This is a genomic window from Pseudomonas schmalbachii, assembly GCF_017589465.1.
GTDB classification, from domain to species: Bacteria; Pseudomonadota; Gammaproteobacteria; order Pseudomonadales; family Pseudomonadaceae; genus Pseudomonas; species Pseudomonas schmalbachii.
In genome coordinates, this window is the sequence record NZ_JAELYA010000004.1 from 286,789 (window position 1) to 514,004 (window position 227,216).

Genomic DNA, 227,216 nt, shown 5'->3' on the forward strand with positions numbered 1-227,216 from the left:
GCGAAGTCTTCTGCAGGAAGCGTGGGCCGTCGCCGCGCTTGCTGAGCGAGAAGACCATGCGCGAGGCGGTGTAGATCGCCGAGTTCAGGCAGCTGGCCACGGCGATCAGCACCACGATGTCGACGATCAGCTTGGCGTGGGGGATGTTCATGATCTCCAGCGCGCGCTGGTAGGAGCCGACTTCGGCGAGCAGCGGGTCGTTCCACGGCACGATGGAGACGATCAGGAAGATCGACACGATGTAGAAGATGCCCATCCGCCAGACCACCGAATTGGTCGCCCGGGTGATCTGCCTGGCCGGGTTCTTCGATTCGGCGGCGGCGATGGTGACGATCTCCGTGCCCATGAAGCTGAACACCGTGGTCAGCAGCGCGCCGAGCACCGCGCTGAAGCCGTTGGGCATGAAGCCGCCGTGCTCCCGGGTGAGCTTCATCAGGCCGCTGACCTCGCGCTCGGGCAACCCGCCGGTGAGGGCGAAGAAGCCGAGCACGATGAAGCCGATGACCGCAATCACCTTGAGCAGGGCGAACCAGAACTCGAACTCGCCGTAGCGCGCCACGCTGAACAGGTTGGTCGCGGTGAGCAGCGCGGTGACCGCCAGGGCGAATTGCCAGGTCGCCACCGCCGGGAACCAGGCATTGAGGATCGCCGCGGCCGCCACCGCTTCCAGCGGGATCACCAGCACCCAGAACCACCAGTACAGCCAGCCGATGGAGAAGCCCGCCCAGCGGCCGATGGCGCGTTCCGCATAGGTGGAGAAGGAGCCGGTGTCGGGCGAGGCCACGGCCATCTCGCCGAGCATGCGCATGACCAGCACCACCAGCGTGCCGGAGATCAGGTAGGCCAGGATCGCCGCCGGGCCGGCGGAGGCGATGGCGTGGCCGGAGCCGACGAACAGGCCGGCGCCGATGGCCCCGGCGATGGACAGCATGGTGACGTGGCGCTGCTTCAGCTCGGCGGCCAGGACCGGGCCGCCGCTGGGAATGGGCGTGGACATGGTGGTTACCCTCGTATTCTTGTTTGAGTGGGTGCTTTGCAAGCGGGAGTGCGGCCGATCAGGACGGAGTCGCGAAGGCCTCCTGCACCGCGGCGGCGATGCCCTCGGTGCACACCCGCAGGATCAGCTCGCCCTTCTCGCGGCTGGCGCCACGGGCCGAGGAGAGCGTGCCGCAGGCCGGCGTGCGCTCGGGGATGACCGGGAACACGTCGTAGGGCGGGAAGGTGGCCGGCGGGTGGTCGACGACCTTGTCCATGTCCACTAGGTGCGGATAGAGGGCCAGCATCAGCGAGGTCTCGAAGACGCCGCCGTGCTCGATGTCCCAGCCAAGGAAGCCTTCCGGATACAGCGCCTCGATCACCGCCGGGTCGCGGATGAAGTCCCAGTAGGACAGCACCACCACGCGGAAATCGGTGATCCCGGCGTAGCGCAGTTCGCGCAGGGCGAGGTCGATGCCCTCGACGATGAACATCGAGTTCTCGTAGTGCCCGTTCATCAGCACCAGCCGGCGTGCGCCATGGCGCGCCAGTTCGCGGATGATGTCCTGCACGGTGCCGGTCAGGGTCGCGCCGTCGAGGCTGGTGGTGCCGGGGAAATGATTGCCGCCGCCGGATTTCTGCTGCGACTTGTAGCCGTACTGCAGGCCCGGCAGCACCAGCGCATCGATGCGCTCGGCGACCTGCTTGCAGACCGCCGTGGGCAGCAGCACGTCGACGTTCATGCACATGTGGTGGCCGTGCTGCTCCAGCGCGCCAACCGGCAGCAGCATCACGCAGTCACCCTGGGCGACCCTGGCTGCGTATTCCTTCCAGGTCAGCTCGCCGACGAAAACACTCTTGCTCATCGCTTGTTCTCCAACAGTTCCACGTATCGCTTCACTCGCCGCGCAGGATCAACGCGTTGGCGCTGTCCCAGCCGGCGAAGATCTTCTGCCCGCCGTGCAGGCCGAGGCCGGCGTATTCGGCGTGCGGTTTCTGCACCTGCAGTTCCAGCCCGCTGGCGCTTTCCAGGTGGATGTTCACCATCGAGCCGATGAATTCCTCGCCGACCACCCGGCACTCCAGGCGATTGGCCAGCGCCGCGCGTTCGCCAAGCTGGATGTGCTCGGCGCCCAGACACAGGCTCACCTGCTCGCCGGCCGCCACTGTGCGGTCCATGGGCGGACGGACGAGGAAGGCGCCGTGCTCGGATTCGACGCGCACCAGCCCCGACTCGTCGAAGCCGGCGACGCTGCCACCGAGGATGTTCTTGCCGCCGACGAACTCGGCGACGAAGCGGTTGTGCGGCTCGCGGAACACCGCCTGCGGCGTGCCGACCTGCTCGACCCGTCCACGGCTCATGATCACCACGCGGTCGGCCATGGCGAAGGCCTCCGACTGGCTGTGGGTGACGTAGACGAAGGTGATGCCGAGGTCCTTCTGCAGCCCGGTCAGCACGCCCTGCATGCGCACGCTGAGGTGCGCGTCGAGGGCGCTCAGCGGTTCGTCGAGCAGCAGGATCGGCGGCTCGGTGACCAGCGAACGGGCCAGCGCCACGCGTTGGCGCTGGCCGCCGGAGAGCTGGGCGATGTCTCGCGCGGCGAACTCGGAAAGGCCGAGGCGATCCAGCCATTCGAGCGCCTTGCGCTGCCGCTCGGCCTTGGCCATGCCGCGCATCTTCAGGCCGAACTCGACGTTCTCCACCACGCTGAGGAACGGGAACAGCGCCAGGTTCTGCCACACCAGCGGGGTATCGCGCTCCCAGGAGCGCAGGTCGTTGATCCGCTCGCCGTTCAGGCGGATCTCGCCTTCGCTCGGTTTCTCCAGCCCGGCGAGCATGCGCAGCGTGGTGGTCTTGCCGCAGCCGCTGGAGCCCATGATGGCGACGAATTCGCCCCGGTGGATTTCCAGGTTCATGCGCTCCACGGCGACGAACTCGCCGAAGTGCTTGACCACGTTATCGAACACGACCAGCGGTTGACTCATGTCGTTACCTGCGATTCGAGTGGTTATGCGGCTCAGGCCGGCTTGCGCCGGCGCATCAGCAGCAGTTGCGCGAGAATCACCAGCAGCATGCTGGTGACGAACACCAGTGAGCCGATGGCGTTGATAGTCGGGCTGACCTGGCCCTGCAGGGTGTTGAGGATGCGCACCGGCACCGTCTCGTTGAGGCCGGAGACGAACCAGGCGACGGCGAACTCGTCGAACGACACCGCCATGGTCACCAGCATCGCGGCGAAGATGCTCGGTGCGGTGAACGGCAGGATCACATGGCGCATAGCCTTCCACTGGCTGGCGCCAAGGTTCCAGGCAGCGGCTTCGAGGACCGGGTCCATTTGCGCTAGGCGCATGCGGATCACGGCCATGGCGAACGGCGCGCACATCACGATGTGGGCGATCACCACCGCGTGGATTTCGCCGGACAGGCCGACGCGGGAGAGGAACGCCAGCATCGCCAGCCCCATGATCACCACCGGGATAGTCGGCGGCAGCAGGGCGAGAGCCATGTACACCGGCTTGCCGAAGAAGTGGTAGCGGTAGTCGGTGTAGGCCGCGGTGAAGCCGAGGAAGGTCGACATCAGCGACACCACCACGGCCACCTTCAGGCTGTTGCGGAACGCCTGCCATACTGCTGGATCGCCGGCGATGATCTGGTACCAGTGCAGGCTGAAGCCGCCCAGCGGCAGCGACGGGAAGCGATCCGCGTTGAAGGAGAAGACGAAGCTGCCGAGGATCGGGGTGAACACGAAGAGGAACACCAGACCCACGTAGCCGCGCAGCAGGAAGTTGATCAGGCGATGCTCGTTCATGCGCGCCTCCGGTAGGCGAAGCGGACCGCGGCGAAGGCCACCAGTAACAGGGTGACGATCATCATCGTGGCGATCACCGCCGCGCGCGGCCATTGCTGGCCGGCCTTGGTGGTGTCGGCGATCAGGGTGCTGAGAGTCGGTGGCTGGCCGCCGCCCAGGTACAGCGGGCTGACGAAGTCGCCGAAGGTGAGGATGAAGCAGAACAGCGCCGCCACCACGATGCCCACCCGCGCCGACGGCACCACCACCTGCAGCACCGTGCGCAGGCGGCCGCAGCCGAGGTTGTGCGCCGCCTCGACCAGCGCGCGGTCCATGTACATCAGGCTCAGCAACTGCAGCACCACCACCAGCGGCAGGCACAGGGTGAAGTAGCCGACATAGGTGCCGAACACACTGTTCAGCATCGGCAGCGCGCTGATGCCGAGCTGGCCGAGCAGGGCGTTGAGGATGCCGTTGTCGGCGAGGAATACCTGCCAGGAGTAGGTGCGCACCAGGTAGCTGGTGAAGAACGGCGTGATCAGCAGGAGGATCGCCAGTTGCCGGGCCGAGGTGCGGAGCTTGAAGGCGATGGCGTAGGCGCAGGGGAAGGCCACCAGGCTGACCAGCAGCGTCGCCCCGGCGGCCATCGCCAAAGTGTGCAGGTAGGCGTCCCAGAAGTAGCCGCGGCTAAGCACGTAGCTCCAGTTCAGCCACTCGAAAGCCGGCAGCATGCGGAAGTTGCGCACCACCCAGAAGCTGATGGCGACCAGGAACGCCAGCGGGAAGACGAAGAACGCCAACTGCCAGAACAGCATTGGCAGCGAGAAGCCGAGGCCGTACCAGGGCCCGTTGCCGCGCCGGCGGGCGGGGCTGGTCGGCGGGCTGTCGATACCGACGGCCGGAGGGGGAGTATGAAGAGTCATTGCCGCGGCCTCCTCAGGCGCCCTTGTATTCCGACCAGAAGTCGTTCCACTCCTCCAGGCCCTGCTGGATCGGCAACTGGCGGTACTGGATGCGCCCCTCGCGGATGTCGTCCATCACGTTGCGCTGGCCGAGCAGCATGCCCTGCCGCTTCGCTTCCGCGGGGTCGACCTGGTTGAGCAGCGCCCAGCCGCGCTGGCTGGGGATCAGCGCGGGATAGGCGAGCATACGCGCGGACTTCACCTGGCCTTCCGGCGAGGTGATGTACTGGATGAACTTCTTCGCCAGCTCCGGACTGCGGGCCTTGCGGGCGATGCAGTAGGACTCGCTCCACTGCAGGCCGCCTTCCTCCGGCACCACGCTCTTCACGGGCGCCCCAGCGCGTTCCAGCACGCCGGTGATCCAGTCGCCGATGCCGCACATGGCGTGGACCTGGCCGTTCTTCAGCGAGGAGAAGGTGCCACCGTAGTCGAAGAAGCCGCCGACCTGCGGACGCAGGCTCATTGCCTTCTCCTGCACCTTCTTCCAGTGCGCGGCGTCGATGTCGTAGGGGGGCCTGTTGCCGCTGTACAGGCTGAGCTGGCCGAGGTTCGGCAGATGCCAGTCGAAGTGCCCGACCTTGCCCTTGAGCGCCTCGTCCCAGAACAGGTCGTAGCTGCGCACCTTGGATTCAGGCACCAGCTGGGTGTTGTAGGCGATGCCGAGGAAGCCGAAGCGGATCAGCACCGAATACAGCGCGTTGCCGTCCCAGTGGCCGGGGAAGCGCTGGAATTCCGGGAAGAAGTCGTCGAACGGGTAGTCGGCAGGATCGAGACGCTCGATGTACTCGGCCGCCCTGAGCTGCTGCACGTATTCGGCGTCGGAGAGGATCAGGTCGAAGGTGCCGGGCGGCGACTGGGAAATCAGCCCGAGCATGTTGTCGCCGCCGGTGTAGTACTTGGCGCGAACCTTGACCCCGTGCTGGCGCTCGAAGTCGGCGACGATGTCCGGCTCGGCGTGGCCGGCCCAGGCGAGGATCACCAGTTCCTTTTCCGCCGCGTTGGCACTCCGCATCGGCAGCAGGCTGGACAGCGCGGCGCCGCCGGCGAGGATGCCGCTGCCGATGAGGAAATCGCGTCGTGACAGGTCGGTACGCTTCTTCATTGTTCTTCTCCCCTGCAGTGTGGAAAGGTCTGTTGCCGTCGTTCGCTATCGTGCGTTTGTTCCTGGCGTGCGGGTAGAGCCCGCCAGGCGTCTGGCATGACAGGCATGGAATTGGATCAGGCGGATATCGGTGGCACCTGGAGCCGGCGCGGGCGGACGGCGCTGCGAGCTGCAGGCGGTCTTCTGTTGATGGCCATTGCAGCAAAAGCGGCCGTGTCGTTTTTGTCTGAATCCGACCCGAAGTTGGCAGGATCCAGGGAGGCTTCGGGCAAAGGCGTCGCCGCTCAGTCTTCCATCGGCCTATGCGCCGTCTCCCGCACACAGAGCATCGCCACCAAGGCCACCGCCGCTGCACCCACCAGCAACCACGCTGGTGCCAGCTTGTCTCCCGTCTGGCTGATCAGCCAGGTGGCGACGAAGGGCGCGGTGCCGCCGAACAGCGCGTTTGCCGTGTTGAAGCTGAAGGCGAAGCCGCTGTAGCGCACGCGGGTGGGGAAGATTTCGGCGAGGAAGCACGGCAGGGTGCCGTCGTTCATCGCCAGCATCAGGCCGAAGCCGATCTGGATCAGCAGGATGGTCGCGAACGCCTTGTCGCCGATGGCCTGGAACAGCGGCACGGTCAGCGCCAGGAACAGCAGCGAGGCGGCCACCAGCATGGTCTTGCGGCCGAAGCGGTCGGACAGCTTGCCCATCAGGAAGATGAAGCCGATGTAGGTCGCCAGCGACACGGTGGAGGCGAGGAAGGAGTCGCTTTCGCTCATGCCCATCTCGGCCGACAGGTAGGTCGGCATGTAGCTGAGGATCAGGTAGAAGGCCACGGCGTTCAGGCAGGTCGCGCCGATGGCGACGAGGATCTGCTTGCGGTGGCGGGTCAGCAGCAGCTGGATCGGCGCCTTGTGATCGCCGCCCTTCTTCTCCATGGCTTCTTCCATCTCGCGGAATTTCGGCGTGTCGGCAAGATGCAGGCGGATGTAGCGGCCGATCAGCCCCAGCGGCGCGGCGAGCAGGAACGGCAGGCGCCAGCCCCATTCGTGCAGCGCCTCGCTGTCCAGATGGGCATACAGCTGCGCGGCGAACAGCGAGCCGAACAGCAGGCCCGCGGCGGTGCTCGCCGGCACCAGGCAGGTGTAGAAGCCGCGCTTGCGCTCCGGCGCGTACTCGGCAAGGAAGGCCGCGGCGCCGGCGTATTCGCCGGAGGCGGAGAAGCCCTGCACCAGGCGGATCGCCAGCAACAGCGCCGGGGCGACCAGCCCGACCTGGGCGTAGGTGGGCAGCAGGGCGATGCAGAAGGTCGAGCCGGACATGATCAGGATCGACAGCGAGAGGGCGTTACGCCGGCCGAAGCGGTCGCCGATATGGCCCCAGACGATGCCGCCGATGGGGCGGACGATGAAGGACAGCGCGAACACCGCGAAGGCGGCGAGGAGGCCGGTGGTCTTGTCGGTCTGCGGGAAGAACACCACCGCGATGACCGCCGCCAGATAGCCGTAGGCGGCGTAGTCGAACCATTCGACGAAGTTGCCCATGAAGGCGGCGGAGGCGGCCCGGCGCAGGACGCGGCGTTCCTCGGAAATCGCGCTCATGGACGCTTGGCCGTAGGCCAGGGGTTGCTGGGAGAGGCTCATTGCGCACCTCCGTGGCAGCGTGCCGCCGGGTGTGCGTGCGGATCAGTGTAGCGGCCCGTGTCGTCGGGAATGCCGGGCGCGCGGACGGCGCGAGGGAATACGTGAGTGACCATTGCCCATACCTCTGTTGTTATCGAAATGGCGTGTCGGCAGCGGGTGGATCGAGGGCCGCATGGATACGTCGGGGCGCGGCGTCGTTCTTGTTGGTGTCGTTATCGGTCATGGCACCGCCGCTGGCGGTGGTGGTGTTCTCCGGAAAAAAGGAGCCGCACGTGCGTGGGCGTACGGCTCGGGGCGGTCACTTGCGGATGATGTTGCGCTCCGGCCCGTACGGGAACCGGGTGATGTTCTCCGCGCCGCTCTCGCCGACGATGAGGATGTCGTGCTCGCGGTAGCCACCGGCGCCCGGCAGGCCTTCCGGCAGCATGATCATCGGTTCCATCGACACCACCATGCCCGGCTCCAGCACGGTGTCGATGTCCTCGCGCAGCTCCAGCCCGGCCTCGCGGCCGTAGTAGTGGCTGAGGGTGCCGAAGGAGTGGCCGTAGCCGAAGGTGCGGTACTGCAGCACGTCGTGCCTGAGGTAGATCTCGTTCAGCGCGTGGGCGATGTCGCTGCAGCGCGCGCCGGGCTTGATCAGTTCGAGGCCGGCCTCGTGCACCTCGACGTTGATCTGCCACAGGCGCAGGTGCTCGTCGGAGCAGTGGTCGAGGAACAGCGTGCGTTCCAGCGCGGTGTAGTAGCCGGCGATCATCGGGAAGCAGTTCAGGCTGAGGATGTCGCCCTTGTTCACCTTGCGGGTGGTCACCGGGTTGTGCGCGCCGTCGGTGTTGATGCCGGACTGGAACCAGGTCCAGGTGTCCATCAGCTCGACGTCGGGGAAGGTCCGGGCGATCTCGCGGACCATCGCCTGGGTGGCGTGCAGCGCGACTTCGTACTCCGGCACCTGGTCACGCAGCGCCTCGACCACCGCGGCCCCGCCGATATCGGCGATGCGCGCGCCATGGCGGATCATCACGTGCTCCTCGGCGGACTTGATCATGCGCATGCGCATGCACGGCGCGGCTATATCCACCAGCTCGGCATTCGGGTAGCGGGCGGCCAGCTTGTCGCGGTTCTGCAGGTTCAGGTGATCGAACTCGATGCCGATGCGCCCGGCCTTCGGCAGCGCCTGCTGGATGGCGACGAAGTAGTTGTCGCGCTGCCAGTCGGTGTAGACGATGTTGTCCGTGCCCACGGTGCGGCGCCACGGCTGGCCGCCGTCGATGTTGGCGCTGATGGTCACGGCGTCGTCCTGGGTCACCACCAGCGCGTAGGGGCGGCCGAAGGAGCAGAACAGGAAGTCGGAGTAGTAGTTGATGTTGTGGTACGAGGTGAACACCGCCGCATCCACGTTCGCCTCGGCCATGTAGGCGCGCAGCCTGGCCTGGCGGTTGGCGTACTCCTGGGCGGAGAAGGTCGGCTGGACTTTCTGGCCGTTGCGAATCCTGAGCGTCTGGGGCATTTGCATCGCGTGCATCCTCGATCGTTCTTGTCGATCGACGCGCCGGAAGTGGCGGGTCGTTGGATGCATTGCAACAGAAGGTTCAGGCGGGTTTTTGTACGTTTCCGACCCGAAGTTGGACGGAAGCGCTGCTGGCGGGAATGGCTTTTCCGTAGGAGCGAGCTCTGCTCGCGAACATCGGCCCCGCAAAAGCTTCGCGAGCAGAGCTCGCTCCTACAGGGGCTCGTTCTACGGCGGGCCATGCCCGCGATGAAGTGGTGCCGCTATTCCTCGGCCTCGGATGACTGGCAGATGCCATTGGCGCCGCCCTTGCCGGTGTAGGAAACCGAGACCGTCTCGTCCTCGTTGATGCTGATCGAGATGGTCACGCCTTCGCCCTTGGCCTCGAAGTACTTGTCGTTGACCTTCCTGGTCCTGGCTTCCTTGCCGTTGATATGGACCGACTCGCCTTCCGCATGCACGGCGATGTTGCCCGGGCAGTCATAGTTGAGCATGGGGATGCCTTCGGCATGAACCGCACCGGTTGTCAGCAGAAGGGCGGCGATTGCGGATTTCTTCATGGCGGGTCCTCGGGCAAGGGGCGAAGCGACGGAAAGTCATCTAAGCGTAGTCGTCCCGGTTCGCGCGATGCGGGGGCCGCGAAGAGTAGGGCGGGTGCAACCCGCCATGGCGCATTGGCGGGTTGCACCCGCCCTACGCGATGCTCTCGCCAATAAAAAACAGGCCCGGAACGTGCTGCCGACACGTGCGGGCCTGAAGGGGTGTCGAATCGTCGGTGGTTCAGTGCAGTTGTGCCGCCTGGCCTTGCCCCAGCGCCGCGCCAACCTCGCCGGCCAGCGTATCGCCGTCATGCCGGGCGATCAGGCGCAGCAGGGCTTCGAGGATGTTCGAGCCCTGGGTGTGGTCCGCCGGGCGGCTGCCGGTGGCGTCGCAGAGGATCAGCAGGTCGGCCGTGGGCGTCGTCGGCAGTGCGCCGTCCGGGGTGATGCGCATGCCGTTGCTGGCGCGCACCGGGGCGCTGTCGCGGGACAGGGTGGACCAGCGGAACAAGGCACGGCCGGCGAGCTGGTTGGCCAGCCGCAGCGATTCCATGGTGCGGGCGAAGGCCAGCAGGTCGAAGTAGTCCTGGATGAGGAGCTCGACGGCGAGCGGGGCGCGTTCGAAGTGGGTCATGGTGTTCTCCTCAACACTCGATGAGGCTGACCGTGAGACCGCCGTGCGAGGTTTCCCTCGATACCGATCTTGAACAGGTCGAACACACTGATAGCCATGCCGATCTCCGCGGAAAACGCTCTGCCTGGCGTCGATTGTCCATGTCCGCGATGAAGGGAATCTGTCTGTCGCCGACCTGAAAATGTACCTGGCCACCACTTTGCCCCAAGGAAAGTGGGCACCTTGCCATCTGCCAAGACGCTGGCGCAGCGGCTAGACTGCGCCTCTTCGATATGCGAGGACGCCATGAAACGCTCCCTGATCCCCCTTTCCGCCCTGCTGCTGGCCGCCCTGCTGAGCGGTTGCGGCGAAGAATCCAAGCCGGCCAAGGTCGCCGACAGCGCGCCTGCCGAAGCCGCTGTCGCGCCGGTCGATCCCTGCGCCGACAGCACCCTGGCCAAGGCGCTGCCGCCGGCGACCAGCATCAACGGCTACGAATTCCTCTCGCGCAGCTGCGGCTACAACGACGCCAGCGCGGTGTACGGCAAGGCCGATGGCAGCCAGCGCCTGGAGCTGAGCCTGACCGATACCGGCATGCCAGCGCCGGAAGGCGGCGAGCAGAGCGGGGTGGCCGACAGCTACCGGAGCACCCAGGCCCAGGTACGCGACATGACCCGCCGCAACGTCGAACTGCTGCAATCCACCCGTGAGAAGGCGCTGCAGAACGGCACCGCCCAGCAGTTCGGCGGCGAGTCGTACCTGCCGCTGATCGAGAAAACCAGCAGCGGCGAGCCGCTGGCGATCATCGTCGCGCCGGCCGACGAGGCCGCTCCCAGCGCCAACCTCACCGGGTTGCTCAAGGAGCGCTACGTGCTCAACCTGCTCAGCCACGACCAGCCGTTCGGTCGCGATGCGCTGGCCGCGCGCAAGCTGCTGATGCCGTTCGTCGAGCAGATGAAGCTGGGCGAACTGCGCTGAAATTGGATTTATCTGACAAGAGATTGGCTGCTGTCTGACAGTTAAATCCGGCGCTTCCTCGGAGAATCTGGTTGCTTGCGAATCGCAGGCGCCACTGGGAGGTTGCTCGGATGAAAGCTCTGGGATGGATGGCGGCGACATTGCTGGCAATGATGCTGTCGGTCTGCGTGCAGGCCGACAGCCGCCCCGCGGTTGGCGCGCAGGTCAAGGCGTACAGCGACGGGCAGGGCCTGAACGTCTGGGTGGTCCGCTTCGGCCCGCGCTCGGCGCAGCAGGCGCTGGTGCAGGTCACCGGTGTCGCCCACGCCTGGGATCGGCAGATCCAGAAGATGGATGTGCAGGGCGTGCAGGACGAGGCGCATTACACATTGCCGGTGGCGGGCAAGCCGTTCGTGGCCCTGACCTTGCGCGGTTCCAGCGGCGAGCTGTATCTCCCGGGAGAGCAGCAGGGACACCCGCTGCATTACGACGCGACACTGTCGAGCAACGGCAACGCCCAGCACTTCCTCAGCGACTATCTCGAGCAATCCGAATGATCCAACCGTCACGGCAGCTGCCCCGGCAGCCGTGATTTCGCTACGCTCCTCTGTGGATTTTTCTGTTCCAGAGGCAGCATTCATGACCGACAACACCCAGCAGTTCGCCAGCGACAACTACTCCGGAATCTGCCCGGAGGCCTGGGCCGCGATGGCCGAGGCCAACCAGGGGCACGAGCGGGCCTACGGCGACGACCAGTGGACCGCCCGCGCTGCGGATTACTTCCGCGACCTGTTCGAGACCGACTGCGAAGTGTTCTTCGCCTTCAACGGCACCGCGGCCAACTCGCTGGCGCTGGCCTCGCTGTGCCAGAGCTACCACAGCGTGATCTGCGCCGAGACCGCCCACGTCGAGACCGACGAATGCGGCGCGCCGGAATTCTTCTCCAACGGCTCCAAGCTCCTGCTGGCGAAGACCGACGCCGAGGGCAAACTGACCCCGCAGGCGATCCGCGAGATCGCCCAGAAGCGCCAGGACATCCACTACCCGAAGGCGCGCGTGGTGACCATCACCCAGGCCACCGAGGTCGGCACCGTCTACCGACCGGACGAACTGCGTGCGATCAGCGAGACCTGTGGAGAACTCGGCCTGCACCTGCACATGGACGGCGCGCGTTTCTCCAACGCCTGCGCCTTCCTCGACGCCTCGCCGGCCGAGCTGACCTGGAAATCCGGGGTGGAAGTGCTGTGCTTCGGCGGCACCAAGAACGGCATGGCGGTGGGCGAGGCGATCCTGTTCTTCAACCGCGACCTGGCCGAGGGCTTCGACTATCGCTGCAAGCAGGCCGGCCAACTGGCTTCGAAGATGCGCTATCTGGCCGCGCCGTGGGTCGGCATATTGCAGGACGGCGCCTGGCTGCACTACGCCGGCCACGCCAACGCCTGCGCGCGCCTGCTCGCCGAGCGGGTGGCCGACGTGCCGGGCATCAGCCTGATGTTCCCGGTGGAGGCCAACGGCGTGTTCCTGCAGATGTCCGAACCGGCGCTGGAAGCGCTGCGTCAGCGCGGCTGGCGCTTCTATACTTTCATCGGCGCCGGCGGCGCGCGCTTCATGTGTTCCTGGGACACCGATATCGCCCGTGTAGAGGCACTGGCGCGGGATATCCGCGAGGTGATGGGCGCGCCCCGTTGATTGTTTTCCACGGAATCTGTTGAAAACCTCGTGCACAGCCTTGAGCAAGGCTGTGCATACCTCCATGCAAGCCCCGTCATTGCTGTCTTTCAGACTGTTGGCGATATTTTGTTCGCCTTTGTTTTTATTATCCCCGTGAACTGTTGAGCGTGTCGTTGACAGTCTGTTGATAAGTGGCTGTGTCTGGCGTGTATCAAGGCTTTCAGCATGATGATCAATTGTTGATCAGGGTTTGGGGTGGCAGCGGTCTGTGGATGATCGGACTGGAGAGGGCTCATGGCTGTGGATTTTGTTCACAGTGGCTGTGGGTGGTTTGCCGGGGAAGCTGTCAGGAAGCTGTAGGTACTTTGCTGCAAGGCGCGGCTGGTGCGGGTTTGGCTGGGGTGGTGGTTTTTTGTTCGATGGGAGTTTTGCACAGGGCTGAGTGGTCTTTTCCCCTCACCCTAACCCTCTCCCGGAGGGAGAGGGAGCATATCGGCATGGGACTGGGTGCCGTGCCATCGACCAACTCCGAGCAGTCCCCTCTCCCGCTGGGAGAGGGTTAGGGTGAGGGAGCTCTTCTTTTCCACAAAACCTGTTGATCCCCCTGTGCACCCCCTGTAACCAGTCTGTGTGCACATCGCCACAACCCGCGCAGAATCGGGGCTGCGGGCAATCGTCCAGGTTTTGTCCCAGGCCCATTTCGTTGTCCCCGGAACATGTTGAGCGCGCTGTGGAAAACGTGTGTGTGGATTGCTCTCGAGCAGTCCTGGCGAGCGCCCCAAGCGATTGCTCACTTTCTATCCAGAAATTACCCGAATCCTGCGTACGGCAAGGCTTGCAGGCTGGCGTGAAAGTCCCTGTGAACTGTCCACATCGGCTGTGGAGCGAACTCCAGACAAGCTGTGGAAAAGCTGTTGCAGGAAGCCTGCAGGCCACGGCTGACGCTGCCTGTATGGTTCTGATCGTTTTTTGCTCATTCACCGGAGTAGCAGACGCCCTGTGGGTGATCGCGGGCTGCAATGCCCACCGTAGGTTGGTGCTGAGCGAAGCGAAGCCCAACATCTGCCGAGCCATGGCACCGTTGGGCTTCGCTTCGCTCAGCACCAACCTACGGCTCGCTCGGCAACGTCCCGCCCGGCGACTTTCCCCAATAACTGTTGAAGCCGCTGTGCGCTGCCTGTCATCAGACTGTGCACAGTTGTCCGCAGGCCACGCGATCCGTGGCCTGTACGGAACTGGTGAATTTTTGCTCCACAGCCTGCGGACTGTCCCCGAAAGCTGTTGAGGAGAATGTGGATAACTTGTTTGCGGAACCCTGTCTGGCAGGAGTGGCAAGGGTTCGCGAGGGCTGATCGAATTTTGTTCGATAATTTGCCCACAGGCCAGGCGCCATGGGCTTTTCAAGCTTCCACCGGAAGGCTCGGAGAATGTCTCAGAACTGTCCCCAATGACTGTGGGCGAAGGTGCCCGCAAGCTGTGGATAATCTGTTCTTACAACTCTGCATGGCAGGGCTGGCGCGGCCTTGGGTGGAGTGGTGAAGTTTTGCTCAGGCCGCCCCGGATGCACTGCCTATACTTCGGAAATCCTGGAAGTGGGAGGTGCACATGTCGAGCTATTCGGTCGAACAGATTCGTACGGTTGCCCTGGTCGGCCACGGCGACAGCGGCAAGACCTTGCTGGCGGAGGCGCTCCTGCATGGCAGCGGCGCGATCACGGTGATGGGGTCCCTGGAGCGCGGCGACACGCTGTGCGACTCCGACCCGATGGAGCGCGACTACCATCACTCGCTGTCCGCCGCGCTGGTGCATTTCCGCCATGCGGATGCGGAAATCCACCTGATCGACACCCCCGGCTACCCCGACTTCATCGGCCACGCCCTGCCGGCGCTGGCGGCGGTGGAGACGGCGGTGGTGGTGGTCAATGCGCAGAACGGTATCGAGCTGACCACCCGCCGGATGATGGCCTGGGCCAGCGAGCGCAAGCTCTGTCGCATGCTGGTGGTGAACAAGATCGACGCCGAGCGCATCGACCTGCCGGGATTGCTCGCCGACCTGCGCGAGGCGTTCGGCAAGGAGGTGCTGCCGATCAACCTGCCGGCCGACGGCGGCAGCAAGGTTGTGGATTGTTTCTTCAATCCGGCCGGCGCGTCGGATTTTTCGTCTGTGGAGGACGCACACCAGGCGCTGGTCGACCAGGTGGTGGAGGTCGACGAGGAGCTGATGGCGCGCTACCTCGAACAGGGGGAAATCCGCCCGGAGGAGTTGCACGAGCCCTTCGAGCGGGCACTGCGCGAAGGGCATCTGATTCCACTGTGCTTCGTCTCTGCGCGTAGCGGCGCCGGGGTCCCCGAGCTGCTGGACGTGCTGGCGCGACTTGCGCCCAATCCCACCGAGGGCAATCCGCCGCTGTTCCATATCACCGACGACAGCGGCAAGACCCGCGATTTCCGCTCGACGCCGGACCCGCAGGCGCATGTGCTGGCGCATGTGTTCAAGGTCACGATCGACCCCTTCGTCGGCCGCATGGCGGTGTTCCGCGTGCACCAGGGCACCATCCGCCGCGAGATGCAGCTGTTCGCCGGGGAAGGGCGCAAGCCGTTCAAGGTCGGCCACCTGTTGCGCATGCAGGGCAAGAAGTACGAGGAAGTGCCGCAGCTGATCCCCGGCGACTTCGGCGCCCTGAGCAAGGTCGAGGAAGTGGAATACGACGTGGTCCTGCACGACTCCCACGACGAGGACCATATCCATCTGAAGCCGCTGGAGTTCCCCACGCCGATGCAGGGCATGGCGATCCAGGCCAGCCGTCGCGGCGACGAACAGCGCCTGGCGGAAGTCCTGCAGCGCCTGCTGGTGGAAGACCCCTGCGTGCGCCTGGACTACAACGGCGCGACCCAGGAAACCGTGCTGCGCGGCATGGGCGAGCTGCACCTGCGCTACCTGCTGGAGCGCCTGACCGGCGGCTACAAGCTGGAAGTGACCACCACGCCACCGAGCATCGCCTACCGCGAAACCGCCACCCGCCCGGCGGAAGGGCACAGCCGGCACAAGAAGCAGACCGGCGGCGCCGGGCAGTTCGGCGAGGTGTTCCTGCGCCTCGAACCGCTGCCGCGCGGAACCGGCTTCGAGTTCGTCGACGCGGTGAAGGGCGGGGTGATTCCCGGCCAGTTCATCCCTTCGGTGGAAAAGGGCGTGCGCTCGGCGCTGGCCGCCGGGACGTTGGCCGGCTTCCCGGTGGAGGATGTGAAGGTCACGGTGTACGACGGCAAGAGCCACTCGGTGGATTCCAAGGACATCGCTTTCCAGAACGCCGGACGCAAGGCCATGCTCGACGCGCTGCACAACGCCGGGGCGATCGTGCTGGAGCCGATCGTCAACATCGAGGTGACCACGCCGGAAGCGAAGATGGGCGACATCACGTCGGACCTCACCACGCGGCGCGGGCAGGTGCTCGGCACCGAATCGATGTCGGCCAGCGTCGCGCTGATCCGCGCCCAGGTGCCGCTGGCGGAGCTGGACGGCTACGCCAACCGGCTGAAGTCGATCACCCAGGGACAGGGCTTCTACAACCTGGAGCCGAGCCATTACGCGGCGGTGCCGCAGGATGTGCAGCAGAAGCTGGCGAGCGGGTACAAGGCGGTGCAGGAGGAGGATTGAGGACTGGCAGGGGGAACCATGACGGTAGGGCGGGTGAAACCCGCCAGATAGACAACGATTTGGCGGGTTTCACCCGCCCTGCGTAACTGAGCTGCCTGTTGCCCTCACCCTAACCCTCTCCCGGAGGGAGAGGGGATGCGTTCATGCCCATGCCGATATGCCCCCTCTCCCTCTGGGAGAGGGCTGGGGTGAGGGTGCCCCGTAATCAATACTCGATCACCACATCCCCTTTCGGCACGCTGCAGCACGACAGGATGTAACCCTCGGCCACGTCCTCGTCGGTGATGCCGCCGTTGTGCTCCATCTCCACCTCGCCGGAGCGCTTCATCACCTTGCAGGTGCCGCAGATGCCCATGCCGCAGGCCTTGGGAATATGCAGGCCGACCTTGGCGGCGGCGGTGTGGACGGTTTCGCCGGGGGCGACGCGCACGCTCTTGCCGGTTTCGCTGAACATCACCTCGTGCAGGTCGCCGGCGCACACCTCGGCGGCCTGCGCTGCGGCTTCCGCCGCCTGGTCCCGCACTTCCTCGCGGATTTCCGGCGGCGTCGGGCCGAAGGCTTCCTCGTGGTAGCGCTCCATGTCGAAGCCCACCGCTTCCAGCAGGCGCTTCACCGCGCTCATGTAGGGCGTCGGGCCGCAGCAGAAGATCTCGCGCTCCATGAAGTCCGGCGCCATCAGGTCGAGCATCTGCTTGCTCAGGTAGCCGCGATAGCCGGACCAGGTCTCGCCGATCTCGTACTTTTCGCAGACCAGGTGCAGCTTGAAGTTCTCGATCCGCGAGGCCATGTGGCGCAGTTCGCGGTGGTAGATGATGTCCTTCGGCGTGCGCGCGCTGTGCACGAAGATCATGTCCACTTCGCCGTTGGTATCGAAGAACCAGCGCGCCATGGACATCACCGGGGTGATGCCGACGCCGCCGGAGAGGTACAGCACCTTGTCCGCCGGGAAGTCGATGGCGTTGAAGCGCCCGACCGGCCCGTGCACCGCCAGCTGGTCGCCTTCCTTGAGATTGTCGTGGATCCAGTTGGAGACCTTGCCGCCCGGCACGCGCTTGATGGTCAGCGAGAAGCTGTAGGGCACCGACGGTGAGCTGGAGATGGTGTAGGAGCGCATGATCGGCTCGCCGTCGATCTCCAGTTCCAGGGTGACGAACTGGCCCGGCTTGAAGAAGAACATCAGCGGCTGGTCGGCTGCAAAGCAGAAGGTGCGCACGTCCCAGGTCTCCTGGATCGCCTTCACGCAGCGCACCAGGTGGCGGCCATTGGTCCAGGTCTGGGTGTTCACGGGGTTCAGGAAGTTGCTGGACATTTTTATTGTCTCCGCGCACGCGGGCCGGTTGCCGGCCTTTTGATCGATTGTGCGCACGACCGCCAGCGCTCATTTACCTGCCTGCGACATCCACATGCTTATCGCGACCTGCCGCGCCCCGTGTGCCCCGGAGCGTCGCCCACGGTTGCCGGCATGTCGCCCGTGGACAAGGCCGTCGCCCGGCACGGCTCCACACTGATCCACAGCCGAACCAGAGAACCGCATAACGACGACGCATTCGGCACGCCACCAAGCCTTGCGTGGCAACCGTATCAGCCACTTTTTCGCCGGCAGCCCCGCGCGGTTGCGGCATGAGGACTTACCGATGGATGTCACTTCTACCCTGAGTCTTGGTGATCCGCTGGAACCGGCCCGCAAGGCCACCGCCGAGATGCTGCGCACCCGCGACCACTCCTTCTCGCTGCCGCAGCCGTTCTACAGCGACGAGCGCCTGTTCCAGATCGACATGCAGGAGATCTTCCGGAAGGAGTGGCTGATCGCCGGCATGACCTGCGAGATCCCCGCCAAGGGCAACTTCCTCACGCTGCAGATCGGCGACAACCCAGTCATCGTCCTGCGCGGCGCCGAAGGCCAGATCCACGCCTTCCACAACGTCTGCCGCCACCGTGGCTCGCGCCTCTGCGTGAGCGACAAGGGCAAGGTCGCCAAGCTGGTCTGCCCGTACCACCAGTGGACCTACGAACTGGACGGCCGCCTGCTTTTCGCCGGCACCGAGATGGGCGCCGACTTCGACATGAAGGACTACAGCCTCAAGCCGGTGAACGTGAAGACCGCCGGCGGCTACATCTTCATCTCGCTGGCCGAGAACCTGCCGGCCATCGACGACTTCCTGCGTACGCTCGAACACTACATGGAGCCGTACGACATGGAGAACGCCAAGGTCGCCGTGCAGACCACCCTGCGCGAAAAGGCCAACTGGAAGCTGGTGCTGGAAAACAACCGCGAGTGCTACCACTGCAACGGTTCGCACCCGGAACTGCTGAAGACCCTGCTGGAATGGGACGACGTCACCGACCCGCGCGCCAGCCAGGCGTTCAAGGACCAGGTCGCCGCCTGCACCGCCGCCTGGGACGCGGAGAAGATCCCCTACGCCCACGCCAGCTTCGGCCTGCGCAACCGTATCGTGCGCATGCCGCTGCTCGACGGCACCGTGTCGATGACCATGGACGGCAAGCAGGGCAGCAAGAAGCTGATGGGCCGCATCAAGAATCCGGACCTCGGCTCCATGCGCATCCTCCACCTGCCGCATTCGTGGAACCACTGCATGGGCGACCACATGATCGTCTTCACCGTGTGGCCGATCAGCGCGCAGGAAACCGTGGTGACCACCAAGTGGCTGGTGCACAAGGACGCGGTGGAAGGCGTCGACTACGATGTGGCGCGCCTGCGCGAGGTGTGGGACGCCACCAACGACCAGGACCGCCGCCTGGCCGAGGAAAACCAGCGCGGCATCAACTCCACCGCCTACCAGCCGGGGCCGTACTCGAAGACCTACGAGTTCGGCGTGATCAACTTCCTCGACTGGTACAGCGAGCGCATGCTGAACAACCTGGGCGAAGAATCCGCCCACGTGCGCAAGGTGGCCGGCGAGTAAGCCCCCAGGCGCCCTCCTTGCGAGGGCGCCTTCCGCTTTCCGAGGGTGCCCGCATGGACAACCTTCTCTTCTACGGCAGCTCCGCCTTCGTCACCGCCCTGGTGGCGTGGAACCTGTTCGCCTGCTGGCGGCGCTGACGACCTTCCCCCTGTGTAGGGCGGGTGAAACCCGCCAAGCCATGCCATCGCCATGAATGGCGGGTTGCACCCGCCCTACGGTATGCCTCAAGCATCGGTCGATCGCGGGCATGGCCCGCTCCTACAACCCATCCTACGAAAAGCCTTTTTCCCCCACCTTGTGCGCCCGCGACGCAAACGCTGTCGCCCATGTCGCCGCCTTGACGCTTTCGGTACGACCCTGGTCGTTTTCGAAGCGGGTCGCCTGTCGCACCGGGGATATTCTGGCTCAAAGCGTCGGCAACAGACCGGCGCGCCTGACAAGCCTTGCCTGACAAGAGGGACGCCCAGATGAGCCCAGCAGAAGTGCACGCCGACAGCATCGTCATCGACGGTCTGATCATCGCCAAGTGGAATCGCGAACTGTTCGAAGACATGCGCAAGGGCGGCCTGACTGCCGCGAACTGCACCGTCTCGGTGTGGGAAGGCTTCCAGGCCACGGTGAACAACATCGTCGCCAGCCAGAAGCTGATCCGCGAGAACGGCGACCTGGTGATCCCGGTGCGCACCACCGCCGACATCCGCAAGGCCAAGGAGCAGGGCAAGACCGGCATCCTCTTCGGCTTCCAGAACGCCCATGCGTTCGAGGACCAGATCGGCTACGTCGAGGTGTTCAAGCAGCTCGGCGTGGGCATCGTGCAGATGTGCTACAACACCCAGAACCTGGTCGGCACCGGCTGCTACGAGCGCGACGGCGGGCTCTCCGGCTTCGGCCGCGAGATCGTCGCCGAGATGAACCGCGTCGGCATCATGTGCGACCTGTCCCACGTCGGCAGCAAGACCTCCGAGGAAGTCATCCTCGAATCGAAGAAGCCGGTCTGCTACTCCCACTGTCTGCCGTCCGGCCTCAAGGAACACCCGCGCAACAAGTCCGACGAGGAACTGAAGTTCATCGCCGACCACGGCGGTTTCGTCGGCGTGACCATGTTCGCGCCGTTCCTGAAGAAGGGCATCGACTCGACCATCGACGACTATGCCGAGGCCATCGAGTACGTGATGAACCTGGTCGGCGAGGACGCCATCGGCATCGGCACCGACTTCACCCAGGGCCACGGCCCCGACTTCTTCGAGTGGCTGACCCACGACAAGGGCTACGCCCGCCGCCTGACCAACTTCGGCAAGATCGTCAACCCGCTGGGCATCCGCACCGTGGGCGAATTCCCCAACCTCACCGAAACCCTGCTCAAGCGCGGCATGCCCGAGCGCGTGGTGCGCAAGGTCATGGGCGAGAACTGGGTGCGCGTGCTCAAGGACGTCTGGGGCGAGTAAGCCGCTTTTCCCCCTCTCCCTCTGGGAGAGGGCCGGGGTGAGGGCTTGCCGCTCTTACGCCATGAATCCCTCACCCTAACCCTCTCCCAGAGGGAGAGGGGACAAATGCAGCCCGCAGTGGGCCCAGAATCACGGAGTCTGAACACCATGGCCAAACACGCACCCGAACTGCCCATCGAAGTCGACAGCGAAACCGGCGTCTGGACCACCGACGCCCTGCCGATGCTCTACGTGCCGCGCCACTTCTTCGTCAACAACCACATCGGGATCGAGGAAGAGATCGGCGCCGAGCGCTATGCGGCGATCCTCTACAAGGCCGGCTACAAGTCCGCCTGGCACTGGTGCGAGAAGGAAGCCGAATGCCACGGCCTGGTCGGCGTCGAGGTGTTCGAGCACTACATGAAGCGCCTGTCCCAGCGCGGCTGGGGCCTGTTCCAGATCGAGCAGATCGACCTCGACAAGGGCACCGCCCAGGTGCGCCTGAAGCACTCCGCGTTCGTCTACGTGTACGGCAAGGTCAACCGCAAGGTCGACTACATGTTCACCGGCTGGTTCGCCGGCGCCATGGACCAGATCCTCGCCGCCCGTGGCAGCAGCATCCGCACCGTGGCCGAGCAGGTCTACAGCGGCGCGGAAGAAGGCCACGACGACGGCCTGTTCATCGTCAAACCCCTCTGAGAGTCGGCGCGGGCCGCGGCCCGCGAACCGCCCCACGACAAAAAAGTGATTCCGTGAGGATGCCGCAATGGCCTTCGAAGCAATGTTCCAGCCGATCCAGATCGGCAAGCTGACCATCCGCAACCGCGTGCTCTCCACCGCACACGCCGAGGTCTACGCCACCGATGGCGGCATGACCACCGAGCGCTACGTGAAGTACTACGAGGAGAAGGCCAAGGGCGGCATCGGCCTGGCCATCTGCGGCGGTTCCTCGGTGGTGGCCATCGACAGCCCGCAGGAGTGGTGGAGCTCGGTGAACCTGTCCACCGACCGCATCATTCCGCACTTCCAGAATCTTGCCGACGCCATGCACAAGCACGGCGCCAAGATCATGATCCAGATTACCCACATGGGCCGCCGCTCGCGCTGGGACGGCTTCAACTGGCCGACCCTGATGTCGCCGTCGGGCATCCGCGAGCCCGTGCACCGCGCCACCTGCAAGACCATCGAGCCGGAAGAGATCTGGCGCGTGATCGGCAACTTCGCCCAGGCCGCCCGCCGCGCGAAGGAAGGCGGACTGGACGGCGTCGAGCTGTCCGCCGTGCACCAGCACATGATCGACCAGTTCTGGAGCCCGCGCGTCAACAAGCGTACCGACGAGTGGGGCGGCACCTTCGAAGGCCGCATGAAGTTCGGCCTGGAAGTGCTGAAGGCCGTGCGCAAGGAAGTCGGCGACGACTTCTGCGTCGGCATGCGCATCTGCGGCGACGAATTCCACCCGGACGGCCTGTCCCACGAGGACATGAAGCAGATCGCCAAGTACTACAGCGACACCGGCATGATCGACTTCATCGGCGTGGTCGGCTCCGGTTGCGACACCCACAACACCCTGGCCAACGTCATCCCGAACATGACCTACCCGCCGGAGCCGTTCCTGCACCTGGCGGCCGGCATCAAGGAAGTGGTCAACGTGCCGGTGCTGCACGCGCAGAACATCAAGGACCCGAACCAGGCCACGCGCATCCTCGAAGGCGGCTACGTGGACATGGTCGGCATGACCCGCGCGCACATCGCCGACCCGCACCTGATCGCCAAGATCAAGATGGGCCAGGTCGACCAGATCAAGCAGTGCGTCGGCGCCAACTACTGCATCGACCGCCAGTACCAGGGTCTCGACGTGCTGTGCATCCAGAACGCCGCGACCTCCCGCGAGTACATGGGCGTGCCGCACATCATCGAGAAATCCACCGGGCCGAAGCGCAAGGTGGTGGTGGTCGGCGGCGGACCGGCCGGCATGGAAGCGGCGCGCGTTGCCGCCGAGCGCGGCCACGACGTCACCCTGTTCGAGAAGAAGGACCAGCTCGGCGGCCAGATCACCACCGCCGCCAAGGCGCCGCAGCGCGACCAGATCGCCGGCATCACCCGCTGGTACCAGCTGGAGATCGCCCGCCTCGGCGTCGACCTGCGCCTGGGCACCGCGGCCGATCCGGACACCATCCGCGACCTGCGCCCGGACATCGTGGTGCTGGCCAACGGCGGCCATCCGTTCCTCGAACAGAACGAACACTGGGGCGCCGCCGAAGGGCTGGTGGTCAGCAGCTGGGACATCCTTGACGGCACGGTCGCGCCGGGCAAGAACGTGCTGGTCTACGACACCATCTGCGAATTCAGCGGCATGTCGGTGGCGGACTTCCTCGCCGACAAGGGCTCCCAGGTGGAGATCGTCACCGACGACATCAAGCCGGGCGTGGCCATCGGCGGCACTACCTTCCCGACCTACTACCGCAGCATGTACCCGAAGGAAGTGATCATGACCGGCGACCTGGCGCTGGAGAAGGTCTACCGCGAAGGCGACAAGCTGGTGGCGGTGCTGGAGAACGAATACACCGGCGCCAAGGAAGAGCGGGTGGTCGACCAGGTCGTCGTGGAAAACGGCGTGCGCCCGGACGAGACGCTGTACTACGCGCTCAAGCAGGGCTCGCGCAACAAGGGCCAGATCGACCTCGAGGCGCTGTTCGCGATCAAGCCGCAGCCGTGCCTCGCCGAGTCGGGCGATGGCTACCTGCTGTTCCGCATCGGCGATTGCGTGGCCCAGCGCAACACCCATGCGGCGATCTACGACGCCCTGCGGCTCTGCAAGGACTTTTAAGAGCGCGCCCCGCAAGGGTTTGAATTGTCCGGCTGGCACGGACGGCCCCCTCTCCCATAGGGAGAGGGGACTGGCCCGCTGTCGCTTGAGGTCCCGTAGGGAGACCAGAAATGCTCAACACCATCCTTCCCATCCTGCTCTTCGCTGCCCTCGGCCTTGCCGTGCTGGGCGCCGTGAAGCGCTTCCTCATGTGGCGTCGCGGCCGGCCCTCGAAGGTCGACTGGATCGGCGGCCTCATGAAGATGCCGCGCCGCTATCTGGTGGACCTGCACCATGTGGTCGAGCGCGACAAGTACATGTCCAGGACCCACGTGGCGACCGCCGGCGGCTTCGTCCTCGCCGCCGTGCTGGCCATCGTCGTGCACGGCTTCGGCCTGCACAGCCGGATTCTCGGCTTCGCCCTGCTGGCGGCCACCGTGCTGATGTTCGTCGGCGCGCTGTTCGTCGCCAAACGCCGTCTCGACCCGCCGTCGCGGCTGTCGAAAGGCCCGTGGATGCGTCTGCCGAAAAGCCTGCTGATGTTCGCGGTGAGCTTCTTCATCGCCACATTGCCGGTCGCCGGGATTCTTCCGGAAGGCTTCGGCGGCTGGTTCCTCGCGGCGGTCCTCGCGGTCGGCGTGGCCTGGGGCGTGTCCGAGCTGTTCTTCGGCATGACCTGGGGCGGCCCGATGAAGCACGCCTTCGCCGGTGCCCTGCACCTGGCCTGGCACCGCCGCGCCGAGCGTTTCGGCGGCGGCCGCTCCACCGGCCTCAAGGCGCTGGACCTGAACGATCCGCTGGCGCCACTGGGCGTGGAAAAGCCCACCGATTTCACCTGGAACCAGTTGCTCGGCTTCGACGCCTGCGTGCAGTGCGGCAAGTGCGAGGCCATGTGCCCGGCCTTCGCCGCCGGCCAGCCGCTCAACCCGAAGAAGCTGATCCAGGACATGGTCATCGGCCTGGCCGGTGGCAACGACGCCAAGTTCGCCGGTTCTCCCTATCCGGGCAAACCGCTCGGCGAGCACAGCGGCGGTCCGCACCAGCCGATCGTCTCGCTGGAAGGCAAGGCGCTGGTGGATGCCGAGACCCTCTGGTCCTGCACCACCTGCCGCGCCTGCGTCGAGGAATGTCCGATGATGATCGAGCACGTCGACGCCATCGTCGACATGCGCCGCCACCTCACCCTGGAGAAGGGGGCGACCCCGAACAAGGGCGCCGAGGTGCTGGAAAACCTGATCGCCACCGACAACCCCGGCGGCTTCGCCCCCGGCGGCCGGCTGAACTGGGCAGCGGACCTGAACCTGCCGCTGATGAGCGAGCAGAAGCAGGCCGACGTGCTGTTCTGGGTCGGCGACGGCGCCTTCGACATGCGCAACCAGCGCACCCTGCGCGCCTTCGTCAAGGTCATGCGCGCGGCCAATGTCGACTTCGCCGTGCTCGGCCTGGAAGAGCGCGACAGCGGCGACGTGGCCCGTCGCCTGGGCGACGAGGCTACCTTCCAGCAACTGGCCAAGCGCAATATCGCGAGCATGGCGCAGTACCGCTTCAAGAAGATCGTCAGCTGCGACCCGCACAGCTTCCACGTGCTGAAGAACGAGTACGGCGCGCTGGGCGGCAACTACGAGGTGCAGCACCACAGCACCTTCATCAACGAACTGGTCGAAGCCGGCGCGCTGGCGCTCGGGCAGCACAAGGGCGGCAGCGTGACCTACCACGACCCCTGCTACCTGGGCCGCTACAACGGCGAGTACGAGGCCCCGCGCAACGTGCTCAAGGCCATCGGCATCGAGGTGAAGGAAATGCAACGCTCCGGCTTCCGCTCGCGCTGCTGCGGCGGTGGCGGCGGCGCGCCGATCACCGACATCCCCGGCAAGCAGCGGATTCCGGACATGCGCATGGTCGACATCAAGGAGACCGGCGCGGAACTGGTGGCGGTCGGCTGCCCGCAGTGCACCGCGATGCTCGAAGGCGTGGTCGCCCCGCGCCCGGAGATCAAGGACATCGCCGAACTGGTCGCCGACGTGCTGCTCGAAAACGCGGATGCCCCGTCAAAAAAGCCCGCATCGACCAAGCGTGAAGTGGCGGAGGTGCATTGATGAAACACCGGACTCCCGTAGGGCGGGTGCAACCCGCCATCGCCGGAATTGGCGGGTTGCACCCGCCCTACATCGCACCTCGGACAACCCCCTCTCCCTGGGGAGAGGGCTGGGGTGAGGGGACAATCGCCCGCACGGAGACCCAAGCATGAGCGACATCATCCGCCGCGACCCGCGCGCCGAGTGGATCGCCCGCAACCGCCTACACCCGCTGCACCAGGCCATGCAGGCCGCGCAGGGCGGCGAAACCCGCTGGATGGGCCCGAACGGCGTCGTCCGCAAGAACCCCCACGCGGTCGGCTTCATCGGGCCGAATGGAGTCAAACGGATCGACCGCTCCGGCAGCCAGCAGGGCACCGTCGGCAAGCGCTCCAGCGCGCCGGAAGTGGTGCAGCTGCCGCTGCATGTGGTCGAGCAACCGGCCTTCGTCATCGCCGTGGTGCCGGACATGGTGGGCGGCCGCCTCTCCAGCCACGACCGCGACCTGCTCGGCCTGGCCCGCAAGCTGGCCGGCAGCGACGGCGCAGTCCTGGCGGTCGTATTCGGCGAGCACAAGGAAACCGCCTTCGACACCGCCGGCGTCGACCGCCTGCTGCTGATCGACGGCAGCGAATACGAAGGCTATGCACCGGAGCAGCGCGTGCTCGCCCTGCGCGCGGTGGAAGGCCAGTTCACCCCGCGCCACTGGCTGCTGCCCGACAGCCGCACCGGTGGCGGCGAACTCGGCCGCCGGCTGGCCGCCAGCCTTGGCGAGCGCCCGGCGACCCGCGTCTGGCAGGCCGAGGGCGAACGCTGCACCGGCCGTGCCGGCGCCGGCCAGCAGGACATCCAGCGCCCGCTGCCGCGCCTGATCCTGGCTGCCGCCGAGTGCGCCGAGCCGGTCAGCGAGACCCGCCACGAAGCACGCAGCGTCGGACTGGACGGCAGCGTCGCGCGCAACCTGCCACGCATCGAGGACCTCGGCCCGGTGGCCGTGGACCCGGCGCAGATTCCCATGGCCGAGGCGGAGTTCATCCTTTCCGGCGGCAACGGCGTGAAGGACTGGAATCTGTTCCACAGCGCCGCCGTCGCCCTCGGCGCCACCGAAGGCGCCTCCCGCGTGGCGGTGGACGACGGTCATATGCCGCGTAACCGTCAGGTCGGCGCGACCGGCACCTGGGTCACCGCGCGGGTCTATCTCGCCGTGGGCATCTCCGGCGCCATCCAGCACCTGCAGGGCATCGGCGCCTGCGACAAGGTGGTGGCGGTGAACATGGACCCGGGCTGCGACATGATCAAACGCGCCGACCTCTCGGTTATCGGCGACTCGTCGGCAATCCTCCAGGCGCTGATCCGCCTGGCCGAGGAATACCGCAATGGAGCAGCCCGCGATGCAGCCTGACTTCTCACGTTTGGTTGGCTCCATGCCTTCCGGCCGGCACGAAAACCCCCTCTCCCTCTGGGAGAGGGCAGGGGTGAGGGAAACGACGATCCATTCGTTCCGAGGCAACAGACATGACTGACCTGAACATCGTCGCCCTGGTCTCCATCGGCGCCCACCCGGCCTCCGGCCGCGCCCGCCGCGCCGAGCAGGACGCCCGCGCCGTCGAGCTCGGCCTGCGCCTGGCTGGCAAGCGCCTGCAGGTGCTGCACGCCGGCAACCCGCAGGAAGAGGCGCTGCGCAGCTACCTCGGCATGGGCCTCGACGAACTCGCCGTACTGGAACAACCGGCCGGCGCCGACGCACTGCCGGCGCTCACCGAATACCTCGGCCGCACCGACGCGCAACTGGTGCTCACCGGCAGCCAGGCGGAAACCGGCGAAGGCTCCGGCATGCTGCCGTTCCTTCTCGCTGAGCGACTGGGCTGGCCGCTGGTGGTCGGCCTCGCCGAAGTGGAGAAGGTCGAGAACGGCAGCGCCCAGGTCCTCCAGGCCCTGCCGCGCGGCCAGCGTCGCCGGCTCAAGGTACGCCTGCCGTTCCTCGCCAGTGTCGACAACGCCGCGCCGGTCGCCCGCCAGAGCGCCTTCGGTCCGGCCCGCCGCGGCTTCATCGAGGCCCATGAGGTGGAGATCGTCGAGGACGCGCTGCTCGCCGAAAGCACCCTGCAACCGGCGCGCCCACGGCCGAAGCGGCTCAAGGTGATCAAGGCGAAGACCGGCGCGGAACGCATGAAAGCCGCCACCGCCAAGGCCTCCGGCGGCACCGGCCAGGTGCTCAAGGACCTTTCGGCGGAAGCTGGCGCCGAAGCCATCTTCAAGCTGCTGCGGGAAGAGGGTGTGATTCGCTAGGTGAGTCCCGGCGTAGGGCGGGTGCAACCCGCCACCCTGGTGGTGCCGCCGTGGCGGGTTTCACCCGCCCTACAGGTCAGCCTGATTCTTGGCGCAAGTCCTACAGAAAGCGCGAAAATTCCTTCATAAGCCATTGAATTGACAGCATACACCTTGTCCGGAAAGCCCCGGTTTTTCTGGCCGTAGAGGGCGCTTTTCTTTATCCTCCGCAGCGAATTCAACGGCTCCGGAGACGATCATGCTCGACGCCACCCTCGAACAACTGGAACAACTGATCGGCGAACTGCTGCAGCAGAACAAGCAGCTGAGCGCCGCCAATGGCGAACTGCTGCAGCAACTGCAAGCCGCCCGCGAAGAGAACGACAACCTGCAGCTGTCCATGCTGGAGCAGGAAGAGAAGCACGGCGCCACCGCCGCGCGCCTGCAGGCCCTGATCCGCCGCGTAAGCGACAGCCGCGTCGAGGCATGAGCGGCGACGGCGTTCGCGTGCTGCGCATCCTCGGCCGCGAATACAGCATCAAGGCACCCGCCGGCGAGGAGCGCATGCTGCAGGACGCGGCCGCGCTGCTGCAGGCGGAGCTCGCCGCCAGCAAGAAGAAATTCCCCTATGTCACCAGCAATGAGCTGATGGTGCTTTCGGCGCTCAATCTGTGTGCGCGGCAAATCGATGGGCGCAGCGACCAGCACGAGCATCTGGATGGGATCGAGGAACGCCTCGCTGTCCTTAACGAGCGCATCCGCGAGCACCTCGACGCGTAACGCCGCGCTCTTGCTCTTGGTAGGAGCCAGCTTGCTGGCGATCATCCGTGCTCGCCGGCAACTCCGCGCCTGCATGACGCTCGGATCGCCAGCAAGCTGGCTCCTACAGGTGATGGCGTAGGGTGGACAACGCTCTGCTTGTCCACCGCATTGTGGTGGAATCAGGCGTCGAGCCCCTCGCTCCAGATTTCCACACTCATCGTCTCGCTGCGCCCCGGCGCGATGTTCAGCACGTCGTCCCACACCCGCGCCGTCTCGATGCAGAGCATCCGCTGCCAGGCGTCGTCGGGGAATTGCGAGAGGCGGGCGGACTTGTCGATCCACGGGTTCCACACCACCGCCGAGCGCGAATGGCTGGCCTGGATGTGGATGGCGCGCTGCCATTGCGGATCGTGGATCACCAGCGGCTTGTCGAGGCCGAGGTAGATGCGGTCGGTCTCGCCAGTGAAGCGCACCACTCCGTGCTGCTGGCGTTCTTCCCAGTTCTCCAGGGTCTCGATGTAGCGTGCGCCCTGCAGGCCGTCGACGGTCACTTCGCGGCTGTCGCTGACGGCGAAGTAGGTGTGCAGCGCCTGGCTGATCGCCAGCGGTTTGTCGCCGTGGTTGTGGGTGGTCAGTTCCAGCTTCAGGTGTTCGCCGAAACGCATCGCCAGGCTCACCTCGGCGGCGTGCGGCCAACCGGGCAGGCCGTGGGGCGCGTTGAGGCGGAAATGCACGGTGAGTTCGCCCAGTTCGTCGGCGATGTCTTCCAGTTCCCAGTCGACGCCGCGTACCAGGCCGTGCGCCGGTCCGCTCTCGCCCTCGACCATGCCGCGCACTTCCACCGGGTTCATCGAGATGTTGCCGAACCACGGCCAGCACACCGGCACACCGCCGCGCACCGACTGGCCGTGCTTGTACTCGGCGCTCTCGCTCAGCCACACGAGCGGCTGCTGCTCGTGCGGCTGGTAGCTGAGCAGTTGCGCGCCCTGCTGCGCGATCAGGGCCTCGCCATGGGCGGTATGGATGCGCCAGCAGGGCAGTTCGTCGATCTGCACCTGTTCGACGCGCGGGGTCTGGAATTCGGTGCTCATGGCGGTCTCCACAACAGCATGGGGAAACCCTAAGTATCACCGATCTTTGGCGAGGGGGCAGGGAAAAGGCGGAGGTGTCGCTTTACCGGTAGGGTGGAAAACCGCGAAGCGTTTTCCACCAGGGCGGCATGTCGAAGCAAAAGGTGGACAAGCTTCGCGTTGTCCACCCTACGTTCTGCGTCGCTCGGTCCGGGTTATGAGCGCAAATCCTCCAACCGCCGCTTCTGCCTCCCCTCCCCATCGAAGTTCTCCGCGCTCAACCACCCCTCGAACGCCCGCTGCCGCACCGGCCATTCGCTGTCGAGGATGGAGAACCAGGCGCTGTCGCGGTTGCGGTCCTTGACCACCATGTGCTGGCGGAACGTGCCTTCGTAGGTGAAGCCGAGGCGTTCGGCGGCGCGCATGGAGCGGGCGTTGAGCGAATTGCACTTCCACTCCAGGCGCCGGTAGCCGAGATCGAATGCGCGCTTCGCCAGCAGGTAGACCGCCTCGGTGGAGCCCGGCGAGCGCTGCATCACCCGGCCGAAGGCAATATGACCGATCTCGATGCAGCCGTCCTTCGGCACGATGCGCAGGAAGCTCAGCAGGCCGACGCAGCGCTGCGAGGTCTTGCCGATCACCGCGTAGAACTGCGGATCGGCGCTCGCCGCATTGCCGGCGATCCAGGCATCGAACGCCGCGCGCTCGGGGAAGGGACCATAGGGCAGGTAATCCCATAGCACCGGATCGGAGTCCGGACCTTGCAGCGCCAGCCACAGATCGTCGCCGTGACGGCTGGTGTCGAGGGGTTCGAGGTTCACGTAGCGGCCCGGCAGGGATTCGCGAGCAGGTGCGGCGACGGGCTGCCAGTGCAGCGCGGCTTGTTCGGACATGGCGGGTCTCCCGGTCACAGCAGCTTGCGGTACTGGACGAAGCCGGAACGCTGGGCGATGCGCTCGTAGAGCAGCATGGCGGTGGCGTTGGTCTCGTGGGTCAGCCAGTGCACACGCGAGGCGCCCTGCGCGCTGGCCTGGGCGTAGACGTACTCGATCAGCTTGCGGCCCACGCCGCCGCCGCGCAGGCCCTTGGCGACGAACAGGTCCTGCAGGTAGCAGTAGTCGCCGACGGTCCAGGTGGAGCGGTGGAAGATCCAGTGCACCATGCCGACGGCCTGGCCATCCTGCCAGGCGAGGGCGGCGTGCATCGGCTCGGCCGGGTCGAGGAAGCGCTGCCAGGTCACGGCGCTGGTCTCCTCGTTGATCTCGGTGTTGTAGAAGCGCTGGTAACCCTGCCAGAGCTGCAGCCAGGCGGCGTGGTCGTCGGCGGTGACGGGGCGGATTTCGATATCGGCGGACATGGAAGCACCTCGATGGCGTGATTCCACAGCCTAGCCCGGCCTCCGCAACCGTTGAAGGTACAGTTGTGGATAAACACTTGGATTCACAGCCGCGCCGCTACCTGTCCTGCTTCTCCCGCCGCACCCAATACATCTGCTTGTGCCCGCGCGCCTGGTATTCCCGCGCCAGCGCCTCGGCCTCTTCCCGAGTCAGACCCCGTTGCATGACGAACTCGTTGCCGTTGTCGTCCAGGCGCAGCAGGCACCAGTCGCGCGGCTCGTTCATGGAGCATTCCTCGTGGCGCGTTCGTCAGAAACCATAGCCCGTGACGACCGGTCGCCTTGCATTTAATTAAACGTATATTTAAATAGTCCTCATGAAACAGGACAAACCCGGCAAATCCGCGCCACGCGCGCCCGGCCGTCCCCTGGCGGACGCCGGCGACCTGCGCCAGCGCCTGCTCGATGCCGCCGTCGACAGCTTCGCCCATCGCGGCATCCACGCCACCAGCCTGCGCGCCATCGCCCAGCAGTGCGGGGTGACGCCGGCGCTGGTGAATTACTACTTCGGCAACAAGGAACGGCTGGTCGATGCGGTGGTGGAGGAGCGCCTGCTGCCGCTGATGCAGGGCATGGGCGAGCGCCTGCAGCAGGCCGGCGACGATCCGCACCAGCTGGTCGCCGCCTTCGTCCGCGGGATGAGCGCGAACATCCGCCAGAACCCCTGGCTGCCGCCGCTGTGGGTGCGCGAGATCCTCTGCGAGGGCGGCGTGCTGCGCGACCTGCTGCCCACCCGCTTCGCGCCGATGGTGCCGCAACTGCTGGCCCGGCGTTTCGCCGAGGCGCAGGGGCGGGGCGTGCTGAATCCCGGTGTCGATCCGCGCCTGCTGGTGGTGTCGCTGATCGGCCTGACCCTGCTGCCCTACGCCTCGGCGCCACTCTGGCGGAACATCTTCAACGCCCCGGAGATCGACGACGAGGCGCTGATACGCCACACCCTCACGCTGCTGGCCCAGGGCCTGGAGGTTGCCGATGCGCGCTGATCGTTGCCTGTTATTCGGACTGCTGCTGGCGCTCGCCGGCTGCGGTGGCAACGGCGATCCGGAACTGCTCGGCACCCTGGAGTGGGACCGCGTCGGCATCCCCGCCGAATCCTCGGAAACCATCCTGCGCTGGGATGTCGCCGAGGGAGACACCGTCAAGGCCGGGCAATTGCTGCTGGAACTCGACCCGCGCCGGCTGGATGCCCAGGTCGCCCAGGCGCGTGGCCAGGTGGCCCAGGCCCAGGCGCGCTTCGACGAGATGAGCAATGGCGCGCGCAGCGAGGAAATCGACGCCGCCCGCGCCACCCTGGCCCGGGCTCGCGCCGCGCAGACCGATGCCGAGCGCAACTTCCCGCGTATCGAACAGATGTACAAGCGCGGCATGGTCGCCATCGCCGAGCTGGACCGCATCCGCGCCACCCGCGACCAGGCGCGCAACGAGAGCAGGAATGCCGAGGCGCGCCTGCGCGAGCTGACCAACGGCACCCGCCCGGAACAGATCGAACAGGCCCGCGCGGCCCTCGAAGCGGCGCAGGGCAACCTCGCCCATCTGGAAGTCACCCGCCAGCACCTCAGCGTGCGCGCGCCGCGCGACGGGGTGGTCGATTCGCTGCCGTTCAAACCGGGCGACCAGCCGCCGGAAGGCGCCGAGGTGGTCAGCCTGCTGGTCGGCGATGTGCCCTATGCGCGGCTGTTCATCCCCGCCTCGATCCGCGCCCAGGTGGAGGTCGGCAGCCGTGTGCGGATTCATGTCGAAGGTGTCGAGCAGCCCTTCGAGGCGAAGCTGCGCAGCATCCGCAGCGAATCCAGCTTCACGCCGTACTTCGCCCTCACCGGCGATGACGCCAGCCGCCTGGTCTACCGCGCCGAGGCCGTGCTGGAAGGCGAGGGCGCGCGCCGCCTGCCCGCCGGTCTCCCGCTGAGCGCCGAGCGCATCGACGATGAACGGCAATGACCCGGTCATCCACGCCACGGGGCTGACCAAGCGTTTCGGCCAGCTCACCGCGGTCGACCATCTCGACCTGCGCGTCGATCGCGCCGAAGTGTTCGGCTTCCTCGGCCCCAACGGCTGCGGCAAGTCCACCACCATCCGCATGCTCTGCGGCCTGCTGCTGCCCAGCGAAGGCGAGATCGAGGTGCTCGGCTACCGTATCCCGAAGGACGCCGAGGCGCTGAAGCGGCGCATCGGCTACATGACGCAGAAGTTTTCGCTGTACGAGGACCTCACCGTTGGCGAGAACCTCGATTTCCTCGCCAGCGTGCAGGGCCTGAAACGCGGCGCGGCACGCCAGCGTATCGACGAACTGCTCGAACGCTACTGGCTCAGCGACCGCCGCGAGCAACTGGCGGGGACCCTGAGCGGCGGGCAAAAACAGCGCCTGGCGCTGGCCGGCGCGGTGCTGCACAAGCCCGACCTGCTGCTGCTCGACGAGCCGACCAGCGCGGTCGATCCGCAGTCGCGCCGGGAATTCTGGGATTCTCTGTTCGAACTGGCCGACGCCGGCACCACGCTGCTGGTCTCCACCCACTACATGGACGAGGCCGAACGCTGCACGCGCCTGGGCATCCTCGACGCCGGCCGGCTGGTCGCCGACGGCAGCCCGCGTGAGCTGATGGACGCCTTGCCCGGCCGCCCACTGCTGGTGGAATGCGACCAGCCGCGACTGGCGCAGAAGGCGCTGCAAGGCCAGCCGGAAGTGGTCGCCATGGCGCAGATCGGCGCCTCGCTGCGGGTGCTCAGCGACGATCCCAATGCGGTCGAGGATATCGCCCGTCGATTGCATCAGCAGGGCATTGAGGCACGGGTGGAAAGCGCCGATCCCAACCTGGAAGACGTGTTCGTCAGCGTCACCCGCCCGGCGCGCAGGGAGGCCGAATGAACCTGCGGCGGATGCTCGCCATCGTGGTCAAGGAACTGCGCCAGCTGCGCCGCGACCGTCTGACCTTCGCCATGATCGCCGGCACTCCGATCATGCAGCTGGTGCTGTTCGGCTACGCCATCAATCTCGACGTGCGCGGCCTCGACGCGGCGGTGCTGGACCAGGCCAACACCGCGCGCTCCCGCGAGGCGGTGCAGGAAATCGCTTCCAGCCAGGTGATCCAGCTGCGCTACCGGCTGTCCACGCCGCAGCAGGTCGACGAGATGCTGCGCGAAGGCCGCATCAGCAGCGCGCTGGTGGTGCCGCCGGACTACGATGCACGCCTCGAACGCAAGGACCCGGATCGCCCGCCGCTGCAACTGGTGGTGGATGGCTCCGACCAGACCGTGCAGGCCGCCGCCCGCCAGCTGTCCAGCTACCCGCTGCCGGGCTGGGAGCGGCCCAGCGGGGTGTCGGTGGTCAACCTGTACAACCCCGAGCGCCTGGCGCCGCTGAACACCGTGCCGGGGCTGGTCGGGGTGATCCTGACCATGACCATGGTGCTGTTCACCGCCATCGCCCTGGTCCGCGAACGCGAGCGCGGCAACATGGAAATGCTCATCACCACGCCGGTGTCGCCGTGGGAGCTGACCATCGGCAAGGTGCTGCCCTTCGTCGGCATCGGCCTGATCCAGGTGACGGTGATCCTGCTGGTCGGCCGCCTGCTGTTCGAGGTGCCGGTGCGCGGCTCGCTGCTGGAGCTGTACGTCGCCTCGCTGGTGTTCATCTTCGCCAGCCTGACCCTCGGGATATTCCTTTCCACCTTCGCCGACAGCCAGTTCCAGGCGATGCAGATGGCCTTCTTCACCTTCCTGCCGCAGGTGCTGCTGTCCGGCTTCATGTTCCCCTTCGCCGGCATGCCGAAGGTGGCGCAGTGGATCGCCGAGGCGCTGCCGCTCACCCATTTCCTCAGGCTGGCGCGGGGGATCATGCTGCGCAACGCCGGTCTGCTGGAGATGTGGCCGGAGCTGGCGGCGCTGGGGGTGTTCAGCGTGTTGATGATGGGCATCGCGGTGACAAGGGTGCACAAGCGGTTGGATTGAGGTGCTCGCTATTCCCGCGCTTCGACGGAAACCTTGGCGTTGTGACTCCCTCACCCCAACCCTCTCCCAGAGGGAGAGGGGGCGCAACGGTGTTGGGTTGCATGTCGTGCCAGCCGGCGGCTACGAACGGTTCCCTCTCCCTTGAGGGAGAGGGTTAGGGTGAGGGGGAAGGCATCGCGCCGATGCAGGGTAGCGCGTAGGGCGGGTGCAACCCGCCAATATCGGCGCCATTTTTGGCGGGTTGCACCCGCCCTACGGAAAAAGAAAGCCCGGCATCTGCCGGGCCAAAAAGGCGACGCCGCTCGCGCCGTCGGGGAGATTTCAGGCGTTCTGCGCCAGCGCCGCCGGAGCGGGCCGAGCACCGCCATGCGCCTGCTCGTAATCCGCCCGCACCGCCTTGTACAGGCCGAACATGAACAGGATCAGCACCGCCGAGAACGGCAGGCCGGCCAGCACCACCACGGTCTGCATGGCGGTGAAGTTGCCGGCGAACAGCAGGCCGATGGTCACCAGGGTGACGATCACCGACCAGAGAATGCGCAGCCAGTTCGGCGCGTCCTCGTCGAGATCGCCGCCGGCCCGCGACAGGTTGGCGAGCATCACCGAACCGGAGTCCGCCGGGGTGAGGAACAGCACGAAGCCGACGAAGATCGACACGCCGATCACCACCTTGGCCAGCGGGTAGTGCTCCAGCAGCAGGTAGATCGACATCGACGGCTGCTCCAGCGCGGCCTTGGCCAGGTCGGTGGCGCCGTGGTTCATCACCAGGTCCATGGCGCTGTTGCCGAACACCGACAGCCAGGCGAGGGTGAAGCCCAGCGGGATCAGCAGCACGCCGCAGACCAGTTCGCGCACGGTGCGGCCCCTGGAAATACGGGCGACGAACATGCCGACGAAGGGCGCCCAGGAAATCCACCACGCCCAGTAGAACAGGGTCCACAGGCCCAGCCATTCCTCGCTCTTGCCGGCGCCGCCGCCGGTGTACACGTAGAGGTCGAAGGTCTTCAGGATCAGCCCGTTTAGGTAGTCGCCGAGGTTCTGCACGAAGCCGTTGAGCAGCTCCAGGGTCGAGCCGCAGACCAGCACGAACAGCAGCAGCGAGCTGAACAGCACGATGTTCAGGTTGGACAGCCGGCGGATGCCCTTCTCGATGCCGGACACCGCGGCCAGCGTCGCCACCACGCTCATCACCAGCAGGACGACCAGCAGGGTGGTCTTCGAATGCTCCATGCCGGTCAGGTATTCCAGCCCGGAGGACACCTGCAGCGCACCGATCCCCAGGTTGGTGACCAGGCCGAGCAGGGTGACGAAGATGCCGAAGCAGTCCACCGCGTTGCCCACCGCGCCCTTCACCCAGCGTTCGCCGAGCAGCGGGTAGAGCGCCGAGCGCAGCGCCAGCGGCTGGCGGTGGCGGTAGGCGAAGTAGCCGACGGCGAGGCCGACCAGTGCGTAGATCGCCCAGCCGTGCAGGCCCCAGTGCAGGAAGGTCAGTTGCAGCGCCTGGCGTGCCGCATGCGGCGTACCGGCGGCGCCTTCCGGCGGGTTGTAGAGGTGGTCGATGGGTTCCGACGCGGCGAAGTACAGCAGCGAGATGCCGATCCCCGAGGAGAACAGCATGCCGGCCCAGGCGCCGTAGCTGAAGTCGGGCCTGTCGTGGTCGGCGCCGAGCTTGAGCGTGCCGTAGCGCGAGAAGGCGATCCACACGACGAAGAACAGATAGGCGCCGATGGCCAGCATGTAGTACCAGCCGAAGCTGTGCGACAGCCAGACCTGGATGCGGCCGAGCAGTGCGCCGGCACCGTCGGGGAAGAGGATGAGGGCGGCGGTCAGAATCAGGATGAGGGCGGTCGAGCCGTAGAACACGACCGGATTCAGACGTACCTGCTCGTTTGTTTTTGTTGGCGAAGCAGTCATTGAGGGGGACCCCATGGCAGTGAACGCGTGGCGAAATACGCCGCAAAGCATTGCCGCCGCGCACCTCACGCCCGGATTCTGCGATCCTTGGCGGTTGGCTGGCGCGGTGATGAACGGTCCGGGCCGCTTGCACGCAAGGCTCGGGAGGTTCATGGAAGCGCAGCTTATTCTTAGTTGATTGAACGTTCAATAAAAACAAAATAGACTGGCCCAACATGACGCCGGACGGTCAGGTTCTGTCTCGTCCCGCGCAAGGAGAATCGAAATGCCAAAGGTCGGTATGCAGCCCATACGCCGCTCGCAACTGATCCACGCCACGCTGGAGGCGGTGGACCAGGTCGGCATGGGCGATGCCAGCATCGCGCTGATCGCACGTCTGGCCGGGGTGTCCAACGGCATCATCAGCCACTACTTCCAGGACAAGAACGGCCTCCTGGAGGCGACCATGCGCCACCTGATGTCGGCATTGAGCAAGGCCGTGGGCGAACGCCGCGCGACAATGCGGGACGACGATGCGCGCTCGCACCTGCGCGCGATCATCGAAGGCAACTTCGACAGCAGCCAGGTGAACGGCCCGGCGATGAAGACCTGGCTGGCCTTCTGGGCGAGCAGCATGCACCAGCCGCAGTTGCGCCGGCTGCAGCGGATCAACGACCACCGGCTGTATTCCAACCTGTGCTGCCAGTTCCGCCGCGAGTTGCCGCTCACCGAAGCGCGCGCCGCCGCCCGTGGACTGGCGGCGCTGATCGACGGCCTGTGGCTGCGCGGCGCGCTGTCCGGGGCCGACTTCGATACCGAACAGGCGTTGGCGATTGCCTACGACTATCTCGACCAACAACTGGCCAAGCGCACGGGATAGCCCGGCGCAGCCTTGCGTAGCCACACCAATATAAGAGAGGACAACATCACCATGGCCCGATTCGACGTTCAGCGGCTCTACATCGGCGGTCGTTATGTGGAAGCCACCAGCGGCGCCACTTTCGAGACCATCAACCCGGCCAATGGTGAGGTCCTCGCCCAGGTGCAGCGCGCGTCGAAGGACGACGTCGAGCGCGCCGTGGCCGCCGCCGTGGAAGGCCAGAAGGTATGGGGCGCGATGACCGCCATGCAGCGTTCGCGCATCCTCCGCCGCGCCGTGGAAATCCTCCGCCAGCGCAACGACGAGCTGGCCGAGCTGGAAACCCTCGACACCGGCAAGCCGCTGGCCGAGACCCGCTTTGTGGACATCGTCACCGGCGCCGACGTGCTGGAGTACTACGCCGGCCTGATCCCGGCCATCGAGGGCGAGCAGATCCCGCTGCGCGAGACCAGCTTCGTCTACACCCGCCGCGAGCCGCTGGGCGTGGTCGCCGGCATCGGCGCGTGGAACTACCCGATCCAGATCGCCCTGTGGAAATCAGCCCCGGCGCTGGCCGCCGGCAACGCGATGATCTTCAAGCCCAGCGAAGTCACCCCGCTGACCGCGCTGAAGCTGGCGGAAATCTACACCGAGGCCGGCGTGCCGGACGGCGTGTTCAACGTCCTCACCGGCAGCGGCCGTGAAGTCGGCCAGTGGCTGACCGAGCACCCGGTCATCGAGAAGATCTCCTTCACCGGCGGCACCTCCACCGGCAAGAAGGTCATGGCCAGCGCCTCCAGCTCGTCGCTGAAGGAAGTGACCATGGAACTGGGCGGCAAGTCGCCGCTGATCGTCTTCGACGACGCCAATCTCGACCGCGCCGCCGACATCGCCGTCATGGCCAACTTCTTCAGCTCCGGCCAGGTCTGCACCAACGGCACCCGCGTATTCATCCCGCGCGCGCTGCAGGCACGCTTCGAGGCCAAGGTGCTGGAGCGCGTGAAGCGCATCCGCATCGGCAGCCCGCAGGACGAGAACACCAACTTCGGCCCGCTGACCAGCTTCGCGCACATGGACAGCGTGCTGCGCTACATCGAGCTGGGCAAGGAAGAGAAGGCCCGCCTGCTGTGCGGCGGCGAGCGCCTGACCCAGGGCGAATTCGCCAGCGGCGCCTACGTCGCGCCCACCGTGTTCACCGACTGCCGCGACGACATGACCATCGTCCGCGAGGAAATCTTCGGCCCGGTGATGAGCATCCTCGTCTACGACACCGAGGATGAAGTCATCCGCCGCGCCAACGACACCGAATACGGCCTCGCCGCCGGCGTCGTCACCCAGGACCTGGCCCGCGCCCACCGCGCGATCCATCGCCTGGAGGCGGGCATCTGCTGGATCAACACCTGGGGCGAGTCCCCGGCCGAGATGCCGGTGGGCGGCTACAAGCAATCCGGCGTCGGTCGCGAGAACGGCCTGACCACCCTGGCTCATTACACTCGGATCAAATCCGTGCAGGTAGAGCTGGGCGACTACGCCTCGGTGTTCTAACCGCCGCGATCCGCCCCCGATAAGGCCGGTCGCAGGCCCCACTCCCTGCCACCGGCCATCCCGACTTCCAGACACCGGCGCGCACGCGTCGCGGGCGGTGTCATGCCTAGAAAAAGAGGAAGGCCCGCATGTCCCAGGAATTCGACTACATCATCATCGGCGCCGGCTCCGCCGGTAACGTGCTCGCCACCCGCCTCACCGAGGACGCCGACGTCAGCGTGCTGCTGCTGGAAGCCGGAGGCCCGGACTACCGCGCCGACTTCCGCACCCAGATGCCCGCCGCGCTGGCTTTCCCGCTGCAGGGCCGGCGCTACAACTGGGCCTACCTGACCGATCCCGAGCCGCACATGAACAACCGCCGCATGGAGTGCGGGCGCGGCAAGGGCCTGGGCGGCTCCTCGCTGATCAACGGCATGTGCTACATCCGCGGCAACGCCATGGACTTCGACGGCTGGGCGCAGGACAAGGGGCTGGAAGACTGGACCTATCTCGACTGCCTGCCGTACTTCCGCAAGGCCGAGACCCGCGATATCGGCCCGAACGATTTCCACGGCGGCGACGGCCCGGTCAGCGTGACCACGCCGAAGGCTGGCAACAACCCGCTGTTCCACGCCATGGTCGAGGCCGGCGTGCAGGCCGGCTATCCGCGCACCGAAGACCTCAACGGCTACCAGCAGGAAGGCTTCGGCCCGATGGACCGCACCGTCACCCCGCAGGGCCGTCGTTCCAGCACCGCGCGCGGCTATCTCGACCAGGCCCGCGAACGGCCGAACCTGACCATCGTCACCCACGCGCTGACCGACCGCATCCTCTTCGACGGCAAGCGCGCCATCGGCGCGACCTACCTGCAGGGCAACGACAACGCGCTGACGGAAGTCCGCGCGCGCCGCGAAGTGCTGGTCTGCTCCGGCGCCATCGCCTCGCCGCAACTGCTGCAACGCTCCGGCGTCGGCCCGGCGGCGCTGCTGCGCGACATCGGCGTGCCGGTGGTGCACGACCTGCCGGGCGTCGGCCAGAACCTCCAGGACCACCTGGAGATGTACCTGCAGTACGCCTGCAAGCAGCCGGTGTCGCTGTACCCGGCGCTGCAGTGGTGGAACCAGCCGCAGATCGGCGCGGAGTGGATGCTCAAGGGCACCGGCCTCGGCGCCAGCAACCAGTTCGAGGCCGGCGGCTTCATCCGCACGCGTCCGGAATTCGAGTGGCCGAACATCCAGTACCACTTCCTGCCGGTGGCGATTAACTACAACGGCAGCAACGCGGTGAAGGAACACGGCTTCCAGGCCCACGTCGGCTCGATGCGCTCGCCCAGCCGCGGCCGCATCAACCTGACCTCCCGCGACCCGCGCAAGCACCCGAGCATCCTGTTCAACTACATGTCCAGCGAGCAGGACTGGCAGGAGTTCCGCGACGGCATCCGCATCACCCGCGAGATCATGGCGCAGCCGGCGCTCGATCCTTATCGCGGCCGCGAACTGAGTCCGGGCATCGAGCGCAAGAGCGACGCCGAACTGGACGCCTTCGTCCGCGAACATGCGGAAACCGCCTTCCATCCGTCCTGCTCGTGCAAGATGGGCGAGGACGACATGGCGGTGGTCGACGGCCAGGGCCGCGTGCACGGCATCGACGGGCTGCGGGTGGTGGATGCGTCGATCATGCCGCTGATCATCACCGGCAACCTCAACGCCACCACCATCATGATGGCCGAGAAGATCGCCGACAAAATCCGCGGCCGCCAGCCGCTGCCGCGCAGTACGGCCGAGTACTACAAGGCCAATGGCGCGCCGGTACGCGGCAAGCCGTTGCGGGCGGTCTGAGTCGGAAAAGGCGGCCCTGTAAGACGCCTGCAACATCACAGGCGTAGAAAGCTGACTGCACCAGAGCAGATTCAGCTTCAAGGCCGCTTTCCAGGTTCAGGCAGGGGGAGGCGGTCTTTTTTTATGTCGTTCCCCCGTAGGGCGGGTGAAACCCGCCACCATCCACAACGCGCCAATATTTGGCGGGTTGCACCCGCCCTACGAGGCACGGTGTTTCGCTTGACGCCGAACAGTCCCCTCTCCCCTCGGGAGAGGGTTAGGGTGAGGGGAAACCAACTCCACCCTGTCATTTCGTCGCAAACCCCCGCACCACGCCGTCCCCGCCGGTTCCATCCGCCCCCGCCATCCGTTAATTTGAAGGCAGCCAGGCGACCGTGGGGGTAAGGCAATGGCATCGTCTCCCGTCATGGGTGACCCCTTCTATCCGCCGGTGCTGGGGGCGCCGGAGCATCTGACTGCCGAGCAGTTGCGCGCTTCGCTGGAAATCACCATGTCCGGGCACGATGGCGGGCCGGTGTGGCTGTTCGCCTACGGCTCGCTGATCTGGCGCCCGGAGTTCCCGGTCGCCGAGGCGCGTCGGGCGCGGGTGCATGGCTATCACCGGGGACTCTACCTGTGGTCGCTGACCCATCGCGGCACGCCGGAAATGCCCGGTCTGGTGCTCGGTCTCGACCGTGGCGGCTCCTGCTCCGGGTTCGCCTACCGGCTGCCCGACGACGACCTCGACGCCAACCTGTTCGCCCTCTGGCAGCGCGAGATGCCCTATGCCTCGTACCGCCCGGAATGGCTGAGCTGCCGCCTCGACGACGGCAGCCGGGTGCGCGCCCTGGGCTTCGTGCTGGAGCGGCACCTGCCGAGCTACGCCGGTTCGCTGCCGGACAGCATCGTCCAGCGCGTGTTCGACAGCGCCCACGGACATTTCGGCAGCACCCGCGACTATGTCGAGCAGACGGCGAGCGCGCTGCGTTCCTATGCCATGCCGGATTTCAAGCTGGAGGCGTTGCTGGCCCGCTGCTGTCGGTCGGCGATCAAGGAATAAGCAAAGAATTTCTTATTCCTTAACGCATGGATGAACCCCGCCTAGAATGCCCTCCATGACGATTCGCGAGGGCCGCTTCCATGCGCAACGAACGCATCCGCTACCTGATCGTGCCCGGCTGGCACGGTTCCGACGACAGCCACTGGCAGAGCCACTGGCAACGCGCCCTGCCGAACGCCACGCGGGTCGAGCAGGCCGACTGGATCACCCCGCAGCGCGCCGACTGGGTCGCCGCGCTGGACCGGGAAATCCGCCGCGAACCCGGCCGCGTGGTGCTGATCGCGCACAGCCTCGGCTGCGTCACCGTCGCCCACTGGGCGGCCCGCGCCGACCGCCGCCTGCTGGCGCAGGTCGCCGGTGCCTTGCTGGTGGCGCCGGCGGATGTCGAGCGGGACAGCTGCAACGAAGCGCTGCGCAATTTCGCGCCGATCTCCCTGCAATCGCTGCCATTTCCCAGCGTTCTGGTGGGTTCCGACAACGACCACGCCTGCAGCCCGCAGCGCGCCATGCTGCTCGGCCGCCTCTGGGGCGCGGAGACGGTGATCCTGCCGGGCGCCGGGCATATCAACGTGAAGTCCGGACATGGTGCGTGGGAGGCCGGGTTCAGGCATCTGTTCCGGTTGCAGTACCTGATCGACCAGCAGTCGCTGCGGCGGGCGTGAGGCGTTCGCCGGGGCCATCCCTGTAGGAGCGCGCCATGCGCGCGAATCGCGGGCATGGCCCGCCCGGGCGCTGTCGTGTTGCCGGTTCCCTCACCCTAACCCTCTCCCGGAGGGAGAGGGGACTGTTCCGTGTGAAGCGAAGCACCGTGCGTACCTGCCACTCCACACCAACCCCCTCTCCCTCTGGGAGAGGGCAGGGGTGAGGGGGGCCAGCAACGCAGGAACGGCCATCCCCCAAAAATCCTTGCACCATATTGCCAACCGCTCTGCCGCCCCACGTGGCCGGCTATGCTGGAGGAACTCGGCTCGACTCAAGGGATTCCCTCGCAGGCATGCTTTCCAGCCACTATCTCGGCCCGCTGCTGGTCATCGTCCAGATCCTCGGGGTGGTCGCTGCCATACATGCCGTGTTCACCGTACGCACCGCGCAGGGCGCCATCGCCTGGGCCACGTCGCTGGTGTTCATGCCGCTGCTCACCCTGCTGCCTTACCTGGCCTTCGGTCGCCGGCGTTTCGACGCCTATATCGACGCGCGCCGCGAGGCCAACGATGAGATGCGCCGCGCCGCCGCCGAGCTGGACTGGCGGCCGTGGATCGAGGAGGCCAAGGCCGCGCGGGAGGCCGACGGCTACAAGGAACTCAAGGCGATGGTCGGGCTGGCGCGGATGCCGACCCTGGCCAATAACCAGGTGCGCCTGCTGGTGGACGGCAAGGCCAGCTTCGCGGCGATCTTCGATGCGCTGGCCGCCGCGCAGAAGGTGGTCCTCCTGCAGTTCTTCATCGTCCGCGACGACCACCTCGGCCAGCGCCTGGCGCAGATTCTCCTGGAGCGCGCGGCGGCCGGGGTCGAGGTGTTCCTGCTGTACGACGCCATCGGCAGCCACGGCCTGCCCGCGCGCTACATCGAGCGCCTGCGCCAGGGCGGCGTGCAGGTGCAGGCCTTCCGCACCGGCCACGGCATGCTCAACCGCTTCCAGGTGAACTTCCGCAACCACCGCAAGATCGTCGCGGTGGACGGCGAACGCGGCTTTCTCGGCGGACTGAACGTCGGTGTCGAATACCTCGGCGAGAACCCGCGCCTGTCGCCCTGGCGCGACACCTTCGTCGAGCTGCGCGGGCCGGCGGTGGCCTGCCTGCAGGAATGCTTCGCCGAGGACTGGTTCTGGGCCACCCGCGACCTGCCGACGCTGATCCTGCCGGAGTCCTACGACAGCAGCGGCATGCTCTGCCAGGTGGTGCCCAGCGGCCCGGCGGACCCGCAGGAAACCTGCCTGCTGTTCTTCATCGAGTCGATCAACGCCGCCCGCGAGCGCATCTGGATCTCCAGCCCGTACTTCGTCCCCGACGAGGCGGTCAGCGCGGCGCTGCGGCTGGCCGTGCTGCGCGGGGTGGACGTGCGCATCCTGCTGCCGTCGCGCCCCGACCACCGCACGGTGTTCGCCGCTTCCACCCTCTACGCGCTGGACGCCGTACGCGCCGGCGTGCGGGTGTTCCGCTACCAGCCGGGCTTCCTGCACCAGAAGGTGGTGCTGATCGACCGCGACAGCGCCGCGGTGGGCAGCGCCAACCTGGACAACCGCTCGTTCCGCCTGAACTTCGAGATCATGCTGATCACCGTCGACGAGGGCTTCGCCGCCGAGGTCGAGAGCATGCTCGAAGTCGACTTCGCCCAGTCGCTGGAGGTGCGCATCGAGGACCGCAAGAGCATCCACCGCCTGCAGCAGCTCGGCATGCGCGTGGCGCGGCTGGTGTCGCCGCTGCTGTAACGGCAGCCACCCGCCACCCGAGTTGGGTGGCGCTCTCCACGGCCCCTGGTTGGTCTACTCACTCCATTCTTGCCCATGCCCGCAGGAAGGCCCGCCGGTCTCCCGCAGCGGTGCTGCGATGTCCCGATAACAAGAAAGGAGACACCATGAACCTGACGCACGGTCTGCACATCTCCATGCTGACCCAACCGGACGCGGTCGCCACCCTCTTCGGCGAGCGTCGCCGTACCTATCGCCAGTTGGGCGAGCGCGTCGCGCGGCTGGCCGGTGGCCTGCGCCAGCTGGGCGTGCAGAGCGGCGAGCGGATCGGCATGCTGGCTCTCAACTCCGACCGTTATCAGGAATACATGCTGGCCGGCTGGTGGCTCGGCGCCGTGCTCAATCCGGTGAACACCCGCTGGAGCGTGCCGGAGATCGTCTATTCGCTGGACGATTGCGATACCCGCTACCTGATCGTCGACGACCATCACCTGCCAATGATCGAAGGCATCCTCGCCACTGCCCGGCACAAGCCGCTGCTGATCCATGCCGGCGACGGCGAGGCACCGGCCGGCATGCATTCCTTCGAGCGGCTGATCGCCGGGTCGGAGCCGGTGGAAGACGCCAGCGACGGCGGCGAAGCGCTGGCGGTGATCATGTACACCGGCGGCACCACCGGCCTGCCGAAGGGCGTGATGATGTCCCACCGGGTGCTCTGGAGCGCCATGATGATGCGCATGTCGACCGTGTCCACGCCGCGCGATTCCCTCGCCCTGGTGACCTCGCCGATGTTCCATGTCGCCGGCATGGCCTATGTCGCCGGCCGCCTCATGGCCGGTGCGCCGAGCGCCTACATTCCCGGCTTCGAGCCGACCCTGGTGCTGGACACCATCCAGCGCGAGCGCATCACCGAAGCGATCCTGGTGCCGACCATGCTGCAGATGCTGCTGGCCCATCCGCGCTTCGCCGAGTACGACCTCGGCAGCCTCAGGCGCATCAGCTACGGCGCCTCGCCGATCAATGCCGCCACCCTGGAAAAGGCGATGGAAATGCTGCCGGCGGGCGTCGAGTTCCTGCACGCCTACGGCATGACCGAGAGCTGCGGCGTGGCCTCCCTGAACCCGCCGGAAAACCACGGCGCCGAAGGGCGCGCCAGCGGCCTTTATCGCTCGGCCGGCCGCGCGGTCTACGGGCTGCACCTGAAGATCGCCGACGAGCAGGGCAACGAGGTCCCGCGTGGCGAGGTCGGCGAAGTGCTGCTCAAGGGACCGTCGGTGATGCTGGGCTACTGGAACAAGCCGGAAGAAACCGCCAAGGCGCTGCGTAATGGCTGGTTTTGCACCGGCGATGCGGCCTACATGAACGAGGATGGCTACATCTTCATCGTCGACCGGGTGAAGGACATGATCGTCACCGGTGGCGAGAACGTGTACTCGGCGGAAGTCGAAAGCGCCCTGTCCAGGCACCCGGCGGTGGCCATGTGCGCGGTGATCGGCATTCCCAGCGAGGAATGGGGCGAGGCGGTGCACGCGGTGGTCACCCTCAAGCCCGGCGCCACGGCCAGCGAGGACGAGCTGCGCGCCCATTGCCGCGAATTCATCGCCAGCTACAAGTGCCCGAAGAGCGTGGAATTCCGCGACTCCATGCCGCTTTCCGGGGCAGCGAAGATTCTCAAGCGCGACCTGCGCGAACCCTATTGGAAGGGCCGGACCCGGGCGATCAACTGAGGCCCGCCGCGCCACCCTGGCCAATCCCCAATTGCCGGATCGCGGCATAGCCGCAGGCCCCGGCCATCTGAACCCAGAGGAGTAGGAAATGAGCAAGAAACTCGAAGGCAAGGTCGCCCTGGTCACCGGCTCCGGCCGTGGTATCGGTCGCGAGGTCGCCGTGCAGCTGGCCGCCTACGGCGCCAGGCTGGTGATCAACGATCTCGACCAGGCTCCGGCCGACGAAGTGGTTGCGGAAATCCGCGCCGCTGGCGGTGAAGCCGTCGCCTGCGTGGGCAGCGTGACCGCCGCCGACTTCGCCGAGCGCTTCGTCAAGACCGCCGTCGAGAGCTTCGGCGGCATCGACATCATCATCAACAATGCCGGCTTCACCTGGGACAACGTGATCCAGAAGATGAGCGACGAGCAGTGGGCCGCCATCATCGACTGCCACCTGACTGCGCCGTTCCGCATCCTGCGCGCCGCCCAGCCGATCATCAGCGCCGCCGCCAAGGCCGAAGCCGCCGAAGGCCGCGAAGTGTTCCGCAAGGTGGTCAACATCTCCTCCGGCGCCGCCGGCGGTAACGCCGGCCAGACCAACTACTCCTCGGCCAAGGCCGGCATCCTCGGCATGACCAAGACCCTGGCCAAGGAGTGGGGCCGCCTGAAGGTCAACGTCAACGCCGTCGCCTTCGGCCTGATCGACACCCGCCTGACCCAGGCGCTGGCCGGCGACGACAGCAAGACCGTCAATATCGAAGGCCGCGAGATCAAGGTCGGCGTGCAGCAGGCGCGTCTCGACGCCGCCAGCACCACCATCCCGCTGGGCCGTCCGGGCAAGGCGGAAGAGGCGGCCGGTGCGGTGGTACTGTTCTGCCTGCCGGAGTCGAACTACCTGTCCGGCCAGACCCTGTACTGTGGTGGCGGCCCGGGCAGCAACTTCTAAGCTGCCAGCTACGCCTTTCGCGCGGCGCCCGTCCGGGGCCGTGCGAACCTCGACGAACTTCCCTGCCGTTGCGCCGGCAGGTTTCCCCCAGCAAGCCAGGATGACGAACGAGATGACCCTGACAACCATCGAGCTTTCCATCGACAACGGCCTGGCCAGGCTGGTGATGGCCCGTCCCGAACGCAAGAACGCGCTCAACCTGCAGATGTTCGCCGAGCTGCTCGACACCCTGAACGGCCTGCGCCGCAACCCCGAGGTGAAGGCCGTGCTGTTGACCGGTTCCGGCAGCGATTTCTGCTCCGGCGGCGACGTCGGCAACATGCAGGGCGCCCAGGCGACGGCCTCCGACGTGCGCAAGCGCATGGAAGAGAACAACCGCCTGCTGCTGGCCATGGCCGATTTCGACAAGCCGATCATCGCCGCGGTGGATGGCGTGGCCTTCGGCGCCGGCTTCAGCGTCGCCCTGGCCGCCGACTTCATCATCGCCTCGGAGCGCGCGCGCTTCTGCATGGCCTTCGCCCGACTCGGCCTGGCGCCGGACCTCGGCGCGTCCTACACCCTGCCGCGCATCGTCGGCCTGCAGAAGGCCAAGGAAATCCTCTATTCCGCCCGCGAGATTCCGGCGCAGGAAGCCCAGCAACTCGGCATCGCCCTCGAAGTGCTGCCGGCGGAGCAGCTGCATGCCCGCGCCGAGGAACTGGCGCGCGCCATGGCCAACCTGTCGCCCGTCGCCTTCGGCATGACCAAGCGCCTGCTGGCGCGCTCGCTGGAGAACGACCTGGCCGCCCAGCTGGACGGCGAAGCCAGCGCCCAGGCGGTGGCCCTGACTTCCACCTACCTGGCCGAGGCCTCGGCACGCTTCATGCGCAAGGAGCCGCCGCTGTTCCAGTGGCCGCCGGTGCGGAAACCGGACGGCGCGGCGTGAGTCGCGCCAACCGGCCCCGGGGAACATCTTCACCACCCGATACTGGTGGTAAATCCATACGCAATTTCCGGCATCGTCCAGTCATCGACAGGCGCATACCGGCTGGGCATCGATTGCCAGCGCCGGCGCAGAACCACGAGGCAGCAGAACAATGAAAACCCGTATCACGGAAATGCTCGGCATCCAGTACCCGATCATCCAGGGCGGCATGATGTGGGTCGGCCGCGCCGAGATGGCCGCGGCGGTCTCCAACGCCGGCGGCCTGGGCATCCTCACCGCGCTGACCCAGCCGACCCCCGAGGACCTGGCGCGCGAGATCGAGCGCTGCCGTTCGATGACCGACAAGCCGTTCGGCGTGAACATCACCATGCTGCCGTCGATCAACCCGCCGCCCTACGGCAAGTACCTCGACGTGGTCATCGAGAGCGGCGTGAAGATCCTCGAAACCGCCGGCAACCCCGGCGAGCACATCGCCCGGGCCAAGGCCGCCGGCCTCAAGGTGATCCACAAGTGCGTGGCCATCCGCCATGCGCTGAAGGCGCAGAGCCTGGGCGTCGATGCGGTGTCCATCGACGGTTTCGAATGCGCCGGCCACCCGGGTGAGGACGACGTTCCCGGCCTGGTGCTGATCCCGCTGGCGTCCCGTGCGCTGGATATCCCGGTGATCGCCTCCGGCGGCATCGCCGACGGCCGCGGCATGGCCGCCGCCATGGCGCTGGGCGCCGAGGGCGTGAACATGGGCACGCGCTTCTGCGCCACGCAAGAAGCGCCGATCCACGAGAACATCAAGCAGGCGCTGGTCGATGCCAGCGAGCGCGATACCCACCTGATCTTCCGCACCCTGCACAACACCGCGCGGGTGCTGAAGAACTCCATCTCCGACGAAGTGGTCGGCATCGAGCGCAAGGGCGGCGCCAAGTTCGAGGACATCCGCCACCTGGTCGCCGGCGCCCGCGGCCGCGCCGCGCTGGAAGCCGGCGAGCCGAACGACGGCATCGTCACCGCCGGCCAGTGCGTCGGCCTGATCAACGACATCCCGACCTGCGCCGAGCTGCTCGAACGCATGGTCGCCGAGTGCCGCGAACGCCTGCGCGTCGCCGCCGCCTGGGCGGAGTGACGGCCGTGGTTTCGTAGGGTGGACGTCGTCTTCTCACGTCCATCATGGTGCTGGCCGGATGGGGAATCGCGATGCCTCCCCCCTCACCCTAACCCTCTCCCGAAGGGAGAGGGGATTGTTTGGAGTTGCCGGTTGGTACGGCATGCAACCCAACTCCGTTGCGCCCCCTCTCCCTTCGGGAGAGGGCTGGGGTGAGGGAGCCGGCAACGCACAGTTTCGTAGGGTGGACGTCGTCTTTTCACGTCCACCATGGCGCCGGCCGGATGGTGGAAAAGCTTCGCGTTTTCCACCCTACGTCTACGTTCGGGATGAGGCGTCGCGATGCCTCCCCTGACCCTCTCCCGGAGGGAGAGGGGATTGTTTGGAGTTGCCGGTTGGCACGGCATGCAACCCAACTCCGTTGCGCCCCCTCTCCCTCTGGGAGAGGGCTGGGGTGAGGGAGCCGGCAACGCACAGTTTCGTAGGGTGGACGTCATCTTTTCACGTCCACCATGGTGCCGGCCGGATGGTGGAAAGGCGGGGCGGCCATCCGTTTCGCGTTTTCCACCCTACGTCTAACGATGCCTGGGTGCCCGGGGGCACACATGGAGGAACGCGCGGTGGATTTCAGATTCAGCGATGAGCAACAGATGCTGCGCGACATGCTCGCGCGCTATCTGGACGAACAGTACGGCTTCGACAAACGCATGGCGGCCGTGGGTTCGGCGCAGGGCTGGCGTCCGGAGTGCTGGCAGGCCTTCGCCGGCGAGCTGGGCATTCTCGCCGCCGCCTTCCCCGAGTCGTTCGGCGGTCTCGGCGGCGGTGCCATCGAGAACCAGATCGTCATGGAAGCCTTCGGCCGTTCCCTGGTGCTGGAGCCGTACCTGTCCACCGTGGTGCTCGGCGGCGGGCTGCTCAAGCACGCCGGCGGCGAGCTGGCCGAACGGATCATTCCCGCCATCGTGGCCGGCGACGTGCGTATTGCCTGGGCGCAGGGCGAGGCCGGCAGCCGGCATTGCCTGCACGATATCGACGTCCGCGCGCGGCGCTCTGGCGATGCCTACGTACTGAGCGGCCACAAGACCGTGGTGCTCGGCGCGCCGTGGGCGACCCACCTGCTGGTGACTGCGCGCACGTCCGGCGAACGCCGCGACCGCGACGGCATCAGCCTGCTGCTGGTCGAGCGGAACGCCGCCGGCATTCGCACCCAGGATTACCCCACCGTCGATGGCGGACGGGCCTCGGAAGTCTGGTTCGACGATGTCCGCGTGCCGGCTTGCGCACTGATCGGTGAGCAGGACAACGGCCTGCCGCTGCTCGAAACGGTATTCGACGAGGCCGTGCTGGCGCTGTGCGCCGAGGCGGTCGGGGTGATGCAGAAGATGCTCGCCGACACCATCGCCTACGCGAAGGAGCGCAAGCAGTTCGGCGTGCCGATCGGTTCGTTCCAGGCCCTGCAGCACCGCATGGTCGACATGCATATCCACATCGAACAGGCCTCGGCGCTGACCTGGCTGGCGGCCATGCAGCTCGATGCCCCGGCGCGCGAACGCGCACGGGCCGCCAGCGCCGCCAAGGTGCGGGTCGGCAGGGCGCTCAAGGCCGTCGGCCAGGGCGCGGTGCAGATCCATGGCGGCATGGGCATCACCGAGGAACTGGCGGTGGGGCACTACTTCAAGCGCGCGACCGTGATCGAGCAGCAGTTCGGTTCGGTCGATCATCACCTGCGCCGTTACGCCGGGCTGGCCGGGGAGGTTTCCCATGAATCTTGAGTATTCCGCCGGGGAGCAGCGCTTCCGCGAGGAAGTCCGCGCCTGGATCGACGAGGCCTACGACGCCGAACTGCGCGAGATGATGGCGCAGTCGAAGAATGGCTACCTGGACAAGGAAGGCCAGCGCTGCTGGCAGAAGAAGCTGCATGCGCGCGGCTGGGCCGCACCGGACTGGCCGGCCGAATACGGCGGCCCGGGCTGGACGCCGACCGAGCGCTTCCTGTTCCAGAGCGAGATCGCCGCGGCCGGCTGCCCACGGGTTGTGCCCATGGGGCTGAAGATGGTCGCCCCGGTGATCATGCGTTTCGGCACCGAGCTGCAGAAGGCGCGCTTCCTGCCGCCGACCCTGTCGTCCGACATCTTCTGGTGCCAGGGCTATTCCGAGCCCGGCTCGGGCTCCGATCTGTCGTCGCTGCAGATGAAGGCGGTGCGCGACGGCGACCACTACGTGCTGAACGGCTCGAAGATCTGGACCACCCACGCGCAGTGGGCCGACTGGATGTTCTGCCTGGTGCGCACCAGCCGCGACGGCAGCAAGCAGGCGGGGATTTCCTTCCTGCTGGTGGAGATGAAGACGCCGGGCATCACGGTCGATCCGCTGCCGCTGCTGGACGGGCCGATGCCCGGCGAGCAGGAGGTCAACCAGGTGTTCTTCGAGGACGTGCGCGTCCCTCTGGAGAACCTGATCGGCGAGGAAGGCCAGGGCTGGACCTGCGCCAAGTACCTGCTGGAGTTCGAACGCGGCGGCGCCTACGGCCCGACGCTGCGCTACCAGCTGGAGAAGGTCCGGCAGATCGCCGCCCGGCAGCCGGCCGACGATGGTGGCCGGCTGATCGACGACGCGAGTTTCCGCCGCAAGCTGCTGGAGCTGGAAATCCAGGTCGAGGCGGTGGATGCCGCCGAACTGCGGCTGTTCTCCGGCGTCAGCTCCGGGGCCTCGATCGGCGCCGCGTCGAGCATGGTCAAGCTGGCCGGCACGGAAACCCTGCAGGCGATCAGCGAGCTGGCGGTGGAGGCGGTCGGGCCGCAGGGCTGGCCGTTCATCCGCGACACCTGGGCCGAAGTCCAGGGCCGCGCCGCCGCGCCGCGTCCCGGTCCGGATTACGCCGGGGCGCTGCTGCCGCGCTACTTCAACTACCGCAAGACGTCGATCTACGGCGGCTCCAGCGAGATCCAGCGCAACATCATCGCCAAGCAGGTGCTGGGCCTGTAGGGCGCACTTTTCCGAGGTATTCCCATGAGCGTCATGGACCAGTCCGTCACCGGCATTCCGCCATGCACGAGAAGACGCTCGCCAGCCGCAATTCTTGAATCAACCAGGAGTCATTCCATGTCCGCCAATGAACGGCCGTCAGGCCCCGAGGCGCAGTACCAGGCCTTCCTTGACCAGGGCCGCTTCATGCTGCAGCGCAGCGTTTCCACCGGCCGCTACGTGTTCTATCCGCGCGTGCTGATTCCCGGCACCGGCGAGACCGATCTGGAATGGGTGGCAGCCAAGGGCACCGGCACTATCTATGCGATCACCGTCAACCGCGCGCGCAACGGCAGCCACAACGTGGCGCTGATCGACCTCGACGAGGGCGTGCGCATGATGTCGCGCATCGAGGGTGTGGAGACGGCGCCCATCGGCAGCCGGGTCAAGGCACGCATCGCCCTGGTGGATGGCGTGGCAGGCGTGGTGTTCGACCTGATCGAAGGGGAAGCGGCATGAACCAGGCAATTCGCGGCAAGACCGCCATCGTCGGCATCGGCAGCGCCGGGATCGGCGAGGCCCACGGCTTCAGCCCCATCGAACTGCTCGGCCAGGCGTCGCTGAAGGCCATCGCCGATGCCGGCCTCAAGCTCTCCGACATCGACGGCGTATTCGCCGCCACCAGTTCGCACGCCTTCCCGACCCTGTCGGTGTGCGAGTACCTGGGCATCAAGCCGAAGTTCGTCGACGGCACCAACGTCGGCGGCTCCAGCTTCGAGATGCATTTGCTGCAGGCGACCCTGGCGCTGGAAGCCGGCCTCTGCAACGCCGCGCTGATCTGCTACGGCTCCAACCAGCGCACCGCCGGCGGCCGGCTGGTGTCGATGAGCGAGCCGCAGTGGCACGAAACCTTCTACAAGCCGCGCCATCCGATCACGTCCTATTCGCTGGCGGCCAGCCGGCATATGTACCAGTACGGCACCACCCGCGAGCAACTGGCCGAAGTGGCGGTTTCCGCGCGCAAGTGGGCGAATCTCAACCCCGAGGCTTTCGCCCGTGGCCCGCTGTCCATCGACGACGTGATGGCCAGCCGCATGGTCAGCGACCCGCTGACTTCCGCCGACTGCTGCCTGGTCACCGACGGCGGCGGCGCCTGCGTGCTGGTGCGCGCCGACCGTGCCCGCGACCTGCCGAACGAGCCGGTGTACTTCCTCGGCGCGGCCGGTGCGCAGTGGCACCGCTCGGTGGTGTGCATGCCCGACCTGACCGTCACCGCCGCCTCGGAAAGCGGCCCGCGCGCCATGGACATGGCCGGCGTGACGCATGCCGATGTCGACCTGGTGATGCTCTACGACGCCTTCACCATCAACACCATCCTGTTCCTCGAAGACCTCGGCTTCTGCCCGAAGGGCGAGGGCGGGCGCTTCGTCCAGGACGGCCGCATCGCTCCCGGCGGCGCGCTGGCGGTGAACACCAACGGCGGCGGCCTGTCCTGCGTGCATCCGGGCATGTACGGCATGTTCCTGATCATCGAGGCGGTCACGCAGATCCGCCGCCAGGCCGGCGAACGCCAGCTCGGCAAATGCGACATCGCCCTGCTGCACGGCAACGGCGGCACCCTGTCGAGCCAGGTCACCGCCTTCCTCGGCAGCGCCGCGGCACTCTGATTTCCGGATAACGAGAGCCGGTCGCCAGGCCGGCAAGACAATAACGAGCGAGGACTTCCACATGGATATCCATTTCACGCCTGACGAGCTGGCCTTCCGCGACGAAGTGCGAGCCTTCCTGCGCGACAAGCTGCCGGCCGACCTGGCGGCCAAGGTGAAACTGGGCAAGCGCCTGAGCAAGGCCGACCACGTCGGCTGGATGCGCGTGCTCAACGAGCGCGGCTGGTACGCCGCGTTGTGGCCGGTGGAGCTCGGCGGCACCGGCTGGAGCGTGGTGCAGAAGCACATCTTCGACGAGGAATGCGCGCTGGCCGGCGCGCCGCGCGTACTGCCGTTCGGCGTGGTGATGGTCGGCCCGGTGATCATCGAGTTCGGCAGCGAGGAGCAGAAGGCGCACTACCTGCCGCGCATCCTCGACATGACCGACTGGTGGGCGCAGGGCTATTCCGAGCCGGGTTCCGGCTCCGACCTCGCGTCGCTGAAGACCCGCGCGGTGCGCGACGGCGACCATTACATCGTCAACGGCCAGAAGACCTGGACCACCCTCGGCCAGCACGCCGACTGGATCTTCTGCCTGGTGCGCACCGACCCCGAGGCGAAGGCCCAGCGCGGCATCTCCTTCCTGCTGATCGACATGAAGAGCCCGGGCGTCAGCGTGCGGCCGATCATCACCCTGGACGGCGAGCACGAAGTCAACGAAGTGTTCTTCGACGACGTGCGGGTGCCGGTGGCCAACCTGGTCGGCAAGGAAAACGAAGGCTGGACCTGCGCCAAGTACCTGCTCACCCACGAGCGCACCGGCCTGGCCGGCATCGGCTTCTCCAAGGCGCTGCTCAAGCAGCTCAAGGCCATCGCCGGCCGCGAGCTGTGCCAGGGCCGCCCGCTGATCGAGGACCCGCTGTTCCGCGCGCAGATCGCCGAGCTGGAAATGCAGCTGATGGCGGCGGAAATGGGCAACCTGCGCATCCTCGCGGCGGCCCGCGACGGCGGCGGTACCGGGGCGGAAAGCTCGATCCTCAAGGTGCGCGGCACCGAACTGCGCCAGGCGATCACCCACCTGCTGCGCAAGGCCGTCGGCCCGTACGCGCTGCCGTTCCTCGAAGAGGAACTGGAGCAGGCCTACGCCGGCGAGCTGCTGCACACCGACTACAGCGCAACCCTGGCCAGCCAGTACTTCATCATGCGCAAGCTGTCGATCTACGGCGGCTCCAACGAAATCCAGAAGAACATCGTTTCCAAAGTGAATCTCGGACTCTGAGAGGCAGCCGACCATGGACTTCAAACTGAGCGAAGAGCAGCAGATGCTGCAGGACACCGCGGCGCGCCTGGTTCGTGATGCCTACGGTTTCGAACAACGCGAGAGCTATCGCCGCACCAAACTGGGCTACGGCGCCGACTTCTGGGCGCAACTGGGCGAACTGGGCCTGACCGGCGTGCCGCTGCCTGAGGCCTACGGAGGTTTCGGCGGCTCCGGCGTGGACAGCATGCTGGTGATGACCGAGCTGGGCCGCGGCCTGTGCCTGGAACCCTATCTGCAATCGGTGGTGTACGCCGGCGGGCTGCTCGCCCAGCTTGGCGACGACGCGCAGAAGGACCGCCTGTTGCCCGCCGTGGCCAGCGCGCAACTGCAACTGGCGGTGGCCTTCGAGGAACCGCAGAGCCACTACCACCTGAACGACGTGCAGACCCGCGCGGAAGCGGTGAACGGCGGCTGGCGCCTGTCCGGGCGCAAGGTCGCGGTGATCGGCGGGCACAGCGCCGGGCTGGTCCTGGTATCCGCGCGGGTATCCGGCGGCGAGCGCGACGAGGACGGTATCGGCCTGTTCCTGGTCGATCCGCAGCAGGCCGGCGTGCGTCGCCGCGTCTACCCGACTGTCGATGGCTTCAAGGGCTGCGAGCTGTTCCTCGATGGCGCCTTCGTCGACGCCGGGAGCGTGCTGGGCGAGCCGGGCAAGGCCTTCGCCGCGCTGCGCTACCAGCAGGGCCGCGCCATCGCCGCGCAGTGCGCGGAAGCGGTCGGAGCCATGGAAGCCACCTGCGACCTGACCCTCGACTACCTGAAGACGCGCAAGCAGTTCGGCGTGGCGATCGGCAGCTTCCAGGTCCTGCAACACCGCATGGTGGACATGCGCAGCGAACTCGACCAAGCCACCTCGATGGCCATGCTCGCCGCCTGCGCGGCCGACCAGCCGGACAGCGACGAACGCAGCCGCACCCTGGCGGCGGCCAAGTTCATCGTCACCCGCGCCGGCCGCTACATCGCCGAGCAGAGCATCCAGCTGCACGGCGGCATCGGCCTGACCGACGAATACGCCGGCTCGCACTACGCCAAGCACCTGGTGATGATCAGCCACCAGTTCGGCGACGATGACCATCATCTGCAGGCGTATAGCCGGTTGATGGAGGTTTGCTGAGCTTCCCCTCACCCCAGCCCTCTCCCAAGGGAGAGGGGGCGGTGGGGAGTCGCCGGTTGGCACAGTGTTTCGCTTGATGCCGGACAACCCCCTCTCCCTCCGGGAGAGGGCAGGGGTGAGGGGCTGCCTTAGTCCCGGTCGATCAGCGAAGTATCCCGGGTATCCGGCATGAACATGTACACCAGCAGCGAAACGGCGATGCCGGCCGTGATGTACCAGAAGAAGCCCGACTCGTTGCCCACGCTCTTGAACCACAGCGCCACGTATTCCACGGTTCCGCCAGCCACCGACTGGGTCAGCGCATAGGGCAGGCCGACGCCGATGGCGCGGATTTCCGCCGGGAACAGTTCGGCCTTCACGATGGCGTTGACCGAGGTGTAGCCGCTGACGATCACCAGGGCGAACATGATCAGCGCGAACGCGCCCCACATGCTGGTGACGCTCTGCAGCATGCTGAGGATCGGGATGGTGCACAGGGTGCCCATCACGCCGAAACCGAGCAGCAGCGGACGACGGCCGACGCGGTCGGAGAGGGCGCCCATGATCGGCTGCAGCAGCATGAAGAGGAACAGCGAGGCGGCCGAGATCATCGTCGCGTCGGCCTTGCTCATCTGCACCGTGTTCACCAGGTACTTCTGCATGTAGGTGGTGTAGGTGTAGAACGCCAGGCTGCCGCCGAGGGTCAGGCCGATCACGGTCAGCACCGCCTTCGGGTGGCGCAGCAGGGTGCGCAGCACGCCTTCCTTCTTCTCGCGCTTCTGCGACTTGGTGAAGGACTCGGTTTCCTCCATGCCGCGACGCAGCCACAGGGCGACAATCGCGCAGGCCGCGCCGATGAAGAACGGAATGCGCCAGCCCCAGGTTTCCAGCTGCTCGGTGGTCAGCACGTTCTGCAGCAGGATCAGCACGCCGAGGGCCAGCAACTGGCCGGAAATCAGCGTCACGTACTGGAAGCTGGCGAAGAAGCCGCGACGCTCCTTGCCGGCCATCTCCGACAGGTAGGTCGCCGATGTGCCGTACTCACCGCCGACCGACAGGCCCTGCAGCAATCGCGCGAACACCAGCAGCGCCGGCGCGGCGACGCCGATGCTGGCGTAGCCCGGAGTGACGGCGATGATCAGCGAGCCGAAGCACATCAGCAGCACCGACAGCAGCAGCGCGGCCTTGCGCCCCTTGCGGTCGGCATACACGCCCATCAGCCAGCCGCCGATCGGACGCATGAGGAAGCCGATGGCGAACACGGCGGCGGTGTTCAGCAGTTGTGCGGTGAGGTCGCCCTGCGGGAAGAAGGCCTTGGCGAAGTACAGCGAGAAGGCGGCGTAGACGTACCAGTCGTACCACTCGACCAGGTTGCCGACCGAGCCGCTGAAGATCGAGCGGAGTTGTTGCGCAGTGGTTTTCGGCGTGGCCGAGGCTACGGCAGTGGTGGAAAGGGTGGTGGAAGTGTCCATCACGAATCCTCTTGTCATTGTTGTAGGGACGCGTCGAGGCGACCGTGATCAGGCAATGGCAAGAGCTGTGCCAGCTACGAAATGGCCGGAATAGAGCGGTTCGTTGGCGTTGGAGCGGGATCGATGAGCGGAAAATTGCCGATCGGCAAAGGGGTGATAAGCGGAAATCCGCCGATGCGGCCTTATCGTTCCCCACGCTCCCGCGTGGGAATGCATCCCTGGACGCTCCTGCGTCCGGACGCGGAGCGTCCAAGGCGGCGCTCCCACGCAGGAGCGTGGGAGCGATTGGTAATTCGCCGATAGAGGCCGTGCATCCTACGGGGGCGTACCGTAGGGCGGGTGCAACCCGCCAATCCGGCGGCGGCGGATTTACAGGAAATCCTCCCGCACCAACCCATGCCGCTGCATCTTCTCGTTAAGGGTCCGCCTCGGCAGCTGCAGCTCGTTCATCACCGCCTTGATCTCGCCCTTGTGCCGCACCAGCGCGCCGCGCAGGCATTGCGCCTCGAAGGCTTCCACCTGCTCGGCGAGCGACTGCCCCGCATTCTCGACGCTGGCCGCACCGCCAGCCATGCCCAGCACATGCCGCTCGGCGGCATTGGCCAGCTCGCGCACGTTACCCGGCCAGGGATGGCTGAGCAGGCGGCTCAGCTCGTCGGCGCCGGGCGGCACGAACTCGCGGCCAAGGCGCTCGGCGGCCGTGCGGGCGAAATGATCGAACAGCAGCGGGATATCCTCGCGGCGCTCGCGCAGCGGCGGCAGGCGCAGCTCGGCGACGTTCAGGCGATAGGCGAGGTCTTCGCGGAAACGCCCGGCGCGCGCTTCTTCCAGCAGGTCGGGCTTGGTCGCGGCGATCACCCGCAGGTCGACGGTGATGCTCTGGTTGGAGCCGAGCCGTTCCAGCGATTGTTCCTGCAGCACGCGCAGCAGCTTGACCTGCTGCGCCAGCGGCATGCTTTCGATCTCGTCGAGGAACAGGGTGCCGCCGTTGGCGTGTTCCAGCTTGCCGATGCGCTTGCCCTGGGCGCCGGTGAACGCGCCGCTCTCATGACCGAACAGCTCGCTCTCGAACAGTTGCTCGGGGATCGCCGCGCAATTCAGCGCGACGAAGGGCTTGCCCGCGCGCGGACCGAAGTCGTGCAGGCAGCGCGCGACCAGTTCCTTGCCACTGCCGGTTTCTCCGCGGATCAGCACGTTGACCGGCGTCGGCGCCAGCTCCAGCACCTGCCGGCGCAGGGTCTGCAGGGCAGGGGAGACGCCGAGCAGGCGCGCCTCGATGTGCTGGCGCAGGTCGGCCTGCTCGCGCAGCTGGCGGTTCTCCAGCACCAGCTGGCGCTTGTCCATGGCGCGGCGCAGGCGTTCCAGCAGGGTCTGCGGGCTGAACGGCTTTTCCAGGAAGTCGTAGGCGCCCTGGTGCATGGCCTCCACCGCCATCGGCACGTCGCCATGGCCGGTCAGGAGGATCACCGGCAGCTCGCGGTCCAGCTGCTGCGCCCGTTGCAGCAGGCCGAAACCATCCAGGCCGGGCATGCGCACGTCGCTCAGGACCACTCCGGGAAAGTCGCGGCCGAGCTTCTTCAGGCCATCCTCGGCGCTGGCGAACGGCTGCACCTCGAAGCCGGACAGCTCCAGCCACTGCTGCACCGCTTCGCGGATGCTTGCCTCGTCGTCGATGACCATCACCGAATTCATTCTCTCTCCTCACCCAGGTCGGCCGGCAGGCGCAGGCTGAAGCACGCGCCGCCGTCGCGGTTGCCGGCTTCCAGGCTGCCGCCGGTTTCCATGACGATGCCATAGGATACCGCCAGCCCGAGGCCCAGGCCTTCGCCCACCGGCTTGGTGGTGAAGAACGGGTCGAACACGCTGGCGAGGTGCTCGGCGGCGATCCCGCCACCGCTGTCGATGACCTCCAGCAGCCAGTGTCCGCGCTGCGGGCGGATGTTCACCCGGAGCTGCCGCCGCGGCTTGTCGGCCATGGCGTCGAGGGCGTTGCGCAGCAGGTTGACCAGCACCTGTTCCAGGCGGATCGCGTCACCACGTACCCAGGCCGGCCGCGCCAGGTCCAGATGCAGTTCCACCGCCTCGTTGCGCAGGCGCGCTTCCAATAACTGCAGGGCGCGGTCGACCACCTGCGCCAGATCGAGACGTTCGCGCAGGCCGCCAGGACTCTTGCGGGCGAAGGTCTTCAGGTGGCCGGTGAGCGCGGCCATGCGCTCCAGTTGCTCGTCGAGACGCTGCAGCACGCCGGCCGCCTGCTCCTCTTGGCCCTGTTCGAGGAGAAGGCGCAGGGTCGCCAGCTGCATGCGCTGGGCAGTCAGCGGCTGGTTGATCTCGTGGGCCAGCGCGGCGGACATCTGCCCCAGCGCCGCCAGCTTGGCCGCCTGCACCAGTCCTTCCTGTGCGGTGCGCAGGGCGGCGGTGCGTTCCTCGACCAGTCGCTCCAGTTCCTCCCGGCTGCGCTGGCGCAGGCGCGCGAGACGCCAGCGCTGGTGCAGGAACAGGCCGAGGAAGACCAGCGCCAGCCACGCCCCGGCAGCGCCCAGGGCGACGCCGCGTCCGGCCTGGATCGCCTCGCGCGGCTGGCGCAGCAGGTGCAGGGTCCAGCCTTCGGAGGGCAGCGGCAGGCTCTGCCAGAGATAGTCGCGCTGGCCTTCCGGTCCGCTGACCCGCTCCATCCGGCTGTGCGCGCCGAGGGATTCCAGGGTGCGATGCTCCAGGGCCTGCAGCGGCTGCTTGTCGTACTGGCGGGTGGACGTCAGTTCGGCGCGCTCGGCGGCGGTCAGCGCGCGCAACTCGCGGTAGCGCCAGCCGGGGCGGTTGGCGAGGAAGGCGATGTCCTTGGCGTCGCTGATCAGCAGCAGGTCCGGCCCGGCGCTCCATTCGCGCTCCAGCTCGGTCAGCTCCAGGCGCACGACGATGGCGCCGAGGAAGTTGCCGTCGTCGTCCAGCACCGCGCTGGAGAGGAAGTAACCGGGCGTGCCGGTGACCACCCCGACCGCATAGAAACGCCCGGTGCCCTTGCCGCGGGTTTCCAGGAAGTAGGGGCGGAAGCCGAAGTTGTGGCCGACGTAGCTGGTCGGCGTCCGCCAGTTGCTCGCCGCCACCGCCAGCCCGTCGCGGTCGAGCAGTTCGAGGGTCGAGGAGCCGGCGGCGCCGTTGATCCGCTCCAGCTTGAGGTTCAACCGCTGCTGCAGCTCGCCTGCCACCGGCCCGCGCAGGGCAACGCGCAGGTCCGGGTCGAGGGCCAGCACCGCCGGCAGCGAGCGATAGCGGTCGATCAGCGTGCGTAGCGCGCCGGCATACAGTCCGAGCTGTTCCTCGGACTGCGCGCTGGCCGCCTGCAACGCGCGCTGCTCGGCCTGGCGCTGCGCCAGTCCGCCGACCAGCAGCATGCCGGCGAGGATGGCCAGCACGGCGAGGGTCAGGCGCAGCGGTCTGTTCAGTTGGAGCATCGGCAATCCTGCCCGGCTGGTCGGCGAAATTGGCGATGATAGCCGCTGTGGCGCCCGCTCAGTTGCCCCGCAGCGCCCGAAGAATCTTCTGCCCGGCCCGCCCATCGGCCGGCTGCAGGCCGAGGCGGCTCTGCTCGGCCTGGATGGCGCGGCGGGTCTTGTCGCCGATCATGCCGTCGGGCTCGCCGATGGCGTGGCCCTGGCCGAGCAGCAGCTTCTGCAGTTCCTTGCGCTCGGCGCGACTGAGACCGGGATCGTCGGTCGGCCACGGCGTGCGCAACCCGCTGCCGCCACGCAGTCGGTCGGACAGCAGGGCGATAGCCAGGGCGTAACTCTCGGCAGCGTTGTAGGAATAGATGGCGTCGTAGTTGCGCTGCACCAGGAAGGCTGGTCCGGTCTTGCCGGTGGGCAGCAGGATCGCCGCCGGGGTCGAGGCTGCCGGCAGTGGCTTGCCGTCGATGCGCGTCACCCCCTGCGCCTTCCACGCCGAGACGGGCTTGCGCTTGCCGCGTCCGGCCAGGCTCGCCGGGAATTGCTCCGGCACCTTTACCTCGTAGCCCCAGTCCGCCCCCGCGACCCAGCCGGCCTTGCGCAGGTAGTTGGCGGTGGAGGCCAGGGCGTCGGGCACGCTGCCGACCAGATCGCGATGCCCGTCGCCGTCGAAATCCACGGCGATGCGCGCGTAGGTGCTCGGCATGAACTGCGTCTGGCCGAAGGCGCCGGCCCATGATCCGGTGACGTCGGGGGAACGCAGGTCGCCCTGTTGCAGCAGTTTGAGTGTGGCGAAGAACTCGCCGCGGAAGAACGCCTGCCGCCGTCCATGGCAGGACAGCGTGGACAGCGAGGTGAGCAGCGGCCGCTTGCCGGTGATCCGCCCGTAATCGCTCTCCACGCCCCAGACGGCGACCACCGTGTACTTGTCCACCTGATAGCGGCTGGCGATGCGTTCGAGCAGGTCATGGTGCTGCGCCAGCATGGCCTTGCCGTCGGCCACCCGCTGCTCGTCCACCAGGCCGGCCAGGTAGTCCCAGATCGGCGTGACGAACTCCGGCTGCGCATCGAGCAGCTCCAGCACGCTGAGGTCGGCCTGCAGGTCCTGCGTGTAGCGCCGGTAGCTGGCGGAGTCCACACCCTTGGCGCGGGCCTGCGGCTGAAGCCGCGCCAGGCAGTCGGCGAAATCGTCCGCGCTGGCGGCCTGGGTCGGAAGCAGCCCCATGCCGATGAGCAGGGCCGGAAGGAAGCGGGAGAGCAGCATGCGTCTGGTCCTCGATGCGGAAGGCGGCCGGTGCCGAAGCGTGGCGCGCCTTCGCTGACGGAAGTTCGATCATGCTGCTGAGCGTAGTCGGCACTGCGGCGCAGGGATTGACCTGGCTGCGGGTCCGGCGGCGATGTATCTGCAGTTGAGGTCCCGGCTAAGTCTCACACCGTGCCCGCGAAGCGCACATGTTCGCGGGCACGGCGTAGGCGGTTACTCGACAGTCACCGACTTGGCCAAGTTGCGCGGCTGGTCGACGTCGGTGCCCTTGAGCACGGCGACGTGGTACGACAGCAACTGCAGCGGGATGGTGTAGAGGATCGGTGCCAGGCTGTCGTGGATCGACGGCATGCCGACCACGTGGGTGCCCAGGCCATTGGTGATGCCCGCGCCGGCCTCGGCGAAGACGATCAGCTCGCCGCCGCGCGCGCGGACTTCCTGCAGGTTGGACTTGAGCTTTTCCAGCAGCTCGTTGTTCGGCGCCACGGTGACCACCGGCATGTCGGCGTCCACCAGCGCCAGCGGGCCGTGCTTCAGCTCGCCGGCTGGGTAGGCCTCGGCGTGGATATAGGAGATTTCCTTGAGCTTCAGTGCGCCTTCCATCGCTACCGGATATTGCGCGCCACGGCCGAGGAACAGGGTGTGGTTCTTCTCGGCGAACAGCTCGCCGACCTTCTCGACCACCTTGTCCATCGCCAGCGCTTCTTCCAGACGGCTCGGCAGGCGACGCAGTTCGGCGACCAGTTCGGCTTCCACGCCGTTCGCCAGGCGCTTCTGCACCTGGCCGATGGCCAGGGTCAGCAGCAGCAGGGCGACCAGTTGGGTGGTGAAGGCCTTGGTCGAAGCCACGCCGATTTCCGGGCCGGCCTGGGTCAGCAGGGTCAGGTCGGATTCGCGCACCAGCGAGCTGGTGGCGACGTTGCAGATCGCCAGGCTGGAGAGGAAGCCCAGTTCCCTGGCGTTGCGCAGCGCGGCCAGGGTGTCGGCGGTTTCGCCGGACTGGGAGATGGTGACGAACAGCGAGTCCGGCTGCACCGCGACCTTGCGGTAGCGGAATTCGCTGGCCACTTCGACCTGGCAGGGAATCCCGGTCAGGCCTTCCAGCCAGTAACGCGCGACCATGCCGGCGTGGTAGCTGGTGCCGCAGGCGACGATCTGCACGTTGCGCACCTTGGCGAACAGCTCGGCGGCCTGCGGGCCGAAACTTTCCACCAGCACCTGCTGGTTGCCGAGGCGGCCTTCCAGGGTGCGCTGGACCACACGCGGTTGCTCGTGGATTTCCTTGAGCATGAAGTGGCGGTACTCGCCCTTGTCGGCGGCTTCGGCGCCTTCGTGGTACTGCACGGTCTCGCGCTGCACCGCCTTGCCGTCGACATCCCAGAGCTGCACGCTGTCGCGGCGGATTTCGGCGATATCGCCTTCTTCCAGGTAGATGAAGCGGTCGGTGACCTGGCGCAGAGCGAGCTGGTCGGAGGCAAGGAAGTTTTCGCCGAGACCCAGGCCGATCACCAGCGGGCTGCCGCTGCGGGCGGCGAGGATGCGATCGGGCTGTTTGGCACTGATCACCGCCAGGCCGTAGGCGCCGTCCAGTTCCTTCACCGCGGCCTTGAGGGCGACGGCCAGGTCGCCGACTTCGGCCAGCTTGTGGTGCAGCAGGTGGACGATGACTTCGGTGTCTGTCTGCGAGGTGAACACGTAGCCCAGGCCTTGCAGGTGGGCGCGCAGTTCCTCGTGGTTCTCGATGATGCCGTTGTGCACCACCGCCAGCTCGTCACGGGAGAAGTGCGGGTGGGCGTTGGCTTCGGTCGGTGCGCCGTGGGTGGCCCAGCGGGTGTGGGCAATGCCGAGGCGGCCCTGCAGCGGCTCGCCGGCGATGGCCTGCTCCAGGCTGGAAACCTTGCCGGCGCGGCGACGGCGCTCCAGTTCGCCCTGGGTGCTGAAGACCGCCAGGCCGGCGCTGTCGTAGCCGCGGTATTCCAGGCGCTTGAGGCCTTCGACGAGGATCGGGGTTACGTTGCGTTCGGCGATGGCGCCTACGATTCCACACATGGGGCTGTCTCCTTTATATGCGCGCGCGGATGACTTTCACCCCGCGCGCCTCGATCTGTGCGCACGCCTCGTCGGAGAGGCGCTCGTCGGTAATCAGGGTCTGAATGCTGCTCCATGGCAGCTCCAGGTTGGGCATGCGCCGGCCGAGCTTGTCCGATTCGGCCATGACGATCACCTCGCGGGCGACCTCCGCCATGACCCGGCTCAGGCCGAGCAGTTCGTTGAAGGTGGTGCTGCCGCGCTCCAGGTCGATGCCGGCAGCGCCGATGAATAGCTGGTCGAAATCGTAGGAACGCAGCACCTGCTCGGCGACCTGGCCCTGGAACGACTCGGAATGCGGGTCCCAGGTTCCGCCGGTCATCAGCAGCACCGGCTCACGCTCCAGTTCGCGCAGGGCGTTGGCGACGTTCAGCGAGTTGGTCATCACCACCAGCCCGGGCTTGTGGCCGAGCTCGGGGATCAGCCCCGCCGTGGTGCTGCCGCTGTCGATGATGATCCGCGCATGTTCGCGGATGCACGCCGCCGCCGCGCGGGCGATGGCCTGCTTGTAGGGCGACAGCGGCTGGCCGGGTTCGGCGATCAGCTCATGCGGCATCGGCACCGCGCCGCCGTAGCGGCGCAGCAGCAGGCCGTTGCTCTCCAGCGCGGCGAGGTCCTTGCGGATGGTCACTTCGGAGGTGGCGAAGCGGCGCGCCAGGTCGTCGACGCTGACCTCGCCCTGCTGGCCGAGCAGGGCAAGGATGTCGTGACGACGCTGCGGCGTGTTGCGTTTCGACATGAGTAAGTTTCGATTCGAAAGATAATGGTGCGAATCAAAGCCGATTAACTTTCGATCGTCAAGTTATCTTGTCGGAGTGGTAGGTTGGTGCTGAACGCAGCGAAGCCCAACATCTGCCGAGCCTGGCACCGTTGGGCTTCGCGTTGCTCAGCGCCAACCTACGTGGGGCGCGAGGCTCAGACCGTTTCCAGCCGATTGCGGCCGCTGCGCTTGGCCCGGTACAGGGCCTGGTCGGCGCGCTCGAACACGGTTTCGCTGCGGTCGCCCGGGGCGAATTGCGCCAGACCGGCGGAGCAGGTGATGGCCAGGGGCTTGCCGCGGAAGTGGAAGGGGCAGTCGGCGATGGCGTTGCGCAGGGCCTCCAGCAGTTGCTGGCCGTTTTCCAGGGACGTCGACGGCAGCAGCATGACGAATTCCTCGCCGCCATAGCGGGCGATGAAGTCGGTTCGTCGCAGGCGCTTGGCCAGTTCCGCCGCGATGATCTTCAGCACCTTGTCGCCGGCCAGATGGCCGAATTCGTCGTTGATCCGCTTGAAGTGATCGACGTCGAGCACCGCCAGCAGCAGGTCGCCGCCGTAGCGCCGCCAGCGCTCCACTTCCAGCTCCAGCCGCTCGTCGAGTGCCGCGCGGTTGGGCAGGCCGGTGAGCGGGTCGGTGAGCGCCTTCACCCGCTGGTCCTCGATGCTGGCCTGGAACTCGCGGGCTTCCTCTTCCATGCTGGAAACCCGGGCCATCAGCTCCTGCAGGCGTTCGGCGACTTCCTGCTCGCGGTTTTCGCGCTCGCGACGGAAGCGTTCGAGGGTGTCCAGCAGGCCTTCGAGGCGTCCTTCCACGCCCAGCTTCAGCGCCTCCAGGTCGGTCGCCTGCAGCACGCTGTCCTGCAGGTCGCTGACCTGCTCGCGCAGGTGTTCATCCAGGTTGCGGGCGCCCGCCGCCGAATCGGCGTGGCCCTGGTGCATTTCCTCCAGGCTGCCGAGGAAGGCGCTGAGGCGCTCGTTCAGGCGCTTCAGGTAGCCTTCGAACTCGCGCTGGCTGCCGTCGTTCAACGACAGGACCAGTACCGCCAGATCGTCCAGCACGGGAACCAGTTCGTACCAGTTCAGGCTGTCCTGGATGCGCGAACGCAGGGCGTCCGCCTGTGCCTGCTGGGCGATCGGCAGTTGCATCTGGTCGAGCAGGCGCAGCAGGCTGGCCTCGATGTGCGGAGCCACCGAGCTGTAGGGTGGTTCCGGCATCGACGCCAGTACGCAGACGTCTTCCCTGGCCGATGGCTCGGCAGGCTGGAACAGCTCGGCCGACAACGGCAGGCAGTCCAGCAGGATGGCGTTCTGCGGCGCGGCGGCCGGCTCGATGGGTTCCGGCGGTGTTGCGGGTGCATTTTCCGTGGGCTGGGCTGCGGGCTGCTCCCGGCCGAGGATTCGTTGCAGCAGGCCGGGCTTCTGCGTTGCCGACGACTCGCTGAACGATTCCAGCGCCTTGTCCTGCAGGTCGCTCAATTCTTCCAGCAGGGCCGGCATCTCGCGTATCTGGCTGGCGCGGGCCTCGATGTCGCGGGCGAACCGCTTGAGCGGAGTGCGTACATCGTTCGGCATGTCCAGTGCCAGCAGCTGCTGGGTGATCCGGGCCAGCGCCTCGACGGTCTGCCGGATGCTCTGCTGGCGGCGCCGCTCGGAGTCCAGCACGGTCTGTTCCAGTCGCGGAATCAGGCGCGCGAGGCCGGCGTCCATCTCTTCGCGGCGGAGGATTTCGCGCAGTTCCTGCATGCACTGGTCGACCGCCTTGTCGCTGCCTTCGGCGGCCAGGCTGCTGCGCACCAGGCCGCGGCGCAGCAGGTCGAGACGGCTTTTCCAGCGGCGCTCGATGCGTTCCTGCTGTTCGAGGTTCTCGAGGTATCTGGTCTTCCAGCGCTGGCTGTCGTCTCGGCTCATGCGGGCGCCCCGGTACTGCCGAGGGCCAGGGCGGAGGATTTGCGCAATACGTCCGGCAGGCGGATTTCCACCGCTACCGGCAGGTGATCGGAGATCGGCTGTGGCAGCACGCTGACTCTCTCCAGTGCCAGTTCGGGGCTGAGCAGGATGTGGTCCAGGCAGCGCTGCGGACGCCAACTGGGGAAGGTCGCCTCGATCTGTGGCGCGATCAGCCCGAGATCCCGCAGGGGAGAGCTTTCCAGCAGATCGTTGGCGTGGGTGTTCATGTCGCCCATCAGCACGTGATGACGATAGCCCTGCAGCAGCTCGCGGATGTAGGCGAGCTGGCGGGTGCGGGTACGCGGGCCCAGGGCCAGGTGCATCATCACCACCGCCAGGGCATTCTCACCCTCGCCGAAGCGCATCAGGATTGCGCCACGTCCGGACGGCCCTGGCAGCGGGTGATCTTCCAGCAGCGTGGGCTGTAGGCGGCTGAGCAGGCCGTTGCTGTGCTGGGCCAGACGGCCGAGATTGCGATTGAGCTGCTGGTACCAGTAGGGGAATTCGCCCAACTGGGCGAGGTGTTCGACCTGGTTGACGAAGCCGGAACGCAGGCTGCCGCCATCGGCCTCCTGCAGGGCCACCACGTCGTAGTCGGCGAGCAGTTCGCCGATGCGCTGCAGGTTGCCGGCGCGGCCAGCGGTCGGCAGCAGGTGCTGCCAGCCGCGGGTCAGGTAATGGCGATAGCGTTCGGTGCTGATGCCGACCTGGATGTTGAAGCTCAGCAGACGCAGCCTGCCATCGTCCGGCAGGCCCTGTGCGCTGGCGCAGTACGGGTTCACGCGGGGGCTGCGGGCGCCCGCGACACGCTCTCCACTACGCCGGCGCAGCATGCGCGGCGGCCTTACTGGCCGACCTTGGCGTTGGCGCGTTCCTTCGCGATCAGGAAGTCAGCCAGCTGCAGCGCCTGTTCCGGGCCGCCGGCCGAGCCGATATCGAAGCGATACTTGCCGTTGACGACCATGGTCGGAACGCCGCTGATCTGGTAGGCCATGCCGAGTTTCTTGGCTTTCTCGATCTGGCCCTTGATGGCGAACGAGTTGTAGGTGCTGAGGAACTTGTCCTTGTCCACGCCAAGCGGGGCGAGGAATTCAGCCATCTCTTCCGGGGTCGCCAGCTTCTTGCCTTCCTTGTGGATGGCTTCGAATACCGCGGTGTGGACCTTGTGCTCTACGCCCATGCTTTCCAGAGTCAGGAACAGCTGGCCGTGGACGTTCCAGACACCGCCGAACATCGCCGGAAGGCGCACGAAGTGGACATCGGCCGGCAGTTTCTCGGCCCACGGGTTGACGGTCGGTTCGAAGGCGTAGCAATGCGGGCAGCCGTACCAGAACAGTTCCACCACCTCGATCTTGCCCGGCTGGGAAACCGGTACCGGACTGCTCAGCTCGGTGTACTGCTTGCCGGCCTCGTACTCGGTAGCCTGTGCGGTGAGGCCAAACAGGCTCACGGCGGCAAGCACGGCGGTGAAAATCAGGTTACGCATCATTCACTCCTTGGCAGAACGGAAGCCGTTGCGCGGCTCTGGTTTGACCTGTGCCCGTCCGGCACGGTTCCAGCATTGTAGTGGCGTCGGAATGAAAAAAGGGCAGCCTCGGCCACCCTTTTTTCGATCACGATGATTCAGCTCAGCAGGTCTTAGTGGAGACCCTGGATGTAGCTGGAAACCGCAGCGATGTCCTTGTTCGACAGCTTGGCGGCAATGCCGCGCATGATCATGGTGTCGCCGTCGTTGGTGCGGTCGCCTTCGCGGAAGTTGGTCAGCTGCTTGGCCACGTAGCCGGAATGCTGGCCGCCGAGGCGCGGGAAGCCGGCCGCGTCGTTGCCGAAACCGCTCGGGGAGTGGCAGCCGGTGCAGGCAGGCATGCCGTCGGCGATCTTGCCGCCACGGAACAGCGCTTCACCCTGGGCGACCAGGTTCGGGTCGGCCATGCCGATGCTCATGTGCTGGCTGGAGAAGTAGGCCGCGATGTCCGCCATGTCCTGATCGCTCAGGTTGGTCAGCAGGCCGGTCATTTCCAGCACGGTGCGCTTGCCGTCCTTGATGTCATGCATCTGCTTGAGCAGGTAGCGCTCGCCCTGGCCCGCCAGTTTCGGGAAGTTCGGCGCCATGCTGTTACCGTCGGCGCCATGGCAGGCGCCACACACAGCGGCTTTCGCCTGACCGGCCTTGGCATCGCCAGCGGCGTGCGCCACACCGGTAAGACCCAGGGTCAACAGCAGACTCACGAGAAGTTTGTTCATCAGCTAATCCAATTACGGCTAAGGGTGAAAGAATTAATAGTCCCGGGTTACTGCGACATCCACTGGATGGTCGCCTGGTAATCCTCGGTGCTGCAGTCGGTACACAGGCCGCGCGGCGGCATGGCGTTGAATCCGTCGGTCACGTGGCGAACCAGCGTGTCCATGCCTTTTTCCAGTCGCGGCTTCCAGGCTGCGGTATCGCCCTTCCTGGGAGCCATCGGTAGCTGACCGGCGTGACAGGCACCACAGGCGCGGTCGAATACCGCTTGCGGGTCCTGTGCGGCCTGGACGCTGGTAGCCAGCGCGGCGACTGTAGCTGCGAACAGCAGTTGTTTCATGATTATCCTCATCGGAGGGAACGTTCGCGTTCTGTTGCGCGTCGTGGTTCCCGTGGCGCCCGACCCTGGGGGATAAAGCGCACACAAAATCCGCGGCATTATATACTTCCGGCGCCGAAACGGAAACGAGACCGCCCCCCGCGACACCGCGTCGCACCCCTCTGCGGAATACCCATGTCCCCCAAGAATCAAGCGAAAAACCCGATCCTCGGCCTGTGCCAGCAGGCTACCTTCCTCATCAGTGCGGCCAAGGTCAACCAGTGCCCGGAGGACAATGGCCTGGAAGTGGCCTTCGCCGGGCGTTCCAACGCCGGCAAGTCGAGCGCCCTGAACGCCCTGACCCACGCCAACCTGGCGCGCACCTCGAAGACGCCGGGGCGCACCCAACTGCTCAACTTCTTCCGCCTGGACGACGAGCGCCGCCTGGTCGACCTGCCCGGCTACGGCTACGCCAAGGTGCCGATCCCGCTCAAGCTGCACTGGCAGCAGCACCTGGAAGCCTACCTGAGCAGCCGCAACTGCCTGGCGGGCGTCGTTCTGCTGATGGACATCCGCCATCCGCTGACCGACTTCGACCGCATGATGCTGGATTGGGCCCAGGCCAGCCGCCTGCCGATCCACGTGCTGCTGACCAAGGCCGACAAGCTGGCCTTCGGCGCGGCGAAGAATGCGCTGCTCAAGGTCCAGCGCGAAGTGCAGCAGGGCTGGGGCGATGTCGCCACGCTGCAGTTGTTCTCGGCGCCGAAGCGCCAGGGCGTGGAAGAGGCGCAGATGGTCCTGGCCGGCTGGCTGGGGCTGCTGGAAGAGGACGAGGAAGCGCCGGAAGAGGCCTGAGGGCTGCCGGCGTTTCGCCGGCAAAGCCCGAATCGCAGGCAAAAAAAACCCCGAGCTTCGTATGGGGAGGGAGAAGTTCGGGGTTTAATCCGGACCGCTAGGGCGGGGTCCAGGAATCTGCCAACACTAAACACTGCAAGGAGCATCGAAGGGCTTCACCAGCCATTCAAGAGTTCTGATTCGCTCGTTGCAGGAAAGTTCAGCAGTTCCCGAAAAAAAATCGAAATTACTTTCGGGTAGGGGCGCCGGCGCCATCGCAAGGCCCGTAGAACGAGCCTTGCGACCGTTCGTCAGTGTGCCTCGTCCCAGTTCGAGCCGCTTCCGGTTTCGACGATCAGCGGCACATCCAGTTCCGCGGCGCCGCTCATCAGCGGACGAATCTGCTCGCACACCTGCTCGACCAGATCCTCGCGCACTTCCAGCACCAGTTCGTCGTGCACCTGGAGGATCACGCGGGCATCCAGGCCGCTGTCCTGCAGCCAGTTATCCACAGCCACCATCGCCCGTTTCATGATGTCCGCCGCGGTGCCCTGCATCGGCGCGTTGATCGCCGTGCGTTCCGCCGCCTTGCGCATGGCGCCGTTCTTCGAGTGGATTTCCGGCAGGTACAGGCGGCGGCCGAACAGCGTCTCGACGAAGCCCTGTTCGGCGGCCTGGGCGCGGGTGCGCTCCATGTAGGCGAGCACGCCGGGATAGCGGGCGAAGTAGCGGTCGATGTAGGCCTGGGCTTCCTTGCGCTCGACGCCGATCTGCTTGGCCAGGCCGAACGCGCTCATGCCGTAGATCAGGCCGAAGTTGATCGCCTTGGCGCTGCGCCGCTGGTCGGCGGTCACGTCCGCCAGCGGGACGCCGAACACCTCGGCGGCGGTGGCGCGGTGCACGTCGCGGTCGTGGTGGAAGGCGTCCAGCAGGCCGTCGTCCTTGGCCAGGTGGGCCATGATGCGCAGTTCGATCTGCGAGTAGTCCGCCGAAATCAGCTTGTAGCCCTTCGGCGCGACGAAGGCCTGGCGGATGCGCCGGCCCTCGGCGGTGCGGATCGGGATGTTCTGCAGGTTCGGATCGCTGGAGGACAGTCGCCCGGTGGCCGCCACCGCCTGGTGGTAGGAGGTGTGGATGCGCCCGGTGCGCGGGTTGATCTGCTCCGGCAGGCGGTCGGTGTAGGTGCTCTTCAGCTTGCTCATGGAGCGGTACTGCATGATCACCTTGGGCAGTTCGTAGTCCTGCTCGGCAAGGTCGGCGAGCACCGCTTCGGCGGTGGACGGCTGGCCGGTGGCGGTCTTGCTCAGTACCGGCAGGCCGAGCTTGTCATAAAGGATGGCGCCGAGCTGCTTGGGCGAGCCGAGGTTGAATTCCTCGCCGGCCAGATCGTAGGCCTGGCGCTGCAGTTCGACCATCTTCTCGCCCAGTTCGTGACTCTGCCGGCCGAGCAGGTTGGCGTCGACCAGCGCACCGTTGCGCTCGATACGCGCCAGTACCGGCACCAGCGGCATCTCGATCTCGGTCAGCACTTTGGCCAGCGAGGGGATGGCCTGCAGCTTCTGCCACAGGGTGTTATGCAGGCGCAGGGTCACGTCGGCGTCTTCGGCCGCGTAGGGGCCGGCCTGCTCCAGGGCGATCTGGTCGAAGGTCAGCTGCTTGGCGCCCTTGCCGGCGATGTCCTCGAAGCGGATGGTGCTGTGGCCGAGGTACTTCAGCGCCAGGCTGTCCATGTCGTGGCGGGTGGCGGTGGAGTCCAGCACATAGGATTCGAGCATGGTGTCGAAGGCCACACCGCGCACCTGGATCGGCGTCGAGGCGTTGGCTAGCACGTTCATGTCGTACTTGCCGTGCTGGCCGACCTTGGCCTTCTTCGGGTCTTCGAGGATCGGCTTGAGCGCCTTGAGCACCGCATCGCGATCCAGCTGTGGCGGCACGCCCATATAGCTGTGCGCCAGCGGCACGTAGGCGGCCTCGCCTTCCTTGACCGCGAAGGACACGCCGACCAGTTGTGCCTGCTGGGCGTCGAGGCTGTTGGTCTCGGTGTCGAAGGCGATCAGCTCGGCCTGTTCGAGTTTCTTCAGCCAGGCGTCGAAGGCAGCCTGGTCGAGCACGGTTTCGTATTGCGCGGCGGCCTGGGCCGGGGCCTGCTCCGCCTGATCGCCGCCGGCGTCCTTCGCTTCGCGCAGCAGATCGTCCAGCCAGTTCTTGAATTCCAGCTCGCGATACAGCGGGATCAACGCCTCGCGCTGTTGCTCGCCGGGGTGCAGGGCGTCGATTTCCACGTCCAGCTCGACATCGGTCTTGATGGTCGCCAGGCGGTAGGAAAGGAAGGCCTGATCGCGGTGCTCCTCGAGCTTGGCCGGCAGGCCCTTGGCGCCGCGGATCGGCAGCGCGGGCACCTGGTCGAGGTTGGCGTAGAGCACGTCGAGGCCGCCGCCGACGCCGACCAGCAGTCCCAGTGCGGTCTTCTCGCCGACGCCCGGCACGCCGGGGATGTTGTCGACCTTGTCACCCATCAGCGCCAGGTAATCGATGATCAGCTCAGGACCGACACCAAATTTCTCTTTCACGCCATCCACGTCGAGCACGCTACCGGTCATGGTGTTGACCAGCGTAATGTGCCCGTCGACCAACTGCGCCATGTCCTTGTCGCCGGTCGAGATCACCACCGGACGGTTGGCCGCGGCGCTGCTGCGGGCCAGGGTGCCGATCACGTCGTCAGCTTCCACCCCTTCCACGCACAGCAGCGGCAGGCCGAGGGCGCGCACGCAGGCGTGCAGCGGCTCGACCTGGACGCGCAGGTCGTCCGGCATGGACGGGCGATTGGCCTTGTACTCGGCGAACAGCTCGTCGCGGAAGGTCGGCCCCTTGGCATCGAAGACCACCGCGAACGGGCTGTCGGGGAACTGCTTGCGCAGGCTCTTGAGCATGTTCAGCACCCCCTTCACCGCGCCGGTCGGCTTGCCGGTGGAGGTGGTCAGCGGCGGCAGGGCATGGAACGCACGGTACAGATACGAGGAACCGTCCACCAGGACGAGGGGCGCCAGGCTCATGTGTGAATTCAACCTATTCAGAGGACCAGGGGGTAGAATGACCCTAGCCAATTCGACAAAGGGACAAGGTTATCATGCGCACATTGAACCGCCTGTTGCTTGCCGCACTGCTGGGCCTGGGAGCCACCACGGTAATGGCCGCGGACGAGGGTGCGCCCTCCGCCGAGCCGGATGTGACCATCCGCCAGGAAGGCGACAAGACCATCCAGGAGTACCGCGTGAATGGCTTCCTGTATGCCATCAAGGTCACCCCCAAGGTCGGCAAGCCGTACTTCCTGGTGCGCGCGGATGGCAGCGAGGGCAACTTCATCCGCTCGGACCAGCCGGACATGCTGATTCCGCAGTGGGAAATCTTCTCCTGGTAGTCATTCGTCCATCTGGTGCGTTCGAGGATTGATCATGTCGGTATTCACCCCCCTTGAGCGTCCGATGCTGGAAGAATTCCTGGCCCCCTATGGGCTGGGGCGCCTGCAGGACTTCCGTGGAATCGCCGAAGGTTCGGAGAACAGCAACTTCTTCGTCAGCCTGGAGCATGGCGAGTACGTCCTGACCCTGATCGAGCGCGGCCCGGTGCAGGACCTGCCGTTCTTCATCGCCCTGCTCGATGTGCTGCATTCCGCCAACCTGCCGGTGCCCTACGCCGTGCGTACCCAGGATGGCGAGGCACTGCGCCAGCTGGAAGGCAAGCCGGCACTGCTGCAGCCGCGCTTGCCCGGCCGCCACGAACGCCAGCCCAACGCCCATCATTGCGAGGAAGTCGGCCGGTTGCTGGCGCGCCTGCATGTGGCGACCCGCGGCAGCATCCTCGAACGCCCCAGCGACCGCGGGCTGGCCTGGATGCTCCATGAGGGGCAGGTACAGGTGGCGCGTCTGCCGGAAAACTCCCGCGCGATGCTGGAGAGCGCCCTCGAAGAGATCGCCCGCCTGCTCGCCGAACAACCGGAGCTGCCGCGCGCCAACCTGCACGCCGACCTGTTCCGCGACAACGTGCTGTTCGACGGCCCGCATCTGGCCGGACTGATCGACTTCTACAACTCGTGCTCGGGCTGGATGCTGTATGACGTGGCGATTGCGCTGAACGACTGGTGCTCGACCGACTCCGGCGACATCGACGGCTCGCGCGCCCGTGCCTTCCTTGCCGCCTACGCGGCGAAGCGGCCATTCACCGCGCTGGAAGCGGAGCTCTGGCCGGAGATGCTGCGGGTGGCCTGCGTGCGTTTCTGGCTGTCGCGGCTGGTCGCCGCCCAGGCATTCTCCGGGCAGGATGTGCTGATTCACGATCCGGGCGAGTTCGAGCGGAAGCTGGAAAAGCGCCAACGGGTGGACATCCATCTGCCGCTGGCCTTGTAGGTTGGCGCTGAGCGCAGCGAAGCCCAACAGTTCTGCGCGCTGCATCGTTGGGCTTCGCAGGCTCAGCACCAACCTACGGTTCCGCCCGGCTATGCATTTCTGGCGTAACGATCCAATCCGCAGCTGACGTCCCTGTCGTTACTCCTCTGCCCTGGCTCACCCGCACTTCGAGTGCCCGCAGTTCAGGCAGGTAGCGCAGCCGTCCATCTGTACCACCGCCATGGTCTGGCACTTGCCGCAGAGCTGGGCGCCGGCGGGAAAGCCTTCGCCGGGCTCGGCCTTGGTGGTGCCCTGGGCGGCTTCGTAGGCGGCACGTTTTTCGGCCAGGTACAGGCGCTGTTCCTCGTTGAGCTCCGGCCCCTGCATCAGGCCGATGGCGATCAGGTGGCGCTCGATCACTGCACCGATCTCGGCAACGATCGACGGCATGTACACCCCGCCGCGCTTGAGATAGCCGCCGCGCGGGTCGAACACCGCCTTCATTTCCTCGACCATGAAGGTACAGTCGCCGCCCTTGCGGAATACCGCCGACATGATGCGGGTGAGGGCGACTATCCACTGGAAGTGGTCCATGTTCTTCGAGTTGATGAATATCTCGAAGGGCCGGCGTTGCTCGTAGGGCGTGCCGGGGTTGAGCACCACGTCATTGATGGTCACGTAGAGCGCATGCTCGAACAGCGGCGACTTGATCTTGTAGGTCGCGCCGACCAGCATTTCCGGGCGCTGCAGGGTCTCGTCCATCTTCACGACGGCGGCGGCCGCTGCGGCCTCCGCACGGGCCTTTTCCTCGGCCACGTCGACTACCTGGAAGCCCTTGATTTTCTGGGTGATCTTGGTGGTCATCGAAATCTCCGACGGCTCAGTACTTGCCGTAATAGCCTTCTTTCAGGGCGTCGAACAGGTTGGCGGCGGTGTGCACTTCGCCGTCGTACTCGATTTCCTCGTTGCCCTTGAACTCGACCACGCTGCCGTCCTCCAGCTCGAAGCGGTAGACGGTCCGTTCCAGGTCCGCATCCTTGACCAGCACGCCCTGGAAGGCCGCCGGGTTGAAGCGGAAGGTGGTGCAGCCCTTGAGACCCTGGCGCCAGGCGTACAGGTAGATGTCCTTGAACTGCTCGAAGGGGTAGTCGGTGGGCACGTTGGCGGTCTTGGAGATCGACGAGTCGATCCACTTCTGTGCCGCCGCCTGGATATCCACATGCTGTTCCGGGCTGATGTCGTCGGCAGTGATGAAGTAGTCCGGCAACTGGTGCTTGCCGTCTTCCGCGTCCGGCACGGCCTTGCTGTCGACCAGCGCGCGGTACGCCAGCAGCTCGTAGCTGTAGACCGAGATCTTCTCCTTGGTCTTGCGCCCGGCGCGGATCAGGTTGCGCGAATAGTGGTGGGCGAAGCTCGGCTCGATGCCGTTGGAGGCGTTGTTCGCCAGGCTCAGGCTGATGGTGCCGGTGGGCGCGATGGAGCTGTGGTGGGTGAAGCGCGCACCTTGTTCGGCCAGCGCCTCGACCAGCTGCGGCGCGTGTTCGGCGACGCGCTGCATGTAGCGCGAGTATTTCGCGTGCAGCACCCGGCCCGGCACCTTGTCGCCGATCTTGTAGCCATCGGCGGCCATTTCCGGCCGTTTGCGAAGCATCTCGCCGGTAACCTCGTATTCCTCGGCCAGCATTGGCGCGGCGCCTTTCTCCTTCGATAGCTCCAGGGCCACTTCCCAGCCGACCAGCGCCATCTCCCGCGCGACTTCCTCGGTGAATACGCAGGCTTCCGGGCTGCCGTACTTCAGGCGCAACAGGGTCAGCGCCGAACCGAGGCCAAGGAAGCCCATGCCATGCCGGCGCTTGCCGAGGATTTCCGCGCGCTGCTGCGCCAGCGGCAGGCCATTGATCTCCACCACGTTGTCGAGCATGCGAGTGAACACCCGCACCACCTCGCGGAAGCGCTCCCAGTCGAAGCGCGCCTGCTCGGTGAACGGCTCGACGACGAAGCCGGTCAGGTTGACCGAACCGAGCAGGCAGGAGCCGTAGGGGGGTAAAGGCTGCTCACCGCACGGGTTGGTCGCGCGGATTTCCTCGCACCACCAGTTGTTGTTCAGCTCGTTGACCCGGTCGATGAGGATGAAGCCCGGCTCGGCGTAGTCGTAGGTGGAGACCATGATCATGTCCCACAGGTGACGTGCCTTGACCCGGCCGTAGACCCGGCAGGCGACCTGGCCGTCCTTGTCGACCAGGTATTCGTCGTGCACCGGCCAGTCGCGCCAGACGACCGTCTCCGCGTCCTTCAGGTCGACTTCGTCGCGCTCCTTCTGGTGTACCGGGAAGATCAGCGGCCAGTCGGCGTCGTCTTCCACCGCCTTCATGAAGCCGTCGGTGATCAGCAGGCTGAGGTTGAACTGGCGCAGGCGGCCGTCTTCGCGCTTGGCGCGGATGAATTCGCGCACGTCCGGATGGCTGACGTCGAAGGTGCCCATCTGCGCGCCGCGGCGGCCGCCGGCGGAGCTGACGGTGAAGCACATCTTGTCGTAGATATCCATGAACGACAGCGGCCCGCTGGTGTGCGCGCCGGCGCCGGAAACGTAGGCGCCGCGCGGGCGCAGGGTGCTGAATTCGTAGCCGATGCCGCAGCCCGCCTTGAGTGTCAGGCCGGCCTCGTGGACCTTTTGCAGGATGTCGTCCATGGAGTCATGGATGATTCCGGAGACGGTGCAGTTGATGGTGGAGGTGGCCGGCTTGTGGCCCTGTGCGCCGGCGTTGGAAATGATCCGTCCGGCGGGGATGGCGCCGTTGCGCAGTGCCCAGAGGAAGCGCTCGTACCAGTGCTCGCGCCTGGCCTTGTCGCTCTCGACATCGGCCAGGGCCCGCGCCACCCGGCGCCAGGTGCCGTCGACGCTGTCGTCGATCGGCGTGCCGTCCTTCTGCTTGAGACGGTACTTGCTGTCCCAGATGTCCTGCGAGGCGGGTTGCAGGGCAAGGGCTCCTTGGTCTGCGCCACGGGGGCGCGCATCGGTCTTGGCCATCCGCTGAATAACCTCCTGTCGGTCGGGTGGTGAACGCAATGGCCGGCAAAACTACAAGATGTTGTGTTTAACCTATTGCGCTAGATCAACCCATAGTGCTTGGGCCACTGAAAGCCAGCATAGACCCTGGCAGTCCAACGTAGGGCGGGCGAAGCCCGCCATCCATCGAATTGGCGGGTTGCACCCGCCCTACGGCATTGCCTTCCAGGCAGCGCAGGAACTGTAGGAGCCAGCTTGCTGGCGATCCGGAATCATCCATTCGCGCCACGGCATGAAGCGGACCTGCGTTATCGCCAGCAAGCTGGCTCCTACAAAAACGTAGGGTGGATGGCGCTCTTCCATCCACCATTCCGGAGCCGCATGCGCGGCCATGGTGGATCGATGGAGTGTGATCCCCCCTACGTCAAGGTTTTTCCAGGCAGCCGGCGAACTCCCCGGCCAGGTTCTGCAGCAGGGATTCGTAGCCATTGGCATCGACCTTGGCGGCCACGCCCATGGCGTCCAGTTCGGCCAGGCGCACCGGCAGGCCGTCGCTGAGGGTGTCGGCCAGGCGCGGGCGCAGTGGCGGCTCGCTGAAGATGCAGGACGGGCCGGCTTTCTGCAGTTGCGCGCGCATGGCGGCGACGTGTCGCGCGCCCGGCTGCACCTCGGCGGAGATGGCGAAGACGCCGGCGTGCTTCAGCCCATAGGCTTCCTCGAAGTAGTCGAAGGCCTCGTGGAACACGAAGTACGGCTTGCCGGCCAGCGGCGCCAGGCGCTGTTTCAGGCGGGCGTCGAGCTGTTCCATGCGCTGGTCGAAGGCCTTGAGATTGGCCTGGTAGCGGCTGGCGTTGGCCGGGTCGGTGCTGGCCAGGTCGGCGGCCATGCGCGCGGCGATCACCCGGGCGTTGGCCGGCAGCAGCCAGAGATGCGCATCGATGCTGCCGGGGCGGTGGTCGTGATCGTGCTCGTAGTCGTGTTCGTGCTCATGGTCGTGTCCATCGGCCTCGCCGAACTTGCGCAGATGCATCCCGGGCAGCTCCTGCACGGCGACGCTCGATCCCTTGCGGCCATCCAGCACTTTGGGCAGGAAGGCTTCCATGTCCGGGCCGATCCAGTAGAGCAGCTGGGCGTCGCGTACCCGCCGCACGTCCGACGGGCGCAATGCATAGCTGTGCGGCGAGGCGCCGGGCGGCAGCAGCACGTCGGGGCTGCCGGCGCCATCCTGGACGGCGGCGGCGATCAGTTGCAGCGGCTTGATGCTGGTCAGCAGGCTGACCTCGGCACGGGCGGACAGGCTCAGGAGCAGGGCGCAGCAGGTGACGAGCAGGGCGGAAGGGCGCAGGGACACGGCGACACTCACAGGTGAAGGGGAAAGAGTTATATAATAACGTCTCTTGATCGGAGCGTCGCCGCCGTATGTACAAGATCGCCCCCAATACCCCGCTCGCCTGCCGCCCGCACGACCACGCCAACTGCGTGGCCAGCGCGCTGGCCGAGGCCGATACGGTTTGCGCGCGCCAGGGCGTGCGCCTCACCGAGCTGCGCCGTCGCGTGCTCGAACTGGTCTGGCAGAGCCACAAGCCGCTCGGTGCTTACGACATCCTCGCCGTGCTGAGCGAGACCGACGGCCGCCGCGCGGCGCCGCCGACGGTCTATCGCGCGCTGGATTTCCTCCTGGAAAACGGCCTGGTGCACCGCATCGCCTCGCTCAACGCCTTCGTCGGCTGCAACAATCCGGAGCACGCCCACGAGGGCCAGTTCCTCATCTGTCGCGCCTGCCATACGGCGATCGAGCTGGAGCAGCCGGCGATCAGCGACGCGATCGTCGCCGGCGCCCGCGATGTCGGTTTCGCGGTGGAAACCCAGACCGTGGAAGTGGTCGGTCTCTGCTCGGCCTGCAATTCCGACAAGTCGGAGGCCTGATGAGCGATACCCTGATCCGCCTGGAGGGCGTCTGCGTTCGCCGTTCCGGCCAGACCACCCTGCAGGACATCAACCTGCGCATCGCCCGTGGCCAGATCGTCACCCTGATCGGCCCCAACGGCGCCGGCAAGACCACCCTGGTGCGCAGCGTGCTCGGCCTGCTCAAGCCTGACAGCGGCAGCGTCTGGCGCAAGCCGAAGCTGAACATCGGCTACATGCCGCAGAAGCTGCACGTCGACCCGACCCTGCCGCTCAGCGTGCTGCGCTTCCTGCGTCTTGTGCCCGGCGTCGGGCGCAAGGAAGCATTGGCGGCGCTTGGCGAGGTCGGCGCCAGCCATGTGCTGGACAGCCCGCTGCAAGGCATTTCCGGCGGCGAGTTGCAGCGCGTGCTGCTGGCCCGTGCGCTGCTGCGCGAGCCGGAGCTGCTGGTGCTCGACGAGCCGGTGCAGGGCGTCGACGTCAGCGGCCAGGCCGAGCTCTACCGGCTGATCACCCGTCTGCGCGACCGCCATGGTTGCGGTGTGCTGATGGTGTCCCACGACCTGCACCTGGTGATGAGCGCCACCGACCAGGTGGTCTGCCTGAACCGCCACATCTGCTGCCACGGCCATCCCGAGCAGGTCAGCGGCGATCCGGCGTTCATCGAGCTGTTCGGCCAGGACGCACGCAGCCTGGCGATCTACCACCACCATCACGACCACGCCCACGACCTGCACGGCGAGGTGGTGAAAGAACCATTCCCTGCCGGCACCCGCTTCACGCCTGTCCACCAGCACGGCCCCGACTGCAACCATGGCTGATTTCCTGCTCAACGCTCTGCTCGCCGGCCTTGCGCTGGCGCTCGTCGCCGGCCCGCTCGGCTCCTTCGTGGTGTGGCGGCGCATGGCCTATTTCGGCGACACCCTGTCCCACGCCGCGCTGCTCGGCGTGGCGCTCGGTTTCCTGCTCGACGTCAGCCCGACCCTCGCGGTGACCGTCGGCTGCGTGCTGCTTGCCGTGCTGCTGGTCACCCTGCAGCAGCGCCAGCCGCTGGCTGCCGACACCCTGCTCGGCATCCTCGCCCACAGCACGCTGTCGCTGGGCCTGGTGGCGCTGAGCTTCATGAAGGAAGTGCGGGTCGACCTGATGGCCTATCTGTTCGGCGACCTGCTCGCCGTCAGCAGCACCGACCTGCTGTGGATAGTTGCCGGCAGCGCCCTGGTGCTGGCGCTGATCTGCTGGTTGTGGCGGCCGCTGCTGGCGATCACCGTCCACGAAGAGCTGGCCAAGGTGGAAGGTCTGCCGGTGGCTGCGATCCGCCTGGCGCTGATGCTGCTGATCGCCATCGTCATCGCCGTTGCGATGAAGATCGTCGGCGTGCTGCTGATCACTTCGCTGCTGATCATCCCCGCCGCAGCCGCCCAGCGGCATGCGCGCAGCCCGGAACAAATGGCCTTCGGCGCCAGTCTGATCGGGCTGCTGGCGGTATGCGCCGGGCTCGCCCTGTCCTGGTTCAAGGACACTCCCGCGGGGCCGTCTATCGTTGTAAGTGCGGCCAGCCTGTTCCTGCTGAGTTTTGTCCTGCCGCGCCGGGCGGTGTAGAATTTGGCGCTTTTTTGATCAAAAGAGAGTCCGAGGCATGAAGTCGTTCGTCGTTCGCGTGTTATCGCCGGTGGCCGTTGCCCTGTTGCTCAGTGCCTGCCAGAGCGTTTCCACCGCGCCTTCCGGCTTCGAAAGCGAACTGGCCGCCGGCAACCTGGAAGCCGCCCAGCTTAAGCTCGGCAGCGAGCAGGAAAACCCCGCGCAACTGACCGAGCGCCGCAAGCGCCTGGCCGACGCCTACCTGCAGCGCAGCCGCGAAGCCCTGCAGAAGGGCGACATGAACGGCGCCAGCGCTGCCCTGGCCCGAGCCCGCTCGTTGACTCCGAAAGCTCCCGCCGTAGCGGCGGATGTGGGTGCCCTGCAGAAGCAGCAGGCCGAGCCTGAAAAGCCGCCGTGCGAGCCGATGGACTGATCGGAACCGCGCCTGCCATTGGTTAAGGCGATGGGTATCGCAAGCTCAACCCATCCTACGGGCTGCGATGCCCACCGTAGGTTGGCGCTGAGCAACGCGAAGCCCAACATCGCCACCGTTGGGCTTCACTGCGTTCAGCACCAACCTACGCGGGTTCTGGCTCAGCCACGTAGTTACGTAGGATGCAGGACAGTTGCTCCCACAGTTCCGATCCCGCCTCTTCCTTATTCTCTTTTGTTCAAGTCTTATCTGAACAAAGATTAATCAGCCATAAGAATTCGATGTAAAATGCGCGGTTTTGGCTAACCGCCTACGCTCGTTGCCAGGAGTTTGTTGGCAACTGGCAGCTTTTCGCACCCACAAGGTTCGTTACGTGATCGAATTCCACGACGTCCACAAGACCTATCGCGTCGCCGGCCGCGATATTCCGGCCCTGCAACCGACCAGCCTGTCCATCGACGGTGGCCAGGTGTTCGGCCTGATCGGCCACTCCGGCGCCGGCAAGAGCACCCTGCTGCGACTGATCAACCGCCTGGAGGAACCCAGTGGCGGGCGCATCGTCATCGATGGCGAAGACATCACCGCCCTCGATTCCGACGGCCTGCGCCGCTTCCGCCAGCGCGTCGGCATGATCTTCCAGCACTTCAACCTGCTGGCCTCGAAGACCGTCGCCGACAACATCGCCATGCCGTTGCGCCTGGCCGGCGGCAGCAGCGCCAGCGAGATCGACGCCCGTGTCGCCGAATTGCTGCAGCGCGTCGGCCTCACCGAGCAGGCGCGCAAGTACCCGGCACAGCTGTCCGGCGGACAGAAGCAGCGCGTCGGTATCGCCCGCGCCCTGGCCTGCCGGCCGACGATCCTGCTTTGCGACGAGGCCACCAGCGCCCTCGACCCGCAGACCACCGCTTCGGTGCTGCAACTGCTGGCGGAGATCAACCAGGAGCTGAAGCTGACCATCGTCCTGATCACTCACGAGATGGATGTGATCCGTCGCGTCTGCGACCGCGTCGCGGTAATGGATGACGGCCGGATCGTCGAGCAGGGCAGCGTTGCCGATGTGTTCCTGCATCCGCAGCATCCGACCACCAAGCGCTTCGTGCTGGAAGACGAGCATGTCGACGAAGACGAGCAGCGCGACGACTTCGCCCATGTGCCCGGGCGCATCCTGCGCCTGACCTTCCGCGGCGAGGCGACCTATTCGCCGTTGCTCGGCACTGTGGCGCGGCAGACCGGGGTGGACTACAGCATCCTCGCCGGGCGCATCGACCGCATCAAGGATCAGCCCTACGGCCAACTGACCCTGGCGCTGGTGGGCGGTGACCTGGAAGCGGCGATGAGCCAGTTGAATGCCGCGGACGTGCATGTGGAGGTTCTGCGCGGATGAATGAGTTCTTCAGCAATATCGACTGGTTGGAAATCCTCCAGGCCAGCATCGACACCTTCTGGATGCTCGGCGGCTCGCTGCTGTTCACCGTGATCCTCGGCCTGCCGCTGGGCGTGCTGCTGTTCCTCACCGGACCCAGGCAGATGTTCGAGAACCGCGCGGTATACGGCCTGCTGTCGTTCGTGGTGAACGTGCTGCGCTCGCTGCCGTTCATCATCCTGCTGATCGTGATGATCCCGCTGACCGTGCTGCTCACCGGCACCTCGCTGGGCGTCGCCGGGGCCATTCCGCCGCTGGTGGTGGGTGCCACGCCGTTCTTCGCGCGGCTGGTGGAAACCGCCCTGCGCGAGGTGGACAAGGGCATCATCGAGGCGACCCAGGCGATGGGCGCGACCACCCGCCAGATCATCTGGAACGCCCTGCTGCCGGAAGCACGCCCGGGCATCATCGCCGCCGTGACGGTCACCGCCATCACCCTGGTGTCCTACACCGCGATGGCCGGCGTGGTCGGCGCCGGCGGTCTCGGCGACCTGGCGATCCGCTTCGGCTACCAGCGCTTCCAGACTGACGTGATGGTGGTCACGGTGATCATGCTGCTGGTGCTCGTACAGATTCTGCAGACCTTCGGCGACAAGCTGGTGGTCCACTTCTCGCGCAAATAAAGAGTGCGGTGCTGGCTACCCGCCGGCCCGAGGAAAATCCCAAAAGGAGCTTATCGATGAAAAAACTGCTTGCCGCCTTCGCCGCTGCCGCGGCCTTCTCCGCGCCGCTGGCACAGGCCGCGGACACCCTGACCATCGCCGCCACGCCGGTGCCGCACGCGGAAATCCTCAACTTCGTGAAGCCGATGCTGGCGAAGGAGGGTGTGGAGCTGAAGGTCAAGGAATTCACCGACTACGTGCAGCCGAACACCCAGGTCGCCGAGAAGCGCCTCGACGCCAACTTCTTCCAGCACCAGCCGTACCTGGATGAGTTCAACAAGACCAAGGGCACCAGCCTGGTCGCCGTCACCGGCGTGCATATCGAGCCGCTGGGTGCCTACTCCAGCAAGATCAAGAAGCTCGACGAACTGGCTTCCGGCGCCACTGTGGTCATCCCCAATGACGCCACCAACGGCGGCCGCGCGCTGCTGCTGCTGGACAAGGCCGGCGTGATCAAGCTCAAGGACAACAAGAGCATCACCGCCACGCCGAAGGACATCGTCGAGAATCCGAAGAGCATCAAGGTGCGTGAGCTGGAAGCGGCCACCCTGCCGCGCGTGCTGACCCAGGTCGATCTCGCCCTGATCAACACCAACTACGCGCTGGAAGCCAAGCTGAACCCGACCAAGGATGCCCTGGCCATCGAGGGTTCCGACTCTCCGTATGTGAACATCCTGGTCGCCCGTCCGGACAACAAGGACAGCGCCGCCATGCAGAAGCTGGCCGCCGCCCTGCACAGCCCGGCGGTGAAGCAGTTCATCCTCGAGAAGTACAAGGGCGCGGTGGTTCCGGCGTTCTGATCGCCTGCCGCTTGCTCCATCGAAAAGCCCGGTCCTCGTGACCGGGCTTTTTCGTTTCCCGTCCGCCAACGAAAAAGCCAGTCGGCGTAGCCGACTGGCTTCAAGTGGAGCGCTGTGCCTGGCGTTCGGCCTCAGAGGCTGAGCGTCCAGTCGTAGTCGACGATCAGCGGCGCATGCTGGGAGAAGCGCGGCTGACGCGGCAGCTTGGCGTTGCGCACGAAGCGGCGCAGACCCGGGGTCAGCACCTGGTAGTCGAAACGCCAGCCGAGGTTGAGCATCTCGGCCTGCTCGCTGTCCGGCCACCAGCTGTACTGATCGCCTTCGCGATTCACCTCGCGGAAGGCGTCGACATAGCCCATGGTGCCGAATATCTCGTCCATCCAGCCCCGCTCGGGAGCCATGAAACCGGGCATCTGCTGGCATTCGCGCCAGCTTTTCACATCCAGCTTCTGGTGGGCGACGTATAACGAGCCACAATAGATGTATTCGCGACGCTTGCGCCGCTGTTTGTTCAGGTACTGGGCGAAATCGTCCATGAACTTGAACTTCTGGTTCAGGTTCTCATCCCCGCTCTGCCCGGTAGGCAGAAGGAGAGTGGCGATACTCACCTTGTCGAAATCGGCTTGCAGGTAGCGCCCGTAACGATCGGCCGTTTCGAAACCCAGCCCGCTTATGACGGCCTTGGGTTGCAGACGGCTATAGAGTGCGACGCCACCCTGACTGGGTACTTCGGCGTCGCAGGCGTACAGGAAGTAACCGTCCAACTGGTAGGACGGGTCATCCAGATCGAAAGCGGAGGCGCGGGTATCCTGCAAGCAGATCACGTCGGCATTCTGTGCCTGCAGCCAACTGAGCAACCCCCGCTCGGCCGCAGCCTGAATACCATTCACGTTCACACTGATGATCCGCATAAATGGCCCCCAAAATCACGTGTGTGTATGATACCCGAGCTCAAACGGTTTAGCTAAATTCATACCGGCCGGTTCCGACCCTATGCAGGCATATCAACGCGATTTCATTCGTTTCGCCATCGAACGTGGCGTTTTGCGCTTTGGCGAATTCACTCTCAAGTCCGGGCGCACCAGTCCGTACTTCTTCAACGCAGGCCTGTTCAACAGCGGCCTAGCGCTGGCCCAGCTGGGGCGTTTCTACGCCTCCGCGATAATGGACAGCGGCATCCCCTTCGACGTTCTGTTCGGCCCGGCCTATAAAGGCATCCCGCTGGCGGCGACCACTGCCGTGGCGCTGGCGGAACATCACGGCCGCGACCTGCCGTGGTGCTTCAACCGCAAGGAAGCCAAGGATCACGGCGAAGGCGGCACGCTGGTCGGCGCGCCGCTGACAGGCCGGGTGCTGATCATCGACGACGTGATCACCGCCGGCACCGCGATCCGCGAGGTGATGCAGATCATCGACGCCCAGGGCGCGAAGGCCGCTGGCGTGCTGATTGCCCTCAACCGCCAGGAGCGCGGTAAGGGCGAGCTGTCGGCGATCCAGGAAGTCGAGCGCGACTTCGGCATGCCGGTGGTGAGTATCGTCTCGCTGGAGCAGGTGCTTGAATACCTGGCAGGGGATGACGAGCTGAAACGGCACTTGCCGGCCGTGGAGGCTTATCGGGCGCAGTACGGTATCTGACGACAACCTGGACAAGGCGTCTGGCATGGTCAAGCAGGGTGCTTTCCGCTACAGGGTATGGCTGGGACTGCTGGGTTGCAGCCTGACTTTCGCGGCGCTGGCCGCGGAGCAGGGGAGCAGCCCTGTGGAGATGTATCGCTACATCAATGACAAGGGCATCACGGTCATCGACCGCCTTGGCGTGCCGCCGCAGTACATCGGCAAGGGCTACGAGGTGCTGAACGAGCAGGGCCGGGTGATCCGGGTCGTGCCGCCGGCGCCTACCGCCGAGGAAATCGAGAAGCGCAAGGCCGCCACTGCCCAGGCCAACTCGGATGCCCAGTTGCTGCGGCTGTATACCAGCGTCGAGGATGTCGACCGTGCCCGCGAGCGCAAGCTTTCGGAGCTGGACGGCCTCACCAGCGTCGCCAGGAGCAATCTGCAGTCGGTGAAGACCCAGCAGGCCAACCTGCAATCCCAGGCTGCCGACCAGGAGCGCGCCGGACGCCAGGTTCCGGAGCACCTGATCGACCAGCTGAACATGCTCAAGACCGAGGAAAAACGCCTGCAGCAGGATTTGCAGCACTACCAGCAACTGCGGACCAAGGCCAACGCCACCTTCGATGCCGACCGCGCGCGCCTGGTGCAACTGCTGGGCGATTCGCCCACTCCCTGAGCCGCGGTCACTCCCGCGGCAGATTCCTTTCGAACGCTTCTATGCGCGTGCGCAGCCATTCCGGCAACGGCTGGCTGCGGCGTTGCTCGTCGGCGTACACGTAGATCAGCTCGACACGCGTCAGCGCCTGCTCCTCGCACCAGATGGCGACCTCGAAGGTCAGGCTGCTGCGGCCAAGGCGGCTGACCCGCACGCCCATTTCCAGCCAGTCGTCGTAGCGGGCTGGGGCGATATATTCGAGCGTGTTCTTCACCGCGAACAGGTCGCCGCCGCTGCGCAGCAGGTCGGCCGGGTAGCGGATTTCCAGATGCCGGTAGTACTCGGTGGTGGCGACGTCGGCGTAAGTCAGGTAGTTGCCGTTGAAGACGATGCCTTGCGGATCGACTTCCGACCAGCGCACGCGCAGGCCGTGGAAGAAACCGAACTCGCTGCGTTGCGGGATGGACGTCATGTTCGGCTCCGTAAAAAACAGGCCGCCACGGCGGGTAGCCGTGGCGGCCGGGTGGATCAGCGGTGCTTGCGGTTGGTGATCAGGGTGCCGACGCCACTGTCGGTGAAGATCTCCAGCAGCACGGCGTTGGGCACGCGGCCATCGATGATGTGCGCGCTGGTCACGCCGCCCTGGACCGCCTCGAGGGCGCAGCGGATCTTCGGCAGCATACCGCCGTAGATGGTGCCGTCGGCGATCAGCTCGTTGACCTGCTCGGTGGTCAGCCCGGTGAGGACCTCGCCCTGCTTGTCCATCAGGCCGGCGATGTTGGTCAGCAGCATCAGCTTCTCGGCCTTCAGCGCCTCGGCCACCTTGCCGGCCACCAGGTCGGCGTTGATGTTGTACGACTCGCCGTTGGCGCCGACGCCGATCGGCGCGATCACCGGGATGAAGTCGCCGTTCACCAGCATGTTCAGCAGCTCGACGTTGACCCCGGTGACTTCGCCGACATGGCCGATGTCGATGATTTCCGGCGTGGTCATTTCCGGCGTCTGGCGGCTGACGGTGAGCTTCTTCGCGCGGATCAGCTCGGCGTCCTTGCCGGTCAGGCCGATGGCGCTGCCGCCATGGCGGTTGATCAGGTTGACGATGTCCTTGTTGACCAGTCCGCCGAGGACCATCTCCACCACGTCCATGGTCTGCGCATCGGTAACGCGCATGCCATCGATGAAGTGGCTCTCGATCGACAGGCGCTTGAGCAGGTCGCCGATCTGCGGGCCACCGCCGTGGACCACCACCGGATTGATGCCGACCGCCTTCATCAATACGACGTCGCGGGCGAAGCTGTTCTTCAGCTCGTCGGTCTCCATGGCGTTGCCGCCGTACTTGATGACCAGCGTCTTGCCGATGAAGCGGCGGATATAGGGCAGGGCTTCGGCAAGAACGCGGGCTACCTGGGCGGCGTCGTCGCGGCTCTGGTGCATGGTGGACTCCGGCATGATCAGAATGGAATGGTCAGGGCGGGGTCGACCGCCTTCAGTTGGTTACGGAACACATCCTTGATGCGCTCCAGTTCGCCTTCGGTGTCGGCCTCGAAGCGCAGCACCAGCACCGGCGTGGTGTTGGAGGCGCGGACCAGGCCCCAGCCTTTCGGGTAATCGACACGCACGCCATCGAGGGTGGTGAGATTGGCATCGCCCCACTGGCCGTCGCGCTGCAGCGCTTCGATCAGGGCGAACTTGCTCTCGTCGGTGACGGTGATGTTGATTTCCGGAGTGGAGACGTCCATAGGGAAGGCAGAGAACACATGTTCGCTGTCGCGATCGTCGAGGCTGATGATCTCCAGCAGACGGGCGGCGCTGTAGATGCCGTCGTCAAAGCCGAACCAGCGCTCCTTGAAGAAGATGTGGCCGCTCATTTCGCCGGCCAGCAGGGCGCCGGTTTCCTTCATCTTCTTCTTGATCAGCGAGTGGCCGGTCTTCCACATCACCGGACGGCCGCCGTAGCCGCTGATCAGCGAGATCAGGCGGCGGGTGCATTTGACGTCGAAGATGATGTCGGCGCCCGGGTTGCGCGATACCACGTCCTTGGCGAACAGCATCAGCAGGCGGTCCGGGTAGATGATGGTGCCGGTGTTGGTCACCACGCCGACGCGGTCGCCGTCGCCGTCGAAGGCCAGGCCGAGGTCGGCGCCGGTTTCCCTGACCTTGGCGATCAGGTCTTCCAGGTTCTCCGGCTTGCCCGGGTCCGGATGGTGGTTGGGGAAGGTGCCGTCGACGTCGCAGAACAGCGGGATGACTTCGCAGCCGAGGGCCTCGATCAGTTGCGGGGCGATCACGCCGGCGACGCCGTTGCCGCAGTCGACCACCACCTTCAGGCGCTTGGCCAGGGCGATGTCGTCGCGGATCTGCTCGAAGTAGCGCGGCAGGATGTCGATCTGGCGGACGCTGCCGACGCCGCTGGCGAGGTCATTGGTCTCGATGCGGGTGCGCAGGGCCTGGATCTGTTCGTTGGCCAGGGTCTCGCCGGCGACGACGATCTTGAAGCCGTTGTAGTTCGGCGGGTTGTGGCTGCCGGTGAGCATCACGCCGGATTTACCTTCGAGCACGTTGGCCGCGTAATACAGCACCGGAGTCGGCACCATGCCGACGTCGGTGACCTGGCAACCGCAATCCAGCAGGCCCTGGATCAGTTGCTGCACCAGCTCCGGACCGGACAGGCGGCCGTCGCGGCCGACGGAGACGTTCGGCTCGCCACGCGCCAGGCTTTCCGAGCCGATGGCGCGGCCTACCCAGTAGGCGGTCTCGACGGTCAGGGTATCGCCGACCACGCCGCGGATGTCGTAGGCGCGGAAGATGCTGGCGGGAAGTTGCGGGGCTTTGGTGCTCATGTCGGGTGTTCGCTCCAATCCCAGGGGGTCCTGGTCTTCTTCAAGAAAATCGATATCCAGAATGTCGGTGTTCTGGAACAGCGGGTTCACCAGCTCCGCCTCGGTGGCGACAGGGCTGTCGACGACAGCGGCGGTCATGGCCGGGGCGGCGGGAGCCGGTGTTGCAGGGCTGGGTGTTTCGGCCTTGCGGCGTGCCTGGCGGCTGAGAACCGGTAGCAGGTTCTGCAGGCTCGCCAGGCTCAGTTCAGGTGTTTTGGCAGTACGGGTGGCGCCGAGTTCCTGAATGAATTGCGTGAGTGCCTGGGCGTCGTGGCGCAGGCGGCGTTGCAGCCCGCTGTTCACCAGATAGATGCCGAGCAGCCCGCCGGCCAGTGCGAGCAGCGCCGCGAGACCGAGCAGGGTGGGCGAATACAGTGGGGCGGTCAGCGTCGGGCCGGGGGTGAAACTGAGTTTCCAGTTCGGATTGCCGCTGCTCAGGGGAATGGCCGCGGCGTCGCTGGCCTGGCCGTACTGGAGCAGGGTTTGCGCCGGGTTCTTGCCGAACTGTTGGGCCAGCAGCAACTGGCCGGTTTCCGCCGGCATCGGCGGCAGGCTGGCGAGCAGGCGCTGCAGGTCGAAGACCAGCATCAGCGAGCCGTGGATGTCATTGTCCGCACCGCGCAGGGCGGCGGGGCTGTAGAGCAGCCAGCGGGAGCCCACCTTGTAGGCCTCCGGGGCGACGTCCTGGCCGTTCTCGACGCGATGCAGCATGTCCAGCGCCGCGTAGTTCAGCGGGCCGGGACGCTGGTTGTCCTGCGTCGCCTGGCCGTTGGCGAACAGATGGACGTCGAGCAGTCCGCTCAGCGACCACTGCGCCAGTGTCTTCTCCAGGGCCTGGAGGCGTGCCGGGTCGTTGCCCTGGACGGCGGCCAGCAGTTCGGGATTGCCGGCGATGCCTCGGGTGTCGGTGGTCAGGTGGACCATCGACTGGCGCAGCGCGCCGGCCTGGCTTTCCGCCCAGGCGCTGCCGAGTTGCTGCCGGTGGATCTGCTCGGCGCTGCCGAACAGGCTGGACCACAGCAGCGCGCCGGCCGCTGCCACACCGAGCACCGCCACGCCGCAGGCCGGCAGCAGGGCGCCCAGCGAGGCGCCGGAGCCATTGCCCGACGCGCCATTCGCGCCATTGACGGGGGGAAGGTCCGGCTGCTGGTCGTCCGTATCCCTGGCACTGCGCTTGAAGAGTTTCATGGAAAATCTCCTCGGCATTTCTTCCCTGGAGCGGGCGGTCAGTGGCTGCCCGAATGTCCGAAGCCGCCGGCACCGCGCTGGCTTTCGTCGAAGCTGTCGACCAGCTCGAAATGCGCCTGCACCACGGGCACCAGCACCAGTTGGGCGATGCGCTCGCCGACGGCCATGGTGAATGCAGTGTGGCCGCGATTCCAGCAGGACACCATCAGCTCGCCCTGGTAGTCCGAGTCGATCAGGCCGACCAGGTTGCCGAGGACGATGCCGTGCTTATGGCCGAGGCCGGAGCGCGGCAGGATCATCGCGGCGAGGCCGGGGTCGGCAATGTAGATCGACAGGCCGGTGGGGATCAGCACGGTCTGGCCGGGTTCGAGGACCAGGTCCTCTTTCAGCATGGCGCGCAGGTCGAGGCCGGCGGAGCCCGGAGTGGCGTATTGCGGCAGGGGGAATTCCGCGCCCAGGCGCGGATCGAGGATCTTGGCTTGCAGTGAATGCATCGAGGTCTCAGTGCTGTTGGCGGCGTTCGGCGATGAAGGCGATCAGCTGGCGGGCGATCTTGCCCTTGCTGGTCTGGGCGAAGCTGCTTTCGTGCAGTTCGCGGTCGATCACCGTGATGGCGTTTTCCTCGCTGTTGAAGCCGATCGACGGGTTGGCGACGTCGTTGGCCACGATCAGGTCGAGGTTCTTGTCCTTCAGCTTGCGCGCGGCGTACTGCAGGAGATTTTCCGTTTCCGCGGCGAAACCGACGCTGAACGGACGATCGCTGCGCTGCGCGAGGGTGGCGAGGATGTCCGGGTTGCGCACCAGTTGCAGCAGCAGGCCGTCGCCGGTGGTCGGGTCCTTCTTCATCTTCTGCTCGGCGACCACTTCCGGACGATAGTCGGCGACGGCGGCGGCGGCGATCAGGATGTCGGCGGGCATCGCGGCTTCGCAGGCGGCGAGCATGTCGCGAGCGCTGACCACGTCGACGCGGCTGACCCGGTCGGGCGTCGGCAGGTGCACCGGGCCGGTCACCAGGGTCACGCGGGCGCCGGCTTCGGCGGCGGCCTCGGCGAGGGCGAAGCCCATCTTGCCGGAGCTGTGGTTGGTGATGTAGCGCACCGGGTCGATGTTTTCCTGGGTCGGGCCGGCGGTGATCAGCACGTGCTGGCCGGTCAGCGACTTGAACTGGAAGCAGTCGGCGGCCAGTTGTGCCAACTCATCGGCTTCCAGCATGCGGCCGGGGCCGACGTCGCCGCAGGCCTGGCTGCCGGCCGCCGGACCGAACAGATGCATGCCGCGCGAACGCAGCAGGTCGGCGTTGACCTGGGTGGCCGAGTCGCGCCACATGGCCTGGTTCATCGCCGGGGCGAGGGCGATCTGCGCGTCGGTGGCCAGCACCAGGGTGGTCAGCAGGTCATTCGCCACGCCCTGGGCCAGGCGCGCCATGACGTCGGCGGTGGCCGGGGCGATCAGCACCAGATCGGCCCAGCGGGCCAGTTCGATATGCCCCATGGCCGCTTCGGCGGCGGGGTCGAGGAGGTCCAGGTGTACCGGATGGCCGGACAGCGCCTGGAGGGTCAGCGGAGTGATGAACTCACGGCCGCCCTGAGTCATCACGACACGCACCTCGGCGCCCTGGTCGCGCAGACGGCGAACCAGTTCAGCGCTCTTGTAGGCGGCGATACCGCCACCCACACCCAGGACGATGCGTTTTCGATAGAGCCGCTGCATAGGCCAGCCTTAATAAGCAGAGATTGGATGACGCGCGAAGCTTCTTGGATTTTTCCCACAGAGCTTTTAGCCGACGGCGCCTCCCCAGGCCGCAAGCCGCGCAAAATGGAGGGCTAAGATATCACAGCGCCCGCACGGGAACAGCGGGCCGGCTCGACTGGGAGGTCTTGTGAGCATTCGTGACTGGCCGGCGGCGGAGCGTCCGCGGGAGAAGCTGCTCGAACGCGGAGCGGCAAGTTTGAGCGATGCCGAGTTGCTGGCGATATTCCTGCGCACCGGCGTGGCTGGGTGCAGCGCGGTGGAACTGGCGCGACGGCTGTTGCAGGAGTTCGGCAGCCTGCGTGCGCTGCTGGAGGCCGATCTTGCCGCCTTCAGCCGCCATCTTGGCCTCGGTCCCGCCAAGTTCGCCCAGCTGCAGGCGGTGCTGGAAATGGCCCGGCGTCACCTGGCCGAACAGCTGCGCAAGGACTCCGCGCTGGAAAGCCCGCAGGCAGTGCGCGACTACCTGAAGGCGCGCCTGCGCCACGAGCCGCACGAGGTGTTCGCCTGCCTGTTCCTCGACAGCCGGCATCGGGTGCTGGCCTTCGAAGTGCTGTTCCACGGCTCCATCGACGGCGCCAGCGTCTACCCCCGCCAGGTGGTCAAGCGCGCCCTGGCACACAACGCGGCGGCGCTGATCCTTACCCATAATCACCCGTCCGGCGTCGCCGAGCCGAGTCAGGCGGATCGCCTGCTCACCCAGCGGTTGAAGGATGCGCTGGCGCTGGTGGATGTGCGCGTGCTCGACCATTTCATCGTCGGCGACGGCGAGCCGCTGTCGATGGCCGAGCACGGCTGGATGTGAGTTTTTTGTAGGAGCCAGCTTGCTGGCGATCCCGGAGCCAACCGGCGACGGTGAGGCCAGCCGGGAAGGATGATCGCCAGCAAGCTGGCTCCTACAGGTCCATACGGGGCGTAGGGTGGATGGCGCTCTTCCATCCACCATTCCCTTGCGTCAGCGTTGCAGGCTGACCTTGGCAAAATCCTGCCGGCCGAACGGATTGACCGCATAGCCGCTGACTTCCTTGCGCGTCAGGGCGAAGGCGGTCGGATGCGCCAGCGGCAGCCACAGCGCCTGGTCGTGGATGATCTGCTGGGCCTGGTGATACAGCTCGCTGCGTTTGCCCTGGTCGGCGACTCCCTTGGCCTGGCTGATCAGGCCGTCCAGTTTCGCGTCGCAATAGCGCGCGAAGTTCAGCCCGGATTTCACGCTGGCGCAGGCGAATTGCGGGGTGAGGAAGTTGTCCGGATCGCCATTGTCGCCGGCCCAGCCCATGAACAGCAGGTCATGCTCGCCGGCCTTGGCGCGGCGGATCAGCTCGCCCCATTCGATCACCTGGATCTGCGCCTGGATGCCGATCTTCGCCAGGTCGGCCTGCAGCATCTGCGCGCCCTGGCTGGGGTTGGGGTTGAGCAGGCTGCCGGACGGGCGGGTCCAGATGGTGGTCTTGAAGCCGTCCTTGAGTCCGGCCTCGGCCAGCAGGGCCTTCGCCTTGGCGATGTCCTGCGGATAGCCGGGGATGTCCCTGGCGTAGCTCCAGGTGTTCGGCGGATAGACGCCTTCGGCGGCGATGGCGCTGCCGCCGAACACCGCCTGCAGGTAGCTGCGCTTGTCGAAGGCGAGGTTGATCGCCTGGCGTACCTGCGGCTTGTCCAGCGGTGCGTGTTCGCTGTTGATGCCGACGAAGGCGGTCATGAACGCCGGGGTCTGTTCGATCTTCAGCTTGGCGTCGCCGCGAGCGCTTTCCACGTCCAGCGGCTTCGGCGACAGGGCGATCTGGCATTCGCCGTTGCGAACCTTCTGCAGGCGCACGCCGGCGTCCGGGGTGATGGCGAACACCAGGTTGTCCACGGCCGGTTTGCCGCCGAAATAGTCCGGATTGGCCGCATAGCGCACCACCGCGTCCTTCTGGAAGCGGCGGAACACGAACGGGCCGCTGCCGACCGGCTGGGCGTTGAGCTTCTCCGGCGTGCCGGCCTTCATCAGTTGCGCGGCGTACTCGGCGGAATAAATAGAAGCGAAGCCCATGCTCAGCATCGGCAGGAAGGTGGCGTCGGGGTGATTCAGGCTGAAGCGGACGTGGTGCGCGTCGACCTTCTCCACCGCCCTGACCAGCGCCGGCAACTGCATCGACTGCGCGTGCGGGAAGCCGCTCTTGGCGACCTTGTGCCATGGGTGGGCCGGGTCGAGCATGCGCTGGAAGCTGAACAGCACGTCGTCGGCATCCAGCGCGCGGCCGGGGCTGAAGTAGTCGGTGCGGTGGAATTTCACGCCCTCGCGCAACTGGAAGTCGTAGGTCAGGCCGTCCGCGGAGATCGTCCAGCTCTGCGCCAGTCCGGGCACCACCTCGCCGCGCGCGGCGTCGAATTCGACCAGGCGGTTCATCAGCACATCGGCGGAAGCGTTGGTGGTGGTCAGCGAGTTGTACTGCACCACGTCGAAGCCTTCGGGGCTGGCCTCGGTGCACACGCTCAGGGTGGTGGCGGCGCTGGCCAGGGGAGGGGCGAGCAGCAGGGCGAGAAGGGCGAAACGCATGACGGACTCCATTGCGAGGGGGATAATGCCCGTCCGTGGAGCGGGCGCGGTCATGCAAGGCGGATGGGCCACCTTGAGCGCCTTACCCTAGACCATGCGCCTGTCGCGGACAATCGTGAAATTCGACGAACGGCACGCGCGGCGGGGCCCGTAGCATCGGGGTCGGCTGTGGGTAAACCGGTCGCGGCCTTGCGACGCGGCGAGAGTTTCTGATATAAAGCTGCGCTCTTTTCTGGGGCCCTGTTCTTCTTGCCTGAGTTCATCTGGCGGCGCAGCGGGTAAGACCCTGGTGAAACTGAGAATCCAACGAGTTTAAGCAGCCAACCCATGCCGGGTTTGGCATGTGGTTTATAGAGGGCTGAGCCATGTCGAGAGTTTGCCAAGTGACCGGTAAGGGTCCGGTTACCGGGAATAACATTTCCCACGCACACAACAAAACCCGTCGCCGTTTCCTGCCGAACCTGCAGCATCACCGTTTCTGGGTAGAATCCGAGAAGCGTTTCGTGCGTCTGCGTGTTTCCGCTAAAGGCATGCGTATCATCGACAAGCGTGGTATCGAGGCCGTTCTGAACGACCTGCGCGCCCGCGGCGAAAAATTCTAAGGAGCTGAATCATGCGTGAATTGATTCGTCTGGTGTCCAGCGCCGGTACCGGCCACTTCTACACCACCGACAAGAACAAGCGTACCAAGCCTGAGAAAATCGAGATCAAGAAATACGATCCGGTTGTTCGCAAGCACGTGATCTACAAGGAAGCCAAGATCAAGTAATTGATCCGGCCCTTGCGAAAAAACCCGCCAATCGGCGGGTTTTTTCATTTCCGAGGTAGGTTGGCGCTGAACGAAGTGAAGCCCAACATCTGCCGAGCCATGGCACCGTTGGGCTTCGCTGCGCTCAGCGCCAACCTACATGGCCAAGGGAGTGTCTTCAGGCCTTCTGCTCGAACATCACATAGACCTTGCGGCAGCTTTCCAGCACTTCCCAGGTGCCTTTCAGGCCGGCCGGGATGACGAAGCGGTCGCCGGCGCGTACGGTGCGGGCGTTGCCGTCCTGGTCGCGGATCACCGACACGCCCTGCAGGATCTCGCAGTATTCGTGCTCGGTGTAGTTGATCGTCCACTGTCCCGGCTCGCCTTCCCAGATGCCGGCGTTGAACTGACCGCAGGGGCTGCCGTAGTGGTTGCGCACGCTCTGCTGCGGGTCGCCCTTGAGGATCTTTTCCGGTGCGGGGCGGTAGTGCTCGGCGGCGGTGGTTGCCTGGGCGAAATCGACGATCTGATCAATCTTCATGGCGCTCTCGTTTGTTGTGGCTTGTTGGCGAGTCGCGTGCAGGGCACGGTCAGGGTCGTCCCATTTGCTTCAATAGAGCAGGCTGGGTCCGTTTCGGCGGAGTCTATGTTTAATAAAACGAACGTGACAAGGCGGTTTTGCCCTATTCTGTAAAAAATATTGAAAATTGCCTGCCTCCGGTTTAGGGTGGCGGGCAGCATGCGTCAAGCTGCCGCCCTGCGGAATTTTTGACGGGCGCTCGCCGAGCTTTCGGGCGCCACGACACCGATCAGCAATTAATAAGAGGAAAAGTGGTCATGAGTACCCTCACCCGCGCCGACTGGGAAGCACGCGCCCAGAACCTGAAAGTCGAAGGCCGCGCCTTCGTCAACGGTGAATACGTTGACGCCGCTTCCGGCCAGACTTTCGATTGCATCAGCCCGGTCGATGGCCGCTTCCTGGCCAAGGTCGCCAGTTGCGACAGCGCCGATGCCGAGCGCGCCGTGCAGGTTGCCCGCGCCACCTTCGAATCCGGTGCGTGGTCGCGCCTGGCGCCGGTCAAGCGCAAGAAGGTCATGATCCGTTTCTCCGAACTGCTGCTGGAACACGCCGAAGAGCTGGCCCTGCTGGAAACCCTGGACATGGGCAAGCCGATCAGCGACGCGCTGCACGTCGACGTCGCCAGCGCCGCCAACTCCATTCGCTGGAGCGGCGAAGCGATCGACAAGATCTACGACGAGGTTGCCGCCACCCCGCACGACGAGATCGGCCTGGTCACCCGCGAAGCCATCGGCGTGGTCGCCGCCATCGTGCCGTGGAACTTCCCGCTGCTGATGTCCTGCTGGAAGCTCGGCCCGGCGCTGGCTACCGGCAACTCGGTGATCCTCAAGCCGTCCGAGAAGTCGCCGCTGACGGGCATCCGCGTCGCCCAACTGGCCCTCGAAGCCGGTATCCCGGCCGGCGTGTTCAACGTGCTGCCGGGCTTCGGCCATACCGTGGGCAAGGCGCTGGCCCTGCACATGGACGTCGACTGCCTGGTGTTCACCGGTTCGACCAAGATCGCCAAGCAGCTGATGGTCTATGCCGGCGAATCGAACATGAAGCGCATCTGGCTGGAAGCCGGCGGCAAGAGCCCGAACATCGTGTTCGCCGACGCGCCTGACCTGAAGGCCGCCGCCGAGGCCGCCGCCAGCGCCATCGCCTTCAACCAGGGCGAAGTCTGCACCGCCGGCTCGCGCCTGCTGGTGGAGAAATCGATCAAGGATCAGTTCCTGCCGATGGTGATCGAGGCGCTGAAGGGCTGGAAACCGGGCAACCCGCTGGACCCGGAAACCAACGTCGGCGCGCTGGTGGACACCCAGCAGATGAACAACGTGCTGTCCTACATCGCGTCCGGCCATGCCGATGGCGCCAAGCTGGTCGCCGGTGGCAAGCGCACCCTGGAAGAGACCGGCGGCACCTATGTAGAACCGACCATCTTCGACGGCGTGACCAATGCGATGAAGATTGCCCGCGAGGAAATCTTCGGCCCGGTGCTGTCGGTGATCGAATTCGCCGACGCCGAGGAAGCCGTGCGCATCGCCAACGACACCCCGTACGGCCTGGCCGCGGCGGTGTGGACCAGCAACCTGTCCCGGGCCCATCTGGTCGGCAAGGCCCTGCGCGCCGGCAGCGTGTGGATCAACCAGTATGACGGTGGCGACATGACCGCGCCGTTCGGCGGCTTCAAGCAGTCCGGCAACGGCCGCGACAAGTCGCTGCACGCGTTCGACAAGTACACCGAGCTCAAGGCCACCTGGATCAAGCTCTAAGCCCTGCTCGGAGGGGCTGCGCGTCGGCCATACTGCGTTGAAATCGGACTCAGACTGCTCATTTACAGTCGTAAACTCCGCGTCTTCGTCCGATTTCGCCTTGTCTGGCTCTAGCTCGCTCCCTCCGTAGACAAGGTCGGTCCTGATCTCATCGATCTGGCCGGCTCCAGCAAGAGACAAATCCGCGGCCGGTTCCCTTCGGGGCCCGGCCGCTTTGCATTGCGCAGCGGATTCGTGACGAGCCCGCCGTGCGCTCCGGATGGAACGGGAGAACGACAATGCGTTGGGGCGCCTATTTCGCGGTAAGCCTGTCGGTCATCAGCATCGGCCTGGCCCTCGGCCTGACCATGCCGCTGGTGTCGCTGCGCCTGGAAGGCTGGGGCTACGGCAACTTCGCCATCGGCGTGATGGCGGCGACGCCGGCGGTGGGCGTCCTGCTCGGCGCGGTGATCGCCGGCCGTCTTGCCGCACGCCTCGGGACGCCGACATTGATGCGCCTGTGCCTGCTCTCCGGCGCCTTCTCCGTGGGCCTGCTGGCGCTGCTGCAGAGTTATCCGGTGTGGCTGCTGCTGCGCCTGCTGATCGGTGTGCAGCTGACCGTGGTATTCATTCTCGGCGAAAGCTGGATCAACCAGCTGGCGCTGGAAAAGTGGCGTGGCCGGCTGGTGGCGCTGTACGGCACCGGTTATGCGCTGAGCCAGTTGGCCGGACCGGTGGTGCTGGGCCTCATCGGTACCGGTAACGATGCCGGATTCTGGCTGGGTGTCGCCCTGCTGATCGGCGGCTCGTTGCTCCTGATCGGGCGTGGCGGGGCGCCGCGGGTCGATCCGCACAGCGCTTCGGGGCGCGGACTCGGCCGCTTCTGCCTGAACCTGCCGCCAATCGCCTTGGCGGTGGTACTGTTCGCCGGCTTCGAGGCGATTATTCTCACCCTGCTGCCGATCTATGGCATACGCCAGGGCTTCAGCCAGGCCGTCTCGCTGGCGATGGTCAGCACCGTGGTGGTCGGCGATGCGGCGTTGCAGTTGCCGATCGGCTGGCTGGCTGACCGCATGTCGCGGCAGACGCTGTTCAAGGCCTGCGGGGTGGCGCTGTTGCTGAGCAGCCTGGGCATTCCGCTGGTGCTGCACAGTCCGCTGATCTGGCCGCTGCTGGTGCTGTTCGGCGCCAGTGCCGGCGGCCTGTTCACCCTGGCGCTGATCCTGATCGGCGAACGCTATCGCGACGACGCCCTGGTGCGCGCCAATGCGCATGTCGCGCAACTCTGGGGCATCGGCTGCCTGGTCGGCCCGCTGGCGATCGGCGCGGCGAGCCAGTGGCTGACCGGCCACGCCCTGCCGCTGATGATGGCGCTGGGAGCATTCGGCTTCGTGGTGCTGGTCTGGCGGCATGGGTTGCCGGCAGTCGAGGCCGAAACGGCCTCCTGAGTAGGTTGGCGCTGAGCGCAGCGAAGCCCAACATCTGCCCGGCATGGCACCGTTGGGCTTCGCGAGCTCAGCGCCAACCTACGGGTCACAGCATCTTTTCCAGCCCGATGACGCCGGCGAGCCAGGCGTTCAGCCGGCGCCACAGGCTGCCCGGCTCATGGTGCAGCACCAGTGGCCGGCCATCACGCTCGGCGACCCAGACCAGCCTGGGCCGGCTGCCGCTGCGGTCGATGCGCACTTCATAGCTGACGCTGCGCGACATCCCGGCGAAGGCGAGACGGCGGGTGCGCTCGGCGAGTTCCGGGCTGTCGACAATGATGCCGACTTCGGTGTTCCACAGCGCCGAGCGCGGGTCGAAGTTGAACGAGCCGATGAATACGTGGCGCCGGTCGAAGACGATGGCCTTGCTGTGCAGGCTGGCGCTGCTCGAACCGCTCACCCGCCAGGGCGCGCCGGCCATGCCGCGGTCCGGCTCGGCGCGCAGTTCGTAGAGCTTCACGCCGTGTTCCAGCAGGGCCATCCGGTAGGGTGCGTAGCCGGCGTGCACGGCGGGTACGTCGATGGCCTCCAGCGAGTTGGTCAGCAGGCGCACGCTGACGCCCTGGCTGGCGCGCCGGGTCAGGTAGTCGAGGCCGCTGTCGGTCGGCACGAAATAGGCGGAGACCAGGACCAGCTCGCTGGAGACCGCCTTGAACAGCGGCACCAGCCGGGTGCTCAACTGCTGCTCCGGCTGCGGGTCGCCCTTGTCCAGCACCTTCAGCGGTGCATCCCAGACCGCTTCGGCGCGGGCCCAGATCAGTGTGTCCAGCCAGTGCTCCAGATGCGGCTGGTCGTGCTCCTTGGCCAGGCGGGCGATGAACTCCGACTGCTCGACCTTTTCCCGGGCGAGCCAGGCCTCCAGGTTCCGCCGGAAGTGCGCCAGCTTGCGCGGATCGGGTTTGCGCCAGAGGTAGTCCTCGACCGGCCGGCTGATGGCGCTGTTCCAGTACTGGTCGAAGCTTTCCCCCAGTTGCCGGGCGACCGGCCCGGCGCCAAGCAGGTCGAGGTCGCTGAAGTTCATCTCGGCCTTGGCGTTGAAGTATTCGTCGCCCAGGTTGCGTCCGCCGACGATGGCCAGGCTGTTGTCCGCCAGCCACAGCTTGTTGTGCATGCGCCGGTGCTGCCGGGGCAGGTCGAACAGGCGGCCGAGATTGCGCGTGAAGCCGGTGCTGCGGCCGAGATGCTGCGGGTTGAACAGGCGCACCTGGATGTTTGGGTGCGCTACCAGCGCGCCCAGTTCGTAGTCGCGGCCGTCGCTGCCGATGTCGTCGAGCAGCACGCGCACGCGTACGCCACGGTCCGCGGCGCGCAGCATCTCGTGGATCAGTGCGCGGGTGGTGAGGCCGTCGTGCACGATGTAGTACTGGATATCCAGGCTGCGCTGGGCCTTGCGCACCAGTTCGACGCGGGCGCGGAAGGCATCGAAGCTGGCGGCCAGCAGGCGGAAGCCGGATTGCTCCGGATGCGCCTGGGCGCGTTTTTCCACCGCGACGCCAAGGTCGGTGCCATGCGCCGGCAATGCGTGTGTGACGGGCGGCGGCGCGCTGGCGCAACCGCCGAGGAGAAGGAGTGACGCCAGCAGCAGGAGGCGTGGGAGCAAGGGGGTTCTCCGGCAAGATCCGCCGGGGGCGGCTCCCCGAAGTCTAGTGGCCTGTGCGGTTGATTGGTTAACTCAAGTTCGGATTCCTGTGGTTCTCAGGCAAGGCAGCGCGACGAGTCATAGCAGGGCTATGGGGAGGAGCGCTAACGCAGCATGAGGGCCACAGGGGCCGAAATTGACTAACTGAATCAACCAAACAGGCCACTAGCCCCCCAGCGTTTCCTTGAAGCGATACCAGGCCATGCCCAGCGCCAGCAGCGGCGAACGCAGCAGCTTGCCGCCGGGGAAGGTGATGTGCGGGACCTTGGCGAACAGCTCGAAGCCGTTGCTGTGCTGGCCGGCGATGGCTTCGGCGAGCAGCTTGCCGGCCAGGTGCGTGGCGTTCACCCCGTGGCCGGAATAGGCCTGGGCGAAGTACACGTTGGGCTGGTCGGGCAGCCGGCCGATCTGCGGCAGGCGGTTGGCGCCGATGCCGATCATGCCGCCCCACTGGTAGTCGATGCGCACATTCTCCAGGTGCGGGAACACCCTGAGCATCTTCGGCCGCATGTAGGCGGCGATGTCCGCCGGATCGCGCCCGGAATAGTGGCAGGCGCCGCCGAACAGCAGACGGCGGTCGGCGGAAAGGCGGTAGTAGTCGAGCGCCACGCGCTGGTCGCAGACCGCCATGTTCTGCGGCAGCAGCTCGCGGGCCTGGCTTTCGGACAGCGGTTCGGTGGCGATCACATAGCTGCCGGCGGGCAGCACCTTACCGTCGAGATAGCGGTTCAGACCGTTCTGATAGGCATTGCAGCCGATCACCAGGGTGCTGGCGCGGACGCTGCCGCCGGCGGTGCGTACATGCACTTCGCGGCCGTAGTCGATGGTGGTGACTGCGGAATTTTCGTACAGGCGCGCGCCCAGGTTCTGCGCCACGGCCGCCTCGCCGAGGGCCAGGTTGAGCGGATGCAGGTGGCCGGAGCCCATGTCCACCATGCCACCGACGTAGCAGTCGGCGCCGACTATGCTGCGCATTTCTTCCTTCGGGATCATGCGCAGTTCATGGCGATAGCCGAGGCTCTTCAGCTCCTCGTAGTCCTCGCGGAAGCCCTCGACGTCCGATGTCTTGTTCGCCAGGTCGCAGTAGCCCCAGGTCAGGTCGCAGTCGATGCCGTAATGCTCGACCCGGCGGCGGACGATTTCCACCGCTTCCAGCCCCATCAGCTTGAGCTGGCGCACACCGTCCGTGCCGATCACCGGTTCGAACTGTTCGACGCCATGGCCGACTCCGCGGATCAGTTGCCCGCCGTTGCGCCCGCTGGCGCCCCAGCCGATGCGGTGGGCCTCCAGCAGCACCACCGACAGGCCGCGTTCCGCCAGTTCGATCGCCGTGTTCAGCCCGGAGAAGCCGCCGCCGACGATGCACACGTCCGCACGCACCTCGCCGCTCAGGGGCGGGAATTCGATGCGTCGGTTGACGGTCGCGGCGTAATAGGAGGGGGCGTGCTGGTCGGTGTGCACCGGCTGGTGAACGCGGGCGTTCATGTGCGAAATCCTGATTATTGTGTTTGTAAAATTTGACAGAGCATAAACACCGATTTCCCACATCGCCAATAGGGACGTGGGAAAAAACCATCAGGATTTGTGAAAAAAGCCGGGATCAGTCAGGAATTGGCAGCGTCAGGCTTTCCTTCACCTCTTCCATGACGATGTAGCTTTTCGACTCGCGGACGTGCGGCAGCTTGAGCAGGATGTCGCCGAGCAGCTTGCGGTAGGAGGCCATTTCCGAGATGCGCGCCTTCACCAGGTAGTCGAAGTGGCCCGACACCAGGTGGCATTCCAGCACGTGGGGCAGCTTGAGCACCGAGCGGCGGAAGTCTTCGAAGGTGTCGCCGGACTTGTAGTCCAGGCTGATCTCGACGAACACCAGCAGGCTGGCCTTGAGGTACTGCGGATTGAGCCGGGCGTTGTAGCCCATGATGATCCCCTCGCGCTCCAGGCGCCGCACGCGCTCGGTGCAGGGCGTGGTGGAGAGGCCGACCCGCTCGCCCAGTTCGGTGAAGGAGATGCGTCCTTCTTCCTGGAGGATCCGCAGGATGTTGCGGTCGATCTTGTCCAGTTCGCGGCGGCTTTGATGCTGGGTTCTCATGGGGCGGATGCTCTGGCTGTGATGGCGGTAGGCCGGAATTATTGGCAAATATAGTCAGTTACCCAGTGAATTTCACTGGCGCTTGATCTTCCGGCCGCAGCCGGCCAGCCTGTCCCACAACGCGGCGTCATTCCGCCGGGAGCCCAGTCGCCCATGCTTTCACGTCGTACCCGCGCGCTGCTGCTGGTAGTGCTTGTCCTCTCGCTGGCCGTTATCGGCAGCGTGCTGGCCGCGCGGCAGTTGCTTGCCAGCCAGGGCATTCGTGTCCTGGACTGGGGCGGGCCGGGGATTTCCACCGACGGCATCGGCCTCGGACACCTGCATCTGCTGCGGGAGGATTCCGCCGGGAATCGCCTGCAACTGCGCGGCGAAGGACTCCGGCTGGGCTGGCCCAGCCATGCCGAGGGAGTCTGGCGATTGCGCCAGTTGCGCAGCGAGAGCCTGGCGCTGGACTGGCAACCGGCAGCCTCCGCCGCAGCGACCAGCGAACCGGCCTTCGGCCTGCCGCCGCCACGGCAATTGGCGGAATGGCTGGTGCTGCTGCCCGACATTCTGGATATCCGGGACCTGAGCCTCGACCTGCCCTGTGCCAGCGACCGCTGCGTGCTGGACGGCGCCGTGCATGGCAGTCGCGAGGCGGGCGTCGCCACCCTGGGCGCGCAATTGCAGAAGGCCGACCAGCGCCTGCTGCTGCAGGGCAGCCTGAGCAGCGGCGCGGCCGGTGTTCAGGTCGCGGCGACGGCGCGTCTGGCCGAACCGCTGGTGCTGCCCGGCTATGGCCGGCTGCAGGGCGATCTGCGCCTGGCGGCGGATGGCGTGGCGGACGGTTGGCGGCCGCGAACCCTGGATGCCGATCTGCAGCTCGGGGAATTGCAGGGCGGCTGGTTGCAGGCGGTGCCGGCCGACCTGCGTCCGCAGCAGCTCAGCCTGCGCCTGTGGTTGCCGGAGGGCGAGCAGGCGCCTTCCACATTGCCGCCGGTGCGCTTCGACCTGCGCGCCAGTGGCCCGGCGAGTGGCAGCTTCGCCGGCGAACTGGGCGTGCTCGGCCTCGAACCCTGGTCGGTGGAGCTGCGCGACGCGCGTTTGCAGGCGCAGGCGGCGCGCCTGGCATGGGCGGAGCTGCGGGCGAGCGGCGCCAGCATCGATTTGCGGCTGATGGGCAGCCTTGGCCGGGAGGCTGCGCACCTGCAGTTCGCCGAGGCCGCCCAACTGCGCCTGGATATGCTGGTCATGCCGGACAAGACCGAGCTTCGCCAGTTGCGTGGCGACCTGTCCACGGCGCGGCTGAACATCGGCTACGCGGTCGGGCAGCCGGTTTCCTTCTCACTGGACAGTCCGCTGCGCCTGCAGGCAGGCAGCCTGCGCCAGGCGAATCTGCAGCCGCTGGGCTGGAGCTTCACCGGGAAACTGGCCGCGACCGGGCAGGAGCAGCGCCTGCAGGGCCGGCTGGAAAATACCGGCGGCCTGGCCGCGGATATCGACATGAATCGCAAGGACCGGGGCGACCTGCGTCTCGCGGCGCGTTTCCAGGAAATCTTCTTCCGCGCCGGCAACCCGCTGGCGAAGACCCTGCGCGACTGGCCGGCGCTGCTCAGCCTCAACAATGGACGGTTGAAGGCTACCGCCGACTGGCGACTGCCTGCCGGGAACGCGCCGCAGGAGCTGGTGCTCGGGCTGGAGGCGCGTGGGCTCGAAGGTATTCACGATCGCAGCGAGTTCCAGGGCCTGGACGGACAGGCCGATCTGCGCCTGCGCGGCGACCAGCTCAGCGCCGATCTGCCGAAGCTCGAAGTGCGCCAGCTCAATCCCGGCGTGCAGCTCGGCCCGCTGCAGTTCCGTGGCCGTTACCAGGCAACGCGCGCCGCGCCGCTGGGTGGGCGGCTGGACTGGCAGCAGGCGCAATTGATGCTGTTCGGCGGCCGCGTCTGGCTGGCGCCGGCCGGGGTCGAGCTGGCGAAGGCGGAGCAGGACATGACCCTGCATCTGGACGGTGTGCGGCTGGAGGAAATATTGCGTGCCTATCCGGCGGAAGGGCTGAGCGGCACCGGCGTGCTGGATGGCGAGCTGCCGATGCGTGTCGACCGCGGCGGCGTGCGCATCAGCGGGGGGACTATCGCGGCGCGGGAGCCGGGCGTGCTGCAGTTCCGCTCGGAAAAGATCCGCGCCCTCGGCCGCAGCAATCCGGGGATGCAACTGGTGGCCTCAATGCTGGACGATTTCCGCTACGACCATCTGTCCAGCCGGGTGGACTATGATGAGGCCGGCCGACTGGTGCTGGCTCTCACCCTGCGCGGACGCAATCCGGCGGTCGAGCAGGGACGGCCGGTGAATCTCAATGTCAATCTGGAAGAGAACCTGCCGGCCTTGCTGACCAGCCTGCAGTTGAGCGACCGGGTCAGCGAGACGATTCGCCGGCGCGTGCAGGAGCGCCTGCGCCAGGACAAGCCGGCCACGCCATGAGCTTCAGGAGATGCCGAATGCGCTTGCGCAAAGTTTTTCCCATTCTGCTGCTGGCCGGACTCAGCCAGGCCTGCACGCCAACCGTGCAGCTGGCCGCGCCCAGCGAGCCGATCAACATCAACCTCAACGTGAAGATCGAGCACGAGATCTACATCAAGGTCGACAAGGCCCTCGACGGAATCATCAACGAGAACAGCGGCCTGTTCTAAGGAGCCCCACATGAGATTGCGCAGTAAATTCATCCTGGCCATCGCCGCTCTTTCCATCAGCCTGCCGCTGTGGGCGATGAGCCTGGAGCAGGCCATGTCCGCCCTCGGTGGCGCCAAGGCGCAGGGCCTGGTGGGCGAACAGGCCGACGGCTATCTCGGCGTGGTCAGCAACAGCGTCCAGGCCGCCGACATCGCCGCGCAGATCAACGCCGCACGCCGCGCCGAGTACCAGAAGGTGGCCAGCCAGAACGGCGCCAAACTAAGCGATGTGGAAGCGCTGGCGGGCAAGAAGGCCATCGAGCGCACGCCGTCCGGCCAGTACATCCAGGTCGGCGGCAAGTGGGCGCGCAAGTAGGGTGGTTTGGCAGGGATATTCCCTGCCGGCAGCGCCGTGCTGCCGGGTTGACCGGTGGCACGGCGGTTTTGGCTATTTTCTTGCGTATTCCTGTTTTATCGATTTATTAAACTAAAATTCCAGGTCAAGTCGGTAAATATCACTGATATTGCTCTTGATTTTTCACCTACTTAAACAAGCCAAAACCTGCGACATCCTGGTTATTCTGGTGGATGTGTCTCCATGAAAGGCCGTTTTGCCGAGAATTATCCGCAAATCATCGCTGTTAAACAGTGACTATCCCTGACAGGTGATTCTTATACTGCGCGCATCTAACTTCAGAATAAGAACGTCTGCGTAACTCACGCGACGTGGGAGGCGAACTGATGCGCGTTCTGGTCCTTGGTAGCGGTGTGATCGGCACTACCAGTGCTTACTATCTTGCCCGTGCAGGCTTCGAGGTGGTGGTGGTCGACCGTCAGGACGGTCCGGCCCTGGAAACCAGCTTCGCCAACGCCGGCCAGGTCTCCCCGGGCTACGCCTCGCCCTGGGCCGCACCGGGCATCCCGCTGAAGGCCATGAAGTGGCTGCTGCAGAAGCACGCGCCGCTGGCCATCAAGCTCACCAGCGATCCCAGCCAGTACGCCTGGATGCTGCAGATGCTGCGCAACTGCACCGCCGAGCGCTATGCGATCAACAAGGAGCGCATGGTCCGCCTGTCCGAGTACAGCCGCGACTGCCTCGACGAACTGCGCGCCGAAACCGGCATCGCCTACGAAGGCCGTACCCTCGGCACCACCCAGCTGTTCCGCACCCAGGAGCAGCTCGACAGCGCCGCCAAGGACATTTCCGTGCTGGAAAGCTCCGGCGTGCCCTATGAAGTCCTCGACCGCGCCGGCATCGCCCGCGTCGAGCCGGCGCTGGCCAAGGTGGCCGACAAGCTGGTCGGCGCCCTGCGCCTGCCGAACGACCAGACCGGCGACTGCCAGATGTTCACCACCCGCGTGGCCGAAATGGCCAAGGGCCTGGGCGTGGAATTCCGCTTCGGCCAGAACATCGAGCGCCTCGACTTCGCCGGCGACCGCATCAACGGCGTCTGGGTCAATGGTGAACTGCTCACTGCCGACCACTACGTGCTGGCGCTCGGCAGCTACGCCCCGCAGATGCTCAAGCCGCTGGGCATCAACGCCCCGGTCTACCCGCTGAAGGGCTACTCGCTGACCGTGCCGATCACCAACGCTGACATGGCGCCGACCTCGACCATTCTCGACGAGACCTACAAGGTCGCGATCACCCGCTTCGACCAGCGCATCCGCGTCGGCGGCATGGCGGAAATCGCCGGCTTCGACCTGTCACTGAACCCGCGTCGCCGCGCCACCCTGGAAATGATCACCACCGACCTCTATCCGGAAGGCGGCGATGTCAGCCAGGCGGTGTTCTGGACCGGCCTGCGCCCGGCGACCCCGGACGGCACCCCGATCGTCGGCGCCACCCGCTATCGCAACCTGTTCCTCAACACCGGACACGGTACCCTTGGCTGGACCATGGCCTGCGGTTCCGGCCGCTACCTCGCCGACCTGATGGCGAAGAAGCGCCCGCAGATCAGCACCGAAGGCCTGGATATTTCCCGCTACAGCCCTACCTCGGAGAAACCGAATGCCCATCCAGCGCCTGCACACTGAAAAGCGCATGAGCCAGATCGTCATCCACAACGGCACCGTCTATCTCGCGGGCCAGGTGGGTGACGACATGTCCGCCGGCGTCGAGCAGCAGACCCGCGAGACGCTCGCCCATATCGAGCGTCTGCTGGAGGAAGCAGGCACCGACACGTCGCGCATCCTGTCGGTGACCATCTACCTGAAAGACATCGATGCCCACTTCGCGGGCATGAACAGCGTCTGGGACCAGTGGCTGCCGCAGGGCGTCGCCCCGGCCCGCGCCACCGTCGAAGCCAAGCTCTGCGAGCCGGAGATCCTGGTGGAGATGTCAGTGGTCGCCGCGCTGCCCTGAGATTCACCGATTGCCCGGCTTTGATGCCGGGCTTTTTTTGCCCGGAGTATCCTCCGGGAGCGTTTCACACCATAACCAGAGAGTCCTCGCCATGCGTCCCGCCCGTGCCCTGATCGATCTCGATGCCCTGCGCCACAACTATCGCCTGGCCCGCGAAGTCAGCGGCGCCCGCGCTTTGGCGGTGGTCAAGGCGGATGCCTACGGTCACGGCGCCGTGCGTTGCGCCCAGGCGCTGGAAGCGGAAGCCGACGGTTTCGCCGTCGCCTGCATCGAGGAGGCGCTGGAGCTGCGCGAGGCCGGCATCCGCGCGCCGATCCTGCTGCTGGAAGGCTTCTTCGAAGAGCGCGAGCTGGAACTGATCGATGCCCAGGACCTCTGGTGCGTCGTGCATTCCGCCTGGCAACTGGACGCCGTCGAACGGGCGCGCCCGCGCAATCCGCTGACCGTCTGGCTGAAGATGGACTCCGGCATGCACCGTGTCGGCTTCTTCCCGCAGGAATACCGCGCCGCCTACGAACGCCTGCAGGCCTGCCCGCACGTGACCAAGGTGGTGCTGATGAGCCACTTCGCCCGCGCCGACGAGCTGGACTGCGCGCGTACCGCGGAACAGGTGGCGGCGTTCGAGTCCGTGCGCGCCGGGCTGGGCAACGAAGTCAGCCTGCGCAACTCCCCCGGCATCCTCGGCTGGCCGAACGTGCCGAGCGACTGGGTACGTCCGGGCATCATGCTCTACGGCGCCACCCCGTTCGAACAGGCGCATCCGCTGGCCGACCAGTTGCGTCCGGTGATGACCCTGCAGTCGAAGATCATCAGCGTACGCGAACTGCCGGCTGGCGAGCCGGTCGGCTACGGCGCGCGCTTCGTCGCCGGACGCCCGGTGCGCGTCGGCGTGGTCGCCATGGGATATGCCGACGGCTACCCGCGTCACGCTCCGGACGGCACGCCGGTATTCATCGACGGCAAGCCGGGCCGGATCATCGGCCGCGTGTCCATGGACATGCTCACCGTCGATCTCACCGACCTGCCCGCCGCCGGCCTCGGCAGCCGCGTCGAGCTGTGGGGGGCGAACGTCCCGGCCAGCCAGTTGGCGGCCCTCTGCGGCAGCATTCCTTATCAGCTGTTCTGCAACTTGAAGCGGGTTCCGCGCGTCTACTGACGGGCCGCTACAAAAGTTTGCACGGGCTTTTCTGGCGATCTGTTGTAAATACTGAACAGTGTTGCCATGATACGGACCACACTCGGAACCCGCGCGGCATCAGCCGTTGGCGGGTTCCGCCGTCATAGAGCCGGTGAACAAGAATAAGGAGGGTTCCGCCCTTGGACGTTGGTGCTCGTCTGCAAGCCATCCGCAAGCTCAAAGGTCTATCCCAGCGTGAACTCGCCAAACGAGCGGGTGTTACCAACAGCACGATCTCGATGATCGAGAAGAACAGCGTGAGCCCCTCGATCAGTTCGCTGAAGAAGGTGCTGGGCGGTATTCCCATGTCCCTGGTGGAATTCTTTTCCATGGACATCGAGCAGGAAAACAACACCCAGGTGGTGTACAAGGCAGACGAACTGATCGACATCTCCAGTGGCGCGGTGACCATGCGCCTGGTCGGCAAAGCCCATCCGAGCCGTGCCATCGCCTTCCTCGACGAAACCTATCCGCCCGGTTCCGACACCGGCGACGAGATGCTCAACCACGAAGGCGAGGAAGCCGGCGTGCTGGTCGAAGGCCGCCTCGAACTGACCGTGGGCAGCGATACCTACGTGCTGGAAAGTGGCGACAGCTACTACTTCGAAAGCAACAAGCCGCACCGTTTCCGCAATCCCTTCGATACACCGGCCCGTCTGATCAGCGCCACCACGCCGGCAAATTTTTGAACAGCCGGTAGGACCGGCAAGACCAGACTGCGACCTAATGCCGCAAGACCCGGCAGGAATGTGCAATTGTTTCAGGCAATCAGCCTTTGCCGTTATACTTGCGCCCGCCCGCGCGGCCTGGAACTGTGACCACTGCGCCCGGGTGTGATAAGCCACGATGAGGGTTAAAGGGTGAACCTGATTAAAAAAATGCTGGTGGCTCAAGCCGCCGTGCTGGCCCTGTGGGCTGTAAGCGCTCAGGCCACGACCACCGATGATGCGATTGCCAAGCGTCTCGAGCCGGTCGGCAAGGTATGTGTACAAGGTCAGGAATGCGAGGGTGTCGGCGCTGTGGCTTCGGCTGCTGGCGGTGCCCCGCGTTCCGGCGAAGAGATTGTCGGCAAGGTCTGCACCACCTGCCACGGCACCGGCCTGCTGGGCGCGCCGAAGGTTGGTGACAAGGCCGAATGGGGCCATCGTGCGAAAGAGCAGGGCGGTCTCGACGGTCTGCTGGCCAAGGCCATTTCCGGTATCAACGCGATGCCGCCGAAAGGCACCTGCGCCGACTGCTCGGACGACGAGCTGAAAGCCGCGATCCAGCACATGTCCGGCCTGTAATACGCCGAGCATGCTGTGAAAAAGCCGCCCGAGGGCGGCTTTTTCGTGTCTGCGCGTTGGGCCGGTTCAGTCGAGGAACGTGACCTTGCCGTCGGCCAGCGACTTCACCCGGGCCAGCGACTCGACCCGGTAGCCTTCGCTTTCCAGCAGGGCGCGGCCTTCCTGGAAGGACTTCTCGATGACGATGCCGATCCCGGCGATGCTCGCGCCGGCCTGGGTGATCAGGTCGATCAGCGCCTTGGCGGCGTGGCCGTTGGCGAGGAAGTCATCCACCACCAGCACGTGGTCGGCGCTGGTCAGGTGCTTGGCGGAGATGGCGATGGTGCTCTCGGTCTGCTTGGTGAAGGAGAACACCTTGGAGATCAGCAGGTCGCTCTTCAGGGTCAGCGACTGGAACTTGCGGGCGAAGATCACCGGAATGCCCAGCTCCAGGCCGGCCATCACCGCCGGGGCGATGCCCGAGGCTTCGATGGTGACGATCTTGGTGATGCCCTGATTCTTGAAGCGCTCGGCGAACTCGTGGCCGATCTGCTTCATCAGCAGCGGGTCGATCTGGTGGTTGAGGAAGGCGTCGACCTTCAGCACCTGTTCGGAGAGAACGATGCCTTCGCTGCGGATTTTGTCTTTGAGAGTGTCCAATTTTGGTGCTTCCTGGCGGGAGCTGCTGCCGCTGATGAAAGCCCGTAATTCTAACTCGCCAGCAGGATTCTGCGCGACGGGCCGACGAAGGAAAAATTGATCGGCCGGACAGAAAGCATGGCGCTGATCCCGTAGGGTGGAAATCGCGAAGCATTTCCACCATCGCGTGGCCGGTGGCACCGTAGGTTGGCGCTGAACGCAGTGAAGCCCAACACCACCGGACGTTGGGCTTCGCAAGCTCAGCGCCAACCTACATATCGGTCAGCGCTTCAGCAGCGCGCGGATATCCGCCAGCGCGGCATTGCCCTTGGCGGCTTTCACTTCTTGCGGTGCATCTTCCTGGCCTTCCCAGACCAGGTCTTCCGGCGGCAGCTCGTCGAGGAAGCGGCTCGGCGAGCAGTCGATAATCTCGCCGTACTGCTTGCGCTTGGCGGCGAAGGTCATCGCCAGGTTCCGCTTCGCCCGGGTGATGCCGACGTAGGCCAGGCGGCGCTCTTCCTCGATGGTGTCGGCCTCGATGCTGGAGCGGTGCGGGAGGATTTCCTCCTCCACGCCGAGGATGAACACGTAGGGGAACTCCAGGCCCTTGGAGGCATGCAGGGTCATCATCTGCACGCCCTCGGCGCCTTCTTCCTCTTCCTGCTGGCGCTCCAGCATGTCGCGCAGCACCAGCTTGGCGATGGCCTGCTCGATGGTCATGTCGCCTTCCTCGTCGCGTTCGAGGGTGTTCTTCAGCGCGTCGATGAGGAACCACACGTTGCCCATGCGGAAGTCGGCGACCTTGTCGCTGGAAGCGTTCTGCCGCAGCCAGTTCTCGTAGTCGATGTCCATCACCATGCTGCGCAGCGCGCCGATCGGGTCGTTGCCGGAGCATTGCTCGCGGACCTTGTCGATGAAGCGCTTGAAGCGCTGCAGGCGTTCGACGTAGCGGCTGTCCAGGTGTTCGGAGAGGCCCATCTCGTCGATGGCGTCGTACATCGAGCACTTGCGCTCGGTGGCGTAGTTGCCGAGCTTTTCCAGCGTGGTCGAGCCGATTTCCCGACGCGGCACGTTGATCACCCGCAGGAAGGCGTTGTCGTCGTCGGTGTTCACCAGCAGGCGGAAGTAGGACATCAGGTCCTTCACTTCCTGGCGGCCGAAGAAGCTGGTGCCGCCGGACAGCCGATAGGGAATCTGGTGGTGCTGCAGCTTCAGTTCGATCAGCTTGGCCTGGTAGTTGCCGCGATAGAGGATGGCGAATTCGCTGTAGGGCCGCTGGGTCTTCAGGTGGATGGTGAGGATTTCCATGGCCACGCGTTCGGCCTCGGCTTCCTCGTTGCGGCAGCGGATCACGCGGATCGGGTCGCCTTCGCCCATCTCGCTCCACAGCTGCTTCTCGAACACGTGCGGGTTGTTGGCGATGAGGATGTTGGCGCACTTGAGGATGCGGCTGGTGGAGCGGTAGTTCTGCTCCAGCATCACCACCTTCAGCGACGGGAAGTCTTCCTTCAGCTGCATCAGGTTTTCCGGCCGCGCGCCGCGCCAGGCGTAGATCGACTGGTCGTCGTCGCCCACCACGGTGAACTGTGCGCGGTCCTTCACCAGCAGCTTCACCAGCAGATACTGGCTGGCGTTGGTGTCCTGGTATTCGTCGACCAGCATGTAGCGCACACGATTGCGCCATTTTTCCAGGATTTCCGGGTGTTCCTGGAACAGTTTCACCGGCTGCAGGATCAGGTCGTCGAAGTCCACCGCGTTGTACGCCTTGAGCGTGCGCTGGTAGTGCAGATAGACCATCGCCGCAGTCTGTTCCTTGGGATTTCGCGCCTTTTCCAGGGCTTCTTCCGGCAGGATCAGGTCGTTCTTCCAGGCGCCGATCAGGTTCTTGATCTCGTCGACGCCGTCATCGCCGGAATACTCCTTCTGCATGATGTCGGTCATCAGCGCCTTCACGTCGGTCTCGTCGAAGATCGAGAAACCGGGCTTGTAGCCGAGCGCCGCATGTTCCTTGCGGATGATGTTCAGGCCCAGGTTGTGGAAGGTCGAGACCGTCAGGCCCTTGCCTTCGCCCGGCCGCAACAGCGTGCTGACACGTTCCTTCATCTCGCGCGCGGCCTTGTTGGTGAAGGTGACGGCGACGATGTACTGGGCGCGGATGCCGCACTGCTGGACCAGATAGGCGATCTTGCGGGTGATCACGCTAGTCTTGCCGGAGCCGGCGCCGGCCAGCACCAGCAGGGGGCCGCCGACGTAGTTCACGGCCTCTTGCTGCCGGGGATTGAGTCGGGACATGACGGGAAGGGGAGTCTGTGACGAAGCGGGCGCGTATTCTAACAGGCCGCTCCCGGGCCTGTGCTGCCGTTGGGGAAATAGCCGAGATCTGTGATGGGATTACATTTCCCTGTTTCGGATAATTCTTTGGTTGTATTAGGCTGTGCCCGCACTATTTGAAGAAAACTCTTAAGAGTTTCAGCGAGTCTTCCCTGTGGACGCCGAAACGGGCGACCGGAGAAGACGCAAAACCGGATTGCCTGGCACGGGTTGCCATTGCAATCAACTTGATTGAATCGGGGGTCGTTTGGCTGCGTTGGTTGAACCTACGCGCCTGCTGCTGCTGGCGGAAACTCCGCAGTGGGCCGGGTTGTTGCGCGAGCATCTTGCCGCGTTGGGGACGGGCTATTCGCTGGTCACTGCTCCTTCCTGGGAAGCTGCTTGCAGTCACCAGCAGATCGATCTGTTGCTGGCCACTCCGCAAAGCCGGCCTTCTGCCCTTCAATGTTCGCTGCCGCTGGTCCTGCTGCTCGACGCGGAGCCGGCGGAGCCCCTGCATGGCGTCAGCGACTGGCTGGTCGCCGGGCAACTGAGCAGCGAAGTGCTGCGCCGCTGCCTGCGCTACGTGCGCGAGCGCTCCGGGCTGCAGAACACCCTGCAGCGCCTGGCCGAGCAGGACCCGCTGACCGGCATCGCCAATCGCCAGGGCCTGCATGCCCTGCTCGCCGCACGCCTGGGCGAGTGCGGCGGCAGCGGCCTGGTCCTCGGCCACCTTGACCTGGACAACTTCCGCCACGTCAACGACGCCCTCGGCCACCAGGCCGGCGACCGGCTGATCCTGCAGGTGGTCGCCCGCCTCAAGGAACAACTGGAAAGCGGCGACCACCTGGCCCGCCTGGGCAGCGACGAATTCGCCCTGCTGCTGGATACCCGCCACGATGCCCGGCGCGCCGAACGTGTCGCCGAGCGGATCGTCGACGCCCTCGGCGAGCCGTACTGGGTGGACGGCGAGAGTCTCCTGCTTGGCTGCAGCCTGGGCCTGGCCCGCGCCCATGCCGGGGATGGCGCCGATCCGCTGCTCTGGCACGCGCATATCGCCATGCAGCAGGCCAAGTCGTGCCAGGGCTGCACCTTCCATATCTTCGACGAACTCGGTAATCGCGGTGCGCGCAGCCTGGCGGACCTCGAAGGCGGTTTGCGCCGGGCCCTGCGCCGCGAGGAACTGGACCTCTATTACCAGCCGCGCCTGGACCTCAGCGATGGCCGCATCGTCGGCCTGGAGGCGCTGGTGCGCTGGCACCATCCCCAGCGCGGCCTGCTGGGGCCGGACGATTTCATCCCGCTGGCGGAGGAGAGCGGGCTGATCGTGCCGCTCGGCTACTGGGTGATCTCCCGCGCCCTGCGCGACATGCAATGGCTGCGCAAGCGCGGCCTGCCCGAGCTGCACATGGCGATCAACCTGTCGTTCCGCCAGTTCCAGGACAGCCAGTTACTGCCGACCCTGGAAAGGCTGATCGCCGAGCGCGGCATCGATGCCCGCTGGCTGGAGTTCGAGCTGACCGAAACCGCCGTGATGCGCCGCAGCGACCAGGTGCTGCGGACCATGCAGACGCTCAGCCAACTGGGCGTGCGCTTCTCGCTGGACGATTTCGGCACCGGGTTCTCATCCTTCGTCCATCTCAACAACCTGCCGATCACCCTGCTGAAGATCGACCGCAGCTTCGTCGGCGGCATGCTGCAGCGCCCGGCGAACCGTCAACTGGTGCGGGCGATGATCAACCTGGCGCACAACCTCAATCTCGAGGTGGTGGCGGAGGGGGTGGAGAACGCCGAGCAGCAGGCGCAACTGTGCCAGTTCGGCTGCGACCAGATGCAGGGGTTCCTGATCAGCCAGCCGTTGCCGCTGGAAGAGCTGGCGGATTTCCTGGAATTCGGCATGCGACAGGAACTCAGACAGCAGGACCCGGTGAGCAACTGAGTTCACCGGGCGATTCCGTGAGCAGTCGCGCGGTCTTCCATTCGAACGCCAGGCACAGTCCCAGCGCGGCGCCGGCCAGCCCCAGCGCCAGCCCCCACCAGACGCCGCTGGCACCCCAGCCCGCCGGGAAAGCCAGCAGCCACGCCGCGGGAACACCCACCAGCCAGTAACCGGCAAGGCCGACGAGGAAGGTGGTGCGCGCATCCTTCAGGCCGCGGATGGCGCCCATGGCGATGGTCTGGATGCCGTCGAACAGCTCGAACCAGGCGGCGATCGCCAGCAGTCCGACGGCGATCCGCAGCACATCGTGATTGGCGGAATCGCTGCGATCGAGGAACAGGCCCACCACAGCCTCCGGCGCCAGCCAGAACAGTGCGGCGAAGGCGAACATGCAGGTGGCGCCGAAGCCGATCCCCAGCCGCCCGGCGCGCCGCGCTTCGATGAGGCGGCCGGCGCCGTAGTGCTGGCCGATGCGGAAGGTCGTCGCGTAGGAAATCCCCACCGGCACCATGAACGCCACGTACACCGCCTGGATGGCGATCTGGTGTGCGGCCAGCTGGGTGCTGCCGATGGCGCCCATGCACAGCGCGGCGACGGTAAACATGCCGCCCTCCACCGCATAGGTGCCGCCGATCGGCAGGCCCAGGCGCAGGGTTTCGCCGATGGCGCGCAGGTCCGGACGCGTCAGGCCGGCCAGCAGCGGGTAGTCGGCATAGGCCGGGTGCCAGCGGATATACAGCGCCAGCAGCAGCGGCAGGGCGTTCATGACGATGGCGGTGACCATTCCGATGCCGGCCAGGCCCAGGCGCGGCAGTCCGAACCAGCCCTCGATGAAGGCGTAGTTGAGGCCGAGGTTGGCCAGCGCGCCGAGCATGCTGATGGCCATCACCGGGCCGGTCCGCTCGATGGCGCTGGTGAAGCCGCGCAACACCATGAAGGCCATGTAGCCGGGCAGGGCGAAGATGATGCTGTGCAGGAAACTCATGGTGCCGTGCACGGTTTCCGGCGCCTGGCCGAAGACCAGCAGGATCGCTTCGAGATTCCACAGCAGCAGCCCGGCCAGCAGCGCCAGTCCCATGCCCACCCACAATCCGGAGCGGGTGATCCGGGCGACGCCCTGTGCATCGCCGGCGCCATGGCGGATCGCGACCAGGTTGCCCACCGCCGCCACCACGCCGACGCAGAACATCGACACGAAGGAGTAGCTGGTGGCGCCCAGGCCGCCGCTGGCCAGGGCCTCCGGGCCGAGTTTGCCCATCATCAGGGTGTCAGTGAAGATCATCGCCACGTAGGCCAGCTGGGCGGCGATCAGCGGCCCGGCAAGGCGCAGGATGGCGGCGAGTTCACCGCGGTAGGGTTGCTTCATGGGATGAGTAAGGCTCAATGCGTGTGGGCGCGGAGATGCGCCACCAGTGCGTGATATCCGTATTGTCCCGCTGCCCGGCAGGTCGCCACAAAAGGAAAAAAGCGATGCTTTCCATGAGTTAGACTCATGGATCCATCCATCGAGCCATAGTCATGTCCCGCCAGTTGCCGCCCCTCTATGCCCTGCGCGCCTTCGAAGCGGCCGCCCGGCACGCTTCCTTCACCCGCGCCGCCGAGGAACTGGCGATCACCCAGAGCGCGGTGAGCCGGCATATCCGCACCCTGGAGGAGCATTTCGGCTGCCGCCTGTTCCAGCGCCGCGGCCGCCAACTGGAGCTGACCGAGCCGGCGCGCCTGCTGCTGCCCGGTCTGCGCGACGGCTTCGACTCCCTCGAACGCGCCTGCTCCAGCCTGCGCGCGGAAGAGGGCGTGCTGCGCCTGAAGGCGCCCTCGACCCTGACCATGCGCTGGCTGCTGGCGCGTCTCAGTGCCTTCCGCCTGCAGGGCAGCGACAACGAAGTGCAGCTGACCAGCGCCTGGATGGATGTGGACAAGGTCGATTTCGGCCATGAGCCGTTCGATTGCGCGGTGCTGCTCAGCGGCGGGCATTTCCCGGATGAGTGGGAGAGCACCCTGCTGTTCCGCGAATGGCTGATCCCGGTCGGTCCGCCGCAACTGCTTGGCGACGGCCCATGGGACGCCGAGCGGCTGGCGCAGGCGGAACTGCTGCACCCGACCCCGGACCGTCGCGACTGGCGGCGCTGGCTGCAGCGCATGGGGCTGGGCGAACAGGTCTCGCTGAAGGGCGGCCAGGTGTTCGACACCCTGGAACTGGGCATCGTCGCCGCGGCGCGGGGCTACGGGCTATCCATCGGCGACCTGGTGATGGTCGCCGAGGACGCCGCCCAGGGCCGCCTGGCATTGCCCTGGCCGAGCGCGGTGGCCAGCGGCGAGAGCTACTACCTGGTCTGGCCGAAGGCGCGGCGCAACCAGGAGCGCCTGCGCCGGCTGCGCGACTTCCTGCTGGCCGAGGTGCGGGTGATGCGGTTGCCGGAGGTGGAGTTGCGGGAGTGAGCAGGTGTCCGGCCCGTCGATGCCGCATTGGATTGTCCTGGGTGAATTCACAGAGGCGTCTGTCGACACCTGCAGAGCATTCGTACGCGCTCGCACCGTGAGCGCTCCCTAGACTCCTCCGCCCGCTTCACGGCCCGTTCGTCATGGGTGCCGTCCAACAAGGAGATGAGTCATGGAGGCCAGGCCTCTCGCTGCCGGCCAGTTGCGCCAGGCAATACTGTTCTTTGCCGTGCTGGCCTGCCTGCTGGCCAGCAAGGGGCTGGCGTTCATGCCCGGGTACATGCTCGATGACTACCTGCATACCGACCGCTTCGATGGGCGTGAGCTGGCATATCTGAGCCAGGGGCGCTTCACCGAGGCTGCGCTGCAGTTGCTGACGTCGTGGCTGGGCTTTCGCTGGACCGAACTCTATATCCTCAACCTCACCCTGCTGTTCCTGGCCTATGCATACCTGATCAGCCTGTTCGTCGGCAGTCTCGCGCCGGGGCCGCGCGCGCTGCCCGTCCAACTGCTCGGGGGCGGGCTGATCGCCGTGCATCCGTTCTTCACCGAGCTGGTCAGTTTCCGCGAGGCGGCGGTCAACTCGGTGTGCTTCGTCGGCTTTCTTTGCCTGTTCTTCCATGCGTGGCTGAGCATCGGGCCGCACCCTGGATCGCAGCGTGGCTGGCGTCTCCACGCCGGTGCCGCGGCAGCATTGACCCTGGCGCTGGGCGCCTACCAGGCGGCCCTTCCACTGGCGGTTTGCCTGCTGTTGCTGGTGACCTTCCAGCGTGCATTGGGGCGTGTGCGGGAACAGGGCGGATCGCTGTCTGTCGCCTGGCTGGTGCAGTGGCGACTACTGCTGCCGGTTCCGGCGGCGGTGCTGGCGTACGCCCTGGTCAATATCCTGATCGCCCTGGTGCTCCCCGTCGGCGCGGGCGATGCACGTGGGCGGCCCGCAGGTTTTGGCGAAATCCTCGGGCGCGGGCCGGACATCCTCGCCTTGCTGGCCGAACTGCTCTACGGGGGCTCGGCGTTCCAGTCACCGGCCCTGAGCCTGTTGTTGCTGCTCCTGCTGGGCGGCGGCCTGTTTTGCCTGTGGCGTGCATGCCGGAGCGCAGCGCTCCCGGCGCTGCTGCTGTTTCTCGCCCTGCTGCTGCTCTGCGTGGCGCCGTTGGCCATGGCTGGCGTCTGGTGGCCGGTCTATCGGGCCTTGCCGGCCGTAGGGTTCCTGGTCGGCGGCATGCTGACGCTGTGCCTGGGGCAGGGTGGGCGTCCACCCTTGGCTTTCCTCCTGCTCGGGGGGCTGGCCATCTGGGCACTGGCCGGTCAGAGCAACCGCATCCTGTTCGACCAGTGGCGGCTCAATCGCTGGGATATGAGCAAGGCGCAGCTTCTGGTTCATGACATCCAACGGCTGTATGGCGCCGACTTCCGGGAAGAGGTGAGCCTGATCGTCGGCCGAGGGAGGGTGGTGCACTCGACCCCTCTGGCGAGCGCCATGCGCGACCACGGGCGTTCCGCTTTCGATGTCGCCAAGGTCCAGTCCGGGCTGCTGCGCGAAGCCACCGGTCGACGCATCGGCGTGATCGCCGCTGACGAGCCGATGCGCGCCCTCTGCGATGGCTCGCCGATCTGGCCGCAGGAGGGGGCCATCCACAAGCGCGGCGATGTTCTGTACGTCTGCCTGTGATGCGGGCATGACGTTCCTGGATAAATGCTGGCGCAAACACGACGCTATCGGTCGTGATCGTCGCTGAATGGTCATCCTGCTTTGCTAGGGTCAATGCTGTGTTACGCAAAGGGAAGTGCTGAACGGCAGTCATCGCAGGTCCTGCTCCGCGATGTATCCAGTTCTTCCCCGACCCTCATGACCATCACCGGGGACCACCGATGAAACCACTTCATCACCTGACCGCCGCCCTGCTGCTGGGCGGGCTCGCCAGCACCGCCTTCGCCGCCACCGAGCTGAAACACTGGCCGGAGCCCGCCGCCAGGCAACTCGACGCGCTGATCGCGGCCAACGCCAACAAGGGCGCCTATGCCGTGTTCGACATGGATAACACCAGCTACCGCTACGACCTGGAAGAGTCGCTGCTGCCGTTCCTGGAAATGAAGGGCGTGCTCACCCGCGACAAGCTCGACCCGTCGCTCAGGCTGATCCCGTTCAAGGACGTCGGCGGGCACAAGGAAAGCCTCAACAGCTACTACTACCGGCTGTGCGAAGTCGACGACCTGGTCTGCTACCCGTGGGTCGCCCAGGTGTTCTCCGGCTTCACCCTCAAGGAGCTGAAGGGCTACGTCGACGAACTGATGGCCTACGGCAAGCCAATTCCCAGCGACTACTACGAAGGCGACGCAGTGAAACCGGTGGAAATCCAGCCGCCGAAGATCTTCAGCGGCCAGCGCGAGCTGTTCAACAAGCTGATGGAGAACGGCATCGAGGTCTACGTGATGACCGCCGCCCACGAGGAACTGGTGCGCATGGTCGCCGCCGATCCCAGGTACGGCTACAACGTCAAACCACAGAACGTCATCGGCGTCACCACGTTGCTGAAGAACCGCGAGAGCGGCGAAATCACCACCAGCCGCAAGCAGATCGCCGAAGGCAAGTACGACGAGAAGGCCAACCTGAACCTGGAAGTCACCCCCTACCTGTGGACCCCGGCGACCTGGATGGCCGGCAAGCAGGCGGCGATCCTCACCTACATCGACCAGTGGAAGAAACCGATCCTGGTCGGCGGCGACACCCCGAGCAGCGACGGCTATATGCTGTTCAACGGCCTGGCGGACAACGGCATCCACCTGTGGATAAACCGCAAGGCCAAGTACATGGACCAGATCAACGGCATGATCAAAAAGAACGCCGAGGCCCAGGCGAAACTCGGCCAGCCGGTAACGGCAGACAAGAACTGGGTGATCGTGACGCCGGAGGAGATTCTCTAGCCCGCTGCCGCGCGGTAATGCAACGCCTCCGCCAGATGCGTGCGGCTGATGTGCTCTGCTTTCTCCAGGTCAGCCAGGGTGCGGGCGACCTTGAGGATGCGGTGCAGGGCGCGGAGGGACAGGTCGAGGCGTTCGCCGGCGGATTCCAGCCAGGTCTGGTCCTCGCGAGCCAGTGCACAATATTGGTGCATGGATTTCAGGTCGAGGAAGGCGTTGGCGCAGCCTTGGCGGCGCAGTTGCCGGATGCGGGCGTCGGCGACCTGGCGGGCGAGTTCGGCGGTGCTGATGGCGCCGCCAGTGGGTGTCAGGCTGGTGCTTTCGCGGCTGACGGTCAGGTGCAGGTCGATGCGGTCCAGTAGTGGGCCGGAGAGCTTGGCGCGGTAGCGCTGGATCTGCTCTGGCGTGCAGCGGCAGCGGCCGCTGGGATCGCCGAGGAAGCCACAGGGGCAGGGATTCATCGCTGCGACCAGTTGGAAACGCGCCGGGAAGCGCACCCGGCCGTTGGCGCGGGCGATGATGATTTCGCCGCTTTCCAGCGGTTCGCGCAGGACTTCCAGGACTTTCCGGTCGAACTCCGGCAATTCGTCGAGAAACAGCACACCTTCATGGGCCAGTGTGATTTCGCCCGGCTGCGGTCGACTGCCGCCGCCGACCAGCGCGGCGGCGGAGGCGCTGTGGTGCGGTTGACGGAACGGTCGCTGCGGCCAGTGAGTCAGCGGTCCGCGCCCGGAAACCGAGTGGATCGCCGCAACCTGCAGCGCTTCGTCTTCATCCAGCGGCGGCAGCAGGCCGGGCAGGCGGCTGGCCAGCAGGGTCTTGCCGGTGCCGGGCGGGCCGCTCAGCAGTAGATTGTGCGAGCCGGCCGCGGCGACCAGCAGGGCGCGCTTGGCGGCCTCCTGTCCTTGCACGTCGGCGAGGTCGGGGTAGGGCGGCGTTTCCCGCAACAGGCCTTGCGCCTCGTACGGTTGCAGCAGGGTCTGGCCGCTGAAGTGCGCGGCGAGTTCCAGCAGATGGCTGACCGCGAAGACCCGCAAGCCGCTGGCCAGGCTGGCTTCCTCGGCGTTTTCCTTTGGCACCACAAGGGTGCGTCCGGCAGCGCGGGCGGCCAGGGCGGCGGGCAGTACGCCCTGGACTGGCCGCAGCGCGCCGGATAGGGCCAGTTCGCCCAGGCATTCGTACTCCTGCAGCCGATCGCCGGGCATCTGTCCGCCGGCGGCCAGGATACCGAGGGCGATGGCCAGGTCGAAGCGGCCGCCGTCCTTTGGCAGGTCGGCTGGGGCGAGGTTGAGGGTGATGCGCCGGTTGGGGTATTCGAAGCCGGCGTTGAGGATCGCGCTGCGCACGCGGTCCTTGCTTTCCTTGACGGCGGTTTCCGGCAGGCCGACCAGGGTCAGCGACGGCAGGCCGTTGGCCAGGTGCGCTTCGACGGTGACGCTGGGGGCTTCCACGCCCACCTGGGCGCGGCTGTGGACGATGGCCAGGGACATGGATCACTCCTTGATCGCATGCCGCCCGCGCGGTGGCTTATTCGGCGGGCGGGGTGAGTTTGGCTTCCAGTTCAGCGACCTTGGCTTCCAGGGCTTCGAGGCGCGCGCGGGTGCGGGCGAGCACCACCATCTGGCTGTCGAACTCGTCGCGGCTCACCAGATCTAGCTTGCTGAAGGCGCCTTGCAGCAGGACCTTGAACTGGGATTCCAGCTCGGCCTTGGGCAGTGGCGGCTCGCCGCCGAAGAGTCGGCCGGCTTGTTGGCTGATGGCATCGAGAAAGGCTTTGGGCGGGAGCATGGTGGCGTTCCGAGTGGGATCGGCCGGCAGTTTACCACGCGGCCTGTATCGGCGGCGGTGCCGGAGCCCCTTGCACGATTTTTGAGCAGGGGGTTGTCGGTCCATGCGCGCTTCTGGTGCGACGGATGGCGCCTGGCCAGCGCGCGTGGACGCTGTGTTTGCAGCAAGTGCCTGATGGGACGGGCGTTTCAGTGAATTGGCAAGCTTCCTGCTTTGGTGCTGGTATCGCGTGCACCGCTGCAGTTCGGTGCGGCAGGCGGAGCAGAGGATCGCTCCGAGGAGCGGCTGGATAGCGCCAGATGGCCGGGGTAGGGCGGTCGGCGCGTTACAAAGCCAGACACTGCGCTTAGACTTGTCCTGGGTTCGTTTTCCTGGGGCGAGTCCACCAAAACACGGGAGAGAGTTTCATGAAGCTAGTCACAGCCATCATCAAGCCGTTCAAGCTGGACGACGTGCGCGAGTCGCTGTCGGAGATCGGCGTGCAGGGCATTACTGTGACCGAAGTCAAGGGCTTCGGCAGGCAGAAGGGCCACACCGAGCTGTACCGTGGTGCGGAATATGTCGTCGACTTCCTGCCCAAGGTGAAGATCGATGTGGCGATTGCCGACGACCAACTGGATCGCGTTATCGAGGCCATTACCAAGGCTGCCAACACCGGCAAGATCGGTGACGGCAAGATTTTCGTAGTGAATCTGGAACAGGCCATTCGCATTCGGACCGGCGAGACCGGCACCGACGCGATCTAAGCCAAGCCAAACCGAACCCCCGCCCCAGGAGAAACAAAAATGACTCTGCGCAAGTACGCAGGGCTAGGAGCCCTTTTGCCCCTCGTAATGCCAGGCCTGGCCCTGGCTGCCGAGGAACCCGTACTCAATAGCGGCGATACCGCCTGGATGCTGGTCTCGACAGCGCTCGTGCTGTTGATGACCATTCCCGGCCTGGCGCTGTTCTACAGCGGCATGGTACGCGCCAAGAACGTGCTGTCGGTGATGATGCAGTGCTTCGCCATCACCGCGCTGATCAGCATCCTGTGGGTCGTCTACGGTTACAGCCTGGCTTTCGATACGGCCGGCATGGAAAAAGGTGTAACCAACCTCAGCTCCTTCATCGGCGGTCTGGACAAGGCCTTCCTCAATGGCCTGACGGTGGACAGCCTGACCGCTGCGTTCCCGGAAAGCGTCTTCGTCACCTTCCAGATGACCTTCGCCATCATCACTCCGGCACTGATCGTCGGCTCCTTCGCCGAGCGCATGAAGTTCTCCGCCATGCTGATCTTCACCGCCGTGTGGTTCACGCTGGTCTATGCGCCGATCGCGCACATGGTCTGGAGCGGCGACGGCGCCCTGATGTGGGACTGGGGCGTACTGGACTTCGCCGGTGGCACCGTGGTGCACATCAACGCCGGTGTCGCCGGTCTGGTGGCCTGCCTGGTGCTGGGCAAGCGCAAGGGCTACCCGAATGTCGCCATGGCGCCGCACAACCTCGGCTACACCCTGGTCGGTGCCGCCATGCTGTGGGTGGGCTGGTTCGGCTTCAACGCCGGTTCCGCTGCCGCCGCCAATGGCACTGCCGGCATGGCCATGCTGGTTACCCAGATCGCCACCGCCGCCGCCGCCCTGGGCTGGATGTTCGCCGAGTGGGTCACCCACGGTAAGCCGAGCGCCCTGGGCATCGCTTCCGGCGTGGTCGCCGGCCTGGTCGCCATCACCCCGGCTGCCGGTACCTGCGGCCCGATGGGCGCCATCGTCATCGGCCTGGCTTCCGGCGTGATCTGCTTCTTCGCTGCCACCAGCCTGAAGCGCGCCGCCGGCTACGACGACTCCCTCGACGCCTTCGGCGTGCATGCCATCGGCGGTATCGTCGGCGCCCTGCTCACCGGCGTGTTCGCCGCGCCGGCCCTGGGTGGCTTCGGTGCCGTGGAAGACATCGGCGGGCAACTGTTCACCCAGTTCAAGGGTGTCGCCTTCACCATCATCTACACCGGCATCGTCAGCTTCGTGATCCTCAAGGTGCTGGATATGGTGATCGGTCTGCGGGTCACCGAGGAAGAGGAAACCGTGGGTCTGGACCTCTCCCTGCACAACGAACGCGGTTACAACCTGTAAGACAGTCGGTCGTTTGCCAGAGGGCGCCTACGGGCGCCCTTTGTTTTTTCCTACGCCACGCTAGAATGCGCCCGCATCGTTATCCCAGACGAGGCGACACCCTGCGATGTGGCAACAGACCCTGATCACCTTGCGGCCCCGGCCGCGCGGTTTCCACCTGGTCACCGACGAGCTGCTGGCGGCGCTTCCGGGCCTGGCGAATTGCCGGGTCGGCCTGCTGCACCTGCTGCTTCAGCACACGTCGGCATCGCTGACATTGAACGAGAATGCCGATCCCTCGGTACGCCGGGATTTCGAGCGCTTCTTCAATCGCCTGGTGCCGCAGGACGAGGGTGGATACGAGCACGATTACGAGGGGCCGGACGACCTGCCCGCGCACTTCAAGGCGAGTCTGCTGGGCTGCCAGCTGACCCTTCCGGTACAGTCCGGACGCCTGGCGCTGGGCACCTGGCAGGGCATCTACCTGGGCGAGCACCGTGATAGCGGAGGCCCGCGGAAGGTTCTGGCGACCCTGCAGGGCGAATCTGTATGAATTTTTTCCAGCGGCGTTCGTCAAAGCGCGCAGCTGGGCTATAACTAACCTGCTTTGCAGCACCATGAGGTTGAACAATGAGTGACGAAGAACTGGAACAAGACGATCTGGACGGTGCCGATGAGGACGATGGCGAGGAGCTCGCCGCGGCCGACGATGGTGACGTGGAGAGCGCCGACGGGGAAGAAGCCCCTGCTTCCGGTGGCAAGAAAGCCAAGGCTGCCGTAGAAGAAGAGGAACTGCCCTCGGTCGAAGCGAAAAAGAAAGAGCGGGATGCCCTGGCCAAGGCGATGGAGGAATTCCTCTCGCGCGGCGGCAAGGTGCAGGAGATCGAGCCCAACGTGGTCGCCGATCCGCCGAAAAAGCCGGACAGCAAGTACGGCAGCCGCCCTATCTGATTCGCTCGCGGTTACCCCGAGCCTGTCCTCCCCGAAAGGGGAGCGGCAGGCTTTTTTATTTCTTCTCCAGTAGGTTGGGCTTCGCAGCACGTAGGTTGGCGCTGAACGCAGTGAAGCCCAACAATGCCAAGGGGGATGTTGGGCTTCGCAAGCTCAGCCCAACCTACAGATCAGCGTAGCGTTGTCAGTACTTTCGGCAGCTCGGCCAGGTTGCTGATCACCGCGCTGGGCGGTTCCTCGCCTTCCCACGGTTTGCGTGCCGGGTTGAACCAGATCGCATGCAGGCCGGCGCGGCGGGCGCCGGCGATGTCGTCGCTGGGGTGGTCGCCGATGTGCACTGCTTGCTCGGCGGGCACGCCGGCGCGCTGCAGGGCTTCGCGGAACGGGCGCGGGTCGGGCTTGCCGATGCCCAGGTCTTCGGCGCAGAGGGCGAACTGGAAGTAGTCGGCCAGGCCGAGGCGGCGCACGTCGGCGTTGCCGTTGGTGAGTACGCCGAGGATGAAGCGGTTGGCCAACTGTTCCAGGGTGGGCTGCGCCTCGGGGAACAGGCTGACCTGGTGGCGCGCGCTGAGGAAGGCCTCGAATGCGGCCTCGGCCAGGTCCCGCGCTTCCGCCGTGGGGTAGCCGGCTTCCTGCAATGCATGCAGCAGGATTCTGCGGCGCAGCTCGCTGATGCGGTGCTTGAGCATTGGTTCCTGCTCCAGCATCTGCGCTCGAATCGCCCAGAGGTGTTCGATCGGCAGCGGACCGAGCATGGCTGCGTTGACCGCCAGCCAGTCGCGCAGCGCGGCTTCCGCGCTGTGGATGACCGGGGCGACATCCCACAGCGTGTCGTCGAGGTCGAAGGTGACCAAGCGGATGCTCATTCTTCTGCTCCTGTGTCATCGGGGCGCTTACTGCGGCGGGCGCGGGGATGGGCGCTGTCGTACACCTTGGCCAAGTGCTGGAAGTCCAGGTGAGTGTAAATCTGTGTGGTGGCGATGTCCGCGTGGCCAAGCAGGTCCTGCACCGCGCGCAGGTCCTGGGACGACTCCAGCATATGGCTGGCGAAGGAGTGCCGCAGCATGTGCGGGTGCAGGTGCTGGCCGAGCTCGCGCACGCCGGCCTCGCGCACGCGCAGCTGGATCGCCCGGGGCGTCAGGCGCTTGCCGCTGCGGCTGATGAACAGCGCGCCATCCGCCGGATTGGCCAGGGCGCGCAGCGGCAGCCAGGCCTCGATGGCCTGGCGGGCGAGGCGTCCGACCGGCAGTTCGCGGACCTTGTTGCCCTTGCCGAGCACGCGGACCATGCCGTCCTTCAGGTCCAGCCACTCCAGGTCGAGGCCGACCAGCTCGGACAGACGCAGGCCGGAGGAATAGAACAGTTCGAGCAGGGCGTGGTCGCGGCGGGCGATGAAGTCGTCCTCGATGGCGCCGTCGAGCAGTTGCGTGGCGCGGTCGACGTCCAGGGTCTTCGGCAGCTTGCGCGCGCCCTTCGGTGCGGACAGGCCATCCGCCGGATTGTGCCGGCAGCGGCCTTCGCGAATCAGGTACTGGTACAGCCCGCGGGTAGCCGACAGCAGCCGCGCCAGGCTGCGACTGGACAGCCCCTGCTGGTGCAGGCGGGCGACGAAGGCGCGCAGCTCGCGGACCGTCAGCGCCTGCCAGGTGCCGATGCCGGCCTTCTCGCAGAGCGCCAGGACTTTGCCCAGGTCACGCTGGTAGCCCTCCAGCGTGTGCCCGGAAAGCTGGCGCTCGCTGTGCAGGTGGCCGATGAAGGCGTCGAGGTCGTCTTGCATGGAGCTCGCCCCGTGGCTGGCTGCAAGCGACAGGGCTTGCAGCGTATGACTTGCCGCGTGTTGCCGCTCTTATCGAACCGAGCGCAGCGGCATGGAAAAGCGCGGCAGGACGCGAGCCAGGACTTCGGCGACGTAGCCGAGGAACAGGGTGCCGAGGGAGCTCTTGTAATGCTGCGGGTCGGGGCTGCCGATGGCGAGTACGCCGTGCAGGCCCTGGAAGGTCAGCGAAACCACCGCGGCCGAGCCGATATCCCCGCTCTCGCCCTCGCCGAACAGGAACGCCAGTTCGTGGGGACGCAGCACGCCGCACACGGTCTTGCCGCCGGACAACAGGCCGCCGATGGCCTGGTGCGCTTCGCCGCTGCTCACCGAGCGGCCCACCGGCAGGCTGCTGTCGCTGAACAGGATCAGGCTGACGTAGGGCACCTGGAACTCGTGGCGCAGACTGTCCTCGACGGTGCTGACCACATCTTCCAGGCTGGTGGCGTCGAGCAGGTCGAGCACCAGGCGGCGGGTCTTGTCGAACAGCCGGTCGTTTTCGCGGGCGACGTCCATCAGTTGCGACAGGCGATGGCGCATCTCGATATTGCGTTCGCGCAGCATGCGCACCTGCCGCTCCACCAGCGACACGGCATTGCCGGGCTGGTGCGGGATGCGCATTTCCGGGATCAGCTCGTCATGCTCGACGAAGAACTCCGGGTGCTGGCGCAGATATTCGGCGACCTGCTCGGCATCGAGCGAAACGGCGGGTTCCAGGGTTTTCTCGGTCATAAGCGTCTCGGTTGGCGGGCTGTCGCGCGCTATGCCCGGCGATGGCCTTTCATAAACGGACCTGGCCTTCGTAAACGCGGACGGCAGGCCCGGTCATCATAACCGGCTGCCCCGGGCCTGCCCACTCGATGGTCAGGCGCCCGCCCGGCAGGTCGATCTGCACCGGCGACTCAAGCCAGCCCTGGCGAATGCCGGCCACCGCCGCCGCGCAGGCGCCGGTGCCGCAGGCCAGGGTCTCGCCGACTCCGCGCTCCCAGACGCGCAGGCGCGCCTGGTTCGGGTTGACCACCTGGAGGAAACCGATATTGGCCTTCTGCGGGAAGCGCGGATGCACCTCCAGGCGTGGACCGAGGGTGCGCACGGGGGCGTCGTCGACGTTGTCCACGCGCAGCACGCCATGCGGGTTGCCCATGGACACCGCGGCCAGCTCCACGTGCTCGCCGTCCAGCTCGACGCTGTAGCTGATCGCCTCGGCGTCGGCCACGAACGGTATCTGTTCCGGCGCCAGGCGCGGCGCGCCCATGTCGACGGTGATCTGGCCGTCCGGGCGGATGTTCAGTTCGATCACGCCTCCCTTGGTTTCCACCTTGATGGACTTCTTCGCGGTCAGGCGCTTGTCCAGCACGAAGCGGGCGAAGCAGCGCGCACCGTTGCCGCACTGTTCCACCTCGGAACCGTCGGAATTGAAGATGCGGTAGCGGAAGTCGACCTCGGGGTTTCCCGGCGGCTCGACGATCAGCAACTGGTCGAAACCGATGCCGGTGTAGCGGTCGCCCCACTGCTTGACGTGGCGCGGCAGGACATGGGCGTGCTGGCTGACCAGGTCGAGGACCATGAAGTCATTGCCCAGGCCGTGCATCTTGGTGAAGCGCAAAAGCATCGTCTCGGCCTCACTCCGCCAGCAGGCGCTGGTTGGCGAGCGGCCGCCCGATCGCTCCGCATCCGGGCGTGAGCGCCGAAAGCGCCGCGCCTTCCACGGACGGTTGCCCGCCGCGGACGTTGAATGCCTGCATGTGCTGCTCCCTCAGAGTCCGTAGCGGTCCTTGCTGTGTTCGCTCCGGGCCTTCTCGTCATCCGGATGGTAGAGCGGGCCTTTCTGGCCGCAGCCGGCCAGCACGGAGGCGAGCACGGCGAGTGCGACGAAGGGGAGAAGCAATCGCTTCATGGCGGAGTCCTTGTAAAAGCATCGATTGGGCCGGAGTATACCGGCCCCCCGCCGCCTTGCCTATGCGGCCGGGCTCCCGCCCGGCGGGGCTTCCAGAGCGCGAAATACGCCCTGTGGAACGCTCCGGCGAAAGGTGCCGGATGGGCCGGAGCCGGGTACGATCCCGGGGTAAACTGAGTGTTTGTTGACTGTAGAGGGAGGTTGCATGAGTACTCTGAGTGAATCCCGTTTCCACGAGCTGGTCGATGCGCTGCAGATGACGGTGGAGGACGCGTTCGACGACAGCGATCTGGATGTGGATCTGGAAAACTCCAATGGCGTGCTGACCATCCGCTTCGAAAACGGCACCCAGCTGATCCTCAGCCGCCAGCCGGCGCTGCGTCAGCTGTGGGTGGCGGCGCGTTCCGGCGGTTTCCACTTCGACTACGACGAGTCCGGCGATCTCTGGCTGAGCGACAACGGCCGCGAGCCGCTGGGGGCGCTGCTCAACCGTGCGACCATCGAGCAGGCGGGCGAGGATGTCGATTTCCCCGGCATCTGACGGCGCCCCGGACGCGCCGGTGCAGTCGCCCTGCCGTCGGCAATGCTGCCTGGACGCTGCCGACATCTGCCTCGGTTGCGGCCGCAGCCTGGGGGAAATCCTCGAATGGCGCGATGCCGACGAAATGCGCCGGCGCGAGATACTGCGGGCGGCGCAGGAACGACGGAATTCCCGCCCGGACGGTGCCTGACCGGCCGGTATTGCTTATTCCTTGGACTGTGCTAGTGTCCGGGAAAACCCCGCCTTGGGCGGGGTTTTTCTTTTTTCCGTTCACTGTAAGGGAGTATGCCGGCCACCATGACCACGCCACCGCCGATCACCATTACCCGTCTCGACCTGCAACGTCTGGAGCGCCTGCTCGACAGCCTGGATGAGTACGGGCCCGCCGCCGAAGCGCTGGAGGCCGAGCTGGCCCGCGCCCAGGTGGTCGGCCACGACGAGGTGCCGTCGGGTGTAGTGACCATGAACTCCACGGTGCGCTGCCGCGAGGAAGGCAGCGGCAAGGAATACCATCTGACCCTGGTCTATCCGGACGCCGTCGGCGGCGAAGGCAAGGTGTCGATCCTCGCGCCGGTCGGCACCGCGCTGCTCGGCCTGAGCTGCGGCCAGACCATCGACTGGCCGGCACCGAGCGGCAAGCCGCTGAAGCTCACCCTGCTGGAAGTGGAATACCAGCCCGAGGCTGCCGGCGCGTACGCACGCTGAGTCGCCATTGCCCCTCGCCTGTGACGTGCGAGGGGCGTCCCTTCTTACGCCTCGGCCAGCGCCCGGTTCAGTGCCGCTTCCAGGCGTCGCTTGTAGCGCAGGTAATGCAGGGTCTGCAGGCGGCTCTCGTCCTTCAGCGCCGACAGGTCCAGGTCGGTGATGTAGCACGGATAACGCTCCTGCCCGCGACGCCGGGCGAGGATATGCCGGGCGACCGCCTGGAACAGCTGATCGCCATATTCCAGCTCGGAAAATTCCTGGTGATCGCAATACAGCGTGATATGGCTGCGCTGGCCTTCGCCCGGTTCGATGATCGCCTGCACGTTGTAGTACGGCAGCGTCTCCAGGCCCTGGGTGACGCCACGGCGCTCGACGCGCAGGGCGCGCTGACGGCCGGGGGGCAGCACTTCGTAGTAGCGGATTTCCGGCACGGGCTGGGCCTGCGCCTCGCCCAGGGGGACCTCCGCGTTGCGCCGGAAATGCACGGCCTGCAGGAAGCGTTGCAGCGGCACCAGCAGGCCGTGCTCGTTGTCGCAGGCCTGGCGCCAGCGCCATAGCGAGTTGTGCTCGTCCAGCACGCTCAGCTCGGCCCGGCCTTCGTCGAGGCGGTAGAACACCTGGATGCAGCCGGCCTGGCCGAGCGGCAGGATCAGCGCCAGGTCGTCGCCATGCAGCGCGCCGCTATCGAGATGCAGCGGGCTGAACTCGCTGCGTTCTTCGCCGAGCCGTTCGACCAGCGCGGGCAGGTCGTCGAACACCCGGTAGTCCACCGCGCCCGGTTGCAGGTCGAGCAGGTGGAAGTGCTGGCGGATCTGCAGCAGATAGCGCCCGCGCCTGCCGCTGAGGAACTGGCCGACCACCTCGCCGAACAGCTGTTCGACGCGCTGGGCGATGGTCGTCGCACGGTTGCGGCAGAAGCAGCGCACCTGCAGGCGCGGCGGCGGAGCGCCGGCTGGCAGCGCATTGAGGTAGTCGCGCAGGCAGTCGAGCAGCGCGTGCGGGCCGCTGTAGCGGTTGACCAGCAGCTCGTTCCAGCTGTTCAGGGTGATCTGGTCGAGAGTCAGCACCAGGTTGTCGCGCATGCCGGAATAATCCAGCGCATCGGTGCGCCCGCTGGTCAGGTGGCGGTTCAGCTGGCTGTGCTGCGGCAGCGGGTCGACGCCGACGTTCACCAGGATCAGCACGCTGTCCGGCACGCTGCTGCTGAGCAGGGCGCGCTCCGGGATTTCCGCCAGCGGCAGCGGGAAGGTCTGCTGCAGGCTGGCGAGCAGTTGCGCCAGTTCGTTGTCGCAGAGATCGCTGTCGCCGGGATGCAGGGAAAGCCGGGTGCCGCTATCGACGATACCGTTGCGGTGGCTCCAGGCCAGCAGTTCGAGCAGGCCATGGGCGCGCTTCAGCGGCGCGAAGTTGCTCAGCTCCTTCGCCTTCAGGCTGCCGCCATACAGCGCCCAGAACGGCTGGCCGCCTGCTTCGCCGGCCTGCTGGCGGGCCAGGGTCAGGACGCCTTCGCCGAGGTCCGGGGCGATGCCCGGGTTGACGAACTCGACCTTGCCCGCCTTGCGTTCGAAGGCCGCGTACAGGCGCCGGCCGAGGATGCCCAGGTCACGATTGTTGATGCCCTTGCCGGCCTGCTGCAGGCGGGCGAAGCGGGACAGGAAGCGGTAGCTGTGGGTCAGCTCGTTGACCAGCGCGCGGCGCTCCAGCTGTACCTGGCGGACTTTCCACTGGTCGCGGCTGTCGAGCAGGTCGAGTGCGCGCGTGTCCCAGCCCCATTCGCCGGTCAGGCGTTCCATCAGCTTGCGTTGCCAGCTCCTGCCGGCGTTGGAAGGGCGGCGGCTGAGCCTCTTGCCGACCTTCAGGTACAGGCAGCGGCGGACCAGTTCCAGGCGCTCACGCTCGCCACCGGCGCTGAGGTATTCCTCCAGCCGGCGATAGAGCATCACGTAGGGGTCGAGCTCGTCCAGGTCCAGTTGCCCGGCGTAGACCCGGGCCTTGAGCCGCAGGCTCAGGCATTCGACCTGCGGGTGCTGGCTGGCATAGGCCTCGGTGAGCAGCAGCTTGAGCACCGACTTGTAGGGCGACTCCATGCCCTTGTACAGCTGCCACATGCCGGCGCCGATGAATTCGCTGGCGGGAACGCGCGCCAGATGGCCGAGGTCGAGCACCTCGTCGGCATCGATGAAGCGCTTGCGCAGCAGGGTGTCGATGTATTCGGCGTAGCGCGCTTCCTCGTAGACCGGCACCAGCCACCACAGCGGCGTGCGCCCGCCCAGCCAGATCGCCGTGCGGTAGAACTCGTCGAGCAGCAGATAGTGCTGGCTGCTGCCGCAATCCTCGGAGGTCAGCCGGGCCTCGCGTTCCTCGCGGACGAAGCGCTGCGGGTCGATGAGAAAGCAGTGCACCTCGGCGCCCTGGGTGCTCGCCCACTGTTCCAGCAGATCGCACTTGCGCCGCAGTTCGGCGCGCGCCGGCGCGTCGAGATCCGGACTGTGGCAGACCCAGAGGTCGAGGTCGCTGTGTTCGGCCTGGGCCACGCTGCCCAGGCTGCCCATCAGGAACAGGCCGTGGATCGGCAGCGACGGATTGCCGCGGCGCAGCTTGTAGCTGAACGAGCGGGTCAGGCGCTGGGCCTCGGCCAGCAGTTCATCATCCGGCACGAAGCCGCAGAGTCCCGCCGGCGTGTTCGCCGAGACGTAGCCGGGCAGCAGCGGGTGATTGACGTCGAGCAGCAGCGGCAGCAGGCGCAGGACCAGGCGCTGGCGCGACGACAGGGCCTCGCTGGCGCGCTGCCGGCGTTGCTCGTTGAGCGCCAGGAAGCGCCCGCGCAGTTGCGCCAGGGCCTTGCGGTCGATGCCGTCTTCGCTGTTCGGGCGAATCTCGTGGGTGAGCGTCATGGCCTGCCGAAATGGGAGTCCGGCGTCGCGCCGCGGCGCCGTGGGGTGGCCACTATATCGCCCAGAATGCAGGAAGCTTTAGGGTCTGTTGACGTCTCGTTCCGGCCGCGACGGAGCCTGTTTTTGCGCGGGGCAAGGCGCGAGGAGAGTGGTTTGGCATTCCAAATGAACGACGAGCAACGCGGCACCGCGCAAAAACAGGCCCGTCCCTTCGGGTTGCGCGGCAAATGGCGCCATGCGTCGTTGCGGGACTTGGCAAGGGAGCGACCATTCCCTGCGTCCCGCGCCTAGCCTGGCGCCATTTGTCGCAGCAACGCGGTTCGGAACGAGACGTCAACAGACCCTAATGCCGGCAGTCGGCGCAGTAGGCCGCAGGGACTGGCCTGCGAGCGAACGGCGCCGTGCCGGAAGGTCGAGCGTAGGGGGATCAGGCGGGTTTGAGGATACCCAGCAGCACCTGGGCATGTTCGGCGGCGTCGAGACCGAGGCTGGTCAGGTAGCCGCCGTCGGGCTGGTCGATCAGGCCCTTGGCATGCAGGCGTTGCGCTGCCTCGACTGCCTTGGGCGAAGCATCATGGTGCACTTTCAGGCCGGCCTTGCTGTTATCCAGGTCGAAAAGCGCGAGAAGTTCAAGTTCTGCAACCAGTTCATGCGTGAAGGCCATGGCGACTCCTTGATGGTCGAGTGTCGCTGCAGTGTAGCCCCATCGCCGGTATCCCCCGCAAGGGTCATTCTTCGCCGGGCAGTTCCGGCAGGGCGCGCAGGGCCTGCTCGTACCAGGCGCCGTCGAACGCGCGGTCGTCGCGCAGCATGGCTTCGATCTCGTAGGCCAGCACGATGGCCATCATGCGCAGGGCGTCCTCGCGCTCGTAGCCGACCAGGGTCAGCTTGTTGAACACGGCGCGGGCCGCGGGCGGCGAGTCGCTTTCGATCTGGTTCTCGATGGCCTGGACCAGCTTTTCCTCGGCGAAGGACTCTTCGCTGTCGTTGTTCTCGCTCATGGCGAATCTCCGGATGGGGTTGTGTGCCGCGTGGAAGTTGTCCAACCTGCAAGGCCAGCGGCTACGGAAGGACTGTCGGAGCACATGATCACCTATTACACCCTCGTCGGCGACCGTCTGCAGCGCCATCTGGGCGACACGCAGGGCGGCCTGCCGCCGGGAACCCTGTGGATCGACCTGTACCAGCCGACCGCCGAGGAAGAGCGCCTGCTCGAATCGCTGCTCGAAGTGGACGTGCCGACCCGCGAGGAAATGGCCGAGATCGAGGACTCCTCGCGCTTCTACGAGAGCCGCGGCGCCCTGTACATGACCACCACGGCGGTGAGCGGCATTCGCGAGCACCGGCCGAGCACGGAGGAAGTCACCTGCGTGCTGACGCCGAAGTGGCTGGTCACCGTGCGCTACACCGACCTGCTGTCGTTCCAGACCTTCGCCAACCGTACCCAGCGCGGCGGTTGCCGGCCGGCTGGCGACCTGCTGTTCGTCACGCTGATGGACTGCATCGTCGACCGCATCGCCGATGTGCTGGAGACCGTGCAGGGGCAGCTCGACACCCTGTCACGGGAGATCTTCGCCGAGCCTCCGCCGGGCGCGGGCGGCAAGCGCGTACCGAAGTCCGACCTGCAGCAGATCGTCAAGCACCTGGGGCGCAGCAACTCGCTGTTGTCCAAGCTCAACGAGAGCCTGCTCAGCATCAGCCGGCCGCTGGGCTACTTCCGCCAGGGCGGCAACGGCTGGGTCAGCGAGGAGGCGCGGCTCGGCATGAAGTCGGTGGAGCGCGACGTGCGATCGCTCAGCGAATACCTGTCGAAGATGTCCAGCGAGATGACCTTCCTGCTCGACGCCACCCTCGGCCTGATCAATATCGAGCAGAACAGCATCATCAAGGTGTTTTCCATCGCCGCCGTGCTGTTCCTGCCGCCGACGCTGGTCGGCACCGTCTATGGCATGAACTTCAAGCACATGCCCGAGTTGCTCTGGCCGGTGGGCTATCCGATGGCGCTGGTGATGATGGTGGTTTCGGCGATCCTGCCGTACCTGTGGTTCAAGTACAAAGGCTGGCTGTAGGCGCCCGGCGCCGCTTGATGCGAGTCAAGGCCGGTCCGGGGGGCAGGCATAGAGTGGGTGGGAGGAGTTTTCACCCACACAGGAGAATGCCATGCCCCAATCCGAACGCATCGATCCCGTCACACCTGTCGAACCGGCCGTCGACGTGGAGGCCCAGCAGCCGCTCAATTCGGGCGGCGAGGAAATCCGCCGGATCAGCGACGGCCCCGTAGCCCGCAAGGTGGCGCTGGCGCCGCACGGCAGCAACGAGGACTCCACCTCGGCGAAGCTGCCGGCCGGCTACCCGTACAGCGGGCGCCTGCAACGCAAGGAGTACGAGAAGCTCAAGGCGCAGCTGCAGGTGGAGTTGCTCAAGGTGCAGAACTGGGTCAAGGAAACCGGGCAGCGCGTCGTCGTGCTGTTCGAAGGGCGCGACGCGGCGGGCAAGGGCGGCACCATCAAGCGCTTCATGGAACATCTCAACCCACGCGGCGCACGGGTGGTGGCGCTGGAGAAGCCCAGCGATGCCGAGCGCGGCCAGTGGTACTTCCAGCGCTACATCCAGCATCTGCCGACGGCCGGGGAAATGGTGTTCTTCGACCGCTCCTGGTACAACCGCGCCGGCGTCGAGCGGGTGATGGGCTTCTGCACGCCGCGCGAGTACCTGGAGTTCATGCAGCAGGCGCCGGAACTGGAGCGCATGCTGGTGCGCAACGGCATCCACCTGTTCAAGTACTGGTTCTCGGTCAGCCGCGAGGAACAGCTGCGCCGCTTCGTTTCGCGCCGCGACGACCCGCTCAAGCACTGGAAGCTGTCGCCCATCGACATCCAGTCGCTGGACAAGTGGGACGACTACACCCAGGCCAAGGAAGCCATGTTCTTCCACACCGATACCGCCGATGCGCCGTGGATCACCGTCAAGTCCGACGACAAGAAGCGCGCGCGGATCAACTGCATCCGCCACTTCCTGCATACGCTGGACTACCCGGGCAAGGACCCGAAGGTCGCCAGCGCGCCCGATGGCATGCTGGTGGGGCGCGCGTCGCTGATGGAGCGCGGGGACTCGCCGAAGGCAGCCGCCGAAAGCGAACTGGCGGTCCCCGCCTGACCCGGTGCGTCACTGGCCCTGGTTGCCGGCCTGCATCATCTGCGACGACAGCGCGCGAGCGTTGCGCTCGACGATGATCGGCGCCCAGGGCCGCCCCGAGAGGGTGACTGGCGAATTGGCCTTGCTGTCCAGATCGCGCAGGGCACTTTTCAGGTACTCCCAGCGGCTCTGCAGCTTCTTGGTCGAAGTCCCCTCCGGGCCGCTGGCGATGAGCTGGTTGATACCCTGGTCGAGCACCGGCACCAGCATGCTCTCGTCCTGGCCGAAATAGACCTGGGGATTCTCCCGGGCGATCTCCAGGTTGCCCACATAGGAACGCCCCAGGTACAGGACCGTGACGAACTCCAGGCGGGCCGGCAGTTGCCAGGTCGGCGGTTGCTGCGGATCGCCGGCCGGCACGAAGCGCTCGACCTGGGCAAGGAAGCCGAGCAGCGCGTGGCTGAGGTCCCTGGTATAGCGCCAGGGTACATCGTCCTCGCCCTGGCCGAAGGCGGCGCCCTGCTCGACCATGTTCGCGAGCTCCTGGTATTTGCGTTTCAGGCCTTCATCCGCTTGTGCATAGCCGTTCACCGCGCTCCCCAGCGCGGCGAGGTCGCTTTTCATCTGCGTGAGGTGCTTTTCCTGGAAGCCTTCGCCGCGATACAGCAGCAGGCTGCTGATCGACTGGCAGGCCGAGACCTGCATGTTCTGCAGTTGCTGCTCCTCGGGAGAGAGACTGGCGTGGGCCGCTTGGCTGAAGAGTGCGAGACAGAACAGTAACGCATGGAACAGAAAGGACTTTCTGAGCATGGCGGGAGTTTCCCTATTGTTATTGTTTGAGCCGCCGGAGGCCTGGTCTGGACATACCCCAAGTTGCCGGGCATGGGCGATTTCGAGCGCGCGCCGGCTGTCCCTGGCCGGTTCGAACCCACCGAATACCGCACTGGATGCGGCATCGGTCCTGCGTCGTGGAATCCTTCCCCCATCAGCAAGAGCGTTTCTTCCTGCTGAGATTTCCTACGGATGTGGAGATTTCCTAGGCTAACGCTGGCACGGCAGCATACAACCCTCCAAAAGGGTGAATCTCCTACCCGTTAGCCCGGGTTCTGTGCGGCGTCGCACAATCCTGCGTGGTCGACGATCTCGATGGTGCCGTAGCCGAGACGCAGGATGCCCCTGGCTTCCAGCTCCTTGAGGATCTGGTTGGTGGTCTGCCGCGACAGCGAGAGCATGGACGCGAGCTGTTCCTGCGGCAGGTTCAGCTCGCGCCGGCCGATGCTGGCGCCGCCGTAGCCCTCGGCGATCAGGAGCAGGCGCCGGGCCAGACGTGGCGCGGCGGGCAGCAGCGAATGCGCTTCCAGTACACCGAAAAGCATGCGCAGCTTATGGCTCATCAGCAGGCCCAGTTCGCGCCAGTATTCCGGATGCTGATCGAGCAGCCGGAGCAGCGCGGCCTGGGGAATCTGCAGGAGCGTCGTCGGACGCTCGGCGAAGGCGTCATGGGTGCGTGCCTGGCCATCGAACAGACAGATTTCGCCGAACCAGTTGGGCGGCTCGATCAGGCCGAGCAGGGCTTCCTTGCCATTCGCACCGACCACGCCGATGCGCACCGCGCCTTCGACCACGCAATACAGGCCGCACGGCGCGTCGCCGCGGCTGAACAGGCATTGCCCGGCTGGCAGGCGGCGCACCACGGCGAACTCGCCCAGTGCATCGCGCAGGCCGTCGGGCAGCGCGCGGAACCAGCGGCCATTGGAAATGCGCGGGATGAAGGAAATTGCCTCAGACATGGCTTTGTCATCCAGCCGACAGAGTGGGAAAGTAGGAGCATGCCATCATGCCGGCACCTTCAGGGAGAACAACAATGAAAACCCTAGTCGACCACCTCGCCCAGTACGCCGCCTACCACCGTGACCGCCGCAACATCGTCACTCATTTCATCGGCATTCCCATGATCGTGCTCGCCATCGCCGTGCTGCTGTCCCGGCCCGGCATCCAGCTGGCCGGCCTGACCCTGGCGCCGGCGACCTTGCTGTCGCTGGCGGCGGCAATCTTCTACCTGCGCCTGGACCGGCGCTTCGGCGTGGCGATGCTGGTATTGCTGGCCATCTCGCTGTGGATCGGCGCCGGCCTGGCGGCGGCCTCGACCGCGACGTGGCTGGGCTGGGGGCTGGGACTGTTCGTGGTCGGCTGGATCATCCAGTTCGTCGGCCACTGGTACGAGGGGCGCAAGCCGGCCTTCGTCGACGATCTGACCGGCCTGATCGTCGGGCCGCTGTTCGTGGTCGCCGAGGCGGCGTTCCTGCTCGGCATGCGCGATGAAGTGCGGCGCGCCGTGGAAGAGCGCGCCGGCCCGACCTGTATTCGCGACAGGAAAACCACCGCCTGAGTCTCAGGTGCTCGCCGGTGCAGGCGTGAAGCAACAAGGGCGGCTGGTCTGCTGCCGCCCTTTTTCGTTCTCGGTCAGACGAGGGCTTCGCGGACGAAGTCCAGCCGGTCCTGGCCGAAGAACATCCGCTCGCCGACGAACATGGTCGGCGCACCGAAGGCCCCGCGTTTGACGGCTTCCTCGGTATTCGCCTTCAGCGCGTCCTTGATCTCCTGCTCGCCGGTCAGGGCCAGCAGCTCCTGGGGATCGAAGCCGGCGGCTGCCAGCGTGGCGCCCAGTACTGCCGGATCGCCGAGGTTGCACGGTTCCACCCACATGGCGTGATACACGGCTTGCACATAGTCCGCGAAGCGCTGCGGCTGGCGCAGTTGCACGGCTACCGCGCCGCGCATCAGCAGCAGGGTGTTGATCGGGAATGCCGGGTTCATCTTCAGCGGCACGCCATAGCGCTCGGCGAAACGCTGCATGTCGAGCAGCATGTAGCGTCCCTTGGCCGGAATCTGGATCGGCGAGGCGTTACCGGTGACCTGGAAGATGCCGCCGAGCAGGATCGGCCGGTAGATCAGGTCGGCGCCGGTTTCGGCGCAGATTTTCGGCAGCTGGGTGTAGGCCAGGTAGCTGGTGGGGCTGCCGAAGTCGAAGAAGAACTCTACGGATTTGTTCATGTTGTTTTTCCGGGTTTGGCTGGTGCGGAGGAGTTGGCCGATGGGTATCGCTGTGCTCAACCCATCCTACGATGTGGTGTCAGTAGGTTGGTGCTGAGCTTGCGAAGCCCAACGGAGCGCTGCCCGGCAATCGTTGGGCTTCGCTGCGCTCAGCGCCAACCTACGCGGTTTACCAGGGCTCCATCCAGGGGCGCAGGTCCAGTTCGAAGGTCCAGGCGTCGCGTGGCTGGGTATGCAGATACCAGTAATTCTCGGCGATGTGCTTGGGATCGAGGATGCCGGCCTGGTCCTTCAGTGCGTATTTCTGCGGGAAGTTGTCGCGGATGAATTCGGTGTCGATGGCGCCGTCGACCACCACATGGGCCACGTGCAGGCCACGCGGGCCGAGTTCCCGCGCCATGCTCTGGGCCAGCGCGCGGATGCCGTGCTTGGCGCCGGCGAAGGCGGCGAAATTGGCGGCGCCGCGCAGTCCGGCGGTGGCGCCGGTGAACAGGATGGTGCCGCGCTGGCGGGTGACCATGCGCCTGGCCACCTCGCGGCCAGTGAGGAAGCCGGCGAAGCAGGCCATTTCCCAGATCTTGAAGTACTTGCGCGCGGTCTCGTCGAGGATGCTGCAGGGCACGTTGGCGCCGATGTTGAAGACGAAGGCTTCGATGGGGCCGATATCGCGCTCGATGGTTTCGACCAGTTCGACCACGTCCTCTTCCTTGCGCGCGTCGGAGGCGAAGCCGTGGGCTTCGCCGCCCTCGGCGCGGATCGTGTCCACCAGCGGCTGCAGCTTGTCCGCCGAACGCCGGGTGACGCAGGCGACATAGCCTTCGCGGGCGAAACGGCGGGCGATGGCCCCGCCGGTGGCATCGCCGGCGCCGACAACCAGCACGACTTTCTTGGTGTTATCCATGACGCGCCCTCTTTGGTAAACGATCGTTAGGTAAACGAACGTTATGCTACGATTTCCAGACTCGTCAAGTCATGCCGCGGAGGCGCCCGATGCGCTATTCAGCCACCCACAAGGAAGACACCCGCCAGCGCCTGCTGCACAGCAGCGGGGCTATTGCCAAGCGCGGGGGGTTCGCCACTGCGGGCGTCGATGGCCTGATGAAGGCGGTCGGCCTTACCGGCGGTGCGTTCTACAGCCATTTCTCGTCGAAGGACGAGCTGTTCGCCGCTGTCGTCGCCCATGAGTTGAGCCACAGTGCACGCATGCTGGCTGGCGAGAAGGGCGAGTTCAGCCGCGACAAGCTGGAGCGCTGCCTGCAGCGTTACCTGAACCTGGGCCATGTGCAGCACCCGGAGAAAGGCTGCCTGTTGCCGAGCCTGGGCGCGGAAATCGCCCGCGCGGATGTGGCGGTGCGCGAGACCGCCGAACACTGGCTGGTGAAACTGCAGCAGGCCTGGGCGGAGGTGCTGGGCTCGGAGCAGAGCGCCTGGGCGCTGTTGAGCCAGTGCGTCGGCGCGCTGGTGGTGGCGCGGATGGTCGCCAGCGAGGAAACGCAGCAGGCAATCATCGAGGCAAGCCGGATGATGATCGCCGAGGTGCTGGAGCGACCGTAGGTTGGTGCTGAGCGAAGCGAAGCCCAACACCCGCCGGCAACCACGCCGTTGGGCTTCGCAAGCTCAGCGCCAACCTACGGCACCTGCAGGGTGGCGTTGAGCGCAGCGATACCCACGCGGTTCAAGCCCATCAGAGGCTGGCGGCCTGCTGGTAGGTCTTCGGCTTGAAGTAGAGCGTCTGGCCGCGTGCCAGGCCGCTGAGGCTGTCGTGGTCCTTCACCACTTCGGCCTCGATCAGTTCTTCCTGGCCTTCGACCTTCAGCGTCACCCGGGTGATCGCGCCCAGCGGGCGGATTTCGCGGACTTCGGCGGCACGGTGTTCCGCTTCCGCGTGGCGCGACAGCGAGATTTCGTGCGGGCGGAACAGCAGGTGTTCGTCCTCGCCCAGGTGCAGGCGGTTGGAGTCGCCGAGGAAGTGGTAGACGAAATCGCTCGCCGGATTCTCGTAGACCTCGCCGGGCGAGCCGATCTGCTCGATCACGCCCTTGTTCATCACCACGATGCGGTCGGCGACTTCCATCGCCTCTTCCTGATCGTGGGTGACGAACACGCTGGTCAGGTTGATCTCCTCGTGCAGGCGCGCCAGCCAGCGGCGCAGCTCCTTGCGCACCTTGGCGTCGAGGGCGCCGAAGGGTTCGTCTAGCAGCAGGATCTTCGGTTCCACCGCCAGCGCGCGGGCCAGGGCGATACGCTGGCGCTGGCCGCCGGAGAGCTGTTCCGGATAGCGGTCGGACAGCCAGTCGAGCTGCACCATGTTCAGCAGTTCGTGGACCTTCTCGGCGATCCGCGATTCGCTCGGGCGCTCCTTCTTCGGCTTCATGCGCAGGCCGAAGGCGACGTTGTCGAACACCGTCATGTGGCGGAACAGCGCGTAGTGCTGGAACACGAAGCCGACGTTGCGATCTCGCACGTCGTGCTGACTCACGTCTTCCCCATGGAACACGATGTTCCCGGCGTCCGGGGTTTCCAGGCCGGCGATGATCCGCAGCAGGGTGGTCTTGCCGCAGCCGGACGGGCCGAGCAGGGCGACCAGTTCGCCGCTCTTGATATCCAGGTTGATGTCGTTCAGCGCCTTGAAGGCGTGGAAGTTCTTGCTGACGTTACGGATTTCGATGCTCATGGCTTACTCCTCGTCAGCGTTGCTTTTCAGTCGGGACATGCGGGATTCGCTCCACTGCTTGAGCAGAAGGATGACCAGGGCCATCAGCAGCAGCAGGCTGGCAACGCTGAAGGCGGCGACGTGGTTGTATTCGTTGTAGAGGATCTCGACGTGCAGCGGCAGGGTGTTGGTGACGCCGCGGATGTGCCCGGAGACCACCGATACCGCGCCGAACTCGCCCATCGCCCGCGCGGTGCACAGCACTACGCCGTAGATCAGGCCCCATTTGATGTTCGGCAGGGTGACGTGCCAGAACATCTGCCAGCCGTTGGCGCCGAGCAGGCGCGCGGCCTCTTCCTCCTGGGTGCCCTGTTCCTGCATCAGCGGGATCAGTTCGCGGGCGACGAAGGGGAATGTGACGAAGAGGGTGGCCAGGACGATGCCGGGCACGGCGAAGACGATCTGGATGTCATGCTCGCTCAGCCACTCGCCGAAATAGCCCTGGGCGCCGAACAGCAGCACGTAGATCAGACCGGCGATCACCGGTGAGACCGAGAACGGCAGGTCGATCAGGGTCACCAGCACGCTCTTGCCGGGGAACTCGAACTTGGTCACGCACCAGGCGGCGGCGACGCCGAATACCACGTTGAGCGGCACCGAAATGGCCACGGCGATCAGCGTCAGCTTGAGCGCGGCGAGGGCATCGGGTTCGAGGATCGACTCGAAGAAGGTGCCCAGGCCCATCTTCAGTGCCTCGCTGAGCACCACGAACAGCGGCAGCAGCAGGAACAGGCCGAACACCAGCCAGGCCAGGACGATCAGGGCGCGGCGGCCCCAGGGATTGCCGCGGCGGGCGGCGTTGGCAGCGGAGGCGGCCGAAAGCGTTGCAGAACTCATGGCGCTCTCCTCAGGGGGTTTCGATGCGGCGCTGCAGCAGGTTGATCAGCAGCAGCAGGACGAAGGCGACCACCAGCATCAGCACGCCGATGGCGGTGGCGCCGGTGTAGTCGTACTGGTCCAGCTTGACCATGATCAGCAGCGGCAGGATTTCGGTCTTCATCGGCATGTTGCCGGCGATGAAGATCACCGAGCCGTACTCGCCGATGCCACGGGCGAACGCCAGGGCGAAGCCGGTCAGCCAGGCGGGCAGCAGGGCCGGCAGGAGCACATGGCGGAACACCTGCAGCGGCTTGGCGCCGAGGCAGGCGGCGGCCTCTTCGACTTCGCGGGGGATGTCGGCGAGTACCGGCTGCACCGTGCGCACCACGAAGGGCAGGACCACGAAGGTCAGCGCCAGGGTGATGCCGAGCTGGGTGTAGGCGATCTTCAGGCCGAACTCGCCGGCGACCCTGCCGACCAGACCGGCCGGCGCGTACAGCGCGGTGAGGGCGATGCCGGCGACGGCGGTGGGCAGGGCGAAGGGCAGGTCGATCATCGCGTCGATGATCTTGCGCCCGGGGAACTCGTAGCGCACCAGCACCCAGGCCAGCAGCGTGCCGATCACGCCGTTGATCAGCGCAGCGACGAGCGCCGCACCGAAGCTGAGCTTCAGCGCGGCGAGCACGCGTGGAGCGGTGATGATGGTCCAGAACTGGTCCCAGGAAAGCTGGGTGGTCTTGAGGAACATGGCCCCCAGCGGAATCAGCACCAACAGGCTGAGATACACCAGGGTGTACCCCAGAGTCAGCCCGAAGCCGGGTATGACCGGGGAAATACGGCGTGACATTGTCCGTCCTTCTTCTGTGTTGCCCGGCGGTCGAGTCCTGCCGGGTTCACTCTCACCATGAAGCTACCGGTCGCCTCTCAGCGGCCGGTAGCCGTTTTTTCCGCAGTCTGCGGCTGCTTTCAATGCGCCTGGTAGATCTTGTCGAAGATGCCGCCGTCGTTGAAGAACTTGGGCTGGGCTTCCTTCCAGCCACCGAAGTCCTTGTCGATGGTCACCAGGTTGAGTTTCGGGAACTGCTGGGCGAACTCGGCAGCGACCTTCTCGTTGCGCGGGCGGTAGAAGTTCTGCGCGGCGATGCGCTGGCCTTCTTCGCTGTACAGGTACTTCAGGTATTCCTCGGCGACCTTGCGGGTGCCTTTCTTGTCGACCACCTTGTCGACCACCGCGACCGGCGGTTCGGCGAGGATGGACAGCGACGGCACGACGATCTCGAAGTTTTCCCCGCCCTGTTCCTTCTTCGCCAGGAACGCTTCGTTCTCCCAGGCCAGCAGCACGTCGCCGATGTTGTTGTTGACGAAGGTGATGGTCGAGCCGCGGGCGCCAGTGTCGAGAACCGGCACATGCTTGTACAGGTCCTTGACGTAGGCCTCGGCCTTCTCGTCACTGCCGTACTGCTTCTTCGCCCAGGCCCAGGCGGCGAGGAAGTTCCAGCGGGCGCCGCCGGAGGTTTTCGGGTTGGGCGTGATGACTTCCACGCCTTCCTTGGTGAGGTCGCCCCAGTCCTTGATGTTCTTCGGGTTGTCCTTGCGCACCAGGAACACGATGGTCGAGGTGTAGGGGGTGCTGTTGTCCGGCAGGCGCGCCTGCCAGTCGGCGGGCAGCAGTTTGCCGAGCTTGTTCAGTTCGTCGATATCGCCGGCCAGGGCCAGGGTCACCACGTCGGCCTTCAGGCCGTCGATCACCGCGCGGGCCTGCTTGCCGGAGCCGCCATGGGACTGCTGCACTTTCAGCTCGTCGCCGCCCTGATCTTTCCAGTGCTTGGCGAAGGCCGCGTTATAGGCCTGGTACAGCTCGCGAGTGGGGTCGTAGGAAACGTTGAGCAATTGCGTGGCGGCGGCGACCGGGCCGGCGACCAGGGTGGAAACCAGGGCTCCGGCCAGCGCGGCCAGGGCGAAACGACGAATGGACATGTGCAGCTCCTGAAAAATCGATTGTTTTGTGTTGGCTGTTTTGTATGGAGGTATCAACCGCGCATCGCTGCTTGCGGTCGACAGCTGCAGTACCGGCGAGGATTGGCAGGCGACAGGGCGTTCAAGACGGCTCTCCGGTTGTCCAGTCGAGGTCGGGAAGGCTCAGGCCTGTTTTCCGGCGGGTTGCTGGAGGCGGAATTTTTCCTTGCGCTCGATCTGGACCACCTGGCCGTTGTGCACGGTGATTTCCACCGCGCCGAAACGCAGGCCGTTCAGGGCGCTCTGGACTTCGCGGAGGATGCTGGCGGCATCCTGGCCGTCCAGGCTGCGGAGGGTTGCGCTCATTGTTGTGCTCCTTGTGAGGTTGCTATCAGCGTGAGCGCATCTTAAACAGAGGGTATTTATTCTGAAAAATACTGTTTTATAATTTTTATATTCTTAATTCTTATATTCGCCTAGATCGGTGACTTCCGCCTTGCTCTGCCAGTTCATCTCGCTGGCGGGCCGTGGACGGCCATACCAGTAACCCTGGCCCATGTCGCAGGCATATTCGCGGAGGAAGGCAGCCTGATCGGCGTGCTCGACCCCCTCGGCGACGACCTTGAGCCCCATGCTGTGGGCCAGGGCGATCACCGCGCAGGCGATCGCCGCATCCTCGCTGTCGTCCGGCAGGCCGGCGATGAAGCCCTGGTCGATCTTCAGCTTGTGCACCGGCATCTTCTTCAGGCGCATCAGCGACGAATAGCCGGTGCCGAAATCGTCGATCGCCAGGCGCACGCCCAGCATGCGCAGCTGGGAAAGCTGTTGCAGCGCCTGGTCGACATTCTGCATGACCGCGCTTTCGGTCACTTCCAGTTCCAGGTAATGCGCCGGCAGCCCGGTTTCCTTGAGGACGCTTTCCACCCGCTGCATCAGCCCGCCGCGGTTGAACAGGCGGCTGGAAAGGTTGACCGCGACGAAGTCGAGGGCGATCCCCTGGTCGAGCCAGGAGCGGATCTGCCGGCAGGCCTGTTGCAGCACCCAGGCGTCGATCGAGGTGATCAGCCCGCTTTCTTCCGCCACCGGAATGAACATGCCGGGCGGAACCATGCCGAGATGGGGATGCTGCCAGCGAACCAGCGCCTCGGCCCCGACCACCCGGCCGCTGGCGATCTCATGCACCGGCTGGAAGAAGACCCGCAGCTCGTCGCGTTCGAGCGCCTGGCGCAGGGCGGCTTCCACCTGCACGTGGGAATGCGCCCGGGCGGTCAGCTCCGGGGTATAGAAGGCGTAGGCGTTGCGTCCGCTGGCCTTGGCCTGGAACAGCGCGGCGTCGGCATGCTGCAGCAGGTGGTCGACGTCCTGCGCGTCGTCCGGATAGAGGCTGACGCCCAGGCTGACGGACATGTAGATCGGGTTGCCGTCGACGTAGAACGGGTCGTGCATGGCCTCCAGCAGGCGCTGGGCCGTCCGGCTGGCGTGGTATTCGTGCTGGCTGCGCAGGACCACGGCGAATTCGTCGGCACCCAGGCGGGCCAGCGAGCTGTTTTCGTCCAGGCACTCCCGCAGGCGTTCGGCCACGGCCTTGATCAGCAGGTCGCCGGCGGCATGCCCGAGGCTGTCGTTGATGTGCTTGAAATGATCGAGGTCGAGCACCAGCAGGGCGCCGCTGCCGCGCTCGATTTCGGCGTGGGCCATCGCCTGCTCGATGCGCTCGCGCAGCAGCAGGCGGTTGGGCAGGCCGGTGAGGGGGTCGCGGTGGACGAGGAACTCCAGCTCCTTCTGCGAGCGCTTCACGTTGCTGAGATCGGAGAACAGCGCGACGTAATGGGTGAGCTGGCCCTGCTCGTTGTACACCGCGCGAATGTGCTGCCACTGCGGGTACACCTCGCCGCTCTTGCGCCGGTTCCAGATTTCGCCGTTCCAGGCGCCTTCACTGAGCAGGGCATGCCACATGGCCTTGTAGAAGGTGGCGTCCTGGCGTCCGGACTTGAGCATCGATGGGTCGTGGCCGAGCACCTCGTCCGCGCTGTAGCCGGTGATGCGGGTGAAGGACGGGTTGACGTGCACGATCGTGCCCTGCAGGTCGGTCACCAGCAGGCCTTCCTGGGTGGTCTCGAAGACCGCCGCGGCTTGGCGCAGGTAATCGTCCTTGCTGCGCTGGTCGGTAATGTCGCTGCAGACGCCGGTCATGCGCAGCGGTTCGCCGCTTTCATCGCGGATCACCCGGCCGCGGGAATGGATCCAGCGATAGCTGCCGTCGGTATGCAGCAGCCGGTACACGCAGTCCAGCTGCGGCGTATCGCCCGCCAGGTGGGCCTGATGGGCGGCCAGGGTCGCTTCGCGATCCTCCGGGTGCAGGCGGCTTTCCCAGAGTTCGTATTCGTCGCTGAGGCTTTCGCGGGGCAGGCCGAACAGTCTCGCGAAGCCCGGCGAGTAGAACACTTTGTTGGTGCGCAGGTCCCAGTCCCAGATGCCGTCCTCGACTGCTTCGAGCGCGCGGTTCAGGCGTTGCTCGCTCTGCTCCATGGCGGCGTAGGCGGCTGCCTGGCGCTTGAACTGGCGGAGCAGGAGGACATACAGGATGGCTGCCGTGACGGCCAGGAACAGGTACTTCTTCTCGCTCATCCATTTCAGGTATTCGTCCGAGTCGCCAAAGCGCAGCTGCAGGAAATGCTCGCTGAGCAATACCCAGGAAATGGCCAGGACCAGGTAGATCAGACAGATTCGGAGGGCGCTCAGGTGTGGACGCATGGGGCGCTTGCCGGGAGATATTCGGTTGTCAGTATAGAGGGAGCCGATATTTCGCAATTCGTATCAAAAAGACCGGATGGTTTTCCCCGCTTCCTTAGTGATAATGCGAACTGGCCGTCTCTGTGATGCCACTTTTCCATACGCTTCCGAGGTTCATTACCTTCCATGTGGTACAACGGTTTCCTCGACCTGTCGCCATGGCAACTGGTAGTGGTCACGCTGATCCTGACCCACGTCACGATCGTCAGCGTCACTGTCTACCTGCATCGCTATTCGGCGCACCGCTCGCTCGAGCTGCATCCCGCGCTGCAGCATTTCTTCCGCTTCTGGCTGTGGCTGACCACGGCGATGAACACCCGCGAGTGGACCGCCATCCACCGCAAGCACCACGCCAAGTGCGAAACCGCCGATGATCCGCACAGCCCGATCTACAAGGGGCTGGGTACGGTCCTGCGCAAGGGCGCCGAACTGTATCAGGAAGAGGCGAAGAACGCCGAAACCCTGCGCATCTACGGCAAGAACTGCCCGGACGACTGGCTGGAGCGGAACGTCTATTCTCGCTTCCCGATCGCTGGGGTGACCCTGATGGCGATCATCGATCTGGCGCTGTTCGGCGCGCTCGGCCTGACCGTCTGGGCCGTGCAGATGATGTGGATTCCAGTATGGGCCGCCGGCGTCGTCAATGGCCTGGGCCATGCCGTCGGCTATCGCAATTTCGAATGCCGCGACGCCGCTACCAACCTGGTGCCGTGGGGCATCCTGATCGGCGGCGAGGAGCTGCACAACAACCATCACACCTACCCGAACTCCGCCAAGCTGTCGGTGAAGAAGTGGGAGTTCGACATGGGCTGGGCGTGGATCAAGCTGTTCTGCTTCCTGCGCCTGGCCAAGGTGGCGCGCGTCGCGCCCATCGCCCACCGGGTCGAGGGCAAGGGCAGCCTGGACATGGATACCGCCATGGCCATCCTCAACAACCGCTTCCAGATCATGGCGCAGTACCGCAAGCTGGTGATCGGGCCGCTGGTCAAGCAGGAACTGGCCAAGGCCGACGAGTCGGTGCGTCACCTGTTCCGTCGCGGCAAGCGCCTGCTGTCGCGGGAGACCAGCCTGCTGGAGGAGCGCCAGCAGGCGCGCATCCAGGATCTGCTGGCGCAGAGCCAGGCGTTGCAGGTGATCTACGAGAAGCGCCTGGCGTTGCAGCAGATCTGGGCCAAGACCAGCGCCAACGGCCACGACATGCTGGGAGCGATCAAGCAGTGGGTGCAGGAGGCGGAAGCCAGCGGCATCCAGTCGCTGCATGATTTCGCCGCGCAACTGAAAACCTACTCGCTGCGCCCGGCCAACTGACAGCCAGCCGCGTCGTCCCCGGGAAGCCCGCCTTTTTTGGCGGGCTTTTCGTTTCCGCTGCAACCGACTATCTAAGTAAGGGTCATATCACCTTTCTGCAGGACGATCCGGGAGTGGAATGATGGACGGACAGGGACGGCTCCCCATGAGTGCCGAAGAGGCCTTGCTTGCGCTGATGCACAGCCGCGCCGAAGTGGAACGGCTGAAGGAGCGCGAGCATCTGTTCAGCACGCTGCTGGCCAGCGTGAATGCCGTGCTCTGGGCATTCGACTGGCAAGCCCGGCGCATGGTCTACGTGAGTCCCGCCTACGAGCGCATCTTCGGCCGTTCCGCCGCCCTGCTGCTGGCCGACTTCGAAGAGTGGCGCAGCTCCGTCTACCCGGACGACCTGGAATACGCCGAGAGTTCGCTGCTGCAGGCCCTGGAGATCGGCGCCATGGAGCACAGGGAGTACCGCATCATCCGCAGCGACGGCGAAGTGCGCTGGCTGAGCGACAAATGCTTCGTCGGCCGGCAGACCGAGGCCGGCCTGCCGTTGCTGATCGTCGGCATCGCCGAGGACATCACCGACAAGAAGCAGATGGAGAACGAGCTGCACCGGCTGGCCACCACCGATGTGCTGACCCAGAGCAGCAACCGCCGCTACTTCTTCGACAGCGCCGAGCAGGCCTTCGCCAAGAGCAAGTCGACAGGTACGCCGCTGGCGTTCCTGCTGCTCGATGTCGACGACTTCAAGCTGATCAACGACCGCTACGGCCATCAGGTCGGCGACCAGGTGCTGCAGCGCATCGCCCAGTGCGGCGCGGGGGCCCTGCGCCGTGGCGATCTGTTCGGACGGATCGGCGGCGAGGAGTTCGCCGTGCTGCTGTCCGGCTGCGACGAGTCCACCGCCAGGCAGATCGGCGAACGCCTGCAGCGCGAAGTCCAGCGTTTGCGCTTCTGCGAGACGGGGGAGTACTTCAGCGTGTCCATCAGCCAGGGCATGACGCTGCTGCAGTCCGGCGACGAAAGCCTGTCGATGCTGTTCAGCCGCGCGGATGCCGCGCTGTACGAAGCCAAGCGCAGGGGCAAGGACCGGCTGGTCCAGGGCTGAGTGGCTTGCAGGGGAAATCTCCGACAGGAGATTTCCCCTGTTGCTGATCGAAACTTCCTTCGATGGATACCTCTTCAGGTGGACAGACGCGTCGGAGTCCGCTGCGTTACCATATATAACCAAATATGATCTTTACAAAATCATTAATTCTTTTTTGATTTAAGTAGAATCCCTTATCGTCGCCGCATGCAGCCGCAAGGTCCGCATGGGGAACATCACTTCGGTGGGCTGAACGCCGTTCGCTTTCATACCCGCTGCCTTTCTCTGCCTGCCTGCACCACGCCCTCGAACAGAGGCGCGCCACAAGTTCCAGACCGGTTTCGGCTGTGTGTGCCACGGCCAGGCGAGTTTCGCCTCCGACTTTGCGGGGGCCGCCAGATTTGAAGACCACCTGATGGGGAAATAATGGAAATGAAAAGTCGTACCCGTGAGCTATCCAGCCTGGCTGTCAGCATCGCCGTCGCCAGCCTCGGCCTCGTCGCCCAGTCGGTCTCCGCTGCTGGCTTCATCGAAGACAGCAAGGCCAGCCTGACGCTGCGCAACTTCTACATCAACTCGGACAACCGCCAGTTCGTCGACGCACCTTCCAAGCAGGAAGAGTGGGGTCAGGGCTTCCTGCTCAACTACCAGTCCGGCTTCACCGAAGGCACAGTCGGGGTCGGTGTCGACGCCCTCGGCCTGCTCGGCGTCAAACTGGATTCCGGCAAGGGTCGCCACTACAACCCCACCAGCGCCAGCTACGGCGGCACCGTGTTCCCCACCGACAACGACGGCCACGCCAAGGATGATTTCGGCAGCCTGGGCGTGACCGGAAAGGTACGTCTCTCCAAGACCGAGGCGCGCATCGGCACCCTGCTGCCGAAGCTGCCGGTAGTGACCTACAACGACGGCCGCCTGCTGCCGCAGACCTTCGAGGGCGGGCAGATCACTTCGAACGAATTCGCCGGCCTGACCCTGCTCGCCGGCCAGCTGGAACACGCCAAGGGGCGCAACTCCAGCGATGCCCGGGGCCTGTCCATCGCCGGCGCGAACAACGCCCGCAGCGGCCAGTTCGTCAACAAGTTCTACTTCGCCGGCGGCGACTATAAGGTCACCGACGACCTCACCGCCCAGTACTACTACGGCAACCTGGAAGACTTCTACAAACAGCACTTCCTCGGCCTGACCCACAACTGGGCGCTGCCGGTGGGCGCGCTGAAGTCCGACCTGCGCTACTTCTACAGCGATTCCGACGGCAGGAACGCCAGTGCCGCCGGCCGCGCCGAAGGCTTCCGCAGCAGCGGCAACTGGGCGGCCAACGACCCGGATCGCTTCGAGGTGGACAACCGCACCTGGAGTGCCTTCTTCACCTACAGCCTGGGCGGCCACGCGGCGAGCCTGGGCTACCAGCAGGTATCCGGCGACAGCGCCTTCCCCTTCCTCAACCAGGGCGACGGCGCCACTGCCTACCTGATCACCGACCGTCAGATCGGCAAGTTCCTCAGCGCCGGCGAACGCACCTGGGTGGCCGAGTACGGTTACGACTTCGCCAAGCTCGGCGTACCGGGCCTGAAGGCGATAGCCACCTACCTGAAGGGCAGCAACATCGAGACCCAGGCCAGCGACCAGGGCGAGTGGGAACGCGATTTCCGCCTCGACTACGTGCTGCAGGAAGGCCCACTGAAAGGCCTCGGCTTCTCCTGGCGCAATGCCTCCCTGCGCAGCGACGCGGTTCGCGATCAGGACGAGAACCGCCTGATCCTGAGCTACACCCTGACACTGCTGTAAGAAGCCAAGCCTCCTCTCCCGTATCCGGGAGAGGAGTTCCTGTAGGTTGGCGCTGAGCTTGCGAAGCCCAACATTGCTATCAGCAGTTGTTGGGTAGGTGTTGGGCTTCACTGCGTTCAGCACCAACCTACAGGCAATAAAAAACCGCCGGACCCGCGAGGGCCGGCGGTTTTTCGTTTCAGGCTGGCGCTCAGATTTTCTGCGGCGCCGGCTGCTGCTGGGTGATGCAGTGGATGTTGCCACCGCCCAGGAGGATTTCCCGGCCCGGCACCATCACCACCTCGTGCTGCGGGAACACGCGCTGGAGGATGGCTTGCGCCTCGGCGTCCTTCGGATCGTCGAAGCTCGGCGCGATGATGCCGCAGTTGACGATCAGGAAGTTGACATAGGAGCCGGCCAGTCGGATCGACGGATCGCGCTCCTGGGTGCCAGCCACCAGATCGACGCCGGCGCATTCTTCCTCGGTCGCATGGATCGGACCGGGGATCGGCATCTTGTGCACTACCAGTTGGCGGCCCCTGGCGTCGCGGGCGCCGTCGAGCACGCGCATGGCGGCCTGGCAGCGCGGGTAGTTCGGGTCCTGCGGATCGTCGGTCCAGGCCAGCAGCACTTCGCCCGGGCGCACGTAGCAGCAGAAGTTATCCACATGGCCGTCGGTCTCGTCGTTGTACAGGCCGTCCGGCAGCCAGATCACCGTGTCGATGGCCAGGTGATCGCGCAGCACCTGCTCGATTTCCTCGCGGGACAGGTGCGGGTTGCGGTTGCGGTTGAGCAGGCATTCCTCGGTGGTGATCAGGGTGCCTTCGCCGTCGACGTGGATCGAGCCGCCTTCCAGCACGAAGCCTTCGGTGCGGTAGCGCTTGCGGCGTTCGATCTCGAGGATCTTGCTGGCCACTTGGTCGTCGTGCTGCCACGGCGCGTAGAGGCCGCCGTCGAAACCGCCCCAGGCGTTGAAGGTCCAGTCCACGCCGCGGACGTCGCCCTTGTCGTCGATGACGAAGGTTGGACCGGTATCACGCACCCAGGAGTCGTCGGTGGTGATCTCGACCACGCGGATATTGGCGTCGTCGAGGCGGGCGCGGGCGTTCTCGTACTGTCCGGCGGAGACGCAGACGGTCACCGGCTCGAAGCGCGCGATGGCCTTGGCCACGGCAGTGAAGGCGGCCTGCGCCGGCTTGCCGCCGAGGCGCCAGTTGTCCGGGCGCTCCGGCCAGATCATCCAGGTCTGGCTGTGCGGTTCCCACTCCGCCGGCATGCGGAAGCCGTCGGCGCGGGGAGTGCTGTTCAGGGTTTTCATCGTGTTGACCTGTCGGGTAGGGCGGGTGAAACCCGCCATTTGCAGCGTTGGTCGGCACATCTGGCGGGTTGCACCCGCCCTACGCACTGGCTCCTACAAGGGCCTGGCGTCAGGACTCCAGCGAGCCGTCCAGGGTCTTGATCGGGCCGTACAGGTTCGGGCGACGGTCACGGAACACGCCCCAGGCGCTGCGGATGTGTTCCAGCGCGTCGAGGTCGAAGGTCTGCACCAGGATGCCTTCCTCGGTCTGGTTCAGTTCCTTCACCTTTTCGCCGAACTGGTTGGCGATGAAGGAGGAGCCGTAGAAGGTGATGTCATAGCCGTCCTGCTCTTCCTTGCCAATGCGGTTGGAGGCGATCAGCGGCATCAGGTTGGCGCCGGCATGGCCCTGCTGCACGCGCTGCCAATGTTCGCGCGAGGTGATGGTCGCATCATGCGGCTCGCTGCCGATGGCGGTCGGGTAGAAGAGGATTTCCGCGCCGAGCAGCGCCATGCTGCGTGCGCACTCCGGGAACCACTGGTCCCAGCAGATGCCCACGCCGATCTTGGCGTAGCGGGTCTGCCAGACCTTGAAGCCGGTGTCGCCCGGGTTGAAGTAGTACTTCTCGTGGTAGCCCGGGCCGTCCGGGATGTGGCTCTTGCGGTAGACGCCGAGGTTGCTGCCGTCGGCATCGATGATCGCGATGCTGTTGAAGCGGGCACGGCCGGCGCGCTCGAAGAAGCTGATCGGCAGCACGACCTGCAGCTCTTTGGCGAGCTTCTGGAAGTGCGCGATGGCGGCGTTCTCTTCGACCGTGGTGGCGAGCTGCAGGTAGTCCGGATTCGGCTTCTGGCAGAAGTACGGGGTTTCGAACAGTTCCTGGATCAGGATGATCTGCGCGCCCTCGGCGGCAGCCTGGCGTACCAGTTTCTCGGCGTTGGCGATATTCGCGGAGCGATCCCAGGAGCAGGCCATCTGAGTGGCGGCGACGGTGACGTTGCGGGTCATGGAACACCTCGGTGAGCAAACTCGAAAGGGCCTACTGACCTTAGCAGAGGCCGGTGACGGTTCTGAGTGGGCGCGGATTGGCAAGGCCAGTCGGGCGCCGATCAGCCATGAGCGATTTATATCCGATATAAATCGGTTTTAGAAGGGCGTATTAAAAATATTTCGGCCTAAAATACCGATTTTAATCGGATATAAATCGGCTTACGCCATCGGCAAAGGGGATTCGCGCTTGGGCAGGAAGGGTGGCAGGTAGAGCGCCAGGTAGGCATCGAACACGCGCATGCCTTCTTCCGCCAGGCGCTCGCTGATCAGCCCGTGGCGTTGCACGGAGAGGGCATAGACGCGGTCGCCGAGCTCCATCGCCAGGCTGAACACTTCGATATCCGCCGGCAGCGGCGGTAGCTGGAAATGGCGGTCGAACAGGGCGCGCATCGACTCGCCGAGCTGCACGTCGTGCTGACGGTCGGCCAGGGTGACTTCGGCCAGGCCGTGGCTGGCGAGGATCAACTGGCGGGCGGCGGCGTCCCGCGCGTAGACCGCCAGCATGCGCTCCTCGACGATGCGCGAGAGGTCGCGCCAGTCGCGCAGGGCGGCGTGGTCCACCGGCTCCGCCAGGCAGGCGCGGAAGGCCGCGTGGACGTCGCTGGTCAGCCCGTGGAGCAGGGCGGGCACGCTGGGGAAGAAGTGATACACCGACGACGGCGGCATCTCCGCGCGTTCGGCCACCGCATAGATCGACAGGCCGGCGGCACCGCTCTCGGCCAGCAGCACGCGGGCGGTGTCGAGGATGGTGGCGATCCGCGCCTGGCTGCTGGCGCGGGGTTTGCGGGCGGTGCTGGCGGCTTGTTGCATGCGGGTCTCCGGGCGTGAGCGGCTATTGGACGTCAGCCCGGAGTTCGCGGCAAGTCCGGGGTCTGTTGACGTTCCGCTTCCTACCGATAATCCGGCGCTGGGACTCCCTCACCCCTGCCCTCTCCCGGAGGGAGAGGGGGCTTTACGGTGCTGCCGGTTGGCACTGCGGCATCCTACGGTGTGGTACCCACCGTAGGTTGGTGCTGAGCAACGCGAAGCCCAACATTGCCATCGTTGGGCTTCACTGCGTTCAGCGCCAACCTACGCGGGTTCTGGCCTGCGCAGGATGCGAGACAGTTGCTCCTGCCGCGACGGAGTGTCAGCTGCCGCCGGCACGCAGCCGGCTCCAGACTTCGTCGAGCACCGGTGCAGCCTTCTCCGGCACGGTTTCCAGGGCGAACAGGCGGCGTTTGGTGGCCTGGTCCGGATACAGGCCGCTCTGCTCGCGCAGTTCCGGGGCGAGGAAGGCGGCGGCATCGGCATTGCCGTTGGGGTAGAGGGTTTCGGTGGTGATCTGCGCGGCGACCTTCGGCTGCATCAGGTAGTCGATGAAACGGTGGGCGAGGTCGGGGCGCGTGGCGCTGGACGGGATCACCAGGTTGTCGATGAACAGCACCGAGCCTTCCTGCGGCACCACGAAGCGCACCGGCTGCCCGGCGCTGGCGGCGCGCAGGGCGTCGCCGACCCAGGCCATGGCGACGCACAGCTGGCCGCCGTCGAGGTCCTGGATGTAGCGCTCGCTGTCGATGTAGCGCAGGTTGGCGCGCAGCGACTGCAGGGTTTCCCCGGCGCGGCGGATCTGCGACGGCGCGCTGCGGGCGAAATTGCGGCCCTGGTAGTTCATCAGTACCGAGAAGGTTTCTTCGGGGGCGTCCAGCAGGCTGATGCCGCAGCTCTTCAGGCGCTCGCTCTGCTGCGGATCGAAGAGCAGGCCCCAGCTCTCCGGCACGGGGCCGCCGAAGGCTTTTTCGGCCTGCGGCTGGTTGATCGCCAGGCCGACGGCGCCCCACAGGTAAGGCACGGCGTGCCGGTTGTTCGGGTCGGCAGCGGCCAGCTTGCTCAGCAACTGGGGATCGAGATGGCTGCGATTGGGCAGGCGGGCGAAGTCCAGCGGCTGCAGCAGTCCATCCCTGACCAGCCTCGGCAGGTCGTTGTGCGAGGGCACCGCGACGTCGATGCGCTCGCCGCTGTGCAGGGCCTTGTCCAGTTCTTCGGCGGTGCTGTAGGTGTGGTATTCGACGCGGATTCCGGTGCTTTTCTGGAATTCGTCGAGCACCGCGGGGGCGATGTAGTCGTTCCAGTTGTAGACGCGGATCAGGTCTTCGGCATGGCTGAGCAACGGAGTGAGAGCGAGGAACAGCAAGGCGGACAAGCGTGGCATTGGCATTTTTTCCTTATATGGCAAGGCACAGCATGAGGCAGCGTGTTTCGGGTCTAGCTCGGATCGCCTGTGGCATGGGGACGCTGTGGAGGTCGGTCCCGGGGCAGATGGAAACCAGGGCGAATCCGCATCGCACGAACGCCCCCGCGTTGAGTGTCGATTCGGATTCGCCCCGGTAACAAAACTGTGCCGGCGCAGGAGGCCGGCACAGATTCTTATCGCTGCTACGGCTTACACCGTGTGCAGATACCAGTTGTACTCGAGGTCGGAGATCGAATATTCGAACTCCTGCATCTCGTGCTCCTTGCACGCGACGAAGATGTCGATGTACTCGGGGCTGATGTACTTGTTCATCACGTCGCTGTCGTCCAGCGAGCGCAGGGCGTCGCGCAGGTTGTTCGGCAGGCTCTGCTCAAGCTGCTCGTAGGCGTTGCCCTCGATCGGCGCGCCGGGCTCGACCTTGTTGGTCAGGCCGTGGTGGACGCCGGCAAGCACGGAGGCCAGCAGCAGGTACGGGTTGGCATCGGCGCCGGCGACGCGGTGTTCGAGGCGTACGGCTTCCGGCGAGCCGGTCGGTACGCGCAGTGCCACCGTGCGGTTGTCGATGCCCCAGCTCGGTGCGTTCGGCACGAAGAAGGCGGAACCGAAGCGGCGATACGAGTTGACGTTCGGGCAGAGGAAGGCCATCGAGGCCGGCAGGGTCTCGAGCACACCGCCGATCGCGTGGCGCAATGCGGCGTTCTGCTCGGGATCCTCGCTGGTGAAGATGTTGTTGCCATCCTTGTCCAGCAGCGAGACGTGCACGTGCAGACCGTTGCCAGCCTGACCGGGATAGGGCTTGGCCATGAAGGTCGAGTCCATCTCGTGATCGTAGGCGACGTTCTTGATCAGGCGCTTGAGCAGTACGGCGTAGTCGCAGGCCTTCAGTGCATCGTCGACGTGATGCAGGTTGACCTCGAACTGTGCCGGGGCGCTTTCCTTGACGATGGCGTCGGCCGGAATGCCCTGGGCGCGGGCGCCGTCGATGATGTCCTGCAGGCAATCGGCGTACTCGTCGAGGTCGTCGATGGAGTAGACCTGCACCGACTGCGGGCGCTTGCCGGAGATCGGCGAGCGCGGCGGCTGCGGACGGCCGTTAATGTTCTCCTGGTCGATCAGGTAGAACTCCAGCTCGAACGCCGCGACGATGGTCAGGCCGATGTCGGTGAACTTCTGTATGACCTGACGCAGCACTTCGCGCGGGTCGGCGAAGAACGGCTGGCCTTCCATTTCATGCATGGTCATCAGCAGCTGCGCGGTCGGGCGCTTCTGCCAGGGTTCCATGGCGATGGTATCGGGGATGGGGAAGCAGACGCGGTCGGCATCGCCGATGTCCAGACCCAGGCCGGTGCTCTCCACGGTGGAGCCGGTGATATCGAGGGCGAACAGGGATGCCGGGAGGTTGATACCTTTCTCGAATACTTTGGGCAGATTGGTGCGTTCGATGCGCTTGCCGCGCACTACACCATTCATGTCTGCAATAAGGAGGTCGACGAACTGGACCTCGGGATGTTCCTTGAGGAACTCGGTCGCTTCTGTGAGCGGAACGGCACTCGGGGGTACCGACATGATGCACACCTTTTTGTTAAAAATTTCAATCATGCGGGGGCTAGGGTGTGAGTCAATCCGAATGGCCTGATGTTGTCAATAGCGCCCCAAAATGCCTCCTGCTGGTGCGCAGAGGCCAAAATTGGGGCGTTTCAGGTTGCTCTGGTGGTTCGGAGAGCCTTGGCTGGCGAGGTGTTCAGTGGGTCGTGTTTGATTTTTTACAGAACTATTGTGTAAAAAATTGAACAACGCTAAGCTCGTTTGCAACCCATAACACATACAAATACGGGTGTCCCATGCCTCGCCTGCCGTTAATCGGCGTCACCGCCTGCACCAGGCAGATCGGTCCTCAACCCTTCCACATCACTGGCGACAAATACGTAAGAGCGGTTGTCGCGGGTGCCGGTGGTTTACCGCTGATCATTCCCTCGCTGGGCGATCTGATCGACCAGGAGACCTTGCTGGACACTGTCGACGGCCTGCTGTTCACCGGCTCGCCATCGAATGTCGAGCCTCATCATTATAGTGGCCCGGCGAGCGAAGCCGGCACTCGACATGATCCCGCGCGAGATAGCACTACACTTCCCCTGATCCGCAAGGCGATTGCCGCCGGTATTCCCGTGCTCGGCATCTGCCGCGGTTTCCAGGAAATGAATGTGGCGTTCGGCGGCACCCTGCACCAGAAAGTGCACGAAACCGGAAGTTTCATGGACCACCGCGAACCGGCCGACCAGCCGTTCGAGGTGCAGTACGCCCTCAGCCATGCGGTGCATGTGCAGGCGGGCGGGGTACTCGCCGGCATCGGCTTGCCGGACGAGATTCAGGTCAATTCCATTCATGGCCAGGGCGTTGAACGTCTGGCGCCGGGCCTTCGAGTTGAAGCACTGGCGCCTGACGGGTTGGTGGAGGCCTTTTCCGTCGAAGGCGCCAGGACCTTTGCGCTCGGGGTGCAGTGGCATCCGGAGTTCCAGGTCGCATCGAACCCCAACTATCTCGCTATCTTCCAGGCCTTCGGCACGGCCTGCAGCAAGAGGGCGGGGCAACGTTGAGTCCGGCGGTTGGGGCCGGACTCTCAAAACCTGAGGTCTTTATGACTACCAAGCTAGACCAGCTGACCAGCTGGCTGAAGGAACGCAAGATCACCGAAGTGGAATGCCTGGTTTCCGATCTTACCGGCATCGCCCGCGGCAAGATTTCGCCGACCAACAAGTTCCTCAATGAAAAAGGCATGCGTCTGCCGGAAAGTGTCCTGCTGCAGACCGTCACTGGCGACTATGTCGAGGATGACATCTATTACGACCTGCTGGACCCGGCCGACATCGATATGGTCTGCCGCCCGGACGAGAATGCCGTGTTCCTCGTCCCCTGGGCCATCGAGCCGACCGCGATGGTCATCCACGACAGCTTCGACAAGCTCGGCAACCCCATCGAGCTGTCGCCGCGCAACATTCTCAAGCGCGTGCTCAAACTGTATGCCGATAAAGGCTGGAAGCCGATCGTCGCGCCGGAAATGGAGTTCTACCTGACCAAGCGCAGCGACGACCCCGACTACCCGCTGCAGGCGCCGGTTGGCCGTTCCGGTCGCCAGGAGACCGGCCGCCAGTCGTTCTCCATCGATGCAGCGAACGAATTCGACCCGCTGTTCGAGGACATGTACGACTGGTGCGAAGCCCAGGGCCTGGATCTGGACACCCTGATCCACGAGGAAGGCACCGCGCAGATGGAGATCAACTTCCGTCACGGCGACGCCCTCGACCTGGCCGACCAGATCCTGGTGTTCAAGCGCACCATGCGCGAGGCCGCTCTCAAGCACAACGTGGCAGCCACCTTCATGGCCAAGCCGATGACCGGCGAGCCGGGCAGCGCCATGCACCTGCACCAGAGCATCGTCGACATCAAGACCGGCAAGAACATCTTCTCCAACGCCGACGGCACCATGAGCGAGCTGTTCCTGCACCACGTCGGCGGCCTGCAGAAGTTCATCCCGGAGTCGCTGCCGCTGTTCGCGCCCAATGTGAACTCGTTCCGCCGCTTCCTGCCGGACACCTCGGCGCCGGTGAACGTCGAGTGGGGCGAGGAGAACCGCACCGTCGGCCTGCGCGTACCGGATTCCGATCCGCAGAACCGCCGGGTGGAAAACCGCCTCGCCGGTGCCGACGCCAACCCGTACCTGGCGCTGGCCGCCAGCCTGCTCTGCGGCTACATCGGCATGATCGAGGGCATCAAGCCCAGCGCCCAGGTCCGCGGCCGCGCGTACGAGCGCCGCAACCTGCGCCTGCCGCTGACCATCGAGGCCGCGCTGGAGCGTATGGAGAGCAGCACGACGCTGGAGCAGTACCTGGGCGCCCGCTTCATTCGCGGCTACGTCGCGGTGAAGCGTGCCGAGCACGAGAACTACAAGCGCGTGATCAGCTCTTGGGAACGCGAGTTCCTCCTGCTGTCCGTGTGATTTGACGGGGAGCCCGGCCTGACCCGGCGGGCTCCCTCATTGTGGAAAGAGAGGTTTGAAGATGACTAAAGAGACCAGCGCCCAGACCCAGCACTGGCAGGCGCTCAGCCGCGAGCATCACCTGGCTCCGTTCACCGACTACAAGCAGCTGAACGCCAAGGGCGCGCGCATCATCACCAAGGCCGAAGGCATCTACCTGTGGGACAGCGAGGGCAACAAGATCCTCGATGGCATGGCCGGTCTCTGGTGCGTCAACGTCGGCTACGGTCGCAAGGAACTGGCCGAGGCAGCCTATAAACAGATGCAGGAGCTGCCCTACTACAACCTGTTCTTCCAGACCGCCCACCCGCCGGTGCTGGAACTGGCCAAGGCGATTGCCGACGTCGCGCCGGAAGGCATGAACCATGTGTTCTTCACCGGCTCCGGCTCCGAGGCCAACGACACTGTGCTGCGCATGGTCCGCCACTACTGGGCGATCAAGGGCCAGCCGCAGAAGAAAGTCGTCATCGGCCGCTGGAATGGCTACCACGGCTCCACCGTCGCTGGCGTCAGCCTGGGCGGCATGAAGGCGCTGCATGGCCAGGGCGACCTGCCGATCCCCGGCATCGTGCACATCCCGCAACCGTACTGGTACGGCGAAGGCGGCGACATGAATCCGGAAGAGTTCGGCGTATGGGCCGCCGAGCAACTGGAGAAGAAGATTCTCGAAGTCGGCGAGGAGAACGTCGCCGCCTTCATCGCCGAGCCGATCCAGGGCGCCGGTGGCGTGGTCATTCCGCCGGAAACCTACTGGCCGAAGATCCGCGAGATCCTCGCCAGGTACGACATCCTGTTCATCGCCGACGAAGTGATCTGCGGCTTCGGCCGTACCGGCGAGTGGTTCGGCAGCCAGTACTACGGCAACGCCCCGGACCTGATGCCGATCGCCAAGGGTCTGACCTCAGGCTACATCCCCATGGGCGGCGTAATCGTTCGCGACGAGATCGTCCATACCCTGAATGAGGGTGGGGAGTTCTACCACGGCTTCACCTACTCTGGTCACCCGGTGGCGGCGGCGGTGGCGCTGGAGAACATCCGCATCCTGCGCGAAGAAAAGATCGTCGAGAAGGTCAAGGCGGAAACGGCACCCTATTTGCAGAAACGCTGGCAGGAGCTGGCCGACCACCCGCTGGTTGGCGAAGCACGCGGCGTCGGCATGGTGGCGGCGATCGAGCTGGTCAAGAACAAGAAGACCCGCGAGCGCTTCGGCAACGATGGAATCGGGATGCTGTGCCGCGAGCACTGCTTCCGTAACGGACTGATCATGCGTGCGGTAGGCGAAACCATGATCATTTCGCCGCCGCTGGTGATCGAGAAAGCACAGATCGACGAGCTGATCACTTTGGCGCGCAAGTGCCTCGATCAAACCGCCGCTGCTGTTCTGTCTTGAGTCCCTGACGGGACCTTGCCAGACTGCGCCTGTGCGTTGGCCAGGCTCACCGGGGGGTGACGCCCAAGGGCGGCGCCACCCGGATCATCAGAAAAACAAATGGAGCTACCCGCATGTTGAAAACCTTTGGCAAGACCCTGCTCGCCGTGACGTTGGCGGGCGCTGTGGCCGGCATGGCGCAGGCAGACGACAAGGTACTGCACGTTTACAACTGGTCTGACTACATCGCCCCGAACACTGTCGAGAAGTTCACCAAGCAGACCGGGATCAAGGTGGTATACGACGTCTACGACAGCAACGAAGTGCTGGAGGCCAAACTGCTGGCCGGCAAGTCGGGCTATGACATCGTGGTGCCGTCCAACTCCTTCCTTGCCAAGCAGATCAAGGCCGGTGTCTACCAGCCGCTGGATCGCTCCAAACTGGCGAACTACAAGAACCTCAACCCGGACCTGATGAAGACCCTGGAAATCAGCGACCCGGGCAACAAGTACGCGATTCCCTACATGTGGGGCACCATCGGCATCGGCTACAACCCGGACAAGGTCAAGGCTGCCTTCGGCGACAACGCCCCGGTGGACTCCTGGGACCTGGTGTTCAAGCCGGAAAACATCGAGAAGCTGAAGCAGTGCGGCGTGAGCTTCCTCGACTCGCCGACCGAAATGATTCCGGCGGCCCTGCACTACCTGGGCTACAAGCCGGACAGCAACGATCCGAAGGAACTCAAGGCAGCTGAGGAGCTGTTCCTGAAGATCCGCCCGTACGTCACCTACTTCCACTCCTCGAAGTACATCTCCGACATCGCCAACGGCAACATCTGCGTCGCCATCGGCTACTCCGGCGACGTCTACCAGGCCAAGTCCCGCGCCGAAGAGGCGAAGAACAACGTCACCGTCAAGTACAACATTCCGAAGGAAGGCGCCGGTACCTTCTTCGACATGGTCGCGATCCCGAAAGACGCCGAGAACCCGGAAGGCGCGCTGAAGTGGATCGACTTCCTGATGCAGCCGGAAATCATGGCTGAGATCACCAACGTCGTGCAGTTCCCGAACGGCAACTCCGCCGCCACTCCGCTGGTGGAAAAGGCGATCAGCGCCGACCCGGGCGTCTACCCGACCGAAGAAGTGATGAAGAAGCTGTACGCCTTCCCGGACCTGCCGGCGAAGACCCAGCGCACCATGACCCGCAGCTGGACCAAGATCAAGTCCGGCAAGTAAGCGGGGTAGTCACTGCCGCTGGCCTGCAGCGGCAGCCGACACACCGGGCCGGCGCCGGGTTCATCCCCTGCGCTGTGCCCCGTGTACCCGAAGTACCCCGAGCAGTGGGATGGCCACGTCGGTCGTGACCTTCTCGTGACGCCCCGGACGGCGACAGGCGTGCGCCTGCAACGAAATGCAATCGCAGAAGAACAACAGACAAAGCCAACAACGAGAGGATTGACGTGTGCGAGTTCCCTTCGGAAAAACCCTGATCGCTGCCACAGCCGTATTCGGCCTGGTCACTGCTGCGCAGGCCGCGTCGACGGTACATATCTACAACTGGTCCGACTACATCGGTGAGACCACTCTCGCCGACTTCGAGAAGGAAACCGGCATCAAGCCTGTGTACGACGTCTTCGACTCCAACGAGACCCTCGAAGGCAAGCTCCTGGCCGGTCGCACCGGCTACGACGTGGTCGTGCCCTCCAACCATTTCCTCGGTCGCCAGATCAAGGCCGGCGCCTTCCAGAAGCTGGACAGGAGCCAGTTGCCGAACTGGTCGAACCTCGACGCGCACCTGATGAAGCAGCTCGAGGCCAACGATCCCGGCAACCAGTACGGCGTACCGTACCTGTGGGGCACCAACGGCATCGGCTACAACGTCGAAAAGGTCAAGGCGGTGCTCGGCGTCGACCACATCGACTCCTGGGCCGTGCTGTTCGAGCCGGAAAACATGAAGAAGCTGTCGCAGTGCGGCGTCTCGTTCCTCGACTCCGGCGACGAGATGATGCCGGCAGTGCTCAAGTATCTGGGCCTGGACCCGAACAGCGCCAACCCGGACGATTACAAGAAGGCGGAAGAAAAGCTGATGGCGGTGCGTCCGTACGTCACCTACTTCCACTCCTCGAAATACATTTCCGACCTGGCCAACGGCAACATCTGCGTTGCCGCCGGTTTCTCCGGCGACGTGCTCCAGGCGGCCACCCGTGCCGAAGAAGCCGGCAAGGGCGTCAAGATCGCCTACGCGATTCCGAAGGAAGGCGCCAACCTGTGGTTCGACATCCTCGCCATCCCGAAGGATGCGGAAAACTCGAAGCAGGCCCACGCCTTCATCAATTACCTGCTCAAGCCCGAGGTGATCGCCAAGGTCAGCGATTACGTCGGTTACGCCAACCCGAATACCAAGGCTGGCGAATTCATGGATGAAGAAGTGCGCAATAACCCCGAGGTTTACCCACCTCAGGAGGTTCTCGACAAGCTCTTCGTGCAGCACGAGCTGCCGCCGAAGATCCTGCGCCTGATGACCCGGTCCTGGACCAAGATCAAGTCCGGCAAGTGAAGCGATTCAGATAACCAAGCATGCCCGGCTGCTGTGGCCGGGCCTCAATGAGTTGGGAGTTGTGGTAATGGCAATAGCCTCCGGTGCCTACAAGAAAGCCCTAGCGGGCGACCAGCAGCCGAAAGAGGTGCTGGTAAAAATCGACCGGGTCACCAAGCAGTTCGACGAGACGTTGGCTGTGGACAGCGTGTCCCTGACTATCAAGAAAGGCGAGATCTTCGCCCTGCTCGGCGGTTCCGGTTCCGGTAAGTCCACCCTGTTGCGCATGCTCGCCGGCTTCGAACGGCCGACCGAAGGGCGCATCTTCCTCGATGGCCAGGACATCACCGACATGCCGCCCTACGAGCGGCCGATCAACATGATGTTCCAGTCCTACGCACTGTTCCCGCACATGAGCGTGGCGCAGAACATCGCCTTCGGCCTCAAGCAGGACGGCCTGCCGAAGGACGAGATCGACCAGCGCGTCAACGAGATGCTCAAGCTGGTGCAGATGAGCCAGTACGCCAAGCGCAAGCCGCACCAGCTCTCCGGTGGCCAGCGCCAGCGCGTCGCCCTGGCCCGTTCGCTGGCCAAGAGTCCGAAGCTGCTGCTGCTCGACGAGCCGATGGGCGCGCTGGACAAGAAGCTGCGCTCGCAGATGCAGCTGGAGCTGGTGGAAATCATCGAGCGTGTCGGCGTGACCTGCGTGATGGTGACCCACGACCAGGAAGAGGCCATGACCATGGCCCAGCGCATCGCCATCATGCACCTCGGCTGCATCGAGCAGATCGGCAGCCCGATGGACATCTACGAGACCCCGGCCAGCCGCCTGGTCTGCGAGTTCATCGGCAACGTCAACATGTTCGATGGCCAGTTGGTCAAGGACGTCGAAGACCACGCGGTCATCGCCTGTCCTGCGCTGGAAAACCCGATCTACATCGGCCACGGCATCAGTACCCGTGCCGAGGACAAGCGCATCACCTATGCGCTGCGCCCGGAGAAGGTGATGGTCAGCGCGGAGAAGCCCGATGACCTTCAGCATCCCGACTGCAACTGGGCCCAGGGCACTGTCTACGATATCGCCTACCTTGGCGGCCACTCGGTGTACTACATCAAGCTCGCCTCGGGGATGATCGTGCAGGCCTTCATGGCCAACGCCGAGCGCCACGTGAAGCGCCCGACCTGGGAACAGCCGGTGTACATCAGCTGGTATGACGACAGCGGAGTGGTACTGCAATCATGAGGCTCCCCAAACTGAAGCTCAGGGGCCGGCATGCCGTCATCGGCATCCCGTTCTTCTGGCTGTTCCTGTTCTTCCTGTTGCCCTTCATCATTGTGCTGAAGATCAGCCTGGCCGAGGCGGATGTCGCCATCCCGCCGTACACCGAGGTCTTCCAGTACGCCGACCAGACGTTGCAGGTGGTGATGAACCTCGGCAACTACGTGATGCTGAGCGGCGACCCGCTGTACATCGACGCCTATCTCGGCTCGCTGAAGATGGCGTTCATCAGCACCCTGATCTGCCTGCTGATCGGCTACCCGATGGCCTATGCCATCGCCCGCGCCAGCAAGGAAATGCAGACCGTGCTGCTGCTGCTGATCATGATGCCGACCTGGACGGCGATCCTGATCCGCGTGTACGCCTGGATGGGCATCCTGTCCAACAACGGTCTGCTCAACGGCTTCCTGATGTCCATCGGCATCATCAACGAGCCGCTGACCATCCTCAACACCAACCTCGCGGTGTACATCGGCATCGTCTACTCGTACCTGCCGTTCATGATCCTGCCGCTCTTCGCCAACCTGGTGAAGCACGACCAGAGCCTGCTGGAAGCCGCGTCCGACCTGGGCGCGAGCGATATCACCAGCTTCTGGAAGATCACCGTGCCGCTGTCGAAGAACGGCATCATCGCCGGCTGCATGCTGGTGTTCATTCCGGCGGTGGGCGAGTTCGTCATCCCGGAACTGCTCGGCGGCCCCGAGACGCTGATGATCGGCAAGGTGCTGTGGCAGGAGTTCTTCAACAACCGCGACTGGCCTGTGGCTTCCGCCCTCGCCGTGGTGATGCTGGTGATCCTTATCGTGCCCATCATTCTCTTCAACAAGAACCAGGCTAAAGAGCTGGAGGGCAAGGTATGAACCACCTCGACGCATCCCGCCCGTCATCCTCTTCAACAGGCTCTCCATCCAGAAGCAGGGCTAAAGAACTGGAGGGCAAGGTATGAACAAGCGCTGGTCCGTTCCGAGCATCATGCTGGTGCTCGGCCTGCTGTTCATCTACATCCCGATGGTCATCATGGTCATCTACTCCTTCAACGGCTCCAAGCTGGTGACCGTATGGGGCGGCTGGTCGGTGAAGTGGTATGTCGGCCTGCTGGACAACTCCCAGCTGATCGGCTCGGTGTTCCGCTCGCTGGAGATCGCCGTGTACACCGCGATTTCCTCGGTGATCCTCGGCACCCTGGCGGCCTTCGTGCTCACCCGCATCCCGCGCTTCCGTGGCCGCACGCTGTTCGGTGGCATGGTCACCGCGCCGCTGGTAATGCCCGAGGTGATCACCGGTCTGTCGCTGCTGCTGCTGTTCGTGGCCATGGCCCAGATGATCGGCTGGCCGCAGGAGCGCGGCATCGTAACCATCTGGATCGCCCACACCAGCTTCTGCGCGTCCTACGTGGCGGTGGTGGTTTCGGCGCGCCTGCGCGAGCTGGACCTGTCCATCGAGGAAGCGGCGATGGACCTGGGTGCGCGGCCGTGGAAGGTGTTCCTGCTGATCACCATCCCGATGATCGCGCCGTCGCTGGCGGCGGGCGGCATGATGTCCTTCGCCCTGTCGCTGGATGACCTGGTTCTGGCCAGCTTCGTATCCGGTCCCGGCTCGACTACCCTGCCGATGGAAGTGTTCTCCGCCGTGCGCCTGGGTGTGAAGCCGGAGATCAACGCCGTTGCCAGCCTGATCCTCCTGACTGTCTCGCTGTTCACCTTCTTCGCCTGGTACTTCACCCGCCAGGCCGAGGAGCGCCGCAAGCGTGCCGTACAGGAAGCCATGGAGGCCTCGGCCACCGACTGGCAAAAGAGTTCGACAGCCACCGCCTGACGCCGTCTTGTCGGCCGGCCGACGCTGGTGCTTGTCGAAACACGGGCCACCTCAGGGTGGCCCGTTTCGTTTCCGGGCGAAAGATTTACCTGTCGTCGAAACTATCGGAAATTTCTATGGCATTTTGACGCCATGTTTACGCCGATAGCCGACTAGTATTGATTCTGTTCGCTGGTGACTTCTGGTCCCCCCGCAAATGGAACGGTCGCCAGCCAGCGGACGATGCTTGTGCAACACCCCCCGAGCGGGAGATGGCGCGGAATACAACACCCTTTATCCCTTGCGGGAAATAACGCGCCAAGGAGCTACGGCATCTCCTGCAGCCCTCAGCAAGCAAGAAACCTCGCCCCGGCGGGGTTTCTTGCTTTTCGGGCCTTCACCGGGCCGCTGGAACCAGTTGCAGCAGGCCACGACTGTTGGCCGCCACGTCCTCTTCGGCCAGGTGCTGCGGCTGGTAGAGCCCGTCGATGTAAGGTTGCGCCTGGTCGGCATAGTGCCGGTCGAACGGCACGCCGCTCTGGCCGACCGGATTGATACCGAGGCTGTGCGCCGGATCGGCGAAATCGATCAGGCGGCGGGCCGATGGCCCATAGACCACCTGCCAGGGTGCTGTACCGATACGCGCCGACAGGTTGTTCGGCGTCTCGTGGCCGCCCGGTGCGGCGAACGGCCCGACGTTGAACAGCCGGTCCAGCGGCTTGCGCCGGCCGAGCGGGTGGTTGTGGGTCAGGGTGTGCGCCTTGCCCCATTGCCAGGTGGCCGGGTCGTCGCCGAGTGTCTGGCGCAGATGTCGCAGGCTGGTCTGCCAGGCGCTGCGGACGATCTCCTCGCGGTTTTCCCGGGCCGGTGTGGCGCGGTTGTCCCACCAAGGGGAGCCGGCATCGGCGGCCAGCCGTGGCAAGGCGATGTCGAGCGCGCGGGTTGAGAGCAGGTTGGTGAAGAAGGCCTCGCCCAGTTCGTCGCGCATGGCGCTGTCGGCGAGCTGGTAGAGCAACTGGTTGAACAGGGTAGCGGCGGCCGAGTCCAACGGATGATCGCCTTGCCAGTCGGCGAGCTGCTCGATCAGCGCTTTTTCCTCGGCATTCGCAGCGATATTCCGCAGGATCGGCAGCAATGGCTGCAATGTGCGCGGACCGTAGCCGGTGCCGCTGTCGAGTTGCAGCGCCTGGCTGTTCTGCAGATCCCATTTCACCCGGTCGTCGCGGAGCTTTTCATCCAGCCGCTGGCCGCGATCGGGCAGGTTGTAGTAACCGGGAATCGGCTTGCCGCCGGGCTGGAAATTGGCCGAGACGATATAGCCGCGCGGCGGATTCTCCTCCTGCGGGTTGTCGCTGAACGGCAGGAAGCCCGGCTTCTCCGCCTCGCCGCCGGCGCCATCGAGGATGAACGCCGGGTTCACTCCGGCCGGCCGCTGCGGCAGTTGCGCGGCGGCCCACCAGCCGATGTCGCCGCTGGCGCTGGCCCAGACGATATTCAGGCCGGGAGCGTGGACTTTCGCCGCGGCGGCGCGGGCCTTGTCCAGCGTGTCGGCGCGGTTGAGCTGGTAGAAGGCATCGAGCAGCGGGTTTTCGCTTTCGAGGAAGGCCCACCAGAGGGCGATCGGCGTTTTCCCGGCTGTAGCCCCGAGCGCGTCGTTGATCAGCGGGCCATGGGGCGAGCTGCGCAGCACCAGCTTCACCGGCTGTTCGCCCTTCACCGCGATGCTCTGCTCCTCGCGCCTGAGGTCCACCCACTGGCCGCGATACCAGACCTGCTCGGGGTTGGCCGGGTTGACCTTCTCGGCGATCAGGTCGATGTCGTCGTTCTGGAACATGGTCAGGCTCCAGCCGAACTGCCGGTTGTGACCGAGCGAGGCGAACGGGTTGAGCGCCTGGTGATGGCCGTAGAGCTCGAAGCCGGGGGCGCTGAGGTGTGCCTCGTACCACACCGCCGGTACGGCGAAGCGGATGTGCGGATCGCCGGCCAGCAGCGGGCTGCCGCTGCGCGTGCGGCTGCCGGACACGGCCCAGGCATTGCTGCCCTCGAACTGCGGCAGGCCGGCCTCTGCCAGCGCCTGCTGGCTGAGCCGGGCGATGGCGTCGAGGTCGCGCCAGTCGCCGTCGGCCAGCGTGGTACGGCCGAGCGCGCCGTCGGGATGCCAGGCCAGGTCGAAGATAGCCAGGTAGTCACTGCCCAGTTCGTCGCGGATGTAGGTGAGCACCGGTTCGGTACGGAAGGCGGCAGCGAAGCTGTAGGCCATGTAGCCGGCGACGCTGATGCAGTCCGCCGCGGTGAACGGACGTTGGGGAATGCCCAGCAGATCGAACTCCAGGGGCCGCGGATGGCTGTCCTGGAACTGGTTGATGCCATCCAGATAGGCTTCCAGCGCCTTCCAGGCGGGCGACTGGCGGTCCTGGCGAGCGACGTACTGGTCCGCCCGGTCGCGGATGCGCAAGGTGCGGAACAGGCGGTCGGTCTCCACCAGCGTCGGGCCAAGTACCTCGGCCAGTTCGCCGCGGGACAGGCGGCGCAGCATTTCCATCTGGAACAGTCGGTCCTGGGCATGCACGTAACCCAGCGCGCGGTACAGGTCGGATTCGTCCTGCGCGCTGATGTGCGGCACGCCGCGCTCGTCGTAGCGGATGCCGACCGGATGGTTCAGGCGCTGCAGGCTGGCCCGGCCGTCCCGCTGCGGCTGCTTGCCGTGCAGGTACCAGGCGCCGGCGGCGACGCTCGCCACGATGATGACGGCCAGCGCCACGAGGCTGCGCTTCATTCGTCCCTCTCCCTGTTTTCGAGGGCGAATTCTGCGCACAAGAATATGGCCGGCAAAAGCGGAAAGTTGACCGCCGCACCGGGAGTCGGCGCGGCGGCTTGCGGTCACTCGACCAGAGGGATGTCCTTGGTGCCCTGTATCAGGGTGATGGCATCGAGCTGATCCTCGATCTGCAGGAAGCGCAGCGAACGCTGTGGCGAGACCTCCTTGGCTATGCGCCCCAGGTACTTTTCCTTCAGCTCCTGCTTGTCGTCCTGCAGCTCCAGCACGCGCTCCTGCAGCTTGGCGGCCTGGTCGTTGGTAACCGATCCGGCGTGGCTGTTATAGGCGCGGGCGTAGTCGAGGATGATCGCCAGGGTTTCCTTGCTCAGCTTCTCCGCTTCGGTCCGGTAGCTGTTGTAGATCGGCCAGAAGGCTTCGGCCTCCTGCGAGTCGAGTCCCATGTTGGCCTCGACGATGCGTTTGCGCTTGTAGTCGATGTCGGCCAGGGTGTTCTGGATCGCCGACTTGTGCTCGTCCATCACCTGCTTGGTGCTTGGCTCCTCTGCGGCGGTAGCTACCAGCGGCAGGCTGAGCAGGGCGCAGAAGGCCAGGGCGGGGCGTAGTTGCATGACGTACTCCTTCGTTGCGGGATGGTCCATCGTGGACCTGTGCCGGAGAAAGTGTAGTCAGTGCGGTGGCGATGCTCAGTCGGCCGGCGGAGCCCAGGGGCAATAGCAGCCGACCGCCAGGGTGTGGGTGGCCTCGACCTTGCGCCCGGCGACCAGCGCTTCGAGGATCGGCTCGATGAAGCTGTTGCTCGAGGTGCAGGTGGCGCCTTCGCTGTACGGGCCGAAGTAGGCGAGCCGGCCCTGGGCGTCCCAGATGCCCACTGCGGGGCTGGCCGGCAGGCGCTCGGCGCCGGGCAGGGTGGCGAGAGACCTCAGCGCCTTCAGGGTTTCCGGAAGCTGGCCGCGGCTGCCGGGCTTGCGTACTTCGAAGAACTCCACGCCCTGCGGCGCGAAACGGCCGATCAGCTCGGCGAGGTGCTGCTGGTTGCCGACATTGCACGGGCAGGCCGGGTCCCAGAAATGCACCAGACGGATCGGGCCGGGCCCCGACAGCTCCCGTGGCAACTGCAGGCCGTCGCCGGCGAACAGCGTCGGCTGGTCGCTGAACGGGCGGATATAGCGGCTCTGGAACCACCAGTAGGCGGTCGCCAGGCCGGCGAGGCAGAAGGCGGCAATCAGGCTGGCGAGAATGGCTTTGCGGCGGGAGGTCATGGCGAATACCGGTAAGATAGCCGTCAAGCTTGCCATGCCGCGTGCCGCGGCTGAATATCCGGCGGGGCGGAACGACATATTCCGCCTATCCTCCCGAGAGACGGAATACCCGATGCCAGAAGCCTTCGAGCCCTCCCTGCTGCGCCAGCACCTGCGACCTCTGGCCGCAGCTTCATTGGATGAGGACGTACGCCGTTACCAGCAGTTCTATGGGCTCGATCCCTCGCTGCGGCACCCGGGCGTATCGACGCGCCTGGGCTGCTTCGCCGCGGGCGGCTACCGCATCGCCGCGCAGTACTGGTGCCCGGAGCGGCCGAGGGGCAGTCTGCTGCTGCTGCATGGCTACTACGATCATATGGGCCTGTTCCGCCATGTGATCGACTGGGGGCTGCAGATGGGCTTCGCGGTGCTGGCCTGCGACCTGCCGGGACATGGCCTGTCCGATGGAGCGGCCGCCAGCATCGGCGACTTCGCCGAGTACCAGGCGGTCCTGACCGGGCTACTGGCGCAGGCGGACATCCTCGACCTGCCGAAACCGTGGCACCTGTGTGGACAGAGCACCGGCGGCGCCATCCTGCTCGATTACCTGCTGACCGGCACGCCGCGGGATGATCTCGGCGAAACTATCCTCCTCGCGCCGCTGGTGCGGCCGCGGGCCTGGGGCTGGTCGAAGCTGAGCTACCAGATGCTGCGGCCCTTCGTCGGCTCCATCCCGCGCAAATTCACCGACAACTCGAACGACGCCGAATTTCTCACCTTCCTGCGCGACCGCGACCCCCTGCAGCCGCGCACCCTGCCCACCGCCTGGGTGGGCGCGTTGGCGCGCTGGATTCCGCGCATCGAGGCGGCAGCGCCCGGCCCGCAGAGCCTGATCGTGGTCCAGGGCGACGCGGACGAAACGGTGGACTGGCGTTACAACCTGAAGGTGCTGGACAACAAGTTCGAACGTATCGAGTGCCTGTTGCTCAGCGGCGCGCGACACCACCTGGCGAACGAGAGCGAGACGCTGCGCCAGCGATATTTCGAGTTTCTTGGGGAGAGGCTTGGGTGAGGGCGGTGGGGCGTTGGAACTGGTGAGAGCTGTACTCCGGGGCGTTTCCCTGAATCCTTGCGCTAACTTCCTTCAAGCGCCGCGCCCGGCTGTACAGCGAGGGTGATTGTACGGGGATGCCGGCTCGGAATGGGCTTATAGCCCTGTAGGGAAATTCACTGCCCGTCTTGGCCAACCGCCAGGCCGGCGCGTACGGCGCCCAGCGCTGCCTGGTAATAGGTCTTGCCTGCCGGCGAGTCGGTGAAGTCGGCGAACTGGCCAAGCTCGCCATCCGACAGCTCGCGATAGACGTACAGCAGGGTGTTTTCCAGATCGGCGCCAATCTGCCCCATCAGCTTCTGCCGCTGGCCTTCCAGCATTTCCCGTGGCTGGACCTGGCCGAGCAGGCCGGGAAGCATCTGGCTCAGGCTGTCGGCGGCCACCGCGGCCAGCGCCATGCTGACCTCGGCACCGGCCTCGCGGGCCGGCAGCGTCTGGCTGAGGCGCTGGATCAACTGGCGGCGCTGCTCGCTGGCCTGCTGGCGCGGCAGCCCATTGGCGTGCTGGGCGAGCTGGTCGCTGCGGGTGGCGAAGGTTTCCGCCGCCGTCACCTTGCGTCCCAGCGGCGATTCGAAGAAGGCCAGGGCGGATGAGCAGTCCGCCAGGTTCTGCCGCAGGCTGCCCAGGGCGCGCTGGTCGATCTCGGCCGGGGCGAAGCGGCGATTGCTGTTCTCCACCAGCGCCTGGTACAGCGCCGGCGGCAGGTTGTTCTGGTAGCGCTTCTGCGCGGCATGCAGGGCGTCATTGAAGTGCGCGCGCTGTTCGGGCCAGCCGGCGGCCTGGTACAGGCGTTGGTAATCGTCGGCCAGAGCTGGCAGGCCCAGCAGGAGCAGGGTGAAGGCAAGCAGTGCGCGCAATTGGGACTCCTCAGGGGGCGGCAATTTGTCGCCGCCGGCTTATTGTCGGCAAGGCTTGCCCGCCTTGTCGAGCCGGATGTGCCGGACGTTACAATGCCACATGAACTTCCATCCCGAATCCCCTCTCCTGCAACGCATCGTCGATGATCTGGCCGAACGCGGCTGGTCGCGCCAGGACGTCTTCCTTCCCGCCGAGCTGACCGCCGCGTTGGCCGTGGAGTGCCGTGTCAGGGCCGTTTCCGGTCAGCTGGAGGCGGCGGCTGTCGGCCGTGGCGAAGGGCAGGCCGTGCGCGAAGGCATTCGCGGCGACCGCATCCAGTGGCTGGAGGGCGGTCAGTCCGAGTCCTGCGATGTCTACCTGGCGATCATGGACGCGCTGCGTCAGGCGCTGAACCAGGGGCTCTATCTCGGCCTGGAGGACTTCGAGAGCCATTTTGCGCTGTATCCGCCCGGTGCCTTCTATCAGAAGCATCTCGACCGTTTCCGCGACGATGACCGGCGCACGGTTTCGGCGGTGCTCTATCTCAACGAGGACTGGCAGCCCGGACAGGGCGGCGCACTGCGCATGTACCTGAGCGACGGCGAGGAATGCGATGTGCCGCCACTGGGCGGCACGCTGGTGGTGTTCCTCTCCGCCGACTTCCCCCATGAAGTGCTGCCGGCGACCCGCGAGCGCCTGTCCCTCACCGGCTGGTTCCGTCGTCGCGGCAACGGCCCCGTCTGAGCCGCCCAGCCGGTCGGGAACATCCCGGCGTGACCCGTCCTGCCCAAGACGCTAGTCTGGATCGGTCGGACATGGAGTTGCGCAGTCATGCATAAAGTTCTCGTCAGCCGCTGCCTGCTGGGGCACCGCGTTCGTTATGACGGCGGCGCCCACGGCCCCTTCGACCTTCTGCAACGCTGGCAGGCGCAAGGGCGCGTGATCGCCCTGTGTCCGGAAGTGGCGGGCGGCCTGCCGACGCCGCGGCCGCCAGCGGAAATCCCCGGAGGCCAGGGCGTCGAAGTGCTCGAAGGATCGGTGCGGATCGTGACCGTCGACGGCGAGGATGTCAGCGAGGCTTTCATCCAGGGCGCCGAGCAGGCGGTGGAACTGGTGCGCCGCTACGAGATCCGCATGGCGGTGCTCAAGGCGCGCAGCCCCTCCTGCGGCAATCGCGAGAACTACGACGGCAGCTTCAGCGGACAGCGGATTCCCGGCGAAGGGGTGACGGCTGCCGCACTGAAGCGCATGGGCGTGCTGGTGTTCAGCGAAGAGGAGCTGGATGCCGCAGCGGTCTGTCTGGCTGGGTTGGAAGCCGGGGGTTGAGGTGGGGCAGGGTGAGGGCGGCCGGGCCACCCTCGCGAACGGGTCAGGCTTCGCTCGCCGCCGGCGATTCCGGCAGGAACCAGTTCAGCAGCAGGGCGCAGATGCCGCCGGTGGCGACGCCCGATTCCAGCACGGCACGCACTGCAGCCGGCATGTGCGCGAGGAATTCCGGCACCTGCGATACGCCCAGGCCGAGCGCCAGGGACACGGCGATGATCAGCAGGGCTCGCCGGTCGAGGTGGGTGCCGGCGAGGATGTTGATGCCGGACGCGGCCACCGAACCGAACATCACCATCACCGCGCCGCCGAGCACCGGCTCCGGCACCGCCTGGATCGCCCCGGCGACGCTGGGGAAGAGGCCGAGCAGCACCAGCATGGCGGCGATCCACAGGCCGATATGGCGGGCGGCGATGCCGGTCAGCTGGATCACTCCGTTGTTCTGCGCGAATACCGAGCTGGGAAAGGTGTTGAACAGGCCGGCGAGCAGCGAGTTGGCGCCGTTCACCAGCACCCCGCCCTTGATCCGCTGCATCCATAGCGGGCCTTCGACCGGCTGGCGCGAGACCTTGCTGGTGGCGGTGACGTCGCCGATGGCTTCCAGCGCAGTGACCAGGTAGATCACCAGCAGCGGCACGAACAGCGACCAGGAGAAGCCGACGCCGAAGTGCAGCGGTGTCGGCAACTGGAATGCCGGTGCCTGGTGCATGCCGGTGAAGTCCAAGCGGCCCAGATAGCCGGCCAGCGCATAGCCGGCGGCGAGGGCGATGACGATGGCGCCGCTGCGCAGCCAGACCACCGGGATGCGATTGAGCACGATGATGATACCCAGCACGAGGCCGGACAGCAGCAGGTTCTCGCCGTTGGCGAAGGTGCCGTTGCCCATCGCCGAGAAGCCGCCGCCCATGCTGATCAGGCCGACCTTGATCAGCGTGAGGCCGATCATCAGCACGACGATGCCGGTCACCAGCGGGGTGATCAGGCGTTTGACGAACGGCAGGATGCGCGACAGGCCCATTTCCACGAAGGAGCCGGCCATCACCACGCCGAAGATCGCCGCCATCACCGCTTCCACCGGCGTGCCCGCCTTGACCATCGCCGCGCCGCCAGCGATCAGCGGACCGACGAAGTTGAAGCTGGTGCCCTGGACGATCAGCAATCCGGCGCCGAACGGGCCGAAGCGCTTGCACTGGACGAAGGTGGCGATGCCGGAGATCACCAGCGACATGGAGACGATCAGGTTGGTATCGCGCGGCGAAACCCCCAGCGCCTGGCAGATCAGCAGGCCCGGGGTGACGATCGGCACGATGATCGCCAGCAGGTGCTGCAGCGCGGCCAGCAGGGCGACGGCGGGAGCGGGGCGGTCTTCCAGGCCGTAGACCAGATCGCTACGGCCGCTGTCGGCGGCGGGCAGCCTTTCGTGTGAGCTCATGGTGGGGCGCTCCGGAAAAAAGGCGCGATTCTACGAGCCTGGAGCTGAGGTGGACAGTGTCATGGAGCAAGGGGAGACGAATGGGTGACGGCAATTGTCAGTGGTTGACGTGGGTTGATTTAAATACTGACAAATAGCGTCGGTACTTTTTTGTAGTATCGAAAAATATTGAGTCTATCGGAATTTTCAACTTTCTCGAGGGAAACTGCCTGCTGCATTAAGTTGGCTGTGAAACGTTCAATAGATGCGCCTGATATGGATGTTGGCTGTCAGGTTGTTGAAATTGACATTAACGCAGGTAACTCAAGATGAATGCATATAAGTCGATGCAGAAAGGTTTTACGTTGATCGAGCTGATGATCGTTGTGGCGATCATTGGTATTTTGGCGGCAATTGCAATGCCACTTTACCAGGACTATGTGGCGCGCGCCCAGGCCACCGAGGGATTGAAGGCCACTTCCGGGCTGCAGGCGGATATTGCTGTTGATACTGCATCAGCGGGCCACGCAGCTGCTACAGACACAACATTAGCTAATGCTAAAGCCCTTGTCGGGAAGTACTTTGCTGCTGAAGGTGTTTCTGTGGATGCAGAGAGTGGGGAAATATCTGTGAAGTTCTCTTCTGGTGCCTTGAACGGTCAAACATTGAAGATTAACCCCACGGTGGAAACCACAGGGCAAATCTCCAAGTGGACGTGTTCTGGTCTAACCAATGCTGCGCATATTCCTTCTGGGTGCCGTGAATAAGCCCAAAAGGCCGAGTGAAAAGTTGGATGGATTGCGATAATGCAGTCAGATAGGTTGGTTGATAACTTAGCTGCTAGCTCTTAGTTCATTCGCCTAAAACGAAGAAGCCCGGCATCTGAGCCGGGCTTCTTGTTTCAGCTATTTGATCAGTCTTCCAGCAACGCCTTGTTCCGCACCGCTCCCTTGTCCGCACTGGTCGCCAGCAGCGCATAGGCCTTCAGCGCAGTGCTCACGCGGCGGGCACGCGGCTGGGCCGGTTTCCAGCCCTTCTTGTCCTGTTCGGCGCGGCGGGTGGCCAGTTCTTCATCGCTGACCAGCAGGTTGATGCTGCGGTTGGGGATGTCGATCAGCACCTTGTCGCCGTCCTGCACCAGGCCGATGGCGCCGCCTGCGGCGGCTTCCGGCGAGGCGTGGCCGATGGAGAGGCCCGAGGTGCCGCCGGAGAAGCGGCCGTCGGTCAGCAGGGCGCAGTCTTTGCCGAGGCCCTTGGACTTCAGGTAGGAGGTCGGGTAGAGCATTTCCTGCATGCCCGGGCCGCCTTTCGGGCCTTCGTAGCGGATGATCACGATGTCGCCGGCCTTCACTTCGTCGGCGAGGATGCCTTTCACGGCGCTGTCCTGGCTTTCGAAGATCTTCGCGGTGCCTTCGAATACGTGGATGGATTCATCCACGCCGGCGGTCTTCACCACGCAGCCGTCGAGGGCGATGTTTCCGTAGAGAACGGCGAGGCCACCTTCCTGCGAATAGGCATGCTCGACGCTGCGGATGCAGCCTTCGGCGCGGTCGTCGTCCAGGGTCGGCCAGCGGGTGCTCTGGCTGAACGCGGTCTGGGTCGGGATGCCTGCCGGGCCGGCCTTGAAGAAGGTGTGCACGGCTTCGTCTTTAGTCTGGGTGATGTCCCACTGGGCGATGGCGTCGAGCATGCTCGGGCTGTGCACGGTGGGCACGTCGGTGTGCAGCAGGCCGCCGCGGGCCAGTTCGCCGAGGATGGAGAAGATGCCGCCGGCGCGGTGCACGTCTTCCATGTGGTACTTCTGGATGTTCGGCGCGACCTTGCACAGCTGCGGAACCTTGCGCGACAGGCGATCGATATCGCGCAGGTCGAAGGCGATTTCAGCCTCCTGGGCGGCGGCCAGCAGGTGCAGGATGGTGTTGGTCGAGCCGCCCATGGCGATGTCGAGGGTCATGGCGTTTTCGAACGCCTTGAAGCTGGCGACGTTGCGCGGCAGTACGGAGTCGTCGCCTTCGCCGTAGTAGCGCTGGCACAGCTCGACGGCCAGGCGGCCGGCGCGCAGGAACAGTTGCTCGCGGTCGGAGTGGGTGGCCAGGGTGGAGCCGTTGCCCGGCAGCGACAGGCCGAGGGCTTCGGTCAGGCAGTTCATCGAGTTGGCGGTGAACATGCCGGAGCAGGAACCGCAGGTCGGGCAGGCGCTGCGTTCGTATTCGGCGACCTTCTCGTCGGAGCAGGAGTCGTCGGCTGCCACGACCATCGCGTCGACCAGGTCCAGGCCGTGGTTGGCCAGCTTGGTCTTGCCGGCTTCCATCGGACCGCCGGAGACGAATACCACCGGGATGTTCAGGCGCAGGGCGGCCATCAGCATGCCGGGGGTGATCTTGTCGCAGTTGGAGATGCAGACGATGGCGTCGGCGCAGTGGGCGTTGACCATGTACTCCACGGAGTCGGCGATGATCTCGCGGCTCGGCAGGGAATAGAGCATGCCGTCATGGCCCATGGCGATGCCGTCGTCCACCGCGATGGTGTTGAACTCCTTGGCCACGCCGCCGGCTTTCTCGATCTCGCGGGCGACCAACTGGCCCAGGTCCTTCAGGTGCACGTGGCCCGGGACGAACTGGGTGAAGGAGTTGGCGATGGCGATGATCGGCTTCTTGAAGTCTTCGTCCTTCATCCCGGTGGCGCGCCAGAGGGCGCGGGCGCCGGCCATGTTGCGGCCGTGGGTGGAGGTTTTCGAGCGGTAATCGGGCATGACGGGTTCCTGCAGCTAATCAGGCTTCATATAGGTCGTATCGTGAGCGTGGAACGAAGGACATGCAAACGGCAGGTGGAGCTGCATGTTCGGAGTCGGACGCAAGGCGAAGCGGGGTCACCGCCCGCGCGGCCTGTGGCTCACGGGCCCGCCGGGGGATAAATGGCGAGGGATGGCAGGATTCTACGCCGGGGGTTGGCGCAAGGGGAAGGCTGGCGGTCGGGGCGTGGTGCATGCGGGACCGTGCGGTGGATTGCCCTCACCCCAGCCCTCTCCCGGAGGGAGAGGGGGTTGTCTGCACTCCGCCGCGAGCCCGTTGCTCCGAACGGTCCCCTCTCCCATTGGGAGAGGGTCAGGGTGAGGGGGCTCAGCTCGGCAGGATGCGGCAGGTCAGGCTCTTGATATAGCGGGTCTCCGGGATCGCCGGATGCACCGGGTGGTCCGGGCCCTGGCCGCCGCGTTCCAGCAGCTGGATATGGCGATCCAGATGGCGCGCGCTGCCGAGCAGGATGTTCTGCAGGTCGTCCTCCGGCAGGTGCATCGAGCAGGAGGCGCTGACCAGGATGCCGTCCTTGCCGAGCAGGCGCATGGCCTGTTCGTTCAGGCGGCGGTAGGCGGCCTCGCCGTTCTTCAGGTCCTTCTTGCGCTTGATGAAGGCTGGCGGGTCGGCGATCACCACGTCGAAGCGTTCGTCGGCGGCCTTCAGCTCGCGCAGGGCCTCGAACACGTCGCCTTCCACGCAGGCGACCTTCTCGGCGACGCCGTTCAGGGTGGCGTTGCGCTCCACGCCGTCCAGAGCGAAGCCGGAGGCGTCGACGCACATCACTTCGCTGGCGCCGAATGCCGCGGCCTGGATGCCCCAGCCGCCGATGTAGCTGAACAGGTCGAGCACGCGCTTGCCCTGCACGTAGGGGGCGAGGCGCGCGCGGTTCATGCGATGGTCGTAGAACCAGCCGGTCTTCTGTCCGGCCAGCACCGGCGCTTCGAATTTCACGCCGTTCTCTTCCAGCGCAACCCATTCCGGCACGTCGCCATAGGCATTCGCCACGTAGCGTTCGAGGCCTTCGGCGTCGCGGGCGCTGGAATCGTTCTTCCACAGCACGGCGCTGGGCTTGAGCACCTGCAGCAGGGCGGCGAGCACGTCGTCCTTGCGCACTTCCATGGCGGCCGAGGCGAGTTGCACGACGACTACGTCACCGAAACGGTCCACCACCAGGCCGGGGAGCAGGTCGGAATCGCCGTAGACCAGGCGGTAGAAGGGCTTGTCGAAGAGGCGCTCGCGCAGGCTGAGGGCGACGTTCAGGCGGTGAACCAGCAGGGATTTATCGAGGATGTGCTTGGTGTCGCGAGAGATCAGGCGGGCGCAGATCAGGTTGTTCGGGCTCAGTGCGACGATGCCCAGGGCCTTGCCGTTGGCCATTTCGAGGACGGCCTGGTCGCCGGCGGCGAAGGCGTTCAGCGGCGTGGCGGCAACGTCCACCTCGTTGCTGTAGACCCACAGGTGGCCGGCGCGCAGGCGGCGCTCGGCATTGGCTTTCAGACGCAGGCTGGGCAGGGTCATGGGGAAGCTCCGGGAAAAAGAGCGAGATTATACCCAATGCCCTGGGGGCCCGCTGGAGCCTGCTGTCGCTGAATGGGGCTGTAGGTTGGTGCTGAACGCAGTGAAGCCCAACGTTGCCCGGGAGCGTATCGTTGGGCTTCGCAAGCTCAGCCCAACCTACGGGTCAGTGACTGCCCGGCAAGTGTTGGGCTTCGCTTCGCTCAGCGCCAACCTACGGGTCAGGCGGCCAGCGCTTCCATCAGCTGCTTGTTGAAGGCCGGCAGGTCGTCCGGCTTGCGGCTGCTGATCAGCAGGCCGTCCTGCACTACCGGGCGGTCCACCCAGTTGCCGCCGGCGTTGTTGATGTCGTCCTTGAGGGAGTGCCAACTGGTCAGGGTGCGCCCTTCCACCAGGCCTGCGGAAACCAGCAGCCAGGCGCCGTGGCAGATCACCGCGATCGGTTTCTGTTCGTGGGCCGCGCGTTTCACCAGTTCCTGGGCGATGGGCAGGTCGCGGATCTGGTCAGCGTTGAATACCCCGCCGGGGATCACCAGCGCGTCGTAGTCCTCCATGCGGGCCACTTCGAAGGTTTTGTCCACGGGGAAGTCGTCGGCCGGCTTGTCGTGATTCCAGCCGCGTACGCTGTCGATGCGGTTGGAGAGGATATGCACTCGTGCTCCGGCGTCTTCCAGGGCTGCTTTCGGCTCGGTCAGCTCGACCTGCTCGAAGCCGTCGGTGACCAGGATGGCGACAGTCTTGCCTTTGAGGGTATGGGTCATGCGAACCTCCATGGGCCGTCAGAGGGCTGTATAAGATTCCGACACCCCTGCCCCCGAAAGTTCCCCCATCCAGAATGCGCGAAGGCCCTGCCGCGCGGGTTCGCGGCAGGGCCTTCGGTCAATGCGGCGTTGCGGCTCAGTCGAGCATGTCGCTGTAGCGCGAGTCCTTCCTGAACACCAGCGGCTGGCTGAAGCCCGGCACGTTGATGCTCTCGGTACCGAGTTCGATGCCCTGGTCGTCGATCATGTCTTCGCCGAAGTTGTAGATGATGTCGAACTGGCCCTTGAGCGCCTGCTGGTCGTAGGCGGCGGCGCTGGCGCGGGTCTGCTCGCGGCGTTGCAGATAGGCTTCGAAGGCGGCATCGCCGTAGCGCTTGCGCAGCATCTTCTCGACCCGTTGCGGCGCCAGCAGGACGGCGGTGGCGTTGTTGCCACCGAAGCCCTTGGAGTTGACGAAGCAGACTTCGATGCCGTCATGCCGCTCATCTTGGGTAGCGATGCGCAGGTTCTGCTGGAAGACGTCGTCGGCGACCCGGTCGATGGTCTTGATGCCCGGGACGATGCCGTACTTGAAGGTGCCCAGTGCGGCAACCACCTGGTCGGCACTGGCCGCGGCCAGGGAGTGGCCGACATAGGATTTGACCGCGGCAACCGGCCATTCCTGGATGCCGAAGGAGCCGGCGACGCGGTCGAGCAGCTCGGATTCGGTGACGCGGTTGGCCGGGGTGCTGGAGGCGTGGGCATGGACGAAGCTGTGCTTGCGCACGTTTTCCAGGCCGACCAGCTGTGCGGCGGCGGCGACGGCCTTGGCCACGGTCAGGTAGTTGCCCGGGCCGGGGGCGGAAATCGATTTCTTGAAGCCGTCGGCGTTGACGAACACGTCGGTGGCCGCGCCATGGATCTCGGCGCCCAGCTCAACGGCCAGGGCGTCGTCCATCAGCACGATGTACTGGGTGGATTCGGCCAGGGTGAAGCCGCAGTTTTCGCCGAACGGACGGGCGGCGCGGCGGAAGTCCACTTCACCGCCACCCTGCACGGCGCGCAGGCCGTCTTCGGTGGCCAGGGCGCTCATCGCACCGTAGCCATCGATGATCTCCGGAGTGACCGGCGCCTCGCTGTTGCCGACCAGCACCACGCGGGCGCGGCCGTCGTTGATCAGGTCGATGGCCTTCTGCAGGTTGTAGAGGAAGGTGGCGCAGGCGCCGGTGACACTGCCGGTGGTGCCGACGCTGCCGAGCACGTAGGCGTTGATGAAGTCCGCCGGCATGGTGTTCAGGCCCAGCGGGCACTGCTTGGCGGTGACGCGGCCGCCCTTCAGGCGCGATTGCAGCATGCCGCCCAGGCCGTACTCGTCGAGCTGGCTCATGGCGCTGCCGGCGAACACCGCGACTTCGTCCGGGTGCACGTGGTTGACGATGGTCTGCCAGTCGATGCCGGTGGAACGCAGGGCATCGGTGGCGCCGACGATGGCCATCTGCAGGCCGCGCGGGTGGAAGCGCGAGTTGTACAGTTCGCCCGGCTCGAAGCCGGTGGGCAGCTGGCCGGCGGATTTCACCGGCAGTTCGCGGTAGCTGTCGACCTTGAATTCGCAGCTGTCATGCAGGGTGACCTGGACCTGGTTGCCTTCCAGCGCTTGCACCGACCAGTTGGCCGGCAGCGGCTCGGGCAATTGCTTGGCCTGGGTGACGAAGGTCAGCGGCTGGCCGTTGCCGCTCAGGGTCAGGTTCTTCTGCCAGTGCACGGCGGTCACGTCCATGTACTGTTCTTCGATCCGGCGCACCAGGGTGGAAGCGAGGATCTGCGCGGAATAGCGCGATTCGATGGCCGCCAGGTCGAGCGATTCGCCGTCGGCCGACTGGTACTGGCCGCCTTCGACCTTGACCAGCTTCATCATCACCGCCAGACCGGCGAGGGTTTCCTGGCGGGCTGCTGCGTCCATCGACTCGATGACCGTGCGGCGGAATCCATGGTGGAAGGAACTGCGCCCCGCCGCGTTATACCCACCAAAACCAACGATGACTGGTAGTCGGGACATCTCTCGGAAACTCCTCAAAAAGGTTCGTCTTGTGCGGGGGCCGGGCAAGCCGCCGATCTGCATTCGGCAGTCGGAGGTGGGCACTGTGCACAAGTCAGGCGGCAGTTCAGTAGATCGAATGAATACGATGACGTGGATCATGACTTCCAAGTCACGCGTTTGACCAGCGCGTCGTGCCGGAAGGCGACGAAGTCAAGCTATCGGATTGGCGGGATGGCGAGCGGATGCGGGGGCGGGAAATCTCCGGAAGCCGTTGCCGGCCTCCGGAGGTACAGCAGGTTAGGCAGGATCAGCGGTATTCGAGCCCCGGCTTCTTGGTGCTGACGCGGGTGCCGGATTTGCCCTGGGTGATCGCCACGATGTTTTCCAGCGAGCCGATCACCGCATCCTTGCCGGTGTTGCGGGCGAACTCCATGGCAGCCTGGACTTTCGGGCCCATGGAGCCGGCGGCGAAGCCGAGGCGCTCCAGTTCGTCCGGGTGGGCCTGGGCGATGGCCTTCTGGGTCGGCTTGCCCCAGTCGACATAGGCGGCATCGACGTCGGTGGCGATGATCAGGACGTCCGCATTCAGCTCCTGGGCCAGCAGTGCGGAGCAGAGGTCCTTGTCGATCACCGCCTCGACGCCGCTGAGTTTCTTGCCGGACTCGTCATACATGGTCGGGATGCCGCCACCGCCGGCGCAGATGACCACGGTGCCTTTCTCCAGCAGCCATTTCACCGGACGGATCTCGAAGATCCGCTTCGGTCGCGGACTGGCGACAACGCGACGGAACTTGTCGCCATCTGGCGCGATATGCCAGCCTTTTTCCTTGGCCAGGGCTTCGGCCTCTTCCTTCGAGTAGACCGGGCCGATCGGCTTGGTCGGGTTCTGGAAGGCAGGGTCCTTCGAGTCCACTTCGACCTGGGTGAGGATGGTGGCGAACGGGACCTCGAAGGGCAGCAGGTTGCCCATTTCCTGCTCGATCATGTAGCCGATCATGCCTTCGGTTTCGGCACCGAGCACGTCCAGCGGATAGGGGGTGACCTTGTCATAGGCGGCGCCCTGCAGGGCCAGCAGGCCAACCTGCGGGCCGTTGCCGTGGGCGATCACCAGTTCGTTGCCGGGTTGCACCTTGGCGATCTGCTCCGCCGCGATCTTCACGTTCACGCGTTGATTGTCAGCGGTCATGGGCTCGCCACGGCGCAGCAGGGCGTTACCGCCCAAAGCGACGACGATACGCATAAGAAATTCCTCCGGATAGCGACTGGGCGCCCCGCACCGGCGTTGACCGGTACGGCGCGCCCAGGACGGTGATTACACGTCGGCGAGAGTCGAGACGAGGATTGCCTTGATGGTGTGCATGCGGTTTTCCGCCTGCTCGAAGGCGATGCAGTACGGCGACTCGAACACGTCCTCGGTGACTTCGATACCGTTCTTCAGGTTCGGGTACTTGGCGGATATCTCTTTGCCGACCTTGGTCTCGCTGTTATGGAAGGCCGGCAGACAGTGCATGAATTTCACCCGCGGGTTGCCGGCGGCTTTCATGATGTCCATGTTGACCTGATAGGGCAGCAGTTCCTTGATGCGCTCGCCCCAGGCTTCCACCGGTTCGCCCATGGAAACCCAGACGTCGGTATGCACGAAGTCAACGCCCTTGACCGCTTCCTTGGCGTCTTCGGTCAGGGTGATGCGCGCGCCGCTTTGTTCGGCGAATTCCTTGCACTGGGCAACGAAATCATCTTCCGGCCAGAGCGCCTTGGGCGCGGCGATACGCACATCCATGCCGAGCTTGGCGCCGATCAGCAGCAGGGAGTTGCCCATGTTGTTGCGGGCGTCGCCCAGGTAGGCATAGGAAATGTCGTGCAGCGGCTTGTCGCAGTTTTCGCGCATGGTCAGCACGTCGGCGAGCATCTGGGTCGGGTGGTATTCGTCGGTCAGGCCGTTGAATACCGGAACGCCGGCGAACGTCGCCAATTCTTCGACGATCTCCTGCTTGAAGCCGCGGTATTCGATGGCGTCGTACATGCGGCCGAGCACGCGGGCGGTGTCCTTCATGCTCTCCTTGTGGCCGATCTGCGAGGACGTCGGGTCGATGTAGGTGACGTTGGCGCCCTGGTCGTAGGCGGCGACTTCGAAGGCGCAGCGGGTACGGGTGGAGGTCTTCTCGAAGATCAGTGCGATGTTCTTGCGCTTCAGGTGCTGTTGCTCGGTACCGGTGTACTTGGCGCGCTTCAGGTCGCGGGACAGGTCAAGCAGGTAGCGCAGCTCGCGGGTGCTGTGGTGGATCAGGCTGAGCAGATTGCGGTTGTGCATGTTGAAAGCCATGACTCATCTCCTTGTGGAATAAATATTGGGGACGGCCCGTTCGGGCCGTCCGCCGATTTCTCGTGTCCGTGAGGTTTAGTAGTCGACCGGGTCGCGGATGATCGGGCAGGTCATGCAGTGACCGCCGCCACGGCCGCGGCCGAGCTCGCCGGCGCTGATGGTGACGACCTCGACACCGGCCTTGCGCAGCAGGGTGTTGGTGTAGGTGTTGCGGTCATAGCCGACCACCACGCCGGGCTCCAGGCAGACTACGTTGTTGCCATCGTCCCATTGCTCGCGTTCGGCGGCGAAGCTGTTGCCGCCGGTCTCGACGACGCGCAGTTTCTTCAGGCCGAGGCTGTCGCCGACCACCGAGATGAAGTCCTTGCCCTCGTGGGTGACGCTGAGGCCCGAGGCGTTCTGGCTGTCCGGACGGATGCTGAAGGGAACGATTTCCTTCACCACTTCCGGGAAGACGGTCACCAGGTCGCGGTCGCAGAAGCTGAACACGGTGTCCAGGTGCATGGCGGCGCGGGATTTCGGCAGGCCGGCAACGATCACGCGCTCGGCGGCGCCCTTGGCGAACAGCGCCTGGGCGACCTGGCCGATGGCCTGGCGGGAAGTCCGCTCGCCCATGCCGATGAGCACGATGCCGTTGCCGATCGGCATCACGTCGCCGCCTTCGAGGGTGGAGGCGCCGTGGTCGACATCCGGGTCACCCCACCAGACTTCGTATTCGGCGTTGGTGAATTGCGGGTGGAACTTGTAGATGGCGGTGGTCAGCAGGGTTTCCTGACGGCGCGCCGGCCAGTACATCGGGTTGAGGGTTACGCCGCCGTAGATCCAGCAGGTGGTGTCGCGGGTGAACTGGGTGTTCGGCAGCGGCTGCAGCAGGAAGGCGGAGTGGCCGAGGTACTGGCGGAACATCTTCAGCGCCTTGGCGTTGTCGCTGTCCGGCACGTCGTCGGCGGTCACGCCACCGATCAGGAATTCGGCCAGCTTGCGGGGCTCCAGGCCTTCTAGCCAGGAACGCAACTCGTTGGTCAGGCCGACGCCGACGCTGTCATTGGTGATCTTGCGATCGAGGATCCACTTCAGGGCGTCCTTGTTCTGCACGGTTTCGGTCAGCAGGTTGTGCATTTCCAGCACATCGATCCCGCGTTCGCGCATCTTGGTGACGAAGTCGAAATGGTCGCGCTTGGCCTGGTTTACCCAGATCACGTCGTCGAACAGCAACTCGTCACAGTTGCTCGGGGTCAGGCGTTGGTGGGCAAGTCCAGGCGAGCAGACCATCACTTTGCGCAGTTTGCCAGCTTCGGAATGGACGCCAAGTTTGGTTTTTTCCTTGCTCATTACAGATCTCCGGTGATGTCACAGAGTGAGGAAGCCGTCGTAGAGGCCATAGGCAGCGACCAGCGCACCGATCACTACAGCTGCAAAAATGATCTTCTCGACGTTGGTGAAAATCGGTTGGCCGATTTCGCGTTTGGCTTTGGCGAAGAGGATTACGCCAGGGGCATAGAGCAGGGCCGACAGCAGCAGGTATTTCAGGCCGCCGGCGTAGATCAGCCAGACCGCGTAGATCACGGCGATGGCCGCGATGAACAGATCCTTGTTGCGCGCGCTGGAGTCCTGCTCATAGGACTCGCCGCGGACTGCCAGCAGGAGGCCATAGGCCGCCGACCAGAAGTACGGGATCAGGATCATCGAGGTGGCCAGGTAGATCAGCGACAGGTAGGTGCCCTGGGAGAACAGCGTCACGATCAGGAATACCTGTACGCAGGCGTTGGTCAGCCAGAGGGCGTTGGCCGGCACCGCGTTGGCGTTCTCCTTGCGGATGAACTCCGGCATGGTGTGGTCCTTGGCTGCGGCGAACATGATCTCGGCGCACAGCAGCACCCAGGAGAGCAGGGCGCCCAGCAGGGAGATCACCAGGCCGACGCTGATCAGGATCGCACCCCAGTGGCCGACCACGTGTTCGAGCACGGCAGCCATCGACGGGTTCTGCAGCTTGGCCAGTTCCGGCTGGGTCATGATGCCCAGCGACAGGACGTTCACCAGCACCAGCAGCAACAGCACGATGACGAAGCCGAGCACGGTGGCCTTGCCCACGTCGGAGCGCTTCTCGGCGCGGGCGGAAAAGATGCTCGCACCCTCGATGCCGATGAACACCCAGACGGTGACCAGCATCATGTTGCGCACCTGGTTCATCACGCTGCCGAGTTCCGGGTTCATCGAGCCCCAGATGTCGCGGCTGAAGATGTCCAGCTTGAAGGCGAACAGGCAGATCAGGATGAACAGGAACAGCGGCACCATCTTCGCGATGGTGGTGATCACGTTGATGAACGCCGCTTCCTTGATGCCGCGCAGGACCAGGAAGTGCACGGCCCAGAGCAGGATGGAGGCGCCGATGATCGCCGCCAGCGTGTTGCCCTCGCCGAAGATCGGGAAGAAGTAACCGAGGGTGCTGAACAACAGGACGAAGTAGCCCACGTTCCCCAGCCAGGCACTGATCCAGTAGCCCCAGGCCGAGGAGAAGCCCATGTAATCGCCGAAACCGGCCTTGGCGTAGGCGTACACCCCGCCGTCAAGGTCAGGTTTTCGGTTGGCCAGCGTCTGGAAGACGAAGGCCAGCGTCAACATGCCGATGGCCGTGATGGCCCATCCAATCAGGATCGCGCCAACATCCGCGCTCGCCGCCATGTTCTGCGGCAGTGAGAAAATACCGCCGCCGACCATGGATCCGATCACCAGAGCGGTAAGCGCTCCGAGTCGGAGTTTTTGGCTGCTTTCGTCTGCCATTTTCGGAATCTCCCTACCGGAAAATTAGATTGAACTATTGAGCCAAACCTCTCAGGGATGCTCGCTGATCCAAATCAATAGCTCGCTAACGAAATTACCTGGTCCTATTCCCACAACGACCAGTACCGGGGGAAAAGATAGGAGAGGTTTTGCGTTGCCGCTCGGTTTAGAGGGGAGGAAACACGAAAATTAGGGCAAAAGTGTGTCAGCGCCTTTGCCCGGCTGATGGCGGTTTGCCGGTAAATAGCGAATCGGACTTTTTGATTAATTACTTACAGCTAATAGCTATTTAGACGGCCGAGATGCTGGCGCTTGGGCATCTGGCTATAAGAGGGATCTGTAGGAAAAGAATCGCCGAAACAGTGTAGGCGACTGGAGGGCTACTGCTCGGAATCGTCCGTTGCACTGCCGCCGGAGAACAGCAGCCCATGCTTGCGCAGCTTGTCATGCAGGGTCTTGCGCGGCAGGCCGAGGGCTTCGGCGAGGCTGCGCATGGAGTTGTGCGGGCGGGCCATTTCAGCGGCGATCAGGGCGCGCTCGAAGGCTTCCACCTGCTCGTTGAGGTTGGCGCCGCTGCTGGGCTGGCCGGTCAGGTTGGGAGCGTTGTCCAGGTCGAGGTCGAGCCCCAGGGCGAAGCGTTCGGCGACGTTCTGCAGTTCGCGCACATTGCCCGGCCAGCCATGGGACAGCAACTGGGCGCGGTGCGCCGCGTCCGGGGTGCGGGAGTTCAGGCCATGGCGTTGCGCGGCGCGGTCGGCGAAGTACTGGAACAGCAGCAGGATATCGTCGCCCCGCTCGCGTAACGGAGGGATGCGCAGGCTGGCGACGTTCAGGCGGTAATAAAGGTCGGCGCGGAAGCGGCCTTCGTCGGCGGCCAGGCGCAGGTTCTCCTTGGAGGCGGCGATGACGCGGATATCCAGGGGAATCAGTTGGTTGGAACCGAGGCGCTCCACCACGCGTTCCTGCAGCAGGCGCAGCAGCTTCACCTGCACGTCGAGACTCATGCTCTCGATCTCGTCGAGGAACACTGTGCCGCCGTTGGCGAACTCGAACTTGCCGATGCGGCGTTTCTGAGCGCCGGTGAAGGCGCCCTGCTCATGGCCGAACAGCTCGCTTTCGACGACGGACTCGGCCAGGGCGCCGGCATTGATCGCCACGAAGGGGCCGTTGCGGCGGCTGGACAGATCGTGCAGGGCGCGGGCGACCACCTCCTTGCCGGAGCCGGTTTCGCCGAGGATCAGCACATCCGCCTGGATCGCGGAGAGGGCGCCAACCTGTTCCTGCAGGCGCTGTATGCCGGGCGCCTGGCCGATCAGGCGGCCGCGCAGTTCCTTCTGCTCGGACAGTGCCAGGCGCAGGCTGCGGTTATCCAGCACCAGCCGGCGTACGTCCAGCGCACGGCGCACGCTGTCCAGCAGGGCGTCGCTGGGGAAGGGCTTTTCCAGAAAGTCATAGGCCCCGGAGCGCATGGCCTTGACCGCGAGAGGCACGTCGCCGTGACCAGTGACGAGGATCACCGGCAGACCGGAGTCCTGCGCGTGCAACTGTTCGAGCAATTGCAGCCCGTCGATCCCCGGCATGCGGATATCGCTGACCACCACGCCCGGCCAGTCCGCTGCCTCGCGGATGTCCAGCTGGCGCGCATCGGCCAGGGTGGCCACCTTGAAGCCGGCGAGGTCGAGCGTCTGGCTGAGCGCCTGGCGCAGATGCGGGTCATCGTCGATCAGCAGCACCTGGGTTTCCGGGGCGAAGGGTGCGGCTGGACTCATGCGCGGGTTTCCTCGTGAGGCGTCGGTGATACGCCGGGCACGCCCGGCAACAGGTGCAATTGTACGAGAGCGCCGCCCTCGGGGTGATTGCCCAGTTCAAGGTGCCCGCCAAGTGCGCGCAACAGGGTATCGCAGATCGCCAGGCCGAGGCCGAGGCCCTTGGCGCTGGTCTTGGTGGTGAAGAAGGGCTCGCGGGCGTGCGCCAATGCCTCCTCGGAGAAGCCGGTGCCGTTGTCGCGCAACGAGAGCGTGATGTATTCGGGCGACTGGCTGGCCGTCAGCCAGAGGCGCCGTGGCGGTGCGGTTTCGCTGAGGGCGTCGAGGGCGTTGGACAGCAGGTTGGTGAGGATCTGCCGCAGGCGCGTCTCGCCAGCCTGCACCCAGAGGGCGGCATCGGGCAGATCACGCAGCAACTCCACATTCATCGCCCGCCGCCGCGCCGCGACCATGGCCAGGGCATCGTCCAGCGCCGGCTGCAACGCCACATTCTCCGGCGCCCGCCGCGCGCCCCGTGCGTAGGCCCTGAGGTGGGAGATGATCGAGGCCATGCGTTCGGTGAGTTCGCTGATCAGCTGCAGATTGCCGCGCGCATCGTCGATGCGCTGGTGATCGAGCAGCACGCGGGCGTTGTCCGCATAACTGCGGATCGCTCCGAGCGGCTGGTTGAGCTCGTGGCTGATGCTGGCGGACATGGTGCCCAGCGCGGTCAGCTTGCCGGCCTTCACCACCTCGTCCTGCGCATGCAGCAACTCGCGCTGGGCCTGCTCGCGCTCATGCACCTCCTGCTGCAGGAGCGTGTTGGCCGCCTCCAGTTCGCCGGTACGCTCCAGCACGCGGATCTCCAGCTGGCGCTTGGCCTGGGCCTCCAGTTCGATGCGTTCCAGGTAGTGGCGGCGGCTGATGTTCAGCAGCATCAGCAGCAGGAGCAGGGCGAGCAACGTCGCACCACCAATCAGCAACACGTTGCGCACCGAACTATCGACCAGCGCGCGCGGGCTGTAGATGCTCACCGTCCAACCGGTCTCGGTGAGCTCGCGACTCTGGCTGATCCAGTCTTTCTCATTGATCCGCAACGGCTGCGGGTGCACGACCGGATAGGGAATGTTCTGCGCGATCTCCCGCTCCTGCGCCGGCGATAACGGCCGGCTGGCGCGAAAACGCCAATCCGGGTTGGAGGAGAGGATCACGACTCCCTTGCTGTCCTGCACCATCAACTGCTCGGGGGTGTTGCCCCAGAGCGCCTCCATGTGCTCGAGATCGACCTTCACTACCAGCACGCCGAGCAGCTTGTCTCCGTCGCGGACCTCGTTGGCGAAGAAGTAACCGCGGCGCTTGGAGGTCGTTCCCAGGCCGAAGAACTGAGCCTGTTGACCCCGGATCGCATCTTTGTAGTAAGGGCGGAAGGAGAAGTTGTGGCCGACGAAGCTGTCGGGCTGATCCCAGTTGGAGGCGGCCTGGGTGAGGCCGTCGGGGAGCATCACATAGATGACGTCGGCGCCGGTGCGTTGGCGGATTTCGGCAAGCTTGTCATTGGCTGCCGCGCGGGCTGATTCGTCCTCGGGGTGCTGGAGGGCGGCCTGCAGGATGGGCAGGCCTCCGAGAATGGGGGGTAGATCTTCATAGCGGTGCAATGTGCCCAGCAGATTGGCGACGTAGAGGTCGAGGGTTTGCTGGTTCTGCCTAGATAACTGCTCGCTGTAGTAGCGCTCGACGAAGTGGTGGAGGGGCCAGAGGAGGAGTATGAGGAGAAGGGGCAGGAGGACGAGAAGGCGCCAATGGAGGTTTAATGACATAGGAAGCCTGCTCGAACTGCCTGTTTCGGAGTGTCTTGATTCGAGAAATCTACTCGATACATGGCGCCCAAAATAGGTTTTTCAAGCCATTGGCTACTAGAGTCGAGTGGGGCCAGGAGCCGTGCGTGGTGTCACGGCTTCAATGAGCTTTAAAGAATGGTTTCAGCAGTGGACCTTCAATTGAGCTGACTACAAATGGCTGTTGGTTGTTTAGGAACACCACTCAGTTTTGCGCCAAGACGCTTTCCAAGTACCTGCGAAGGCTGCTCCACCAACACATGTAGCAACCACGACAAAGATAGAGCTGCCGCAGTTACCACAAGCAATGAAACCCACGCCTTGAACCCAAGGTCAAGCATGATTCGGAGGGCGACATAGCCGGCTACGCCATGGATCACGTATAGCGGATAACTGATATTGGCTAGGAAGTTGAATATACGATTTGCCCTGAACAGGTTTGGGAATCTATATGCGAATATAAAACAAAGAAGAGCAAAGGCATAGCTCCAAGCCACGGGGAGACTTGCCGAATAAGGTCCCAGCCACCAATGGGTGCAGAATAGCGTAAATAATCCCGCAATCCCCGCATATGCTTTGATTGGGGTAAGTCTTCCGCAGTGCAGATAATGAAATATTACTCCGATGAACATATAGATTATATACTGGGAGGCAATCATGAATGTCATGGCTAGTTGCCAGGCGGAAGTAGAAGTTTTGTTCCATTCAGGGATCAATTGATTGGCGTATAGAGCGGTTACAAATAGGGCGACTGGTGCGATAAACACTTTCAGGGATTTCTGGCGAAACCAAGCGAGTAGTAGTGCGCAGACGAGATAGAATTTCATCTCGACCTCAAGGGTCCAGACAATCCCGTCAATATTTCTGGACCACATGACATCGCGAATCCCAGGTATGTAGTGAATCAATACTTCTCTCATGCTGAAAGGCCAGTTTCTAGAGAAGTATTCGGTGCTGATAAGGATTGCAAGAAGAGTTACGCTAAATCCTATAATATAGGTCGGAATAATCCGAAGCAGTCGGTTTGCAGTGAAGCCGATCCAATTCATTCTTTGGAGGGAGAACGGGATCACGAAACCGCTGATAATGAAAAACAGCGCAACACCATAGGCCCCCCAATTAAATATGGGGATAGCATGAAGCCAAGAGATGTAGGCGGGGAAGGCGTGTGTTTCTATGGGTAGTGCAGGGGCGTTTGTGAGGTATTCAACTCCTTCACGGTATGACCAGAAGGCACCGTAGTAGTGAGAAATAACAACAGCCAGCGCAGCGAATCCGCGTAATGTGTTGGCAAAGTCGATTCGGGCTTTTCCTTGCATTTTTCTTCTGATGCCTCGATATTTATATGTAGTGTTGCTTTTTTTGCTGTCGCTGGAGCTTAAAGTTTGGCTGGAAAAGAAACGAAATAGTCATTACGGCAGGGCTTTATTAACTAGGCATGTCTATTGGAGTTATTCTGCTTCTTCAAAGGGCGATCATTGAAACAGTTGGTGACTATACGCTTCAATCTATGCCCTGCTTGGCATATTATATAGGATTCTCTTGCGCTACGGGTACGCCTTTCACTGCTGACTATAACGTTCGGCAGGTCACGCATCGGCCCGGCAAGGTGCACAACGTTACCAAATGGGGCGAGTTTTTGGCCAGGCCATAGAAACGCGGCTTGCTGTTCCTGAACTGACATCGGCATGACTGGCGTTGGGCTGGCGGTGCTTTCCCGGTTGTGTGGGATCTATCTATCAAGGATACTCCATGCAGTTGATCGCTGTACTAATGTAATGGGCACCAGTTTCTAATTGGTATCGACATCGGACTGGGCGAAGAATTAATTCTCACCGGAGCCCGATGTTTTGGTGGATCGGTGACGCCAACCATCGTGGCTTGAAGGGCTATCCAAGCTGCGAGGGCCCTAACCTGGGACTAGTAGTGTCATATCGGTGACGACTCAGAACATCGGAGTACAGGCGCGCATACGAATGGCCGAGGACTTCATCGGTAAATCTGGAAAGGAAACGTTCTCTGGCTGCTCTTCCCATTTTCGCTCGAAGTTCCGAGTCGCCCAATAGTCTGTTCGCCGCTGCGGCCAGAGCCTCAGGGTTTTCGGGAGGCACCAAGAGGCCTGTTTCCCCGTCCTTGTTCACGTAGGACATTCCGGAGCCGATATCGCAACACACCAACGGTTTGGCATGCATGGAAGCTTCCAGTAGGACCATGCCAAAGGCTTCAGAGCGGAGGTGTGAAGGAAGTACGAAAATCTCGCAGTTGGCGAGCAGATCCTGTTTCTCGCTGTCCGATACCTGGCCCGCGAAGATGACATTATCTACACCAAGTTGTATTGCCTGCGAGCGAAGCCTCTCTTCCTCGGGGCCAGAGCCGGCGATCACAATCTTGCACCGAATGCGATGCGCGGCCGCAATCAGCGTATGGAGTCCTTTGTAGTAGCGGAGAACGCCAAGGGCCAAGATGAATGGATTGGACTCGAGGTCCAGCCGTTTCAATACATCGGTGCTTCTCGTCAGAGTTTCCGTGGCGGGCACTCGGTCGGTCATTCCGAGTGGAATCACTTCAAGGCGTTCTGCTGGAAGGTAGCGTTGAAGGGGCTCGCTGCTCTCGGCATAGGTAGGAGAGGTGGCTATCACAGCGTCCATGGAGCGCAGCGTTGCTTTCATCAATGGCGCATAGAGCGCACCCAGCAATCGTTGCCGCACGATGTCCGAATGATAGGTCAGCACCTTGGGCTTCTGGGCTACGGGAAGCAGATTCAGCAGGTCGGCGAACGGCCAGGGGAAGTGGAAGTGGAGAATGTCTGCCCACGCCGCTGCCTCCGCAAATGCGCGCAGCGTCTGGAGTCCTCCAAGGTCGCACGATGCGGGTGCGCACCAGGAGCGGGCACGTGTGACCGCAACGCCATCGACCGTCACAACCGCAGGGGTGGGGGATGGAGATAGCGTAAAAACCCGCGACTCGACTTCAAGTGCTCGAGTGGACTTGCAGATTTGCCGAATGGCCTCCTGGAGCCCTCCCGGTGGGTCGGGATAATAGGTGCGGTAAATATGAAGAACCTTGATTTTGGTACTCCTGGAAGATTGCCTGAGATCAGGGCAGGCGGACAGCCGGAACGCCGACATAGGTACCCGGCAGGCTAATTGAGCGGTGAACGACGCCTCCTGCGCCGATGGTTACTTCGTCGCCGACACTGATACCATCGATGAGGATTGCGCCTGCGCCGAGCATACAGAGTCTGCCGAGTGAGCTTCGCCCTGCCATCGTGGAGTTGACCGAGATATGCGAATAGTCACCGACGGTGCACTCATGCTCCACGACAGCAGCAGTGTTCACGATACAGCCTACACCGATGCGAGTCGCGGGCCCGACGTGGGCGTGGTGCCCGACGAACGATCCTTCACATACCGTGCAATCAGGCCCTGTCGTCGCCGCAGGGGAAATCAGGGTGGCGAGGGCCAGTCCCAGACTCCAAATTTCTTCGCACTGAGATTGCCTTTTGCGCCCGTCGCCGGAGGCAGGGAATCCCGCCCAATCCGCAGGCAGGTTATCTGCAATGGATTTCACGACCGGAAAACCGGCGAACGACTCCCCTTTGCGGGCGTTCTGGTCGACGAAAATGAGTTGTCGATAGCCACATGCCAGGGCGACATCCGCGACACTTCGGGCATGTCCACCGAAGCCGAGGATCAGTAGTTTGTCCGGTTGCTTCACAGACTCACCACTTGGTTCCGTTCCTGGGACATATTTTCGAGAATCTGTAGGTGTTCATCGACAACGTCGGTCCAGCTTCGTTTGGACAATTGCATGTAGGTACGCTGCTGGATGGCCAGTAGCTCATCACGATGTTCGATCGCCCATTCAATCCGGCCAGCCAGGTCCTTCCAGTCGTATGGGTCGAAGAATGTGACTTCCTGAAGCTCGGGTTCTGTAAGTACTTCCTCGGTAACCGGAATTCGCGCCATTACTACTGGCGTGTTCACGGATAGCGCCTCTGTAAACGTGAAGGGACAGCCGCCTTCACTCAGGCTTGGGTTGACCGCCAGGTCGGACAAGGCATAACAGGCGGCTAGTTCGGAGGTTTTGAGGCCATGGAGAAATAGCACTTCTTTTTCCAGACGGTGTTCCAGAACGAATGTACTTACCTCGGGGCTAGCGGCGGCGTGTCCGGTCAGGATCAATTTGTGTCCAATCAACTTCCTGTGCAAAAGATATTCGTAGGCGCGCAGCAAGGTGAGCACGTTCTTGTTTGGCCGAATCTGGCTGGCGTAGAAGAAAAACTTGAAATCGCTGTTCAGGAAGCCGGCACCATAAGGTGTTTTCAGGGTGCGACGGAGCGCGGTCTCCAGAAGCCGTCTGCAGTAGGTTCGTGAAGTGCTCACGTTGTCGTTGAATCCCGTGACGGACACCCATCGAGTCAGGTCGTTTGGAGCATGGTTGACTACTGACACCCGAGACGGTGCCACTGCATATCGGTCGACGAGGGTCTCCCATTTGACCGACTCGCTATATGTGACGAATCGGTCGCCGCCCTCGATTGTCTTACCCACATCCTGGAATACTTTCAGCATGCGGTCCGGGCCAATAGTGGAGAATCCAACCGCGAAATCGGACATTACCACGTCAGGTACGCATACTAGCCGGGGAGCCTTGATTTTGTTGAATTCGGGCCAGAAAGCTGTTGGGCAATACCACGCGCGAACATGGGACTGCGTATTGATCATTTCCTGCATGCGTCGCGCTTCGACATTCTCCATTTCTCGGTACATGCGGACTGCCAGGCCATCATCCTTTGGTTGATGCGACAGTTTTTGGATGCGACGGCGCATGCGCTTCAAGGGCTGGGTAAGACGCTCTACAAGGCGCCGGCTGGATACCTTGGTGGCATAAATGGCTGCTGCCGCAAACAATAGAGGGCTAAACAGGATGCCCAATAGCCCGAGCAAGCCCAGTGGTATCAGTTTGAGAGCCAGAACAGGGAAAGACTGAGCCCCTGCGATCTGGTGCAGGGTCTTTTCCAGGAATGTCGCTTTCCACTCCTTGGCGCGCTCGGCTAGCCGCCGCAGGCGGGATTTGCGCAGTGAGCGCTTGCGGAAGCGATCCCAGACTTCGTAACAATGCAGGATCGGCGGAATTCCCTTGGGAGAGATGAGCTCGAAGGTGTCGGGGGGAACCTGTTCCTCCTCAAAAAGGGCCTGGAGGCTTTTCCGAGACCAGCTAGGACAGACCAGGACGAAACGGACTTCCGGTTGTCGGGCGGCCCCCTTCAGGAACGATGCGAGATAGCGGCCCAGCCCTTCGCCGCGCAGGTCCACTGTGGGGGCATAGGCTAGGTAGATGCCATAGTACTTCAGAGACATTTGCGGACTGCCTCCCAATAGGCACCAGATAATTGATCGATACTGTTGGTCGACAGTTGTTTGGCAGTCGGAAGCAGCGTCTTGCGGGTCAGGTAGGTCGATTCCATATCTTTGAGAGCATGTGCCATGCCTATGGGATCGTTGGCATCCATCCAGGCCAGGCTTAGGGAGAACTGGGACTCGATTTCCTCCATGGCTGGATAGCGACTGCTCAGGGACGGGACACCCAGCGACGCCGCCTCGATTACGCTGAAGGTGCCATTATCGACGCGTCCGGCATGCCAGAGAAATGCCGCGTTCGACAACATTCGCTGGTATTCGCGATCGGGGAGATCGTCCTGCCAGGAGAGCTGGTTCATTAATGCCTCGCAGTTTTCGAGACGGGCCATGAGCTCCTGTAAGTGCTTGGGCGGATCGGATAGCAGCTTCTTGCTATTCACGCCGGTAATCACGCACTCCAATGATCCGGAAAGTTCCGTGTAGTAGTATTCCAGTGCCTTGAAGGCGTTTTCGTGATTCTTGTGTGGCGCCGCATTGGTCGTCCATACGAAATAGCCGCGGCGCTCAAGGTTCTGCGCTAATGTCTGCCGTTTGAATGTCGGAGCCAGCATGGGCAGCTTAATCACTTTTTCAGGCGGAACGCCGGCATACTGGATTGCATCCTGACGGGTGAACTCTGTGGTTACCCATACCTGCTCCGCGTTCCGGGCGGCATCGAGGAACAACTGGTCCGAATGTCCAGAGAGGATATCCGCATAGCGTTGCAGATAGTCGTAGACCATGTGCACGACCGGACGCGCAGGAAGCAGATGCCCATTTAGCCTGTCGGATACCATGACCCAGAGATCGCAGTCCTGAAGATGCTTGATTCCGTCATCCATTACCAAGTAGCTGTTTGCTGTAGGTTCCCAGTTAGAGTGTCCGGAATAGCGCATGGCGCGCCTTGCCTCGCTCGCCTGGAGGGTTTTCCAGCTGAAGGTGCGGCGCTTAATGGATACGGGAAGGTCGGCGAAATCCGAGTCCGAGTACCCTTTTTCAAGATGTACCAGAACCACCTCGCAAGGCTCGCCATGCTGCTGGCTTCCATGCTCGATGGCTTGGGCAAGCAATTGTGCGCCGCGCAACGATCCGCCTCGATAGGCTATTGGGACGACGACGGCAATTCGCGTACGTTTCGGTCTTCGTTTGCGCTGCTGATGTTCTTCATGCAAGCGCGCCATGTCCTGCCTGATACGATCAAATGCACTGCGCCATACAGGTTCATGCCGCTCGAAGCGCATTGCTTCGAGAAGAACTGTCTGCGACCTCCGAATGGAATCAATGAGAGCTGAATCTCCAGCCAATATTCGCGTAACTTTATTCTTTGCTTCCTTGATGCTGGTGCAGCGGCCAGGGAGGTCAACTCCTCCCAGCCGGTCAAGAAGTCCTCCCGCCATGAACACCAGCGGCATACCTACTTTCACGGCTTCGAATGGGTGATAGTGGATATGGAACGGCTCTTGGGAGTGATAGAACATCACGCGTGATTGCGTCATGTTGCTTTGGTGCTCTTCAGCGGTTACAAAGCCAAGTACGTTCTTGTCATCTACATCGAGCGGCTGCGCTCCCGCGATCTTGTATTGAAGTCCGGAAAAGTCTGATGTAAAGGCTTCATAGATTTTTCGGTAGTATGGATTACAGGCAATGTCAGGGCATACGAAAAGTATTGTTGGATCATTTCCTTCCCAGCTATTGGTTGGCTGGGCATCCATCATGCCAAGTGGAAGATACAGCGATCTGGATTGAAGGAAGTGATCCTCAACGCTTGCGAGGTGCTCATAGGCTTGAGCGAAATAGAATCTGGACCCCAGTGATTGGATCCACTTGTTTCCAATATCCCTGCTCAGGCTTTGCAGGATGCTCGTGTAGTTTATGTCCCGGGGTTGCCCATAAGCCCGCCAAAGAAGCGAGCCACGGAAATACCGGGAAGCTGTTTTAATCGTTTCGACATTGTGAATGATGAAGAAACATACATCGAAATACTTGTTCGCGATCTCCCAGTCCTGGGGCGTTGGCGACTCGTACCAGTTTATGCTGTTCAGTCTTGCCAGGTCGTCTTGCGGAATACTCAGATTCGCGTCTTCAGAGTAATCGACAGAGGCTGAGCGAAAACTTGGGTCAGACGGAAAGACTTTAGGTGTGTATATTTCATTCACACCTATTGCCTTCAGCATAGCGACTTCAAACTTTCTCGCGGAAGTATGGTTTAGAAGCCACATTACTCGAAAAGCGGAATCTGCTCTCATGAGAGATTATTGACCTTCTTGTATTCCTGAATGCACTTGTCGACCTGGCCATCGAAAACCAGCTGGCCATGGTGGAATACCAGGCCGCGATCGCAGATGGATTCGAGCGTTTGGAAATCGTGGGATGCCAGCACCAGAATTTCGGATTGCTCGATCAGGCTGAGTATCCGTTGCTTGGCCTTGGTCATGAAGTTGGCATCGCCTGCCCCAATTACCTCGTCCAGTAGCAGGATGTCGCCACCCACGATGGTAGAAATCGCAAACGCGAGGCGCACCTGCATGCCCGCCGAGTAGGTCTTGATCGGATAATCGATGAACTCGCCGATATCTGCGAAAGCGACGATCTCTTCTTCGATCTCGCGCATGAAATTGGGAGACAGGCCGAGCAACAGTCCACGGTACAGGATGTTTTCCCTACCGGACGCGTCTGGCTCGAAACCCAGGCTGAGGTCGAACAACGATCGTACGGTACCCACAACGCTGCGTGCGCCCGAAGTGATCGGATAAAGTCCTGCCAGCATCTTGAGGAAGGTACTTTTCCCCGCTCCATTGTGGCCGAGCAGGCCGACCCGTTCCCCGGGGCGAATGTCGAGGCTGATATCTTTCAGGGCATGGACGTCGTGCACTTCGTGCTTGGCTTTCCGAGAACTCAGCAGTCGGCCTGCCAAGGACTTCAGTGACCGCTCTTTGAAGGCGACCGACGAATAGAAAAGGTTCACCTTTTCCAGGCGGATGTGGTTGTTTTTCATAGATAGAAGATAACTTTTCTTTCGGCCCTTCTGCCTAGAAGGACAGCCAGCAATATGAGCAGCGCGATGGTGCCGCCGCAGTAGGCATAGTTTTCCAGTGAAGGCCAGTGTCCCTGCAGCAGAGGGGCCCGGACGATCTCCAGCATGTGGTAGATGGGGTTGTAATCGACCAGCGCGTGCAGGTCCCCGCCGCGAAATAGCTTCGCTTCAAAGTAGATCGGGGAAACGAACCACATCGCCTGGAGGAGGAGTCCCAGTGCGTGCGGAAGATCGCGGAATCGAGTCGCGACATAGGCCAGGAAGGTGGCGAGCGGCCATGCGATCAACGCGAGGATTGGATAGATGGACAATGCCGCCAGCCATGACCAGCCGAAGTTCTGAGGCATCACGACCAGCACCCAGGCCACAAGAGTGACGCTGGCCAGACAAAGGACGATCAGGTTTGTCAGTACTGTGCGCAGGGTATAGATGGCCAGGGGGTGGTTGCACTGCTTGATATAGGCATCCGCCTGGACGAACGATAGCGATCCAGCGGTCGCCGATGCGGTGACGAACTCCCAGATGATCATTCCGGAAAGTATATAGGGAGCGTAATCCCTGATCTCGATCTTGAACACCTTGCCAAAAACGACCGCCAGCAGGAGCGTCATGCCGAGCGGCTGGATGATCGTCCAGAGTATTCCGAAGAACGATCTTCTCCAACGCGAGCGCAGATCAGAGAGTGACAGGTGCACCCAGAAGTAACGAGTGTTCCAGATGTTCCGAAGATAAGTAGACAAAAGAAGATCCGGGTTGTTTGTTGTCGGGGGGAGATGGTCAGGTTGCCGACGTCCTTTGACTGTGGCCTACCTTGTCAACGTCCGAAAACGAGCCGAGCGAGGAGAGCAGCGCGCGGACCTAAAGTCGGTCACTGCACCCTTCGCCCGGCCGTCCGAGGATTATGCGAAGAACCGCTTGATCTCTCCGCAAATTTCCGAGACTTGGCCTTCGGTCAAGTCAGGGAAGCTTGGCAGATTGATGCCGCGCGATGCCAGCGAGTCTGCCGTCGGGAATGACCCTTCGGCAGCGCAATGGGGCAACGTATGGGACGGGTAGAACACTGGTCGTGTTTCAATCCCGGCAGCCTTCAGGTGGTCCCTCAGAGGCTGACGAGCCGCAGGGTCGTCCACTGCGATCGAGCACATCCAGAACGAATGGGTCGTACTTGGCTGCTCGTCGTGCGTCTTGAGAGGGAGACCCGCCAAGCCATCCTTGTACCACTGCGCAATCTGGCGCTTCTTCGCAATGATGGTGTCCGCCCGTTCGATCTGGGCAAGACCGATCGCTGCACAGATATTGGTCATCCGATAATTGAAGGCCAGCACGTCGTGCCAGTATTCCCGTGTGCTGGAAACACCCTGGTTCTTCAGGTGGCAGGCGCGACGGAATACCGCTTCGTCTTTCGCGATGACCATCCCGCCTTCGCCGGTAGTGATGGTCTTGTTGCCGAAGAAGCTGAACGTAGCGACGTCGCCGAACGTTCCAACGTGCTGCCCCTTGTACAGGGTGCCGAAAGCTTCCGCGCAATCCTCGATGAGCAGTAGATCATGTTCCCGGCAGATGGCGGTGATCTCGTCCATATCGCAAGGCAGCCCGTACAGGTGAACGGCCATGACCGCGCGTGTCCGGGGCGTGATCTTGCGTCGGATATCGGCCGGATCCACTTGCCAGGTGTCTTCCAGCGAGTCGACGAACACCGGCATGGCGCCAGTCTGCATGATGGTGTTGACCGAGGCGACGTAGGTGAGCGTCGGAACGATCACCTCATCGCCGGTCCTTATGCCGAGCGCTTCGAGGGCGAGGTGGATGGCTACTGTGCCGTTGTTCACGGTCGTCGCGTGCTTCGCGCCAATGAACTCGCCGAATGCGTTCTCGAAGCGACTGATGAACTCGCCTTTAGAGGAGATCCACGTCGTGTCCAGGCATTGATTGACGTACTCTTTCTCTTTACCGCCGAGCGACGGTTGATAAACAGGAATCATCTTCGCGGTCCGACCAATCATTCGTGATGGTTGAAGTACTTGAATCCATGTTGCTTTACCAGCTCATCGCGCATGGCATCTTTCATGTCTTCGCGCATCATTTCCGAAACGAGTTCCTGGAACGATGTAGTTGGTACCCAGCCAAGCTTCGCTTTGGCATTGCTCGGATCGCCCAGCAGCGTTTCGACTTCTGCCGGACGGAAGTAGCGGGGGTCAACGGCCACGATGCATTTCCCAGTCGAGACATCGAAGCCTTTTTCATCGACGCCTTCACCTTCCCACTTGATCTCGATACCGATTTCGCGTGCGGCCAGCTCAACGAACTCGCGTACCGAGTGCTGTTCTCCGGTGGCAATCACGAAGTCTTCAGGTTTTTCCTGCTGCAGCATCAGCCACTGCATCTCGACGTAATCGCGAGCATGGCCCCAGTCGCGAAGTGCGTTCATGTTGCCGAGATAAAGACGCTCCTGAAGGCCAAGCTTGATTCGGGCAAGGGCACGGGTGATTTTCCGGGTAACGAAAGTCTCACCGCGAATCGGTGATTCGTGGTTGAAGAGGATGCCGTTGCATGCGTACATGCCATAGGCTTCGCGATAGTTGACGGTGATCCAGTAGGCGTAGAGCTTTGCGACCGCGTAGGGCGAGCGAGGATAGAAGGGGGTGGTTTCCTTCTGCGGAATTTCCTGCACCAGTCCGTACAGTTCGGATGTCGAGGCTTGATAGAACTTGGTGGTTTTCTCCAGCCCGGCGATACGAATTGCTTCCAGCAGGCGGAGCGCGCCGAGGGCGTCGGAGTTGGCGGTATATTCAGGCTCTTCGAACGAAACAGCGACGTGGCTTTGCGCTGCCAGATTGTAGATCTCGTCCGGCTTAACTTCTTGCACGATACGGATCAGGCTGCTGGAATCAGTGAGATCACCGTGGTGCAGGGTCAGGTCGTACCCTTTGTCATGTGGGTCGTGGTAGAGGTGATCGATACGGTCAGTATTGAACAGCGAGCTCCGGCGCTTGATACCATGTACCGCGTAACCCTTGCTGAGCAATAGTTCCGCGAGGTAAGCGCCGTCTTGTCCAGTGATGCCCGTGATCAGTGCAGTCTTCTTGCTCAAAATTTAAATCCTCGTTATTGCTTACTTGCGGCCGTAGCGGTCTTCGAACCTGACAATGTCGTCTTCCCCGAGATACTCACCACTCTGTACTTCGATCAGTACCAGGCTGATAACTCCTGGGTTCTCCAGACGGTGCTGATGCCCCGCAGGAATGAAAGTCGATTCGTTCGTGTTCAATAGAAACGACTTCTCACCATTGGTTACCTTCGCCATACCGCACACCACGGTCCAATGCTCGCTACGATGGTGATGCATTTGTAGCGAAAGAGAGGCGCCCGGTTTGACGACGATACGCTTGATCTTGAAACGGTCGCCTTCCTCCAGAGTGGTATAGGTACCCCAGGGGCGATGTACGGTGCGGTGCAGCAGGTGTGCGTCATGCCCTTTTTTCTTTAGCTGGGCGACGATCTGTTTCACGTCCTGGCAATGCTCTCGATGTGAAATGAGGATTGCGTCAGGGGTATCGACGACGATCAGATTTTGCACGCCTACAAGTGCAGTGAGGCGGTCCGGGCTGTGGACGTAGTTGTTGTTGGCTGAGTGCAGCAGGACCTCACCATCGCAGCGGTTGCCATCCGGGTCCTCACTCGTCAGTTCCGACAGAGCGGCCCAGGATCCAATATCGCTCCAACCCAGATCGCAGGGAACAGTCGCAACCTTGTTCGAGCGCTCCAGCAGCGCGTAGTCGATGGAAATGTCCGGTACCTTTATGAAATGTTCGGCATTGAGCGTCAGGCAGCGATGATGCTCCCCTTTGCTTAGGCGCGACTCAGTGATGGTTGCCTCGACGGCAGAGGCAACCTCTGGCGCATGGATATTCATTTCGTCGAGCAGGGTGCCAACACGGAAGCAGAACATTCCGGAGTTCCAGAGATAGTTACCTGCGACGAGGTACTCCTGAGCTGTCACTCGATCCGGCTTTTCGACAAAGCGCCTTACCTTGAACCCACCTTCCAGAGGTTCGTTGCTGCTCTCGATGTAGCCGAATCCGGTTTCCGGGTACTGTGGTTGAACCCCGAAGGTTACCAGCCAGCCACCCTTTGCCAGTTCGGTGGCATGGGCTACGGCCTCGGCGAACGCCTCCGCTTCCTTGATCAGGTGGTCCGCCGGTAGCACTAGCATCAGTGCATCAGGTCCGTGAGCCGAGTTCAACTGAAGCGCGGCCGAAGCGACTGCTGCAGCGGTATTGCGGCCAAATGGCTCTAGAACGTAGCTGAGGATGCATGGTCTAGGGGCCAGTGCGCGGTACTCATCTTCCGTCTTGAAGTAGAGTTCTCGGTTGGTAACCGTCATTACCTCTGAAACATCGCTCAGTGCCAGCGCGCGCAGAAGAGTCTTTTGCAGGAGATTTTGCCCGTCAGGCAGGGGCATAAAAGGCTTGGGGTGTGCTTCTCGGGACACCGGCCAAAGGCGGCTGCCGGCTCCACCGCAAATGATCACAGGAAATAGCATCAGATTTATCCTTGTGTAACTTGTCCTGAGCGTCCGAAGATCAGGGGAATTCGGCGCTAGAGTCTGGTGCGCGTACTCCTAGAGCGCTACCGTGGGGGAGGAGTATGCCTCCTGCTCTCGATGTCTCTCTCAGCGAGCAACGTTTTCCTACGGCGGGCGGAAGGTTAACGCATTGATTCTTGTCGACAAAGAATTCTTCGCTATCAGCAATGGGAAGTCGTTTGTCAACGTCTCCCCAGCTTGGTGGCGATTTGATTGCGCTCGTGTCGGTTGGTTCCGTAACAGGAGCAAAATTGCTGTCATCGCGCTAGCATCGGCACCGCATCGCGTTGAAAATCCGCAGCGTGTCCCCGATATTGTCCGGCTGTATTCGGTGGCTGTCACCTGTTGACTAGCAGTAGATGGCGCGGCTAGGCGTCTGCGGCGGACCACCGCTTTGTACCCACATCCAGGATTGGCTCGTGGGTCACGCCCGGGTTCATGCAGCACCTGCAGGCGCGTCTCGTCGCAGTGCAGCACGGGGTATTCCAGCAGCTGGTCGCGCATCAGGTTGAGCTGAGGCTGCAAGCGTTCGCCACACTGGATCACCCAGCGCGCCAGGGTCTGCCGGGATATCTCGATGCCGTGGCGGGCGAGCATCTTCTCGAAGCGATACAGCGGGATGCCGTCGGCGTACTTGGTGGTCAGCAGCATCGCCAGCACGCTGGGGCTGGCCAGGCTTTTCTCGATCAGTTGCGCCGACTTGTCGGCGGTGACCAGGCCGGCTTCGCAGACCTTGCAGGCGTAGGTTTTGCGGATGTGGCGGATGACCCGCACCTGCATCGGGATGATCTCCAGCTGTTCGCTGGTTTCCTCGCCGATCACTTGCTTGCAGGCACCGCATTCGCAGGTCCGTTCGTGCTCGGGCAGGTCATGGACGACCTCCACACGCGGCAGATCCGCCGGCAGCGGCTTGCGCTTACCACGGCGCTTGACCGGGGCGACGACCTCTTCCTCGGCTTCTTCAGCAACGGCATCAGGCATGGCTTCGACCAGTTCTTCCGCCTCGTTGAACATCGCCAACTGCGGCGAATCCACATCCTCTGGGCTGCGCTCGGACTTGGGCGAGAATAACTTGTGACGCAGCAGGGCATTCTCCTGCTGCAATTGCAGAATCAGAGCCTTGAGCAGGATGGGGTCGTCAGGGAGGGCGTCTGCAGCAGATTTCATGGCGCCGGATTATACAGGCTCAGGCCACGAAACGCGGGGTCAGCACCTGGTGCGGGCGGTTGCGCCACAGATCGATACCGTCGAGCAGCCAGTTCAGTTCATCGACCGTCAATTCGATGGCCTCGTCACCGGCATCGGGCTTGGTCTTGAAACGCTCGGCCTCCAGACGCTTGAGCCACAGACAGAAGCCATTGCGCTCCCAGTACAGAATCTTCACCTGACTGCGAGCCCGGTTGAGGAACACGAACAGCACCGGGTTGAACACCTCCACCTTGATGTCCAGCTCGACCAACGCGGACAGGCCATTGATGGATTTGCGGAAGTCGACAGGCTTCGGATAGAGGTAGACCTTCTGCACCTTGGTGTCGGGACGCATCATGAGAACAGGCTCCTGTGAAAAACGGAGCAACAGCATCTCCAGCGCCAGGGAGCATTTGTAGGCGGGGGTTGTGGAGTGCTTACATGCGGAGCGCCTCGAAGGGCGTCAGCAGCGCAGCCAGCCCCTGCTCAATCAGCTCAAAACCTGGCTGGGCAAGACCCAGCCACAGGTCGCCGGGCAGACAGCCCTGGGCAAGGCGGTGGGCCAACAACTGGAGCAAGCTGGTGCGCTACCTCGAAGGCGGTCATCTGCCGATCGACAACAACCGCGCCGAGAACGCCATCCGCCCCTTCGTCATCGGCCGCAAAAACTGGCTGTTCAGCGATACGCCCAAAGACGCCACGGCCAGCGCACAGATCTACAGCCTGATCGAAACGGCCAAGGCCAACGGGCAGGAGCCCTATGCCTGGCTACGTCACATCCTCGAACGCCTGCCATCGGCCAGCGGCGTCGGAGACTACGAAGCCCTGCTGCCGTGGAACTGCTCGCCGACAAACGCAGCCTGATCGCAGAGCCCCGTCAAGGGAAGATGGGGTTGGTGGAGCGCTTACGCCCTGACCTCCTCATTGCCAGGCTGCTGCAGGGCCTGGCGGAGAGCGGGCAGCTCGCGCAGGATCGGTGGTAGATCCTGATAGAGCCGCAGCGTGCCGAGCAGGTTGGCGACGTAAAGATCGAGGGTCTGACGGTTCTGCTGGGCCAGTTCTTCGCGGTAGTACTGATTGGCGAAGTGGTGGAGGTGCCAGAGAAGGGTGAGAAAACACGTAATAAATAGCAAGGGAATAAGACGTTGCCAATCAGAAATAAATATAGTCATGGCGCTATCGTTTCAGCCTGATGCGGTTTAAGAAACTCGACATCTTAAAGTTATAAGATGTCGAGCTAAAAGAATTTGCGAGCCCTGATAATTAATTTAGTTCGACTTCTAGAGCTTCTTTTAGCCGATTTTTTATAATCTCCTCCCGCAGTGCGTTGCTTAGCTCGTTGAGAGTATCTTCTTTGCAGAGTTGCACGATGAACTCGCAGCCTTCTGTTGCGAAAAAACTCTTTATGTTGAAAGATGTGTAATTAAGCGATTGGATGTCATGCAGAATTAGTTTAAATGAAGATGGTGTGAATTTCCAGTTGTGGACATCAATGTATTCATCGGACTCTTGAGCAAAGGCAAGCATCCTCTTTGCATCATCAAGACTGGGATGGATAAAGTTGAAATTTCCCGAGTGCCCTTTATGCCATGCTACGGTCTCGCCTTTTCTAGTGATCATCGAGAAGTGATCCCATATGGCGGATAGGCTATGTCGACGGCGTTTTTCTACGTAAGCTTGAATTACTTCGCCTGGGGTACTGGTTGGTCTGAATATGTCAAAGCAGTATCTATGATCAGGAATTGCTAGGCACAATATCCCGCCAGGCTTTAGCATTATTTCGCATTGCTGTAAAAAAGAGACGAGATCTGGAGTGTGCTCTATGACATGTGATGCTATTATCCAATCATAGTAGTCTTTCTTTTCTGTCAGTTCATGAAGTGGTTGGCCAGACCATACATAGTCGACTTCTTCAATTTTTCTTATGTCGACATTCTGATTTTTATACTTCTCCTTTAGTGTGCTAGCGTCAGCATGATCCAAGACATGTACATTGAAACCTTGACTTTTGGGGGCGACTGGGCAGTAGGATGCACCAATTTCAAGGCCTATTCCCCGAAGGTTGCATCCAAATAGAACTTTCTCATTTCGGGAGAGATTCTGGGAGGGGGTGAAGCTTTGGCCGGGTATAGAGGAACTTTGGGTGGAGGAGTGGCTGAGAGAAACTAACTTTCTTATCGCTTCTGTCCATCTTGAAGCTGTAGTTTTTAACATGCGTTCGCTCCAGATTTGTGTGTGTGCGTTGTGGGCTAGTTTTTGGCGGAGTTCTTGATCAAGTATTAAACTCTCCAGCCAGTATTCCCAAGAAGAATTATCAGTTGCCAGGATTCCAGTATTTAAATGAGAGATGGTGGCGCTGTAAGCTGGGGTGTCGGAAAATATTCCGGGTATTCCATGGACGCCATAATCTAAATATTTTATGTCAGATTTGCATTTCGTGAAGTCTGAGTCTATTAGGGGGGCGATCCCGAAGTTCCAGTTTATGTTTCTCTTGAAGTAAGATGTAAAGTTTTTATATGGGGTGTCACTAGGCGGGACGGAAAGGATCTTAACTGGAAGATCTGCGAACATCTCTCTTATAGTTGGAGCGTCGCCTATCCCTAGTATTTCAAAGCTGACCTTGGATGAGTGTTTTCTTAGAGTTCGTCTAAGGGGATGTATAATAGAAATTAGGTCATCTATGTGGGTGTAAGTACCCATGTATCCGAACTTGACTTGACTGTGGTTGGTTTGTGACGGAAGAGTTGGCGGCGAGAAAAATAACTGCTCGTCCAAGAAGTTTTCTAAGACTACGACGTTCTTGTTTAAGCTGGAAAGTCTTTTTGCGAGATTGGGAGTTGAGACTATGACTCCGTCGGCAAAGCGCGCCATTTGCATTAGCCATAATTTTTGGGATGACGTTGGCCAGTTGGTGTCGCCAGCTTTAGAGTTGAGATCTAATAAATTATCATCTAGTTCGTAGATTATTTTTGCGCCTTGCAGTCTAGCGCGCTGCAATATTGAGTGATGATAATGCCAGTCGCAAGTGTGGTCCCATAGACGCTCAATGATAATCACGTCAAATGGGATGTCAGGGAGGTCAGTTCCGTAAGTGAGCGATACTTCAGAGCTTATAGATGGGTGAGACAATGGACGAATTAGCCGAATTTCACTGCAGCCGTGGGGAAGTCCACCGGCAGAGCTCTCATATAGTACATGTATATTTAGGATGCTGTCGGACATTTAATTTATCTGCTGTGGGTTTTATGGCAGTTTTTTGATTTCGGGCTGCTCGGCCGGTATTTATTGGTTTTTGGCCTGCCGAAAACACACGACAGGCCTTCATATTATTATGCTAAAGACATACTTTCCTCTGTGGTGGAAGTGGAGTTAGGAGTCGCATCATCCGGGAAGAAACAGCTTAGAATATTAAAAGAAGATATGATTGGATCGTGCTGCACCACAACTAGAGCATTTTTCCGGATGCGCTCTCTCAGTTTCGAGTCGGAAATTAGTCGGCTTGCCGCTTCAAATATCTCATCGTCAGAGTTGGTATTGACTAGTAGACCATTCTCTTTGTCGGTGATTATTTCTCTAAGTCCACCATTTTGAGGGCCGATAACTGCTAGCGCAGAAGCCATTGCCTCCATAGCAGTAAGCCCCATTGCCTGGAAGTCTGAACAATCAATAAAAATATCTGCTGTTGCCATTGTTTTAGAGACTTCTTGGGAGTTAATCTCTCCAAGATTTGCAAAAGGGAAATCCCTATCGATCAAAGCGGAGTTTATTTCATCGGTAGAACAGCCAAAAATCATTATTTGGATATTGGTTCCAAAGTGGCGCGATAAGCGCTTTAATATTCGCATGGTTCGCTCTGGTGCTCTCCTTGGTGTAGATGGGCGCACCATTGCTAGAATCGTGATCTTATCTGTATTTGAATTATATGTTTTCGTCGGATGGAAAAGGTTAGTATCCAATGTGGGGCCAACTACTGCTGCTATAACGCTAGTTTCTTCTTTGAGAACGCGCTGGGTCCACTTTGTCTTTGTAAATAGAGTTAGTCCATCGACCTCTGTATAACTGCTTAGAGCCAATTTATAATCGGGGGTCCCTTTCTCGAAGAAATCGGGCTCAAAATCTTGTACGTAGTAGCCGAGTTTGGGGGGGGTGGGTAAATCTAATAGCGGTCTCAACCAAGATACTGTTAAATATAGTGTGGCTATGATTGCATCAAACTCACATGCAATCTCAATTAGCTCGCTAGATGAATTGATATAAAGTGTGGGTACGCTGTTGTTTGGGTAGCTTTTTTCGAAAAGCTCTTTATGGATGTAGAGATTTGCGACCCACACATCCGCACCGAGTGAGCGCATAGTTTCTGCTTCAAGTAGAACTATATTGGCGCCACCGCCAGGTGTTCTGGCTGGTAGCAAGAATAGTATGCGTTTTCCCTCAAATTGCTTTTGTGCTCTCTCTCTGATGGATTTTATATTTTCAATATCTTTGCAGCGGTTTCTAACATACTGAAGTGCCAAATTATTTTGGGTGGCGGCAAGGTTGTGAAGAATTTTTGATGTACCGTGCTTTTTGGCGAGATTGTTATCTGCTAATTTGGCTAGTTCTTTTCTTGTTTCATGTGAGTAACTTTTGGACTGAGCATGATAAACAAAGCAATCATCTGCTACCGCTAGTTCCCATCCATTCTGGATAGCCCTCAGGCAGTAGTCATTCTCTTCGCCATAGCCTCGTGCAAATATTTCCTCGTCAAAAAGACCGATATCACTAATTAGGTTTTTCTTAATTAGTAGGCAGAAGCCGTTTAGGAAGCCTACACTAGGATGAATCTGTTGAGAAACACGTGCAACTTCTCCGGCATAGTCGACTACCGTATACCCTGAAGGTAAGGGGTTACTGGACCAGTCTCCGTCCTTATCTAATAGATTAGGCGTGGATTGCCAAGATGCAGTGTTGCTTAGAGGGCCTACCATACCAATTCTAGGTGAGGATTTGGCGCACTGAATTAGCCGATCAATCCATTTGGGTGAAACAATGGTGTCGCTATTGAGCAATACTAAATTATCCGCGGTAGATGCCCGCATTCCTATGTTGGCGGCTTTGGTATATCCCTGTGCGATATCATTACGTATCAAAATTGCAGGTTGGCCGAAAACGAACTCTTCTAAGTAGGTTTTTGTTTCTAGAGCGCTTCCATCATCAACAATTATTAAGTTGTATGGTGGGTGGGTGTTCTGCATTATGGAGGTTAAGCAGCGCTTTACATCATCTAGTGCGTTATGCACACAGACAATTATGTCTATTTTATCTATATGGAGGGGTATTTCTTTATTTTTTTGTTCAATATTGCTTTCTGGTTTGTTGTATGAGGGCTGGTTTTCACCATTTAATTTTGATGCATTGTGTTGTAATAGGAATCGGGCTCTTGATGTTACGCCACGGATGCCTTCTCGACGAAAAATTACTATTAGCTTTAATAGGGTCTCTTTGCTGCTTCCAGTATGTCTTTTTGCCAGTCTTACTGATTTTGCCAATAAAGTAAGGCGAATTTTTTGAATGCCGAGCCAGCGCAGTGGTTTGGTGACCTTCCAGCTAGTGGAGGAGGTTATTGCGGCAAGCGTTGTTTCTTGCTGGTTGATTACCTGACTCAGGCCAGAGATTCTTTTACTCTGCTCCTGGATTAAACGTTCGAGCTCTAGTATTTTATTGTTGCGTTCATTAGCACCGACGCTCAGCTCAGTTAGTCGGTTCTCTCTATCGTCAATAGAGCGGTTTAGGCTAGCGAGAGAGCTATTCAGGTCGTCGAGGGAGTTATTCAATACAACTATTTGGGAGTCGAGCAGGGCCACTTTTTTATTAAGCTCGGCATTGGTGCGCATAGAAAGGTCGAGCTCAAACCGTTCCCGCTCCTTCTTACCTAGTGCAGAGAAGTAATGGATGAGATCACCCTGCAGAGCGTGAGATGGGCTTAGCCACTCCATTCGTTTGGTGTCAGTCGCACCTGGAATCTGTAGCACACCAAGGCCGTAGGAGTGTAAGAACTCCAAGTGGTCAGGGTATATTTCTTTCAGTTCTTGCCATAGTTTCCAAACGCCAAACTCACGTTCTCGAACATTTGTGTCATGGAGTAAAACAATTGCGCCAGGAGTCAGCTTTGGAAGCCACGATTCAAAATCATGGCGAACCGCCTCATAAGTGTGGAGGCCATCGATATGTAATAAGTCAATGGTCCCGTCCGAGAAATAGTTTAGTGCCTCGTCAAAAGTCATCCGAAGCAGATTGGAAAAGGAGGAGTAATTTGTATTATTGTGGGATGTGACGCTGTTATATATTGTTTCGGAGTAGTGGCCTGCGTGTTTATCGCCTTCCCACGTATCGATGGCATAACATTTGGCGGGGAGATTTTTTTGCTTAATTGCTTGGCAGAAGGAGAAGTACGAATGCCCCCAGTGTGTACCAAGTTCCACAAAACAAGAAGGTTCAAAGCGGTTAACCAACCAGGCAGCGAATGGCGTGTGACCAAGCCAAGCGCTGTCTTGTCCAAGTTGGTTTGATAAGAAGTTTGCGGCTTCTAATAAGGTTTTTTCTTTCATATGTCTGCCACTTAATCTTTATGTGGGATATGCATTTCTAATGGCTTGGTGTATGTTGGGGGTGAGTGAGCTTTTTTAGGCTGATCTTCTGAAATGGCACGCCTACAAGCCCCCATCTCACTTTACTTGAGAACACATTAATTATCAGTGCGTCGTGCAACCAGTGATGTTGCACGTGACTGTAGAGAGTACCTTCGGCAAGCGATGCAATAACTACATATTGACCATTTGGAAGCATAGGGAGTCTAAATAAGAATTCTGCTTCGAAAGTCTCCCCGGTAGAAATTGTAAGCGGCTGCCGGTCTGTCTGTGGTAGAGAGTTTTCGCCGAATAAACTCTGACCAAGTCGATCGCATACTAAGAAGCCAATTATGGGTTTTTCTATATTTTGATAGGCTATGGCCCGAATTGTCATTCGGACGTTTTCTCCACCTTGAAAGGATTGCTCGCTATTAGATGATTCGTGTTCCAATCTTACTGAAAGAATCTCTCCTGCGCCTGTTTTCCAGCCATTCGACTCGTCGAGATTGTCTATAACTTCGAATTTGCCTTCATAATCAACTACTGGCGAGTCATCTGGAATGACGGGTATTGCTTCGCTGTGTTTGGTTGATGCTCTTTCCAGTTTTACTTCGTCGCCATATACCTCCTGCAGCGTATATTGCAGATACTCATCGGAAACCGCCTTGGATTGGCCTATCTGGCGAAGATTTCCATTGTGCAGCCAAATACTTCGCTGGCAGAGATTTATGACTGAGCTAATATCGTGGCTAACGAAGAGCAAGGTTCCACGATCTTTGAATGCTCGAATGAATCTCATGCATTTTTGAGTAAAAACTGCATCTCCAACAGCTAGTGCTTCATCAATGACTAAAATGTCCGCATCAACGTGGGCAATAACAGCAAATGCTAGTCTTACAAACATTCCGCTCGAATAGCTTTTTACTGGCTGGTCAATATGACTTCCAATGTCTGCAAAGGATGCTATACGATCAAACCTCTCATCAATTTGATTTTTAGTTAGTCCGTATAGTGCTGCGGCCATATAAACATTTTCTCGGCCGGTGAATTCTGGGTTGAAACCCGCTCCAAGTTCTAATAGTGCGGCTATTTTGCCGTTAATTCTAATTTTCCCTTGTGTTGGAGTCAGGGTGCCACATATTGCTTGAAGTAGGGTGGACTTTCCTGAACCATTGCGACCTATGATTCCAATCGTTTCCCCTTTTTTAACCGTGAATGAAATGTCATGAAGCGCCCAAAACTCTCTATAATATTTTTTTTTTCCGCGGGAAAGCATCTGCAGAAGCCGGTCCCTTGGCTTGTCGTATATTGTGTAGCACTTGCCAATGTTTTCTACCTCGATGGCGGTTTCATTGGTAGGCTTATTTTCACTAGAGAACATCAGCAAATCCTTTTCTTGTTTTCTGAAACCAAGCGAAGCCAAGGATGCTGACAAGAATACTTAGCAGGAGATAGATCGTGAGCATTGGCCAGTTTGGCTGGTTTCCCCATATCAACACATCTCGCGTCATTTCGATTGTTGGAGTTAAAGGATTTAGCAGCAACAAAGAGTGATATTTTTCTGGCAGTGCTGAGAGAGGAAAGAAGATTGGAGACATGAACATTAAGATAGTGGTGATGATTCCGGTTATCTGTGATACATCCCGTAAGAAGACCCCTAGGGATGCCAGAAACCATGAGATTCCAAGGGTGAAAAATAAAATCGGAAGTAGTATGAGCGGAAAGAGGAAAATCGTACTCCTTGGTAATCCATAGATGAATATGTAGAAGCCTAGCCATACGGATAGACTCACTAAAAGATGAAATAATGCGGATCCTAGGCTCACAAGGGGAAGTATTTCAATTGGAAATATTACCTTCTTTACATAATTTGAATTCGATAGAATTAGGCTTGGCGCTCGGTTTATGCACTCGGAAAATACGCTAAAAACCAGTAATCCCGAAAATAATATGAGAGCAAACTCGGCCTTAGAGCCTCCAGTATTGCCCCAGCGGCTTTTAAATATAACGCCAAATACAAAGGTGTAGACGCTCAGCATTAGAAGAGGATGGAAAAAGGACCATAATATTCCTAGTGCTGATCCGCGATAACGACCGATTACCTCGCGTTTGATTAAGGTAATAATCAATGCCCGATTGCGCCATGGGGTGAGTAGCGCTTCCTTGGGAGAGAGGGAATGTTGATACATTAAAGGAAAGTCTCTGCTTCAGTAAATAGACAAGCCTTAGCGTCCTTTTCTGAAAGCCGAGGTTTGCCTTCATAGGGCCAATCAATAACTATCAGTGGATCACTCCAAAGTAAACTACGTTTGTGCTCTGGGAAATAATAGTCTGTTGTCTTGTGCAAGAAACCTGCTGAGTCCGAAAGAACTATGAAGCCATGTGCAAATCCTTCAGGTACCCAAAGTTGATTCTTATTTTCTGCGCTTAATAAGGCACCCAGCCATTTGCCAAAGGTGGGTGAAGTTCTTCGCATATCAACGGCAACATCAAACACTTCTCCGCTTGCTACTCGGACAAGTTTTTCTTGGGGATGTTGGGGCTGATAATGCAACCCGCGAAGTGTGCACTTTGTAGAGCGGGAATGGTTGTCTTGTACAAATTTCGCTGGTCGGCCTACGGCTTCTTCGAACTGCACATGGTTGAAGCTTTCAAAGAAGAATCCGCGCTCATCGCCAAAGACCTTGGGTTCGATCAGTACAACATCGGGAATAGCAAGACGTGTAGCTCTCATCAGTAAACAGCCTCAACCAGCAAGCGTTTCAGATATTTGCCATAGCCGTTCTTGGTCATCGGAGTAGCCAGGGCTTCGAGTTGCTCGGGGCTGATCCACTTCTGGCGGAAGGCGATCTCTTCGGGGCAGGCAACTTTCAGGCCCTGGCGGTTTTCCAGGGTGGCGATAAATGAACCGGCTTCCAGCAGAGAGTCGTGGGTACCGGTGTCCAGCCAGGCGTAGCCGCGGCCCATGATTTCGACGGACAGCTGGCTCATCTCCAGGTAAGCGCGGTTGACGTCAGTGATTTCCAGTTCGCCGCGCGCCGATGGCCTGATGCTCTTGGCGATATCCACGACCTGTTGATCGTAGAAGTACAGGCCTGTCACCGCGTAGCTGGACTTCGGTTGGGTGGGCTTTTCTTCCAGGCTGACGGCCTTGTTGTTCCCATCGAACTCGACTACGCCGTAGCGCTCCGGGTCGTGCACGTGGTAGGCGAATACGGTGGCTCCAGTCGGGCGCTGCATCGCATTGAGCAGCAATTGCTGGAGGTCGTGGCCGTGATAGATGTTGTCGCCCAGCACCAGTGCACTCGGGTCGTTGCCGATGAACGATTCGCCGATCAGGAATGCCTGGGCCAGCCCGTCGGGCGACTCCTGCACGGCATACTGCAAGTCGAGCCCCCATTGACTGCCGTCGCCCAGCAGTTGCTGGAAGCGCGGGGTGTCCTGAGGTGTAGAGATGATCAGGATCTCGCGGATACCCGCCAGCATCAGGGTACTCAGCGGGTAGTAGATCATCGGCTTGTCGTAGATGGGCAGCAGCTGCTTGGAGATTGCCAGGGTCGCCGGATACAGGCGGGTGCCGGAGCCCCCGGCGAGAATGATTCCCTTGCGCTTCATACTGCCTCCGTTTCGACCAGTTCTCTGATCATGCGCTGGACGTGGTACTCCCAGTGGGGAAGGGACACTCCAAAGGTGCGTTGTAATTTGTCGTTGTTCAGTCGGGAGTTTGCTGGGCGCTTTGCCGGCACCGGATAGTCGCTGCTGGCGATCGGATGGATGCGTTCGCGGCTGGTTCGCAGCTCACTTCCCAGGCGCTGGGCTTCGCTGATGACGTACTGGGCATATCGGTGCCAACTGGTTTCCCCGCTGGTCACCAGGTGGTAAGTGCCGCTGGCGCGCTCGGCAAGTGCCGCATCGTGCTGCAGCCGACTCAGCACGAGGGCCGTGATATCGGCAATCAGTTCTGCGCTGGTCGGCGCGCCGATCTGGTCGGCGACCACTTTCAGCTCATCGCGCTCCTTGGCCAGGCGCAGCATGGTTTTGGCGAAGTTACCGCCGCGCACTGCGTATACCCAACTGGTGCGGAAGATCAGATGACGGCAGCCGCTCTCGCGAATTGCCAGCTCGCCTTCCAGTTTGGTCTGGCCGTAGGCACCGAGTGGGTCGGTGGCGGCGTCTTCCTCGAATGGGGTGCTGCCGCTGCCGTCGAATACATAGTCGGTGGAGTAATGCACCAACCATGCGCCTAGCTCGCGTGCGGTGGCGGCCAGCACCGCGACAGCCTCGGCGTTTACCCGGCGAGCGCTGTCGACATCGCTTTCGGCCTTGTCCACGGCGGTATAGGCACCGGCGTTGACGATCACGCTCGGCCGTTCGCGCTCCACCAGCGCAGCCAGTCCTGCAAGGTTTGCCAGGTTACCGCGCTGCCTGTCGCAGACGACCAGTTCACCCAGTGGAGCCAGGGAACGCTGCAGTTCCCAGCCGACCTGGCCGTTTGCGCCGAGCAGGAGAATCTTGTTCATGCGTACTGCTTTCCTACCCATTCCCGGTATGCACCGCTGGTGACATTGGCAACCCAGTCCTGGTTGTCCAGGTACCAGCGCACGGTCTTGCGGATGCCGGTTTCGAAGGTTTCCGCCGGTTTCCAGCCCAGTTCGCGCTCCAGTCGCGACGCATCAATGGCATAACGGCGGTCGTGTCCCGGACGATCCTTAACAAAAGTGATCTGTTCGCGGTAGCTCCGTCCGTCCGTCTTGGGTTTTTCCTGGTCGAGGATGTCGCAAAGAGTATGGACCACGTCGATATTGGCTTTCTCGTTCCAGCCGCCGACGTTGTAGGTCTCGCCCAGTTGACCGGCATCGAGAACGCGGCGGATTGCGCTGCAGTGATCCTTGACATAGAGCCAGTCGCGGATCTGCTGGCCGTCGCCATAGATCGGCAGCGGCTTGCCGGCGAGGGCGTTGTGGATGACCAGCGGGATCAGCTTCTCGGGGAAATGGTACGGCCCGTAATTGTTCGAGCAATTGGTGGTCAGCACCGGCAGCCCGTAGGTGTGGTGATAGGCGCGGACCAGATGGTCGGATGCCGCCTTGGAAGCGGAGTAGGGGCTGTTCGGCTCGTACTTGTTGCTTTCCTTGAAGGCTGGATCGTTCGAGCCGAGGGAGCCGTAGACTTCATCAGTGGAGACATGCAGGAAGCGGAATGCCGATTTGTCGGCATCCGGCAGGGAGTTCCAGTAGGCGCGTACCGACTCGAGCAGGCGGAAGGTGCCGACGATGTTGGTCTGGATGAAGTCTTCCGGACCACGGATGGAGCGGTCGACGTGGGATTCCGCAGCGAAGTTCAGTACAGCTCGTGGGCGGTATTCGGCCAGGAGACGGTCGACCAGGTCGCCGTCGCCGATATCGCCATGTACGAAGGTATGACGTTCGTCGCTTTCCAGGCTGGCGAGATTTTGCAGGTTTCCGGCATAGGTCAGCTTGTCCAGGCTGATCACTGGTTCGTCGTTGATGGCGAGCCAGTCGAGCACGAAGTTCGCGCCAATGAAGCCGGCGCTGCCGGTTACGAGAATGGTCATGGTTTCATAGCCTTTGAAGGATTGCTGCAGCGGCCAGGCCAAGGGTGCCCGGCAGCGTCTGCCGATGGACGCCGGACTGGTGGATCAGGCGCAGCCGCGTTGGCAAGTCGGCCCTGCGGCTTTGTTCGAACAGTTCCAGGGTCTTGCGGTTTTCCCTGGTCAGGCGGTTCCTGAAGTATGAGATCGCCTTGAGGTTGGCATCGTTCCATTCGCGGAAGGTGCCGCCGAGCATCTTCCTGACGCGCACCAGGCGATCATGAAGGCTCGAGTTGGAGCCGATGATGTTGTTGCCATGCTGGCGATAGCGAATCGTTGGTTCCTTGTCGTAGGCAACCGCCCCGCCGCAGCCGGATACGAGGATATACGCCCACCAGTCGTGAGAGATGATGCGTGCATCACGCGGCGTCTGTTTCAGCAGGTCCCGCGCCGCGCTATTCAGCAACATGGTGTTGCCACCTGCGATGCTTTGTACCAGGGCGTTCTCGAAGCACGGCGGCTTGCTGAACAGAGGGGAGTAGCCGATCGGGAGGCCGTGCTCATCGATCAACTGAGTACGGGAGCAGAACAGGGCCGGGCGTTCGGCGGGTATTTCATGGATCCAGCGGACGCCGACTTCGAGCCGTTCAGGTGTCCAGAGGTCGTCCTGATCGCAGAATGCGAAGTAGGGAGCCTGGATTTCGTCGCGTTGCAGCAGGCTCAGGAAGTTCGCGGCAAACCCATGCTGCGGGCCATTCAGAATGACCAGCCTGTCTCTGCCCAGGCGACTTTGATAGTCCTCCAGGATATCGAGAGTGGCGTCGCTCGAACCGTCGTCCGACGCGTAGATGGTCCACTGCTTGTGAGTCTGCTGGATCAGCGAGTCCAGCTGTTCTGCCAGGAATGTCGCACCGTTGTAGGTCGACAGCAGGATGGCGACGTGGTCGCTTCGGGAAAGTTGCGTGCGACGGCCGCGCAGGACCCGCGTGGAAAGTCTGGAAATCAACGAGCCACCCCTCGAAGTTCCATCTGATTCATGCGGTCAAATCCATTGGCAAGCGGAAGCCCTCTAATCAGTCGAGGCAACCATGACCGGAGAGCCAGGTTGACGCTGAGGAGGGGCGTTGTATCCATACATCCTAGTAAGGAAAGCAACATCGGAGCCTTGGCTTGATAGGAGTCACGAGCTTGCATGCGCGTATAGACTCATAACAAAAGCTATAGAGTCATTTGGGATATCCGACAAGGAAAAAGGTTCAAAATCGGCTGTTTCGAAGATGTCTGCGGGGACTCCATTGTAAGTAGGACAATCGTGTTAGATGGCTGCAGTTTCGCCGTGTTGGGCCGGAGAAGAAGAGATGAAGGTGCGTCATGGCAAATGACGATTCGCTGTCAGTTCGTCTGTCGGAGCCGTGAGTATTAGACCTATGGCTACCTGGCCGATGGCGTGCCTCATGATGAGCGATGCCCTGGCTACTCGCAAAAAAATACCGATTTCGAACCACCGACACTCTGTCGTGAGGTGCCGTAGCATTCCCTCGCCTACCAGCATTTCCGAGTCTTGCGGAGCATGATGGAAAAAATGCGCCCGGCGCTTATCGCTTGCGCCCGACTTATGGCGGTACGTCGACTCTTGGAAGCTGACATCACTCAGGACGCCTCACGATGAAAACACGCATCACAGAACTCTTCGGCATTCGCTACCCGATCATCCAGGGCGGCATGATGTGGGTGGCGCGGGCGGAGATGGCTGCGGCGGTTTCCAATGCGGGCGGGCTGGGCATACTCACTGCCTTGACCCAGCCGGACCCCGAGCATCTGGCGCGGGAGATCGAGCGTTGTCAGGCGATGACCGACAAGCCGTTCGGCGTGAATCTCACGTTGTTGCCGGCGATCAATCCGCCGCCCTATGACGAGCACCTCGACGTGATCATCGCCAGCGGGGTGAAGATCCTCGAGACGGCGGGCAACAACCCCGGCGCCTATATCGCCCGGGCCAAGGTCGCCGGGCTGAAGGTGATCCACAAGTGCGTGTCCATTCGTCACGCGCTGAAGGCGCAGAGCCTGGGTGTCGACGCCATTTCCATCGATGGTTTCGAGTGTGCCGGCCATCCCGGCGATGACGATGTGCCAGGCCTGATCCTGATCCCCCTGGCGGCGCGCAAGCTGGATATTCCGGTGGTCGCTTCCGGCGGCATTGCCGATGGCCGCGGCATGGCGGCGGCGCTGGCCCTGGGGGCCGAGGGTGTGAACATGGGCACGCGTTTCTGCGCCACCCGGGAGGCGCCGATTCACGAGAACATCAAGCAGGCGCTGGTGGATGCCACCGAGCGCGATACTCACCTGATCTACCGCCCGCTGCGCAACACCGCGCGAGCGCTGAAGAACGCCATCTCCGACGAGGTGATCAGCATCGAGCGGCGCGGCAGCGTGCAGTTCGAGGACATCCGCCATCTGGTTTCCGGCACCCGTGGCCGGGCGGCGCTGGAGTCCGGCGAGGTGCAGGACGGCATCATCCACGTCGGCCAGTGCATCGGCCTGATCGATGATATTCCGACCTGCGCGGAGCTGATCGAGCGCATGGTCGCCGAATGCCGCGAGCGTCTGCAGATCGCCCAATCCTGGGCCGAATGAGCGCTGGAACTGAAGGACGAAGCTTCGCCCGGCTAGCCCGGCGCCAGCCTGTTCGCGCTGGCGATGATCAGTTCGATGGCTCTCCGGGCAATCGGCGAAAGGGTCCGTCCGGCGTGGCAGACGATGGCGCTGTCGACCTGCAGCATGCCGGGCGGCAGCGCAGGCCGAAGGCGCGAGTCCAGATCCACCACCGCTCCGCTGTGCAGGTCGTCCTCCAGCCAGGCGCGCCAGGTCAGCAGCAGGGTATCGCTGGCCAGTGTCGTCTCGCGCAGCAGCTTCAGGTCATTGCAGCTGAATGCCAGCGGGATCGGCACATCGGTGGGCAGGTCGAGCACCGCGCGCAGCCGGTCAGGGAGTGACTCGTTGAAGATCACCGAACTCCAGGGATATTCGGCCATCTGCTGAAGCGTGACGGGCGCTTCCTGCTTCGCCAGCGGATGGTCGCGGCGGCAGGCTATCGCCGCTGGCTGTGCGGGCAGGCGCGTGATGGAGAAGCGCGGATCGCTGATCCGCTCGCTGGAGTAGGCGACGAAGAACTCGATGTGCTCCTGCTCCAGGTGATGCATCAGATGGTGCCAGTGGTTGACCTCGACCTTCACGACCAGCCGGGGAATGCTCCTGCGCAGCTCGATCAGGGCGTCCTGCACGTACAGGTTGGCGGCCATCATTCCCGCGCCGAAGGTCAGCTCGCCACCCTCCGCATTGGCGATGTGCTCGGCCTCGGCGCTCAGCCGGCCGGCGCAGCTCAGCAACTCGCGGGCGCGCGCCAGGATCTGCCGTCCCGCCGCCGTCAGCGCCACTGAACGGGTATCCCGGTCGAACAGGCGAACCCCCAGATCCGCCTCCAGCGACTGGATGCTGCGGCTGAATGCCGTCTGCGAGAGGTTGGCCCGCTCCGCTGCACGGGAAAAGTGCAGTTCTTCGCCCAGCAGGACGAGGTGGCGGACGCGCTTCAGGTCGATTGAGTCATTCAATGCATTAATCCGTGCTTATCTTTGCATTGGACGCTTTTAACGCAGATCCAGAAACTTATCCACAGCAGCCCGATCCGGCCTGCCACTCCAACAAGAACAATCACCCGCGCGTCGTGGCATTGGCGCGCGACAAGACAAAGGAATGCTGCAATGCACGTGCGCCCCCTGCTCGGCACCCTGGCCGTGGCCCTGTTCGCCAGTTCGGCACAGGCCTCGGAAGCGGATCTCAAGAGCCGTATCGACAGTCTCGTCAGACAGGACGAACCCCAACTGGTCGAGATCTTCAAGAAACTGCACCAGAACCCGGAACTGGCCTTCCAGGAAACGGAAACCTCGGCCCTGGTTGCCAGGGCGCTGAAGGAGCAGGGCTTCGAGGTCAAGACCGGCATCGGCAAGACCGGCGTGGCGGGCATCCTGCGCAACGGCCCGGGGCCGGTGGTGATGTACCGCGCGGACATGGATGCCCTGCCGATCAGGGAAACCACCGGGCTGCCCTACCAGAGCAACAAGACCACCGCCTGGCTCGACAATCCGAATCAGCCGGTGGCGCATGCCTGCGGTCACGATGCCCATGTCACCTGGCTGCTGGAGGTCGCCAAGGTCATGGCGCAGCTGAAGGACCAGTGGTCGGGCACCCTGGTGCTGGTCGCCCAGCCCGCCGAGGAAACCATCGAGGGCGCCGTGGCCATGGTCGACGACGGCCTCTACACGTTCGCCCCGAAGCCCGACGTGCTGGTCGCCGCCCATGTCATCCCGGTCTATCCGGCGGACAGCGTCGCTCTGCGTGAGGGACGGCGGATGGCGGGCACCGAGCAGATCGACGTCGAGCTGCCGGGCATCGGCGGCCATGGCTCCACGCCGAGCGTCACCAAGGACCCGGTGGTGATGGGCGCCATGGCCGTGATGGGCTACCAGACCATCATCAGCCGGATGGTCAACCAGGCCGAGCCGGCGGTGCTCACCGTGGGAGCCTTCCAGGCCGGGACCGCCAACAACATCATTCCCGAGCTGGCGACGCTGCGGCTCAACCTGCGCTGGTACGACGAGGGCGTGCACCAGCAGTTGCTGGATGGCATCAGGTCGGTGACCAATGGCGTCGCCCAGATGAACGGCATGCCCGCGGAACGCATGCCGAAATTCATCTCCAAGGGCAAATCCTCGCCGCTGGTCAATGGCAAGCCGCAGACCGACCTGGCTCGTGCCGCGCTGAAACGGCAGTTGGGGGAGGACAAGGTGCTCGAAGGCGTGCCGCCGATGATGGGCTCGGAAGACTTCCACATGCTGGCCAGCCCCTACCCGGACACCCGGGTGCTGTTCATCGAGGTCGGTTCGGGCAAGCCGGATGTCTACCGGAACCTGGTCGAGAAGGGGCAGATGCCGGTGATGAACCACAATCCCAACTTCGCCGTCGAGCTGCCGACGCTTGCGACAGGCGCCCGGGCGCTGTCCTCGACGCTGATCGCCTTCTTCGGCGAAACCTGAAACGAAAAAGGCCCCGCATCGCTGCGGGGCCTTTGAATCGTGGTGCGGCACCAGGAGTCGAACCTTATGCTTGCAGGCCTCATTAAAGCGGATTTTTCCACCCACAAGGTGTTCGGCATATACGTAATCGTATACCTAAAACTGAATCTACCCCTTTAGCACCGGATGCCGAATCGCACCTTCAACGGCTGCAGCTCCGATCTTGCGGTCTATAGATCATTTACTGCTTCGCATGCTGCTGGGCACGTATGGGTAGCGCGCTACCGTCCGCTATTGGCAACGGCTCAGTGCTCTGCCACGTTTGTCAAAGGCATCCAAGCGTCGCCGCTGGCTATTGATCTGGATCACGTGCCCGCCAAATAGTTAACCCCCGCCCGGCGTAGTGTCTTCTACGCGCCCGTCCTTCAGAAATTCCCGGCCTAGACGCATCCGCGTAAGCGTCCTAGGAAATGTCCGGCAACCTGATTAACCCTTTCAGACGCATGGTCAGGAGCCTCCCTTGAGATGCCGGCAACGCGCCAGTACGCTTGTTCTCGCTGGTTATCTGCCGCCCGGGCTTAAAGCAATGCCGCTCGGATAAAAACAAACCTCATAGAGAGTGTCGTACTGTGAAAAAACGCAATTTCCTGGTGCCGCTGGCGACCCTTGCCGCGGGGCTCTCCGCCGAACAGGCCTCTGCCTTGGCGCAGCCGGCGCCGCAACTGTCGGTCGCCGACGAGCCTACTCACAACCTGCAGGTCCCTGTAGCTGGTGAAACGATCACCGCCCGTCATGGCGAGGATCAATTCAGCTTCATCCTAAAGCGCAACGAGCAGGGCCAATTCATGGCTTGGCACACTTCGCACGCTTCGCATGCGTCTCACTCCTCGCATGCATCGCACGCTTCGCATGCATCCGGATACTAATGAACGCTCCGACAGTTATTGAGTTCGACCAGCGCCTCTACACGGCTGACGCCGTGCAGAGTGCTGCTTACCGTGCCATGAATGCCCTGACGGTGGATATCCGTGTTGAGGGTGAGAGGTTGCTCTGCCAGCTCACGCCTAACGACGGGATCGGTAGCGAGGCATTTTCGCTTGCTGTTCAAGAGTTCAAGAAAGACGCGTTGGACTATCAGTTGCGCCAGAAGCTAAAGACAGAAACCGAATCCGTCCGCAACCTGATTCTGAGTCTCGCGTTCTCCAAAACCGGTCTGCAGTAATGAGCAAATTCCACGGCATTGGTGCCTATGCGCCAACGCACTCGTATGAACTGCTGCCGTTCAAGTTCGACCGCCTGAATGACAAGGAATACCTCCTGACCAATATGGTTGGGGAGTTTCTGGTCATTCCCGAGGCTCTACTTGGCGACATCGTCGGCCACACCCTGCCACTCACTTCAGATTGGCTTCCCGATCTGCGCGCCAAGCAGTTCCTGCGTTTTCCCGAAGAGCAGGCTCCGCTCGAATTGCTGGCCCTGAAGCTGCGTACGCGGATGAGTCGCCTCGCGCAGTTCACTAATCTGCACATCTTCGTGGTCACCCTGCGCTGCGATCACAGTTGTCCGTACTGCCAAGTCTCTCGTCAGTCGGAGGACAAGGCAGCGTTCGACATGACTCCGGAGATGGCCGACCGTGCACTCGACTTCGTCTTCCGCTCGCCCAACCCGGCGATCAAGATCGAGTTTCAAGGCGGCGAGCCGCTGCTGAACTTCGAGATGGTCAAGTACGTGGTGACACAGGCCAAGGAGCGCAATCGTACGGAAGGCCGCAACTTGCAGTTCGTGATTGCTACCACGCTGTCGCTGTTGACTGACGAGATGTTGGCCTTCTGCAAGGAGCATCAGATATCCCTGTCGTCCTCGCTGGATGGCCCGGCAGACTTGCACAACGCCAATAGGCCTCGACCAGGCCGAGACAGCCATCAGCGCTTTGAGGAAGGACTGCAGCGAGCTCGCGCCGCTCTGGGTTTCGATTACGTCTCGGCGTTGATGACCACTACCGAGAAAAGCCTGCCGCGTGTTCGCGAGATCATCGACGAATACTTGCGTCTCGGCTTCGATGGCATCTTCCTGCGCCCGTTGTCGCCCTATGGTTTTGCTATCAAAACCAAGCGCTTCATGGCTTACGACGCGGCCCGCTATCTGGAGTTCTACAAGGAAGGCCTGCAGTACATCATCGAACTCAACAAGGCCGGCATCCGCTTCAGCGAGTACTACAGTTCGTTGGTACTGGCGAAGATGCTGACTTCCAACGACCCAGGCTTCGTCGACCTGATGAACCCCTCCGGCGCCGGCATCGCCGCCATCGTGTTCAACTATGACGGCACGGTGTATGCCTCCGACGAGAGTCGCATGCTGGCCGAGATGGGCGACCCGGCCTTCCGTCTTGGAAATCTTCTTGAGCAGAGCTACGAGGAGATCATCCTTTCCGACAATCTGCTCGATGCCCTAGAAGATTCCTTCACCCTCAGCGTGCCAATGTGTGCCGACTGTGCCTTCGAACCCTATTGTGGCGCCGAACCGGTTTATCACCATGCAGTTCACAAGGACGTCGTTGGGCGCAAGCCGGAATCGGGGTTCTGCTCGCGCAACATGGGCATCTTCAAGCACCTGATCGGCCTGCTACGTAGCGATCCGGAAACCAGGCAAATTCTCACAGGGTGGGCCAATCGATGCTGAAGCTGGGTGGAAAGGTACAGCACATTCACGTGGTCGACCTCGACAGGCAGGTGAGACTGCACCAGGTGGTGACCGGCCGCACTCTGCCGATGGTACTGCGCCAGAGGCGGGCGTTCCTGTTCGATGGCGGCGATGTCCCCGACGGCTTTGCCCACTACCTGGTGCCGGAATGCTTTGCCGAAGTCTTTGTGGCTGCGGGGGCAGACGTCCAGTACACGGTACTGCCGTCCGACTACGAATACCTGGCCGAAGGCGACATCATCCGCCT

Annotated in this window: 199 protein-coding genes and 5 pseudogenes (2 of these 204 only partly in view); 95 read left to right on the forward strand and 109 right to left on the reverse strand. The window is 63.8% G+C overall.

Annotated features, from left to right (window positions below):
* The 10 genes from gabP to JFY56_RS12555 form a co-directional block, all read right to left on the reverse strand.
* On the reverse strand, nt 1-997 hold the 5' portion of the coding sequence (gene gabP, locus JFY56_RS12510) for a GABA permease (RefSeq protein ID WP_208314078.1). It extends 410 nt beyond the left edge of the window; only the first 997 of its 1,407 coding nucleotides appear in the window; the start codon lies at nt 995-997; its stop codon lies off the left edge, out of view.
* Between the two features lie 58 nt (nt 998-1,055).
* Entirely contained in the window at nt 1,056-1,841 is a 786-nt protein-coding gene (locus tag JFY56_RS12515; protein ID WP_208314079.1) for a creatininase, read from the reverse strand.
* A gap of 31 nt (nt 1,842-1,872) precedes the next feature.
* Complete coding sequence (locus JFY56_RS12520) at nt 1,873-2,961, reverse strand: ABC transporter ATP-binding protein (protein ID WP_208314080.1); 1,089 nt, start codon at nt 2,959-2,961, stop codon at nt 1,873-1,875.
* 32 nt (nt 2,962-2,993) lie between these two features.
* Entirely contained in the window at nt 2,994-3,785 is a 792-nt protein-coding gene (locus JFY56_RS12525; protein WP_208314081.1) for an ABC transporter permease, read from the reverse strand.
* Nucleotides 3,782-4,687 carry an ABC transporter permease gene (locus tag JFY56_RS12530; protein WP_208314082.1) on the reverse strand — a complete coding sequence of 302 codons (906 nt, stop codon included), beginning with the start codon at nt 4,685-4,687 and terminating at the stop codon, nt 3,782-3,784. Before JFY56_RS12530 ends, JFY56_RS12525 begins: the two co-directional genes overlap by 4 nt.
* Before the next feature lie 13 nt (nt 4,688-4,700).
* Complete coding sequence (locus JFY56_RS12535) at nt 4,701-5,828, reverse strand: extracellular solute-binding protein (protein ID WP_208314083.1); 1,128 nt, start codon at nt 5,826-5,828, stop codon at nt 4,701-4,703.
* Between the two features lie 284 nt (nt 5,829-6,112).
* Nucleotides 6,113-7,453: an MFS transporter gene (locus JFY56_RS12540; RefSeq protein WP_208314084.1), complete on the reverse strand. Its 1,341-nt coding sequence runs from the start codon at nt 7,451-7,453 to the stop codon at nt 6,113-6,115.
* A gap of 298 nt (nt 7,454-7,751) precedes the next feature.
* A complete protein-coding gene (locus JFY56_RS12545; protein ID WP_208314085.1) occupies nt 7,752-8,963 on the reverse strand; it encodes a M24 family metallopeptidase in 1,212 nt (403 codons plus the stop codon).
* Nucleotides 8,964-9,220: 257 nt separating this feature from the next.
* Nucleotides 9,221-9,517, reverse strand: coding sequence for a hypothetical protein (locus JFY56_RS12550; RefSeq protein ID WP_208314086.1), 297 nt, complete (start codon nt 9,515-9,517; stop codon nt 9,221-9,223).
* A 220-nt stretch (nt 9,518-9,737) separates the two neighbouring features.
* On the reverse strand, nt 9,738-10,130 hold the full coding sequence (locus JFY56_RS12555; RefSeq protein WP_208314087.1) for a type 1 glutamine amidotransferase family protein: 393 nt from the start codon (nt 10,128-10,130) through the stop codon (nt 9,738-9,740).
* Nucleotides 10,131-10,415: 285 nt separating this feature from the next.
* On the opposite strand from JFY56_RS12555, the gene JFY56_RS12560 reads away from it, so the two are divergent.
* From JFY56_RS12560 to fusA, 4 genes are all read left to right on the forward strand, one after another.
* Entirely contained in the window at nt 10,416-11,087 is a 672-nt protein-coding gene (locus JFY56_RS12560; protein ID WP_208314088.1) for a hypothetical protein, read from the forward strand.
* Between the two features lie 110 nt (nt 11,088-11,197).
* A complete protein-coding gene (locus JFY56_RS12565; protein WP_236032574.1) occupies nt 11,198-11,623 on the forward strand; it encodes a hypothetical protein in 426 nt (141 codons plus the stop codon).
* Between the two features lie 82 nt (nt 11,624-11,705).
* Complete coding sequence (locus tag JFY56_RS12570) at nt 11,706-12,755, forward strand: threonine aldolase family protein (protein WP_208314089.1); 1,050 nt, start codon at nt 11,706-11,708, stop codon at nt 12,753-12,755.
* Between the two features lie 1,587 nt (nt 12,756-14,342).
* Nucleotides 14,343-16,391: an elongation factor G gene (gene fusA / locus JFY56_RS12575; protein ID WP_208314090.1), complete on the forward strand. Its 2,049-nt coding sequence runs from the start codon at nt 14,343-14,345 to the stop codon at nt 16,389-16,391.
* Nucleotides 16,392-16,596: 205 nt separating this feature from the next.
* Here the strand turns inward: fusA and gbcB are convergent, their stop codons facing one another.
* The gene (gene gbcB, locus JFY56_RS12580) at nt 16,597-17,700 is read right to left on the reverse strand and encodes a glycine-betaine demethylase subunit GbcB (protein ID WP_208314091.1); all 1,104 of its coding nucleotides are present in this window, start codon (nt 17,698-17,700) and stop codon (nt 16,597-16,599) included.
* Between the two features lie 325 nt (nt 17,701-18,025).
* Here gbcB and gbcA point away from each other — a divergent pair, with 325 nt between their 5' ends.
* The 9 genes from gbcA (at nt 18,026) to JFY56_RS12625 (ending at nt 28,668) form a co-directional block, all read left to right on the forward strand.
* Nucleotides 18,026-19,315 (forward strand): glycine-betaine demethylase subunit GbcA, encoded by a 1,290-nt coding sequence (gene gbcA / locus JFY56_RS12585; RefSeq protein ID WP_208314092.1) that lies wholly within the window; start codon nt 18,026-18,028, stop codon nt 19,313-19,315.
* Between the two features lie 467 nt (nt 19,316-19,782).
* Nucleotides 19,783-20,760: a dipeptidase gene (locus JFY56_RS12590; protein WP_208314093.1), complete on the forward strand. Its 978-nt coding sequence runs from the start codon at nt 19,783-19,785 to the stop codon at nt 20,758-20,760.
* Between the two features lie 147 nt (nt 20,761-20,907).
* On the forward strand, nt 20,908-21,438 hold the full coding sequence (locus JFY56_RS12595) for a DUF5943 domain-containing protein (RefSeq protein WP_208314094.1): 531 nt from the start codon (nt 20,908-20,910) through the stop codon (nt 21,436-21,438).
* A gap of 67 nt (nt 21,439-21,505) precedes the next feature.
* Nucleotides 21,506-23,566, forward strand: a complete 2,061-nt coding sequence (gene dgcA, locus JFY56_RS12600) for a dimethylglycine demethylation protein DgcA (protein ID WP_208314095.1) — start codon at nt 21,506-21,508, stop codon at nt 23,564-23,566.
* Nucleotides 23,567-23,676: 110 nt separating this feature from the next.
* The gene (dgcB, locus tag JFY56_RS12605) at nt 23,677-25,641 is read left to right on the forward strand and encodes a dimethylglycine demethylation protein DgcB (RefSeq protein ID WP_208314096.1); all 1,965 of its coding nucleotides are present in this window, start codon (nt 23,677-23,679) and stop codon (nt 25,639-25,641) included.
* Nucleotides 25,642-25,789: 148 nt separating this feature from the next.
* Nucleotides 25,790-27,022, forward strand: a complete 1,233-nt coding sequence (etfA, locus tag JFY56_RS12610; RefSeq protein WP_208314097.1) for an electron transfer flavoprotein subunit alpha — start codon at nt 25,790-25,792, stop codon at nt 27,020-27,022.
* A gap of 113 nt (nt 27,023-27,135) precedes the next feature.
* Nucleotides 27,136-27,909: an electron transfer flavoprotein subunit beta gene (gene etfB / locus JFY56_RS12615; protein WP_208314098.1), complete on the forward strand. Its 774-nt coding sequence runs from the start codon at nt 27,136-27,138 to the stop codon at nt 27,907-27,909.
* 238 nt (nt 27,910-28,147) lie between these two features.
* Nucleotides 28,148-28,378: a hypothetical protein gene (locus tag JFY56_RS12620; RefSeq protein WP_208314099.1), complete on the forward strand. Its 231-nt coding sequence runs from the start codon at nt 28,148-28,150 to the stop codon at nt 28,376-28,378.
* On the forward strand, nt 28,375-28,668 hold the full coding sequence (locus JFY56_RS12625; RefSeq protein ID WP_208314100.1) for a cell division protein ZapA: 294 nt from the start codon (nt 28,375-28,377) through the stop codon (nt 28,666-28,668). Before JFY56_RS12620 ends, JFY56_RS12625 begins: the two co-directional genes overlap by 4 nt.
* A gap of 161 nt (nt 28,669-28,829) precedes the next feature.
* Here JFY56_RS12625 and JFY56_RS12630 read toward each other — a convergent pair whose 3' ends face one another.
* The 4 genes from JFY56_RS12630 to JFY56_RS12645 all read right to left on the reverse strand — a co-directional run bounded on the left by JFY56_RS12630 (nt 28,830) and on the right by JFY56_RS12645 (nt 31,342).
* Complete coding sequence (locus JFY56_RS12630) at nt 28,830-29,741, reverse strand: D-hexose-6-phosphate mutarotase (RefSeq protein ID WP_208314101.1); 912 nt, start codon at nt 29,739-29,741, stop codon at nt 28,830-28,832.
* A gap of 194 nt (nt 29,742-29,935) precedes the next feature.
* The gene (locus JFY56_RS12635; protein ID WP_208314102.1) at nt 29,936-30,613 is read right to left on the reverse strand and encodes a GNAT family N-acetyltransferase; all 678 of its coding nucleotides are present in this window, start codon (nt 30,611-30,613) and stop codon (nt 29,936-29,938) included.
* Nucleotides 30,614-30,627: 14 nt separating this feature from the next.
* Nucleotides 30,628-31,077 carry a GNAT family N-acetyltransferase gene (locus JFY56_RS12640; RefSeq protein WP_208314103.1) on the reverse strand — a complete coding sequence of 150 codons (450 nt, stop codon included), beginning with the start codon at nt 31,075-31,077 and terminating at the stop codon, nt 30,628-30,630.
* Between the two features lie 97 nt (nt 31,078-31,174).
* Complete coding sequence (locus JFY56_RS12645) at nt 31,175-31,342, reverse strand: hypothetical protein (RefSeq protein ID WP_208314104.1); 168 nt, start codon at nt 31,340-31,342, stop codon at nt 31,175-31,177.
* A gap of 91 nt (nt 31,343-31,433) precedes the next feature.
* Between JFY56_RS12645 and JFY56_RS12650 the strand changes: the two genes are divergently transcribed.
* From JFY56_RS12650 to JFY56_RS12665, 4 genes are read left to right on the forward strand one after another with little or no spacing between them, the layout of a single operon-like run.
* Complete coding sequence (locus tag JFY56_RS12650; RefSeq protein ID WP_208314105.1) at nt 31,434-32,099, forward strand: TetR/AcrR family transcriptional regulator; 666 nt, start codon at nt 31,434-31,436, stop codon at nt 32,097-32,099.
* Nucleotides 32,089-33,054 (forward strand): HlyD family secretion protein, encoded by a 966-nt coding sequence (locus JFY56_RS12655; protein ID WP_208314106.1) that lies wholly within the window; start codon nt 32,089-32,091, stop codon nt 33,052-33,054. Before JFY56_RS12650 ends, JFY56_RS12655 begins: the two co-directional genes overlap by 11 nt.
* Complete coding sequence (locus JFY56_RS12660) at nt 33,041-33,979, forward strand: ABC transporter ATP-binding protein (RefSeq protein WP_208314107.1); 939 nt, start codon at nt 33,041-33,043, stop codon at nt 33,977-33,979. Before JFY56_RS12655 ends, JFY56_RS12660 begins: the two co-directional genes overlap by 14 nt.
* Entirely contained in the window at nt 33,976-35,061 is a 1,086-nt protein-coding gene (locus tag JFY56_RS12665; RefSeq protein WP_208314108.1) for an ABC transporter permease, read from the forward strand. The genes JFY56_RS12660 and JFY56_RS12665 overlap by 4 nt, the downstream gene beginning before the upstream one ends.
* 321 nt (nt 35,062-35,382) lie before the next feature.
* Here the strand turns inward: JFY56_RS12665 and JFY56_RS12670 are convergent, their stop codons facing one another.
* Nucleotides 35,383-36,924 carry a BCCT family transporter gene (locus JFY56_RS12670; RefSeq protein WP_208314280.1) on the reverse strand — a complete coding sequence of 514 codons (1,542 nt, stop codon included), beginning with the start codon at nt 36,922-36,924 and terminating at the stop codon, nt 35,383-35,385.
* A gap of 316 nt (nt 36,925-37,240) precedes the next feature.
* Between JFY56_RS12670 and betI the strand changes: the two genes are divergently transcribed.
* The 16 genes from betI (at nt 37,241) to JFY56_RS12750 (ending at nt 56,339) form a co-directional block, all read left to right on the forward strand.
* Entirely contained in the window at nt 37,241-37,834 is a 594-nt protein-coding gene (gene betI, locus JFY56_RS12675) for a transcriptional regulator BetI (protein ID WP_208314109.1), read from the forward strand.
* Between the two features lie 51 nt (nt 37,835-37,885).
* Nucleotides 37,886-39,358, forward strand: a complete 1,473-nt coding sequence (betB, locus tag JFY56_RS12680; RefSeq protein ID WP_208314110.1) for a betaine-aldehyde dehydrogenase — start codon at nt 37,886-37,888, stop codon at nt 39,356-39,358.
* Between the two features lie 128 nt (nt 39,359-39,486).
* A complete protein-coding gene (betA, locus tag JFY56_RS12685; RefSeq protein ID WP_208314111.1) occupies nt 39,487-41,175 on the forward strand; it encodes a choline dehydrogenase in 1,689 nt (562 codons plus the stop codon).
* A 388-nt stretch (nt 41,176-41,563) separates the two neighbouring features.
* Nucleotides 41,564-42,214: a gamma-glutamylcyclotransferase gene (locus tag JFY56_RS12690; protein ID WP_208314112.1), complete on the forward strand. Its 651-nt coding sequence runs from the start codon at nt 41,564-41,566 to the stop codon at nt 42,212-42,214.
* A gap of 80 nt (nt 42,215-42,294) precedes the next feature.
* Nucleotides 42,295-42,876, forward strand: a complete 582-nt coding sequence (locus JFY56_RS12695) for an alpha/beta hydrolase (protein ID WP_208314113.1) — start codon at nt 42,295-42,297, stop codon at nt 42,874-42,876.
* 332 nt (nt 42,877-43,208) lie between these two features.
* Nucleotides 43,209-44,642, forward strand: a complete 1,434-nt coding sequence (gene cls, locus JFY56_RS12700) for a cardiolipin synthase (RefSeq protein ID WP_208314114.1) — start codon at nt 43,209-43,211, stop codon at nt 44,640-44,642.
* Between the two features lie 146 nt (nt 44,643-44,788).
* Complete coding sequence (locus tag JFY56_RS12705; RefSeq protein WP_208314115.1) at nt 44,789-46,348, forward strand: long-chain-fatty-acid--CoA ligase; 1,560 nt, start codon at nt 44,789-44,791, stop codon at nt 46,346-46,348.
* An 88-nt stretch (nt 46,349-46,436) separates the two neighbouring features.
* A complete protein-coding gene (locus JFY56_RS12710) occupies nt 46,437-47,273 on the forward strand; it encodes an SDR family NAD(P)-dependent oxidoreductase (protein WP_208314116.1) in 837 nt (278 codons plus the stop codon).
* A 112-nt stretch (nt 47,274-47,385) separates the two neighbouring features.
* The gene (locus JFY56_RS12715; protein ID WP_236032585.1) at nt 47,386-48,198 is read left to right on the forward strand and encodes an enoyl-CoA hydratase/isomerase family protein; all 813 of its coding nucleotides are present in this window, start codon (nt 47,386-47,388) and stop codon (nt 48,196-48,198) included.
* A 151-nt stretch (nt 48,199-48,349) separates the two neighbouring features.
* Nucleotides 48,350-49,315 carry an NAD(P)H-dependent flavin oxidoreductase gene (locus tag JFY56_RS12720; protein WP_208314117.1) on the forward strand — a complete coding sequence of 322 codons (966 nt, stop codon included), beginning with the start codon at nt 48,350-48,352 and terminating at the stop codon, nt 49,313-49,315.
* A gap of 599 nt (nt 49,316-49,914) precedes the next feature.
* Nucleotides 49,915-51,066, forward strand: a complete 1,152-nt coding sequence (locus tag JFY56_RS12725; RefSeq protein ID WP_208314118.1) for an acyl-CoA dehydrogenase family protein — start codon at nt 49,915-49,917, stop codon at nt 51,064-51,066.
* On the forward strand, nt 51,056-52,279 hold the full coding sequence (locus tag JFY56_RS12730) for an acyl-CoA dehydrogenase family protein (protein WP_208314119.1): 1,224 nt from the start codon (nt 51,056-51,058) through the stop codon (nt 52,277-52,279). The genes JFY56_RS12725 and JFY56_RS12730 overlap by 11 nt, the downstream gene beginning before the upstream one ends.
* Before the next feature lie 117 nt (nt 52,280-52,396).
* Nucleotides 52,397-52,777, forward strand: coding sequence for a Zn-ribbon domain-containing OB-fold protein (locus JFY56_RS12735; RefSeq protein WP_208314120.1), 381 nt, complete (start codon nt 52,397-52,399; stop codon nt 52,775-52,777).
* Entirely contained in the window at nt 52,774-53,925 is a 1,152-nt protein-coding gene (locus JFY56_RS12740) for a thiolase (protein WP_208314121.1), read from the forward strand. Before JFY56_RS12735 ends, JFY56_RS12740 begins: the two co-directional genes overlap by 4 nt.
* 61 nt (nt 53,926-53,986) lie before the next feature.
* Nucleotides 53,987-55,183, forward strand: a complete 1,197-nt coding sequence (locus JFY56_RS12745; RefSeq protein ID WP_208314122.1) for an acyl-CoA dehydrogenase family protein — start codon at nt 53,987-53,989, stop codon at nt 55,181-55,183.
* Nucleotides 55,184-55,196: 13 nt separating this feature from the next.
* Complete coding sequence (locus JFY56_RS12750; RefSeq protein WP_208314123.1) at nt 55,197-56,339, forward strand: acyl-CoA dehydrogenase family protein; 1,143 nt, start codon at nt 55,197-55,199, stop codon at nt 56,337-56,339.
* A gap of 128 nt (nt 56,340-56,467) precedes the next feature.
* Here JFY56_RS12750 and JFY56_RS12755 read toward each other — a convergent pair whose 3' ends face one another.
* From JFY56_RS12755 to JFY56_RS12805, 11 genes are all read right to left on the reverse strand, one after another.
* Nucleotides 56,468-57,790 (reverse strand): MFS transporter, encoded by a 1,323-nt coding sequence (locus tag JFY56_RS12755; protein WP_208314124.1) that lies wholly within the window; start codon nt 57,788-57,790, stop codon nt 56,468-56,470.
* Nucleotides 57,791-58,159: 369 nt separating this feature from the next.
* Nucleotides 58,160-59,482, reverse strand: a complete 1,323-nt coding sequence (locus JFY56_RS12760; RefSeq protein ID WP_208314125.1) for a sigma-54-dependent transcriptional regulator — start codon at nt 59,480-59,482, stop codon at nt 58,160-58,162.
* Nucleotides 59,479-61,242, reverse strand: coding sequence for a sensor histidine kinase (locus JFY56_RS12765; protein WP_208314126.1), 1,764 nt, complete (start codon nt 61,240-61,242; stop codon nt 59,479-59,481). The genes JFY56_RS12760 and JFY56_RS12765 overlap by 4 nt, the downstream gene beginning before the upstream one ends.
* Before the next feature lie 58 nt (nt 61,243-61,300).
* Nucleotides 61,301-62,497 (reverse strand): lytic murein transglycosylase, encoded by a 1,197-nt coding sequence (locus JFY56_RS12770; RefSeq protein ID WP_408004405.1) that lies wholly within the window; start codon nt 62,495-62,497, stop codon nt 61,301-61,303.
* Between the two features lie 213 nt (nt 62,498-62,710).
* Nucleotides 62,711-64,546 carry a glutamine--fructose-6-phosphate transaminase (isomerizing) gene (gene glmS, locus JFY56_RS12775; protein ID WP_208314127.1) on the reverse strand — a complete coding sequence of 612 codons (1,836 nt, stop codon included), beginning with the start codon at nt 64,544-64,546 and terminating at the stop codon, nt 62,711-62,713.
* A gap of 13 nt (nt 64,547-64,559) precedes the next feature.
* Nucleotides 64,560-65,324: a DeoR/GlpR family DNA-binding transcription regulator gene (locus tag JFY56_RS12780; RefSeq protein WP_208314128.1), complete on the reverse strand. Its 765-nt coding sequence runs from the start codon at nt 65,322-65,324 to the stop codon at nt 64,560-64,562.
* Nucleotides 65,325-65,500: 176 nt separating this feature from the next.
* Nucleotides 65,501-67,252: a GGDEF domain-containing protein gene (locus JFY56_RS12785; RefSeq protein WP_208314129.1), complete on the reverse strand. Its 1,752-nt coding sequence runs from the start codon at nt 67,250-67,252 to the stop codon at nt 65,501-65,503.
* Nucleotides 67,249-68,124 carry an endonuclease/exonuclease/phosphatase family protein gene (locus tag JFY56_RS12790; protein WP_208314130.1) on the reverse strand — a complete coding sequence of 292 codons (876 nt, stop codon included), beginning with the start codon at nt 68,122-68,124 and terminating at the stop codon, nt 67,249-67,251. The genes JFY56_RS12785 and JFY56_RS12790 overlap by 4 nt, the downstream gene beginning before the upstream one ends.
* 11 nt (nt 68,125-68,135) lie before the next feature.
* Nucleotides 68,136-68,777 (reverse strand): thiol:disulfide interchange protein DsbA, encoded by a 642-nt coding sequence (dsbA, locus tag JFY56_RS12795; RefSeq protein WP_208314131.1) that lies wholly within the window; start codon nt 68,775-68,777, stop codon nt 68,136-68,138.
* A 152-nt stretch (nt 68,778-68,929) separates the two neighbouring features.
* Entirely contained in the window at nt 68,930-69,535 is a 606-nt protein-coding gene (locus JFY56_RS12800) for a c-type cytochrome (RefSeq protein ID WP_208314132.1), read from the reverse strand.
* Between the two features lie 47 nt (nt 69,536-69,582).
* On the reverse strand, nt 69,583-69,873 hold the full coding sequence (locus JFY56_RS12805) for a c-type cytochrome (protein ID WP_208314133.1): 291 nt from the start codon (nt 69,871-69,873) through the stop codon (nt 69,583-69,585).
* A gap of 174 nt (nt 69,874-70,047) precedes the next feature.
* On the opposite strand from JFY56_RS12805, the gene yihA reads away from it, so the two are divergent.
* Complete coding sequence (gene yihA / locus JFY56_RS12810) at nt 70,048-70,707, forward strand: ribosome biogenesis GTP-binding protein YihA/YsxC (RefSeq protein ID WP_208314134.1); 660 nt, start codon at nt 70,048-70,050, stop codon at nt 70,705-70,707.
* 290 nt (nt 70,708-70,997) lie between these two features.
* Here yihA and polA read toward each other — a convergent pair whose 3' ends face one another.
* Nucleotides 70,998-73,739: a DNA polymerase I gene (gene polA / locus JFY56_RS12815; RefSeq protein ID WP_208314135.1), complete on the reverse strand. Its 2,742-nt coding sequence runs from the start codon at nt 73,737-73,739 to the stop codon at nt 70,998-71,000.
* 74 nt (nt 73,740-73,813) lie between these two features.
* On the opposite strand from polA, the gene JFY56_RS12820 reads away from it, so the two are divergent.
* A complete protein-coding gene (locus tag JFY56_RS12820) occupies nt 73,814-74,104 on the forward strand; it encodes a DUF2782 domain-containing protein (RefSeq protein ID WP_208314136.1) in 291 nt (96 codons plus the stop codon).
* A 34-nt stretch (nt 74,105-74,138) separates the two neighbouring features.
* Nucleotides 74,139-75,089, forward strand: coding sequence for a homoserine kinase (locus JFY56_RS12825; RefSeq protein ID WP_208314137.1), 951 nt, complete (start codon nt 74,139-74,141; stop codon nt 75,087-75,089).
* 156 nt (nt 75,090-75,245) lie between these two features.
* Here the strand turns inward: JFY56_RS12825 and JFY56_RS12830 are convergent, their stop codons facing one another.
* The 3 genes from JFY56_RS12830 to znuA all read right to left on the reverse strand — a co-directional run bounded on the left by JFY56_RS12830 (nt 75,246) and on the right by znuA (nt 79,426).
* Nucleotides 75,246-75,932 (reverse strand): TSCPD domain-containing protein, encoded by a 687-nt coding sequence (locus JFY56_RS12830; protein WP_208314138.1) that lies wholly within the window; start codon nt 75,930-75,932, stop codon nt 75,246-75,248.
* A 16-nt stretch (nt 75,933-75,948) separates the two neighbouring features.
* The gene (locus JFY56_RS12835) at nt 75,949-78,096 is read right to left on the reverse strand and encodes an adenosylcobalamin-dependent ribonucleoside-diphosphate reductase (RefSeq protein ID WP_208314139.1); all 2,148 of its coding nucleotides are present in this window, start codon (nt 78,094-78,096) and stop codon (nt 75,949-75,951) included.
* Nucleotides 78,097-78,499: 403 nt separating this feature from the next.
* On the reverse strand, nt 78,500-79,426 hold the full coding sequence (gene znuA / locus JFY56_RS12840) for a zinc ABC transporter substrate-binding protein ZnuA (protein ID WP_208314140.1): 927 nt from the start codon (nt 79,424-79,426) through the stop codon (nt 78,500-78,502).
* Nucleotides 79,427-79,494: 68 nt separating this feature from the next.
* On the opposite strand from znuA, the gene zur reads away from it, so the two are divergent.
* The 7 genes from zur (at nt 79,495) to JFY56_RS12875 (ending at nt 84,879) form a co-directional block, all read left to right on the forward strand.
* Nucleotides 79,495-80,001, forward strand: a complete 507-nt coding sequence (gene zur / locus JFY56_RS12845) for a zinc uptake transcriptional repressor Zur (RefSeq protein ID WP_208314141.1) — start codon at nt 79,495-79,497, stop codon at nt 79,999-80,001.
* Entirely contained in the window at nt 80,001-80,801 is an 801-nt protein-coding gene (znuC, locus tag JFY56_RS12850) for a zinc ABC transporter ATP-binding protein ZnuC (protein ID WP_208314142.1), read from the forward strand. The genes zur and znuC overlap by 1 nt, the downstream gene beginning before the upstream one ends.
* Nucleotides 80,794-81,582, forward strand: a complete 789-nt coding sequence (gene znuB, locus JFY56_RS12855) for a zinc ABC transporter permease subunit ZnuB (protein ID WP_208314143.1) — start codon at nt 80,794-80,796, stop codon at nt 81,580-81,582. Before znuC ends, znuB begins: the two co-directional genes overlap by 8 nt.
* Nucleotides 81,583-81,619: 37 nt before the next feature.
* Nucleotides 81,620-81,994 carry a hypothetical protein gene (locus JFY56_RS12860; RefSeq protein WP_208314144.1) on the forward strand — a complete coding sequence of 125 codons (375 nt, stop codon included), beginning with the start codon at nt 81,620-81,622 and terminating at the stop codon, nt 81,992-81,994.
* Nucleotides 81,995-82,367: 373 nt separating this feature from the next.
* The gene (locus JFY56_RS12865) at nt 82,368-83,378 is read left to right on the forward strand and encodes a methionine ABC transporter ATP-binding protein (RefSeq protein WP_208314145.1); all 1,011 of its coding nucleotides are present in this window, start codon (nt 82,368-82,370) and stop codon (nt 83,376-83,378) included.
* Nucleotides 83,375-84,040 carry a methionine ABC transporter permease gene (locus JFY56_RS12870; RefSeq protein ID WP_208314146.1) on the forward strand — a complete coding sequence of 222 codons (666 nt, stop codon included), beginning with the start codon at nt 83,375-83,377 and terminating at the stop codon, nt 84,038-84,040. Before JFY56_RS12865 ends, JFY56_RS12870 begins: the two co-directional genes overlap by 4 nt.
* A 56-nt stretch (nt 84,041-84,096) precedes the next feature.
* Nucleotides 84,097-84,879 (forward strand): MetQ/NlpA family ABC transporter substrate-binding protein, encoded by a 783-nt coding sequence (locus JFY56_RS12875; protein WP_208314147.1) that lies wholly within the window; start codon nt 84,097-84,099, stop codon nt 84,877-84,879.
* 131 nt (nt 84,880-85,010) lie between these two features.
* Here JFY56_RS12875 and JFY56_RS12880 read toward each other — a convergent pair whose 3' ends face one another.
* On the reverse strand, nt 85,011-85,790 hold the full coding sequence (locus JFY56_RS12880) for an exodeoxyribonuclease III (RefSeq protein WP_208314148.1): 780 nt from the start codon (nt 85,788-85,790) through the stop codon (nt 85,011-85,013).
* A gap of 82 nt (nt 85,791-85,872) precedes the next feature.
* Between JFY56_RS12880 and pyrE the strand changes: the two genes are divergently transcribed.
* Nucleotides 85,873-86,514 (forward strand): orotate phosphoribosyltransferase, encoded by a 642-nt coding sequence (gene pyrE, locus JFY56_RS12885; protein ID WP_208314149.1) that lies wholly within the window; start codon nt 85,873-85,875, stop codon nt 86,512-86,514.
* Nucleotides 86,515-86,539: 25 nt separating this feature from the next.
* Nucleotides 86,540-87,169, forward strand: a complete 630-nt coding sequence (locus JFY56_RS12890) for a DUF4124 domain-containing protein (protein WP_208314150.1) — start codon at nt 86,540-86,542, stop codon at nt 87,167-87,169.
* Nucleotides 87,170-87,176: 7 nt separating this feature from the next.
* On the opposite strand, the gene JFY56_RS12895 is transcribed toward JFY56_RS12890, so the two are convergent.
* The 5 genes from JFY56_RS12895 to coaBC all read right to left on the reverse strand — a co-directional run bounded on the left by JFY56_RS12895 (nt 87,177) and on the right by coaBC (nt 92,925).
* Nucleotides 87,177-87,620, reverse strand: a complete 444-nt coding sequence (locus JFY56_RS12895) for an acyl-CoA thioesterase (RefSeq protein WP_208314151.1) — start codon at nt 87,618-87,620, stop codon at nt 87,177-87,179.
* Nucleotides 87,621-87,676: 56 nt separating this feature from the next.
* A complete protein-coding gene (argB, locus tag JFY56_RS12900) occupies nt 87,677-88,582 on the reverse strand; it encodes an acetylglutamate kinase (protein ID WP_208314152.1) in 906 nt (301 codons plus the stop codon).
* A 17-nt stretch (nt 88,583-88,599) separates the two neighbouring features.
* On the reverse strand, nt 88,600-89,988 hold the full coding sequence (algC, locus tag JFY56_RS12905; protein ID WP_208314283.1) for a phosphomannomutase/phosphoglucomutase: 1,389 nt from the start codon (nt 89,986-89,988) through the stop codon (nt 88,600-88,602).
* A gap of 1,265 nt (nt 89,989-91,253) precedes the next feature.
* On the reverse strand, nt 91,254-91,709 hold the full coding sequence (gene dut, locus JFY56_RS12910; RefSeq protein WP_208314153.1) for a dUTP diphosphatase: 456 nt from the start codon (nt 91,707-91,709) through the stop codon (nt 91,254-91,256).
* 7 nt (nt 91,710-91,716) lie between these two features.
* Nucleotides 91,717-92,925: a bifunctional phosphopantothenoylcysteine decarboxylase/phosphopantothenate--cysteine ligase CoaBC gene (coaBC, locus tag JFY56_RS12915; RefSeq protein ID WP_208314154.1), complete on the reverse strand. Its 1,209-nt coding sequence runs from the start codon at nt 92,923-92,925 to the stop codon at nt 91,717-91,719.
* Between the two features lie 169 nt (nt 92,926-93,094).
* On the opposite strand from coaBC, the gene radC reads away from it, so the two are divergent.
* Nucleotides 93,095-93,769, forward strand: a complete 675-nt coding sequence (gene radC / locus JFY56_RS12920; RefSeq protein WP_208314155.1) for a RadC family protein — start codon at nt 93,095-93,097, stop codon at nt 93,767-93,769.
* Between the two features lie 150 nt (nt 93,770-93,919).
* Here radC and JFY56_RS12925 read toward each other — a convergent pair whose 3' ends face one another.
* A complete protein-coding gene (locus tag JFY56_RS12925) occupies nt 93,920-95,500 on the reverse strand; it encodes an ABC transporter substrate-binding protein (protein WP_208314156.1) in 1,581 nt (526 codons plus the stop codon).
* Between the two features lie 365 nt (nt 95,501-95,865).
* Between JFY56_RS12925 and rpmB the strand changes: the two genes are divergently transcribed.
* Both rpmB and rpmG read left to right on the forward strand, forming a co-directional pair.
* Nucleotides 95,866-96,102, forward strand: coding sequence for a 50S ribosomal protein L28 (gene rpmB / locus JFY56_RS12930; protein WP_009614118.1), 237 nt, complete (start codon nt 95,866-95,868; stop codon nt 96,100-96,102).
* Nucleotides 96,103-96,113: 11 nt separating this feature from the next.
* Nucleotides 96,114-96,269 carry a 50S ribosomal protein L33 gene (gene rpmG / locus JFY56_RS12935; RefSeq protein WP_017520721.1) on the forward strand — a complete coding sequence of 52 codons (156 nt, stop codon included), beginning with the start codon at nt 96,114-96,116 and terminating at the stop codon, nt 96,267-96,269.
* Nucleotides 96,270-96,426: 157 nt separating this feature from the next.
* Here rpmG and JFY56_RS12940 read toward each other — a convergent pair whose 3' ends face one another.
* Nucleotides 96,427-96,789, reverse strand: a complete 363-nt coding sequence (locus JFY56_RS12940; protein WP_208314157.1) for a cupin domain-containing protein — start codon at nt 96,787-96,789, stop codon at nt 96,427-96,429.
* Between the two features lie 296 nt (nt 96,790-97,085).
* On the opposite strand from JFY56_RS12940, the gene JFY56_RS12945 reads away from it, so the two are divergent.
* Both JFY56_RS12945 and JFY56_RS12950 read left to right on the forward strand, forming a co-directional pair.
* Nucleotides 97,086-98,579, forward strand: a complete 1,494-nt coding sequence (locus JFY56_RS12945; RefSeq protein ID WP_208314158.1) for an aldehyde dehydrogenase — start codon at nt 97,086-97,088, stop codon at nt 98,577-98,579.
* Between the two features lie 278 nt (nt 98,580-98,857).
* The gene (locus tag JFY56_RS12950; RefSeq protein ID WP_208314159.1) at nt 98,858-100,006 is read left to right on the forward strand and encodes an MFS transporter; all 1,149 of its coding nucleotides are present in this window, start codon (nt 98,858-98,860) and stop codon (nt 100,004-100,006) included.
* 85 nt (nt 100,007-100,091) lie between these two features.
* On the opposite strand, the gene JFY56_RS12955 is transcribed toward JFY56_RS12950, so the two are convergent.
* The 3 genes from JFY56_RS12955 to dadR form a co-directional block, all read right to left on the reverse strand.
* Nucleotides 100,092-101,645 (reverse strand): phospholipase D family protein, encoded by a 1,554-nt coding sequence (locus JFY56_RS12955; RefSeq protein WP_208314160.1) that lies wholly within the window; start codon nt 101,643-101,645, stop codon nt 100,092-100,094.
* Between the two features lie 204 nt (nt 101,646-101,849).
* A complete protein-coding gene (locus JFY56_RS12960) occupies nt 101,850-103,169 on the reverse strand; it encodes an NAD(P)/FAD-dependent oxidoreductase (RefSeq protein ID WP_208314161.1) in 1,320 nt (439 codons plus the stop codon).
* A gap of 115 nt (nt 103,170-103,284) precedes the next feature.
* Nucleotides 103,285-103,773: a transcriptional regulator DadR gene (gene dadR / locus JFY56_RS12965; protein WP_015479539.1), complete on the reverse strand. Its 489-nt coding sequence runs from the start codon at nt 103,771-103,773 to the stop codon at nt 103,285-103,287.
* A 153-nt stretch (nt 103,774-103,926) separates the two neighbouring features.
* Between dadR and JFY56_RS12970 the strand changes: the two genes are divergently transcribed.
* The 8 genes from JFY56_RS12970 (at nt 103,927) to JFY56_RS13005 (ending at nt 111,249) form a co-directional block, all read left to right on the forward strand.
* Complete coding sequence (locus JFY56_RS12970; protein ID WP_208314162.1) at nt 103,927-106,233, forward strand: intermembrane phospholipid transport protein YdbH family protein; 2,307 nt, start codon at nt 103,927-103,929, stop codon at nt 106,231-106,233.
* A 17-nt stretch (nt 106,234-106,250) separates the two neighbouring features.
* Complete coding sequence (locus JFY56_RS12975; protein ID WP_208314163.1) at nt 106,251-106,442, forward strand: YnbE family lipoprotein; 192 nt, start codon at nt 106,251-106,253, stop codon at nt 106,440-106,442.
* 10 nt (nt 106,443-106,452) lie between these two features.
* The gene (locus JFY56_RS12980; protein ID WP_208314164.1) at nt 106,453-106,797 is read left to right on the forward strand and encodes a YdbL family protein; all 345 of its coding nucleotides are present in this window, start codon (nt 106,453-106,455) and stop codon (nt 106,795-106,797) included.
* Between the two features lie 365 nt (nt 106,798-107,162).
* Nucleotides 107,163-108,458: a D-amino acid dehydrogenase gene (dadA, locus tag JFY56_RS12985; RefSeq protein ID WP_208314165.1), complete on the forward strand. Its 1,296-nt coding sequence runs from the start codon at nt 107,163-107,165 to the stop codon at nt 108,456-108,458.
* Entirely contained in the window at nt 108,433-108,786 is a 354-nt protein-coding gene (locus JFY56_RS12990; RefSeq protein WP_208314166.1) for a RidA family protein, read from the forward strand. Before dadA ends, JFY56_RS12990 begins: the two co-directional genes overlap by 26 nt.
* Nucleotides 108,787-108,877: 91 nt before the next feature.
* Complete coding sequence (gene alr, locus JFY56_RS12995; protein WP_208314167.1) at nt 108,878-109,942, forward strand: alanine racemase; 1,065 nt, start codon at nt 108,878-108,880, stop codon at nt 109,940-109,942.
* Between the two features lie 161 nt (nt 109,943-110,103).
* The gene (locus JFY56_RS13000; RefSeq protein WP_208314168.1) at nt 110,104-110,652 is read left to right on the forward strand and encodes a cupin domain-containing protein; all 549 of its coding nucleotides are present in this window, start codon (nt 110,104-110,106) and stop codon (nt 110,650-110,652) included.
* 171 nt (nt 110,653-110,823) lie between these two features.
* Nucleotides 110,824-111,249 (forward strand): c-type cytochrome, encoded by a 426-nt coding sequence (locus tag JFY56_RS13005; RefSeq protein WP_328824870.1) that lies wholly within the window; start codon nt 110,824-110,826, stop codon nt 111,247-111,249.
* 66 nt (nt 111,250-111,315) lie between these two features.
* Here the strand turns inward: JFY56_RS13005 and JFY56_RS13010 are convergent, their stop codons facing one another.
* Both JFY56_RS13010 and rep read right to left on the reverse strand, forming a co-directional pair.
* On the reverse strand, nt 111,316-111,888 hold the full coding sequence (locus JFY56_RS13010; RefSeq protein WP_208314169.1) for a xanthine phosphoribosyltransferase: 573 nt from the start codon (nt 111,886-111,888) through the stop codon (nt 111,316-111,318).
* Between the two features lie 261 nt (nt 111,889-112,149).
* Nucleotides 112,150-114,159: a DNA helicase Rep gene (gene rep / locus JFY56_RS13015; protein WP_208314170.1), complete on the reverse strand. Its 2,010-nt coding sequence runs from the start codon at nt 114,157-114,159 to the stop codon at nt 112,150-112,152.
* Nucleotides 114,160-114,763: 604 nt separating this feature from the next.
* Here rep and JFY56_RS13020 point away from each other — a divergent pair.
* Nucleotides 114,764-115,975: pseudogene (locus JFY56_RS13020) on the forward strand (putative bifunctional diguanylate cyclase/phosphodiesterase); the annotation flags it as partial.
* Nucleotides 115,976-116,024: 49 nt separating this feature from the next.
* Here the strand turns inward: JFY56_RS13020 and JFY56_RS13025 are convergent.
* Nucleotides 116,025-117,482: pseudogene (locus tag JFY56_RS13025) on the reverse strand (NorM family multidrug efflux MATE transporter).
* Nucleotides 117,483-117,634: 152 nt separating this feature from the next.
* On the opposite strand from JFY56_RS13025, the gene JFY56_RS13030 reads away from it, so the two are divergent.
* The 3 genes from JFY56_RS13030 (at nt 117,635) to JFY56_RS13040 (ending at nt 121,480) form a co-directional block, all read left to right on the forward strand.
* Nucleotides 117,635-118,555: a LysR substrate-binding domain-containing protein gene (locus tag JFY56_RS13030; RefSeq protein WP_208314173.1), complete on the forward strand. Its 921-nt coding sequence runs from the start codon at nt 117,635-117,637 to the stop codon at nt 118,553-118,555.
* A 172-nt stretch (nt 118,556-118,727) separates the two neighbouring features.
* Nucleotides 118,728-120,227, forward strand: a complete 1,500-nt coding sequence (locus JFY56_RS13035) for a glucosyltransferase domain-containing protein (RefSeq protein ID WP_208314174.1) — start codon at nt 118,728-118,730, stop codon at nt 120,225-120,227.
* A 200-nt stretch (nt 120,228-120,427) separates the two neighbouring features.
* A complete protein-coding gene (locus tag JFY56_RS13040; RefSeq protein WP_236032587.1) occupies nt 120,428-121,480 on the forward strand; it encodes a haloacid dehalogenase-like hydrolase in 1,053 nt (350 codons plus the stop codon).
* Here the strand turns inward: JFY56_RS13040 and JFY56_RS13045 are convergent.
* Together JFY56_RS13045 and JFY56_RS13050 are read right to left on the reverse strand one after the other, a co-directional pair.
* Nucleotides 121,477-122,967 (reverse strand): YifB family Mg chelatase-like AAA ATPase, encoded by a 1,491-nt coding sequence (locus tag JFY56_RS13045; RefSeq protein WP_208314175.1) that lies wholly within the window; start codon nt 122,965-122,967, stop codon nt 121,477-121,479. The genes JFY56_RS13040 and JFY56_RS13045 overlap by 4 nt on opposite strands.
* Before the next feature lie 37 nt (nt 122,968-123,004).
* A complete protein-coding gene (locus JFY56_RS13050; RefSeq protein WP_208314176.1) occupies nt 123,005-123,265 on the reverse strand; it encodes an accessory factor UbiK family protein in 261 nt (86 codons plus the stop codon).
* A 407-nt stretch (nt 123,266-123,672) separates the two neighbouring features.
* Here JFY56_RS13050 and glnK point away from each other — a divergent pair, with 407 nt between their 5' ends.
* From glnK to sutA, 4 genes are all read left to right on the forward strand, one after another.
* Nucleotides 123,673-124,011 (forward strand): P-II family nitrogen regulator, encoded by a 339-nt coding sequence (gene glnK, locus JFY56_RS13055; RefSeq protein ID WP_003457590.1) that lies wholly within the window; start codon nt 123,673-123,675, stop codon nt 124,009-124,011.
* 39 nt (nt 124,012-124,050) lie between these two features.
* The gene (locus JFY56_RS13060; protein WP_208314177.1) at nt 124,051-125,370 is read left to right on the forward strand and encodes an ammonium transporter; all 1,320 of its coding nucleotides are present in this window, start codon (nt 124,051-124,053) and stop codon (nt 125,368-125,370) included.
* 106 nt (nt 125,371-125,476) lie between these two features.
* Entirely contained in the window at nt 125,477-125,902 is a 426-nt protein-coding gene (locus JFY56_RS13065) for a secondary thiamine-phosphate synthase enzyme YjbQ (RefSeq protein ID WP_208314178.1), read from the forward strand.
* 77 nt (nt 125,903-125,979) lie between these two features.
* Complete coding sequence (gene sutA, locus JFY56_RS13070; protein WP_208314179.1) at nt 125,980-126,300, forward strand: transcriptional regulator SutA; 321 nt, start codon at nt 125,980-125,982, stop codon at nt 126,298-126,300.
* Between the two features lie 170 nt (nt 126,301-126,470).
* Here the strand turns inward: sutA and JFY56_RS13075 are convergent, their stop codons facing one another.
* The 6 genes from JFY56_RS13075 to lptM all read right to left on the reverse strand — a co-directional run bounded on the left by JFY56_RS13075 (nt 126,471) and on the right by lptM (nt 130,013).
* Entirely contained in the window at nt 126,471-127,166 is a 696-nt protein-coding gene (locus JFY56_RS13075) for an HAD family hydrolase (RefSeq protein WP_208314180.1), read from the reverse strand.
* Nucleotides 127,163-128,077, reverse strand: coding sequence for a tyrosine recombinase XerC (gene xerC, locus JFY56_RS13080; RefSeq protein WP_208314181.1), 915 nt, complete (start codon nt 128,075-128,077; stop codon nt 127,163-127,165). Before xerC ends, JFY56_RS13075 begins: the two co-directional genes overlap by 4 nt.
* Nucleotides 128,078-128,146: 69 nt before the next feature.
* On the reverse strand, nt 128,147-128,848 hold the full coding sequence (locus JFY56_RS13085; protein ID WP_208314182.1) for a DUF484 family protein: 702 nt from the start codon (nt 128,846-128,848) through the stop codon (nt 128,147-128,149).
* A gap of 49 nt (nt 128,849-128,897) precedes the next feature.
* Nucleotides 128,898-129,728 (reverse strand): diaminopimelate epimerase, encoded by an 831-nt coding sequence (dapF, locus tag JFY56_RS13090; protein ID WP_208314183.1) that lies wholly within the window; start codon nt 129,726-129,728, stop codon nt 128,898-128,900.
* Nucleotides 129,729-129,738: 10 nt separating this feature from the next.
* Nucleotides 129,739-129,861 (reverse strand): hypothetical protein, encoded by a 123-nt coding sequence (locus JFY56_RS24530; RefSeq protein ID WP_268968866.1) that lies wholly within the window; start codon nt 129,859-129,861, stop codon nt 129,739-129,741.
* An 11-nt stretch (nt 129,862-129,872) separates the two neighbouring features.
* Nucleotides 129,873-130,013: an LPS translocon maturation chaperone LptM gene (gene lptM, locus JFY56_RS13095; RefSeq protein WP_208314184.1), complete on the reverse strand. Its 141-nt coding sequence runs from the start codon at nt 130,011-130,013 to the stop codon at nt 129,873-129,875.
* A gap of 205 nt (nt 130,014-130,218) precedes the next feature.
* Here lptM and cyaY point away from each other — a divergent pair, with 205 nt between their 5' ends.
* From cyaY to rnk, 3 genes are all read left to right on the forward strand, one after another.
* The gene (gene cyaY / locus JFY56_RS13100; protein WP_208314185.1) at nt 130,219-130,554 is read left to right on the forward strand and encodes an iron donor protein CyaY; all 336 of its coding nucleotides are present in this window, start codon (nt 130,219-130,221) and stop codon (nt 130,552-130,554) included.
* A complete protein-coding gene (locus JFY56_RS13105; RefSeq protein WP_208314186.1) occupies nt 130,532-130,744 on the forward strand; it encodes a DUF1289 domain-containing protein in 213 nt (70 codons plus the stop codon). The genes cyaY and JFY56_RS13105 overlap by 23 nt, the downstream gene beginning before the upstream one ends.
* A 107-nt stretch (nt 130,745-130,851) precedes the next feature.
* Nucleotides 130,852-131,259: a nucleoside diphosphate kinase regulator gene (rnk, locus tag JFY56_RS13110; RefSeq protein ID WP_208314187.1), complete on the forward strand. Its 408-nt coding sequence runs from the start codon at nt 130,852-130,854 to the stop codon at nt 131,257-131,259.
* Between the two features lie 44 nt (nt 131,260-131,303).
* Here the strand turns inward: rnk and JFY56_RS13115 are convergent, their stop codons facing one another.
* From JFY56_RS13115 to JFY56_RS13125, 3 genes are all read right to left on the reverse strand, one after another.
* Nucleotides 131,304-134,153, reverse strand: a complete 2,850-nt coding sequence (locus JFY56_RS13115) for a class I adenylate cyclase (RefSeq protein WP_208314188.1) — start codon at nt 134,151-134,153, stop codon at nt 131,304-131,306.
* Between the two features lie 427 nt (nt 134,154-134,580).
* The gene (locus JFY56_RS13120; RefSeq protein ID WP_208314189.1) at nt 134,581-134,817 is read right to left on the reverse strand and encodes a TIGR02647 family protein; all 237 of its coding nucleotides are present in this window, start codon (nt 134,815-134,817) and stop codon (nt 134,581-134,583) included.
* Nucleotides 134,818-134,881: 64 nt separating this feature from the next.
* Nucleotides 134,882-135,154 (reverse strand): hypothetical protein, encoded by a 273-nt coding sequence (locus tag JFY56_RS13125; RefSeq protein WP_208314190.1) that lies wholly within the window; start codon nt 135,152-135,154, stop codon nt 134,882-134,884.
* Nucleotides 135,155-135,238: 84 nt separating this feature from the next.
* Between JFY56_RS13125 and JFY56_RS13130 the strand changes: the two genes are divergently transcribed.
* Entirely contained in the window at nt 135,239-136,222 is a 984-nt protein-coding gene (locus tag JFY56_RS13130; RefSeq protein ID WP_208314191.1) for a magnesium transporter CorA family protein, read from the forward strand.
* A gap of 91 nt (nt 136,223-136,313) precedes the next feature.
* Nucleotides 136,314-137,309 (forward strand): polyphosphate kinase 2, encoded by a 996-nt coding sequence (gene ppk2, locus JFY56_RS13135; RefSeq protein ID WP_208314192.1) that lies wholly within the window; start codon nt 136,314-136,316, stop codon nt 137,307-137,309.
* A 9-nt stretch (nt 137,310-137,318) separates the two neighbouring features.
* On the opposite strand, the gene JFY56_RS13140 is transcribed toward ppk2, so the two are convergent.
* Both JFY56_RS13140 and JFY56_RS13145 read right to left on the reverse strand, forming a co-directional pair.
* Nucleotides 137,319-138,098 carry a hypothetical protein gene (locus tag JFY56_RS13140; protein WP_208314193.1) on the reverse strand — a complete coding sequence of 260 codons (780 nt, stop codon included), beginning with the start codon at nt 138,096-138,098 and terminating at the stop codon, nt 137,319-137,321.
* Between the two features lie 284 nt (nt 138,099-138,382).
* The gene (locus tag JFY56_RS13145) at nt 138,383-139,078 is read right to left on the reverse strand and encodes a Crp/Fnr family transcriptional regulator (protein WP_208314194.1); all 696 of its coding nucleotides are present in this window, start codon (nt 139,076-139,078) and stop codon (nt 138,383-138,385) included.
* 74 nt (nt 139,079-139,152) lie between these two features.
* On the opposite strand from JFY56_RS13145, the gene JFY56_RS13150 reads away from it, so the two are divergent.
* Nucleotides 139,153-139,677 carry an Mpo1 family 2-hydroxy fatty acid dioxygenase gene (locus JFY56_RS13150; RefSeq protein ID WP_208314195.1) on the forward strand — a complete coding sequence of 175 codons (525 nt, stop codon included), beginning with the start codon at nt 139,153-139,155 and terminating at the stop codon, nt 139,675-139,677.
* Between the two features lie 74 nt (nt 139,678-139,751).
* Here JFY56_RS13150 and JFY56_RS13155 read toward each other — a convergent pair whose 3' ends face one another.
* The gene (locus tag JFY56_RS13155) at nt 139,752-140,342 is read right to left on the reverse strand and encodes a 2-hydroxychromene-2-carboxylate isomerase (RefSeq protein WP_208314196.1); all 591 of its coding nucleotides are present in this window, start codon (nt 140,340-140,342) and stop codon (nt 139,752-139,754) included.
* A gap of 169 nt (nt 140,343-140,511) precedes the next feature.
* On the reverse strand, nt 140,512-141,243 hold the full coding sequence (locus JFY56_RS13160) for an SDR family oxidoreductase (RefSeq protein WP_208314197.1): 732 nt from the start codon (nt 141,241-141,243) through the stop codon (nt 140,512-140,514).
* Between the two features lie 89 nt (nt 141,244-141,332).
* Here JFY56_RS13160 and JFY56_RS13165 point away from each other — a divergent pair, with 89 nt between their 5' ends.
* Entirely contained in the window at nt 141,333-141,896 is a 564-nt protein-coding gene (locus tag JFY56_RS13165) for a TetR/AcrR family transcriptional regulator (protein WP_208314198.1), read from the forward strand.
* 130 nt (nt 141,897-142,026) lie between these two features.
* Here the strand turns inward: JFY56_RS13165 and JFY56_RS13170 are convergent, their stop codons facing one another.
* The 6 genes from JFY56_RS13170 to JFY56_RS13195 all read right to left on the reverse strand — a co-directional run bounded on the left by JFY56_RS13170 (nt 142,027) and on the right by JFY56_RS13195 (nt 148,584).
* Nucleotides 142,027-143,016: a sulfate/molybdate ABC transporter ATP-binding protein gene (locus tag JFY56_RS13170; RefSeq protein WP_208314199.1), complete on the reverse strand. Its 990-nt coding sequence runs from the start codon at nt 143,014-143,016 to the stop codon at nt 142,027-142,029.
* Between the two features lie 3 nt (nt 143,017-143,019).
* A complete protein-coding gene (gene cysW / locus JFY56_RS13175; protein ID WP_208314200.1) occupies nt 143,020-143,892 on the reverse strand; it encodes a sulfate ABC transporter permease subunit CysW in 873 nt (290 codons plus the stop codon).
* A gap of 10 nt (nt 143,893-143,902) precedes the next feature.
* The gene (gene cysT / locus JFY56_RS13180; RefSeq protein WP_208314201.1) at nt 143,903-144,721 is read right to left on the reverse strand and encodes a sulfate ABC transporter permease subunit CysT; all 819 of its coding nucleotides are present in this window, start codon (nt 144,719-144,721) and stop codon (nt 143,903-143,905) included.
* A 119-nt stretch (nt 144,722-144,840) separates the two neighbouring features.
* Complete coding sequence (locus tag JFY56_RS13185) at nt 144,841-145,851, reverse strand: sulfate ABC transporter substrate-binding protein (protein WP_208314202.1); 1,011 nt, start codon at nt 145,849-145,851, stop codon at nt 144,841-144,843.
* 162 nt (nt 145,852-146,013) lie between these two features.
* Nucleotides 146,014-146,196: a sulfur starvation response protein OscA gene (gene oscA, locus JFY56_RS13190; protein ID WP_208314203.1), complete on the reverse strand. Its 183-nt coding sequence runs from the start codon at nt 146,194-146,196 to the stop codon at nt 146,014-146,016.
* A 93-nt stretch (nt 146,197-146,289) separates the two neighbouring features.
* Nucleotides 146,290-148,584: a putative bifunctional diguanylate cyclase/phosphodiesterase gene (locus JFY56_RS13195; protein WP_208314204.1), complete on the reverse strand. Its 2,295-nt coding sequence runs from the start codon at nt 148,582-148,584 to the stop codon at nt 146,290-146,292.
* Between the two features lie 165 nt (nt 148,585-148,749).
* Between JFY56_RS13195 and desA the strand changes: the two genes are divergently transcribed.
* The 3 genes from desA to JFY56_RS13210 all read left to right on the forward strand — a co-directional run bounded on the left by desA (nt 148,750) and on the right by JFY56_RS13210 (nt 152,791).
* Nucleotides 148,750-149,931, forward strand: coding sequence for a delta-9 fatty acid desaturase DesA (gene desA, locus JFY56_RS13200; RefSeq protein ID WP_208314205.1), 1,182 nt, complete (start codon nt 148,750-148,752; stop codon nt 149,929-149,931).
* A 121-nt stretch (nt 149,932-150,052) separates the two neighbouring features.
* On the forward strand, nt 150,053-151,024 hold the full coding sequence (locus tag JFY56_RS13205) for a GGDEF domain-containing protein (RefSeq protein WP_208314206.1): 972 nt from the start codon (nt 150,053-150,055) through the stop codon (nt 151,022-151,024).
* 411 nt (nt 151,025-151,435) lie between these two features.
* Nucleotides 151,436-152,791, forward strand: a complete 1,356-nt coding sequence (locus JFY56_RS13210) for an OprD family porin (protein ID WP_208314207.1) — start codon at nt 151,436-151,438, stop codon at nt 152,789-152,791.
* A gap of 190 nt (nt 152,792-152,981) precedes the next feature.
* On the opposite strand, the gene aguA is transcribed toward JFY56_RS13210, so the two are convergent.
* The 5 genes from aguA to JFY56_RS13235 form a co-directional block, all read right to left on the reverse strand.
* Nucleotides 152,982-154,088 carry an agmatine deiminase gene (aguA, locus tag JFY56_RS13215; RefSeq protein ID WP_208314208.1) on the reverse strand — a complete coding sequence of 369 codons (1,107 nt, stop codon included), beginning with the start codon at nt 154,086-154,088 and terminating at the stop codon, nt 152,982-152,984.
* 109 nt (nt 154,089-154,197) lie between these two features.
* Nucleotides 154,198-155,076, reverse strand: a complete 879-nt coding sequence (aguB, locus tag JFY56_RS13220; protein ID WP_208314209.1) for an N-carbamoylputrescine amidase — start codon at nt 155,074-155,076, stop codon at nt 154,198-154,200.
* 201 nt (nt 155,077-155,277) lie between these two features.
* Nucleotides 155,278-155,928: a TetR/AcrR family transcriptional regulator gene (locus JFY56_RS13225; protein WP_208314210.1), complete on the reverse strand. Its 651-nt coding sequence runs from the start codon at nt 155,926-155,928 to the stop codon at nt 155,278-155,280.
* Nucleotides 155,929-156,247: 319 nt separating this feature from the next.
* Nucleotides 156,248-157,309: a polyamine ABC transporter substrate-binding protein gene (locus tag JFY56_RS13230; RefSeq protein ID WP_208314211.1), complete on the reverse strand. Its 1,062-nt coding sequence runs from the start codon at nt 157,307-157,309 to the stop codon at nt 156,248-156,250.
* A 231-nt stretch (nt 157,310-157,540) separates the two neighbouring features.
* On the reverse strand, nt 157,541-158,917 hold the full coding sequence (locus JFY56_RS13235) for a glutamine synthetase family protein (RefSeq protein ID WP_208314212.1): 1,377 nt from the start codon (nt 158,915-158,917) through the stop codon (nt 157,541-157,543).
* Nucleotides 158,918-159,192: 275 nt separating this feature from the next.
* Between JFY56_RS13235 and JFY56_RS13240 the strand changes: the two genes are divergently transcribed.
* The 8 genes from JFY56_RS13240 to JFY56_RS13275 all read left to right on the forward strand — a co-directional run bounded on the left by JFY56_RS13240 (nt 159,193) and on the right by JFY56_RS13275 (nt 168,382).
* Entirely contained in the window at nt 159,193-159,945 is a 753-nt protein-coding gene (locus tag JFY56_RS13240) for a gamma-glutamyl-gamma-aminobutyrate hydrolase family protein (protein ID WP_208314213.1), read from the forward strand.
* 41 nt (nt 159,946-159,986) lie between these two features.
* Nucleotides 159,987-161,345 (forward strand): glutamine synthetase family protein, encoded by a 1,359-nt coding sequence (locus JFY56_RS13245; protein ID WP_208314214.1) that lies wholly within the window; start codon nt 159,987-159,989, stop codon nt 161,343-161,345.
* A 61-nt stretch (nt 161,346-161,406) separates the two neighbouring features.
* The gene (locus JFY56_RS13250; protein WP_208314215.1) at nt 161,407-162,774 is read left to right on the forward strand and encodes an aspartate aminotransferase family protein; all 1,368 of its coding nucleotides are present in this window, start codon (nt 161,407-161,409) and stop codon (nt 162,772-162,774) included.
* Nucleotides 162,775-162,887: 113 nt separating this feature from the next.
* Nucleotides 162,888-163,988, forward strand: coding sequence for a polyamine ABC transporter substrate-binding protein (locus JFY56_RS13255; RefSeq protein ID WP_208314216.1), 1,101 nt, complete (start codon nt 162,888-162,890; stop codon nt 163,986-163,988).
* A gap of 226 nt (nt 163,989-164,214) precedes the next feature.
* Nucleotides 164,215-165,309 (forward strand): polyamine ABC transporter substrate-binding protein, encoded by a 1,095-nt coding sequence (locus tag JFY56_RS13260; protein ID WP_208314217.1) that lies wholly within the window; start codon nt 164,215-164,217, stop codon nt 165,307-165,309.
* Between the two features lie 67 nt (nt 165,310-165,376).
* On the forward strand, nt 165,377-166,531 hold the full coding sequence (locus JFY56_RS13265) for an ABC transporter ATP-binding protein (protein ID WP_208314218.1): 1,155 nt from the start codon (nt 165,377-165,379) through the stop codon (nt 166,529-166,531).
* On the forward strand, nt 166,528-167,427 hold the full coding sequence (locus tag JFY56_RS13270) for an ABC transporter permease subunit (RefSeq protein ID WP_208314219.1): 900 nt from the start codon (nt 166,528-166,530) through the stop codon (nt 167,425-167,427). Before JFY56_RS13265 ends, JFY56_RS13270 begins: the two co-directional genes overlap by 4 nt.
* Nucleotides 167,428-167,509: 82 nt before the next feature.
* Nucleotides 167,510-168,382 carry an ABC transporter permease subunit gene (locus JFY56_RS13275; RefSeq protein WP_208314220.1) on the forward strand — a complete coding sequence of 291 codons (873 nt, stop codon included), beginning with the start codon at nt 167,510-167,512 and terminating at the stop codon, nt 168,380-168,382.
* A 376-nt stretch (nt 168,383-168,758) separates the two neighbouring features.
* Here JFY56_RS13275 and JFY56_RS13280 read toward each other — a convergent pair whose 3' ends face one another.
* From JFY56_RS13280 to JFY56_RS13290, 3 genes are all read right to left on the reverse strand, one after another.
* On the reverse strand, nt 168,759-171,137 hold the full coding sequence (locus tag JFY56_RS13280; RefSeq protein WP_208314221.1) for a penicillin acylase family protein: 2,379 nt from the start codon (nt 171,135-171,137) through the stop codon (nt 168,759-168,761).
* A 104-nt stretch (nt 171,138-171,241) separates the two neighbouring features.
* A complete protein-coding gene (locus JFY56_RS13285; protein WP_208314222.1) occupies nt 171,242-171,748 on the reverse strand; it encodes a transcriptional regulator in 507 nt (168 codons plus the stop codon).
* A 75-nt stretch (nt 171,749-171,823) separates the two neighbouring features.
* Nucleotides 171,824-172,435: a DUF6436 domain-containing protein gene (locus tag JFY56_RS13290; protein WP_208314223.1), complete on the reverse strand. Its 612-nt coding sequence runs from the start codon at nt 172,433-172,435 to the stop codon at nt 171,824-171,826.
* Between the two features lie 76 nt (nt 172,436-172,511).
* Between JFY56_RS13290 and JFY56_RS13295 the strand changes: the two genes are divergently transcribed.
* Nucleotides 172,512-173,450 carry a phospholipase BipL gene (locus JFY56_RS13295; RefSeq protein WP_208314224.1) on the forward strand — a complete coding sequence of 313 codons (939 nt, stop codon included), beginning with the start codon at nt 172,512-172,514 and terminating at the stop codon, nt 173,448-173,450.
* Nucleotides 173,451-173,605: 155 nt separating this feature from the next.
* Here JFY56_RS13295 and JFY56_RS13300 read toward each other — a convergent pair whose 3' ends face one another.
* Entirely contained in the window at nt 173,606-174,346 is a 741-nt protein-coding gene (locus JFY56_RS13300) for a hypothetical protein (protein WP_208314225.1), read from the reverse strand.
* Nucleotides 174,347-174,446: 100 nt separating this feature from the next.
* Between JFY56_RS13300 and JFY56_RS13305 the strand changes: the two genes are divergently transcribed.
* Together JFY56_RS13305 and JFY56_RS13310 are read left to right on the forward strand one after the other, a co-directional pair.
* On the forward strand, nt 174,447-175,070 hold the full coding sequence (locus tag JFY56_RS13305; protein ID WP_208314226.1) for a 2OG-Fe(II) oxygenase: 624 nt from the start codon (nt 174,447-174,449) through the stop codon (nt 175,068-175,070).
* A gap of 87 nt (nt 175,071-175,157) precedes the next feature.
* On the forward strand, nt 175,158-175,652 hold the full coding sequence (locus JFY56_RS13310) for a DUF523 domain-containing protein (protein ID WP_208314227.1): 495 nt from the start codon (nt 175,158-175,160) through the stop codon (nt 175,650-175,652).
* Between the two features lie 43 nt (nt 175,653-175,695).
* Here the strand turns inward: JFY56_RS13310 and JFY56_RS13315 are convergent, their stop codons facing one another.
* Nucleotides 175,696-177,081 (reverse strand): nucleobase:cation symporter-2 family protein, encoded by a 1,386-nt coding sequence (locus tag JFY56_RS13315; RefSeq protein WP_208314228.1) that lies wholly within the window; start codon nt 177,079-177,081, stop codon nt 175,696-175,698.
* 326 nt (nt 177,082-177,407) lie between these two features.
* Here JFY56_RS13315 and JFY56_RS13320 point away from each other — a divergent pair, with 326 nt between their 5' ends.
* A complete protein-coding gene (locus tag JFY56_RS13320) occupies nt 177,408-177,827 on the forward strand; it encodes a pilin (RefSeq protein ID WP_408004407.1) in 420 nt (139 codons plus the stop codon).
* Nucleotides 177,828-177,973: 146 nt separating this feature from the next.
* Here JFY56_RS13320 and ilvD read toward each other — a convergent pair whose 3' ends face one another.
* The 22 genes and pseudogenes from ilvD to tnpB all read right to left on the reverse strand — a co-directional run bounded on the left by ilvD (nt 177,974) and on the right by tnpB (nt 207,399).
* On the reverse strand, nt 177,974-179,812 hold the full coding sequence (gene ilvD / locus JFY56_RS13325; RefSeq protein WP_208314230.1) for a dihydroxy-acid dehydratase: 1,839 nt from the start codon (nt 179,810-179,812) through the stop codon (nt 177,974-177,976).
* A gap of 367 nt (nt 179,813-180,179) precedes the next feature.
* Nucleotides 180,180-181,373 (reverse strand): class I SAM-dependent rRNA methyltransferase, encoded by a 1,194-nt coding sequence (locus JFY56_RS13330; RefSeq protein ID WP_208314231.1) that lies wholly within the window; start codon nt 181,371-181,373, stop codon nt 180,180-180,182.
* A gap of 218 nt (nt 181,374-181,591) precedes the next feature.
* Nucleotides 181,592-182,131 carry a type 1 glutamine amidotransferase domain-containing protein gene (locus JFY56_RS13335; RefSeq protein ID WP_208314232.1) on the reverse strand — a complete coding sequence of 180 codons (540 nt, stop codon included), beginning with the start codon at nt 182,129-182,131 and terminating at the stop codon, nt 181,592-181,594.
* Nucleotides 182,132-182,267: 136 nt separating this feature from the next.
* Entirely contained in the window at nt 182,268-184,166 is a 1,899-nt protein-coding gene (locus JFY56_RS13340) for a beta-ketoacyl synthase (protein ID WP_208314233.1), read from the reverse strand.
* A 289-nt stretch (nt 184,167-184,455) separates the two neighbouring features.
* Complete coding sequence (gene arcC / locus JFY56_RS13345; RefSeq protein WP_208314234.1) at nt 184,456-185,388, reverse strand: carbamate kinase; 933 nt, start codon at nt 185,386-185,388, stop codon at nt 184,456-184,458.
* A gap of 72 nt (nt 185,389-185,460) precedes the next feature.
* Nucleotides 185,461-186,471 carry an ornithine carbamoyltransferase gene (locus tag JFY56_RS13350; protein ID WP_208314235.1) on the reverse strand — a complete coding sequence of 337 codons (1,011 nt, stop codon included), beginning with the start codon at nt 186,469-186,471 and terminating at the stop codon, nt 185,461-185,463.
* Nucleotides 186,472-186,546: 75 nt separating this feature from the next.
* Nucleotides 186,547-187,803, reverse strand: a complete 1,257-nt coding sequence (gene arcA, locus JFY56_RS13355; protein WP_208314236.1) for an arginine deiminase — start codon at nt 187,801-187,803, stop codon at nt 186,547-186,549.
* Nucleotides 187,804-187,821: 18 nt separating this feature from the next.
* Complete coding sequence (gene arcD, locus JFY56_RS13360) at nt 187,822-189,252, reverse strand: arginine-ornithine antiporter (RefSeq protein WP_208314237.1); 1,431 nt, start codon at nt 189,250-189,252, stop codon at nt 187,822-187,824.
* 380 nt (nt 189,253-189,632) lie between these two features.
* Entirely contained in the window at nt 189,633-191,021 is a 1,389-nt protein-coding gene (locus JFY56_RS13365; RefSeq protein ID WP_208314238.1) for a sigma-54-dependent transcriptional regulator, read from the reverse strand.
* A complete protein-coding gene (locus JFY56_RS13370; protein ID WP_208314239.1) occupies nt 191,018-192,814 on the reverse strand; it encodes a sensor histidine kinase in 1,797 nt (598 codons plus the stop codon). Before JFY56_RS13370 ends, JFY56_RS13365 begins: the two co-directional genes overlap by 4 nt.
* Nucleotides 192,815-192,990: 176 nt before the next feature.
* Nucleotides 192,991-194,151 (reverse strand): acyltransferase family protein, encoded by a 1,161-nt coding sequence (locus JFY56_RS13375; protein WP_208314240.1) that lies wholly within the window; start codon nt 194,149-194,151, stop codon nt 192,991-192,993.
* A gap of 570 nt (nt 194,152-194,721) precedes the next feature.
* Nucleotides 194,722-195,960: a glycosyltransferase gene (locus JFY56_RS13380; RefSeq protein ID WP_208314241.1), complete on the reverse strand. Its 1,239-nt coding sequence runs from the start codon at nt 195,958-195,960 to the stop codon at nt 194,722-194,724.
* Nucleotides 195,929-196,549, reverse strand: a complete 621-nt coding sequence (locus JFY56_RS13385) for an acetyltransferase (RefSeq protein WP_208314242.1) — start codon at nt 196,547-196,549, stop codon at nt 195,929-195,931. Before JFY56_RS13385 ends, JFY56_RS13380 begins: the two co-directional genes overlap by 32 nt.
* Nucleotides 196,546-198,195: a glycosyltransferase gene (locus JFY56_RS13390; RefSeq protein ID WP_208314243.1), complete on the reverse strand. Its 1,650-nt coding sequence runs from the start codon at nt 198,193-198,195 to the stop codon at nt 196,546-196,548. The genes JFY56_RS13385 and JFY56_RS13390 overlap by 4 nt, the downstream gene beginning before the upstream one ends.
* Complete coding sequence (locus JFY56_RS13395; protein ID WP_236032590.1) at nt 198,186-200,408, reverse strand: glycosyltransferase family protein; 2,223 nt, start codon at nt 200,406-200,408, stop codon at nt 198,186-198,188. Before JFY56_RS13395 ends, JFY56_RS13390 begins: the two co-directional genes overlap by 10 nt.
* 68 nt (nt 200,409-200,476) lie before the next feature.
* Entirely contained in the window at nt 200,477-201,229 is a 753-nt protein-coding gene (locus JFY56_RS13400) for an ABC transporter ATP-binding protein (protein ID WP_208314245.1), read from the reverse strand.
* On the reverse strand, nt 201,226-202,008 hold the full coding sequence (locus JFY56_RS13405; RefSeq protein WP_208314246.1) for an ABC transporter permease: 783 nt from the start codon (nt 202,006-202,008) through the stop codon (nt 201,226-201,228). Before JFY56_RS13405 ends, JFY56_RS13400 begins: the two co-directional genes overlap by 4 nt.
* Before the next feature lie 159 nt (nt 202,009-202,167).
* Entirely contained in the window at nt 202,168-203,250 is a 1,083-nt protein-coding gene (locus JFY56_RS13410) for a DegT/DnrJ/EryC1/StrS family aminotransferase (protein ID WP_208314247.1), read from the reverse strand.
* Between the two features lie 17 nt (nt 203,251-203,267).
* Nucleotides 203,268-204,362: a GDP-mannose 4,6-dehydratase gene (gene gmd, locus JFY56_RS13415; RefSeq protein WP_208314286.1), complete on the reverse strand. Its 1,095-nt coding sequence runs from the start codon at nt 204,360-204,362 to the stop codon at nt 203,268-203,270.
* A gap of 18 nt (nt 204,363-204,380) precedes the next feature.
* Entirely contained in the window at nt 204,381-205,814 is a 1,434-nt protein-coding gene (locus JFY56_RS13420) for a mannose-1-phosphate guanylyltransferase/mannose-6-phosphate isomerase (RefSeq protein ID WP_208314287.1), read from the reverse strand.
* Nucleotides 205,815-206,232: 418 nt separating this feature from the next.
* Nucleotides 206,233-207,020: pseudogene (tnpC, locus tag JFY56_RS13425) on the reverse strand (IS66 family transposase); the annotation flags it as partial.
* A 19-nt stretch (nt 207,021-207,039) separates the two neighbouring features.
* Nucleotides 207,040-207,399, reverse strand: a complete 360-nt coding sequence (gene tnpB / locus JFY56_RS13430; RefSeq protein WP_236032602.1) for an IS66 family insertion sequence element accessory protein TnpB — start codon at nt 207,397-207,399, stop codon at nt 207,040-207,042.
* An 88-nt stretch (nt 207,400-207,487) separates the two neighbouring features.
* Here tnpB and JFY56_RS13435 point away from each other — a divergent pair.
* Nucleotides 207,488-207,905 (forward strand): annotated as a pseudogene (locus JFY56_RS13435) (IS66 family transposase); the annotation flags it as partial.
* A gap of 59 nt (nt 207,906-207,964) precedes the next feature.
* Here JFY56_RS13435 and JFY56_RS13440 read toward each other — a convergent pair.
* From JFY56_RS13440 to JFY56_RS13485, 10 genes and pseudogenes are all read right to left on the reverse strand, one after another.
* Nucleotides 207,965-208,213: pseudogene (locus tag JFY56_RS13440) on the reverse strand (sensor histidine kinase); the annotation flags it as partial.
* Between the two features lie 91 nt (nt 208,214-208,304).
* Nucleotides 208,305-210,263: a methyltransferase domain-containing protein gene (locus JFY56_RS13445; RefSeq protein ID WP_208314248.1), complete on the reverse strand. Its 1,959-nt coding sequence runs from the start codon at nt 210,261-210,263 to the stop codon at nt 208,305-208,307.
* Nucleotides 210,264-210,370: 107 nt separating this feature from the next.
* A complete protein-coding gene (locus JFY56_RS13450; RefSeq protein ID WP_208314249.1) occupies nt 210,371-213,628 on the reverse strand; it encodes a class I SAM-dependent methyltransferase in 3,258 nt (1,085 codons plus the stop codon).
* A gap of 37 nt (nt 213,629-213,665) precedes the next feature.
* Entirely contained in the window at nt 213,666-215,030 is a 1,365-nt protein-coding gene (locus JFY56_RS13455; protein ID WP_208314250.1) for an ABC transporter ATP-binding protein, read from the reverse strand.
* Nucleotides 215,020-215,838 carry an ABC transporter permease gene (locus JFY56_RS13460; RefSeq protein ID WP_208314251.1) on the reverse strand — a complete coding sequence of 273 codons (819 nt, stop codon included), beginning with the start codon at nt 215,836-215,838 and terminating at the stop codon, nt 215,020-215,022. Before JFY56_RS13460 ends, JFY56_RS13455 begins: the two co-directional genes overlap by 11 nt.
* On the reverse strand, nt 215,838-216,383 hold the full coding sequence (rfbC, locus tag JFY56_RS13465; RefSeq protein WP_208314252.1) for a dTDP-4-dehydrorhamnose 3,5-epimerase: 546 nt from the start codon (nt 216,381-216,383) through the stop codon (nt 215,838-215,840). The genes JFY56_RS13460 and rfbC overlap by 1 nt, the downstream gene beginning before the upstream one ends.
* Nucleotides 216,383-217,264, reverse strand: coding sequence for a glucose-1-phosphate thymidylyltransferase RfbA (gene rfbA, locus JFY56_RS13470; RefSeq protein ID WP_208314253.1), 882 nt, complete (start codon nt 217,262-217,264; stop codon nt 216,383-216,385). The genes rfbC and rfbA overlap by 1 nt, the downstream gene beginning before the upstream one ends.
* A complete protein-coding gene (rfbD, locus tag JFY56_RS13475; protein WP_208314254.1) occupies nt 217,261-218,169 on the reverse strand; it encodes a dTDP-4-dehydrorhamnose reductase in 909 nt (302 codons plus the stop codon). The genes rfbA and rfbD overlap by 4 nt, the downstream gene beginning before the upstream one ends.
* Complete coding sequence (gene rfbB / locus JFY56_RS13480; protein ID WP_208314255.1) at nt 218,166-219,224, reverse strand: dTDP-glucose 4,6-dehydratase; 1,059 nt, start codon at nt 219,222-219,224, stop codon at nt 218,166-218,168. The genes rfbD and rfbB overlap by 4 nt, the downstream gene beginning before the upstream one ends.
* A gap of 4 nt (nt 219,225-219,228) precedes the next feature.
* Nucleotides 219,229-220,206 carry a glycosyltransferase family 2 protein gene (locus tag JFY56_RS13485; protein WP_236032604.1) on the reverse strand — a complete coding sequence of 326 codons (978 nt, stop codon included), beginning with the start codon at nt 220,204-220,206 and terminating at the stop codon, nt 219,229-219,231.
* A 659-nt stretch (nt 220,207-220,865) separates the two neighbouring features.
* On the opposite strand from JFY56_RS13485, the gene JFY56_RS13490 reads away from it, so the two are divergent.
* Nucleotides 220,866-221,834: an NAD(P)H-dependent flavin oxidoreductase gene (locus JFY56_RS13490; protein WP_208314256.1), complete on the forward strand. Its 969-nt coding sequence runs from the start codon at nt 220,866-220,868 to the stop codon at nt 221,832-221,834.
* Between the two features lie 32 nt (nt 221,835-221,866).
* Here JFY56_RS13490 and JFY56_RS13495 read toward each other — a convergent pair whose 3' ends face one another.
* Entirely contained in the window at nt 221,867-222,808 is a 942-nt protein-coding gene (locus tag JFY56_RS13495) for a LysR family transcriptional regulator (RefSeq protein ID WP_208314257.1), read from the reverse strand.
* A 150-nt stretch (nt 222,809-222,958) separates the two neighbouring features.
* On the opposite strand from JFY56_RS13495, the gene JFY56_RS13500 reads away from it, so the two are divergent.
* The 5 genes from JFY56_RS13500 to hxsC all read left to right on the forward strand — a co-directional run.
* Nucleotides 222,959-224,290 (forward strand): amidohydrolase, encoded by a 1,332-nt coding sequence (locus JFY56_RS13500; RefSeq protein ID WP_208314258.1) that lies wholly within the window; start codon nt 222,959-222,961, stop codon nt 224,288-224,290.
* A 608-nt stretch (nt 224,291-224,898) separates the two neighbouring features.
* Entirely contained in the window at nt 224,899-225,195 is a 297-nt protein-coding gene (gene hxsA2 / locus JFY56_RS13505; protein ID WP_208314259.1) for a His-Xaa-Ser repeat protein HxsA2, read from the forward strand.
* Complete coding sequence (gene hxsD, locus JFY56_RS13510; RefSeq protein ID WP_208314260.1) at nt 225,195-225,491, forward strand: His-Xaa-Ser system protein HxsD; 297 nt, start codon at nt 225,195-225,197, stop codon at nt 225,489-225,491. The genes hxsA2 and hxsD overlap by 1 nt, the downstream gene beginning before the upstream one ends.
* Nucleotides 225,491-226,948: a His-Xaa-Ser system radical SAM maturase HxsB gene (hxsB, locus tag JFY56_RS13515; protein WP_208314261.1), complete on the forward strand. Its 1,458-nt coding sequence runs from the start codon at nt 225,491-225,493 to the stop codon at nt 226,946-226,948. The genes hxsD and hxsB overlap by 1 nt, the downstream gene beginning before the upstream one ends.
* Nucleotides 226,942-227,216, forward strand: the 5' end (the start) of a protein-coding gene (hxsC, locus tag JFY56_RS13520) for a His-Xaa-Ser system radical SAM maturase HxsC (RefSeq protein WP_208314262.1). It continues 889 nt past the right edge of the window; only the first 275 of its 1,164 coding nucleotides appear in the window; its start codon is at nt 226,942-226,944; its stop codon lies beyond the right edge, outside the window. Before hxsB ends, hxsC begins: the two co-directional genes overlap by 7 nt.

What these genes read in the sequence shown, in the direction of transcription:
- JFY56_RS12515 (WP_208314079.1), bottom strand. Translation starts at nt 1,841, where the DNA reads ATGAGCAAGAGTGTTTTCGTCGGCGAGCTGACCTGGAAGGAATACGCA.
- JFY56_RS12520 (WP_208314080.1), bottom strand. Translation starts at nt 2,961, where the DNA reads ATGAGTCAACCGCTGGTCGTGTTCGATAACGTGGTCAAGCACTTCGGC.
- JFY56_RS12525 (WP_208314081.1), bottom strand. Translation starts at nt 3,785, where the DNA reads ATGAACGAGCATCGCCTGATCAACTTCCTGCTGCGCGGCTACGTGGGT.
- JFY56_RS12530 (WP_208314082.1), bottom strand. Translation starts at nt 4,687, where the DNA reads ATGACTCTTCATACTCCCCCTCCGGCCGTCGGTATCGACAGCCCGCCG.
- JFY56_RS12535 (WP_208314083.1), bottom strand. Translation starts at nt 5,828, where the DNA reads ATGAAGAAGCGTACCGACCTGTCACGACGCGATTTCCTCATCGGCAGC.
- JFY56_RS12540 (WP_208314084.1), bottom strand. Translation starts at nt 7,453, where the DNA reads ATGAGCCTCTCCCAGCAACCCCTGGCCTACGGCCAAGCGTCCATGAGC.
- JFY56_RS12545 (WP_208314085.1), bottom strand. Translation starts at nt 8,963, where the DNA reads ATGCAAATGCCCCAGACGCTCAGGATTCGCAACGGCCAGAAAGTCCAG.
- JFY56_RS12550 (WP_208314086.1), bottom strand. Translation starts at nt 9,517, where the DNA reads ATGAAGAAATCCGCAATCGCCGCCCTTCTGCTGACAACCGGTGCGGTT.
- JFY56_RS12555 (WP_208314087.1), bottom strand. Translation starts at nt 10,130, where the DNA reads ATGACCCACTTCGAACGCGCCCCGCTCGCCGTCGAGCTCCTCATCCAG.
- JFY56_RS12560 (WP_208314088.1), top strand. Translation starts at nt 10,416, where the DNA reads ATGAAACGCTCCCTGATCCCCCTTTCCGCCCTGCTGCTGGCCGCCCTG.
- JFY56_RS12565 (WP_236032574.1), top strand. Translation starts at nt 11,198, where the DNA reads ATGAAAGCTCTGGGATGGATGGCGGCGACATTGCTGGCAATGATGCTG.
- JFY56_RS12570 (WP_208314089.1), top strand. Translation starts at nt 11,706, where the DNA reads ATGACCGACAACACCCAGCAGTTCGCCAGCGACAACTACTCCGGAATC.
- fusA (WP_208314090.1), top strand. Translation starts at nt 14,343, where the DNA reads ATGTCGAGCTATTCGGTCGAACAGATTCGTACGGTTGCCCTGGTCGGC.
- gbcB (WP_208314091.1), bottom strand. Translation starts at nt 17,700, where the DNA reads ATGTCCAGCAACTTCCTGAACCCCGTGAACACCCAGACCTGGACCAAT.
- gbcA (WP_208314092.1), top strand. Translation starts at nt 18,026, where the DNA reads ATGGATGTCACTTCTACCCTGAGTCTTGGTGATCCGCTGGAACCGGCC.
- JFY56_RS12590 (WP_208314093.1), top strand. Translation starts at nt 19,783, where the DNA reads ATGAGCCCAGCAGAAGTGCACGCCGACAGCATCGTCATCGACGGTCTG.
- JFY56_RS12595 (WP_208314094.1), top strand. Translation starts at nt 20,908, where the DNA reads ATGGCCAAACACGCACCCGAACTGCCCATCGAAGTCGACAGCGAAACC.
- dgcA (WP_208314095.1), top strand. Translation starts at nt 21,506, where the DNA reads ATGGCCTTCGAAGCAATGTTCCAGCCGATCCAGATCGGCAAGCTGACC.
- dgcB (WP_208314096.1), top strand. Translation starts at nt 23,677, where the DNA reads ATGCTCAACACCATCCTTCCCATCCTGCTCTTCGCTGCCCTCGGCCTT.
- etfA (WP_208314097.1), top strand. Translation starts at nt 25,790, where the DNA reads ATGAGCGACATCATCCGCCGCGACCCGCGCGCCGAGTGGATCGCCCGC.
- etfB (WP_208314098.1), top strand. Translation starts at nt 27,136, where the DNA reads ATGACTGACCTGAACATCGTCGCCCTGGTCTCCATCGGCGCCCACCCG.
- JFY56_RS12620 (WP_208314099.1), top strand. Translation starts at nt 28,148, where the DNA reads ATGCTCGACGCCACCCTCGAACAACTGGAACAACTGATCGGCGAACTG.
- JFY56_RS12625 (WP_208314100.1), top strand. Translation starts at nt 28,375, where the DNA reads ATGAGCGGCGACGGCGTTCGCGTGCTGCGCATCCTCGGCCGCGAATAC.
- JFY56_RS12630 (WP_208314101.1), bottom strand. Translation starts at nt 29,741, where the DNA reads ATGAGCACCGAATTCCAGACCCCGCGCGTCGAACAGGTGCAGATCGAC.
- JFY56_RS12635 (WP_208314102.1), bottom strand. Translation starts at nt 30,613, where the DNA reads ATGTCCGAACAAGCCGCGCTGCACTGGCAGCCCGTCGCCGCACCTGCT.
- JFY56_RS12640 (WP_208314103.1), bottom strand. Translation starts at nt 31,077, where the DNA reads ATGTCCGCCGATATCGAAATCCGCCCCGTCACCGCCGACGACCACGCC.
- JFY56_RS12645 (WP_208314104.1), bottom strand. Translation starts at nt 31,342, where the DNA reads ATGAACGAGCCGCGCGACTGGTGCCTGCTGCGCCTGGACGACAACGGC.
- JFY56_RS12650 (WP_208314105.1), top strand. Translation starts at nt 31,434, where the DNA reads ATGAAACAGGACAAACCCGGCAAATCCGCGCCACGCGCGCCCGGCCGT.
- JFY56_RS12655 (WP_208314106.1), top strand. Translation starts at nt 32,089, where the DNA reads ATGCGCGCTGATCGTTGCCTGTTATTCGGACTGCTGCTGGCGCTCGCC.
- JFY56_RS12660 (WP_208314107.1), top strand. Translation starts at nt 33,041, where the DNA reads ATGAACGGCAATGACCCGGTCATCCACGCCACGGGGCTGACCAAGCGT.
- JFY56_RS12665 (WP_208314108.1), top strand. Translation starts at nt 33,976, where the DNA reads ATGAACCTGCGGCGGATGCTCGCCATCGTGGTCAAGGAACTGCGCCAG.
- betI (WP_208314109.1), top strand. Translation starts at nt 37,241, where the DNA reads ATGCCAAAGGTCGGTATGCAGCCCATACGCCGCTCGCAACTGATCCAC.
- betB (WP_208314110.1), top strand. Translation starts at nt 37,886, where the DNA reads ATGGCCCGATTCGACGTTCAGCGGCTCTACATCGGCGGTCGTTATGTG.
- betA (WP_208314111.1), top strand. Translation starts at nt 39,487, where the DNA reads ATGTCCCAGGAATTCGACTACATCATCATCGGCGCCGGCTCCGCCGGT.
- JFY56_RS12690 (WP_208314112.1), top strand. Translation starts at nt 41,564, where the DNA reads ATGGCATCGTCTCCCGTCATGGGTGACCCCTTCTATCCGCCGGTGCTG.
- JFY56_RS12695 (WP_208314113.1), top strand. Translation starts at nt 42,295, where the DNA reads ATGCGCAACGAACGCATCCGCTACCTGATCGTGCCCGGCTGGCACGGT.
- cls (WP_208314114.1), top strand. Translation starts at nt 43,209, where the DNA reads ATGCTTTCCAGCCACTATCTCGGCCCGCTGCTGGTCATCGTCCAGATC.
- JFY56_RS12705 (WP_208314115.1), top strand. Translation starts at nt 44,789, where the DNA reads ATGAACCTGACGCACGGTCTGCACATCTCCATGCTGACCCAACCGGAC.
- JFY56_RS12710 (WP_208314116.1), top strand. Translation starts at nt 46,437, where the DNA reads ATGAGCAAGAAACTCGAAGGCAAGGTCGCCCTGGTCACCGGCTCCGGC.
- JFY56_RS12715 (WP_236032585.1), top strand. Translation starts at nt 47,386, where the DNA reads ATGACCCTGACAACCATCGAGCTTTCCATCGACAACGGCCTGGCCAGG.
- JFY56_RS12720 (WP_208314117.1), top strand. Translation starts at nt 48,350, where the DNA reads ATGAAAACCCGTATCACGGAAATGCTCGGCATCCAGTACCCGATCATC.
- JFY56_RS12730 (WP_208314119.1), top strand. Translation starts at nt 51,056, where the DNA reads ATGAATCTTGAGTATTCCGCCGGGGAGCAGCGCTTCCGCGAGGAAGTC.
- JFY56_RS12735 (WP_208314120.1), top strand. Translation starts at nt 52,397, where the DNA reads ATGTCCGCCAATGAACGGCCGTCAGGCCCCGAGGCGCAGTACCAGGCC.
- JFY56_RS12740 (WP_208314121.1), top strand. Translation starts at nt 52,774, where the DNA reads ATGAACCAGGCAATTCGCGGCAAGACCGCCATCGTCGGCATCGGCAGC.
- JFY56_RS12745 (WP_208314122.1), top strand. Translation starts at nt 53,987, where the DNA reads ATGGATATCCATTTCACGCCTGACGAGCTGGCCTTCCGCGACGAAGTG.
- JFY56_RS12750 (WP_208314123.1), top strand. Translation starts at nt 55,197, where the DNA reads ATGGACTTCAAACTGAGCGAAGAGCAGCAGATGCTGCAGGACACCGCG.
- JFY56_RS12755 (WP_208314124.1), bottom strand. Translation starts at nt 57,790, where the DNA reads ATGGACACTTCCACCACCCTTTCCACCACTGCCGTAGCCTCGGCCACG.
- JFY56_RS12760 (WP_208314125.1), bottom strand. Translation starts at nt 59,482, where the DNA reads ATGAATTCGGTGATGGTCATCGACGACGAGGCAAGCATCCGCGAAGCG.
- JFY56_RS12765 (WP_208314126.1), bottom strand. Translation starts at nt 61,242, where the DNA reads ATGCTCCAACTGAACAGACCGCTGCGCCTGACCCTCGCCGTGCTGGCC.
- JFY56_RS12770 (WP_408004405.1), bottom strand. Translation starts at nt 62,497, where the DNA reads ATGCTGCTCTCCCGCTTCCTTCCGGCCCTGCTCATCGGCATGGGGCTG.
- glmS (WP_208314127.1), bottom strand. Translation starts at nt 64,546, where the DNA reads ATGTGTGGAATCGTAGGCGCCATCGCCGAACGCAACGTAACCCCGATC.
- JFY56_RS12780 (WP_208314128.1), bottom strand. Translation starts at nt 65,324, where the DNA reads ATGTCGAAACGCAACACGCCGCAGCGTCGTCACGACATCCTTGCCCTG.
- JFY56_RS12785 (WP_208314129.1), bottom strand. Translation starts at nt 67,252, where the DNA reads ATGAGCCGAGACGACAGCCAGCGCTGGAAGACCAGATACCTCGAGAAC.
- JFY56_RS12790 (WP_208314130.1), bottom strand. Translation starts at nt 68,124, where the DNA reads ATGCTGCGCCGGCGTAGTGGAGAGCGTGTCGCGGGCGCCCGCAGCCCC.
- dsbA (WP_208314131.1), bottom strand. Translation starts at nt 68,777, where the DNA reads ATGCGTAACCTGATTTTCACCGCCGTGCTTGCCGCCGTGAGCCTGTTT.
- JFY56_RS12800 (WP_208314132.1), bottom strand. Translation starts at nt 69,535, where the DNA reads ATGAACAAACTTCTCGTGAGTCTGCTGTTGACCCTGGGTCTTACCGGT.
- JFY56_RS12805 (WP_208314133.1), bottom strand. Translation starts at nt 69,873, where the DNA reads ATGAAACAACTGCTGTTCGCAGCTACAGTCGCCGCGCTGGCTACCAGC.
- yihA (WP_208314134.1), top strand. Translation starts at nt 70,048, where the DNA reads ATGTCCCCCAAGAATCAAGCGAAAAACCCGATCCTCGGCCTGTGCCAG.
- polA (WP_208314135.1), bottom strand. Translation starts at nt 73,739, where the DNA reads ATGAGCCTGGCGCCCCTCGTCCTGGTGGACGGTTCCTCGTATCTGTAC.
- JFY56_RS12820 (WP_208314136.1), top strand. Translation starts at nt 73,814, where the DNA reads ATGCGCACATTGAACCGCCTGTTGCTTGCCGCACTGCTGGGCCTGGGA.
- JFY56_RS12825 (WP_208314137.1), top strand. Translation starts at nt 74,139, where the DNA reads ATGTCGGTATTCACCCCCCTTGAGCGTCCGATGCTGGAAGAATTCCTG.
- JFY56_RS12830 (WP_208314138.1), bottom strand. Translation starts at nt 75,932, where the DNA reads ATGACCACCAAGATCACCCAGAAAATCAAGGGCTTCCAGGTAGTCGAC.
- JFY56_RS12835 (WP_208314139.1), bottom strand. Translation starts at nt 78,096, where the DNA reads ATGGCCAAGACCGATGCGCGCCCCCGTGGCGCAGACCAAGGAGCCCTT.
- zur (WP_208314141.1), top strand. Translation starts at nt 79,495, where the DNA reads ATGTACAAGATCGCCCCCAATACCCCGCTCGCCTGCCGCCCGCACGAC.
- znuC (WP_208314142.1), top strand. Translation starts at nt 80,001, where the DNA reads ATGAGCGATACCCTGATCCGCCTGGAGGGCGTCTGCGTTCGCCGTTCC.
- znuB (WP_208314143.1), top strand. Translation starts at nt 80,794, where the DNA reads ATGGCTGATTTCCTGCTCAACGCTCTGCTCGCCGGCCTTGCGCTGGCG.
- JFY56_RS12860 (WP_208314144.1), top strand. Translation starts at nt 81,620, where the DNA reads ATGAAGTCGTTCGTCGTTCGCGTGTTATCGCCGGTGGCCGTTGCCCTG.
- JFY56_RS12870 (WP_208314146.1), top strand. Translation starts at nt 83,375, where the DNA reads ATGAATGAGTTCTTCAGCAATATCGACTGGTTGGAAATCCTCCAGGCC.
- JFY56_RS12875 (WP_208314147.1), top strand. Translation starts at nt 84,097, where the DNA reads ATGAAAAAACTGCTTGCCGCCTTCGCCGCTGCCGCGGCCTTCTCCGCG.
- JFY56_RS12880 (WP_208314148.1), bottom strand. Translation starts at nt 85,790, where the DNA reads ATGCGGATCATCAGTGTGAACGTGAATGGTATTCAGGCTGCGGCCGAG.
- pyrE (WP_208314149.1), top strand. Translation starts at nt 85,873, where the DNA reads ATGCAGGCATATCAACGCGATTTCATTCGTTTCGCCATCGAACGTGGC.
- JFY56_RS12890 (WP_208314150.1), top strand. Translation starts at nt 86,540, where the DNA reads ATGGTCAAGCAGGGTGCTTTCCGCTACAGGGTATGGCTGGGACTGCTG.
- JFY56_RS12895 (WP_208314151.1), bottom strand. Translation starts at nt 87,620, where the DNA reads ATGACGTCCATCCCGCAACGCAGCGAGTTCGGTTTCTTCCACGGCCTG.
- argB (WP_208314152.1), bottom strand. Translation starts at nt 88,582, where the DNA reads ATGCACCAGAGCCGCGACGACGCCGCCCAGGTAGCCCGCGTTCTTGCC.
- algC (WP_208314283.1), bottom strand. Translation starts at nt 89,988, where the DNA reads ATGAGCACCAAAGCCCCGCAACTTCCCGCCAGCATCTTCCGCGCCTAC.
- dut (WP_208314153.1), bottom strand. Translation starts at nt 91,709, where the DNA reads ATGCATTCACTGCAAGCCAAGATCCTCGATCCGCGCCTGGGCGCGGAA.
- coaBC (WP_208314154.1), bottom strand. Translation starts at nt 92,925, where the DNA reads ATGCAGCGGCTCTATCGAAAACGCATCGTCCTGGGTGTGGGTGGCGGT.
- JFY56_RS12925 (WP_208314156.1), bottom strand. Translation starts at nt 95,500, where the DNA reads ATGCGTTTCGCCCTTCTCGCCCTGCTGCTCGCCCCTCCCCTGGCCAGC.
- rpmB (WP_009614118.1), top strand. Translation starts at nt 95,866, where the DNA reads ATGTCGAGAGTTTGCCAAGTGACCGGTAAGGGTCCGGTTACCGGGAAT.
- rpmG (WP_017520721.1), top strand. Translation starts at nt 96,114, where the DNA reads ATGCGTGAATTGATTCGTCTGGTGTCCAGCGCCGGTACCGGCCACTTC.
- JFY56_RS12940 (WP_208314157.1), bottom strand. Translation starts at nt 96,789, where the DNA reads ATGAAGATTGATCAGATCGTCGATTTCGCCCAGGCAACCACCGCCGCC.
- JFY56_RS12945 (WP_208314158.1), top strand. Translation starts at nt 97,086, where the DNA reads ATGAGTACCCTCACCCGCGCCGACTGGGAAGCACGCGCCCAGAACCTG.
- JFY56_RS12950 (WP_208314159.1), top strand. Translation starts at nt 98,858, where the DNA reads ATGCGTTGGGGCGCCTATTTCGCGGTAAGCCTGTCGGTCATCAGCATC.
- JFY56_RS12960 (WP_208314161.1), bottom strand. Translation starts at nt 103,169, where the DNA reads ATGAACGCCCGCGTTCACCAGCCGGTGCACACCGACCAGCACGCCCCC.
- dadR (WP_015479539.1), bottom strand. Translation starts at nt 103,773, where the DNA reads ATGAGAACCCAGCATCAAAGCCGCCGCGAACTGGACAAGATCGACCGC.
- JFY56_RS12970 (WP_208314162.1), top strand. Translation starts at nt 103,927, where the DNA reads ATGCTTTCACGTCGTACCCGCGCGCTGCTGCTGGTAGTGCTTGTCCTC.
- JFY56_RS12975 (WP_208314163.1), top strand. Translation starts at nt 106,251, where the DNA reads ATGCGCTTGCGCAAAGTTTTTCCCATTCTGCTGCTGGCCGGACTCAGC.
- JFY56_RS12980 (WP_208314164.1), top strand. Translation starts at nt 106,453, where the DNA reads ATGAGATTGCGCAGTAAATTCATCCTGGCCATCGCCGCTCTTTCCATC.
- dadA (WP_208314165.1), top strand. Translation starts at nt 107,163, where the DNA reads ATGCGCGTTCTGGTCCTTGGTAGCGGTGTGATCGGCACTACCAGTGCT.
- JFY56_RS12990 (WP_208314166.1), top strand. Translation starts at nt 108,433, where the DNA reads ATGCCCATCCAGCGCCTGCACACTGAAAAGCGCATGAGCCAGATCGTC.
- alr (WP_208314167.1), top strand. Translation starts at nt 108,878, where the DNA reads ATGCGTCCCGCCCGTGCCCTGATCGATCTCGATGCCCTGCGCCACAAC.
- rep (WP_208314170.1), bottom strand. Translation starts at nt 114,159, where the DNA reads ATGTCCCGACTCAATCCCCGGCAGCAAGAGGCCGTGAACTACGTCGGC.
- JFY56_RS13030 (WP_208314173.1), top strand. Translation starts at nt 117,635, where the DNA reads ATGTCCCGCCAGTTGCCGCCCCTCTATGCCCTGCGCGCCTTCGAAGCG.
- JFY56_RS13035 (WP_208314174.1), top strand. Translation starts at nt 118,728, where the DNA reads ATGGAGGCCAGGCCTCTCGCTGCCGGCCAGTTGCGCCAGGCAATACTG.
- JFY56_RS13040 (WP_236032587.1), top strand. Translation starts at nt 120,428, where the DNA reads ATGAAACCACTTCATCACCTGACCGCCGCCCTGCTGCTGGGCGGGCTC.
- JFY56_RS13045 (WP_208314175.1), bottom strand. Translation starts at nt 122,967, where the DNA reads ATGTCCCTGGCCATCGTCCACAGCCGCGCCCAGGTGGGCGTGGAAGCC.
- JFY56_RS13050 (WP_208314176.1), bottom strand. Translation starts at nt 123,265, where the DNA reads ATGCTCCCGCCCAAAGCCTTTCTCGATGCCATCAGCCAACAAGCCGGC.
- glnK (WP_003457590.1), top strand. Translation starts at nt 123,673, where the DNA reads ATGAAGCTAGTCACAGCCATCATCAAGCCGTTCAAGCTGGACGACGTG.
- JFY56_RS13060 (WP_208314177.1), top strand. Translation starts at nt 124,051, where the DNA reads ATGACTCTGCGCAAGTACGCAGGGCTAGGAGCCCTTTTGCCCCTCGTA.
- JFY56_RS13065 (WP_208314178.1), top strand. Translation starts at nt 125,477, where the DNA reads ATGTGGCAACAGACCCTGATCACCTTGCGGCCCCGGCCGCGCGGTTTC.
- sutA (WP_208314179.1), top strand. Translation starts at nt 125,980, where the DNA reads ATGAGTGACGAAGAACTGGAACAAGACGATCTGGACGGTGCCGATGAG.
- JFY56_RS13075 (WP_208314180.1), bottom strand. Translation starts at nt 127,166, where the DNA reads ATGAGCATCCGCTTGGTCACCTTCGACCTCGACGACACGCTGTGGGAT.
- xerC (WP_208314181.1), bottom strand. Translation starts at nt 128,077, where the DNA reads ATGCAAGACGACCTCGACGCCTTCATCGGCCACCTGCACAGCGAGCGC.
- JFY56_RS13085 (WP_208314182.1), bottom strand. Translation starts at nt 128,848, where the DNA reads ATGACCGAGAAAACCCTGGAACCCGCCGTTTCGCTCGATGCCGAGCAG.
- dapF (WP_208314183.1), bottom strand. Translation starts at nt 129,728, where the DNA reads ATGCTTTTGCGCTTCACCAAGATGCACGGCCTGGGCAATGACTTCATG.
- JFY56_RS24530 (WP_268968866.1), bottom strand. Translation starts at nt 129,861, where the DNA reads ATGCAGGCATTCAACGTCCGCGGCGGGCAACCGTCCGTGGAAGGCGCG.
- lptM (WP_208314184.1), bottom strand. Translation starts at nt 130,013, where the DNA reads ATGAAGCGATTGCTTCTCCCCTTCGTCGCACTCGCCGTGCTCGCCTCC.
- cyaY (WP_208314185.1), top strand. Translation starts at nt 130,219, where the DNA reads ATGAGTACTCTGAGTGAATCCCGTTTCCACGAGCTGGTCGATGCGCTG.
- JFY56_RS13105 (WP_208314186.1), top strand. Translation starts at nt 130,532, where the DNA reads ATGTCGATTTCCCCGGCATCTGACGGCGCCCCGGACGCGCCGGTGCAG.
- rnk (WP_208314187.1), top strand. Translation starts at nt 130,852, where the DNA reads ATGACCACGCCACCGCCGATCACCATTACCCGTCTCGACCTGCAACGT.
- JFY56_RS13115 (WP_208314188.1), bottom strand. Translation starts at nt 134,153, where the DNA reads ATGACGCTCACCCACGAGATTCGCCCGAACAGCGAAGACGGCATCGAC.
- JFY56_RS13120 (WP_208314189.1), bottom strand. Translation starts at nt 134,817, where the DNA reads ATGGCCTTCACGCATGAACTGGTTGCAGAACTTGAACTTCTCGCGCTT.
- JFY56_RS13125 (WP_208314190.1), bottom strand. Translation starts at nt 135,154, where the DNA reads ATGAGCGAGAACAACGACAGCGAAGAGTCCTTCGCCGAGGAAAAGCTG.
- JFY56_RS13130 (WP_208314191.1), top strand. Translation starts at nt 135,239, where the DNA reads ATGATCACCTATTACACCCTCGTCGGCGACCGTCTGCAGCGCCATCTG.
- ppk2 (WP_208314192.1), top strand. Translation starts at nt 136,314, where the DNA reads ATGCCCCAATCCGAACGCATCGATCCCGTCACACCTGTCGAACCGGCC.
- JFY56_RS13140 (WP_208314193.1), bottom strand. Translation starts at nt 138,098, where the DNA reads ATGCTCAGAAAGTCCTTTCTGTTCCATGCGTTACTGTTCTGTCTCGCA.
- JFY56_RS13145 (WP_208314194.1), bottom strand. Translation starts at nt 139,078, where the DNA reads ATGTCTGAGGCAATTTCCTTCATCCCGCGCATTTCCAATGGCCGCTGG.
- JFY56_RS13150 (WP_208314195.1), top strand. Translation starts at nt 139,153, where the DNA reads ATGAAAACCCTAGTCGACCACCTCGCCCAGTACGCCGCCTACCACCGT.
- JFY56_RS13155 (WP_208314196.1), bottom strand. Translation starts at nt 140,342, where the DNA reads ATGAACAAATCCGTAGAGTTCTTCTTCGACTTCGGCAGCCCCACCAGC.
- JFY56_RS13160 (WP_208314197.1), bottom strand. Translation starts at nt 141,243, where the DNA reads ATGGATAACACCAAGAAAGTCGTGCTGGTTGTCGGCGCCGGCGATGCC.
- JFY56_RS13165 (WP_208314198.1), top strand. Translation starts at nt 141,333, where the DNA reads ATGCGCTATTCAGCCACCCACAAGGAAGACACCCGCCAGCGCCTGCTG.
- JFY56_RS13170 (WP_208314199.1), bottom strand. Translation starts at nt 143,016, where the DNA reads ATGAGCATCGAAATCCGTAACGTCAGCAAGAACTTCCACGCCTTCAAG.
- cysW (WP_208314200.1), bottom strand. Translation starts at nt 143,892, where the DNA reads ATGAGTTCTGCAACGCTTTCGGCCGCCTCCGCTGCCAACGCCGCCCGC.
- cysT (WP_208314201.1), bottom strand. Translation starts at nt 144,721, where the DNA reads ATGTCACGCCGTATTTCCCCGGTCATACCCGGCTTCGGGCTGACTCTG.
- JFY56_RS13185 (WP_208314202.1), bottom strand. Translation starts at nt 145,851, where the DNA reads ATGTCCATTCGTCGTTTCGCCCTGGCCGCGCTGGCCGGAGCCCTGGTT.
- oscA (WP_208314203.1), bottom strand. Translation starts at nt 146,196, where the DNA reads ATGAGCGCAACCCTCCGCAGCCTGGACGGCCAGGATGCCGCCAGCATC.
- JFY56_RS13195 (WP_208314204.1), bottom strand. Translation starts at nt 148,584, where the DNA reads ATGCGTCCACACCTGAGCGCCCTCCGAATCTGTCTGATCTACCTGGTC.
- desA (WP_208314205.1), top strand. Translation starts at nt 148,750, where the DNA reads ATGTGGTACAACGGTTTCCTCGACCTGTCGCCATGGCAACTGGTAGTG.
- JFY56_RS13205 (WP_208314206.1), top strand. Translation starts at nt 150,053, where the DNA reads ATGGACGGACAGGGACGGCTCCCCATGAGTGCCGAAGAGGCCTTGCTT.
- JFY56_RS13210 (WP_208314207.1), top strand. Translation starts at nt 151,436, where the DNA reads ATGAAAAGTCGTACCCGTGAGCTATCCAGCCTGGCTGTCAGCATCGCC.
- aguA (WP_208314208.1), bottom strand. Translation starts at nt 154,088, where the DNA reads ATGAAAACCCTGAACAGCACTCCCCGCGCCGACGGCTTCCGCATGCCG.
- aguB (WP_208314209.1), bottom strand. Translation starts at nt 155,076, where the DNA reads ATGACCCGCAACGTCACCGTCGCCGCCACTCAGATGGCCTGCTCCTGG.
- JFY56_RS13225 (WP_208314210.1), bottom strand. Translation starts at nt 155,928, where the DNA reads ATGCAACAAGCCGCCAGCACCGCCCGCAAACCCCGCGCCAGCAGCCAG.
- JFY56_RS13230 (WP_208314211.1), bottom strand. Translation starts at nt 157,309, where the DNA reads ATGCCACGCTTGTCCGCCTTGCTGTTCCTCGCTCTCACTCCGTTGCTC.
- JFY56_RS13235 (WP_208314212.1), bottom strand. Translation starts at nt 158,917, where the DNA reads ATGTCGGTACCCCCGAGTGCCGTTCCGCTCACAGAAGCGACCGAGTTC.
- JFY56_RS13240 (WP_208314213.1), top strand. Translation starts at nt 159,193, where the DNA reads ATGCCTCGCCTGCCGTTAATCGGCGTCACCGCCTGCACCAGGCAGATC.
- JFY56_RS13245 (WP_208314214.1), top strand. Translation starts at nt 159,987, where the DNA reads ATGACTACCAAGCTAGACCAGCTGACCAGCTGGCTGAAGGAACGCAAG.
- JFY56_RS13250 (WP_208314215.1), top strand. Translation starts at nt 161,407, where the DNA reads ATGACTAAAGAGACCAGCGCCCAGACCCAGCACTGGCAGGCGCTCAGC.
- JFY56_RS13255 (WP_208314216.1), top strand. Translation starts at nt 162,888, where the DNA reads ATGTTGAAAACCTTTGGCAAGACCCTGCTCGCCGTGACGTTGGCGGGC.
- JFY56_RS13265 (WP_208314218.1), top strand. Translation starts at nt 165,377, where the DNA reads ATGGCAATAGCCTCCGGTGCCTACAAGAAAGCCCTAGCGGGCGACCAG.
- JFY56_RS13270 (WP_208314219.1), top strand. Translation starts at nt 166,528, where the DNA reads ATGAGGCTCCCCAAACTGAAGCTCAGGGGCCGGCATGCCGTCATCGGC.
- JFY56_RS13275 (WP_208314220.1), top strand. Translation starts at nt 167,510, where the DNA reads ATGAACAAGCGCTGGTCCGTTCCGAGCATCATGCTGGTGCTCGGCCTG.
- JFY56_RS13280 (WP_208314221.1), bottom strand. Translation starts at nt 171,137, where the DNA reads ATGAAGCGCAGCCTCGTGGCGCTGGCCGTCATCATCGTGGCGAGCGTC.
- JFY56_RS13285 (WP_208314222.1), bottom strand. Translation starts at nt 171,748, where the DNA reads ATGCAACTACGCCCCGCCCTGGCCTTCTGCGCCCTGCTCAGCCTGCCG.
- JFY56_RS13290 (WP_208314223.1), bottom strand. Translation starts at nt 172,435, where the DNA reads ATGGCAAGCTTGACGGCTATCTTACCGGTATTCGCCATGACCTCCCGC.
- JFY56_RS13295 (WP_208314224.1), top strand. Translation starts at nt 172,512, where the DNA reads ATGCCAGAAGCCTTCGAGCCCTCCCTGCTGCGCCAGCACCTGCGACCT.
- JFY56_RS13305 (WP_208314226.1), top strand. Translation starts at nt 174,447, where the DNA reads ATGAACTTCCATCCCGAATCCCCTCTCCTGCAACGCATCGTCGATGAT.
- JFY56_RS13310 (WP_208314227.1), top strand. Translation starts at nt 175,158, where the DNA reads ATGCATAAAGTTCTCGTCAGCCGCTGCCTGCTGGGGCACCGCGTTCGT.
- JFY56_RS13315 (WP_208314228.1), bottom strand. Translation starts at nt 177,081, where the DNA reads ATGAGCTCACACGAAAGGCTGCCCGCCGCCGACAGCGGCCGTAGCGAT.
- JFY56_RS13320 (WP_408004407.1), top strand. Translation starts at nt 177,408, where the DNA reads ATGCAGAAAGGTTTTACGTTGATCGAGCTGATGATCGTTGTGGCGATC.
- ilvD (WP_208314230.1), bottom strand. Translation starts at nt 179,812, where the DNA reads ATGCCCGATTACCGCTCGAAAACCTCCACCCACGGCCGCAACATGGCC.
- JFY56_RS13330 (WP_208314231.1), bottom strand. Translation starts at nt 181,373, where the DNA reads ATGACCCTGCCCAGCCTGCGTCTGAAAGCCAATGCCGAGCGCCGCCTG.
- JFY56_RS13335 (WP_208314232.1), bottom strand. Translation starts at nt 182,131, where the DNA reads ATGACCCATACCCTCAAAGGCAAGACTGTCGCCATCCTGGTCACCGAC.
- JFY56_RS13340 (WP_208314233.1), bottom strand. Translation starts at nt 184,166, where the DNA reads ATGTCCCGACTACCAGTCATCGTTGGTTTTGGTGGGTATAACGCGGCG.
- arcC (WP_208314234.1), bottom strand. Translation starts at nt 185,388, where the DNA reads ATGCGTATCGTCGTCGCTTTGGGCGGTAACGCCCTGCTGCGCCGTGGC.
- JFY56_RS13350 (WP_208314235.1), bottom strand. Translation starts at nt 186,471, where the DNA reads ATGGCTTTCAACATGCACAACCGCAATCTGCTCAGCCTGATCCACCAC.
- arcA (WP_208314236.1), bottom strand. Translation starts at nt 187,803, where the DNA reads ATGAGCAAGGAAAAAACCAAACTTGGCGTCCATTCCGAAGCTGGCAAA.
- arcD (WP_208314237.1), bottom strand. Translation starts at nt 189,252, where the DNA reads ATGGCAGACGAAAGCAGCCAAAAACTCCGACTCGGAGCGCTTACCGCT.
- JFY56_RS13365 (WP_208314238.1), bottom strand. Translation starts at nt 191,021, where the DNA reads ATGAGTCCAGCCGCACCCTTCGCCCCGGAAACCCAGGTGCTGCTGATC.
- JFY56_RS13370 (WP_208314239.1), bottom strand. Translation starts at nt 192,814, where the DNA reads ATGTCATTAAACCTCCATTGGCGCCTTCTCGTCCTCCTGCCCCTTCTC.
- JFY56_RS13375 (WP_208314240.1), bottom strand. Translation starts at nt 194,151, where the DNA reads ATGCAAGGAAAAGCCCGAATCGACTTTGCCAACACATTACGCGGATTC.
- JFY56_RS13380 (WP_208314241.1), bottom strand. Translation starts at nt 195,960, where the DNA reads ATGTCGGCGTTCCGGCTGTCCGCCTGCCCTGATCTCAGGCAATCTTCC.
- JFY56_RS13390 (WP_208314243.1), bottom strand. Translation starts at nt 198,195, where the DNA reads ATGTCTCTGAAGTACTATGGCATCTACCTAGCCTATGCCCCCACAGTG.
- JFY56_RS13395 (WP_236032590.1), bottom strand. Translation starts at nt 200,408, where the DNA reads ATGCTGAAGGCAATAGGTGTGAATGAAATATACACACCTAAAGTCTTT.
- JFY56_RS13400 (WP_208314245.1), bottom strand. Translation starts at nt 201,229, where the DNA reads ATGAAAAACAACCACATCCGCCTGGAAAAGGTGAACCTTTTCTATTCG.
- JFY56_RS13410 (WP_208314247.1), bottom strand. Translation starts at nt 203,250, where the DNA reads ATGATTCCTGTTTATCAACCGTCGCTCGGCGGTAAAGAGAAAGAGTAC.
- tnpB (WP_236032602.1), bottom strand. Translation starts at nt 207,399, where the DNA reads ATGATGCGTCCCGACACCAAGGTGCAGAAGGTCTACCTCTATCCGAAG.
- JFY56_RS13445 (WP_208314248.1), bottom strand. Translation starts at nt 210,263, where the DNA reads ATGTCCGACAGCATCCTAAATATACATGTACTATATGAGAGCTCTGCC.
- JFY56_RS13450 (WP_208314249.1), bottom strand. Translation starts at nt 213,628, where the DNA reads ATGAAAGAAAAAACCTTATTAGAAGCCGCAAACTTCTTATCAAACCAA.
- JFY56_RS13455 (WP_208314250.1), bottom strand. Translation starts at nt 215,030, where the DNA reads ATGTTCTCTAGTGAAAATAAGCCTACCAATGAAACCGCCATCGAGGTA.
- JFY56_RS13460 (WP_208314251.1), bottom strand. Translation starts at nt 215,838, where the DNA reads ATGTATCAACATTCCCTCTCTCCCAAGGAAGCGCTACTCACCCCATGG.
- rfbC (WP_208314252.1), bottom strand. Translation starts at nt 216,383, where the DNA reads ATGAGAGCTACACGTCTTGCTATTCCCGATGTTGTACTGATCGAACCC.
- rfbA (WP_208314253.1), bottom strand. Translation starts at nt 217,264, where the DNA reads ATGAAGCGCAAGGGAATCATTCTCGCCGGGGGCTCCGGCACCCGCCTG.
- rfbD (WP_208314254.1), bottom strand. Translation starts at nt 218,169, where the DNA reads ATGAACAAGATTCTCCTGCTCGGCGCAAACGGCCAGGTCGGCTGGGAA.
- rfbB (WP_208314255.1), bottom strand. Translation starts at nt 219,224, where the DNA reads ATGACCATTCTCGTAACCGGCAGCGCCGGCTTCATTGGCGCGAACTTC.
- JFY56_RS13490 (WP_208314256.1), top strand. Translation starts at nt 220,866, where the DNA reads ATGAAAACACGCATCACAGAACTCTTCGGCATTCGCTACCCGATCATC.
- JFY56_RS13500 (WP_208314258.1), top strand. Translation starts at nt 222,959, where the DNA reads ATGCACGTGCGCCCCCTGCTCGGCACCCTGGCCGTGGCCCTGTTCGCC.
- hxsD (WP_208314260.1), top strand. Translation starts at nt 225,195, where the DNA reads ATGAACGCTCCGACAGTTATTGAGTTCGACCAGCGCCTCTACACGGCT.
- hxsB (WP_208314261.1), top strand. Translation starts at nt 225,491, where the DNA reads ATGAGCAAATTCCACGGCATTGGTGCCTATGCGCCAACGCACTCGTAT.